Origin of the sequence: Phocaeicola sp. GP0067 (assembly GCF_031119655.1) — a bacterium.
GTDB classification, from domain to species: domain Bacteria; phylum Bacteroidota; class Bacteroidia; order Bacteroidales; family Bacteroidaceae; genus Phocaeicola; species Phocaeicola vulgatus.
Window position 1 is genome coordinate 1 of record NZ_JAVHZY010000001.1, and the last position, 230,686, is coordinate 230,686.

General features: G+C 42.1%; 161 protein-coding genes, 1 tRNA gene and 4 pseudogenes (1 of these 166 cut by a window edge). 76 read left to right on the forward strand and 90 right to left on the reverse strand.

Features of this window, described 5'->3' with window-relative positions; translation table 11 throughout:
- Positions 1-246: 246 nt before the first annotated feature.
- Entirely contained in the window at positions 247-2,973 is a 2,727-nt protein-coding gene (locus tag RE317_RS00010) for a cell surface protein (protein WP_237469286.1), read from the reverse strand.
- A 61-nt stretch (positions 2,974-3,034) separates the two neighbouring features.
- Complete coding sequence (locus RE317_RS00015) at positions 3,035-3,517, reverse strand: AraC family transcriptional regulator (protein ID WP_008781287.1); 483 nt, start codon at positions 3,515-3,517, stop codon at positions 3,035-3,037.
- Positions 3,518-4,109: 592 nt separating this feature from the next.
- Between RE317_RS00015 and RE317_RS00020 the strand changes: the two genes are divergently transcribed.
- The 3 genes from RE317_RS00020 to RE317_RS00030 are packed head-to-tail and all read left to right on the forward strand — an operon-like array spanning position 4,110 to position 8,542.
- On the forward strand, positions 4,110-4,889 hold the full coding sequence (locus tag RE317_RS00020; protein WP_005849784.1) for a 4Fe-4S binding protein: 780 nt from the start codon (positions 4,110-4,112) through the stop codon (positions 4,887-4,889).
- A complete protein-coding gene (gene mnmA / locus RE317_RS00025) occupies positions 4,889-6,016 on the forward strand; it encodes a tRNA 2-thiouridine(34) synthase MnmA (protein ID WP_005838738.1) in 1,128 nt (375 codons plus the stop codon). The genes RE317_RS00020 and mnmA overlap by 1 nt, the downstream gene beginning before the upstream one ends.
- 3 nt (positions 6,017-6,019) lie before the next feature.
- Positions 6,020-8,542 (forward strand): M1 family aminopeptidase, encoded by a 2,523-nt coding sequence (locus tag RE317_RS00030; protein WP_005849788.1) that lies wholly within the window; start codon positions 6,020-6,022, stop codon positions 8,540-8,542.
- 10 nt (positions 8,543-8,552) lie between these two features.
- On the opposite strand, the gene RE317_RS00035 is transcribed toward RE317_RS00030, so the two are convergent.
- From RE317_RS00035 to RE317_RS00050, 4 genes are all read right to left on the reverse strand, one after another.
- Positions 8,553-9,590: a glycoside hydrolase family 18 protein gene (locus tag RE317_RS00035; RefSeq protein ID WP_008781289.1), complete on the reverse strand. Its 1,038-nt coding sequence runs from the start codon at positions 9,588-9,590 to the stop codon at positions 8,553-8,555.
- Positions 9,591-9,629: 39 nt separating this feature from the next.
- Complete coding sequence (locus RE317_RS00040; RefSeq protein WP_005838735.1) at positions 9,630-10,550, reverse strand: carbohydrate kinase; 921 nt, start codon at positions 10,548-10,550, stop codon at positions 9,630-9,632.
- A 110-nt stretch (positions 10,551-10,660) separates the two neighbouring features.
- Entirely contained in the window at positions 10,661-11,263 is a 603-nt protein-coding gene (locus RE317_RS00045) for an SIS domain-containing protein (RefSeq protein WP_005838734.1), read from the reverse strand.
- Between the two features lie 17 nt (positions 11,264-11,280).
- Positions 11,281-11,814 carry a TIGR00730 family Rossman fold protein gene (locus RE317_RS00050; protein WP_008781291.1) on the reverse strand — a complete coding sequence of 178 codons (534 nt, stop codon included), beginning with the start codon at positions 11,812-11,814 and terminating at the stop codon, positions 11,281-11,283.
- Between the two features lie 104 nt (positions 11,815-11,918).
- On the opposite strand from RE317_RS00050, the gene RE317_RS00055 reads away from it, so the two are divergent.
- From RE317_RS00055 to RE317_RS00065, 3 genes are all read left to right on the forward strand, one after another.
- Positions 11,919-13,139 (forward strand): pitrilysin family protein, encoded by a 1,221-nt coding sequence (locus RE317_RS00055; RefSeq protein WP_008666394.1) that lies wholly within the window; start codon positions 11,919-11,921, stop codon positions 13,137-13,139.
- Between the two features lie 98 nt (positions 13,140-13,237).
- Complete coding sequence (locus RE317_RS00060; RefSeq protein WP_008666395.1) at positions 13,238-15,694, forward strand: glycoside hydrolase N-terminal domain-containing protein; 2,457 nt, start codon at positions 13,238-13,240, stop codon at positions 15,692-15,694.
- Between the two features lie 204 nt (positions 15,695-15,898).
- Entirely contained in the window at positions 15,899-19,786 is a 3,888-nt protein-coding gene (locus RE317_RS00065) for a hybrid sensor histidine kinase/response regulator transcription factor (protein ID WP_117873561.1), read from the forward strand.
- A gap of 56 nt (positions 19,787-19,842) precedes the next feature.
- Here RE317_RS00065 and RE317_RS00070 read toward each other — a convergent pair.
- The 9 genes and pseudogenes from RE317_RS00070 to dapB form a co-directional block, all read right to left on the reverse strand.
- A pseudogene (locus RE317_RS00070) lies at positions 19,843-21,423 on the reverse strand (sulfatase).
- A gap of 33 nt (positions 21,424-21,456) precedes the next feature.
- Entirely contained in the window at positions 21,457-23,298 is a 1,842-nt protein-coding gene (locus RE317_RS00075; RefSeq protein ID WP_005849802.1) for a RagB/SusD family nutrient uptake outer membrane protein, read from the reverse strand.
- Positions 23,299-23,310: 12 nt separating this feature from the next.
- Complete coding sequence (locus RE317_RS00080) at positions 23,311-26,565, reverse strand: TonB-dependent receptor (protein ID WP_008666401.1); 3,255 nt, start codon at positions 26,563-26,565, stop codon at positions 23,311-23,313.
- 203 nt (positions 26,566-26,768) lie between these two features.
- On the reverse strand, positions 26,769-27,944 hold the full coding sequence (gene uxuA, locus RE317_RS00085; protein ID WP_005849805.1) for a mannonate dehydratase: 1,176 nt from the start codon (positions 27,942-27,944) through the stop codon (positions 26,769-26,771).
- 39 nt (positions 27,945-27,983) lie between these two features.
- Positions 27,984-28,796 (reverse strand): SDR family oxidoreductase, encoded by an 813-nt coding sequence (locus tag RE317_RS00090; RefSeq protein WP_005838725.1) that lies wholly within the window; start codon positions 28,794-28,796, stop codon positions 27,984-27,986.
- A 4-nt stretch (positions 28,797-28,800) separates the two neighbouring features.
- Positions 28,801-29,457 (reverse strand): WbqC family protein, encoded by a 657-nt coding sequence (locus RE317_RS00095; RefSeq protein WP_008666402.1) that lies wholly within the window; start codon positions 29,455-29,457, stop codon positions 28,801-28,803.
- Positions 29,457-30,320 (reverse strand): signal peptidase I, encoded by an 864-nt coding sequence (gene lepB, locus RE317_RS00100; protein WP_008781294.1) that lies wholly within the window; start codon positions 30,318-30,320, stop codon positions 29,457-29,459. Before lepB ends, RE317_RS00095 begins: the two co-directional genes overlap by 1 nt.
- Positions 30,321-30,357: 37 nt before the next feature.
- Positions 30,358-31,782: a S26 family signal peptidase gene (locus RE317_RS00105; protein WP_117889555.1), complete on the reverse strand. Its 1,425-nt coding sequence runs from the start codon at positions 31,780-31,782 to the stop codon at positions 30,358-30,360.
- A 3-nt stretch (positions 31,783-31,785) separates the two neighbouring features.
- On the reverse strand, positions 31,786-32,541 hold the full coding sequence (gene dapB, locus RE317_RS00110; RefSeq protein ID WP_005849815.1) for a 4-hydroxy-tetrahydrodipicolinate reductase: 756 nt from the start codon (positions 32,539-32,541) through the stop codon (positions 31,786-31,788).
- Between the two features lie 83 nt (positions 32,542-32,624).
- Here dapB and RE317_RS00115 point away from each other — a divergent pair, with 83 nt between their 5' ends.
- Positions 32,625-33,890, forward strand: coding sequence for a DUF2851 family protein (locus RE317_RS00115; protein WP_008666405.1), 1,266 nt, complete (start codon positions 32,625-32,627; stop codon positions 33,888-33,890).
- A gap of 64 nt (positions 33,891-33,954) precedes the next feature.
- On the opposite strand, the gene RE317_RS00120 is transcribed toward RE317_RS00115, so the two are convergent.
- The 6 genes from RE317_RS00120 to RE317_RS00145 form a co-directional block, all read right to left on the reverse strand.
- Positions 33,955-34,611: a hypothetical protein gene (locus RE317_RS00120; protein ID WP_005849819.1), complete on the reverse strand. Its 657-nt coding sequence runs from the start codon at positions 34,609-34,611 to the stop codon at positions 33,955-33,957.
- 76 nt (positions 34,612-34,687) lie between these two features.
- Entirely contained in the window at positions 34,688-35,464 is a 777-nt protein-coding gene (locus RE317_RS00125; RefSeq protein ID WP_117695160.1) for a glycerophosphodiester phosphodiesterase family protein, read from the reverse strand.
- A gap of 27 nt (positions 35,465-35,491) precedes the next feature.
- Positions 35,492-38,695 carry a TonB-dependent receptor gene (locus RE317_RS00130; protein WP_005849823.1) on the reverse strand — a complete coding sequence of 1,068 codons (3,204 nt, stop codon included), beginning with the start codon at positions 38,693-38,695 and terminating at the stop codon, positions 35,492-35,494.
- Between the two features lie 202 nt (positions 38,696-38,897).
- On the reverse strand, positions 38,898-40,052 hold the full coding sequence (fucO, locus tag RE317_RS00135; RefSeq protein WP_005849825.1) for a lactaldehyde reductase: 1,155 nt from the start codon (positions 40,050-40,052) through the stop codon (positions 38,898-38,900).
- A 214-nt stretch (positions 40,053-40,266) separates the two neighbouring features.
- A complete protein-coding gene (locus RE317_RS00140) occupies positions 40,267-41,523 on the reverse strand; it encodes a DUF3874 domain-containing protein (RefSeq protein ID WP_008666407.1) in 1,257 nt (418 codons plus the stop codon).
- A 520-nt stretch (positions 41,524-42,043) separates the two neighbouring features.
- Positions 42,044-42,961, reverse strand: coding sequence for a tRNA-dihydrouridine synthase family protein (locus RE317_RS00145; protein WP_117694820.1), 918 nt, complete (start codon positions 42,959-42,961; stop codon positions 42,044-42,046).
- A gap of 58 nt (positions 42,962-43,019) precedes the next feature.
- Between RE317_RS00145 and RE317_RS00150 the strand changes: the two genes are divergently transcribed.
- Entirely contained in the window at positions 43,020-43,427 is a 408-nt protein-coding gene (locus tag RE317_RS00150) for a thioesterase family protein (RefSeq protein WP_005843849.1), read from the forward strand.
- A complete protein-coding gene (dprA, locus tag RE317_RS00155; RefSeq protein WP_117709786.1) occupies positions 43,424-44,539 on the forward strand; it encodes a DNA-processing protein DprA in 1,116 nt (371 codons plus the stop codon). The genes RE317_RS00150 and dprA overlap by 4 nt, the downstream gene beginning before the upstream one ends.
- 80 nt (positions 44,540-44,619) lie before the next feature.
- Here the strand turns inward: dprA and RE317_RS00160 are convergent, their stop codons facing one another.
- Positions 44,620-46,503 (reverse strand): alpha-L-fucosidase, encoded by a 1,884-nt coding sequence (locus tag RE317_RS00160; protein ID WP_118430210.1) that lies wholly within the window; start codon positions 46,501-46,503, stop codon positions 44,620-44,622.
- 594 nt (positions 46,504-47,097) lie between these two features.
- Here RE317_RS00160 and RE317_RS00165 point away from each other — a divergent pair.
- The 4 genes and pseudogenes from RE317_RS00165 (at position 47,098) to RE317_RS00180 (ending at position 51,831) form a co-directional block, all read left to right on the forward strand.
- Positions 47,098-48,464 (forward strand): annotated as a pseudogene (locus RE317_RS00165) (DUF3575 domain-containing protein).
- Complete coding sequence (locus RE317_RS00170; RefSeq protein WP_016271062.1) at positions 48,431-49,426, forward strand: DUF5119 domain-containing protein; 996 nt, start codon at positions 48,431-48,433, stop codon at positions 49,424-49,426. Before RE317_RS00165 ends, RE317_RS00170 begins: the two are co-directional and overlap by 34 nt.
- Positions 49,427-49,474: 48 nt before the next feature.
- Positions 49,475-50,464, forward strand: a complete 990-nt coding sequence (locus RE317_RS00175) for a fimbrillin family protein (protein WP_303266131.1) — start codon at positions 49,475-49,477, stop codon at positions 50,462-50,464.
- A 506-nt stretch (positions 50,465-50,970) separates the two neighbouring features.
- Positions 50,971-51,831 carry an AraC family transcriptional regulator gene (locus RE317_RS00180; RefSeq protein WP_005849840.1) on the forward strand — a complete coding sequence of 287 codons (861 nt, stop codon included), beginning with the start codon at positions 50,971-50,973 and terminating at the stop codon, positions 51,829-51,831.
- 64 nt (positions 51,832-51,895) lie between these two features.
- Here the strand turns inward: RE317_RS00180 and RE317_RS00185 are convergent, their stop codons facing one another.
- From RE317_RS00185 to RE317_RS00195, 3 genes are read right to left on the reverse strand one after another with little or no spacing between them, the layout of a single operon-like run.
- Positions 51,896-52,651, reverse strand: coding sequence for a succinate dehydrogenase/fumarate reductase iron-sulfur subunit (locus RE317_RS00185; protein ID WP_005843870.1), 756 nt, complete (start codon positions 52,649-52,651; stop codon positions 51,896-51,898).
- A gap of 20 nt (positions 52,652-52,671) precedes the next feature.
- Positions 52,672-54,630 carry a fumarate reductase/succinate dehydrogenase flavoprotein subunit gene (locus RE317_RS00190; protein ID WP_005849842.1) on the reverse strand — a complete coding sequence of 653 codons (1,959 nt, stop codon included), beginning with the start codon at positions 54,628-54,630 and terminating at the stop codon, positions 52,672-52,674.
- 34 nt (positions 54,631-54,664) lie between these two features.
- Positions 54,665-55,351, reverse strand: coding sequence for a succinate dehydrogenase/fumarate reductase cytochrome b subunit (locus RE317_RS00195; protein ID WP_005843874.1), 687 nt, complete (start codon positions 55,349-55,351; stop codon positions 54,665-54,667).
- A gap of 190 nt (positions 55,352-55,541) precedes the next feature.
- Here RE317_RS00195 and RE317_RS00200 point away from each other — a divergent pair, with 190 nt between their 5' ends.
- Positions 55,542-56,153 carry a phosphatase PAP2 family protein gene (locus RE317_RS00200; protein ID WP_008666413.1) on the forward strand — a complete coding sequence of 204 codons (612 nt, stop codon included), beginning with the start codon at positions 55,542-55,544 and terminating at the stop codon, positions 56,151-56,153.
- Positions 56,154-56,256: 103 nt separating this feature from the next.
- On the opposite strand, the gene RE317_RS00205 is transcribed toward RE317_RS00200, so the two are convergent.
- The 11 genes from RE317_RS00205 to RE317_RS00255 all read right to left on the reverse strand — a co-directional run bounded on the left by RE317_RS00205 (position 56,257) and on the right by RE317_RS00255 (position 72,377).
- On the reverse strand, positions 56,257-57,858 hold the full coding sequence (locus tag RE317_RS00205; protein WP_005843878.1) for a S41 family peptidase: 1,602 nt from the start codon (positions 57,856-57,858) through the stop codon (positions 56,257-56,259).
- Positions 57,859-57,860: 2 nt separating this feature from the next.
- Positions 57,861-58,316, reverse strand: coding sequence for a pantetheine-phosphate adenylyltransferase (gene coaD / locus RE317_RS00210; protein WP_005849847.1), 456 nt, complete (start codon positions 58,314-58,316; stop codon positions 57,861-57,863).
- Between the two features lie 17 nt (positions 58,317-58,333).
- Entirely contained in the window at positions 58,334-60,211 is a 1,878-nt protein-coding gene (locus RE317_RS00215; RefSeq protein WP_005843882.1) for a DNA topoisomerase IV subunit B, read from the reverse strand.
- A gap of 30 nt (positions 60,212-60,241) precedes the next feature.
- On the reverse strand, positions 60,242-61,378 hold the full coding sequence (locus tag RE317_RS00220; protein WP_005843884.1) for a hypothetical protein: 1,137 nt from the start codon (positions 61,376-61,378) through the stop codon (positions 60,242-60,244).
- Between the two features lie 74 nt (positions 61,379-61,452).
- On the reverse strand, positions 61,453-62,415 hold the full coding sequence (locus RE317_RS00225) for a calcium/sodium antiporter (RefSeq protein ID WP_005849851.1): 963 nt from the start codon (positions 62,413-62,415) through the stop codon (positions 61,453-61,455).
- A 63-nt stretch (positions 62,416-62,478) separates the two neighbouring features.
- Complete coding sequence (locus RE317_RS00230) at positions 62,479-63,450, reverse strand: metallophosphoesterase (protein ID WP_005843888.1); 972 nt, start codon at positions 63,448-63,450, stop codon at positions 62,479-62,481.
- 10 nt (positions 63,451-63,460) lie between these two features.
- Positions 63,461-66,229, reverse strand: coding sequence for a TonB-dependent receptor (locus RE317_RS00235; protein ID WP_005843890.1), 2,769 nt, complete (start codon positions 66,227-66,229; stop codon positions 63,461-63,463).
- Between the two features lie 324 nt (positions 66,230-66,553).
- Positions 66,554-66,910, reverse strand: a complete 357-nt coding sequence (locus tag RE317_RS00240) for a hypothetical protein (protein WP_234440062.1) — start codon at positions 66,908-66,910, stop codon at positions 66,554-66,556.
- A 252-nt stretch (positions 66,911-67,162) separates the two neighbouring features.
- On the reverse strand, positions 67,163-70,090 hold the full coding sequence (locus RE317_RS00245) for a hypothetical protein (RefSeq protein ID WP_117709788.1): 2,928 nt from the start codon (positions 70,088-70,090) through the stop codon (positions 67,163-67,165).
- A gap of 44 nt (positions 70,091-70,134) precedes the next feature.
- Positions 70,135-70,629 carry an AraC family transcriptional regulator gene (locus RE317_RS00250; protein ID WP_005849860.1) on the reverse strand — a complete coding sequence of 165 codons (495 nt, stop codon included), beginning with the start codon at positions 70,627-70,629 and terminating at the stop codon, positions 70,135-70,137.
- A gap of 809 nt (positions 70,630-71,438) precedes the next feature.
- Positions 71,439-72,377 (reverse strand): site-specific integrase, encoded by a 939-nt coding sequence (locus tag RE317_RS00255; RefSeq protein WP_005843898.1) that lies wholly within the window; start codon positions 72,375-72,377, stop codon positions 71,439-71,441.
- 207 nt (positions 72,378-72,584) lie between these two features.
- On the opposite strand from RE317_RS00255, the gene RE317_RS00260 reads away from it, so the two are divergent.
- Together RE317_RS00260 and RE317_RS00265 are read left to right on the forward strand one after the other, a co-directional pair.
- Complete coding sequence (locus RE317_RS00260) at positions 72,585-73,604, forward strand: L,D-transpeptidase (RefSeq protein WP_008666420.1); 1,020 nt, start codon at positions 72,585-72,587, stop codon at positions 73,602-73,604.
- Positions 73,605-73,606: 2 nt separating this feature from the next.
- Positions 73,607-74,404, forward strand: coding sequence for a murein L,D-transpeptidase catalytic domain family protein (locus RE317_RS00265; protein WP_008666421.1), 798 nt, complete (start codon positions 73,607-73,609; stop codon positions 74,402-74,404).
- A 129-nt stretch (positions 74,405-74,533) separates the two neighbouring features.
- On the opposite strand, the pseudogene RE317_RS20960 reads toward RE317_RS00265, so the two are convergent.
- Positions 74,534-74,701, reverse strand: a pseudogene (locus tag RE317_RS20960) (damage-inducible protein D); the annotation flags it as partial.
- A gap of 507 nt (positions 74,702-75,208) precedes the next feature.
- Between RE317_RS20960 and RE317_RS00275 the strand changes: the two are divergent.
- From RE317_RS00275 to deoC, 10 genes are all read left to right on the forward strand, one after another.
- Positions 75,209-76,441, forward strand: coding sequence for a nucleoside recognition domain-containing protein (locus tag RE317_RS00275; RefSeq protein ID WP_120002692.1), 1,233 nt, complete (start codon positions 75,209-75,211; stop codon positions 76,439-76,441).
- 44 nt (positions 76,442-76,485) lie between these two features.
- Positions 76,486-76,902 carry an rRNA maturation RNase YbeY gene (gene ybeY / locus RE317_RS00280; protein ID WP_005843908.1) on the forward strand — a complete coding sequence of 139 codons (417 nt, stop codon included), beginning with the start codon at positions 76,486-76,488 and terminating at the stop codon, positions 76,900-76,902.
- 226 nt (positions 76,903-77,128) lie between these two features.
- Positions 77,129-77,662 (forward strand): hypothetical protein, encoded by a 534-nt coding sequence (locus RE317_RS00285; protein WP_005849873.1) that lies wholly within the window; start codon positions 77,129-77,131, stop codon positions 77,660-77,662.
- Positions 77,663-77,687: 25 nt separating this feature from the next.
- Positions 77,688-79,388 carry a flotillin family protein gene (locus RE317_RS00290; RefSeq protein WP_005843912.1) on the forward strand — a complete coding sequence of 567 codons (1,701 nt, stop codon included), beginning with the start codon at positions 77,688-77,690 and terminating at the stop codon, positions 79,386-79,388.
- Positions 79,389-79,534: 146 nt separating this feature from the next.
- Positions 79,535-81,406 carry a tRNA uridine-5-carboxymethylaminomethyl(34) synthesis enzyme MnmG gene (gene mnmG / locus RE317_RS00295; protein ID WP_120002693.1) on the forward strand — a complete coding sequence of 624 codons (1,872 nt, stop codon included), beginning with the start codon at positions 79,535-79,537 and terminating at the stop codon, positions 81,404-81,406.
- Positions 81,407-81,465: 59 nt separating this feature from the next.
- Positions 81,466-81,990 (forward strand): adenine phosphoribosyltransferase, encoded by a 525-nt coding sequence (locus tag RE317_RS00300; protein WP_005843916.1) that lies wholly within the window; start codon positions 81,466-81,468, stop codon positions 81,988-81,990.
- Positions 81,991-82,219: 229 nt separating this feature from the next.
- Positions 82,220-84,040: an excinuclease ABC subunit UvrC gene (gene uvrC / locus RE317_RS00305; RefSeq protein ID WP_011965089.1), complete on the forward strand. Its 1,821-nt coding sequence runs from the start codon at positions 82,220-82,222 to the stop codon at positions 84,038-84,040.
- A 157-nt stretch (positions 84,041-84,197) separates the two neighbouring features.
- Positions 84,198-84,650 (forward strand): D-aminoacyl-tRNA deacylase, encoded by a 453-nt coding sequence (dtd, locus tag RE317_RS00310; protein WP_005843922.1) that lies wholly within the window; start codon positions 84,198-84,200, stop codon positions 84,648-84,650.
- Positions 84,650-84,970 (forward strand): nucleotide pyrophosphohydrolase, encoded by a 321-nt coding sequence (locus RE317_RS00315; protein WP_005843924.1) that lies wholly within the window; start codon positions 84,650-84,652, stop codon positions 84,968-84,970. The genes dtd and RE317_RS00315 overlap by 1 nt, the downstream gene beginning before the upstream one ends.
- A 6-nt stretch (positions 84,971-84,976) precedes the next feature.
- Entirely contained in the window at positions 84,977-85,924 is a 948-nt protein-coding gene (gene deoC / locus RE317_RS00320) for a deoxyribose-phosphate aldolase (RefSeq protein WP_005843926.1), read from the forward strand.
- 180 nt (positions 85,925-86,104) lie between these two features.
- Here the strand turns inward: deoC and RE317_RS00325 are convergent, their stop codons facing one another.
- The gene (locus tag RE317_RS00325; RefSeq protein WP_005843928.1) at positions 86,105-87,079 is read right to left on the reverse strand and encodes a polyprenyl synthetase family protein; all 975 of its coding nucleotides are present in this window, start codon (positions 87,077-87,079) and stop codon (positions 86,105-86,107) included.
- Positions 87,080-87,170: 91 nt separating this feature from the next.
- Here RE317_RS00325 and polA point away from each other — a divergent pair, with 91 nt between their 5' ends.
- The 6 genes from polA to RE317_RS00355 all read left to right on the forward strand — a co-directional run bounded on the left by polA (position 87,171) and on the right by RE317_RS00355 (position 94,593).
- On the forward strand, positions 87,171-90,086 hold the full coding sequence (gene polA, locus RE317_RS00330; RefSeq protein ID WP_120002694.1) for a DNA polymerase I: 2,916 nt from the start codon (positions 87,171-87,173) through the stop codon (positions 90,084-90,086).
- A 309-nt stretch (positions 90,087-90,395) separates the two neighbouring features.
- Complete coding sequence (locus RE317_RS00335) at positions 90,396-90,782, forward strand: DUF3836 domain-containing protein (protein ID WP_005849881.1); 387 nt, start codon at positions 90,396-90,398, stop codon at positions 90,780-90,782.
- Between the two features lie 201 nt (positions 90,783-90,983).
- Positions 90,984-92,087, forward strand: coding sequence for a redox-regulated ATPase YchF (ychF, locus tag RE317_RS00340; protein ID WP_005843934.1), 1,104 nt, complete (start codon positions 90,984-90,986; stop codon positions 92,085-92,087).
- A 119-nt stretch (positions 92,088-92,206) separates the two neighbouring features.
- Entirely contained in the window at positions 92,207-93,118 is a 912-nt protein-coding gene (locus tag RE317_RS00345) for a ketopantoate reductase family protein (RefSeq protein ID WP_005849883.1), read from the forward strand.
- A complete protein-coding gene (gene lgt, locus RE317_RS00350) occupies positions 93,115-93,936 on the forward strand; it encodes a prolipoprotein diacylglyceryl transferase (RefSeq protein ID WP_005843938.1) in 822 nt (273 codons plus the stop codon). Before RE317_RS00345 ends, lgt begins: the two co-directional genes overlap by 4 nt.
- Positions 93,937-94,593: a chloramphenicol acetyltransferase gene (locus RE317_RS00355; protein WP_118430215.1), complete on the forward strand. Its 657-nt coding sequence runs from the start codon at positions 93,937-93,939 to the stop codon at positions 94,591-94,593.
- 235 nt (positions 94,594-94,828) lie between these two features.
- On the opposite strand, the gene RE317_RS00360 is transcribed toward RE317_RS00355, so the two are convergent.
- The 3 genes from RE317_RS00360 to RE317_RS00370 form a co-directional block, all read right to left on the reverse strand.
- A complete protein-coding gene (locus RE317_RS00360) occupies positions 94,829-95,527 on the reverse strand; it encodes a porin family protein (protein WP_005843945.1) in 699 nt (232 codons plus the stop codon).
- A gap of 307 nt (positions 95,528-95,834) precedes the next feature.
- Positions 95,835-96,080, reverse strand: coding sequence for a hypothetical protein (locus RE317_RS00365; protein ID WP_005849888.1), 246 nt, complete (start codon positions 96,078-96,080; stop codon positions 95,835-95,837).
- 116 nt (positions 96,081-96,196) lie between these two features.
- Positions 96,197-97,852 (reverse strand): tetratricopeptide repeat protein, encoded by a 1,656-nt coding sequence (locus RE317_RS00370; protein WP_008666446.1) that lies wholly within the window; start codon positions 97,850-97,852, stop codon positions 96,197-96,199.
- Positions 97,853-98,070: 218 nt separating this feature from the next.
- Between RE317_RS00370 and RE317_RS00375 the strand changes: the two are divergent.
- Positions 98,071-98,231, forward strand: a pseudogene (locus RE317_RS00375) (AAA family ATPase); the annotation flags it as partial.
- 187 nt (positions 98,232-98,418) lie between these two features.
- Here RE317_RS00375 and RE317_RS00380 read toward each other — a convergent pair.
- The 5 genes from RE317_RS00380 to mutS all read right to left on the reverse strand — a co-directional run bounded on the left by RE317_RS00380 (position 98,419) and on the right by mutS (position 106,388).
- On the reverse strand, positions 98,419-99,108 hold the full coding sequence (locus tag RE317_RS00380; protein ID WP_118430216.1) for a porin family protein: 690 nt from the start codon (positions 99,106-99,108) through the stop codon (positions 98,419-98,421).
- A gap of 134 nt (positions 99,109-99,242) precedes the next feature.
- Positions 99,243-100,910 carry a tetratricopeptide repeat protein gene (locus tag RE317_RS00385; protein WP_005843956.1) on the reverse strand — a complete coding sequence of 556 codons (1,668 nt, stop codon included), beginning with the start codon at positions 100,908-100,910 and terminating at the stop codon, positions 99,243-99,245.
- Positions 100,911-100,952: 42 nt separating this feature from the next.
- Complete coding sequence (locus RE317_RS00390; RefSeq protein WP_005843958.1) at positions 100,953-101,540, reverse strand: outer membrane beta-barrel protein; 588 nt, start codon at positions 101,538-101,540, stop codon at positions 100,953-100,955.
- A gap of 206 nt (positions 101,541-101,746) precedes the next feature.
- A complete protein-coding gene (locus RE317_RS00395; protein WP_005849893.1) occupies positions 101,747-103,726 on the reverse strand; it encodes a family 20 glycosylhydrolase in 1,980 nt (659 codons plus the stop codon).
- A gap of 49 nt (positions 103,727-103,775) precedes the next feature.
- Positions 103,776-106,388 (reverse strand): DNA mismatch repair protein MutS, encoded by a 2,613-nt coding sequence (gene mutS / locus RE317_RS00400; RefSeq protein ID WP_005849895.1) that lies wholly within the window; start codon positions 106,386-106,388, stop codon positions 103,776-103,778.
- 118 nt (positions 106,389-106,506) lie between these two features.
- Between mutS and RE317_RS00405 the strand changes: the two genes are divergently transcribed.
- Positions 106,507-107,013, forward strand: coding sequence for a flavin reductase family protein (locus tag RE317_RS00405; protein ID WP_005849897.1), 507 nt, complete (start codon positions 106,507-106,509; stop codon positions 107,011-107,013).
- Between the two features lie 129 nt (positions 107,014-107,142).
- Here the strand turns inward: RE317_RS00405 and RE317_RS00410 are convergent.
- Positions 107,143-107,213, reverse strand: a tRNA-Gln gene (locus RE317_RS00410).
- Between the two features lie 134 nt (positions 107,214-107,347).
- Here RE317_RS00410 and RE317_RS00415 point away from each other — a divergent pair.
- Positions 107,348-110,602, forward strand: a complete 3,255-nt coding sequence (locus tag RE317_RS00415; RefSeq protein ID WP_008666458.1) for a S41 family peptidase — start codon at positions 107,348-107,350, stop codon at positions 110,600-110,602.
- A gap of 125 nt (positions 110,603-110,727) precedes the next feature.
- Here RE317_RS00415 and tyrS read toward each other — a convergent pair whose 3' ends face one another.
- The 8 genes from tyrS to metK all read right to left on the reverse strand — a co-directional run bounded on the left by tyrS (position 110,728) and on the right by metK (position 117,014).
- Positions 110,728-112,020, reverse strand: coding sequence for a tyrosine--tRNA ligase (gene tyrS / locus RE317_RS00420; protein WP_005843969.1), 1,293 nt, complete (start codon positions 112,018-112,020; stop codon positions 110,728-110,730).
- Between the two features lie 79 nt (positions 112,021-112,099).
- The gene (locus tag RE317_RS00425) at positions 112,100-112,729 is read right to left on the reverse strand and encodes a TatD family hydrolase (protein WP_005843971.1); all 630 of its coding nucleotides are present in this window, start codon (positions 112,727-112,729) and stop codon (positions 112,100-112,102) included.
- 14 nt (positions 112,730-112,743) lie between these two features.
- Entirely contained in the window at positions 112,744-112,965 is a 222-nt protein-coding gene (gene yidD, locus RE317_RS00430; RefSeq protein ID WP_005843973.1) for a membrane protein insertion efficiency factor YidD, read from the reverse strand.
- Positions 112,962-113,354 (reverse strand): ribonuclease P protein component, encoded by a 393-nt coding sequence (gene rnpA / locus RE317_RS00435; RefSeq protein WP_005843974.1) that lies wholly within the window; start codon positions 113,352-113,354, stop codon positions 112,962-112,964. The genes yidD and rnpA overlap by 4 nt, the downstream gene beginning before the upstream one ends.
- Positions 113,355-113,456: 102 nt before the next feature.
- Positions 113,457-114,206, reverse strand: a complete 750-nt coding sequence (locus RE317_RS00440) for a uroporphyrinogen-III synthase (protein ID WP_005843977.1) — start codon at positions 114,204-114,206, stop codon at positions 113,457-113,459.
- 4 nt (positions 114,207-114,210) lie between these two features.
- Positions 114,211-115,023 carry a DUF4271 domain-containing protein gene (locus RE317_RS00445; protein ID WP_008666459.1) on the reverse strand — a complete coding sequence of 271 codons (813 nt, stop codon included), beginning with the start codon at positions 115,021-115,023 and terminating at the stop codon, positions 114,211-114,213.
- Positions 115,020-115,607: a TIGR00730 family Rossman fold protein gene (locus tag RE317_RS00450; protein WP_005843984.1), complete on the reverse strand. Its 588-nt coding sequence runs from the start codon at positions 115,605-115,607 to the stop codon at positions 115,020-115,022. The genes RE317_RS00445 and RE317_RS00450 overlap by 4 nt, the downstream gene beginning before the upstream one ends.
- 114 nt (positions 115,608-115,721) lie before the next feature.
- A complete protein-coding gene (metK, locus tag RE317_RS00455) occupies positions 115,722-117,014 on the reverse strand; it encodes a methionine adenosyltransferase (RefSeq protein WP_008666460.1) in 1,293 nt (430 codons plus the stop codon).
- Positions 117,015-117,291: 277 nt separating this feature from the next.
- Between metK and RE317_RS00460 the strand changes: the two genes are divergently transcribed.
- The 9 genes from RE317_RS00460 to RE317_RS00500 all read left to right on the forward strand — a co-directional run bounded on the left by RE317_RS00460 (position 117,292) and on the right by RE317_RS00500 (position 128,816).
- Positions 117,292-118,668, forward strand: coding sequence for an MFS transporter (locus RE317_RS00460; RefSeq protein ID WP_005849911.1), 1,377 nt, complete (start codon positions 117,292-117,294; stop codon positions 118,666-118,668).
- Positions 118,669-118,808: 140 nt separating this feature from the next.
- On the forward strand, positions 118,809-119,552 hold the full coding sequence (locus RE317_RS00465; protein ID WP_011965079.1) for an endonuclease/exonuclease/phosphatase family protein: 744 nt from the start codon (positions 118,809-118,811) through the stop codon (positions 119,550-119,552).
- Between the two features lie 14 nt (positions 119,553-119,566).
- The gene (locus tag RE317_RS00470) at positions 119,567-120,709 is read left to right on the forward strand and encodes an acyltransferase (protein WP_005849916.1); all 1,143 of its coding nucleotides are present in this window, start codon (positions 119,567-119,569) and stop codon (positions 120,707-120,709) included.
- Between the two features lie 358 nt (positions 120,710-121,067).
- On the forward strand, positions 121,068-122,945 hold the full coding sequence (locus tag RE317_RS00475) for a lipopolysaccharide assembly protein LapB (RefSeq protein WP_008666462.1): 1,878 nt from the start codon (positions 121,068-121,070) through the stop codon (positions 122,943-122,945).
- 182 nt (positions 122,946-123,127) lie between these two features.
- Positions 123,128-123,496: a DUF3244 domain-containing protein gene (locus tag RE317_RS00480; protein WP_005844002.1), complete on the forward strand. Its 369-nt coding sequence runs from the start codon at positions 123,128-123,130 to the stop codon at positions 123,494-123,496.
- A gap of 30 nt (positions 123,497-123,526) precedes the next feature.
- Positions 123,527-124,960 (forward strand): C10 family peptidase, encoded by a 1,434-nt coding sequence (locus RE317_RS00485; RefSeq protein ID WP_005844004.1) that lies wholly within the window; start codon positions 123,527-123,529, stop codon positions 124,958-124,960.
- Between the two features lie 36 nt (positions 124,961-124,996).
- Positions 124,997-126,433: a C10 family peptidase gene (locus RE317_RS00490; RefSeq protein ID WP_005844005.1), complete on the forward strand. Its 1,437-nt coding sequence runs from the start codon at positions 124,997-124,999 to the stop codon at positions 126,431-126,433.
- A gap of 84 nt (positions 126,434-126,517) precedes the next feature.
- Entirely contained in the window at positions 126,518-128,041 is a 1,524-nt protein-coding gene (locus RE317_RS00495; RefSeq protein ID WP_005844007.1) for a C10 family peptidase, read from the forward strand.
- Positions 128,022-128,816, forward strand: a complete 795-nt coding sequence (locus RE317_RS00500; protein WP_005844009.1) for a hypothetical protein — start codon at positions 128,022-128,024, stop codon at positions 128,814-128,816. The genes RE317_RS00495 and RE317_RS00500 overlap by 20 nt, the downstream gene beginning before the upstream one ends.
- 123 nt (positions 128,817-128,939) lie before the next feature.
- Here RE317_RS00500 and folK read toward each other — a convergent pair whose 3' ends face one another.
- From folK to RE317_RS00535, 7 genes are read right to left on the reverse strand one after another with little or no spacing between them, the layout of a single operon-like run.
- A complete protein-coding gene (folK, locus tag RE317_RS00505; protein WP_005844011.1) occupies positions 128,940-129,386 on the reverse strand; it encodes a 2-amino-4-hydroxy-6-hydroxymethyldihydropteridine diphosphokinase in 447 nt (148 codons plus the stop codon).
- An 18-nt stretch (positions 129,387-129,404) separates the two neighbouring features.
- Entirely contained in the window at positions 129,405-130,460 is a 1,056-nt protein-coding gene (gene queA, locus RE317_RS00510) for a tRNA preQ1(34) S-adenosylmethionine ribosyltransferase-isomerase QueA (RefSeq protein ID WP_005844013.1), read from the reverse strand.
- A gap of 11 nt (positions 130,461-130,471) precedes the next feature.
- The gene (gene truB, locus RE317_RS00515) at positions 130,472-131,179 is read right to left on the reverse strand and encodes a tRNA pseudouridine(55) synthase TruB (RefSeq protein WP_008666467.1); all 708 of its coding nucleotides are present in this window, start codon (positions 131,177-131,179) and stop codon (positions 130,472-130,474) included.
- Positions 131,180-131,183: 4 nt separating this feature from the next.
- On the reverse strand, positions 131,184-131,984 hold the full coding sequence (locus RE317_RS00520; RefSeq protein ID WP_008666468.1) for an undecaprenyl-diphosphate phosphatase: 801 nt from the start codon (positions 131,982-131,984) through the stop codon (positions 131,184-131,186).
- 37 nt (positions 131,985-132,021) lie between these two features.
- Positions 132,022-132,267, reverse strand: a complete 246-nt coding sequence (locus RE317_RS00525) for a DUF3098 domain-containing protein (protein WP_005844019.1) — start codon at positions 132,265-132,267, stop codon at positions 132,022-132,024.
- A 12-nt stretch (positions 132,268-132,279) separates the two neighbouring features.
- Positions 132,280-133,149 (reverse strand): ABC transporter permease, encoded by an 870-nt coding sequence (locus RE317_RS00530; protein WP_008666469.1) that lies wholly within the window; start codon positions 133,147-133,149, stop codon positions 132,280-132,282.
- A gap of 2 nt (positions 133,150-133,151) precedes the next feature.
- Positions 133,152-134,048 carry a bifunctional 2-polyprenyl-6-hydroxyphenol methylase/3-demethylubiquinol 3-O-methyltransferase UbiG gene (locus tag RE317_RS00535; protein WP_011965074.1) on the reverse strand — a complete coding sequence of 299 codons (897 nt, stop codon included), beginning with the start codon at positions 134,046-134,048 and terminating at the stop codon, positions 133,152-133,154.
- A gap of 137 nt (positions 134,049-134,185) precedes the next feature.
- Here RE317_RS00535 and RE317_RS00540 point away from each other — a divergent pair, with 137 nt between their 5' ends.
- Positions 134,186-134,422, forward strand: coding sequence for a PspC domain-containing protein (locus RE317_RS00540; protein WP_005844025.1), 237 nt, complete (start codon positions 134,186-134,188; stop codon positions 134,420-134,422).
- Positions 134,423-134,431: 9 nt separating this feature from the next.
- Here RE317_RS00540 and RE317_RS00545 read toward each other — a convergent pair whose 3' ends face one another.
- Together RE317_RS00545 and miaB are read right to left on the reverse strand one after the other, a co-directional pair.
- Positions 134,432-134,833, reverse strand: coding sequence for an FKBP-type peptidyl-prolyl cis-trans isomerase (locus RE317_RS00545; RefSeq protein ID WP_005844027.1), 402 nt, complete (start codon positions 134,831-134,833; stop codon positions 134,432-134,434).
- Positions 134,833-136,203: a tRNA (N6-isopentenyl adenosine(37)-C2)-methylthiotransferase MiaB gene (gene miaB, locus RE317_RS00550; protein WP_008666471.1), complete on the reverse strand. Its 1,371-nt coding sequence runs from the start codon at positions 136,201-136,203 to the stop codon at positions 134,833-134,835. Before miaB ends, RE317_RS00545 begins: the two co-directional genes overlap by 1 nt.
- A gap of 337 nt (positions 136,204-136,540) precedes the next feature.
- Between miaB and RE317_RS00555 the strand changes: the two genes are divergently transcribed.
- The 3 genes from RE317_RS00555 to xyl3A all read left to right on the forward strand — a co-directional run bounded on the left by RE317_RS00555 (position 136,541) and on the right by xyl3A (position 141,202).
- The gene (locus tag RE317_RS00555) at positions 136,541-136,891 is read left to right on the forward strand and encodes a hypothetical protein (protein WP_008666472.1); all 351 of its coding nucleotides are present in this window, start codon (positions 136,541-136,543) and stop codon (positions 136,889-136,891) included.
- 37 nt (positions 136,892-136,928) lie between these two features.
- Positions 136,929-138,422, forward strand: a complete 1,494-nt coding sequence (locus RE317_RS00560; RefSeq protein WP_005849940.1) for an acetyl-CoA hydrolase/transferase family protein — start codon at positions 136,929-136,931, stop codon at positions 138,420-138,422.
- A 185-nt stretch (positions 138,423-138,607) separates the two neighbouring features.
- Positions 138,608-141,202 (forward strand): xylan 1,4-beta-xylosidase, encoded by a 2,595-nt coding sequence (gene xyl3A / locus RE317_RS00565; RefSeq protein WP_008666475.1) that lies wholly within the window; start codon positions 138,608-138,610, stop codon positions 141,200-141,202.
- Between the two features lie 89 nt (positions 141,203-141,291).
- Here xyl3A and RE317_RS00570 read toward each other — a convergent pair whose 3' ends face one another.
- The 6 genes from RE317_RS00570 to RE317_RS00595 all read right to left on the reverse strand — a co-directional run bounded on the left by RE317_RS00570 (position 141,292) and on the right by RE317_RS00595 (position 151,987).
- Positions 141,292-142,884, reverse strand: a complete 1,593-nt coding sequence (locus RE317_RS00570) for an ABC-F family ATP-binding cassette domain-containing protein (RefSeq protein ID WP_008666477.1) — start codon at positions 142,882-142,884, stop codon at positions 141,292-141,294.
- A gap of 256 nt (positions 142,885-143,140) precedes the next feature.
- Positions 143,141-144,667 (reverse strand): arylsulfatase, encoded by a 1,527-nt coding sequence (locus RE317_RS00575; protein WP_005849945.1) that lies wholly within the window; start codon positions 144,665-144,667, stop codon positions 143,141-143,143.
- 123 nt (positions 144,668-144,790) lie between these two features.
- Positions 144,791-146,710, reverse strand: coding sequence for a RagB/SusD family nutrient uptake outer membrane protein (locus RE317_RS00580; RefSeq protein ID WP_008666480.1), 1,920 nt, complete (start codon positions 146,708-146,710; stop codon positions 144,791-144,793).
- A 25-nt stretch (positions 146,711-146,735) separates the two neighbouring features.
- On the reverse strand, positions 146,736-150,251 hold the full coding sequence (locus tag RE317_RS00585) for a TonB-dependent receptor (RefSeq protein ID WP_008666483.1): 3,516 nt from the start codon (positions 150,249-150,251) through the stop codon (positions 146,736-146,738).
- 52 nt (positions 150,252-150,303) lie between these two features.
- Entirely contained in the window at positions 150,304-151,314 is a 1,011-nt protein-coding gene (locus tag RE317_RS00590) for a FecR family protein (RefSeq protein WP_008666484.1), read from the reverse strand.
- Between the two features lie 85 nt (positions 151,315-151,399).
- On the reverse strand, positions 151,400-151,987 hold the full coding sequence (locus tag RE317_RS00595) for an RNA polymerase sigma-70 factor (RefSeq protein ID WP_008666486.1): 588 nt from the start codon (positions 151,985-151,987) through the stop codon (positions 151,400-151,402).
- A gap of 178 nt (positions 151,988-152,165) precedes the next feature.
- Here RE317_RS00595 and RE317_RS00600 point away from each other — a divergent pair, with 178 nt between their 5' ends.
- Positions 152,166-155,390 carry a S41 family peptidase gene (locus RE317_RS00600; protein WP_008666488.1) on the forward strand — a complete coding sequence of 1,075 codons (3,225 nt, stop codon included), beginning with the start codon at positions 152,166-152,168 and terminating at the stop codon, positions 155,388-155,390.
- Positions 155,391-155,456: 66 nt separating this feature from the next.
- Here RE317_RS00600 and RE317_RS00605 read toward each other — a convergent pair whose 3' ends face one another.
- The 4 genes from RE317_RS00605 to RE317_RS00620 form a co-directional block, all read right to left on the reverse strand.
- On the reverse strand, positions 155,457-157,238 hold the full coding sequence (locus RE317_RS00605; protein WP_008666490.1) for a RagB/SusD family nutrient uptake outer membrane protein: 1,782 nt from the start codon (positions 157,236-157,238) through the stop codon (positions 155,457-155,459).
- A gap of 14 nt (positions 157,239-157,252) precedes the next feature.
- On the reverse strand, positions 157,253-160,306 hold the full coding sequence (locus tag RE317_RS00610) for a TonB-dependent receptor (protein WP_022508596.1): 3,054 nt from the start codon (positions 160,304-160,306) through the stop codon (positions 157,253-157,255).
- Positions 160,307-160,339: 33 nt separating this feature from the next.
- Positions 160,340-162,778 (reverse strand): sugar-binding domain-containing protein, encoded by a 2,439-nt coding sequence (locus tag RE317_RS00615; protein WP_008666493.1) that lies wholly within the window; start codon positions 162,776-162,778, stop codon positions 160,340-160,342.
- 139 nt (positions 162,779-162,917) lie between these two features.
- Positions 162,918-166,901 (reverse strand): hybrid sensor histidine kinase/response regulator transcription factor, encoded by a 3,984-nt coding sequence (locus RE317_RS00620; RefSeq protein WP_008666494.1) that lies wholly within the window; start codon positions 166,899-166,901, stop codon positions 162,918-162,920.
- A gap of 373 nt (positions 166,902-167,274) precedes the next feature.
- On the opposite strand from RE317_RS00620, the gene leuS reads away from it, so the two are divergent.
- Positions 167,275-170,109 (forward strand): leucine--tRNA ligase, encoded by a 2,835-nt coding sequence (gene leuS / locus RE317_RS00625; protein ID WP_005849960.1) that lies wholly within the window; start codon positions 167,275-167,277, stop codon positions 170,107-170,109.
- Between the two features lie 81 nt (positions 170,110-170,190).
- Positions 170,191-171,087 (forward strand): YitT family protein, encoded by an 897-nt coding sequence (locus tag RE317_RS00630; protein ID WP_005849962.1) that lies wholly within the window; start codon positions 170,191-170,193, stop codon positions 171,085-171,087.
- A 98-nt stretch (positions 171,088-171,185) separates the two neighbouring features.
- Here the strand turns inward: RE317_RS00630 and RE317_RS00635 are convergent, their stop codons facing one another.
- Entirely contained in the window at positions 171,186-171,713 is a 528-nt protein-coding gene (locus tag RE317_RS00635; protein ID WP_005849964.1) for a GNAT family N-acetyltransferase, read from the reverse strand.
- Positions 171,714-171,872: 159 nt separating this feature from the next.
- On the opposite strand from RE317_RS00635, the gene RE317_RS00640 reads away from it, so the two are divergent.
- Positions 171,873-172,454 (forward strand): non-canonical purine NTP diphosphatase, encoded by a 582-nt coding sequence (locus tag RE317_RS00640; protein WP_005844057.1) that lies wholly within the window; start codon positions 171,873-171,875, stop codon positions 172,452-172,454.
- Positions 172,455-172,708: 254 nt separating this feature from the next.
- Here the strand turns inward: RE317_RS00640 and nadA are convergent, their stop codons facing one another.
- Together nadA and RE317_RS00650 are read right to left on the reverse strand one after the other, a co-directional pair.
- Positions 172,709-173,701, reverse strand: coding sequence for a quinolinate synthase NadA (nadA, locus tag RE317_RS00645; RefSeq protein WP_005849968.1), 993 nt, complete (start codon positions 173,699-173,701; stop codon positions 172,709-172,711).
- Positions 173,702-173,803: 102 nt separating this feature from the next.
- Complete coding sequence (locus RE317_RS00650) at positions 173,804-176,122, reverse strand: outer membrane beta-barrel protein (protein WP_008666502.1); 2,319 nt, start codon at positions 176,120-176,122, stop codon at positions 173,804-173,806.
- Between the two features lie 721 nt (positions 176,123-176,843).
- Here RE317_RS00650 and RE317_RS00655 point away from each other — a divergent pair.
- Positions 176,844-177,380: an RNA methyltransferase gene (locus RE317_RS00655; protein WP_008666503.1), complete on the forward strand. Its 537-nt coding sequence runs from the start codon at positions 176,844-176,846 to the stop codon at positions 177,378-177,380.
- Positions 177,381-177,410: 30 nt separating this feature from the next.
- Here the strand turns inward: RE317_RS00655 and RE317_RS00660 are convergent, their stop codons facing one another.
- Entirely contained in the window at positions 177,411-177,917 is a 507-nt protein-coding gene (locus tag RE317_RS00660; protein ID WP_007847909.1) for a DUF4294 domain-containing protein, read from the reverse strand.
- Between the two features lie 162 nt (positions 177,918-178,079).
- On the opposite strand from RE317_RS00660, the gene RE317_RS00665 reads away from it, so the two are divergent.
- The 4 genes from RE317_RS00665 to RE317_RS00680 all read left to right on the forward strand — a co-directional run bounded on the left by RE317_RS00665 (position 178,080) and on the right by RE317_RS00680 (position 181,695).
- Positions 178,080-180,152 (forward strand): helix-hairpin-helix domain-containing protein, encoded by a 2,073-nt coding sequence (locus tag RE317_RS00665; RefSeq protein WP_008666504.1) that lies wholly within the window; start codon positions 178,080-178,082, stop codon positions 180,150-180,152.
- Positions 180,153-180,197: 45 nt separating this feature from the next.
- Positions 180,198-180,974: a radical SAM protein gene (locus RE317_RS00670; RefSeq protein WP_008666505.1), complete on the forward strand. Its 777-nt coding sequence runs from the start codon at positions 180,198-180,200 to the stop codon at positions 180,972-180,974.
- A 190-nt stretch (positions 180,975-181,164) separates the two neighbouring features.
- Positions 181,165-181,296 (forward strand): hypothetical protein, encoded by a 132-nt coding sequence (locus RE317_RS00675; protein WP_255323867.1) that lies wholly within the window; start codon positions 181,165-181,167, stop codon positions 181,294-181,296.
- Between the two features lie 201 nt (positions 181,297-181,497).
- The gene (locus tag RE317_RS00680) at positions 181,498-181,695 is read left to right on the forward strand and encodes a S41 family peptidase (RefSeq protein ID WP_133300692.1); all 198 of its coding nucleotides are present in this window, start codon (positions 181,498-181,500) and stop codon (positions 181,693-181,695) included.
- Positions 181,696-181,884: 189 nt separating this feature from the next.
- On the opposite strand, the gene RE317_RS00685 is transcribed toward RE317_RS00680, so the two are convergent.
- Together RE317_RS00685 and RE317_RS00690 are read right to left on the reverse strand one after the other, a co-directional pair.
- Positions 181,885-183,567 (reverse strand): SulP family inorganic anion transporter, encoded by a 1,683-nt coding sequence (locus RE317_RS00685; protein ID WP_005849978.1) that lies wholly within the window; start codon positions 183,565-183,567, stop codon positions 181,885-181,887.
- Between the two features lie 98 nt (positions 183,568-183,665).
- Positions 183,666-183,935, reverse strand: coding sequence for a DUF4884 domain-containing protein (locus RE317_RS00690; RefSeq protein WP_005849984.1), 270 nt, complete (start codon positions 183,933-183,935; stop codon positions 183,666-183,668).
- Between the two features lie 180 nt (positions 183,936-184,115).
- On the opposite strand from RE317_RS00690, the gene rbr reads away from it, so the two are divergent.
- Positions 184,116-184,694, forward strand: a complete 579-nt coding sequence (gene rbr / locus RE317_RS00695; RefSeq protein WP_005844074.1) for a rubrerythrin — start codon at positions 184,116-184,118, stop codon at positions 184,692-184,694.
- Positions 184,695-184,787: 93 nt separating this feature from the next.
- On the opposite strand, the gene RE317_RS00700 is transcribed toward rbr, so the two are convergent.
- The 6 genes from RE317_RS00700 to RE317_RS00725 all read right to left on the reverse strand — a co-directional run bounded on the left by RE317_RS00700 (position 184,788) and on the right by RE317_RS00725 (position 199,134).
- The gene (locus RE317_RS00700) at positions 184,788-188,774 is read right to left on the reverse strand and encodes a hybrid sensor histidine kinase/response regulator transcription factor (protein ID WP_008666507.1); all 3,987 of its coding nucleotides are present in this window, start codon (positions 188,772-188,774) and stop codon (positions 184,788-184,790) included.
- Positions 188,775-188,957: 183 nt separating this feature from the next.
- Positions 188,958-190,325 (reverse strand): DUF6055 domain-containing protein, encoded by a 1,368-nt coding sequence (locus tag RE317_RS00705; protein ID WP_005844078.1) that lies wholly within the window; start codon positions 190,323-190,325, stop codon positions 188,958-188,960.
- Positions 190,325-191,551, reverse strand: coding sequence for a glycoside hydrolase family 27 protein (locus RE317_RS00710; protein ID WP_008781320.1), 1,227 nt, complete (start codon positions 191,549-191,551; stop codon positions 190,325-190,327). Before RE317_RS00710 ends, RE317_RS00705 begins: the two co-directional genes overlap by 1 nt.
- 232 nt (positions 191,552-191,783) lie before the next feature.
- Positions 191,784-193,463: a RagB/SusD family nutrient uptake outer membrane protein gene (locus tag RE317_RS00715; RefSeq protein ID WP_008666509.1), complete on the reverse strand. Its 1,680-nt coding sequence runs from the start codon at positions 193,461-193,463 to the stop codon at positions 191,784-191,786.
- A 21-nt stretch (positions 193,464-193,484) separates the two neighbouring features.
- Positions 193,485-196,664, reverse strand: a complete 3,180-nt coding sequence (locus tag RE317_RS00720; protein ID WP_008666510.1) for a TonB-dependent receptor — start codon at positions 196,662-196,664, stop codon at positions 193,485-193,487.
- A gap of 34 nt (positions 196,665-196,698) precedes the next feature.
- A complete protein-coding gene (locus tag RE317_RS00725) occupies positions 196,699-199,134 on the reverse strand; it encodes a glycoside hydrolase family 127 protein (RefSeq protein WP_008666516.1) in 2,436 nt (811 codons plus the stop codon).
- Positions 199,135-199,512: 378 nt separating this feature from the next.
- Here RE317_RS00725 and RE317_RS00730 point away from each other — a divergent pair, with 378 nt between their 5' ends.
- The 3 genes from RE317_RS00730 (at position 199,513) to RE317_RS00740 (ending at position 200,775) form a co-directional block, all read left to right on the forward strand.
- Complete coding sequence (locus RE317_RS00730) at positions 199,513-200,124, forward strand: master DNA invertase Mpi family serine-type recombinase (RefSeq protein WP_005844090.1); 612 nt, start codon at positions 199,513-199,515, stop codon at positions 200,122-200,124.
- A 206-nt stretch (positions 200,125-200,330) separates the two neighbouring features.
- Positions 200,331-200,459, forward strand: coding sequence for a hypothetical protein (locus tag RE317_RS00735; RefSeq protein WP_259320333.1), 129 nt, complete (start codon positions 200,331-200,333; stop codon positions 200,457-200,459).
- Positions 200,460-200,637: 178 nt separating this feature from the next.
- Entirely contained in the window at positions 200,638-200,775 is a 138-nt protein-coding gene (locus RE317_RS00740) for a hypothetical protein (protein ID WP_008666515.1), read from the forward strand.
- Between the two features lie 204 nt (positions 200,776-200,979).
- On the opposite strand, the gene RE317_RS00745 is transcribed toward RE317_RS00740, so the two are convergent.
- Complete coding sequence (locus tag RE317_RS00745; RefSeq protein WP_308280736.1) at positions 200,980-201,543, reverse strand: PD-(D/E)XK nuclease domain-containing protein; 564 nt, start codon at positions 201,541-201,543, stop codon at positions 200,980-200,982.
- Positions 201,536-201,835 carry an AAA family ATPase gene (locus tag RE317_RS00750; protein WP_032933418.1) on the reverse strand — a complete coding sequence of 100 codons (300 nt, stop codon included), beginning with the start codon at positions 201,833-201,835 and terminating at the stop codon, positions 201,536-201,538. Before RE317_RS00750 ends, RE317_RS00745 begins: the two co-directional genes overlap by 8 nt.
- A gap of 191 nt (positions 201,836-202,026) precedes the next feature.
- Here RE317_RS00750 and RE317_RS00755 point away from each other — a divergent pair, with 191 nt between their 5' ends.
- The 11 genes from RE317_RS00755 to RE317_RS00805 all read left to right on the forward strand — a co-directional run bounded on the left by RE317_RS00755 (position 202,027) and on the right by RE317_RS00805 (position 224,163).
- The gene (locus tag RE317_RS00755; protein ID WP_057280400.1) at positions 202,027-205,056 is read left to right on the forward strand and encodes a TonB-dependent receptor; all 3,030 of its coding nucleotides are present in this window, start codon (positions 202,027-202,029) and stop codon (positions 205,054-205,056) included.
- 20 nt (positions 205,057-205,076) lie between these two features.
- A complete protein-coding gene (locus tag RE317_RS00760; protein WP_117873348.1) occupies positions 205,077-206,756 on the forward strand; it encodes a RagB/SusD family nutrient uptake outer membrane protein in 1,680 nt (559 codons plus the stop codon).
- 31 nt (positions 206,757-206,787) lie between these two features.
- Positions 206,788-207,798, forward strand: a complete 1,011-nt coding sequence (locus tag RE317_RS00765; protein ID WP_008666523.1) for a DUF4859 domain-containing protein — start codon at positions 206,788-206,790, stop codon at positions 207,796-207,798.
- 79 nt (positions 207,799-207,877) lie between these two features.
- The gene (locus RE317_RS00770) at positions 207,878-208,027 is read left to right on the forward strand and encodes a hypothetical protein (protein WP_154577111.1); all 150 of its coding nucleotides are present in this window, start codon (positions 207,878-207,880) and stop codon (positions 208,025-208,027) included.
- Positions 208,028-208,053: 26 nt separating this feature from the next.
- The gene (locus tag RE317_RS00775; protein WP_016271770.1) at positions 208,054-210,318 is read left to right on the forward strand and encodes a DUF6055 domain-containing protein; all 2,265 of its coding nucleotides are present in this window, start codon (positions 208,054-208,056) and stop codon (positions 210,316-210,318) included.
- A 198-nt stretch (positions 210,319-210,516) separates the two neighbouring features.
- Positions 210,517-213,240, forward strand: coding sequence for a glycoside hydrolase family 97 catalytic domain-containing protein (locus RE317_RS00780; RefSeq protein WP_117873350.1), 2,724 nt, complete (start codon positions 210,517-210,519; stop codon positions 213,238-213,240).
- 36 nt (positions 213,241-213,276) lie between these two features.
- Positions 213,277-215,679, forward strand: coding sequence for a family 43 glycosylhydrolase (locus RE317_RS00785; protein WP_117873352.1), 2,403 nt, complete (start codon positions 213,277-213,279; stop codon positions 215,677-215,679).
- 70 nt (positions 215,680-215,749) lie between these two features.
- Complete coding sequence (locus tag RE317_RS00790) at positions 215,750-218,155, forward strand: glycoside hydrolase family 127 protein (RefSeq protein WP_117873358.1); 2,406 nt, start codon at positions 215,750-215,752, stop codon at positions 218,153-218,155.
- An 11-nt stretch (positions 218,156-218,166) separates the two neighbouring features.
- Entirely contained in the window at positions 218,167-220,410 is a 2,244-nt protein-coding gene (locus RE317_RS00795) for a DPP IV N-terminal domain-containing protein (RefSeq protein WP_117889349.1), read from the forward strand.
- Positions 220,411-220,649: 239 nt separating this feature from the next.
- Positions 220,650-222,791: a pectate lyase gene (gene pelA / locus RE317_RS00800; RefSeq protein ID WP_117700040.1), complete on the forward strand. Its 2,142-nt coding sequence runs from the start codon at positions 220,650-220,652 to the stop codon at positions 222,789-222,791.
- A gap of 106 nt (positions 222,792-222,897) precedes the next feature.
- Positions 222,898-224,163, forward strand: a complete 1,266-nt coding sequence (locus tag RE317_RS00805; RefSeq protein ID WP_234440297.1) for a DUF1593 domain-containing protein — start codon at positions 222,898-222,900, stop codon at positions 224,161-224,163.
- 48 nt (positions 224,164-224,211) lie between these two features.
- Here the strand turns inward: RE317_RS00805 and RE317_RS00810 are convergent, their stop codons facing one another.
- Together RE317_RS00810 and nadB are read right to left on the reverse strand one after the other, a co-directional pair.
- Entirely contained in the window at positions 224,212-225,939 is a 1,728-nt protein-coding gene (locus RE317_RS00810) for an ATP-binding protein (RefSeq protein WP_085938703.1), read from the reverse strand.
- Between the two features lie 249 nt (positions 225,940-226,188).
- Positions 226,189-227,769, reverse strand: a complete 1,581-nt coding sequence (nadB, locus tag RE317_RS00815; RefSeq protein WP_005844122.1) for an L-aspartate oxidase — start codon at positions 227,767-227,769, stop codon at positions 226,189-226,191.
- A gap of 150 nt (positions 227,770-227,919) precedes the next feature.
- Between nadB and RE317_RS00820 the strand changes: the two genes are divergently transcribed.
- From RE317_RS00820 to lpdA, 4 genes are all read left to right on the forward strand, one after another.
- Positions 227,920-228,480 carry an ORF6N domain-containing protein gene (locus tag RE317_RS00820; RefSeq protein ID WP_016271761.1) on the forward strand — a complete coding sequence of 187 codons (561 nt, stop codon included), beginning with the start codon at positions 227,920-227,922 and terminating at the stop codon, positions 228,478-228,480.
- A gap of 75 nt (positions 228,481-228,555) precedes the next feature.
- Positions 228,556-228,966, forward strand: a complete 411-nt coding sequence (locus tag RE317_RS00825) for a PH domain-containing protein (RefSeq protein ID WP_005844126.1) — start codon at positions 228,556-228,558, stop codon at positions 228,964-228,966.
- A gap of 3 nt (positions 228,967-228,969) precedes the next feature.
- Positions 228,970-229,383 (forward strand): PH domain-containing protein, encoded by a 414-nt coding sequence (locus RE317_RS00830; protein WP_008666544.1) that lies wholly within the window; start codon positions 228,970-228,972, stop codon positions 229,381-229,383.
- 15 nt (positions 229,384-229,398) lie between these two features.
- Positions 229,399-230,686 carry the 5' portion of a dihydrolipoyl dehydrogenase gene (gene lpdA / locus RE317_RS00835; protein ID WP_117700039.1) on the forward strand. Its footprint extends 53 nt past the window's final position, so the window shows 1,288 of its 1,341 coding nt (coding positions 1-1,288); its start codon is at positions 229,399-229,401; its stop codon lies off the right edge, out of view.

Sequence of the window (230,686 nt, forward strand, 5' to 3'; positions counted from 1 at the left end):
ATATCCTCGTCAATTCTTGGAGGAAAAAGCACTGTTTGGTTGGGATTGTAAGGACGAAAATGTATCTTTGTCATAGTGAAATTCTTATGCCTAAAGATACAAAATCTTTAGGTAATAACAAAGCCCCTGCTTGTGAAAGTCGGGGCTTTGTGCGTAAAAAACAGAAGGTGTGCATTTTGACACACCTTCGTTCTTTATAGAGTAATAGAAAGAATATACATTTAAAGCATAATCTATTCTTCTATGTTATCGTTTGTTAACAGTCATAGCAACTTTAATTATTACATCGTGACCATACATATCCTTGCACTTGATAGTCAATGTAGAAGGAACAGCAGCAGTCGGATTCGTTTCAGAAGACAAAGCAGTAGCCTTGAAACCTGTAATATGCTTATTATTATCTATAATTACATCAAAGTATTCTTCTTCACCATTTGCATCACTGGTCAAAGTCGCATCTGTAATAATCAGACTTGATTCATAAGGTGTACTTAACAGTTTGCTATATCTGCTATCTTTAGCACTTGTTCCAAAAATGAAGCTGTCAGCAGCAAAGTCAAGACGATCTGTACCATAAGTTAATTTTGTAGACGGCATTGCAGTGGTATAATTACCGTCGCTATCCTTATCTGTATACGGAGCGCCTAATTGTTCGCGAGTAGCCCATGCCCAAGTATAAGTGCTATTATAAATACAGTTGTAGATAGTTTCAAATCTTTCAGCTTCTCTAGTTACATCATCATAACCACCTTCAGAATTCTTCACTGAAGAAATCTTACCATAGTTGTAAACCACTGTAGTGGTATGTTTAACTGAGTTGTTGATGTAATCTTTAGCAACTTCTAATGTTTTGTCTCCGGCAACTACTACAGCAACATCTTTATTTCCATCTTTCTTAGATGTAGCGAATGTTATGTTATAGTTAGCGGCAGCACCTGTACCATAGTTGAATACTTCAGACATCTTCATAGAACCCTTTGTAGCTGTTTCAGCTGTCCAAGCGATATCATTGGCGTCATTCATAGGAATCATGTAACAATTATAGATGCCATCAGTAACCTGTGCAGTTTTAACAGAGAATCCCGCAGGAATAGTAGTAGGCAATACCTTAGTCATAGAAACTTTCATAGTGGCTAATACATGTCCTGAAGCATTCTTGATAGTCAATGTTCCATTATAAGTTTTGTTATCTTCATACTTGGTCCAGTCATCAACAGTCGGAACAGTATAAACTTTGGCAACCTTGCTGAAATCTGCCGGGAATGTATTTGGAGCAGCTGTATTGTACAGTACATTATTATTAGCATCAACAAAGATAGCATTGAATGCAGGATTTACATTATTAACCTTGTCTGTAGTCCAAGTAGCAGCAGTCGGAGCAGTTAACTTAGTCAAAGACACAGCAACCTTATCTGACTGAGTGTCAGTAACAGCTTTGTCAGTCGGATTAAGTGCAGTAACAGTAGTGGCAGTAGCATTCCAATCTGTAGCAGCATTACCTAACTGCACATAAAACGCTTTACCATCAGGATCAACTAAAGTACCATCAAAGTTTACAGCATATACACGGAAACCAATAACATCATTAATAGCCGTAGTGCTGTTGATGGTAATTTCTGTAGAAGTACCTTCAACCACTGTATTCAAACCAGAATAAGTATAGCTATTCCATGCATTCAATTCAGACGGTGCAGATTCTACCGCATTAGCCTTATCTAAAACTACATAAATACCACGGATATTTACCGGAGCTGTTACTTTATCATCGGCTGTAGACAAAGCAATTTTGATAGCCTCTCCTTGTACTGCAGGATATAATTTTTGAGTTTGACGGTCGTCTCCGTTATCTACTTTAACATTTGTATTAACCTTATCTAAAGGAATAATGGTAGTAGCCGCATCACTCGTCCAAGCTAATTCTTGATATGTTACATTAGTACCATCTTCTGCTTTAGTGAAACGATTATGAATATCCTTGACGTTTGTTGCATCAACAAAATAGTTTAAAGACTTTTCACCTACATATTCAGTCCAATCCAAAGTTAAGTCATAAGATGAAATAACTTCTCTTGTTTCAGCAGTAGACAAGGTGTTATTTACCTGTACAGCAAAGAGAATAGATTCAGTATCATTGCCAACTTTGGTTTCTGTTACAGCAGAAAAAGCTTTTTCATCATAATTCTTCAAAGCAACTGTAACTTCCCACAATCCGTTGTTTCCTGCCGCACGGCTTAATAATCCATTATATTTCTCAACTTTCTGAACAGATAAAAATTCATTCAAGTTCTGTCCTTGGCTATTAGTCAAAGAAATCATATCAGGAGTAAGAACCGCATTTGTCGGAGATACACGTACTACAAACTTGTCACCAGTCTGAACTTGTTTACCCTTAGTAAATGTTATAGCATTTGTAATACCTTCACTAAATACGTTTTCTTTTTCAATAGCAGTGGAGAAAATCAATTCATCGCCTGTAGGATTAGCAGAATACGAAGCCACCAGTTCTACACTAGTAACCATATCAGCAATCTTGCCTACAATGTCTTCTACTTTCTTAGTGGCAGCATCAACTTTTTCTGCCATTTCTTTCAATGCTGCGTCAGTGGATTCTTCTACTTCTTTTTTCAATGTCTCAATTTCTGCTTGTACAGCTTTGATTGCTTCTGCCTTTGCATCTGCAACAGCCTTGTCTGCAGCGGCTTTTGCAGCAGCGGCAGCATCACCAGCAGCTTTTGCAGCGGTTTCAGCGGCAGTTGCTTTAGCAAGAGCATCGCTTGCATCTTTTGCAGCAGTAGTTAAAGCAGCTTGCAAAGTAGCGATCTGAGAAGTCATGTCCTCCTTAGTCGCCAGTTTGTTAATTTGTTCCTGCAAATTGTCTATGTCATCATCATAGTCTTTACAAGATACAAATGTTCCTGTCGAAGAAACCATCAAGGCTCCGAACAGGATTGCACTTAAAAATTTTTTGTTCATAATAGAAAAACTTTAAATTTATAAATTTAAAAACTCAAAATGTTTATTGTTATAAAAGGACTTAATTGCGTTGAATCATAAAAGGATTCCGACTCTGCGATATATATTGCAGGGGAGTCATGCCAACTACTTTTCTGAACGCCACATAGAACACGCTCTTGGAGGCGAACCCGCAACGGCTGAAAAGCTCATTCACCGGGCAATCTTTACCGTCCAGCAACTCCTTCGCGCGAACCACCCTGTAGGAATTTATTAACCGCTTGAAATTGCATCCGAAGTAGTTGTTCACCGCATTACTCAGGTAGGTCGTATTCGTGCCGACTATTGAACTAAACTTTTCTAAAGAGAGTTTTGAATCCAAATATACTTTTCTGATTTCTAGGTTATACAAAATGCTTTTATAGATCTCAAAATCAACTTTTCTTCCGGGCGCTCCTTTCTCGGTAGACAGTGTATTCCACTGCCGTTCTGCATCTTTAAACAGCTTTTCTTTCTGCGTTGTAGTAGAAAGCTCATTGCTTTGCGTTTGAAATAGAGCATCCATATTTTAGTCAGTTTCTATAATAGCCATAATTTCATCGGACAAAAGTACCCATTTTACTCTATTCTGCAAGACTTTCCACTAAAAATCTTTATAAAATACAGGAATATTTTAAGAAATAGGAATATCTCTATATTCTTTACCTTACAAACAACCATAGAAAGCCCCATAGACCTATTAAAACAAGACATTACTTTCACTATACACCTTAATATAATAGCATAAGTACGCCGAAGAAGTTAAACTTATAACAGTCAAAATATAGCTTAGTCTCTATAAAGCGGAATCCAGAACTTGTAAATTATCCCTTTATTCAACAAAACAAACCAGAAAAGAACAAAATAATCCAATATAAATATGTCATTCATTTTCTAATTAAGAATTATTCAAACTCCCTAAACATGGGATTTTTTTTGTTCACCCCTAAATACATTTTAACTAATATAGCTTACCGTATCACTTCTATTAACTAAAATAGAAAAAAAGATATTTAATAATCATTTTTTACATTCATATAAAGACAATTTTTATCACCTTCACACATCTTATCTATATATTTGGCTACCTTTGGACAAAAGTCACTATATTTGCGTTTATGAAAACATATACAAGCAATCACATCGTATTTTTTTCGCCTACACATACGTCTGCGAAAATAGCCCGTGCCATCGGAGAAAGTATAGGTATGGGCAGAAGAATAGAAATAGATCTCACTACGGATGAGAATAGTAGCCCGATAGAAATCAAAGATTCTATCACGATCATTGCAGTTCCTGTGTATGCAGGCAGGGTAGCCCCAATAGCATTGCAACGGCTACGAAGATTAAAAGGCAACAATGCTCCGGCTATCTTAGTCGCTGTATATGGTAACCGCGATTACGAAGATGCACTGGTCGAATTGAGAGATGAAACTATTCAATTGGGATTCACCCCACTGGCTGCCGGTGCCTTTATTGGTGAACACAGCTACAGCCGTCCTAATATGCCCATTGCAGAAGGCCGTCCGGATGTTACCGATTTACAGATTGCGGAACAATTTGGAAAAGACTGTCTGACAAAACTGGAGAAGGATGAAACATTATCCGATTTTTACCTAAAAGGAAACATACCTTATCGCTTTGTTGGCCCCTCTACTCCTGCCGCTCCAGTCTGCACTGAAGAATGCTTCGCCTGTGGCGAATGCATCGAAGTATGTCCTACTCATGCCATTGCTTTAAGCGATGAAGGAAAAATAGAAACAGAGATTACCAAATGCATCAAGTGCTGCGCTTGCGTAAAAGAATGCCCTAATGGTGCACGAGTTTTTGATACTCCTTACACCCCCATGCTACACCAAAAATGTGCGGCACGCCGTGAACCTGAACTATTTATATAATGAATAACAGAGATAAAAGAGTCCTGGTAGGAATGAGTGGCGGAATAGACAGCTCCGCCACGTGCATCATGCTGCAAGAACAAGGATATGAAGTGGTAGGAGTTACCATGAGAACGTGGGATGTCCCTTCCCGCTTTTCCACCCCCGGTCAAGATGAACCTGATGATGTACTGGAAGCAAGGGCCTTGGCAGAACGGTTGGGAATAGAACACCATGTAGCTGATGTGAGGGAAGAGTTCAAACAGATTATTGTAAAACACTTCATAGATGAGTATATGCAAGGAAGAACTCCCAATCCTTGTGTCCTTTGCAATCCGCTATTCAAAGAGCGAATTCTCTGTGAATGGGCAGACCAAACGAATTGCGCCCATATCTCTACCGGGCATTATTGCAGACTGGAAGAACGGAAGGGAAAACTGTATATAGTAGCGGGAGATGACCAGACAAAAGACCAATCCTATTTTCTATGGAAACTTCCTCAGGAGATACTTCAACGTTTTCTCTTTCCACTGGGAACTTATACCAAGCAGGAGGTACGGGAATATCTCCGACAAAAAGGATTCGAAGCGAAAGCCCGTGGAGGTGAAAGTATGGAAATCTGCTTTATAGAAGGGGATTACCGAAACTTTCTGCGTTCGCAATGCCCGGATATTGACACCCAAGTAGGACCGGGATGGTTTGTAAATAGCAAAGGAGTCAAGATAGGTCAGCACAAAGGCTTTCCTTATTATACAATAGGCCAACGGAAAGGATTGGAAATCGCTTTGGGGCATCCAGCATACGTACTACGCATCAATGCAGAAAAGAATACAGTCATGTTAGGAGATGCCGAGGAACTTAAAGCAGAATATATGTTGGTAGAAGACTATCATATCACAGAAATGCAGGATTTACTGCAATGCAAGGACTTGTCAGTACGTATCCGCTATCGCAGCAAGCCTATTCCGTGTCAAGTGCTCGTATTAGATGAAAAACAACTATTGGTCCGTTTCCTTTCCGAAGCATCCGCCATCGCTCCCGGACAATCAGCCGTTTTTTACGAGGGGAAACGAGTATTGGGAGGTGCATTCATAGCTTCACAGCGCGGCATCCGAAAAATTGCCGCAGATAACCAAGATAAATTTTAGATGATGAAAACATATATCGGATATCTTATTTTCATGTGCAGCTTATTATTATGCAGTTGCCAACAGACCACAAGCAATCCTCGTTTCTACGACGAGGGCGTATCGCAAGAACTGGCAACACTGCGCAAACAGGAGATTAAGGAGTTGAAGTATAAGCTATATTTCTCCATTCCTGAACAGAAATCAGTACCGGTAAATGGAGAGATTACCATTGAATTTAATCTGGATGCACCGCAAGAAATTATTCTCGACTTCAGAGAAAAGCCTGAAAAAATAAAATCGGTATCCGTCAATGGACAAACTGCCCGTTATGAATTCCATAACGAGCACATCATCCTACCTGAAAAAAACATAGTAGAAGGAAAAAATAATATCACGATCAAATTTATTGCCGGAAACCAGTCGCTAAACAGAAATGATGAATTTCTGTATACGCTATTAGTGCCAGACCGTGCCCGTACCTTATTCCCTTGTTTCGAACAGCCGAATCTGAAAGCCACATTTTCCTTACGACTGGATATACCAACAGAATGGAAAGCTGTTTCCAATACCTATATTACTAAAGAAGAAACAAAAGGCAACTGCAAAACAGTAACTTTTGCCCCAACTGAACCATTAAGCACTTATCTTTTTTCCTTTGTCACCGGTAAATTAGAACATCAAGAATATATAGAAGGTAACCGGAAAATCTCAGCATATTACCGCGAAACAGATTCTAAAAAAGTAGCTCAATTAGATACCATCTTCAAACAAGTGACCGCTTCGCTGAACTGGCTGGAAGAATATACCAATGTTCCCTATCCTTTTGCCAAATACGATTTTATTATCTTGCCGGGATTCCAATATGGAGGTATGGAGCACACAGGCGCCACCTTATATAATGACACACAAATGTTCCTAAGCGAAAATCCCACTCCGGATGAAGAACTTCGCCGAACCCAATTAATCGCCCACGAAACCGCCCACATGTGGTTCGGAGATTTAGTAACGATGAACTGGTTTGATGATGTCTGGACTAAAGAGGTATTCGCCAATTATTTTGCAGCTCTGATTACCGAACCATTATTCCCGCAAGTCAATCACCAGCTGAATTGGATGAAGACTTATACAGCCGCATCCTTGTCAGAAGACCGTACACCCGGAACCACTGCTATCCGGCAACCGCTAGATAACCTTCAAAATGCAGGATTAATTTATGGACAGATCATTTATAACAAAGCTCCTGTCATGATGGTAAAACTGGTGGAATCAATGGGAAAAGAAGCATTTCGGGAAGGGATTCAAGAATATTTAAAAACTTACGCTTACGCCAACGCTACTTGGGATGACTTGATACAAATTCTAGACAGTAAAACAGAGCAAGATCTAGCCGCTTTCAGCGATGTATGGGTAAACCAAAAAGGAATGCCGATAATCAAATTCGAAATATCAGACAAACAGTTGACCATACATCAGCAAGATCCATATCAAAGAGGATTAAACTGGCCTCAAAAATTCAATATCACCCTTTGCGGAACAAGGGACACAACGATAGAAGCCAGTCTGACAGACAGCTTATGCCGTATTACGTTACCCTTTACCCCCACCCGTATTCTGCCCAATACGGACGGGAGAGGATATGGTTTGTTTGTTCCTGACAACAACAGTCTCCATTGGCTGCTGGAACATTGGCAAGAAATAGACAATGAAACAACCCGACAGGCAGTTTTAATGATGATGCATGAAAATTATCAAGCAAAAGGAATTCCGAATACTGCATGGATGAATGCATTACTCAACGGAATACATTGTGAAAAGAACCCGTTGATAGCTTCAACATTAACCAATTACCTGTCCTCTCCTCTGCAAGAGATATCTTCGGCAGAACGTGATAAAATAGAAAATGAGCTTTATAAACTCAGCCATTCTCATCCGATTCCTTCTTGTCGCATCCAGTTATTACGCCTTCTGATTACAGAAGCAGCAAGTCCGACTATGATTCAGTGCCTCTATTCCTTATGGGAAACCGAAAGAGTCCAACAATTAAATGAAAGAGATTACACTACATTGGCCTACGAACTGGCCTTGCGCATACCTGAGCAAGGAAAAGAAATACTTCAGACACAACGCCAACGCATCCACAATCCGGACCGTCTACGCCAATTCGATTTCATATCACGTGCGATGACTGCCGATACTTTAAAATTGGACAGTTTATTCCGATCTTTATTGCAAGCGGAAAACAGAAGGATTGAGCCTTGGGCAGCTACAACCTTAAGCTATCTGAATCATCCTACAAGACAAGATTATGCGGTGAAATATATCCGTCCGGCATTGGAAAAGCTGACAGAAGTTCAACGCACCGGAGATATCTTTTTCCCCCGCAATTGGGTCGGGGCTTTATTAAGGAATCACGATAGCGAAGCGGCCTACAAAGAAGTAGAAGCTTTTTTATCGGTTTATCCCGACTATCCGCCTTTATTAAAAAACAAAATACTGCAAGCGGCTTATCCTCTTTACAGAAAATATGCAGATAAGAAAAAATAAACTGAAAGAATCAAGGATTCATTACACCTTGATAGACAGCATGGCGTAATGTACCCTTTTCATCATCGCTATCATAGTCCCAGTACATAGCCCCCAGCATCCCTTTCTGATGCAGGAACTGGCACTTGAATGCGATGGACTGGGCATTCTCATAATTAACGACCACATGTCCTTGCGAATTTATCATATAAGGAACTTGTGCCACACTATCCCAACAACTCTGTAAAGAATCCAAAGCGATAATATGACGATAATCCAATAATTCCGGAGCTTCATTAGTCCCATGCCCATAGAACGGAATACCCAATACCAAGCGTCCGACAGGAAAACCTGCGGCAACATGGGCGGCAACCGCATCCTCGCAAGACCATTCCTCAGTCATTTCCGAACGGTACAAGGCCGAATGGTGATTAGGAGATTCCTCCATATCGTATGTCATGATATTGACATAATCCACATAAGGTTCGACAGCCTTTAAGTTGTAATATTTGGCACCTGCCTGTGTAGCAATGGTCAGCAGTTTGTCTTTACCGATAGCATGGCGTATATCCTTCATCAACAAAGAAAAGTTATCAGTATCTTCCGGCGAAAAAGATACACCGGCAGTTCCTATACCGGGATATTCCCAATCTATATCAATTCCGTCCAAATCAAACTGGTCTATCACCCGTTTACAATCTGCGGCAAACGCCATACGTGTACTATCTGTCTGTGCCATCTCACTAAACCGACTGCTTCCCCACCCGCCTACGGACAGCAAAACTTTCAAAGACGGTTTTTTTTCACGCAGCCCCACTACCATTTGCAAACGTGGTTCATTATCTATACGTATTCCTTTGAAATTATCTGTAACATGCCCGAACGCATAATTAATATGAGTCAAACATGCCGGATCAGGCGTACTTTCTCCCCATGAGGTGACATATGCCAAAACCACATATTTCGATTCATTCTCCGCTACCTCAATCTGCGAAGACCGCTTTTTGTCCTGACAGGCAACCACCAGCAGCAAAAAGGAAAGACCTGCTATTAATTTAAAGGTTCTCATACATAATAAAAGAGTTTAAAACAATGAGAGCTATCCGATTTATCTGTAACCGGCAGCAAACTCTTTTGAAATCGAATTATTCAAACTCATACAAACATCGGCACTGAAATCCTTTCCACAACGAATCACATGGTCCCAGTCATCTTCCGACAGTTCATCCAAATCATCCCGGCGGATACGATATTTTAGCAATCCGAAAACTACTCCGGCGTTAAAATTATCTCCGGCTCCCACCGTACTGACAGTCTGCAAAGGATCCACTTCATAATGCTTTTTTATATTCTTTGTATACAGGCGAATTCCTCTTCCACCGTGCGTGCAAATAAAATGCGGACAATAAAATTCAATCTTACTTTTATAAACCTTATCCGCATCTGTCAAACCAAACATATTCTCAAAATCCTCAACGGAGCCGCGAATGATATCAGCATATTCAAAATTCTCAAGAATAACAGGAAGCAGCTTTATCGCCTCGTTCTTGTGAGTACTGCGGAAATTCACGTCATAATAAATGATAGCCCCTTTTTCACGAGCTTTATCCAACAGTTCTTTCACCTTATCACGCAATTGAGGCGTTACAGCATAATAAGAGCCGATCATCACAATGTCATCCCGATGTATTTCAGGCATTGTCACATCCAGCCTCAACCGTGGATAATCTTTATAAAAAAGATATTCAGCATCATTCTGTTCATTCAGAAAAGCTAAAGACACAGGTGACTTTCCTTCAGGAAACACGTTCACATGATCTGTGCTTACTCCATTCTCTCGCATAAACTTCAGAATGATATCGCCCACTTTGTCATTTCCCGTTTCACTGATAAAAGTTACATTGACTCCCAAACGCCCCAATGAAATAATTCCATTGAAAACCGAGCCACCGGGAACAGCTGCCGTAGGTTGGCTATCTTTAAAAAGAATATCCAGAATGGTTTCACCTATACCTATTACTTTTCTCATTTTTATATTTACGATTTATATACATAAAACCGGAACACAAATGACACAAATCCTTTAATAAAATGCTATTTGTATTATTTGTGTCCTTTGCGTTCCGGTTCTATTTTATTTTACTTACTTAACTCGCGTGAACGCTCACCTAAGTACCCTCCATGATGGCGTTTGCTATACTCTTCGATGGTAAAACCAGTCTTTTTCATGGTTTCCACTACCAAAATATCACCTATCACGGTCATAACTGTAGTTGAAGTTGTGGGGGTCATACCCAAAGCACACACTTCATCAGGATGCCCGGTGCATAAACAAATATCAGACTCCCGGGCCAATGGACTATCCGCATTTCCGGTAATAACAATATATTTCAAATTTGGGTTCAAATTATGTGCAAGTTGTGTCAGTTCCACAATTTCACGGGTTTTTCCTGAATTAGAAATCAGAAGCAGCAAATCATTCTCCTGCAAAATCCCCAAATCCCCATGTTGGGCTTCGCTGGGATGTAAAAACACTGCCGGAATACCTGTAGAGCAAAAAGTCGTAGCTATATTCATAGCTATCTGTCCGGCCTTACCCATACCGGTAGTCACCAGCTTTCCTTTTTTACGGTGTATTTGCTCAACTATCAATTCCACTGCTTTCTCATAAGCATCAGTTATAGGAATATTCAAAACAGCCTGAGCCTCTTTCTGCAACAATTCGTGTATAGATGTCATCATAATAGGTTACATGAATATTATTTAAGTAGTTCGGTTAGTTCTCTCAAGTCATTGGCAACAGCAAAATAACTGTTCAACGGATAATGGGCAAAATGCTGCCTCTCCAATCCGGCCAAAAAGTCGATAATGCCATTCCAAAAGCCATTTATATTATAAAAAATTACTTTTTTACGATGATAGTCCAGCGTAGCGGCCGCCATTACATGAAAAACCTCATCCAGTGTACCCACTCCTCCCGGCAAAGCTATCACTACATCCGATTCATTCAACATCACATCTTTACGGTCACTCAAATTATCCGTACGGAAAGTCACATCCACCAAATCGCTGGCTCGTCCACGTTCTTCCAGCTTGGTCGGAATAACTCCCATTATCATCGAACCGTTGTCTTTGGCTGCCTTGGCAATACATTCCATCAATCCGATATTAGCACCTCCATACACTAACGTCTTCTTGTTTTGTCCCATCCAAACGCCCAACTCACGTGCTTTTTCAAAAAACACAGGCTCTATATTCTCGGATGCGGAACAGAAAATAGCAATTTTATCCATCATCTTGTTTTCTGTTAGTAAATACAAATATCTGCATTTTTTGAAGAACGGCAATAACTTTTGTTGTATTTTTGCCAACCGAAACTTATTTGAAGCAAAAAACAATGTCATACAATACTTTCACCTTGCCTAACGGGCTGCGCATTATTCACGCTCCCAATCAGTCTAATGTAGCCTATTGCGGCTTTGCCGTCGATGCCGGAACCCGTGATGAAAACGAACAGGAACAGGGAATGGCCCATTTCGTGGAACACCTTATCTTTAAAGGAACACAAAAAAGACATGCATGGCACATCCTGAACCGCATGGAAAATGTAGGCGGAGATTTAAATGCATATACGAATAAGGAAGAAACAGTGATATACAGTGCTTTTCTGGTAGAACACTTCTCACGGGCAGCAGAACTGCTGGCAGATATTGTATTTCACAGCACCTTCCCACAACATGAGATTGACAAAGAAGTGGAAGTGATTATTGATGAAATACAAAGTTATGAAGACAGTCCGTCAGAACTGATTTTTGATGATTTCGAGGAATTGATTTTTCCCAATCATCCTTTGGGAAGGAATATTTTGGGCAAACCGGACTTATTGCGTAGTTTCAAAAGTGAACACGCCTTGAATTTTACTTCCCGTTTTTACAAAGCTACCAATATGATCTTTTTCATTCAAGGCAATATAGACTTTAAGAAAGTGATACGCACCATAGAGAAAGTGACAACCGACATCCCTTTTTCCATTACCGAACGCCAACGGACAGAACCTTTTCTCTATATTCCTAAGACATTGACACTGAATAAAGAAACACATCAAGCCCATGTAATGATAGGTAGCCGGGGATATAATGCATATAATGAAAAACGAACCGGACTTTACCTGCTGAACAATCTGCTGGGAGGACCCGGTATGAACAGCCGGCTGAACGTTTCCTTGCGCGAACGCCGGGGGCTGGTCTATAACGTAGAAGCCAATCTGACCTCATACACAGACACAGGAGTGTTCTGCATCTATTTCGGAACAGATCCGGAAGATGCAGACCGTTGCATCGGACTAGTTCATAAAGAATTGAAAAAACTGCGTGACAGCAAACTAAGTTCCTCACAACTGAGTGCAGCAAAAAAACAGATCATCGGACAAATAGGAGTTGCCGGAGACAATTTTGAGAACAATGCATTGGATATGGGAAAAACGTTCTTGCACTATGGTAAATTTGAAGGTCCGGAAGAAGTATTCAAACGGATAGAAATGCTGACAGCAGAACATCTGTGGGATATCGCCAATGAAATGTTCGATGAAAATTATCTTTCAACCTTGATATACCTATAAAAACAGGAAATCACCCTAAATTTCAAACATTACATTTCTCACAAATAAAAATCTAATTGTATTTTTGTAGAAATACCTTTAACTAATATCATTAATTTATGAAGAAACTTCAACTATGCATTTTAGGAAGCTTATTCGCAGTTTCCTTACAAGCACAGAGTACAGATTACACCAAAGGACTGAGCATCTGGTTTGATACCCCTAATAATTTGGACGGACGCGCTTCCTGGTATTCTCCTGCAACAGACAAAGCATGGGAAAACAACTCACTCCCCATAGGAAACGGCAGTTTGGGAGGTAATGTTATGGGATCTATAGCGGCAGAACGAATCACTTTAAACGAAAAGACACTATGGCGCGGAGGACCGAACACAGAAAAGGGAGCAGCTTATTATTGGAACGTAAATAAAGAGTCGGCACACCTGTTACCCGAAATCCGCCAAGCATTCACAGACGGTAACCAGAAAAAAGCAGAAGAACTTACCTGCAAAAACTTCAACGGACTGGCCGATTATGAGCCAAGCCGTGAAACACCTTTTCGCTTCGGCTCCTTTACTACATTGGGAGAAGCTTACATCGAAACCGGTTTAAGTGAAATCGGTATGACCGATTATAAACGCATCCTGTCTCTTGACTCGGCCATGGCAATAGTCAGTTTTCGCAAAGATGAAGTGAACTACGAGCGTAAATACTTCGTTTCCTACCCCGACAGCGTGATGGTACTGAAGTTCACAGCCGACCGTCCCGGCATGCAAAACCTGATATTCAGCTATGGCAGCAACCCTGAAGCCATAGGTGATATCAAAACAGACGGTCCCAATCGTTTGCTCTATACCGGTCGCCTCAAAAACAACCAAATGAAATTTGCTCTCCGCATACAAGCCATAAACAAAGGAGGAAGCCTGAACACGACTGATGGCAAATTCATTGTCCGCAATGCGGATGAAGTCATTTTTCTGCTGACCGCAGATACCGATTATAAACTCAACTTCAATCCAGACTTCAAAGACCCCAAGACGTATGTCGGTCCTGATCCGGACCAAACAACCCTAGCCATGCTAGACGCTGCCGCTGCCAAAAATTACAACGAATTATGCGAGCGACACAAAACGGACTATACCCAACTGTTTGGCAGAGTCAAACTACAACTGAACCCTCATGCTCCTATGACCTTGCAATATCCTGCCGTTACAGATCTTCCCACCCATCAACGTCTGGCACGCTATCGCAAAGGAAATCCGGACTACCGGCTGGAAGAAATCTATTATCAGTTCGGACGATACTTATTAATTGCCAGTTCACGCCCCGGCAATCTCCCGGCCAACCTGCAAGGAATGTGGGCCAACGGGGTAGATGGCCCATGGCATGTAGATTACCATAATAATATCAATATCCAGATGAACTACTGGCCTGCTTGCTCCACCAATCTGAACGAATGTGTATGGCCTTTGATAGACTTCATCCGTACCTTGGTAAAGCCGGGAGAAAAAACAGCCCAAGCCTATTTCGGCGCACGCGGATGGACAGCCTCCATATCCGGAAACATTTTCGGATTTACTTCCCCTTTGACCGATGAAAATATGTCCTGGAACTTTAACCCGATGGCAGGTCCCTGGCTGGCAACTCACATTTGGGAATACTATGATTACACCCGAGACAAAAAATTCCTGAAAGAAGTAGGCTATGATCTTATCAAGAGCAGTGCCAACTTTGCTGTAGACTATTTATGGCATAAACCGGACGGGACCTACACTGCTGCTCCTTCCACTTCTCCCGAGCATGGGCCTGTAGACCAAGGAGCTACTTTTGTACATGCTGTAGTCCGCGAAATATTGCTCAACGCCATTGATGCCAGCAAAGCACTGGGTGTCGATTCCAAAGACCGTAAACAATGGCAATATGTACTGAAACATCTTGTACCCTATCAAATAGGACGTTATGGTCAGTTAATGGAATGGTCAACAGACATAGACGATCCCAAAGACGAGCATCGTCACGTCAACCATTTATTCGGACTGCATCCGGGCCACACCCTTTCACCAATTACTACTCCCGAATTAACCAATGCCGCCAAAGTTGTTTTAGAACACCGCGGTGACGGAGCTACCGGCTGGAGCATGGGATGGAAACTGAATCAATGGGCACGTCTGCAAGACGGCAACCACGCCTACAAACTATTTGGCAACTTACTAAAAAATGGAACTTTGGACAACTTATGGGATACCCATCCGCCTTTCCAGATTGACGGTAACTTTGGCGGAACTGCCGGTATCACAGAAATGTTGTTGCAAAGTCACATGGGATTCATCCAATTACTCCCAGCCTTGCCAGACGCATGGAAAGAAGGTTCTGTCAAAGGGCTTTGTGCCAAAGGTAACTTTGAAATTGACATTATCTGGCAGGATGGTAAATTAAAAGAAGCCGTCATTCTGTCCAAAGCCGGTGAGCCCTGCAATCTGAGATATGGTAACCTGACTTTTACCTTTAAGACAACTAAAGGAAAGACATATAAAGTAATGGTTGAGAATGAGAAACTGAAAAAAATCCCCTTATAAGGACAAAAAAACAGTCAGACAAATCCCCCTCATCTTTTAATCTATTTTGTCATTCTGAACACTATGTTATCTTTTACATCTGTTCAGAATGACAAATTATATATAATATCACAGTCATTCGGTTATCAATATCCTCTTTTCGCTTTGAATTTCAAAACCTATTTCTTATATTTGTACAAATATTTGTTTTAAGACCTTATCTGAATGAGAAAAACCGTCTATGTAATCCTGGTTCTATGTTGTTTTATCATAAAGACTTATTCCATCAACCGTCCTTATTATCATTTTAAACAACTTTCTATTAAAGAAGGACTTCCAACCTCTATTATATCCCTATACGATGACAAAAACGGTTCATTATGGGTCGGAACCACTCAGGGAATATATCGTTTCAATGGAGAAAAAATCAAGAAATATAATCTACCGTATTTATTACGTAAAAACAGCCATTACATCAACGATATTTTCGGAGATAATGAAGAACGGATATGGGCGATCACCTCACAAGGAATCAGTTATTATGAATATGAGAAAGATTCCCTGCAAATTTTTCTGCGACATAATCAGCCGGTAAAAGCTTCCATTATAACAACTGAAGGAAGCAAGCTGCTGATACCTGTAACCGACACATTGCTTGTATATGAAAATGAATTAAAACATTCCAAAGCAATCCCTTTAAAAACAACAGGAATCCATATTATCAAGATGGAGCCTTTCGACTCCACTCATTACCTGATAATAAACAATGCATGGGAAATAAAGCTATTAAATAAACATACAGGAGAAATAACTGATTCTCCATTCGGTGAATTATCCAATGCATACGATCTATATAAGGATTCCTCCGGACGTTACTGGGTTTCCTTCTACGGGCAAGGAGTAAAATGTTATAATCAGGATGGACAACTGCTGACCTCCTATAATACCCGTAATTCAAACTTGAGCAACGATATTGTTCTTGATATAACAGAATGGGATAAAGCCATTTGGCTGGCAACAGATGGTGGCGGAGTGAATATAATCTATCCGGACACTCATGATATTCAAATCTTATCAAACAAAGAAAACCGGCAATTCCCTGCCAATTCAGTCACATGCCTATGCCACAGCAACAACCACATGTGGATAGGTATGGTGCGGGAAGGCGTACTAGGAGCAGAAAAAGGTTTTATCACTACCTATACCAAAGCTGCACAAAACCCAGCCTCAGGCTTGTCCGACAAATGCCCCTTATGCCTATGGGAAGATAAAGACGGACGGATCTGGATTGGTACGGACGGAGGCGGTATCAACTGCTTTGACCCGCAAACGGAACGTTTTACCCACTATCCGCAAACATTGGGAGAAAAAATAGTATCCATTTGCCCTTTATCCGAAACCGAACTGCTAGCATCCAGTTTTTCAAAAGGAATCTTCCGCTTCAATAAAAAGACAGGAAACTACCAGCGCTTCTCTCTTCCGGACAAAGATGCAGAAGCAAAGCTGGCAAGCTCCAGTGCACCCACCAATATACGAGTTAATGATCGGAACGAAATAGAACTATACGGTAATGCTTTTTACCGATATATTCCCGGAAGCCAACAACTTATTCCCATCCACTTCAAGAACAAACAATTACAATATTCCTGGATCTATATTGGAAAATACCGTACTTATCCATTTTTTCATGACCGAAACAATGTATTCCAATACAACAAAGAGAAAAACGAATACGAAACCATAGCTTATGAGAAAAATAACCAGATATTAGCTGCAAGCATTGATTCTTTAGGGACTCTATGGATAGCCGAACCTAATGGAGTCACCAGAATTCACCTGCCCTCAAACCGTAAAGAGCCATTAAAGCTACCCGATGGAAATGACGTAATCACTTCTTTAGTCATTGACCATGAAGGCATCGTATGGATGGGGTCATTGGGAATCATATACGCTTATAATCCACATAAAAATCATTTTGTCATCTACAATGAGATGGACGGCATATTACCTAACGACTTTTTAGCCAAACCTGCATTGGTGGCAAGTGACGGCAACATATACATGGGTGGCTCCGAGGGATTGGTACGAATCAACAAAGCTTTAAAACCAGCTTCGGCTCCACCTCCCATCACACTTAAGTTGCAAGAAATAGCATTGAACGGCACAACAGTTCACTTCATCCCCCGATCAACTATGGAAATTCCTTATAATTTCTCCTCCCTAAAAATACATACACAACTGGAAGGGGGAAATGTATTTCACAAGCGCATCTACCGGTTCCGTATAAAAGGGCTGAACACAGAATACACAGAAACATCCCGTCCCCATCTTGTTTTACATACCATTTCTCCGGGCGACTATAAAATAACGGTTCAATGTACACAGAACGATGGTAGCTGGAGTCCTGAATTCACTTTGCTGAAATTCACTGTCCTTCCTCCGTGGTGGCAACAATCCTGGTTCATCCTATTATGTGCGGTCATCATCATTCTTTTCATTATCTATACCATAAAAGCTCACGACCGTCAACTGAAACGGAAATACAAGGAACAGGAACGTACCATCTACAAGGAAAAAGTGAAAGCTTTGATCAATATCAACCATGAACTGCGTACCCCTTTAACCTTAATTTATACACCGTTGAAACAACTTACAAACAGCAAACAAATCCCCTATGAACTCCGTGGCAAACTATATGGTGCGTTCAAGCAAGCACGACAAATGAAAAACATCATTGACATGATTCTGAATATGCGCAAGATGGAAGTAGAGAAAAATATCCTGCGCATGTCTTCCACGCCCTTCAACGAATGGTTGCAAAGTATCCTAAATGATTTCAAGGATGAACTTTCGTTACGTAATATCTCATTGGCATTTACTCCTGACACTACCATAGAAACTATGTATTTTGACCGCAGTCAATGTGAAATCGTCGTTAACAACCTATTGACAAATGCCTATAAATTCAGCGAAGAAAATTCTACTGTCACTGTTTCCACTTACCTCGAAGGTAATGGAAGCCGTGTACGGGTAACTATAAAAGATGAGGGAATAGGTCTTCAAGAAGAAGATATAGCCAATTTATTCACTCGCTTCTATCAGGGTAAACATAGCTTTCAAGGTAACGGAATCGGCTTGTCATACGCCAAACAACTGGTAGAAATGCACGGAGGCATCATCGGAGCCCAAAATAATGAAACCAAAGGAGCGACTTTCTTTTTCACATTACCGTATAGACAGGAAGCCGCCGACATTCAATCTACACCTCAAACCTATTTGAATGATGCATTGCATCTATCAGCCGACATCGATTACAAACAACCTCAACAAGACAGCATAGAGAAATTTCATTCTATTCTAATAGTGGAAGATGATCGCGACTTATGTAATTACCTGATTTGCAACCTACAAGTTCTGTTTGAAGAAGTGTATGAAGCTCATGATGGCATGGAAGCTCTTCCTATCCTTACGTCACAACGCCCCCAAATTGTATTAAGTGATGTCAAAATGCCCCGCATGAACGGATTTGAACTATGCCGCTATATCAAACAAAAACCAGACTTAAACTATATGCCTGTGATACTGCTTACTTCCTGTGTCGATGACGCCAGTATAGAAGAAGGATACAAAACAGGAGCAGAAGCCTATATAACCAAACCGTTTGACATGGATTTACTTTCTATCCAGATACAGAATATCATGCATAATCACAACATCGTGAAAAAGCACTATGCCACCATAGATATCCCTATACCCAAACAAGAAAATCTGAATCACATCAATGAGCAGCTGATGCTTCAATTCAGCCGCATTGTCAATGAAAATATCAACAATGTGGATATGGATGTCAATTTCATAGCAAAGCAAATGGGAATGAGCCGTGCGTCACTCTACAACAAGACTAAAGGAATGATGGATATAGGCATCAGTGAATACATCATAAAATGCCGTTTGGAATATGCCCGTAAATTACTAGATGCCACCACACTATCCATAAGCGAAGTAGCAGAACAGTCAGGATTCAAGCATTCACGCAATTTCAGCACTGTATTCAAAAATGCAATGGGAATGAGTCCGTCCGATTATAGAAAAAAAGATTCCCGACCTTCTTGAAAACAGAAAGACCGGGAATACTTCATGCTATGTTAAATTTAGGTCAGATTAGGTTGTCAATCCTTGTAAATGTTACGAATAGGGTCATCATACTGAACTTGGAGACGTAATAATTCCGTCTTCAATTCTTTAACCAACTCTTCCGTTCCAGGTTGTCCGTAGATATTATGCATCTCCATAGGATCTTCCTGTAAATCATATAGTTCCCAACAGTCTATGTCATTATAAAAATGCATCAATTTATAACGTTCTGTACGTACACCATAATGGCGGCGGACAGCATGTTCAGCCGGGTATTCATAAAAATGATAATACAATGATTTACGCCAGTCAGGCACTTTCTCCCCCTTCAGCAAAGGCAAGAAAGAAACTCCATGCATATCTGCCGGTACCTCCACCCCTGCAAGGTCCAATATAGTAGGACCATAATCAATATTTTGCACCATCTCATCAACATCACCTTTCTTTCCTCCCGGCAAACGGACCAGCAAGGGGGTACGGAAAGACTCTTCGTACATGAAACGCTTGTCAAACCAACCATGTTCTCCCATATAGAATCCCTGGTCGGAAGTATAGACAATCATCGTATTTTCCATCAATCCGTTCTCTTCCAAATACTTCAAAACACGCCCCACATTACGGTCTATGGAATGGATAACCCGCATATAATCATGCATATATTGCTGATATTTCCACTCAGCCAAAGCCTTACCCGTTAACTTATCCTGTTTGAATTTGGCAATGATAGGATCATAATGCTTGTCCCAAACAGCCTTCTGTTCCGGATTCAGAGCATTATACATATTTCTGCCCGCTTCTTCCAGTCCCGTTGTGGTATGGATCTCATTCTCCTTGTCCGCCATCTTCAGGTCATACACCAAATCCATATCCTTTATAATGCTCATTTCCTGCTTGGATGCAGGAATTCTGCCTTCATATTTATCATAGAAGTTCTCTGGCATCGGATAAGTTACATCATCATACAAGTCAAGGTCACAAAGATCAGGCATCTAGGTACGATGAGGCGCCTTATGATGAATAAAAAGACAGAATGGTTTACTCTTGTCCCGGATGCTGTCCATCCAATTTATTGCCAAATCTGTCACAATATTGGTAGCATAGCCTTCCCGTTGTACCCGTTCGCCATTTTTAATAAATTTCGGATTATAATAATCCCCTTGTCCTATCAGGATGTCCCAATAATTAAATCCGGTAGGTTCAGATACCAGATGCCATTTACCGATCATAGCAGTCTGATAGCCATTAGCCTGAAGCAGTTTCGGGAAAGTCTGCTGGTTACCGTCAAATGTGGTGGTATTATCCGTAAATCCATTGGCATGACTATGTTTACCGGTCAGCATACAGGCACGGCTGGGACCACTCAGGGAGTTTGCCACAAAACTATTTGTGAAACGGACCCCTTCATTGGCTATCCGGTCAATATTGGGTGTCTGCATATAACGTTGGTCATATGCACTGATAGTCTGAAAAGAATGGTCATCACACATGATATACACAATATTCATGCTTTTTTTCTCATTCCCGTCGCTCTCTTTCTTTACCTTGCAGGAAGGCAGCGATGACAACATCGCTGCTCCCGTCAAAGAATACAATACACTACTGGTTATTCTATTCATTTTTATATAACTTTGGATTCATTCATCACTTCCTTACCAACCGGGATTCTGTTCCCACATGCCATCCATTACATTAATCATACGCTCCTGGATAGGCAACAAATAATCCCGGTTCGGTTTAAACTGCCATCCATTCGGCATTGTAGAAGGAGGCACCGGTAATATGTAACGTTCAGCATCATCAGGGCTGCCTGTCAAAAACATATTATTTCCAGATGCCTGGTCATATTTCAACTCTGGCCCATATTGTTCCGGCAAGTTACTGCCTATAAACAAAGCACCATGTGCGCGGTTACCTATAATCAACTCCTCGGCAGCGGCCCAGCGCATGATATCAAATACCCGACGACCTTCCAATGCTTTTTCCACCCGGCGTTCGCGGCGTACAGCTTGGATATATTTATCCAGATTTCTAAACGGATACTCCGCAGAAGTATTATATTCACGGTCGAAATCAATATCCGGCATACCGGCACGCTCGCGCAAAGGATGCAATATCTCTATAATCTTGCCCGCATTAGCCGCCCCGTTCTTCTCGGCCAGCGCTTCCGCATAATTCAACAAAACATCAGCGTAACGGAACTGAATGGCAGGAGTAGAGCCTTTATATTCCGAGATATAATCTCCAGTATAATCTATCTGTACATGTTTCAACATCACATAACCGGTCATGTTCGTTCCAAACGCTGAACCATCGCCAGCCAACGAGGGGAAACCGACAACGTACGGATTACCAGCCCCAGCAGGTTGCATGCGCTGTCCAGGCAAGGCCACAGTCTGCGACAAACGGGGGTCTCGGACAGTAGGAAGCAACTCCGTAGGATAGACACGCTTGGCATCAAGAAGCTCTTTCCCAACCAAAGGCCGGCCGTCTATCGTCAAATAATCATCTACTAAAGATGCTGTAACCCCCACATTACCTCCACCTGTATTCAAATAACGAGTGACACTATTGCCCACCTGATCTCCATCATACATCTTAAACCAAAGAATTTCAGGATTAGCAGTCAGATCAGGAGTTTCAAAAATGCTCCTATAATCATTCTCCACATTTCCGGTATTATATATTTTCCATACTCCCCGTTGACGCACTTCTTCAGCAGCAGCGATAGACTGATCCAAATAGTTGTCTATCTTTGCCATTAACTCTGCCTCTCCAAGTTCCGTATCATAAAACTTTTCGGGTTTGTTTTTTTCCTTAGCATAATGCCATTTTTCCCATGTAGCCTCAAAGAGAGCGACTTCACTCTTCAACGCACGGGCTACATCCTTGTGCAGACGCATGGATGACGAATTATTCTGCTCCTTCATCAGTGAAATGGCCATATCCAAATCTGCCAAAATCTTATCGGCAATAAATGTACGGCTCTCGCGAGGCAACATCATTACTTCCAGATTTGGTTCTAGCGGGGTGTCTACCCATGCCAACCGACCATAGTCTGAAAACATGGAATAATAAAACCAAGCACGGAAATAATAGGCCTCACCCATCAGATGATTATACTCTACACTGCCTTTTTCCGGACAGTCACCGGCATTATTTATCAAAAAATTAATGTTACGAATATGTGTATAATTATCTAAAGCCACCGCATTGCTCAACGAAGTTAATCCCATCAGGCGCGAATTGACAGCAGCAGATGCCAAATTATCACTGTTAACATCATTACCGGCAATACCACCTCCACCACCAGCCATGAACCCTTGCGTACGGACACCAAATTCATAATAGCGGTCTATATAGTTTCTTATTTCGCCTGTACTGCGAAACGGTTCGGCCGTAGACAATACTCCCTCGGGCATTTTATCCAAATCATAGCAAGCCGTAAAACAGAATGCCAAAGCCAGCCCCAATAATATATTTCTTTTTTTCATAAGATATCAAAATTATAAATTAACAATAAAGCCTAAGGACAATACGCGGTTCATCGGATAGTTCTTTCCTCCCTCACTTGTATATGAGTTGGAACTAAAAATGGCTTCCGGATCAAACATACCTTTCAGTTTGGTAAATGTCAACAGATTCTCTCCGGAAAAGAACACCTGCACTTTCTGCAAGCCAGCTTTGTGTACCCATGCATTAGGCAGGTCATAGCTTAAAGTCAGATTCTTCAACCGGCAATAAGCTGCATTCTGCAAATACAAATCAGTACGCTGTATATTTTTATCCTGATAAGGAGCTACTCCACCCGCAGAATTAATATAAGGTTTCGGATAATAAGCTCCCGGATTGTCCGGTCTCCAATAATCCATATGTTCCTTGAAAACAGTAACTTGAGCATAAGGTCCAAATCCCCAGAAATATGCGCCACCGGCAACCCAGTCACGTTTGCCCACACCCTGGAACATAACACTCAGACTTAATCCTTTCCAACTGATATATCCATTGAAAGTGTACTGATAACGTGGAGTTGTATTACCAATTATAGTCTGGTCTCCCATATCACCATCCACCAGTCTATTGTCTCCCCTGTCAATGACTTTATTGCCATCCAGATCTATATACTTCACATCTCCCGGTTCCCACAGTTTTCCACTGATATAGCTTAAATCATACTCCGCGTTGTAAGCGTCAGCTTCTTCTTGTGTCTGAATCAGACCTTCGGCCCGATATCCCCATATTTCACCTACTTTACGGCCTGTATACCAGCTTCCGTAAGGATCATTCTTTTTAGCATTAGCATATTCCGTCACTTCGGAAACAGCATCTGAAACCGACCCTCCGACACTATAATCAATATCGTTACCTATTTTTCCACGATAATTCAAAGACAACTCCCAACCACGGTTACGCATACGGGCGTTATTAGCCTGTGGAGCTACCGCACCAAACATATCGGGAAACTCCAGCCCCGGTCCCAACATATCTTTTGTATCACGCTGGAATATATCTACGGTTCCGGTCAAAGCGTTTCCAAAGAAACCAAAATCCAATCCGATATTTTTGCTTTCCACCTTCTCCCAAGTAGTATTCGGGTCAATAACAGGAGCGGGATTGGTATAAATATGACGACCGTCGCTAAATATATATCCTCCCAAACCACCATTCAGTGACATATTGGAAGCAAAAGTATATAAACCGGCATCTGCCTGATTACCTAACAAACCATATGATACACGCAATTTCAAATTAGAAAGGAAATCGGCTGCCGGTTCCATAAATTTCTCCCGATAAATATTCCATCCCAAAGATGCGGAAGGGAAGAATCCCCAGCGGTTTCCTTTAGCAAAGCGAGAAGACCCATCATAACGGCCGTTCAATTCCAACAGATAGCGACCGTCGTAGTCATAATTGATACGCCCAAAAAAGCCTCGTGTAGCCCATCCGTTACGAGTATCCACTACCACTTTATCACCTGTACCCATACCCAAATTAGGGTTGTTTGTAGAATACAAGCCTGTAATAGAGTTCTTCATATAGCTATAATCATTATCCTCTTCTTGATACCCCCCCATTAATGTAAAGTTATGATGATCATTCAGAGTGAACTGGTAGTTTGTATAAAAATTGATAGTCTGATAACGGGTACGTCCATAAGTACGTGTAAACTTACCGTCTTCCACTACTCCCAATTCAGAACGCGCCACTTTGGTCATTGTCACCCCATCTTGCTCATAAATACTGGGAGCCACATTCAATGCTTCATACTCCAAGTTCATTTGCTTATAAGTATAATCAAAGAAAATAAACCAGTCTTTCAGCGGTTGCAATTCAAAACCTGCAGTGATATTAAAACGGTCACGTTGCGTATCTGTATACGTTCCACTCTGCAAATAAGGAATCATAGACAATTCCGTAAAATGTCCATTAGGGTCAATAACCGATACCGTAGGACGGAAACGTGCCAAACTATGATAAAATCCTTCACTCAAACCACCGTCAAGTCCAGTTTTCGGATCTTCATTATTAAAAGGAGTCCTATTATCCGAATGCATAAACTTAGTGTTGAATTTCAGTTTCAACCATTTAGTCAATTCTGAAGTGATATTGGCATTAACCGTATAGCGTGTATAGTCCATATCAGCATAGCGCAAAATACCGTCCTCATTATAATAGCCTCCGGAAACATAATATTGTGCTTTCTTGCTACCCCCGCTAAAACTGAGATTGTGGTTATGCTTAAAGCTATAATTTTTATAGTGCAGATCAAAATAATCCGTATTTCCCAATCCGCGTTCCGAGTTTTCGAATGCGGCATTCAATGATTCACCCGGTGCCAAATCTCCCCACGGGTCAATACTGGACGGATCTCTCATATATTGTTCCAAATCAGCTATTTTTTGCTCACTATACATACGGTTAGCAGCTCCTGTATTGCTGACACCGTCATTCCAAAACTTCACAAAGTCAAGTGAATTCACCATATCCGGCAGCACAGTTGGAGCACTCCATCCTAATGTACCTTGATAACTGGCACGCATCTTTCCTTCTTCACCTTGTTTAGTTGTCACCAGAATCACACCGTAAGCTGCACGTGCTCCATAAATAGCACAAGCCGCCGCGTCTTTTAATACAGAAATATTCTCGATGTCATTCGGGTTTACATCTGAAAGAGACATTTCCACACCATCTACCAATACATAAGGAGCAGAATTTCCAGACAAGTTGCCTTGACCACGCAAACTCAACGAACCGGTAGCACCAGGACGTCCCGATCCTCCATTGCTTACTGACAAACCCGGAACTAAACCTTGCAAACTCTGTGTTGCATCCACTACCGGACGATGTTCCAACGCATCTCCTTTCACAGAAGCGACAGATCCGGTAAGATTCACTTTTTTCTGCACACCATAACCTACCACAACAACTTCATCCAACGTTTCGGTATCCTCAGCCAAGACAATACTGAAACTAGTTTTTCCATTGATTGGAAGAGTTTGCGTAGCATAACCAATATAAGACACGACTAGATTTCCTTTGGATGGAACATTGGAAAGCATAAAATTACCATCCAAATCGGTTATCGTACCGTTTGAGGTTCCTTCAATTAAAACACTGGCCCCAATTACAGGCTCCTGACTGTTTTTGTCAATTACCTTACCACTGATGGATAAGGATTGAGCTGTCACCATCGGCGAGAACAAAAACAGAATAGCTGTCACCAATCCAAGGACTGAAAGCAGTTTCATTTTTTTATTCATAATAAAAGAATTTAAGGATTAATTAGATTAAAAACTGTTGCAAATATAGGCGTTCCCATTCCGCCAGCACCTCTTTATTTGTCTAATTAATATCTGTATTTGTCTAGAAAGCCCCTATTATCCAGCCTTTAAACAAAATAAGACCTGAAGATCTCCGGATACCGGAAGACATTCAGGTCTTATTTTTATATGTTAAAAAGAAGTTACTCTGCCACCATACTCATCGCTATTCCTTTTTCCAAACCACGAAGCTCGGCAAGGCCACGCATACGTCCCAAACAAGAATAGCCCGGATTTGTTTTCTTGTTCAAATCATCTATCATCTGATGACCATGATCCGGACGCATAGGAATAGATATTCCACGACGTTGCTGCACTTTCAACAGGTTCTTAACTACATGATACATGTCCACATCACCCTCCAGATGATTCGCCTCATAAAAGTTCCCTTCAGCATCACGTTGGGTACTGCGCAAATGAACAAAATTGATACGGTCTCCCCAACGTTCCATGATACCCGGCAAATCATTCTGTGCAGATACGCCAAATGAGCCACAGCACAGACAAAGTCCGTTTGACGGATTAGGTACAGCTTCCACCAACAGCTTGAAATCCGCCTCCGTACTCATAATGCGCGGCAAGCCCAGAATAGACATAGGCGGATCGTCCGGATGAATAACGAGCTTTACTCCCACTTCATCGGCTACCGGACAAATTTCTTTCAAGAAGAAAATCAAGTTATTGCGGAGTTTGTCCGCATCAATATCCTTGTAACGGTCCAGTTCATTTTGGAATTGCTCCAATGTAAAACTTTCCTCCGAACCGGGCAATCCTGCAATCATATTTCGTGTCAGACGATGAATTTCTTCCTCATCCATTTGTGCCAGACGCGCTTTTGCCTTTTCTATCTCTTCGGCCGAGTATTCCTTTTCGGCTCCCGGACGTTTCAAGATAAACAGATCGAACGCTACAAAAGCAGCCCGCTCAAAACGCAATGCCTTGGAACCATCGGGCAACGTATATGCCAGGTCCGTACGGGTCCAATCCAGTACAGGCATGAAGTTATAAGTCACAATATAGATACCACATGCTGCCAGATTACGCAAACTCTGTTTATAGTTCTCGATATATCTCAGATAATCTCCTGTCTGTGTCTTAATATGCTCGTGTACGGGCACGGATTCTACGACACTCCAAGTTAATCCTGCTTCTTCAATCAATTTCTTGCGCTTCATTATTTCCTCTACCGTCCATACTTCACCGTTGGGAATATGATGTAAGGCATTGACAATACCGGTTGCTCCGGCTTGTTTGATGTCCCACAATGATACGGGATCATTCGGTCCGTACCAGCGCCATGTTTGCTCACATAAAATCATATCAAATAAAAAAATTGAGAATTAAAAACTAAAGACTTGTTACATGGCAAATGCATTGAAACCACCATCTACTACGGCTACTGTACCGGTTACAAAGCTGCTGGCATCGCTGATGAGATACTGGATGGTTCCACACAGTTCCTCTGCTTTACCGAAACGTTTGAACGGAGTCTGGCGAATCACATCATTACCACGCTGAGTATATGTACCATCTTCGTTTGTCAACAAAGTACGGTTCTGTTCGGTCAGGAAGAATCCCGGAGCAATGGCATTCACGCGGATGCCTTCACCAAATTTCGTAGCCACTTCATTGGCCATGAACGCAGTGAAATTAGAGATTCCCGCTTTTGCAGCCGCATAACCACATACACGGGTCATCGGACGGAATGCCGCCATAGAAGAGAAGTTCACAATAGCTCCTTTCTTCTGTTCCACCATCGGCTTCAAAAATACCTGTGTAGGCAGAACTGTTCCGGTAAGATTCAGATTAAGCACTTTCTGGAACTCATCGACCTTCAAATCAAAGAAATTTCCTGTAGGAGCAATCGTAGCACCCGGCATATTACCTCCTGCTGCATTCAGCAATGCATCTACACGACCATATGCTGCGAGAATATCCTTCAGATTCTGCTCCAATATAGCCTCATCCAACACATTCGTTACAAGAAACATGGCTTCCCCGCCTTTGGCCTTGATTTCGTTTACAATGGCATTTCCTACTTCTGCCTTACGGCCTAATATAACAACCTTGGCACCTTCTTCTGCCAAATGGGCGGCAATAGCCTTTCCCAAAACCCCTGTTCCACCGGTGATTACCACCACCTGGTCTTTTACACTAAACAAATTATTCATGATATTATTCTTTATGGTTTATACCTTTAACACTATCTCGCAAAACAATCAGGCTCTCCGGCCCCATATTAAACAAAAGATCGGCGATACTCAAATTCGGCAGAAAACCGTATTTGGCATCAAAAACTTGATAGTAAGGTTTAGGGCAAAAGTCAGCATCCGCCTTACGCCAGTCACGCTTCGGATGAATAGTCTCACGAAAATCAACCTCACCCGGAACAAATTCCATGCAATATTCCGTTGTTCCTTCCATATGGGGATGAATATCGATCAAATCGCATACTAAAGAACAAATTTCCTGATTATAATCCCACAAGAAGGCATATTTCTTTTCATAAAAGACGCGGAAATCATCAGCATAGTACTCAAAGAAAGGACTGTTTCTATATGCAGCCACCAAAGCATTCCAATGTATATGACGCCAATTGCCATGATCCGAAATACGGACATCCTTCATCAGGCATTTAGGCGTACCGCTTTTTTCCGTAGGGATAGTCAGTGCCAGCGGACCGTCGGCTGCCGCAATGACACAACGGTTGCGATAAGTCTGTTTCACATAATTGTCATACTGTTCCACATAGACCTTCTCACAGGCAAACAGTTTTGTATAATATTCCACCGGGGCCAGATAGGCCGAACTTAAATATATCGTATTCTCCATTATTGCACTCGTTGAAAAATGCGCCCTTTTCTGGATGAAAACCAAATGCGCCAAGCTTTACCGATCAAATGGTCATCGGGCACCAGGCCGAATAAACGCGAATCACACAGATTCACCGGATTATTGGATGCCATCCAGTAATAATTTTTATTAAATGTATAGGCTTCTACAGGTTTTCCCCCTACATACAGGGTATCTCCCCTGACAGAAGCCACTCTCCCTTCATGGCGGACAATAGTATTGCACAACAAGGTCACATTCCAAGGATATACCTTGACAGGTTTCCCTTTTTCCGGGATCACAAAGGGATGGCTCTTGCTTATATCCTTATGATAAAGAGGAATCAAATCCACTTTTCCCGCCAGTTTTTGTTTTAACAGGTAATATTCATAATGACTGAAGGTACGTATATACTTCCCCTCGGCATACCCCACCAACCTGTTTCCCTGAATGTTCACTTGCTGCATGGCAGCCTGCATCGTTTCTTCTTCCGTATGAGAATAGACATACAAAGATTTACTATCCGGGCTCAACACTTGTTCGTCGGTCACCCACAGTTCATCATTCAACATCAACGTATCTCCGGGTACTCCTACCACACGGCTTATAAACACTTCCCGATTGCCCACCGACGTCTGAGGAGACCGTGGATTAGGATTGTTGAACAACACAATATCCCCTTTCCCGGCAGTTTTTCCCAGCCACCGCCAGATAGAAAAAGGCACACGAAACCCATAACTCCACTTATTCACCAAAACCCTTTCCCCTTGATAAAGGCTATTCTCCATACCGGTAGAGGGAATGGTGCAGGAGGTGAAAGCAAATGTCTTTACCAACAGTACCAGAATGACAGCAGTAAGCATTGCTTTTATCCATACAGGAATACAGGGTATGCGCAATTTATTTAATGTTATCTACAAAGGTAAACAATCGGTTCCAACGTATTTTTCCATCCAGCCAGCCACGGTCATTATCCAATGACAACCAGATAAAGATAGGTTTTCCCACCACATGATCTTCAGGAACAAATCCCCAAAAGCGGGAGTCAGCCGAATTATGACGGTTATCTCCCATCATCCAGTAATAATCCATCTTGAAAGTATACTCATCGGTTTCCTTGCCGTTAATATAAATCTTTCCATCTTTCACCGCCAGTTCATTACCCTCGTAAACATGAATAGGACGCTCATAAACAGGAAGATTCTCTATCGTGAGTTTCACCGTCTCTCCCTTTTTGGGAATCCATACAGGTCCGTAGTTATCCGTAGTCCAGTTCTTATACATATTCAGCGGGTACAAGCCCCCCGCATCATCAGCCGGTGTATTCTCAATACTGACTACAATATCCTTACGCGCCAACAAACCCGCTTTCGCTTTTTCCGTCAGAGGCATATTATAAACAGAAGCATCCGTATAATACATCATCATATCCTCCTTGCTGATACCCAGTTCATGAGCCAGGTCATCGGGAATAGGACGCTTGGTTTTCACCAGATAACGATACTGCACATTATCAGGCTCTTTATTAGCTTTACCATCCAAATAAATAATACGATCCTTTATCTCCAGCGTTTGTCCGGGCAAACCCACACACCGCTTCACGTAGTTCTCACGGCGGTCTACCGGACGGCTGATTATCTCACCGAAGTTCTGTGGATTCTCTTTCAGGTACTCCCGTCCCAACTGATAATAATAATCATAGACCACCCGTTGTTGCTCCGGAGTCATGGAAGCCAAATCCACCGGTTTTGCCAGCTCCTTGCCTGCGCCATAACTCAGACGGTAAATATCATCATTGGGCACACCGGTGGCAACTGTATCTCCGGCCGGAAAGTTAAAGACAACGATATCATTCAACTGTACATCCCCCAAACCTTTCACCCGTTTATAATCCCATTGTGGATGCTCAAGGTATGATTTACAATTAAAAAACGGCAGTGTGTGTTGTGCCAACGGCATGTGCAGCGGAGTCTGAGGCACACGGGGCCCATAACTCATTTTACTCACAAACAGATAATCACCCGTCAGCAATGATTTTTCCAGCGAGGAAGAAGGAATCACATAGTTCTGGAAGAAATAGAGGTTGACAAAGTATACCGCCACCAGTGCGAATACAATAGCATCCACCCATCCCATGACAGTCACTACATGACGGTTCTTGGACTCTCTCCACCAAGTCCATGGAATCTTCTTTGTGATATACGCATCGAAGATAAACGGTACAACCACCAATCCCAGCCAGCTTCTCAACCAGACAAGAAATATCAGGTAAAGCGCCAGAACAACGGCAAACTTAATCCACTGTGTATGTGTTGCTCTTATCATATCTTAAAACTGAAATAAATCACTCATTCCTAATAACCCTTCATGCCTGGATGTATATTCCGCCGCCAAAACAGCTCCCAAGGCAAACCCCTTCCGATTCTTGGCATCATGGGTAATTGAGATGCTGTCCGCCTCAGAGTCATAGCGGATAGTATGAATACCAAACACCTCCCCTTCACGGATCGAATTTACAGGAAACTCATTCTCGGCACATTCCGATGTTCCCGACACGGTTCCATCCGGTGCCACCATGGTCCCTTTCACCCATTTACTCTTGCGGTTCATATTTTCCAGAATCCCTTCGGCCAGCGTGATGGCTGTTCCGCTGGGCGCATCCAGTTTATGAATATGATGAGTTTCGGTCATGGAAACCTCGTAAGCGGGAAAGTTATTCATTATTTTAGCCAAGTATTTATTTACAGCAGAGAATATAGCGACACCCAGACTGAAATTAGACGACCAGAACAAGGTTTTTCCACCTTTCGTGCATAATTCTTTCACCTCATCACCATGTTTGTCCATCCATCCGGTACTGCCCGATACCAATTTGACACCGGCAGCAAAAGTTTTCATATAGTTGTCATATGCCACCATCGGGTTAGTAAACTCAATAGCCACATCTGCTGATTTAAATGCTTCCGAATTAAAATCATCTTGATTATCAACATCTATAATACTCACAATCTCATGTCCGCGGGCAACTGCAACCTTTTCAATCTCCTTGCCCATCTTTCCGTATCCTATTAATGCTATTTTCATAATTACGAATGTTATTTCAGCCACAAAGATAGCGTTTTTCGTTGTAAACCATTACATTTGCCAAACATTTACACCTCATTAACATGGAACAACTATTACACTATGTATGGAAACATAAAATATTTCCTCTCAAAGAACTGAAAACAACAACCGGCCAACAAGTGGAAGTTATAGATACGGGACTGGCGAATACCGACGCCGGTCCCGATTTTTTTAATGCCAAGCTCAAGCTGGACGGTGTGCTTTGGATAGGCAATATCGAGATACATGAAAGATCTTCAGACTGGTTCAAACACGGACATCATGCAGATGCCGGTTACAACTCTGTCATTCTGCATATAGCCTCCGAAATAGATACGGAAATCAGCAGGAGCAATGGAGAAAGAATCCCCCAAATACAACTCATCTGCCCGGAAGCGGTCCGCACCAACTACAAGGAACTGTTGGAAACAGACAGCTACCCCCCTTGTTACCGCATCATTCCTTCACTCCCCCCTTTCACCGCCCACTCATGGATGACTGCCTTACAGATGGAAAGATTCGAGCAAAAAGCGACCTTATTGAATGAACGGTTAAAACGTTGTCAAGGCAATTGGGAAGATGCTTTTTTTATCACACTGGCACGTAATTTCGGTTTCGGGCTGAACGGAGACGCTTTCGAAACCTGGGCTCATCGGCTTCCCTTCCGGGCAGTAGACAAGCATCGGAACGACCTTTTCCAGATAGAAGCCATCTTCTTTGGACAAGCCGGCATTCTGGAAGATTCTGATGGAGACGGATACTATCTCCGGCTAAAAAAAGAGTACACCTATCTACAGCATAAATTCGGACTTATCCCGATGGATGCTTCCCTATGGCGTTTTCTCCGGCTACGTCCTGCTAATTTTCCGCATATACGGATTGCACAGTTGGCATGTCTTTATCATCGTGCCTACGGACTGCTCTCTCGCATCATGGAAACGGAAACACTACAAGGTGTCAGAGATATTCTGAAAGGAGGAACGTCAGAATACTGGCTCACTCATTATACATTTGGCGGTTCTTCCCCTTCCCGTCCGAAGACTCTAAGTAACACCTCACTGGATTTACTCATTATCAACACGGTAGTGACATTTCTCTATGCTTACGGACTGCATAAAGGGAATCGTGTACTTTGTGCACGTGCCGGCAGTTTTCTGGAAGAATTGAAAGCGGAGAACAATTATATCACCCGCATGTGGGAACAATGCGGAATGAAAGCCTCCAATGCCGCCGACAGCCAAGCTTTGATACAATTAAAGAAAGAATATTGCGATAAGAAAAAATGCCTGTATTGCCGGATAGGGTACGAATATCTGAAAAGAAAATAGAAAAAGGGGGCTGAAGTCTTGAACTTCAGCCCCACCTATTCTTATAAATTTCTGAATAACGACATCACTTTGACAAGCTTTTTACAATAGTGGAAACTATCTTTGAAGAACTTTTCCGACTATCCTTACTCAACTTATCTTTACTTTCCAAATTCATGCTGGTAAAATAGTTATTACCTCGGGTTACTTCCTTCTGATTCTTATCAAACAAAGAATAACTGGTGATATGAAACAAAGTACGCAAAGGCTTTTCTTGCCATTTCAAATAATGCTGATTCAAAAATAATACATAATCCGAATCAGTATCCTTTATCAGCTGTTCATACCGATTATCATCCACCTGACTAAGATCCGCATACCTCTCCTCTTCTTCACCTTCCAGTCTGATTTTATCCAACAAACTGCTGATGGCCGCCGCCTTTTCCGGAGTAACGAACTGGTATTTCTTATTCTTATTGGATGCAATAATATTCTTTGCTATAATCTGATTATAAGTATAATCTATGCTATCAGTCGGTATTCCAGTTTCCTCAGTAATCATACTGCCGGGAAAATAGTTGGATTCCACATTGTCGTGAAGTCCTATAACAAGAACCTTTACCAGATTGTTATTAGCCTTGTTAGCACCTTCTTCGTCAGCAGGCGATGCACATACAGAACCTGTCACCCATAATACCAATCCCAAAGCCAATGAGATTTTCTTTAATAAACCAGCTTTCATATTATCCTTTTTTAAATTACAGTGCAAATGTATTGTGTTCCTATTACATCCCTATTTGAAAGGAATTACATTTTTATTAAGAATCTCCTCCATTTTTCCGAATCAGCTTTTCAGTTTCCAATGGATAATCAGTAGTTATATAATCCACCTGCTGGTCAATCATCTTCTGAACCATCTCCATATCATTGACTGTCCACACATTCACCTTCATACCCAACTGATGTGCTTCAGCAATCCATTCCGGTTTCTCAGCCAATACCTTGATATAATAATCAATACCATTAATTCCTTTCGCCTTCAGGTCTTTAGGAGCCACATCACTTTTCAGATAAGCTATTTCCGAATCCGGAGTCAGTTTCACCAACTGTTCGCAAATGTTCATGCTGAATGAAATATATTCCACCTGTTTCTCCATTCGCATCTTTTTCACTTTATCTACAATGATTCTTACCGCTTCATTTTCCGCTTCTTCGGTTCTGTGAGGCTTGATTTCCAATATCAGCTGAGTACCAGTCAGTTTCCTACCCGCTACCAGATAATCATCCAAAGTGGACAACTTCTCGCCGTTACTCAAATTCAAATCTTTCAATTCAGCAAAAGGAGTATCAAAAATGCAAATTCCCTGAATGCTATCGTCATGATTGACTACGATTTCCTTGTCCTTCGTCAGTTGTACGTCGAACTCCGAACCATACACCTTTGCCTCTGCAGCCTTTGTCAAAGAAGCAATAGAGTTTTGGGCAGAACCTTCACATTTCCAATATCCGCGGTGGGCAATCACTTTGGTCTGGGCAGTCCCGGTCAAAGTAACAGCACACATGGCACAAGCCATCATTAGTTTACTTAGTTTCATCTTTATTTCTTATTTAATCATTATCTATTAGAATCCATATCTCAAACCTATCTGAACCTGAAAAGGAGTACCGTTCAGACTGGATACACCTGTGTTGGCATTTACATTATAAGTATATTGTTTGGCATCTTTATCAAACCCCTTGATACTATAAATTTTCTGTGTTCCCAGATTATGACCGGCTCCCCAATCTTTGTTCAACATATTGGCCACATTGAAAATATCAACAGACACCTCCAGATTCTGCTTTTTGTAAGTTTTGAATTTCTTGGCCAAACGAAGATCTAAAGTGCCATAGAAACCATTGACTCCTCCATTACGTTCGGCCACTTTACCAAAACTCTTACGAATATAATCTTTCACACTCTTTTCCGCATCCGGATTGTTCAATATAGAATTAATACCTTCACGAATATAATCAGGAGTAGCACTGCTATTCGGATCATATACATAGGCCAGATCATTACTATCCACAAAATCACCGTTCACATTTCCATTCACAATCATGGAATAACGTGTTCCCCCGATGCCGGAAAAGCGAGCACCTACGGTAATGCCCCAGAAAGTAGGAGCCGAACCATAAACCACCAGTTTATGACGGAACTGATTGTTGGAGTAAGTCATTTTGCTTAAATCACGGGGATCGTCAACCACCATTTGGGAAAGAGTAGCGGAATTAGCCACATTACCATTATAGGAAGTATTGTCTTTGGTATCGTTCCAAGTATAACTGAAAGAAAGTTCTCCGTCTTTATAGTAACGCCATGTTCCATCTACGGTGAAAGCGAACTGATTTACTTTTCCCTCGCTGACCAATTCGAGCACACGCCCTACTTTGGTACTTTTACGTCCTTCCATCCAATCAAGAGTACCATCTTTTCCTATAGTAGAAGCAGGTACATAAATACCTCGGTTCCCTTCTGCAGAAAGACGAAAATAAGGATCATCCACCATGTTCCGGTCTATATACATATAGTTGTTACGACCCAAAGTCATATATCCGCTGACACTCATTTTCAAACGGTCACTGAAGAAGTGAGTGTATGAAATATTCGCCTTATAAACCACGGGAACCTTGGCATCCTTGCTATTCATATTGATCGTAGGTACAGCCTTGTCCGCATATTTGGGATTATTCAGCAAATCAATACCCGGAGCCGTAGAAGGATCTTTCCGATACCCTATAAAATCGGGAGTGGGAACTATATCCGGTTCTTCTTCCGTATTCTTGATATCAACCGACATCACTTTCGTACCATCAAATACCATATTATTAATCATGGCATAGTTGTTGATATCAGATGCAAAGATTCCCCCGCCAATACGAAGAATATCCGTGTGCTTGTCATTAAAGTCCCAAGTAATCTGGACACGAGGCTGAATCTGGAAAGTAGAGAGTCCATTGTCTGTACGCAGTCCCAATTCATCATACACCAGTTGGCTGAAATTACCTTTATTGAAATAAGTGGCATTATCCAAACGTAAGCCTGCCATCAGCTCGAATCCTGTGAACAGTTTAGTCTGCAACTGGGCATAGATACCTGCATTCAATATATTTTGGCGTACACGCTGATTGTTTTGGTCAGGATCCAAATACACTTCACGTACATAACGAGAAGGCTTCAATGCCTCGAAATTATCCAGTCCGGTAAAATAAAAACGCCCGTTGGCCTCACTACCGTAACGAGAATTAAGATTCGTGTACATCAAATCAAAACCATATGTATAGTTTACCTTATTGGTATTATAATAATAATTATCTACCAACTGAAGTACGTGATTATAGAAATTCTCAGGGCTATAACGCTGACCACCCAGCTGAATGGTAGTAGTCGCCGTTTTTCCATCTATTTCCGATTCTACACGTTGCACAATGGCACGTGGAATATTATCAGCCGGCAGTTCACTGCCCGGCATGGATTTTTCCAATGTATAAAGATGTTGCAACTTCAGTTCGTTGGTACTGCGTGGTCCCAGTACCGAACGTAAAGTCAGTAAAGCGCTGTTGTTCAACGAATGTACATCACCATACACTTCATAAAGATTGATAGCACTATTGTCGCTCAAGCCCATATTGTTATTGTCATTCACAAAATTATCAGTAAACGATAACAGGTTTGTAGCATTAATCTGCCAGTCCAAACGAGCAAATACCGCATCGGTATTCTGTTTTTTATCAAAAGACCCGAACTGAGGATGGTCCGACACTCCATATTTATTGCGGGCTATTTCCAGAAAACGGTCTCTGGTCTCCGTAGTCAAATTATAACGCTTTTCATCGGCAGCATTATGAATATCGGCAATATACAACGGACGTGAATCAGCCTGATGATCCCAAGAAATAAAGAAGTGGGCACGGTCTTTCACCAATGCACCGCCCAATGAGGCTCCAAACTGGTAAGTAGAGAAATCATTCGAGCGCTTGTTGCCGCGGATATCATATTTGCTGGACAACCAGTCGGAACGCAGATAAGTGAAAGCGCTACCTGTCAATTGGTTGGTTCCCGATTTGGTCACCGTACTAATAGTACCTCCTCCGGCACGACCGTTAGTCACATCATATTCATTCGTCACGACTTTGAACTCACGGATAGCCTCCATCGAAATGGCATATGGCACACCGTTTCGGCTGGTTGTACTACCTCCCGAAGTAGGTCCCTTGGCACTCATACCATCAATGGTATAATTAGTAGAAGAAGCCAACTGTCCGGACAGGCTGGAACCTGTACTTAATGGTGACAGGTCAATGAGCGAAGTAAAGTTACGCCCGTTTACCGGCAGTTTGTTCAGGTCATTGGCCGTCACCGAAGTAGCGGCCCCCGTAGTGGCGATAGAATTCTTCAATGAATTAGCCACCACCTGTACAGCCTCCATCACGACACTTTCCTCCTTTAACTGGAAATCCAGACGGAGCACATCACCTTGGTTCAGCGTATATCCTGTCTTTTTCTGGTCACCATAGCCTACATAGCTGACGGTGACAGAGTAAGGTGAACCCAAAGGGAGTTGCTTCACAATGTACTCTCCCGTCTCGTTGGTGATAGAACCGGCACTGAAACCGGTCGATTCGTTCTTTACCAACACTGTGGCTCCGATAACCCCCTCTCCGGTTTCGTCAGTCACAATACCTTTTACAATCGCCCGGTAATCCTGTGCAGAAACATAGCCCGCAACGAATAGTGACAAGCATAATAACAACAAAAATCTCTTTGACTCAATAAGAATTTTCATGTTCAAATGATTGATAGCAGTTTAACAATAATACCTATTTTCATTAAATTTAATTTGCAAGTGCAAAAGAATGCTGAATGGATTACGAACAAATTGCTACAAAGTGACAATGCTGTTTCAAAGACAAGGAGATAAAAAAAGTGTGTGGATATGCCCTGCACATCCACACACCACCTATGCTTTTATTACAAAAGAATTACGCTTAGAAAGCCTTCTTGTAAAGTTCCAGAATAATTTCTTCCGTCACTTCACGAGGATTGCCCGGCGTACACACATCGGCAATAGCCGAAGCGGCCAGACGGGGCAAGTCTTCTTCCTTAATACCCAGTTCAGACAAATGCTGAGGGATACCCACCTTGACAGACAATGCCTTCACCGCCTCAACAGCAGCCTTCGCAGCCTCTTCCCGGCTCATGCCATCCTTGTACACATTCATCGCCTTGGCGATATCTACATATTTGGACAAAGCAGCCGGAGCATTGAACTCCATGATGACAGGCAGCAACAGTGCATTAGCCACACCGTGAGGAATATCGAAGATAGCTCCCAACGGATGAGCCATACCGTGAACCACGCCCAAGCCTACATTAGAGAACGCCATACCTGCAATGTACTGTGCCACGGCCATACCGTTACGGGCTTCCGCATTGGTAGGCTCGAAGACAGCGGTTTCCAGATAACGGGCAATCATTTCGATCGCCTTGATCTCGAACATATCGCTCATTTCCCAAGCGCCTTTGGTTATCAACCCTTCGATGGCGTGGGTCAGTGCGTCCAAACCGGTAGAAGCAGTCAGCCCTTTAGGCAGAGTGTACATCAGTTCCGCATCCACAATAGCGATGGCGGGGATATCGTTCGGGTCTACACAAACCATCTTCTTATGGTTTTCCTCATCCGTGATGACATAGTTGATAGTCACCTCGGCGGCAGTACCGGCGGTAGTGGGCAGTGCAATGATAGGCACTGACTTTTTCCTTGTAGGAGCCACACCTTCCAGTGACACCACATCACTGAAGTCTGGATTATTAGTGATGATACCAATCGCTTTCGAAGTATCGATAGACGAACCGCCGCCGATAGCCAGAATAAAGTCCGCTCCTGATTTTGCAAAAGCTTCAACTCCCGCCTTTACATTGCTTACGGTAGGATTCGGTTTGATTTCACTGAATATTTCATAAGGAATACCTGCATTCTCCAAGACTTTCAACACTTTATCAGCCACACCGAACTTAATCAAGTCCTTGTCTGTAGCAACAAACGCTTTATGCAAGCCCAAACGTTTAATCTCTTGTGGAAGCACTTCACGCGCACCCGGACCGAAGTAAGATACTTCGTTCAATACAAATCTGTTAATCATAGTTTTTTTTAATTATGTAGTTTGGTTGCAAACTTAGTACAAATTCTTGAGAAAACGGCTCTTTAAAAAGATTCTTATAGTATGTTTTTTGGCATTCATGCACCCCGCCTTCAGACCATTCAGCACGGTTAACACGCTGTCGCACAACAAATAAGACTAACAGAAGCCCCTTCAGCCTCCTGTCAGTCCTTTCAGCCGGCCTGATGGACGGGAATTATGCCGCCAACACTACCTTGTACAGATTTCCTTTCTCCGTATGCATCCGTTCCGCCCCCATGGCACTCATCATCTTGCCGAAACGCACCACCGTCATGCCGCGCATAGCCGCAGGATAACGGCTCTGCAAAATGGTGAAAATGACCGAGGCCGAATAGAGTTTGAACTCCTCTCCCGCCTCAGGCAGGCGAAAACAACGGTAGAACACCTCCTGCTCTACGGGCATGGCATAGAACTCGCGGTTGCGCAATTGCAGTTCCGCTTCCTCTTCGGCCGAAAACCAATAACGCTCGCCACCCTCCAGCTCCGCCTTCAATTGGGCAAACAATTGCTTGTGCTCCAGTGGCGTGCAGTCTATTTTCTCTTTCACCTCGGCACAAAGATAACGGCGACTGCCCGTAGGGTCGGTCAGCAAATCCTTATGATTACTGGTTCCTATAAACGAAGCCATGCGGGGCAGGTGACTGTAGGATGAACGGTGCGACTTACGGAAATCCAACTTCTTCATCTGCATCAGTGTCTTGAGCAACGGCAGTTTTTGAGGAGAAAGACGGTCGTACTCATCCAGATTAATCAGCCCGAACTGCGCCAGTTTCTGTTCGCATCCCGACTGCCCCGTCAACTCAAAACTGTCCGTGTAATAATCTCTCAACCCGTCGGGCATCAACAACTGACAAAAAGTAGATTTACACTTGCCCTGCATACGGCTCACCAACATAGGGGCCACTGCATTGGCGCAACGGTCCATGCGTCCTGCCCACTGGGCGGCCATTCCCAGCATCCAGCGGTGGAAGCCGTTTATCCAGAAAGCTTTTTTCGAGATGCGCTGCGCCAGCGGAGTGACGCGATCCACCCCGTCCCATTGGGGCAGTGTATCCATATAAGTAAGGAAAGGGTGATAGTCTTCCAAGCGTTCCGAATGGAGCAGGCGGCTCACATCCTTATCCCAGCAATTGATGCGATGACGGTGCGCTTCCAGGCACAAGGTGTTCAAGGTACGCTGAGTCACTATCTTATAAGGTGTGTCCGTCCCTTGCCCCTTCGCGCAATATTCGGGTTGTTCCGTCAACACGTTGAAACGGAACTCATAGTGTTTCCACAAGTAGTTCTCCAGACGGTCTTGCACCTCCCGGTTATCCGCAGCCTGTTCTTTTTCCCTTTTATCCGAAGAAGGGTCCCCCTGTTTCGCCGTTGCAGTTTCACCGTTCCATAACTTGCACCATTCCATCACCTTCCGAATCATTTCTTTCATCATGATTTTATTGTTTTTTTTTAGTTGTTGTTTCCACAAAGATAGCACATTGAAAAGCCTTTGTCAAGGGATTTCCGGCGTTTCGGGATGAAAAGTGACTAAGCGTAAACATCCTTATGTAAAAGGGTTTTCATCAGGACAAGTTCGTGTTCTCTTCTTGACAAGTACAGTGTTTCACTTAAGTGATGAAGTTTCATCACCCAAGTAGTACAAGCTCATCACTAGGGTGATAAGGTTTCATCACTTTAGTGAAACGATAAACTTATCAGGAAGCAACAGGATGCATAACAAGGAAGATAAAGGATATGCTCCAAGAAAAGACAGCTAAGTATTTCTTAAAATACAGGCATGACGGACACACCTCTCATCTAACAGGTAGGAACAAAAATATGGGCTGGAAGTAACTGACAGGAAACTGAAGGTTCTCCTATCAGGATACTTCCCTATTTTACAAGCAGTTAGACCGGCTGAATGAACTGAAGAGACACTCCGGTTTTCATGTACCGAAGCCCCTTTTCCATCATTACAGCTGGTTCACCGCTGTCAAATACTTATCCATCGTTGTAGCCTTCTTTATCGCTTTCTTTATCTTCCGGTCCGCATCGGGCAGCAGGTATTCCCAATAAGGCTTCATTTTACTCAGCAATTGCACCTCTCCCTGTAAATGGGCTTCATAATATTGAAGAAGGCGTGCGTGAAGCGCCTTCACCTTTTCATGCAGCTCATCGGGAGAAAAAACGGCTCCGTTTGCATATTCCCAAGCCAAAGCAGGATTGGCCAGCAACCCGCGTCCCAGCATGACGCCCTCCAGGCGGGGAAACTCCTCGTCCACCTTCCGGATATCTTCCACCGTCAGCAAGTCACCGTTATACACCAACGGATGGGCGCACTCCTCATAGAAAGCGGTGAACGCAGCCAAGTCCACCTCTCCCTTGTACTGTTGCTTCCCGATACGAGGATGCAGAACGATCCGCCGCAAGGGGGCAGCGTTCAACAAAGGCAACAACGGCCGCCATTCATCCGCACACTCCCATCCCAATCTCATCTTGACGGAGAAACCCAGTTCCGGATAGTGCACCAGCTCTTTCAATAAAGCTTCCACCTCGGCCGGATACGGCAAAATGCCCGAACCCTTATGTTTCCCTGTCATCAGGGGAAAAGGACAACCCATATTGATATCCGCTTCCTTGTACCCTTTCTCTATAAACAAACCGGCCAGCCGTTCCAGTTCGGCAGGAGTGGAAGCGATAAGCTGGGGAATCAGCCGGGACACAGTATTGTTTTCAGAAGCGATCTCCCGTACATCCTTGTTACGGAACTCTCCTTTCTCCATCCGCACAAAGGGGGTATAATAAGCATCTATCCCACCAAAAACTTCCTGATGAAGATTTCTCCAGGGGGCTTCCGTAAAACCTTGCAAAGGGGCAGCGTACAGTTTCATTTGTTTCTTTTTTTAAGTTTATCTGCAAAGTAACACATTTTTCTTATACCTTTGCCTTATGGAAAAGTATATTTATGAACTGAAGATGAAGGTACGCGATTATGAATGCGACCTGCAGGGTATTGTGAACAATGCCAACTATCAACATTATCTGGAACATACGCGCCATGAGTTTCTCACATCGGTGGGGATCAGTTTCGCACGCTTGCACGAAGAAGGAGTGGACCCGGTAGTGGCGAGGCTCACCATGGCGTTCAAAACTCCGCTGCGCAGCGGTGACGAATTCGTGTCCAAGCTCTATCTGAAAAAAGAAGGTATTAAATATGTGTTCTATCAGGACATTTTCCGTCTGCCCGACATGAAAGTGACTGTCAAGGCCACTGTAGAATCAGTATGCGTGGTAAACGGCAGATTAGGGGACAGCGCTCTATTTGACGAGACTTTCGCCCCCTATCTGAGCGAATGACACAAGACGAACAAATTTGCAGCCTGGCCCTGACCCGGATACCGGGATTGGGACCGACAGGCGCATTCAGACTGGTGAGCAGTCTGGGAAGCGCCACCCGTGTTTTCGAACACCGCAAAGAGCTGTCACAACTGGTCCCCGGAGTAAGCGAAAAGATCATTACTGCGTTGAATAACTCCGAAGCTTTCCGGCGTGCAGAGCAGGAACTTACTTTCTGTGAGAAAAATCATATCCGCTGCCTCACCTTAAATGATGAAGGTTATCCCGGCCGTTTGCGTGAATGTGATGATGCTCCGCTAGCTTTATTTTACCGGGGAAATGCCGATCTGAATGCACTGCATGTCATCAATATGGTAGGAACCCGTCATGCCACCCCCTACGGACAGGATATCTGCACCCGTTTCCTTGCCGACTTGTCGGTGTTGTGCCCAAACGCCTTGATAGTGAGCGGGCTGGCTTATGGCATTGATATCCATGCGCACCGCGCCGCCCTGCAGAATCATTTCAAGACCATAGGCGTGCTGGCACACGGACTGGACCGTATTTATCCTGCCGAACATCGGAAGACAGCCGTCAGCATGTTGGAACAGGGAGGTTTGCTGACCGAATTTACAAGCGGAACCAATCCCGACAGGCAGAATTTCGTGAAACGAAACCGCATTGTGGCAGGTATGAGTGACGCCACCGTCGTTATCGAATCCGCCGCCAAAGGGGGAGCCCTCATCACCGCCGAACTGGCGGAAAGTTATCACCGGGACTGTTTTGCCTTTCCGGGACGATACAACGACGAATATTCCATAGGCTGCAACAATCTGATAAGAAAAAACCAGGCAGTGCTTATCACATCGGCCGAAGATTTAGTGAAGGCCATGGGATGGGAAAGCAGCCCCAAAACCGAGAAAACAGTACAACGGGAATTGTTCCCTGATTTAAGCGAGGAAGAAGAACGAATAGTAAAACGACTCGGCAAAATGCCGGAAGGATTACAAATCAACACATTGGTGATAGACACCAACATACCTGTAAACCGAATGAGTGCATTACTGTTTGAATTAGAAATGAAAGGGGTGATACGAGCACTGGCAGGAGGAGTGTACCGGTTAATAATGTAACCATGTATCAAGATACTCATATACCCATTGACATACGGTAGCTGTACCGTGAACGGGTACATGAGTATATTGATGCATGGTTATTGCACTCCTAGTTCGGCAAAGCCCATCGGTCCGTCATTTTCCACCATCCGCACTGCTTTCAACAGCACATATCTGGCTGTTACCGGACTGAAGTAGACCGATTGGAGAATCGGATTGTTCTTGATGTTCGAGAATTCCCCGCTGCTCACCACCTGGTTCACCGCACCGGCTTCCGTGCCGACTGAAATCTCATAGGCAGCTATCAGTCCTTTGTTATACTCGCTCTGGTCGGGTAAATAATGGAAAGAAGAAACAGTCTGTTCCGTACCTAAATCCACCAGAAGCGTATTGCCGTCCACAAAGCAAGTAGTGGCGGCATCTTTATCCGCACATTTTCCGGCTTCCGCTTCATCTACCTTCGGCAATGTAAACGGATATGTTTTCAGTTCCTCCGCTTTTGCTGTAAACACATCAAGGGTTTCTCCTGCATAATAAGCCTCTATATTATTGATACACAGGCAGGCGCGTGATTTCTCAAAGTTCACGCGAAGTTTGTCCGTAGTGACAGTCTCAAAACGAAGCAAACGTTTATAACCGATTGTAGTAGTCTCTTCATTCAGTTTCACAGGCAGCCACTCCCCTTCCTTATTATATTCCACCACAAAGGACTGTACACGCTGTCCCAACGGAATGTATTCCTGCAACAGCATACGGTTTACCTTCTGCGGGGCCAGCCATTCAAACTCGATAACAGCCGATGTGACGCTATCCTCCGTAGCCCAATATGTATCATACTCTCCATCCGTCACCGCCTTTGCCGTATATTTTCCACCCCGTTCATTGGAAACTATCGGAAGAACACCTTTCAACAGATTGTTTGCCAACTGTTTCTGTACATTCTTATAAAAATCAACAGCATTCGCCGAATCTGTAGGGTGAATCAATCCATCCCGGTTTACGGGGAAATTAAGCAATAAAGTCGCATTATGTCCCACACTGCGGTAATAAAGGTCTGTCAATTGCTCCACCGTCTTCACCCGGTCGTCCTCCTCCGGATGATAAAACCAGCCCGGACGGATAGACACATCACACTCGGCAGCCGTCCACTGATTGCCGTCCGCATGTCCGTATTGCAGTTCCCTATACTTAGGATATCCCGGATAAACCTCTCCGGCACGCAAGAAAGACCAGTTTGTCGCTCCGGCAAATCCATTCTCGTTACCTACCCAGCGGCATCCGGGACCGCCATCCGAGAATACAACAGCTTGCGGCTGAAACTTGTCAATCATTTCATAGGCACGCGCATAGTCATAGTAAGTCTTCCGGTCTATGGTACGGGAATCTTTTGCTCCGCCATACCAGCCATCACCGCCATTGGCCCCGTCAAACCAGATTTCAAACACCGGACCATAATTGGTCAGCAACTCGTACAACTGTCGATAGAAATAATCCACATATTCCGGAGTTCCATAATTGGCCTGATGCCTGTCCCACGGTGAGAGATAGACAGCGAATTTTATACCATACTTCTTGCAAGCTTCCGAAAGATCACGCACTATATCCCCTTTTCCGTCTTTATAAGGCGTGTTACGGATACAGTATTCGGTCAGCCCCGTAGGCCACAGGCAAAATCCGTCATGATGTTTTGCCGTAAGGATAACTCCTTTCATCCCTGCCGCCACAAAGGTTTTCACCCATTGTTCGCAGTCCAGTTTGACAGGATTGAATGTAGCAGGATCGGAATCTCCATATCCCCATTCACGATCATTGAACGTGTTCAGTCCGAAATGTACGAAAGCGTATGTCTCCATTTTCTGCCAATCCACCTGTTTCTTTTCAGGAATGGGGAAAACAGGTTCAGGAGCATTCACAGCTGGAGCGCAGGCATTCAGTAATGCAACAGCAGCTCCCAAGCATAAAAGGTTTGCGTGTCTTTTCATTTAGATTGTCAATTAATTACATTGACACAAAGATAACATAAAATCCGATGGATGAAAACAAGAAGCTGAATATTTTAAAAGACAGGAAACTTGACAGGCAGGAAAAGAACAAAAGCGAAGGGCTTAAAAAAGGAAAAGGAGCAACGCTTTGCTCCAACCTTTGTTAACCTTAAATCTAATACTATGAAAAAAATCACATGACAAATGTACAACTTACACTCATTTTCTCCAAATATTTAGTTCAATTTCGCTTTTCATTTAGTATTATTTCACAAATACAACCGTTTTCGCACACAACATTACAATTAGATTGAAAAACACGGATTAAAAAAGGAATATGAAACATTGCCCTATCCATATGATAAGACCGTTCATTTCTGTCCATTGGAAAGTAAAAAGCAAAAAGAAAGTATTCCTCTGATTATTCACTCCAAATAAAAGTAAGCTTCCCTGCCCTTCTCATTATCCGGCTGCCCAAACTTGCAAATTCTGTCCAATCGCTTCACTAACCCTTTCACGTCCGAAAATAGAACATTTAATACGTTTTTTTTCAGATTTTATCACCTATATTTGCTCCACACATAATGGTAATCCATGGAAAAACGCACTACTATATTCAGCATATTTGTGTTTTTGTGCCTACTGACCAATAGCACTTATGCCCGGACGACAGAGTACGAAAATCCCAAAGATACCATATTGGACATGATGCTCTATTTTGACCTGAAGGCCCGACAGGCGGACAAGGATTACCAAGGAAACGGTAAAACGCTGGCAACATTGGATTCCCTGCTTGCCCATCCTGCCCGCAGCAGACATCTTTATTCCATTATTCTGGTTTCACCGGATTCATATAACGGAAAAAAAGAACCGGACATAGCGCCGGGCCTAAAAAGAAGCGAGGAAGTAAAAGCGTTCTTATGTCGGAAATATCCGCAAGTCAATGCCGCCCAAATCTGTATCCGTACAGGAGAAGAATACGGGGATGCCTTACGGAAACTGATAACGGACGACAGGCTGGTCCCCGACCGGGAGGATGTATTGGCATTGATAGATTATCACCATGACAATCCTGTAAAAATGCAAGATTTCTTGCAACATCTGGATGCCGGCATACCTTATCAATATATTTCCAACCAGCTGCTACCGGAGCTCAGACGGACAAAAATAAGAGTCTGCCTGTCTTATCCGGAAGAAAAGGAAGGAAAAAACTCCTCCACGGAACAGGCGGCCATGATAGAAGAAACTGAATTCATTCCGATTGACAGGGAAACGACCATTGCGCCAATGGCGGTGCAAGCACTCCCACAAAAGGAAAGGAGACAAGTAATAACAGAAACAGAAAAAACAGTAACAAAGGCAGAAAAGGAAAAAGAGACAAAAGCAAAACGGGGAAAAAGCCCAAAGAAAAGGCAGCAAGAAGAGACAAGACAGCCGGCAACACAGTGCTTGCACTGAAAAATAATTTATTGTACGACCTGGCACTGGCGCCTAATATAGAAATAGAAATTCCTGTAGGAAAGCGGTGGTCAGTGAACCTGGAATATAAAAGCCCCTGGTGGTCCAACAGTAGCAAAGAAATCTGCTACCAGCTGATTTCGGGAGGAATAGAAAGCCGCTACTGGCTGGGCAACCGTGAACTGCATCACCGGTTGAACGGACATTTCTTTGGATTGTATGCCGAAGGAGGTATCTACGACTTTCAGTTTAAAGGAGACGGCTACCAAGGTAAATATTACGGTGCGGCAGGATTCACTTATGGATATTCCACTTCAGTGTCACGGCATCTGGCATTGGAATTCAGCCTGGGCATAGGCTACCTGACCACGGAATATCAAAAGTACACTCCCTATGAAGGGTCACTAGTTTGGATGAGTAGCGGGAATTACACCTTTATAGGCCCTACGAAAGCAAAAATTTCGTTGGTATGGGTGATAACAAAGAAGAGAGGAAGAAAATGAAAAAGACAAGGTACGTAGCTCTTGTACTTTTATCTTCACTATTGACTTTAGTGGGATGCAGCCGACGCGAGATTCTGGACGATTATCCCGTAACAGGAATAAATATCCGTTTGGATTGGGAAGGAGTAACCGGCCGTCTGCCGGAAGGAGTCCGGGTTATTTTCTATCCCAAGGACACCCAAGGAAGAAAGATTGATACTTACTTGCCGGCAAAAGGCGGAGAAATGAAAGTGCCCCCGGGGCATTACTTGGCAGTGATTTACAATTATGACACCGAAGTAGTGCAAGTAAAAGGCGAAGACAGTTACGAAACGATAATGGCGTGTACAGGAAACTGCACGGGATTGGGCGACAGCGAAACAGAAAACATGGTATGGGGACCGGATAATTTTTATGTGGCAACCCTGGACGATGTAGAAATAGGAAAAGGAGAAGAGTTACCGACACTAGAGGTAAGACCAAAATCTGTGGTAACCACTTACATCTTTTCAATAAAGACAGAGGGGCTGAAAAATGTCTCATCGATCATTGGCAGTGTTTCCGGAATGGCTGAATGTTACCATTTAGGTAAAGGAGCCGGCTTATGCCGCTTCGCTCCCATTTATTGTGAAACCGGTAAAGGGAATGGGGTTATAAAAGGGAGTTTCACCTGTTTCGGACATCCCGAACTGACGCAGGCAAGAGCTGATATCACTCAGTTTCTGAATCTGATCATAGTAAGGGTGGATGGTTCCAGACAAGAAGCGAAAGTGGAAATAACGGAAGCGGTAAAACCTCCTAAAGACGAGCCGGGAGAAGGTGATGAAAAACCTCAAGAGTCCGAGATAGAGATTGAGCTTCCGGATGACGAGAAAATTGTAGTGGATGATGTAGAGGTTCCTCCAGATGAAAGTGGCGGTGGATTTGATGGGAACGTTAGTGACTGGGACGATGAAACGAATGTGGAATTACCGGTTGGTTAAGATATAAAATAAAGAGTCATAGAATTATTAACTTAAAACACACAGAATATGAAGAAGATTTTATTTGCAGCTTTAGCTGCACTGGCAATCACAAGTTGCTCACAGAATGAAATTGATGGTATTGACAATGGAACTCCAAAAAGTAAAAATGAAATAGGAGTAAACACAATTGTCAAAAAGAGTTCAAGAGCCGCTGTTACAAGCAATAGCAGTTTCACGTCGTTTAAATTACATGCCTATATAGTTAAAAGCAATGATATTGCAACTTCAGGATGGGGTAATGCTTATATGGATGGTATAGAATATAAAGGAGGTCAAGGTAGCTGGGCAACAACAAGTGGTACTTTTTACTGGCCTATCACAGAAATGCAATTTTTTGGGTATACCAATGATGTAACCTATACAGCCCCTGCTAGTTCTAACGCTTATCCTACTATCAGTTATACTCTTCCTGACACCCCAGCCGATCAAAAAGATATTATAGTGGCTTATTCCAAAGATGTAACCAAGCCAAGTGATAATACATTAAATCTTACATTCCAACACATCCTCACCCGTATAAACTTTGCTGTGAAACTAGTTGATAGCAGCTATACTTACACAGTTGAAAGCATAACTGTCACCGGTGCCAAAGGCGGTACTGCAACATATACATTCGGAGGAACCGAAGGAAAAGGTGGAAATTGGAATATAACAGGAAGTGCACCTGCTAGTGGCTATAGCTATACATTCGATAATACCGTAACAGCCAAAGATGGTATTTATGATTATACACAAAATGATAATTCATTAATGCTGTACCCACAATCTCTTACTGATGCAAAAATCATAGTCAAGTATAAAACAGAGAAGGATAATGCAACATTCTTTAATGACTCAAAAGAAGTATCCTTAACCAGAGAATGGACCAACGGACAAAGTATCCGTTATATACTAACTTTACCGGTTGGTGCAGAAGAAATGAGTGTAAATACAACATATGATGAAAATTGGGATGCTACTGATAACGAGCAAACTCCTAAAAACCCTGCATCATAAGATCCCTCAGCAAGCTTATAAATCAATGAAATTATAATCTCCTGATAAGAACATAGCAATTTCCTGCTCCGCAATGAAACACCGTATCATCCCCACCATGATTTGCGATTTCATTTGCGGAGCATTTTTACCTGTTGTCAATCAACCGTCCTCAAAAAGTATATGCGATAGTTATGCAGCTCGCCAATGATACCGGAGAAATTGGAGGATGATACTACAAATTCCATAATCTATGCTGTTTTAGCCGGTATACCTCCCCATGGATACACACAAAGATACTTTCTTTCTGCTACTTTCCCAACAATTGCAACTTCTTTTTGTTTGGCCACACAAATTTAGCCCTCTATGCTCACGCCCACAGGCTATCGTTTTCCGTAACGGCAGAAGACAAACAAGTGGAAACAGGATTCTTCGGTCTTTTTCCTGAAACTTATTGCAAATTATCCATATTTGACCTACATTTGTCAAATCAACCAAAAGAACACAAGCGTTTCTAACATCTATATATGTCTGGTCTGCCCTGTAATGAAAGGATGGATTGTACCCAATGCCCTAAAGCAGTGGAGAACAGCATCCATTACACACATAACAAAAAAGGTTTCCACTTACCCCCACATAAGTGTGAAACCAATATTTTATTTTTCTTACTCAAAGGTCAAATATTAATCAATAGTGAAGAATATGCCGGAACCATCATTAATTCCGGAGAATTTGTGCTGCAAGCTATCGCATCAAAAGTGGAAATACTGGCCATGACAGACTCGGAAGGTATTCTGTACACATTTGATGACCCTAAAGCCTTCTGCTATGACCGCTATACCTATATATTGAAAAACGTGCCTCCGCCACTCATCTCCGAGCCACTGAAAATAAAGCCCGAAATAAAGCTTTTCCTTGAAGGGGTTGCTTCCTATCTGAATGCAGACAAAATTTGTAAAGAGCTGCTCGAATTCAAGCGTAAAGAACTTTATTATCTGTTGGCGCACTATTACACAGACTATGAGCTATCTCCTGTTGTACACAGCCTATCCCAATACACCAGCAGTTTTGAATATTTCATATTAAAGCACCACAAACAAATAAAGTCCGTAGAGGAGTTCGCACAACTGGGCGGCTACAGCGTCACCACCTTCCGCCGCATTTTCAAAGCCATCTTCAACGAACCGGCCTATGAATGGATGATGAAACAGCGCAAAGAAAGTATCCTTTACCAATTGCGCTATACAGATGCTTCCATCTCCGAAATCTGCTTTGGACATGGATTTGAATCTCTCTCACATTTTTCCAACTTCTGTAAGAAGTCCTTTGGCGACTCTCCCAGAAACATCCGTAAAAAAGAAAAGGAAGAAACTTCACCCAATACATAATTATAAAAAAAATGCCCCGCCAAAAGGCAGGGCACTCTCAAATATCAAGTAAAACTAACCGTAATTAGTCTTTCAGCTTCGCAGCAATAAATTCACGGTTCAAACGAGCAATGTTGCTGATAGAAACCAGCTTCGGACATTCTGCCTCACAAGCACGAGTGTTTGTACAGTTACCAAAGCCCAGTTCATCCATTTTGCTCAACATAGCTTTCGCACGGCGTGCAGCTTCCACTTTACCTTGAGGTAACAGTGCCAACTGGCTGACCTTTGCAGAAACAAACAACATAGCAGAACCATTCTTACATGCAGCAACACAAGCACCACAACCGATACATGCAGCAGCATCCATAGCCTCATCGGCAATAGGTTTTGCAATAGGAATTGCGTTAGCGTCAGGAATACCACCGGTATTGATTGACACGTAACCACCCGCCTGCATAATCTTGTCGTATGCGCTGCGGTCTACCATCAAGTCGCGGATTACCGGAAAACCGGCAGAACGCCAAGGCTCAACAGTAATGGTGTCACCGTCTTTGAAACGACGCATATAAATCTGGCAGGTAGTAGCACCTGTAGCAGGTCCGTGAGGATGTCCGTTGATATACATAGAGCACATACCGCAGATACCTTCACGACAGTCGTGGTCGAATACGATAGGTTCTTTACCTTCATTGATAAGCTGCTCGTTCAAGATATCCATCATTTCCAGGAATGAGGTATCACCCGGAATATCTTTCATTTGGAAGGTATCAAAATGTCCTTTATCCTTAGGACCTTTCTGACGCCAAACTTTCAGTGTGAAACTTATATTTTTATCCATGATTTCTATACAATTAATAATTAAGACTTATAGTTACGAGTTTGAACCTTAACGAACTGATAGTTCAAATCTTCCTTGATCAATTCGGGTTCTTTTCCTTCACCTGTGTATTTCCAGCAAGCTACATACGAGAACTTGTCATCGTGACGAAGCGCTTCACCCTCCGGAGTCTGGTGTTCTTCACGGAAGTGACCACCACAAGATTCCTCACGGTTCAATGCATCGTAAGCCATCAGCTCACCGATTTCGATGAAATCAGCCAGGCGGATTGCCTTTTCAAGTTCCACATTCAATTCATTAGCTTCACCCGGAATGCGAAGGTCGCTCCAGAAGGTCTTTCTTACTTCTTTCAGTTTAGCCAGAGCAGTAGTCAAAGATTCCTTGGTACGTCCCATACCTACGAAGTCCCACATGATGTGACCCAGTTCCTTGTGAATAGAGTCTACTGAACGATGACCCTTGATATTCATCAGTTTCTGGATCTTATCGTTTACAGCCTTTTCGGCAGCCACAAATTCAGGAAGGTCTGTCGAGAAACGGGGAACCTGAATCTGGTCTGACAAATAGTTCTGGATAGTATAAGGCAATACGAAGTAACCGTCAGCCAATCCCTGCATCAATGCAGATGCACCCAAACGGTTTGCACCGTGGTCAGAGAAGTTAGCTTCACCGATAGCATACAAGCCCTTGATAGAAGTCATCAGTTCATAGTCAACCCAGATACCACCCATCGTATAGTGGATAGCCGGGAATATCATCATCGGAGTCTTGTACGGATTTTCGTCAGTGATTTCTTCGTACATATCGAACAAGTTACCGTAACGGGCACGAACTACATCTTCACCCAGACGGTCGATAGCGTATTTAAAGTCAAGGAATACGGCCAGACCTGTGTTGTTCACACCGAAACCGGCGTCGCAACGTTCTTTCGCAGCACGTGAAGCAACGTCACGGGGAACCAGGTTACCGAATGCCGGATAACGGCGTTCCAAGTAGAAGTCACGGTCTGCATCAGGAATATCGGTCGGTTTCTTAGTTCCTGCCTGCAATGCCTTGGCATCTTCCAGCTTTTTCGGAACCCAGATACGTCCGTCATTACGCAATGACTCGGACATCAAAGTCAGTTTAGACTGCTTGTCACCGTGTACAGGGATACAAGTCGGGTGGATCTGTGCAAAGCAAGGATTGGCAAAGTAAGCACCTTTGCGGTAAACCTGCATAGCAGCCGAACCATTTGACGCCATAGCGTTGGTAGACAAGAAGTAAGTATTACCATAACCGCCGGTACCGATAACTACCGCATGAGCTGCAAAACGTTCAATCTTACCTGTAACCAAATTACGGGCGATGATACCACGGGCGCGTTCCACACCTTCGTTATCCTTAATCAGCACAACGTCCAACATCTCATAACGAGTGTACAACTTCACGTTACCACGCTGAACTTCACGGCTCAATGCAGAATAAGCACCCAGCAACAACTGCTGTCCGGTTTGACCGCGGGCATAGAATGTACGTGATACCTGAGCACCACCGAATGAACGGTTATCCAGCAAACCACCGTATTCGCGAGCGAAAGGAACACCTTGAGCTACGCACTGGTCGATGATAGCATTTGACACTTCGGCCAGACGATAAACGTTAGCTTCGCGTGCACGGTAGTCACCACCTTTGATTGTATCGTAGAAAAGACGGTAAACAGAGTCACCATCATTTTGATAATTCTTAGCAGCATTGATACCTCCCTGTGCAGCGATAGAGTGTGCACGACGGGGAGAGTCCTGGATACAGAAGTTTAATACCTTGAAACCCAGAGCACCCAGTGAAGCAGCAGCCGAAGCACCTGCCAAACCGGTACCTACCACAATAATGTCAAGACGACGTTTGTTGGCAGGGTTTACCAATTTTTGATGAGCTTTATAATTGGTCCATTTCTCGGCTAAAGCGCCTTCAGGAATTTTAGAATCTATAGTAGCCATATTCATTTACAATTTTATCATTTACAATTTACGATTAGCAAGCACCACAAGCGAGTGATTTCACGAAGTAGATAACGACTACTGCTGCAAAACCAAGAACTACCAAAGTAGAGTAGATGTTACCAATAGTCTTCCAACGCTCGAACCAGATTTTATTGCTCCAGCCCAAAGTCTGCAAAGCACTCCAGAATCCGTGAGTCAGGTGGAACCACAAAGCTGCTAACCAAATGAGGTAAAGCACTGTAAATACAGGGCATCCGAATGTTTCACGAATGTAAGCGGCACCGTCTGTAGGACCGAATGCGCCCAAATCATGAACACCGATAATTTCGGCAAACTGCATTTTGTACCAGAAATTGGCAAAATGAAGAGCCAATCCGGCAATGACAACAATACCCAGGACAAGCATGTTCTGAGATGCCCATTCCACAGTTTTAGGTTTAACGTTCACTGCATAACGTTCGCTACCGCGAGCTGCACGGTTCTGCATGGTCAACCAGAAAGCGTAGATGATGTGAATTACAAACAGAGCAGCCAGCCCGGCAGTTGCAACCAACGCGTACCAGTTAGCTCCCAAGAATTCACAAATCATGTTGTAAGCATCTTCCGAGAAGAGCGCAACAAGGTTCATCGCCATGTGAAACGTCAGAAACAGGACAAGGGCGATACCTGTGACACTCATCACCACTTTCCTTCCAATAGATGAATTACTTAACCACATAAATGATTGAATTTAAATTATTTAATTGTTAGAACTAAAAATTCTGTTAAAAGCTGTGTATTCACGATGCAAAAGTAAAGGAATTCTAGCGATAATACAAGGAATTATGGAAATTATTCTTTAATTCGGGGAAGGGTAAATGCGAATTACATTATTTTCCTATCTTTGCACTGAACAAATGCCAAACTAAATGAAACGCCAAAGGATTATTTTTCTCATACTGACAGCCTGTTTTACATTCAGCCTCAGCGCACAAAATATAGACATCAATACGTTGAAAACCATCAACCGATGGGATGTACACGGACTGAGCCGCGGATTGTCCGCTAGCGGAGTGATTCTACCCGTAGGAATACCTACAGCCATGGGACTCTATGCATTGATAAAAAAAGACCAGCCGATGCTGAAAGATGCCATTTACATAGGAACCAGTGTGATTGAAGCAGTGGGGATTACATACGCCGCCAAACATATAATAGGTCGTGACCGGCCTTTTGTAAAGTATCCGGATAAGATTCATGCATACGGAGCACCGGATGCCGATAGTCCGTCATTCCCTTCAGGACACACTGCGGCAGCTTTTTCTTTAGCCACCTCACTCTCCATCACTTATCCTAAGTGGTATGTTATCGCCCCTTCAGCCGTATGGGCTTGCGGAGTAGGGTTTGCCCGGATGAACCAAGGGGTGCACTATCCCAGTGATGTAGTGGCAGGAGCCGCTATCGGAGTAGGATGTGCTTTCGTGAACGTGTATGTGAACCGATGGCTGAATAAGGTGCTGTTCGGGAGACAGATAAAGTGATGGTTGGAAAATTATTCCACACCTAAAAGAAGACACAGCAGAAGTTTTTCAGACAACTGCAGGAGTGCAACTATGCGCCCCTGCAGTTAATATAAAGTCTTGACTATCGCTTTTTCAACAGCAGCCCCTCAAAGTCCGGTTGCTCCAACAGTTCCAGCGCTTTCCTGATACTTTCATTCGCGTCATTAATGACGTGATAATATTCATTCATATCCCATAAATCACGGGCTATCAATGCTTTCATCTGCAACCTCAGCAGAGGCAGGGCCTTTTGATACTCTTCTTCATTATATTCCACTCCCATCTCCTTGCCGGTAGCAACCAGTTGTGCCAACATATCCGGAGTCACTTCAAAACGTTTGTAGAACTCATTGAAAGTCTTGTATTTGCCCAGCCACTCTTTACGATGGGCATCAATAAAATGGAAATGAGCTTTCATCAATGCTCCTTTATCACGCAACTGACGATGGTATTTAGTATAGAGAGTCGTATCAATCGGCACAAAATAATCGGGCATGATCCCTCCGCCACCATATACCGTACGGGCCAACCTATGAGTCTTGAACTTCAGTGAATCCGGAAAGTGGATGCTGTCTTCACTCATCATTTCTCCTTTATTATAACGGTCTATCAGGTCTTCATTATACTTTTCAATGCTCTCGTAAGGTTTCTGGATACAACGTCCGGCAGGCGTATAATAGCGGGCCACCGTCAGACGGATCATCGAACCGTCCGGCAAATCAATGGGACGCTGCACCAAGCCTTTACCAAAACTGCGCCGGCCCACAACAACTCCTCTGTCCCAATCCTGAACAGCTCCGGTCACAATCTCACTGGCAGAAGCCGAAAATTCATCAACCAATACCATCAGACGACCGTTCTGAAACTCGCCCGTACCTTTGGCAAAAAACTCGCTACGAGGATTACGACGGCCCTCCGTATAGACAATCAGTTCCTTTTTACCCAAAAATTCATTGGCAATATCGATAGCAGCATTCAAATACCCCCCGCCATTGCCCTGCAAATCAAGAATCAAGTCTTTCATTCCTTTCTTCTGCAACCCGGTCAGCGCTTTCTTGAACTCCTCATGGGTAGTGGCGGCAAAACGGTTGATACGAATATAACCGATCTTATCTTTAATCATATAGGAAGCATCCAGGCTGTAAACAGGTATTTTATCCCTTTTCACCGTAAAGGGGAGCAGTTCCTTCACCCCTCGGCGAAGTATTTTCAGATTCACTTTTGAATCTTTAGGACCACGGAGACGACGCATAATATCCTCGGTACTCATCTTTACACCGGCTATCAGCGTATCTTCCACCATGACGATACGATCACCGGCCAGAATACCGACTTTTTCGGACGGTCCGCCCGATACAGGCTGTATCACCAGCAAAGTGTCCTCCGCCATATTAAACTGTATACCGATACCTTCGAAGTTTCCCTGCAACGGCTCGTTCATTCTCTTCACTTCCTCCGGATCAGAATAGGTAGAATGAGGATCAAGCTGCTCCAGCATTTTTACGATAGCTTCTTCCACCAGCTTTCCCTCATTGACTTCGTCTACATAAAGATTGGCAATGGCAAATTCCGCCAGTTGCAACTTACGTGCCGGAGAATTCAGAAATTTACTCTCCTGAGCCTGTGCGGCTACGATAGAAAAAAAGCAGGCAATCAAGCCTGCAAAATACATAGTATATTTCATGGTCAGTCTATTTTCATTCCTTCAGGCAAGAATGGCGTCACATCTTTGCCAAACTGCAACAATTCTCTTACAATCGTAGAGCTGATAGAGGTTAGTTCCGGCTCCGTAAACAACAGAATCGTTTCTATTCCGGCCAGTTTCCGGTTGATATCGGCTATAGTTTCCTCATATTCAAAATCGTGTACGGTACGGATACCACGAACAATGAACTGCGCCTCCTTAGCTCGGGCAAAGTCAATGGTCAGACAATCATAAGCATCGACCTTTACCCGGGGATCATCCGCAAAAAGTTTCTCGATCATCTCCACTCGTTTCTCTGTAGGAAACCAAGTTTTCTTATTCTCATTGATACCGATGCCGATCACCACTTCGTCCATAAAAGTCAACGCTCTCTTCACGACCGAATAATGACCGATGGTAAAAGGATCAAAGGTTCCCGGAAATATCGCTCTTCTCATATTTTTTAGTGATTCACTCACGCAATATCTTCTTCTACAACAAGGTTATCTATAATAAAATTCTGACGTTCCATCGTGTTCTTACCCATGTAGAACTCCAGTAATTCCTTTACCAGATCAGTCTTGCGGAGGGAAACTTGCTCCAAACGCATATCTTTGCCGATAAAGTGCTTGAATTCATCGGGTGAAATCTCTCCCAAACCTTTGAACCGTGTGATTTCGGGATTGGGGCTTAACCGTTCGATTGCGGCAACCCGTTCTTCTTCCGAATAACAATATACCGTTTCATAAACTCCTTTCTTGCGGTTACGGACACGGAACAAAGGAGTCTGAAGGATATATACATGACCTTTCTTTATCAAATCGGGGAAGAATTGCAGGAAGAAGGTAATCAGCAACAAACGGATGTGCATACCGTCCACATCGGCATCTGTTGCCACAATCACTTTGTTATATCGTAATCCTTCCATACCGTCCTCTATGTTCAGAGCAGCCTGAAGCAAGTTAAACTCTTCATTCTCATATACAATCTTCTTGGTCAGCCCGTAAGAATTCAACGGCTTACCACGCAAACTGAATACTGCCTGAGTATTTACATCACGGCTCTTGGTGATAGAACCGCTCGCCGAGTCACCCTCGGTAATGAAAATGCAGCTTTCCTCCTTCTTGTCTCCTTTGGCATCATTCAGGTGAAAACGGCAGTCACGCAACTTACGGTTATGAAGATTTGCCTTTTTGGCACGTTCACGTGCCAGTTTGGTCACTCCGGCTATAGCCTTACGCTCTTTCTCCGATTCTTGAATCTTCTGCAACATCACATCGGCCACATCCGTATGTTTGTGCAGATAGTTATCGACCTCAGTCTTTACAAAATCACCTACAAACTTATTAACGGTAGGACCACCGGGAGCCATATTGGTAGAGCCCAGCTTGATTTTAGTCTGACTTTCGAACAACGGTTCCTCCACATTAACGGCAATGGCAGCTACCAATCCGTTACGGATATCGGCATAGTCCATATTCTTGTTGAAATATTCCTTGATGGTACGGGCTATATGCTCTTTGAAAGCACTTTGGTGCGTACCTCCCTGTGTGGTGTGCTGTCCGTTGACAAAAGAGTAATATTCCTCACCATACTGACCGGTATGCGTAAAAGCGATCTCGATATCTTCTCCTTTCAAGTGGATGATGGGATATAATCCCACAGCCGTCATGTTGTCGTTAAGCAAGTCCACCAACCCGTTACGGGACAGGATACGCTGACCGTTATAGATAATGGCCAGTCCTGTATTCAGATAGGTATAGTTGCGGAGCATGGTTTCCACGAACTCCGGACGGAAACTGTAGTTCTCAAACAACAGGTTATCCGGTTCAAAGAAAATATAGGTACCGTTCTCCTCTGTTGTATCTTGTGTGGTATCCGTCAACAAGTCTCCCTTGGCAAAGGTAGCGATACGCACCTTTCCATCACGATAGCTGCGCACCTCGAAACGTGAACTCAATGCGTTGACGGCTTTCACACCGACCCCATTCAGTCCGACGCTCTTCTTGAACGCCTTGCTGTCATATTTACCTCCCGTATTCAACACACTAACAGCTTCAATGAGTTTTCCCTGCGGAATACCCCGGCCATAATCACGCACGCTGACACGGAGATTTTCTTCAATAATAATCTCAATCTTTTTACCCGCCTGCATTTTAAATTCATCGATACTGTTATCGATAATTTCTTTCAAAAGAACGTAGATACCGTCCTCGGCATGTGATCCGTCACCCAACTTTCCAATATACATACCGGGACGGGTACGCACATGCTCCATGTCACTGAGGTGGCGGATATTATCGTCGGTATATTCTACGGCGGGATTGTTTATCAGTTCGTTGTTTTCTTCCATATTGACTTATCACATTTTTATATATCGTTGTTACAGAATACTCTTTTTATAAGCACGACGGCGTTTATGCTGCTCGGTCTTGAAATATTCCCACTGGGCCTGCACCTTTCCGTTCAGTTCCAGTTCCGGATTACTTTCGGCATACTCGAATCCCAGCTGCTGATATACGGGGATCAAGTCCGAGAATAACAAAGCATTGACACCTTTGTTCTGATACTCAGGTTTTACAGCAACCAGCAACAAATCCAACATAGGAGGATACTTATGCAGGAACAACACTTTCAACAGGTGATACCATCCCATAGGCAGCAAACGTCCCTTCGCTTTTTGTAACGCTTCGGACAGAGAAGGCATTGAAATCCCCACTGCCACCAGTTTATCTTCGGCATCGGTCACCAAGGTTACCATACGCAAATCTACAATAGGCAAATACATCTTTATATACTGGTTGATCTGTCCTTGCGACAAAGCCGAGAAACCATAAAGCGGAGCATAAGCCTCATTCATCAACTCGAATATAGCCTGTCCATATTCGGCCGCAATTTTCTTACCCGATGTATATTTCTTCACCTTCAGGTTAAACTTACGTTGAATCAAGTCACTGATACGCTTATGCTTATCAGGAATTGCATCCGGAATATAAATTTTATATTCCACCCAATCGGCATCCTTCTCGAATCCCAACTTCTCCATATGCTGTGGGTAATAAGGATAATTATAGATAGTCGCCATGGTGCTCAATTGGTCGAATCCTTCTACCAGCATACCCTCCGCATCAAAGTCGGTAAAGCCTAAAGGCCCCTGAATGGTATCCATACCTTTTGATTTACCCCATTGGGCTACTGCATCCAACAAGGCACGTGATATTTCGATATCATCCAGAAAATCGATCCATCCGAAACGGACTTCTTTTTTATTCCAAGTCTCGTTTGCGCGTTTATTTATAATCCCTGCAATACGTCCTACCACCTTGTTATCCTTATATGCCAGAAAATACTCCGCCTCACAAAACTCGAAAGCGGCATTCTTCTTCGGGCTGAACGTATTCAGCATATCATCGTACAAATCGGGTACGGAATAGGGATTCTCTTTGTATAACTCGTAGTTGAACCGTATAAACGTCTTTAGTTCTTTCTTTGAACTGACTTTTTTAATGGTAATAGCCATGCTGTATTTTTATAAAATTCGGGGTGTAAAGATAGAAGTTTTTTTGCAGAAAACTTATTCTTTTTATGGCTTTTTCACTGTTGGGCAATAAGATAGGCGGTATAAACGACATAACAGCCAACCATCAATGCGCCTTCAAGCCGGGTTATGGTACGTTTGCGGAAAAACCAGCCTACCAGCCACAACAACAGGGAGGAAGCAATCAGTACACTTAAATCGAGGTTATTTATATTCCCCATCGGAAGCGGTGACACCGTAGCGCTGCACCCCAGAACAAAGAATATATTGAACAGATTACTACCGATGACATTGCCGATAGCAATTCCCGGATTCTTCTTTAAAGCCGCCGTAACAGATGTGGCAAGCTCCGGCAAGGAAGTACCTCCGGCTACCAATGTCAGTCCGATTACCGATTCACTGACACCCCATGAACGGGCAAGCCCGCTTGCCCCGTCAACAAAAAGCTGTCCGCCGAATATGAGTCCGGCCAGCCCTCCTGCAATATACAACACCGATTTCCATACAGGCATTTCCTTTATCTTCTGCTCCTCTCCTGCCTCATCTGCCCCATTACGGGCGATGGCAAATGTATAACGCATAAATATAAGGAAGAAAGCCAGCAGAACAAACCCATCGGAACGGCTGATAACATTGACCGCTTCCCTGTCCAGCATCATGTCATTGGCACAGACAAAAAGTACCAACGAAGAAAGAATGACTAACGGAATCTCTTTACTCATCGTCCCCTCACCTACTTTTATGGGGAGTACCAAGGCAGTACAACCTATAATCATCAAAGCATTGAATATATTACTACCCACCACATTACCAATAGCCATTTCAGCACTGCCATTCAATGCAGAAAGCACACTGATAACCAATTCGGGAGCCGAAGTGCCGAAAGCTACAATGGTAAGCCCTATTACCAAATCAGAAATACGGAAACGTTTGGCAACCGCTGCAGAACCATCCGTCAAGCCATTCGCGCCAGCTAAAATGAGAGCCAGACCACCAATCAAAAGGAGTGTATTCAACATAACAAAAAGTACATTTACAGTTTTATACCGCAAATGTACTCTTTTTCCCTAAAATAACTATCCCTATTTGGTGCGTTTTACAGTATAGATTACTTTTCCTTTCTTATCAATCATGTGCATATCCAGTTCTTTCTTGTCTGCCGTAAAGATAGAAAAGCCCGGTTCGGGACTACAGAACAGAGTGCCTTCCACTGGTTTTACCTTACGGCTCAACGAACCAGCCGAATTTACCACATAGTCGATATCACTGCCCGGCACACGAAGGTGCTGGAAGTTATGAATGTGTCCGCATGCATAGATATCCACCTTATGTTTACGGAGGATAGGATCCAGACGCTTCTGCATATCGCTGCGTTCACTGTCGTCTTTCGACGTTTCAGCATAAATGGGATGATGTCCGATTACGACTACCCAATCTTCTTTGGCAACAGTCAGTACAGAATCTATCCATGCCAATTGCTGATCCATATCTTGTTTACAGGCATCCGGATAAGTTTCGCTCTCGTTACGGTATTTGTCAATCAGAGGAGCGGTATCTATCATCACAAAACGGATGGCAGTTCCTTTCTTCTCGAAGACTTTGGTATAATAACGACCAGGCATCGACCAGCGACGACTCACATTGGTATAATCCAACACAGCCTGCGTATTACCCCGGTATTCATGATTTCCCAAGATCGGAAACCAGTCTATCATCAACTCGGGATGACTGTAAATCAACTCGTAGTTGGTCATCCAGAGCGGATCGTTAACGCTGCGCACACCTTCAAAATGGTGCACGTCTCCGGCTGCAAATACACACTCGGGACCAATAACATCCGCCATTTCTCCCATCAGCTCGGCTATGGGCTTCTGGTCATAATAACCGTTACGTCCCAAATCGTTGGCCATATAAAAATTCAGTTGTTTCTCCAGTCCTTTCCAATCTTGCGGAGTCTGGGCACACACATTCAGGCAGATAGCCGTACCAATGACGGCAATCCATACCCATGTCAATACTTCTTTCATTCTTCTAATCATCATCAACGTTTTCATATACTTATTTTTAGAAACTTATTTTTAAACCTGCATTCATTCTCACGCCATAATATTCTGCCTGCATAGTACGATCCTTCGTCCCTTGGTAATAACGGAGCGGCTGGTTCAGCAGATTGTTCGCCTCAGCATAAAAGGTCATTTTCACCTTCTTGCCAAAGGTATAACTGGCGTTCACATCCATATAGTTCACAGCATCATAATATCTGTCATAAAATGTACTTGGGCCCATTTCATCGATAAAATCAGATGCAAAGTTATAGCTCAGGCGCACATTCAAGCCTCCTTTTTCAAAGTAAAGAGAGGCATTCGCCGTATGCTCGGGAGACCCCGGCAAACTCAACCCGCTCTCGTTCTCACGTCCTTCGAAGTTAAAGTCCTCCACGCGTGAGTGCGTATAAGTATAGGTTCCATAGAAACCCACATACTTCAAGGCTGGAGCAATGAAGCCGAAATCACGCTGATAAGAAAATTCCAATCCCCACAGATTAGCATTTCCTGCATTCTTGGGCTGAGTGAAACGGGTATATTCTGTTCCTTGGTATTCATAGTTGGTCAGTACCTGATCTACGATGAAATCGTCTATTTTCTTATAGAAGAAACCTGCGCTCACTAAACCTACACTCTTGAAATAATAATCGGCACTCAAATCAAAGTTATAAGAAATAGTCGGTTTCAAGTCAGAATTACCAATCTTTATTTCATTATCACCACGGTTGATATTCACACTGGGAACCAAAGCTGAATATTTGGGCCGGCTCAAGGTCTGCGTATAAGAACCGCGTATCTTGAAATCATCATTTACATCCCATTTCACCAAAATAGAAGGAAGGAAATTCACATAACTGTTGGTCATGCGGCCGGTCTTGGTGGTCTTATCTGTCTCATCATCATAGTTACGGCCGGTATAACGAAGGGAAGTATGTTCCATACGGAGTCCCGCCATCAGGTTTATATCGGAAGCGAATTTATGATCAAACCGCACATACCCGGAACTTACAGTTTCACGAGCCTCAAAGTTCTCAGCCAATTCGGCTTGTACCTGTTCTTTATCGAACTGGGAAGCATCATTTAAATTCAATCCACCCACATATTCTTTACTGGCAAATGTTCCTACCTGATATTTGTCGCTCGGCATAAACTTATCCGTACTCTGGTCTACCGTATTTTTCAGGCTGTTGGTCATGAAGGCATCCTCGTCTTTCGGAGTATATTCGTAGAAGTCTATTTCTTTCTCTTTTGTTTTACGTACTACCTTCGCACCGAACTTCAGTTTAGCTCCATTATTTAAACTGGCCTTGAAATTGGCCGAGAATTTCATATCTTCTTCTTTGATGTCCTCCTGTTGTTCCGTCAGTTCCTTCAAGCTGAACTTATCACTCAGTGTCAAAGTAGAACCTGTTCCAGGTGTTGCCAACGGCTGGCGTTCATCACTCAAGTCCATATCAAATTCCTGCTTTTTCAGTTGGAAGTCAAGATAACGTTCATTAGGGCGTTCTTCCGTAGCTTTTGCATAACTGGCATTCCAATCCATACCGATTGCCCCCCATAAGTGTTCTCCGCCCAAAGCGAAATCCATGGTACGCTGACGCTCCAGACGGGCATTGCGATTATCGGGAGTACCTGCTTTGGTCTGGATGCGGACTGTGCCTTTTCCGTTCTCATCCAAATCCTTGATATTGGTACGGTAACGGTTTTCCCAATCGTTACGGTTGTTGAAGATCCCTTTGAAAGTCAATTTATGGTTTTCATTGATATCAAAATCAAAAGCCGCCGAATAACTTTGACGTTCACGGGTGACAAAGTACTGGCGCATCTGATAATCGCTGACATATACTTTGCCATCTTCATTTTGTTCCCACATGAATTCAGTATCATAAGAACCGGAAGGAGCATTCTGATAAGAAGCGGAGAGCAGCATGCCCAGTCTGTCATTGAAGAAACGATCGCCGTAAGTGAAACCTAAGTTCAACTGGGCTTTCTCGCTAATCCAGTTGTAACCACTTCCCGCTGTAGCATTGATAGTGCGTTTATAAGGAGAATTTTTGGTTACCAGATTGATGGAACCACCGATAGCATCGCCGTCCATATCGGGTGTAACGACTTTGCTTACTTCGATGGTCTGAATCATATCGGCAGGAATCAAGTCCAACTGCACGTTACGGGTATCCCCTTCAGCAGACGGGACACGGTTGCCGTTAATGGTGACGGAGCTTAAATCGGCACTAGTGCCGCGGACCTGTCCGAAACGGGCCTCGCCTTGATCGTATTGCACATTGATGCCACTGATACGTTTCAATGCATCACCTATGTTTGAGTCGGGAAATTTCCCTACCTGGTCGGCAGATACAACATTAGTGATACCCAGATTATTCTTTTGTGTATTGATTGCTTTCTTCTGTCCTTGAAAAGCTCCCTTTACCTGCACTTCCTGCAGTTCCACCCCTTCATTCATCACTATATCTTTTTCTAAAGTCTTGCCTTCGGGGACGGTAACTTTCATTTCAATGGGGCTATAACCTACGTAGGTTACTTTAACTGTGTAAGTTCCGGGTTTCAGATTGGGTAGCGTATAAAAACCGTTCACATCACTGATTACTCCGGTTTTCAGATTTTCAACAAAGATGGAAGCACCCGGCAGAATTTGTTTTCCATTGTCTATCACACGTCCGCGGATAGCGCCTTGCCGGACAATGTTTTCATTTTCCTCGGCAAATGCATTTCCACAAACACCTGCCATCAGCAGCATAAGAGACACAGCTCTAACAACCTTTTTCATATACTTTTTTATGCGTTATAAATCTGCCGCAAAAGTAGATGGGTCAGGTTTCTTGAGAGTTACACTCTATTAAAGGTTTCGTGACAAAGGAGTTTCATTCCTGTTACAAGATATTCGGTGCAAGACGACGGATACAAAGTATGGACAAGGCTTACAAAACAGCAGAGTAAGATTTTTCTTGCGTTCTGCTACTACGTTCCGCTACAGCAGAACGTAGTAATAAAAGAATTAAGTAACTGTAAGAATTCCTTTAGCGACAAAGGTGACGAGCTATTCTGCCATCAATGATATGTATAGGCCGTTTCAGCTGGAAACTCTTCAATATTATTGTGCAGAAGAGTGAAATGTACGGTCCCCCTGTGCACTACTCCGGAAACAAAGTTTCCATTCTCCCAAATAGCGAACAGGTTTAAAATACCAAGTTGTAGCATTGGGCCGCATATCCTCTTTATCTGTTTTAGGGAATAAGACAACCTTACAACGCACTTCATTATCAAACGCCTCCTTAAAGATACAATCGCTTATAGTATAATCATATATCGGAAAGGCTTTCAGCCTTTGTAATACACTTTTTAATTGTTCGTTATCCAACAACTCCGGCTGAGCAAAAGGATCATCCGCTTTCATTTCGTGTAACATCATGGCTGCATCAGCATATCGTTGCTCCTTTACGGCAGTCATAAACTAGTTAGTGAGATCTAACACCTGTATCGTATCTTTCTGACTCAAAACCATAAGATGTTTTACGGTTGCCCGGGAATCCGTTTCTGTTTTTTTACCAGATTGATTGCACAAAACAATGAATGCTGCAATTAGACCTACTATCAACAAATTAATTTTTCTCATACGTTCTCAATATTATAAATAGAAAAAAGAGTGCCCGAAAGCACTCTTTTTCTTCAAGTTTATTATAAATAGAGTTACTCACTCAGTTTATTTTACGGTCTTTGCTACGTGGCATACAATGTCAAATTCTACTGTACCCCATGCGTATTTTACTGCTACAGGAAGTTTAATGTCAAATTCACCGACTTCTGCCTTGTTATTGATGTAAGTCAGCTTACCGAATTTACCTGCTGAGATATCTTCAACACCGCTATATTCAACTTTCATACCTGCTGGTATAGGCTCGTATTTACCATTAACAGTTGTCTGAGCTTTATCTGTGTCAATGGTGATTGACTTCACACCATAATATGTATAGTAGTTGATAGGAGTAGTAACAAATGCATAGTTTCTCCAATCAGTGAATGCTAATTTAACATCAATAACAGAGCCTTCAGCACCAACATCTACACCATCCTTAAAGTTATCCATCTTATCGGCTTTTACAGTGATAGGACGCAAGAACTTCACATCGAATTCATTGTTTGTCACTTCATTCAATGACTTACCACATCCATTCAATGTTTCTACAGACAGTCTAGCAGTCAAGTTATTAGCTAAATCATCACGACCTGCTACATTCAGCAAATCTTTAGCGACAGAATTATCTTCCAATTGGATTAGATCTTCTCCATCATTATTTGCTGCATCTTTAATAGTAGCAACTACTGTATTTGCGACAGCCTCACTACTAGCCAGCAGTTGGGTACGATCTGCATTTACACTCATTGTATAAACAGTTTTGGATACACCGGTCAGTTTTGCTCCCTTCGGATCAACAAACCTGAAAGTCTTAGTCAGTTTAGTATCTGCAAAGTCTGTATATACAGCCGGAATTTCAGAAATTGTAACATCGTGACCATTGAAGGTTTCCAAGATAAATTTGTTAAAGTTCATGATATTATGACCTGTTGCAGCAGGAACCTCAGTATTTACATGGATTTCATTATATCCAGAACCTCCTTCGTTAGAGTTACCAGCAAACCAGTATTGCTTAGTCTTATCAGCATCGGCAAGTGTACCAGTCGGGTTTACATTACGAGGATTAGGGGCCCAAGTCAATGTTACATATACATAATCATTAGAAATGACAACACCTTGAATATCCTTATTTTGTTTAGTGTAACGAACGACAGCCTTCATGGAAGCATTTGCGCTGAAATATTCATAAGCATAGTTTGCAGGAATAGTCCATTGCAAAACTTCAGTCATTGTACCTTCAACATCAACTTTAGTTTGTTCAACCTTAGTAGACAGTTTAGTCAGAGGCATAGCATCCAAAGTTGCTTCACTATATTGAATCATCGGTCCGTCATAGATATAACTTCTTTCGAAATCTTCCTTAGAGATATTCAACTGAGCCAAAATTTGTTCTTCAATCTGGAACCAAGTTACCTCCTGAACCCAATCCTCTGTTCTACAGCTCAATGTAAATCCTTCATTGAATGTATATTCTGTTGTCGCAGTAATACGGTCTTCAGCAGGAGCACCTGTAATTTCTACCTTCAAGTAACCTACAGCTACTTTCTTCTTAGAATTATTATCATTCAAGAATACACGAACCAACGGCATACGCCCTACAGTAGCTTGATTTTGTTCTGTAGCTCCCCATTCAGCAGCTTTACCATCTTTCGGTAATTGAGGTCTCAAAACAGAGCCTTTCAATGCGGCATGTGCACTTTGAGAAGTTTTGTTACTACCATCAATATAACCTACCAATTCATAAGAATAGCTGAATCCGGCTTTTTCTACTGTACCAGATGCTGCATTTTCATCCCATTTAGTATGAGCATCACCTGCACCATAATGAGTCTGAACATATTCTGCCAAATCAACTGTTTCATTCCAAGCGACTTTTACTTCAGGAGCATTTTGGATAGCATCGGCAGCTTTAACTGCTAAATGACTTTCACCGGCAACTTTTGCATTATTCAAAACTAAATCTGTAATCTTAACAGCCTTAACTGCAGCGTAATCAGAAGTAATAACCGAGCGTTTGTTATCACCATTCAAATAATTGGCCTGTAAAGCCAAAACAGTTACTTTGTCGTCATTTTCAATATCTTTAATAGTTCCTTCAGTCAACTTAGCCCAAACGGTCAACTCGCCATTTTTAGGTTCAACCTTAGAAATCTCAGGAACTACCACTCCATCGGCTGCACGAGCATATTCTTTATCGTAAGCCAAGAATTTCAAATCTTCTTTAACCAAATTACGAACATCAGCTGTAGATGGGTTCATGTGATATGTAGCAGATAATTCAGGAGTGACCTCAGTTGTTGCAGTTTCTTGTACAGGAGCATCATCCTTATTATCAGCATCTGCATTTACATCTTTAGCTGTCAAAGCCTTGTAAACAAATGATTTTACAGCAATTGCTTCAATACCTTGATAGTACAGTTCCGGTTCAAATACCAAAGCTTTCAAATCAGTTACGACAGAGAATGTAGCAGATTTTCCATCTAGTTCAATGACATAGCCAATCACCTCACCAGTTTCTTCATCTTTCACTTCTGTAATAGAACCAACGCTTTGAGGTTTCTCTACACCTGAGATTTTTACATCTCCATAATACAGATAGCCATTGTTCCACTTCAACAAAGTAGGATCAAATGCCGCAGGAGCATCAGTTGTAGGCAGGGGTGCTTCAGAAACGACCTTGTCACCATCTAACAACTGTATCTTACCATCTACAACTTTCAAAGAGTAAGTGGGAAGTTCAGCAGGCATCGGAAGTTGGAAAGTTTCACCGTTACCGCCGGTAACAGTCAACTTACCTGTTGCCGCATCATACTTGACAGCTGTGACATATTTTCCAGCTGCGGCCTGTAATTCAGACAAATCTTTAGTCAGCTTGTCCACTTTCTCGTTCAAGCTGTCGATGTCATCATCATAGTCCTTACAAGATACAAATGTTCCTGTCGAGGTAACCATCAAGGCACCAAACAGGATTGCACTTAAAAACTTTTTGTTCATAATAGAAAAACTTTAAATTTATAAATTTAAAAAACTAAAATTGATTATACATAAATCATTGATTCTAAGAGCGAATTATTCTGTTCTCGAGCTAGAAAGCGCAAAGGAGACATTCCGACTATTTTACTAAAAGAGGCATAAAAAGCACTTCTAGAGGCAAAGCCACATCGTTGTGGGAGTTCTTCTAATGAACATTTCCCAGCATGGAGTAACTCTTTGGCATATTCCACACGGTAAGTATTCAGCAACTCCTTCAAATTGCAGTTGAAATACTTGTTTACCACATTCGACAGGTAAGTTTGGTTGGTGTCTATCATAACGCTAAACTTTTTCAAAGAAAGCTCCGAATCCAAAAAAACTTGCTTTATTTCAAGGTTATACAATATACATTTATATAGGGCACAATCCACCTTTCTCCCTTCAGTTCCCTTATTGGCGAACTGTAGTTCCCACTGGCGTTCAGCAGCCTTAAGAAGCAGGCTTTTCTGCCTATTCGAAGTAGCAGTCCGTCTGTGTCGTCTCAAGAATAGATAGTCCATATTTTTATTTACTTTTAATCTTCGCTTTAACATCTTCACAACCATACATTATTATATGGCGTGTCATCAGTTATACGATAGATCTCTTATTAAGAGATATACAATAGACCTATAACACATTATAAATCAACAAAATACATTCATACAAGAATACTTTGAAAGACTAAATCATGTATTCAGAAAACGTTTTTTTTGAATCAATTATTAAATTTCCTTGCTAAATTGTTCTAATTCTCAAAACTTTGCTTAAATTTGCGACAAAATATATATCTCTTAATAAGAGATATATAATATTCCAACTTAGCATTTTTTCTATAAAGTTCTTGTAATAAGAGGATTATCTCCAAAATCAAAGAATAAAATCCAAGTAAACTTTGCCTTTTCTTTTATTCAAGTTTGTCTACTAAAAAATAGTTGTATCAGCTATAATTCACATAAAAAACAAACCTATGACAATTGTCATATTACGGAAAAATATTGAATATTTGGAAGCTGATATTTTTTCATAACAAATAGGTGGACAAAAACAGCATAATGGTTTATGGCAATTGTTTCAGAATCTATCTGTAATCCGATTCTCCTTCACTATAAGGTATCTTCTGACAAAAGATAACAATAAAGAGATCATAGGCTGTGCAGACCTTGCAACAAACATATTCAACTCAGCCACATCAGAAAGTGCTATCATCTTTAGAGAGAACAAACACACATTTATAAAAAAATACTAGACACACTGATCCCATCAAATGGAGGATACCTTGTGATATGATATCCTCTTTTTGACAAGAAACAATATCTTTACCCTATTATCACAAGAATTCCCTCAGCACCACCATATTCGCTTTGTCTATCACGGTGGTATCCAATGCTGCCAGATAAATCAAAGTCGTTTTTTCCGAATCATGTCCCATCCCTTCACTTATCACAGAAAGAGGAATATGTTTGCCTCTGGCAACACTGGCCCATGAATGGCGCGCCACATACATAGTCAAAGGATGAACAAGCCCCAACTTTTTCCCTATTTCTTTTAGCCTTCTGTTCACCAAGCAAATTGAATTTTTATATTGCAATCTTTCATCTTTCCTGATATGAATTATAATAGGAAGAAGATAAGTCGAATAGTTTCCGGGATATTTATCCACTATATCCTGCATGCATTTCTCCCATCTGATGGAAAGCAACTGACCGGTTTTCTTTCTTCTATAAGTCAGCATACCATTATTTAAATCTGTTTTTTTAAGAAAAGCCATGTCCACAAATGACATTCCCCGGGTATAAAAGCTGAACATAAACATATCACGCGCAAACTCCATTGACTGAGAGTGACTTAAATCCATCTCCTTCAGTTGTCTGATTACTTTAAAAGAAATGGCCCGCTTCACCGTTTTTTCCACTCCCGTATAGACGTGCTTAAAAGGAAAACGCTGTCTGATCACCCCTTTATCTACTGCACGATTATACGTTGCACGCAAAATACGCATATAAAAAGAAACGGTGTTCATACTTGCTCCCTGCGCCTTTAAATAAGTTTCATACCCCATCATCAACTCGGCATCCATATTGCTCAACAGAACATCCTTGCCATCCATAAATTTCATAAAACTGTTCAGTGTAGCTCTATACGTCTCACTGGTACGCAATTTTCCCGATTGTCTCAGACTGGCAATATTCACTTGCATAAAGGAAGACAGTGTCTTCTTACCTGAAAAGGATAATCTTTTACTTCTTACTCTAGTTGATTCCACCATAATACTTGTTTTTAAGTTGATTCTTTTTTTCTGTAAAAACCTCAAGCCAAGATAAACGATTATTCCCAGCGGTCCTTTATAAGGTATGCAATAGGGGAGATTGTTCAAAGAAACAGGAATTTTTCACTGCATTTAAAAACAAAAACGCATGTTTATTCCTTTTAAAGAATTATATTTGTAGAAGAAAGCCACAAACCTGTGTCTATGATGAAAAGAATAGAATTCATATATTTATTGACCGGTTTCTGTACAATCTGCTCGTGTACCTCGAAAGCAAATAGCGAAATTAAGGAAGTGATAACAGAGGTACACAATACTGTGACAGAAGCCATCACCGAGATTGTAGAAAAAGATATCAAACCCGAAGACATCAGGCTTGACAAGGAACTGCTGTATGATAAACATACTTTGAAGGATACCTATCCTTATAAAGACACCACCCGCCATTTCCAATGGGAGAAAATAAAGGAGCGGCTAGCATTGTTGGAGAATATTCGAAAAAAGCCAGCACAATGGTGCATCTTACAGAATTATAAAAACCGGAACGGAGAAGCGCCTTTAGTGAAAAGTTTTAAAAGGGATGCATACAAACGGATAGCCGACACATTGGGAGTGGAACGCTATCAGGGAATTCCTCTTTTCCTAACAGATGACACCCTTACTGCCGAACGCTACGGACTGGATGGACTTCTTACCCGTCACCTAGGTGAGGAAGGAAAGTTCACCAAAGTAGAACCTGTCTTTATAGGTGGCGAATGGTATGCTCCGACAAAATATATAAAACTGATTCCCGACAGCGTAGTGTTCAACAAAGCTATTTTTATAGACCGCCATAATCAGAATATAACTACTTTGGAACGGAAAGAAAGGGGCTACTGGCTGATACGTAGCATGAATCCTGCTACAACAGGACAACATCGTCCTCCATACGCCCAAGAAACTCCATTGGGTATGTTCGTTCTGCAAGAGAAAAAGACCAAGATGATTTTTCTAAAAGACGGTTCTGCCGCCACCGGTGGTTTTGCACCTTACGCCAGCCGTTTCAATAATGGTGGTTATATTCACGGAGTACCCACCAATGCACCGGCAACAGGGATCATAGAATACAGTTATACGTTGGGTACCATCCCCCGCTCACATATGTGTGTAAGAAATGCCACCTCTCATGCCAAGTTTATTTTCGAATGGGCACCTGTTAATGAGACGATTATATTTGTTTTGGAATAGAAATGTGCGTAACTTTGCACCCGTTATCCAGTTTTTCCATACGTATGCAGAAAGCTTTTTTACTCCTGTTCCTATTCCTCTTTCCGTCGAGCAATGTATCGACCCGGACGGCTACACCCGAAAAGAAAGTTGCTACATCTGTCCCTGCACCTCAAAAAATGGACGGCGAACAATTATTCGAAGATATGCAATTGGGAGGGGTGGTCAATTTCCTGGCATTCCGACAGGCTGTGGCAGGATACAACTTGATTAAACAAAAAAGCAAATCCATACTGACATTGATTGATTTCACCAAATCCTCTACCGAAAAACGTTTGTTTGTCTTTGACATGGAACAGAAAAAGATGCTATACTCATCAGTGGTCTCTCATGGGAAAAACAGCGGCGAGAACTATGCTACCTCTTTCTCCAACGAAGTCGGCTCTTATAAAAGTTCCCTCGGCTTCTATCTTACCGGAAACACTTATCAAGGCAGAAACGGATACTCCCTTTTATTGGACGGGCTGGAAAAAGGAATCAATGACCGGGCCCGTGAACGTGCCATCGTAGTTCATGGCGCCGCATACGCCAACCCTTCCGTCTGCAAATCAGGCAGACTGGGACGAAGCTTCGGTTGTCCGGCTTTGCCACAGGCACTGACCAAACCTATTATCAATACGATAAAAGGGGGAAGCGTACTCTTTATCTATGCCAATAATAAAGAGTATATGGCTAAAAGCTCTATTTTGCCTAACCAGACATCACAAGAATTATTTACTGAAGCATGTGAAAGTGAGCAAACCGTTTCAGCTCATTTATAGTTTCTCCTCAAGCGGTTCCTTCATTATTTCTTAGTTATTTTCTTTTCTTCTGATTTCAAACGGCGTTCCACTTTCTTTAAATCTTCGCCTGCAGGCAATTGTTCCGGATAGATTCCTCGGCTTACCATCATAGTAGTTTTGAGCAAAAGCTATAGCCGGTTTACGCGCATCACCGTTTTGAGCAGTCAAATAACAGGCATAACGGGTAAAATAGATATCATCTATCTCTCTTTCTGCACCAGACCCCACAGAAACCATTTTGCTGACATCAGCAAAATGGTAGGCCACATATTCCCCCCTCTTATTACTTGTTATTACGTCAATGCCTTCCTTCTACTACAGAATTCACACTGCATATTTGCACAAATATAACCTTTTATTATCAGATCCGACCAACAAAACTCTTTTTCCTAACTATTTCGATTCTTATATTATCCGTTTCTTCTAGAACAGACTTATTCCAAGAGTTATTTTACATTTCATTAGTATCCATTTCAAAGCATATTTAAATCCATAAAAAACATTTTTCTTTATATACCCGACAAATAGCAAACTACCAAACGTCTTTTTCACTCTTTTTGATATTCTTTAAACTCACGAGAATCGCTTAAACGCTTCCTTCTCGTCCCGTTCATCGAAATAATCAAATGAGAGAGTAGTTTGCCCTTAAAATCATTTCATACTATTTTGCTATCGTGTTCAAACAAAGATTGGAAATAAAAATAAGAGAATTGAATCTTTTCTAATTCAAAAACGAATAAATTGACTACTTTTGTCCGAGTTATTACTAATAAAACTAGCGATATGGTTCTGAACTACATTTGGATAGCCTTTTTTCTGATAGCCTTCGTAGTAGCGTTGATGCGACTCGTTTTCCTTGGCGACACACAAGTGTTTCCCGAAATTATCAACTCTACTTTCAATTCCTCCAAAACCGCTTTTGAGATTTCATTGGGACTGACCGGTGTCCTTTCTCTTTGGCTGGGTATCATGAGAATAGGTGAACAGGGCGGAGTCATCACTCTGTTTTCCCGATTGCTGGGACCTCTGTTCAGCAAACTTTTTCCCGATATTCCCAAAGGACATCCAGTAACAGGCAGTATCTTTATGAACCTGGCGGCCAATATGCTGGGGCTGGATAATGCCGCCACTCCCTTAGGACTGAAAGCAATGGAGGGCCTGCAAGAATTGAACCCCAAGAAAGATACTGCCAGCAATCCCATGATCATGTTTCTGGTACTGAATACATCAGGGCTTACACTGATTCCTATCAGCATCATGGTATATCGTGCACAGCTGGGAGCAACCCAACCTACAGATATATTTGTACCCATCCTGCTGGCAACCTTCTTCTCCACTTTGGCAGGCATTGTAGCAGTAAGTATTTATCAGAAAATCAATCTGTTTAACCGCACTATCCTCCTCTTTTTAGGAGGAATGAGTTTGCTGGTAGCAGGAATTATTTATTTCTTCAATACCTTGTCACGAGATCAGATAGATATTTACTCCACTACCTTTGCCAATGTCTTTCTATTTCTTATCATCATCGGCTTTATTGTGGCAGGGTTCAGAAAAAGAATCAATGTCTACGACTCCTTTGTCGAAGGGGCCAAAGAAGGATTCAGCACCGCCGTGCGCATCATTCCTTATCTGGTAGCCATACTGGTAGGTATCGGAGTCTTCCGTGCATCGGGTGCGATGGACTATTTGATTGACGGTATCGGCAACGCCGTAAAGCTATGCGGTATCGACAGTGATTTCGTAGGAGCGCTCCCTACGGCGCTGATGAAACCTTTGAGCGGAAGCGGGGCACGAGGGTTGATGGTAGATGCCATGACCACATACGGTCCCGATTCCTTTGTAGGCAGACTGTCCTGTATCTTCCAAGGCTCCACAGACACCACCTTTTATATTCTGGCGGTATATTTCGGCAGCGTAGGAATAGTGAGGACACGCCACGCCGTTCCTTGCGGACTGCTAGCCGATGCGGCAGGGGTCATTGCAGCTATTCTTATCTGTTATCTTTTCTTCGGCTGAAATACTTTCCTTATCTTTGTACATTATAAAAAAATAATCAGCCTATGATAAGTTATCAAACCGAAGGGGTAAAAATGCCCGATATCAAAAAGAAAGAAACCACCGGATGGATTAAAGAAGTAGCCGCCTGCTATGGAAAAAGAGTGGGAGAAATCGCTTACATCTTCTGTTCGGACGATAAAATTCTGGAAGTGAACCGACAGTATCTGCAACATGATTATTACACGGATATCATCACTTTCGACTATTGTGAAGGCGACCGTATTTCCGGCGACTTATTCATCAGCTTGGATACTGTCCGCAGCAATGCAGAACAATTTGAGCAACCCTACGACCGCGAGCTTCACCGGGTGATTATTCATGGTATCCTGCACTTGTGCGGCATCAACGACAAAGGCCCCGGTGAACGGGAGATTATGGAAGCCGCCGAAAACAAAGCGCTGGCATTGATTTCCCTATAACAGGACATACAAGGCAGAACAACCTATAAAAGCTACGGGCATAGTTCGCAAGAATGATTGCCCGTAACCTTTTAAAGACATGCCCATAATTAGGAAAACTTTCCACCGAACGGATAAAAAACATCGAAAGCTGTACATGCACAGCTACATTTCTTCCCTTATCTTCTTGCTTTTTCGGATTAATTGCTTTATTTTGTGAATTGAAAAACAGATAAACACAAAATATATGGAAGCTAACGTATATTTTTTCGCTGCATTAGTAAGTACGGGAATCTTTCTTCTGCAATTCATCTTATCCATCTTTTTCGGCAGTATGGACACCGACATAGACGTTAATGCCGATGGCAACGCCGATATAGACATGAGCAGCGTACTCTCCTTCAAAGGACTGATTCATTTCTGCATGGGTTTCGGTTGGTTCATGTATTTATGCCAGCCTCCCTACATTGTCCTACATTACCTGGGCGCCGTGATAAGCGGCAGCTTTTTTGTCTTCGTCCTGGCTTGGATTTATAAACTCTGCTATAAGCTGAAACAAGAAAACAAGCCCGAACAGGGAGAAGAATTAATAGGCAGGAAATGCGAAATATATACCCGCTGCCAAGAACAAGAACAGGCAGGAACAGACTATGTGGTCTATATCGCCATCAATGGCGCACAAAGAGAACTTACCGTGCGGAGCATACAGGGTAAAAGCTACCGGGAAGGCGATATCCTCACACTGAAGGATTACAAGGAAGGAATCTATTATATTGATTAAATAAACCCTAAAAACGCAATCATTTATGGATGAGCAGATTCTCATTTATGCAGCTATTCTGGTAGCTGTCATCGTCCTGACCATCGTCGGGATTTTAAGTCGTTACCGCAAGTGCAAGAGCGACGAGGTATTGGTAGTATATGGTAAGACCGGCGACAAGAAATCGGCTAAACTGTATCACGGAGGAGCCGCTTTTGTATGGCCCATTATCCAGGGATACTCTTTCCTGAACATGAAACCCATGCAGATTGACTGCAAACTGACTGGTGCCATTTCCAAACAAAACATCCGCGTAGATGTGCCCACTACCATCACTGTGGCCGTAAGCACAGAGCCCGAAGTTATGCAGAATGCAGCCGAACGCTTACTGGGACTGAATATCGAAGCACAACAGGAACTGATTAAAGACGTTGTTTACGGACAAATGCGTCTGGTCATTGCCGACATGACCATCGAACAACTGAACAGTGATCGTGATACATTCCTTGAGAACTGCCGCAAGAACATCGACTCCGAATTGAAGAAATTCGGTCTTTACCTGATGAACATCAACATCAGCGATATCCGCGATGAAGCCGATTATATCGTCAATCTGGGAAAAGAAGCCGAAGCGAAAGCCAAGAACGAAGCCTTGGCTAACATTGAAGAACAACAGAAACTGGGTGCCATCAAGATTGCGGAACAACAAAAAGAACGTGCCACCAAAGTAGCGGAAACCAACCGCGACAAGAACACTCAACTGGCCGATACGCAACGTGACGAGGAAATTAAAGTAGCCATAGCCGACAAGGAACGTGAATCGAAAGTAGCAGAAGAAAATGCCGAAAAAGAATCACGTATCGCCAAAGCCAGTGCCTCTATGGAGGTGAACAAGGAACAGGCGCGTACCGAACAGGAAAGCCGTACGGCAGAGCTCCAATCCGATATGGAAATAAAGCAGGCGGAAGCACAAAAGAAATCGGCCATCGGGCAAAATAACGCTGCCAAAGAGGTTGCCGAAAGTAATGCGGAACTGGAAGTTACCAAGGCGGAAGCCTCTAGAAAGGCCGGTGAAGCACAAGCCCGGACACAAGCTGCCGTCCTCACCGCACAGGAAAACGCACAGCGTGAAATAGAAGAAGCGAAAGCCCGCAAAGTGGAACAGGCCTTGAAAGCGGATAAGATTGTTCCTGCCGAAATAGCCAAACAGCAGGCCATCTTGGATGCGGACGCATTGGCCGAGCAAATAAAACGTAAGGCAAATGCAGAAGCGGAAGCTATCCTGGCCAAAGCACAGGCGGAAGCCAAGGCCATCCAGATGAAACTGGAAGCAGAAGCGGAAGGCAAGAAGAAGTCCTTGCTGGCCGAAGCGGAAGGTTTCGAGGCCATGGTGAAGGCTGCCGAGCGCAATCCCGAAATCGCCATCCAATACAAGATGGTTGACCAATGGAAGGAAATCGCTTCGGAACAGGTTAAGGCATTTGAACATATCCAACTGGGAAATGTTACTGTATTTGACGGTGGCAACGGCACAACGTCCAATTTCTTGCAGAATGTGGTCAGCAAAGTGGCTCCCGCACTGGGTATTCTAGACAAGCTTCCCATTCATGATACCTATCAGAACATTGTCAATCCTTCCTCGAAAGGAAATGCACAGAATAAACCGGAGAAAGAGGATTTTGAACCGGTAGACAAGGACGGAAAGAAACGCCCGACCGACACCCCTCCTGCTCCGGACAAGAAATAACAGGAAATAGTTTACTTTAAGAATAGCGTTTGTATGATGTGGCGGCAGAAACAGATTTCTGCCGCCACACATTCTTTTTAACCGTATTATCACCGCTTTACAGAGTAAAATTCGTAATTTTGCAATCGGTAAAAAGAAATAAATCAATGGATTTTAAGTACGACGTTATTGTAATAGGCGCCGGACACGCAGGCTGTGAAGCAGCCGCGGCCGCAGCCAACATGGGTTCGAAGACCTGCCTGATTACCATGGATATGAACAAAATCGGGCAAATGAGTTGTAACCCTGCCGTAGGTGGCATCGCCAAGGGACAAATCGTAAGAGAGATAGACGCATTAGGTGGCTACATGGGACTGGTTACAGACCGTACAGCCATACAGTTCCGTATGCTCAACCGCTCCAAAGGTCCCGCTATGTGGAGCCCCCGCGCCCAATGTGACCGCGGCAAGTTTATCTGGGCATGGCGCGAGATTCTGGAGAATACTCCCAATCTGCACATTTGGCAAGATACCGTAGAAGAACTAATCGTGGAAAACGGCGAAGCGACTGGAGTCATGACTTGCTGGGGAGTGACTTTCCATGCTAAATGTATCGTGCTCACCGCAGGAACCTTCCTGAACGGACTGATGCACATCGGGCATAAACAACTGGCAGGAGGACGCATGGCCGAACCTGCCTCCTACCATCTGACCGAATCAATCACCCGCCACGGAATCACCGCCGGACGCATGAAGACCGGTACGCCTGTCCGCATAGACGGGCGCAGCGTACACTACGACCTGATGGAAACACAGGACGGAGAAAACGACTTCCATCGCTTTTCGTTCATGAGCGAACCGCGCAAACTGAAACAACTGCAATGCTGGACCTGCTTTACCAACGAAGAGGTACACGAGATACTACGGAAAGGTCTGCCCGACTCTCCCCTTTTCAACGGACAAATCCAAAGCATCGGACCGCGTTATTGTCCCAGTATAGAAACCAAAATCGTAACCTTCCCCGACAAGCCGCAACATCAGCTTTTCCTGGAACCCGAAGGAGAAACCACACAGGAACTTTACCTGAACGGGTTCTCTTCTTCACTGCCCATGGACATACAGTTGGCGGCATTAAAGAAAGTACCCGCATTTAAGGACTTGGTAGTCTATCGTCCGGGATACGCCATCGAATATGATTACTTCGACCCCACCCAACTGAAACATACATTGGAATCGAAAATAATCAAGAACCTGTTCCTTGCCGGACAAGTAAACGGAACTACCGGTTACGAAGAAGCAGGCGGACAGGGAATCATTGCCGGCATCAACGCACACATCAATTGCCACGGTGGCGAACCGTTCACACTGGGACGGGACGAGGCCTACATCGGTGTCTTGATTGACGATCTGGTTACAAAAGGTGTGGACGAACCTTATCGTATGTTCACCTCCCGTGCCGAATACCGCATCCTGCTCCGACAAGACGATGCAGATATGCGCCTTACCGAACGCGCCTACAAGCTGGGACTGGTAAAACAAGACCGTTACGAACATCTTTGCAGCAAACGGGAAGCCGTGAACCAAATCATCGACTTTGCCAAAACCTTCTCCATCAAAGCCGCATTAATCAATGATGCTTTGGAAAGTTTGGGTACTGCCCGTCTGACACACGGCTGCAAACTAATCGACCTGCTGAACCGTCCGCAGATTACCATCGAAAATATAGCCGGCCACATTCCGGCTTTCAAAGCCATGCTGGACCAAGTTACCGACCGTAAAGAAGAAGTGATTGAAGCTGCCGAAGTGCTGATCAAATACCAAGGATACATTGACCGCGAACGAATGATCGCCGACAAGATACATCGTCTGGAAGCCATCCGCATCAAAGGCAAGTTCGATTACAACTCATTGAATTCGCTCTCTACCGAAGCCCGGCAGAAACTGATGAAGATAGATCCCGAAACTTTGGCCCAAGCCAGCCGCATACCGGGTATCTCTCCTAGCGACATCAATGTCTTACTAGTCCTGCTGGGACGGTGAAACAAGGTATGTTTCACGTGAAACAAGTAATTTAATAGACTAACAATAAAATACTGGTTATGAGCAAAGAAACGCTTAAAGCAAACTTAAGAGAAATTCCAGATTTCCCCATTCCGGGAATTCTGTTTTACGATGTGACAACCCTGTTCAAAAACCCCGAATGCTTGCAGGAAATACTAGATACTCTATACGAGATGTACAAGGACAAAGGCATCACCAAAGTAGTAGGTATTGAATCGCGTGGCTTCATTATGGGTGGTGCGCTGGCGGCACGGTTAGGTGCCGGATTCGTGATGGCACGCAAGCCGGGCAAACTTCCCGCAGAAGTAGTAGAGGAAACATATGCAAAAGAGTATGGAACCGACACCATTCAGATACATAAAGACGCCATCGATGAGAACGACGTGGTTCTGCTGCACGATGATTTATTGGCTACCGGCGGAACCATGGCGGCCACTCATCGCTTGGTACAAAGATGTGGCGCCAAAAAGATTTTCATCAATTTCATTATCGAACTGGGAGGTCTGAACGGCAGAAAGGCATTCCCCGAAGATATCACGGTGGATACACTGCTTACTTTATAGTGTCACACAACATGTCCGTCAAAACGGGCCCCATCATCGTTCACAATAAAAAGAGATCTATGGAATGAGATGGACGATGAAACCGAAAGATATATATCTTCAGGCTGTAAGATATATAATGTTACAGCTTGAAGATATATAATGTTACAACCGAAAGATATAGGATGTTGCGGTTGCAACATCAACTCAAGAAACAGTTCTGCCAACCGGCAATATTCAATAAGCATGTATGGAAAAAGAAGAGATTACAACCAATGATTATCTGAAAGGAATTGTACTAAACCTGCCCGACAGCCCCGGCATTTACCAATACTTGAACTCCGAAGGAACCATTATCTACGTTGGAAAGGCAAAAAACCTGAAGCGCAGAGTCTCTTCTTATTTTAATAGAGAACACCCCAACGGCAAGACACGATTGCTGGTCAGCAAAATTGCAGATATCCGTTATATCGTGGTAAAAACAGAAGAAGACGCTCTTTTACTCGAAAACAACCTGATAAAGAAATACAAGCCACGTTACAATGTATTGCTGAAAGATGACAAGACTTACCCCTCTATTTGTGTAAGCAACGAATATTTCCCACGTATCTTCAAAACCCGGCAAGTCATCCGCAACGGGTCCTCTTATTATGGTCCGTACAGTCACATGCCCTCCATGCTTGCCGTGATGGACTTGATCAAAAAGCTCTACCCCATCCGTACCTGCAAACTCAATCTAAGTCCCGAAAACATTCGCGCCGGCAAGTTCAACGTATGTCTGGAATATCACATAAAGAACTGCAAAGGGCCCTGCATCGGGCAGCAGTCACACGAAGAATACATGAAGAATATCGGTGAAATCAAAAATATTCTGAAAGGAGATACCCAGATTGTAAGTGACCTGCTGATGGAAGAGATGCAAGCGCTTGCTGCCGAAATGAAATTTGAGGAAGCACAGAAAATAAAAGAGAAATATGACTTGATAGAAAACTATCGTTCCAAGAGCGAAGTCGTTAATTCCATCATTCATAATGTGGATGTGTTCTCCATTGAAATGGAAGAAAATTCAGCCTATATCAACTATCTGCATATCACAAACGGATGCATCAACCAAGCCTTCACCTTCGAATACAAGAAACGTCTGAACGAAACGAAAGAAGAACTTCTACAATTGGGCATTATTGAGATGCGTGAACGATATAAGAGCACTTCCCGCGAAATCATCGTACCTTTTGAACTGGATATGGAGATGAACAATGTATCCTTTACCGTTCCCCAACGAGGAGAAAAGAAGCATTTGCTGGATCTTTCCGTAATGAACGTGAAACAGTATAAAGTGGACCGCTTGAAACAGGCGGAAAAGTTGAATCCTGAACAAAGAAGCGTCCGTCTGATGAAAGAAATCCAAGAGCAGCTGCACATGAAAAAACTACCGAACCACATCGAATGTTTCGATAATTCCAATATTCAAGGCTCGGACGCGGTGGCCGCCTGCGTCGTTTTCAAAAAGGCGAAACCAAGCAAGAAGGAGTACCGGAAATACATCATCAAGACTGTGACCGGACCCGACGATTACGCCTCGATGAAAGAGGTGGTACGCCGCCGGTATAGCCGTGCCATAGAGGAAGGTTCCCCCTTGCCCGACCTCATCATTACCGACGGTGGAAAGGGGCAAATGGAAGTGGTGAGAGAAGTGATAGAGGACGAACTTCATCTGGATATCCCCATAGCCGGACTGGCCAAAGACCGCAAGCACCGTACCTCGGAATTGTTATACGGATTCCCTCCGCTGACCATCGGTGTGAAGCAAAGCACTCCCTTGTTCCATCTGTTGGAAAACATACAGAACGAGGTACACCGCTTCGCCATCACCTTCCACCGGGACAAACGAAGCAAGAGTCAGGTGGCGTCCGCTTTGGACAATATCAAGGGAATAGGCGAAAAAAGAAAGACCGCCCTGCTGAAAACATTCAAAAGCGTCAGCCGCATCAGGCAAGCCTCACTGGAAGAGATTGCAGCCGTGGTAGGTGAAGCAGCCGCTAAAAATATCAAAGAAAATCTCACAGAATAAAAGGGATTTCCTACCTTTGCATACATCTACTACAGGGACATGCTCTGCCTCGTATCGGTCCAGGCAAGAAGCCGGCAACATATTGTCCATTGTAGAAGCGGAAACATTACCGATAAACAACTAGAATTTTTCTAACAAGAAATTAAAGAATATAAATATGAGAGTAGTTATTCAACGAGTAAGCCACGCCTCTGTTACCATAGAAGGCGTATGCAAATCGGCGATAAAAGAAGGATTCATGATATTGGTTGGCATTGAAGAAGCTGATACACAAGAAGATGCCGACTGGTTATGCAAAAAAATAATAGGATTGAGAGTCTTCGACGATGAAAATGGAGTCATGAATAAATCTATCCTAGAGGTAGGAGGCAACATATTGGTGATCAGCCAATTCACACTACACGCATCTACAAAAAAAGGCAACCGTCCCTCCTATATCCGTGCTGCAAAGCACGATGTAGCCATCCCCCTCTACAATTATTTCTGCCAAGAACTGAGCATCGGTCTGGGCAAAGAAGTAGGAACCGGAGAATTCGGAGCAGACATGAAAGTTGAACTTCTGAACAACGGTCCTGTTACTATATGTATGGACACCAAAAACAAGGAATAATGACACTGGAAGAAGCACAAAAAGAAGTGGACCGCTGGATTAAAACGTATGGTGTACGTTACTTCAGCGAACTGACCAATATGGTCGTTCTGACCGAGGAAGTAGGCGAACTGGCACGTGTGATGGCACGCAAATACGGAGATCAGTCTTTCAAGCAAGGAGAGAAAGACAACCTTGCCGATGAAATGGCAGATGTACTGTGGGTCCTTATCTGTCTGGCCAACCAGACCGGAGTAAACCTGACCGAAGCCTTCCGTCAAAACTTGGAGAAGAAAACAAATAGAGATAAAGACAGACATAAAAACAATCCCAAATTATAAAGAATTATGGAACATAATCACGAATTCGAAGGTGGACATGAACATCGTCATGACCACGATCATGGACCTGAGCACAGCAAGTACGAAGAAGCACTTGCCAAGTATAACATCCGTTTGCACGATGAGGATGTAAAAGCGAAAACTGCCCTACTCATCGAAAAACATGTAGCAGAAAACAATACACCGGACGTAAAGAAATTCCTGTTCCATTGCATTGACCTAACCACTTTAAAGTGTACTGATTCAGATGAAAGTGTAATGAAATTCACCGGAAAAGTAAATGAATTTGTTGACAAGTACCCCGATCTGGACAATGTAGCCGCAATCTGTGTATATCCTAATATGGCAGAAGTAGTCAACGACACCTTGGAAGCAGATCATGTAAACATAGCCTGTGTATCGGGCGGTTTTCCCTCCTCGCAAACCTTTACCGAAGTAAAGGTAGCCGAAACAGCTATGGCTCTCCATACCGGAGCCGATGAGATAGATATCGTTATCCCGGTAGGCAAGTTCCTGAGTGGGGATTACGAAGGAATGTGTGATGAAATAGAAGAATTAAAAGCTGTATGTGGTGAGCATCACCTGAAAGTGATCTTGGAAACCGGAGCACTGGGAAGCGCATCCAACATCAAAAAAGCGTCCATTCTATCGATGTATTCCGGAGCCGATTTCATCAAAACCTCTACCGGAAAGGAAAACCCCGCCGCTACTCCTGAAGCTGCCTTGGTGATGTGCGAGGCTATCAAAGAATACTATATGACAACAGGCCGCAAAGTAGGATTCAAACCCGCCGGAGGAATTAATACCGTACACGATGCTTTGGTTTACTATACCATTGTAAAAGAAGTGTTAGGTGAAGAATGGCTGACAAACGAGTTATTCCGCTTAGGAACAAGCCGCCTGGCCAATCTGCTTCTCTCAGAAATTGTAGGCCAAGAAACCAAGTTCTTCTAAACAAAGAACTGTTTCACTATTTAAATAACAACCACATTTAAAGTGACCGGAATGAGCCTTATCTATTCCGGTTATTTTAAACTACCAAAGAAAGGCGTACCTCAAAAAGTTCGGGCGTGGTCCTTATTGTATAAAGGACCACGCCCGAACTTTTTGAGGTACATATCTTCAACAATCGTACTATTTATCTCTTTCAATCACATAATCAATATAAGCAGTCAAAGCATCTTTTACAGCTTGACCGGCTGATTGTGGAAGTAAAGCCAACGCTTTATTACGATAATCCACCATTGCCTGCCTGGCATACTCTATCCCTCCCTTCACCTTAGTATATTCGATGAAACGGGCAATATCTTCATCCGAAGCGTCTAATGCCCGGATGCGTAGCGCCAGTTTCCGCATCTCCTCATCATCAAACATATTCAACACATACAAAGCCGGCAATGTCAGCTTCCCTTCACGCATATCGTTCCCGGTAGGTTTACCTATCTCATCAGAAGAATAATAGTCGAAAATATCATCCTTTATCTGGAAAGCAATACCAATCATTTCGCCAAACAGACGAGCATTTTTCACCATTTCATCGGATGCATGCACCGAAATAGCCCCCGCTTCCGCACTGGCAGTAAACAATGCAGCCGTCTTTTTACGAATGACATCATAATACACTTCTTCCGAGAACTCAGAAGCATTAATATTCGCCAATTGAATAATCTCGCCTTCAGATAAGTTCTGTCCCAAACAAGCCACCAAATCTACAATTGTAATCTCGCGGGTCATGGCAGAATGCTTCAGGCTAGTTGCCAGCATATAGTCGCCTACCAGAACCGACACCTTATTATTATAGATAGCATTTACCGAAGACTGCCCACGGCGCTTGTCACTCTCATCCACCACATCATCGTGCACCAGGCTGGCCGTATGGAGCAACTCCAATGAAAGAGCCGCATGAAGCGTAGAATCATTGATTTCACCGAATAATTTAGCAATCAACAACGCCAATATGGGACGCATCATCTTGCCATTTCTCTGCTTAATATAGGATAACACCTCACTAAGTAAAGAATTGGAACTTTGGAGCGAAGAGTCAAACAACCTTCTAAATTCCTCAAACTCCTTGTCAATAGGCAATTTGATTTGCTGTAATTTGTCCATGCAGGTTAATTTGTGCACAAAAGTAGTAATAAAAGACGGAATACGGTATTTTTTTGTACTTTTACAATGAAAAAACTAAAGATTTTTAAGAATGGACAAACTTTTTCTATTAGATGCTTATGCATTAATATACCGTGCGTATTACGCTTTCATCAAAAGCCCGCGTATTAACTCCAAGGGTTTCAACACTTCAGCCGTACTGGGATTTGTCAATACACTGGAAGAGGTCTTGAAGAAAGAAAATCCTACGCACATCGGTGTGGCATTTGATCCCGCCGGTCCCACCTTCCGGCACGAAGCCTATGAACAGTATAAGGCACAACGTGAAGAAACACCCGAAGTAATCCGTTTGTCCGTACCCATTATAAAGGATATTATACGGGCCTACCGTATTCCTATTCTGGAAGTACCGGGATACGAGGCCGACGACGTGATCGGTACACTGGCCACCGAAGCCGGCAAACGGGGGATCACTACTTATATGATGACACCGGACAAAGACTATGGCCAACTGGTGAGCGGAAATGTCTTCATGTACCGTCCCAAGCATACAGGCGGTTTTGAAGTGATGGGAATAGAAGAGGTAAAGGCAAAGTTCGATATCCAGTCACCCGCACAAGTCATTGATATGCTGGGACTGATGGGCGATAGTTCCGACAACATTCCCGGTTGTCCGGGCGTGGGCGAGAAAACAGCACAAAAGTTAATCGCGCAATATGGCAGCATCGAGAATCTCCTCTCCCACTCTGCCGAACTGAAAGGAGCCTTGAAGACCAAAGTGGAAACTAACCGGAAAATGATTGAGTTCTCCAAGTTTCTGGCAACTATCAAGATTGATGTCCCCATCGCTTTGAACATGGACGAACTGAAAAGAGAAGAACCGAATGAAGAGGAACTACGGAAGATTTTTGAAGAGATGGAGTTCCGTACCCTCATCGACCGCGTTTTCAACCGAGACAAGAAATCCGCCTTCGCCGGAACATACCCCGATGCGACCGGAAACGACCCGCAAGGACGAAACCGTACACCGGGAGGAAGCGCCCGGCAGGGAAATACGCCGAACGGTTCGGGACAACTCTCCCTTTTCGGCGAACCAGCTTCGAACGGTGAATCACCCGCTTCCCCGTCTTCTCCTCAAGGCAATCTCTTTGCAGAATTTACCGACGGAGGGACGGAAAGTGAGAAATATTCGAATCTAGCATGTTTAGATAATTTAAAATACGACTATCAACTCGTTGATACAGAAGAGAAAAGAACTGAATTATTACAAAACTTACTTACAAAAGAAATTTTCAGTCTAGACACAGAAACAACAGGAACCGATCCCATCACCGCAGAACTCGTGGGAATGAGCTTCAGCTATGCCGAAAATCAAGCATTTTATGTTCCTGTACCTGCCGATCGGGCTGAAGCGCAAAAAATAGTTAATGAGTTCCGGCCGGCTTTCGAAAAAGAAGGAGTATTGAAAGTAGGGCAAAATATAAAATACGATATGCTGGTACTGGGCAACTACGGAATCGAAGTGCGCGGTCCCCTGTTCGATACCATGGTGGCACATTATGTACTACAACCGGAATTGCGTCACAACATGGACTACCTTGCCGAAATCTACCTGCATTATCAGACTATCCACATCGAAGAACTGATTGGTCCTAAAGGCAAAGGTCAAAAGAATATGCGCGACCTCTCCCCCGAAGCTATCTATAAGTACGCATGCGAGGATGCTGATGTCACACTGAAATTGAAAAACATCTTGGAACAAGAATTGAAAACCAACGATGCGGAAAAACTCTTCTACGAAATAGAAATGCCCCTGGTACCCGTACTTGCTTATATGGAACGCAACGGTGTACGTGTAGACACTGAAGCCTTAAAACAGACCTCGGAACATTTCACCGCCCGCATGAACCAAATAGAAGAAGAAGTGCACCAACTGGCAGGTACGGATTTCAACATAGCTTCACCCAAACAGGTAGGTGAAGTGCTTTTTGACAAACTGCGCATCGTGGAGAAGGCCAAGAAAACCAAAACCGGACAATATGTCACCAGTGAAGAAGTATTGGAAAGTCTGCGAGGAAAACACGAAATAGTAGGCAAGATATTGGAACACCGCGGTCTGAAGAAGCTTCTCGGTACTTATATTGATGCTCTGCCCCTATTGATTAATAAAGAAACAGGTAAAATTCATACTTCGTTCAATCAAACGGTCACTGCGACCGGCCGGCTCAGTTCCAGCAACCCGAACCTTCAGAACATCCCTATCCGCAACGAAGACGGCAAGGAAATCCGTAAGGCTTTCATCCCCGATGATGGCTGCGAATTTTTCTCCGCCGACTATTCACAGATTGAGCTACGCATTATGGCACACCTTAGCGGAGATACCAATATGATAGAGGCTTTCAAGGAAGGAGATGACATTCATGCCGCCACCGCAGCAAAAGTATATAAGATAGGTATAGATAAAGTTACCCGCGAACAACGCAGTAAAGCAAAAACAGCTAATTTCGGTATCATCTACGGCATCAGCGTATTCGGACTGGCAGAACGTATGAATGTAGACCGCAAAGAGGCAAAAGAACTAATAGACGGCTACTTCGAAACTTATCCCCAAATAAAGGAATATATGGACAAAAGCATTGACCTTGCCCGCGGACAAGGATATATTGAAACCATATTCGGCCGTAAACGATATCTTCCGGATATCAATTCCAGAAATTCGGTTGTGCGCGGATATGCCGAACGGAATGCCATCAATGCTCCTATCCAAGGAAGTGCAGCCGATATTATCAAGGTAGCTATGGTACGCATATACCAGCGCTTTCAATCTGAAAGTATAAAGTCCAAAATGATACTTCAGGTACATGATGAGTTAAATTTCAGCATTCTACCCGAAGAAAAGGAAAAAGTACAGAAGATTGTGATTGAAGAGATGGAAAATGCCTACCGTATGCAAGTACCTTTACGTGCAGACTGCGGTTGGGGAAGCAACTGGCTTGAAGCACATTAAAGCATACATAAACCAACTATTAGCAAGATAGATAGTACTATATGTAAAGTATTTATATCATAAAAGCTCAATGGTATTTTCCAATCCATTGAGCTTTTCATTTGCCATCCCAGACATAAGTGGAAAACACAAAGACAAGACAATTATAACAAATAGCCATTATACAATTCTTAATATTTGTTTAATCAGTGACATTTTGCAAAAATATCATCATTTTCTAGCAGAAATGTTAGGAGATTCAATTTTCTTTCGTACATTTGCACCGCTTTTAAAAACAATATGAAAGTAACAATCTAATATATCAATATCATGAAAAAGATCAATTTTTTGAAAGGAATGCTCGTTGTAGCAATTTTATTTATTGCTAACCTTACAGTTTTTGCAGGAAATCCGGGTGACAACCTGATTTACAATGCAGAAGAAGTAAATGGAGTAGTTGTTTCGGAAACGATTTTTAAAATGGAAGGCACCATGCTTACTAATTATATGAAGCACAATTACAAGTATGACGCCAACAACCAACGTACTGAGGACGAGGCGCAAAAATGGAACAGTAACAAAAACCGCTGGGAAAATAACCTCTGCATTCGTTATACTTATGGCAATAAAAGTATGACTACTGAATATTACAAATGGAACTCTAAAAAGAAAGAATATATATTAGTACCCGAAATGACCGTAACTATGGACAAATAAATCTATTCTAACAATCTAACACTTTTCATAAAAACTCGACGAAAGGGCAGCCGTGACGGTTGCCCTTTCTGTTTCGTAACAAGCCTCCCCCTTTTCGCATATAAAAAAGCCAAATCTGACTTCAATATGAAGTCTGATACAAAAAGAATGGTTATCTTTGCAAACAAATAGATAGATAATAATCAAAAAAACAAATAGATAATGGCTTTACAATGTGGTATTGTCGGTCTTCCAAACGTAGGAAAGTCGACACTTTTTAATTGTTTATCGAATGCAAAGGCTCAAGCAGCCAACTTTCCTTTCTGTACCATCGAACCGAATGTAGGTGTCATCACCGTTCCTGATGAACGCCTGACCAAACTTGCCGAACTGGTTCATCCGGGACGTATCGTTCCCACTACTGTAGAAATTGTTGACATTGCAGGACTTGTAAAAGGGGCTAGCAAAGGTGAAGGGCTGGGAAACAAGTTTCTGGCAAATATCCGTGAAACAGATGCTATCCTGCACGTACTCCGTTGTTTTGACGATGAAAATGTAACTCATGTAGACGGTAGTGTAGATCCGGTACGTGACAAAGAAATCATTGACACCGAACTCCAGCTGAAAGATTTGGAAACCATTGAAAGCCGTATTCAAAAAGTACAAAAACAGGCACAGACGGGCGGTGACAAACAAGCAAAACAAATGTACGACATCCTTGTTAAATATAAAGACGCATTGGAACAAGGCAAATCTGCGCGTACCGTACAATTTGACAGCAAAGACGAACAAAAAATCGCAAAAGAACTGTTCTTGCTGACCAGCAAACCAGTGATGTACGTATGCAACGTGGACGAAGCAAGTGCTGCTACCGGCAATAAATATGTAGAACAAGTACGCGAAGCCGTAAAAGAAGAAAATGCAGAAATTCTGGTCGTAGCCGCCAAAACCGAAGCCGATATCGCAGAACTTGAAACCTATGAAGACCGCCAGATGTTCCTTCAGGAAGTCGGTCTGAAAGAATCAGGTGTAAACCGTCTGATCAAATCGGCTTATCACCTGCTGGAACTGGAAACCTTCATCACCGCCGGAGAAATGGAAGTAAAAGCCTGGACCTATCGTAAAGGATGGAAAGCCCCCCAATGTGCAGGAGTCATCCACACCGATTTCGAGAAAGGATTTATCCGTGCCGAGGTAATCAAGTACGAAGACTACATTAAATATGGTTCGGAAGCCGCCGTGAAAGAGGCTGGAAAAATGGGCGTGGAAGGTAAAGAATACGTAGTACAGGACGGTGACATCATGCACTTCCGTTTCAATGTATAAGGTAAATCAAAACGCAAAAGACTTGTCATGCAATGCATGAAAAAACATCAGGAAACCAGCAAAACTGATGGCAGACCGATAAGTCAGTGTTTTGTTTCCTAAAACAAAATACAACTAACATGGAAAAATATTTAATCGTGGGAACCGGCGGCGTTGGAGGAAGCATCGCCGGTTTCCTTGCTTTAGCAGGAAAAGACGTAACATGCATTGCCCGTGGCAAGCATCTGGAAGCCATTCGTGAAAAAGGGCTTCACCTTAGATCAGACTTAAAAGGTAATCACTTTCTACCTATACAAGCCTGCACAGCCGAGGAATACAACGAGAAGGCCAACGTAATTTTTGTATGCGTGAAGGGCTATTCCCTGGATTCCATCAAAGATCTGTTGGAAAAAGCCTCGGATAAAGATACCTTGATTATCCCCATCCTGAATGTTTACGGTACAGGTCCCCGCATCGGGCAACTTGTTCCACATGTAACAGTACTGGATGGATGCATCTACATCGTAGGTTTCGTTTCCGGACCGGGTGAAATCACACAAATGGGCAAAATATTCCGGCTGGTTTTCGGTGCACGTCCCCAACAGGGTGTGGCTCCGGAACGTCTGGAAACCATTGCCGATGTACTAAGAAAAGCAGGGATCAAAGCCGATATTTCGGATGATATCAATCGCGACACCTTCATCAAATGGTCATTCATCTCGGCTATGGCCTGCACAGGTGCCTACCATGATGTCCCGATGGGTCCTCTGCAACATCCCGGAGCAGAACGCGACACTTTCATCGGTCTGTCCAAGGAAAGTTCTGAAATAGGCCGCAAAATGGGAATTACCTATGCGGAAGACCCGATAGGATACAACTTAAAAGTGATTGACAAATTAGACCCGGACAGTACCGCATCCATGCAAAAAGATATAGCCAAAGGACACGAGTCCGAAATACAAGGACTATTGTTTGATATGATCGCACTGGGCGAAAAGATGGATGTGGATATGCCCACTTACCGCAAAGTTGCACAAAAATTCAAGATATGAATACACTGTCAGCCATTCTTTGGAATCCCGATATAGAAATCTTTTCCATTTTCGGCATTTCCATCCGTTATTACTCCGTATTGTTCGTTACAGGGCTTTCATTGGCCTACTGGGTGATATACAAACTCTACCAAGACCAAAAAATTCCTTACGAAAAATTTGATTCCCTGTTCGTTTACTGCCTGCTGGGTATTGTTATCGGTGCTCGCTTGGGACATTGTCTGTTCTATGAGCCAGGCTATTGGCTCTCTCACCCTGTAGAAATGCTGTTGCCCGTCAAGATTACCGATTCTGGGATAAAATGGACCGGTTATCAAGGTCTTGCCAGCCATGGAGGAACCATCGGACTAATGCTCGCCTTATGGATCTATTCACGCCGTGTAAAATTGAAGTTCCTGACTGTACTAGACAATATAGCCATCGCCACCCCGCTGGCAGGTTGTTTTATCCGTTTAGGTAACCTGATGAATGGTGAAATAGTAGGTACGGTAACTCATGTTCCTTGGGCGTTCATTTTTCCGCACGAAGATATGCAACCCCGCCACCCGGCACAACTCTACGAAGCCATCGCCTATCTTCTGATTTTTATCATAGGCTTGCGGTTGTATAAAAAGTACAAAACCACGCTATACCCCGGTTTCTATTTCGGCTACTGCCTCACTACCATATTCACCTTCCGCTTCCTTGTAGAGTTTATAAAAGCCAGCCAGGAAGCCTTTGAAGACAGTATGATGCTGAACATGGGGCAATGGCTCAGCATTCCGTTCATACTGCTGGGAGCGCACTTCATGTACCATTCTTTTAAACCCGTAAAATAAATGAAACATATAATAGATATTGAAACCTGGGAACGCCGGGACAATTATAATTTTTTCCGCAACTTCCATAATTCATGGATATCCATTACCAGTGAAGTGGATTGCACTGAAGCATTTCCAGCTGCAAAAGCCGCCAAGCGCTCTTTTTTCCTGTATTACCTGTATGCTGTGCTACGTGCTGCCAATGAAGTGAAAGAATTCCGTTTCCGTACAGATAAAAACGGACAGGTGGTTTATCACGATCAGGTGGACATCATATCACCTATCGCTGTACCCGGCAAGACTTTCTACACAGTCCGCATCCCTTACCATGCAGATTTTGAACGGTTTTATGCCGAAGCATATCACATCGTCCATAACATCCCCGAAGAGGGTGACCCGTATGGAGCCGAAAAAGTCATTAAAGAACAGGGAGATTTTGATATTATCCAACTGAGTGCCACGCCTCAGCTTTATTTCACTTCACTCACCTATACACAAATGGCTCCCGACCATCCATTAGACTATCCGCTGATGAATGCCGGCAAAGTAGTGCCACGCGAAGGAAGACTGGTAATGCCCATCGCTTTCACTGTAAACCATGCTTTTGTGGACGGAGCGCACATAGGACAACTCTTTCAGAAAATAGAGGAGATATTGAAAGAGGTGGCTCAATAAATAGAGGGGTCTCAAAAGGCATAAAAATCCCTGTCGGACACGTATGTATGCATTTCCCTACATATACGTTCACATATATCCATAAAAGAATAAATAACCAGAAAAAGAAGACAATCTGTCAAAATGCCGATGCACGAGAATACGATGAAAATACACAAACTGTATCCTTTGAAACAGGACACCCTCATACACCGGCATTATCATTTTGACAGATTGCCAGTTTAATTAAATCAGTTTAGAAACGATAGCCTACGGAGAACTGGAAAGTTGAATTCCGCAAACCATTTTGTGCCTGTATCTTTTTTATTCCGACCCTATAATCAAAACTTATCGTATAATGATCGGCAATAACAGCCTTCATTCCAACAATGCCCCCATAATCCCAACGGCGGAAAGCCTGAAGATTACCACTATTATTGGGCTCCCCGGCTTTATAGGAAAAACCATCCAAGGGCTTCCATTTTGCAGGCTCGGTAGTTATATTATCCCCCTCTTGGTGAATAACATCCAAAGAACAGTTTCCAGCACCAAATCCGTAAGAAGCATAAACTCCAACCGACGGAATGAGGCTGAGTTTATCCGAAACCCGAATATTATATCCCATTTTTAACGGCAAAATCAGATTATTCATCTTTATCTCTGTCTTAGGAAAATAAGTAACCATGTGATCCATCATTTTCATGGTACTTCTATTCTGCAACCAAGACAAACCGGACATTAACATCCAATGCTTTCCTATCTCGTAGTCCACAGTCACCCCCAATTGAAAGCCGGGCTTCATTCCACCTACCTGCTCGGCTTTATATCCGTCAGAACCGGAAACCAGATAATGAGACAGGTTCATTCCACCTTCCACACCAACTTTTACCTGTGCAGACAAAGGCAATACACACATGGCAGCCAACACCACCACTACAATCATTTTAGTCTTCATACTTATTTTTTTATTTGATGTTGCAAAATTAGAAAGAAGATATAAGCATAAAGCTCTATCCATATAACATCACTCACCTATACAACACTAAAAATCAACCATATAACATATTTTATCATAACATGAGCAATAAAATAAGATTCAGATATGAACTTCACATTATCAATAACCTTAGATTATCAACTAAAATATTATCATACAGCCTTAATTGGAATTACTTAAAAACTTAAATTTATCTGAGTCGAGTTAGCACTTCCTTTATCACACTTAGGAAGTACAGCTGTTTTTTCAAATGCGTTATTCATAACTACACCTTTTCATTACCATCCTTATCTAGCATAGTAATGTCAGCATCATCTAATGAAAATTGAAATGTGAGATACAAGCAGTCATTTATATCCTCGGCTTGTACTGAAAAAATAAAAGGAATTCTAGTAGCCACCTTTTCATAAACTTTGCAAACTGCATGAGGCTTCTTTTGGTGATGCTCCGAAGCAAAAACTCCCAAACTTAACGAAACTAAAAATAACATCAATAATAACTTTGCTTTCATACTTCTTTTTGTTTAAAAATGATGCCGCAAAGTTAGAGGGAAAGGAAAGAACGCACAACTATTTGCTGTGACATAACATTTCTATAAAACACTGATAAGCAATATATTTCAGTTTATCACTCTGACATTTTCTTTTTTAGACGCGATTTCCTTTGATTGAGGGCTACCGTATCCGTATGTCCGAAACATAAAGAAATGGCCAACGGAGAAATACCCGCTTCTTGCAGGCAAAGGACCAACAAGTCATCCTCCGTCAGTTGGGAGTATTGTGCTTGCAAAGGAGAAATATAATCAGCATAGATTTCAAAGGTCGTTTTCTTCAGTTTGTCCAATTCAGCAGCTGCCATCACCTTACGGATTTTCTTATTCACCTGCTGCTGGTCAGACAATGACATCACCTTTTTGTATATAGAAGTCTGCTGAAATAACCATGTACGAAGTGCCAACTTTTCTTTCTTCAATTGAGTTATCAATTGCTCTTTTTGGGCAATTTCATCAAGATTTTGGTTTTCCCTATCCTGTAACAGTGCAAGAGCGGATTCATTTTCTTCTATGCGCTGCTGCATCACATTCTGTTTCTCATCAGCATATTGTAATGCTTGCCGATAGAGTGCCTGCTGGTTATTTTTCTTATTTATCCAACGTTGGTAAATCAAAGCAACGACAAAGCAAATAATAACGGATACAAAGACAATCCATCTTATAATCCTTTTGGATTTTATCTGTTCATCCTTTACTCTTAATTCCGTCTGATGTTTATAGACTAAATGTTGCACTTCCGTCAATTGCTCACTGTTATCTAATGAGTCCTGAACCATAACAAACGTATCCAGATAGTGATAGGCAGACTTAAAATTTCCTAGTTCAGCCTCCATTACGGCAAGTGACCAGTAGGGTATAGAGCGGGATGGAGAAAGAAACAAACTCTTTTCTAAATAATGGCGTGCTGAATCATATTGTTCCAAATCAACATATAAATCCCCCATATTATAATAAGCATCTGCTTTTCCATTCCCATAAGATAAATGCTGTAAAACCTTATGCGCATAAACAACAGCCGAATCGACATTTTCAAAGTGTCTATAACAAATGCTCAAATTATGCCAAGAAGTAAGTATCATGCTTCTATCTTTAGAACGCATGGCATACTTCACAGCTTTGCGCTGATAAGTTATGGCAGAATCCTGCATATTTCTCATGCCATAAATATATCCTATATTAATATAAGCAATGGCAGTATCTTTAGCATCAAAAGAATAATGAAGAGATTGGTGCAACACCTCCAATGCCTTGTCATTCAATCCACAATTCCCATACCACAATCCCAGCGCACTATAAATTAATCTTCTATATTTTGTATCTACCGGATAATCCTGCAATATTTCCAATGCCTTCAAATTCATCTCTATCGCTGCCTTTTCATCATCCATCTCTGCCAGCAGCCTTCCCTTATACATCAATGCCACAGCCTTCTCCCTATCATCATCTCCATAATAATCCAAGGCGAAATTCAATAAGGAATCGCAAGGCAATAAGGGTAGTTTGTTCTTGTCCGTAGCCTCAGCCAGCAACAAAGCATAGTATGCCTTGTCTACTTCCGGCAAATCCTCTAAAACAGATATATTTTTTAAAATAGTCAATGCACTGTCCGGCTTCATTTCCAACAATGAATCTACTTGCTGTAACATCGGATTGGAAGAATGGTGGTTACAGGCAAACAAACAGACAGCCAGCAAACTGACGAAATTTAAATATATAATAAATGAACGCATAGTGATTTTATCTTTTAGCTTTCTATGCACAAAGATAGCAAAACGCTTTCATAACCCGGTACACGGACATCGATTAATAAGCAACACAGTACAAATATCCTTGTTGCTTGTTGGCCGTCTGCCCCAAAAGACTATTTTTGTAGAAAACAAAAAGGAGGAATCATACCCAATGTATTTGATGTACTTAACATGCCTTACCGTAGCGTATCCCTTAAGGAATGATGAATTTTGTGGCTGTCCGCGAAGACAATTGTTATTATGTGAACAAGACGCATTACATCTCTTTGATTGAAAGGGCCAACAAGTTCTTTTTCCTCATCCGTTTCCGTCGCTTTGGCAAAAGCCTAACACTCTCTCCATGTTACGGCACTATTATGACTGAACGAGGCAGACAAGTTTGAATTATGAGAAAGACAAGCTGGCTTCCCGCCTGGTTTACCAGGGGATGGAGATGGTGGTTTGCGAAGAAAAATGTCAAGAGAAATGCCCCTACACTCTCGTGCAAGAGCATCTCTCTTCTTAAAAAATAAAGTCTAGTATTCGGTTTTCTCTAAAGTGATGAAAATTTAAAAACGGTAACCAACTGAAAGTTGGAATGTAGAGTTTCGTAATCCGTATGTACTTTGTGCTTTGTTCAGACCGATATTATAATCAAATGAAATCGTGTAATGCTTACCTATCACTGCCTTGATACCAGCTGTCGCTCCGACATCCCAATGGTTGAACCCCCGAATAGCCTGATCGGAAGTATTCCCATAGCCATCCAGCGGCTTCCAGCCGGCATGAATCAATTTACCGTCACCCACCATCTGCAAATCGCTTTCACCGGCATTGAAACCATACGCCGCATAGAGTCCGACATTGGGAATAAGACTTATTTTATCATTTATATGAAAGTTATAGCCCAGTTTCACAGGTATTTGCAGATAGTTCATCTTTACTTCCACATCGGGATAACGGTAATAAGCATTTATACCATCCTTTCCGTAGTAATTCTCACCCAGTTTCAAATTTCCACCCTTTCGGACAAAAAAAAGTCCAGACATCAGCATCAGGTGATTCTGAAACTCATAGTCGACTGTCAGGCCTGCTTGAAAACCTACTTTCATGTTTTTGCTGTCCGAAGGGTTTGAATGACTGTCGGTGATATAGTTGGAAAGATTGGCACCAGCCTCAATTCCCAGTTTTACTTGTGCGGCGACGGGTAATGAACATAGAGTAATCAGGCACGCCAGAATTAGTTTGTTAGTTTCCATATCGTTTCTATTTTTATGGTTTTATTCCGCAAAGATAGAAAGTACAGACATTCGAAACGATTAAGCCCAATAACAGTTACTAAGCATAAATTACTGACAATCAACAATGTAACACTATTAAAGATAACATAGGATTATTCCATCTTACTTTTCATACGATATTTGCGTTGCGCTACAATCTGTGCATCATTATTACCAAAGCATAAAGCGATGGCAAAAGGAGATAAATCCGCCAATTGCAGACATAGCAAAAGGACATCATCTTCGTTCAACTTGGGATACCGGGTATGCAGTTGCTCTATGTAATCAGCATAAATCTGTCCTATAATCACTCTGAGTTGGCGTTGCTCAGCATTGGTGAGCACTGCAATACGCTCTTTGTGATGCTTTTGCTGGTTGGCCAGTTTGTCTATTTTCGTATAGAGGGCACTTTGCCGGAACAACCAGTTGCGCAATTTCTCCTTCTCCATCTTCATGGCCTCTATAGCCCGTTCCTTCTCTTCTATTTCCTCGACACGGCTTTCTTGTTTCTGTTTCAATTCGGCTATCACCTCTTCATGTTGAGCAATATTCTGCTGCATATCCATCAGGTTCTGTTTCAGCTTCTGCAACAGATATTTATAATTGGATTGCTGTATCTTCTTGTTCTTCAGTATCTGTTGATAAATAATCACAATGACCAGCAGCAACACCACAGCTATCATCGCAATGGTGTATATCCTCCGTTTAGCCTTGAACTGTTCTTTCCTTACTTGCGCGTCGGCATTCCAACGATAGGTCTTCTTCTCCAGTTCCGTAGCCACATTGGTGGAATAGATAGAATCTTCCAACTGGGTGCTGATTTCCAGATATTCCAAAGCTTTCTCCACATTTCCCTGCTGCTTGGCTATGGCATACAAGTCAAAGAAAGAGAGATACCGGATATGAATATCGACAGCTTCCTTGCTTCGGTTCAAATAATAAAGAGCCGAATCAAGCTGCCCGTTATTATAATAAAATTCCCCTAGATTCCAAAGACACTGCAAGCTGTCTTCTCTAAGACGACAGGCATCGTATGCCCTTTTCAGACAAATAATAGCTATACTGTTCCGTCCTGTACGTCCGCATAAATCCCCTATATTTCCATAAAGAGAATGCAAAAGGAAACTATCAGTAGAAAGAGAAAGCTGCAAAGCGCGTTGCTGACAGATAAAAGCGGAGTCTATATTTCCATACCCGATGTAAGCTACCCCCAGGTTGCTGAGTGAACTGATGAAATGACGGTTATGCCGTGCCAGCGAATCATTATAACAAGCCTTGACATACATATCTTTGGCCTGTGCGTACAAGTTCTGTTTGCCATACAGCCCACCCAACATATTATATACAAACCCTTTCCAATAGAATTCGCATGGATAGGCGGAAAGAATTTCAAGCGCCATACGGTAACTTTTCAGGGCATCGGCATAGTTTTCCATTTCCTGTTGCACTTTACCCTTATACAGAAGAGCTATGGCATGTTCTTTGGCTTCTTCATGATATACATGGAGAGCAAAATTCAATAATGAGTCACAAGGAAGCAGTGAATAACCATTTTTATCCGCAGCCTCAGCCAGCAGCAAAGCGTAACCGGCCTTGTCTTCCGGGCTCATACCGGTTAGGGAAGAGATGGATTTCAATAATGAAAACGCACTGTCGGAATGTTCTTCCATCAAGTATCCGGCTTGCCGCAAAGCAGGATGTTCCGTGCGCTGCAAAGTACAGGAAAGACCAAGCCAACATAGAAGGCAAACAATACCCAACTGTTTTATATAAACATACATGCAACTCTATTTTTATTCTCCGGTGACAAAGATACAGAAAACTCAGAACTTATATCCTACACCGGCCGATAAACTGACACTCCGCCCGAAAGGTCTCTTACGAAGAGAACACTTACCATCGATAGTGTAAATGAAATGCTCGGATTCCAATGAAACCCCGGCCCTTCCGCCGTAAGTAAAATGATCTGGAAAATCCTGATGCCACCAGCCCAAACTAGAATGCATTCCGTTGCCATAGGCGTAATCAATGGATTTATCCCTGCCAAACATAGCATAGGACAGATACGGTCCCGCATTGATGCGCAAATTCCATTTGTTATTCAAAGCAACATTATAAGAAGCAAGGATAGGAAGCTCCAAATTGAATTTACTAAAAAAAGAATCGGTACCAAGTCTTGTCTTGGATCTGAATTCTTCATAAGTAAATAATAATTGTGGTTGTACATACCATGAGTTTTTAACATGAACGTCATACATTCCTCCGGCATAACCGCCCAGGCTGAAGCGTGCATCCCTGGACAGAGATTTAGAAAAAAGTCCGCCTCCTACAATACCCCAGCTATTCTGTGCGGAAGCAGGAAGAATAAAGCAGGCTAAAAGCATGCAAAGTAGAATTTGTTTTATTTTCATCGGGTTTGTTGCTTAAGTTTAATAATGCAAAGTAAGGTATAAAGCCCTTTTCATGAAAATAAAACAGATAACATTTACCGCATATAAAACTTTGATAATAAACAATATAACACTATTAAAGATAACATTCGGAGAAATTTCACTCCTATTGGGCATAGGGACAGGTCTAAAACCTGCCCCTACACAGCAAGAGAAAGAAATATCTTTTATTGCGTGCAATTTATATTCCGCAACTTCCCTCTGAACCCATTCTGCACATCCCCAATCTGCCGCATGGGAAACACCAAAGTTTCCTGCATATACATCTTGTCCTTGCGTTTATGAGTATAGTTGTAAAACTGCTTGACACGTCCTTCCAAACGTTCCGCTTTCTCACCGTTTATGTAAAGAGTAGTACCTTTGTGGTCTCCCTCTATGCGTACCTTCGTCCATGCTCCGGCAGGCAGTGTGGCAGCGTGGAATACAAACGTATAGCCGTCACGGCTGAAAGCCAATTTTCCCTTATTTTCCCAATTGGCATATACGGTGGAATGAGGACCTTTAAACAAAATACCGTTGATATTTTGGTCTTTGTCCGGATTTATTTCAAATTCTACCACGTATGGATAGCCTACCTCCGGCAACATAGTGGCAATGCTGTCCGTACCGTTCAAAGACAGTTCTTCATTCTGCCCCGGAAGGACTACCTCACCCTGCACACGCCCCAGCAGGTTGACACCGGGAGCTTCAGGCATCTGTTTGCACAATTCCTCAAATTCCTCGTAAGAAACCATTTCATTCTTCCCTCTCCACATCTTCTCGGCCAGTACCTGAGCGGCCGGGAATGTACGGAAATGCACATCCTGTTGTGACACACCGTTACCACAATGGTCATTCCATACGGCAAACATACCTCCCAACAGTCCCGGAGTTCCTTCAGGCAACTCTTCCTTAGGATTCACTTTACCCACACGCCATTGCTCATACAGCCATTTCGTGTCCAGGAAATCACGATAATATCCGGCAGCCGGAACAATATAAAGATAAGCATCACACGTATTGATAATCTTATATCCGTCTTTCAAAGAAGCATTAGGATCAATCCAATCGTATGACCAGGCATTAATAGTTACATTATCCGCTTTCACCGGAGTGTTTCCTTTCAACCAGCGCAGTGCTCCCCACATACGGACATTCTTCCCGTATTTCTCTACATACTTCAGATACCGGTCTGTAAAATAGCGGAATTTCTCAGCTTCCTTGGCATTGTACTCGTCTGTACCGATATGTACGTCGGGACCTATGAAAACCGGTTTCTCACCAGAAAGATACTCATCCAGCAAAGAATCTACAAAACGATAGGTTTCCTCCTTGTACAAATCCAAATGATCCATTCCATATTTATCACTGCCTATCTCGGGTTTATAATGTGTAAAGGCCAATGAATGAGCCGGAATATCAATCTCCGGAATCACATTCACACCATATTCCATGCCCAGACGTTGCAGATCGGTGAATTCTTTCTTGGTATAAGAACCATCCTTGGCGGTCAGCCCCGGAAAACGCTCACTCTCCAGGCGGAAAGCAGCATAGGTCTTGTTCCAGTCGTTATCAAAGAACTGTACAAAACCATTGTCATTGAGATGAATCTGGAATTCATTCAGTTTATAGAACGATAGTATTTTGACATATTGCCGCAGGAAATCCATTGTGAAGAACTTACGGCCCACATCCAGCATGAAGCCACGACTGGGATATTGCGGCCAGTCACGGGCAACTCCTTTGGGCAACTGTCCTTTTTCATTATAAAGAATCTGCAACAAACTCCGGGTTCCCCAAAAGACTCCCTGACGAGCCGGTGCTTCAATACCGGCATAGCGTCCGGCAGTCAGCACATACCCTTCCTTTCCCAATTGTTTGTCGGGTTTCATCAATGAAAGATAAATATCATTCTTTCCCGGTTTCCCGGTCCTAATGGTGTAGTTCCAATCCAACAGATCTTTCAAGTCCTGTGCCAGCACAGTCGCCACACTTTTCAGTGCCGCCTCATCGGCAGGAGCTACAACAATACTGCCTTCAGCAGGCAATACGAGTTTTCCACTTCCCCCCTTCCACTCTTGCAGGGCGGGAATTACTTTCGGACATGTTTCCTTGGCCGAAACACACAGACACAAGGCCAACATCCATAAGGTTAGTAAGTGTTTCATGATAATGATTAATGGTTAGTTATTAACGGTTAATGAAAAATGAAGGCATTTATTTGCCTTTTACTATCTTCTTGATATCATTCAGTTTATTCAATGCTTCAAGAGGGGTCAGATTATTGACATCCAAATTCAGAATCTCATCCCGTATCTGACTCAATACCGGATCATCCAACTGGAAGAAGCTGAGCTGCATTCCGCTCCGGCCGGACGCTATCTCAGCCGTAGGCTTGGCAATGCCCTGCTGGCGGTTGTCCGTTTCCAGTTGATGCAGAATATCATTGGCACGCTTCACGATGCTTTTCGGCATACCTGCCATCTTTGCCACATGAATACCGAAAGAATGTTCGCTGCCGCCACGTTCCAGTTTGCGCAGAAAAATCACTTTATTATCTATCTCCTTCACAGATACATTGTAATTCTTGATGCGCTTGAAAGATTTCTCCATCTCGTTCAACTCATGATAATGAGTGGCAAACAACGTACGTGCCTTGGCTTTAGGATGCTCGTGAATATGCTCCACAATAGCCCAAGCAATGGAAATACCATCATAAGTGGAGGTTCCCCGTCCCAACTCATCAAACAGCACCAAACTGCGGCTAGAGAGGTTGTTCAAAATATTTGCCGCCTCATTCATTTCAACCATAAAGGTAGATTCGCCCACAGAGATGTTATCGCTGGCTCCCACACGGGTGAATATTTTATCCACCATACCGATCCGCGCACTTTCGGCAGGAACAAAACTACCCATCTGCGCCAACAAGGTAATCAGCGCAGTCTGGCGTAGCAAAGCCGACTTACCCGCCATATTGGGACCGGTAATGATAATGATTTGCTGGGTTTCCGAGTCCAGAAAGACATCATTGGCAATATACTTCTCCCCTACCGGAAGCTGCTTCTCGATGACAGGATGACGGCCTTGCCTGATGTCAATCACCTCACTGTCCTCCACAACAGGACGGATATAATTGTTCTCTTTCGCCACATTGGCAAAAGCCAGCAGACAATCCAATCGGGCAATCTGACTGGCATTAATCTGAATGGCTGGAATAAACTCTGCCAAAGCGACCACCAATTCGTTATAGAGCTTTGTTTCAAGCACTAAAATCTTATCTTCGGCCCCCAAGATCTTTTCTTCGTATTCTTTCAGTTCCTGAGTAATATAGCGTTCCGCATTCACCAGCGTCTGTTTACGGATCCAGTCGGCAGGTACCTTATCCTTATGCGTGTTACGCACCTCAATATAGTAACCGAACACATTGTTATAAGCAATTTTCAAGCTGGGAATGCCGGTCAGCTCACTTTCACGTTGCTGTACTTTGAGCAGATAATCCTTGCCGGAAAAAGCTATCTGCCGCAGTTCGTCCAGTTCCGCATTCACCCCGTCTGCTATCACACCGCCTTTATTCACCAGCAAAGGAGGATCATTCTTAACCTCTTTCGCTATTTTTTCACGGATAGACAGACATAAATTCAGTTGTTCCCCAATACGGCGGAGACTCCCGTTATCCGCATTCAAACAGGCATTCTTAATCGGCTCGATGGCTTGCAAAGCTACTTTAAGTTGCACCACCTCGCGTGGAGAGATTCGTCCTACGGCAGCTTTCGAAACAATACGTTCCAAATCTCCTATCAGATGTAGTTTCTCTTCTATGAACTCTTTGAAGTCCGGCTCGCGGAAGAAGTATTCCACTACATCCAGACGCTCATTGACAGGCTTCTCATCTTTCAACGGAAAGACTACCCAGCGTTTTAGCAGACGGGCTCCCATAGGGCTGATAGTGCGGTCGATCACATCCAGCAGACTGGTTCCGCCCTCATTCATGCTACCTATGAGTTCCAGGCTCCGTACCGTGAATTTATCCAGCCGCACATAACGGTCTTCCTCTATACGGGAAAGAGAAGTTATATGGCCGATCTGATAATGCTGCGTCATATTGAGGTATTGCAAAATAGCTCCCGAAGCTACAATACCATTCTTAAGGTGCTCCACCCCGAAACCTTTTAAGTTCTTGGTCTCAAAGTGCTTCAACAGCTTCTCGCGTGAGGAACTTTCATTAAACACCCAGTCATCCAACTCAAAAGTAAAGAACTTGCTTCCGAAATTTCCTTCAAACATTCCCCGTTTACCACGTTCGAAAAGCACCTCTTTGGGGGCGAAATTATTTAACAACTTGTCTATATAGTCAAAAGGCCCCTCTGCGGTAAGGAACTCACCGGTAGAGATATCAAGGAAGGCCACACCACAACTGGCTTTCCCAAAATGAACGGCAGCCAGAAAATTATTTTCTTTGTACGAAAGAACATTGTCATTGATGGCTACACCCGGAGTCACCAATTCGGTGATACCGCGCTTTACCAGTTTCTTGGTCATCTTGGGATCTTCCAATTGGTCACAAATGGCCACCCGCTTGCCGGCACGTACCAGCTTGGGCAAATACGTGTCCAATGCATGGAAAGGAAAGCCGGCCATTTCTACGCTCTTTGCCTGTCCATTGGCCCGCTTGGTCAGCGTAATACCCAAAATCTCTGAGGCAACAATAGCGTCTTCTGAATAAGTTTCATAAAAATCCCCGCACCTGAATAGCATAATCGCATCGGGATGCTTTGCCTTCAACTCAAAAAACTGCTTCATCATCGGGGTTAAAACTACATCATTTGCCACTGTATCGTCCTTTCTTTTTTTAATTAATATTTCTCGCAAAGATAATAATTAGCAAATTTAATCTGAAACAGTAAAAGAAAAAAATTATATCTTTGTACTAGCTAAAAATACGGAAACAATGAAAGAAATAAAAGTAAACGAACTGACTGACAATCTGTTTGAGACAATCAGCAAGGAATGGATGTTGGTAACCGCCGGTACCAAAGACAAATTCAACACCATGACGGCAAACTGGGGAGGTGCAGGATTTCTATGGAACCGTCCGGTAGCCTTTATCTTTATCCGCCCCGAGCGTTATACATTCGACTTTATAGAGCAGAATGACTATCTCACTCTCTCTTTTCTAGGTGAAGAGCATAAAGAAATACATAAGATATGCGGTTCCAAATCGGGACGTGACATGGATAAAGTAAAAGCGACAGGACTATCGCCCTTGTTCACCGAGAACGGAAGCATCACTTTTGAGCAGGCGCGGTTGACTTTTGAATGCAAGAAACTGTATGCCGATCTGATCAAGCCCGGAAACTTTATCGACAAGAGCATTACGGACCGATGGTATGGGGAATCACACGGTGGTTTTCACAAGATGTATGTGGTGGAAATTGTAAATGTGCTAAGCCGCTAATTAACGGCATCGATTGTTTTTTACTGCTGCTCCTTGTATTGACTATATTAAAGGATATGATCCGATACGAAAAAAGCCCGTCAAACTGTATGTTTAACGGGCTTTTGTTTCATTTCGGATTGAAAACTGTTGGACTACCAAGATTCGAACTTGGACAAACAGAACCAAAACCTGTTGTGCTACCATTACACCATAGTCCAATCATTATGTGCTTTCCTTAGAAAGCGGTGCAAAGATACGTTTTTCCTGCAATATATTCCAAATATTTTCGCACTTTTTTTTGCAATAAAGTGCAAATGCTTAACTTTGCGTACAAACTAAAAGAAATAAATACATGAAAAAACTTCTAACTTGCCTTGCTTTAAGCTTTGTTGCAGCAAGCAGTTATGCAGCTACACCTTTATGGCTGCGTGACGTGCAAATTTCCCCCGACGGCACGGAAATTGCATTCTGTTATAAAGGAGACATCTATAAAGTACCCGCCAACGGAGGAACTGCCACCCAACTCACTACACAAGCCTCATACGAGTGCAGCCCCATCTGGTCACCGGATAGTAAACAGATTGCCTTCGCCAGTGACCGCAATGGCAATTTCGACCTGTTCGTCATGTCGGCCGATGGCGGAGCAGCCCGGCGTCTTACCACCCATTCGGCTTCCGAAATACCGTCAACCTTCACCACCGACGGCAACTATATCCTGTTCTCGGCCTCTATCCAAGACCCTGCCAACAGTGCCTTGTTCCCTACCTCGGCCATGACAGAACTATACAAAGTCCCGGTAACCGGCGGACGTACCGAACAGGTGCTGGGTACTCCCGCAGAAATGGTCTGCTTTGACAAATCAGGAAAAACATTTCTCTACCAAGACCGCAAAGGTTTTGAAGACGAATGGCGCAAACACCACACCTCGTCCATCACCCGTGACGTATGGTTATATGATTCGGAAAACGGCAAGCATACCAACCTGACCGCCCATGCAGGCGAAGACCGTAACCCTGTATTTGCGCCCGACGGGCAAACCGTTTATTTCCTGAGCGAACGAGACGGAGGTACATTCAACGTATATTCCTTTCCGATAAGTAGTCCTCAATCATTGAAAACGGTCACCCATTTCAAGACCCATCCGGTCCGCTTCCTGTCAATGGGCAGCAACGGCACTCTCTGTTATACGTATGATGGAGAAATATACACTCAAAAACAAGGAGATAAACCGCAGAAAGTCAAAATCGATATCATCCGTGATGACCAAAATACAATAGCAGATCTGAATTTCAGTAACGGAGCAACCTCAGCTACCGTATCACCGGACGGCAAACAAGTTGCTTTCATTGTACGAGGTGAAGTATTCGTCACTTCCGCCGATTATAATACCACCAAGCAAATCACACATACCCCTGCCCGTGAAGCAGGACTTACTTTCTCACCGGACAACCGTACTTTGGCGTACGCCAGTGAACGCAACGGAAACTGGGAACTTTACATGGCCAAGATTGCACGTAAGGAAGAAGCCAACTTCCCCAATGCGACTGCCATTGAAGAAGAAGTACTCCTGCCTTCGGACAAGACAGAACGTACCTATCCGCAATTCTCACCGGACGGGAAGGAACTTGCCTTTATAGAAGACCGTAACCGGTTGATGGTGATTAATCTGGAAACCAAAAAGGTACGTCAGGTCACTGACGGTTCCACCTGGTTCAGTACCGGCGGTGGCTTTGACTATTCATGGTCGCCGGACGGCAAATGGTTCACATTGGAATTTATCGGAAACCGGCATGATCCATATTCCGATATAGGTATGGTAAGTGCACAAGGAGGAAAAATTATCAATCTGACCAATAGCGGCTATACCAGTGGCTCCCCCCGCTGGGTACTGGATGGTAATGCCATTTTATTCATTACCGAGCGTTATGGTATGCGTGCCCATGCCTCATGGGGATCACTGAACGATGTGATGCTGGTATTTATGAACCAGGATGCATACGACAAATTCCGCCTGAGCAAAGAAGATTACGAATTGCAGAAAGAACTGGAAAAAGAACAAAAGAACACAACCGAAACCAAGAAAAACGATAAAAAGAAAGGTGATAACAAAGAAAAATCCGAAGAGAAGAAAGAGGAAAAAGTAAAGGACATTGTGGTGGAACTGAACAACATAGAGGACCGCATCGTACGCCTTACTCCCAACTCTTCCGATTTGGGGAGCGCCATTATCACCAAAGACGGCGAGACCTTATATTACCTCTCTGCCTTTGAAGGCGGCTATGACCTGTGGAAAATGAATCTGCGCAAGAAAGATACCAAGTTGCTCCATAAAATGGATGCCGGATGGGCCAACATGGAAATGGACAAGGATGGAAAGAACTTGTTCTTGCTAGGCAGTAACACGATGCAGAAAATGGGTACTGATTCTGAAAGTTTGAAGCCCATCAGCTATCAAGCCCACGTGAAAATGGATCTCGCAGCCGAACGTGACTATATGTTCAACCATGTATACAAACAAGAACAGAAACGCTTCTACAACCTGAACATGCACGGAATAGACTGGGATGCCATGACCAAAGCCTATCGCAAGTTCCTGCCGCATATCGATAATAATTATGACTTTGCGGAATTACTGAGCGAATATCTGGGTGAACTGAACGTTTCACATACCGGAGGACGTTTCCGTCCGCAACTGAAAGGAGATGCCACCGCTACCTTAGGATTACTGTATGACTGGAATCATAACGGCAAAGGTCTGTTGATTTCTGAAGTAGTGGAAAAAGGCCCCTTCGACCACGCCCGTTCCAAAGTGAAGGCCGGAAATATCATTGAAAAGATCGACGGTCAGGAAATCACTCCCGAAAGCGATTACTCTGTTCTGCTGAACGGTAAAGCCAGAAAGAAAACACTGGTTACGCTCTATAACCCGCAGACCAAAGAACGTTGGGAAGAAGTAGTTGTTCCTGTCAGCAATGGTGTAATGAGCGATCTGCTCTATGCACGCTGGGTAAAACAACGGGCAGCCGATGTAGACAAATGGTCGAACGGCCGTTTGGGATATGTGCACATTGAATCCATGGGAGATGACAGCTTCCGTTCCGTTTATTCGGATATTCTGGGCAAGTACAATAACCGTGAAGGTATCGTCATCGATACCCGTTTCAATGGCGGAGGACGTTTGCACGAGGATATTGAGATCCTGTTCAGCGGAAAGAAATACTTTACACAGGTAGTTCGCGGACGTGAAGCTTGCGATATGCCCAGCCGCCGTTGGAACAAGCCGAGTATCATGGTGCAGTGTGAAGCCAACTACAGTAACGCACACGGCACTCCGTGGGTATACAGCCATCAAAAAATAGGCAAGCTGGTAGGTATGCCTGTACCGGGAACCATGACCAGCGTATCTTGGGAAACATTGCAGGATCCGACACTGGTATTCGGCATTCCTGTTATCGGCTATCGCTTGCCGGATGGAAGTTATCTGGAAAATTCACAATTAGAGCCGGATATCAAAGTGGCCAATTCACCGGAAACAGTAGTGAAAGGTGAAGACACACAATTGAAAGCTGCGGTAGACGAGCTGTTGAAAGAGATAGACGGAAAATAAGACGAAAGAAAAGATACAAACAAAACCGGAAGGAGAAACAACAGGTTTTCTTCTTCCGGTTTTTGTTTGTAGGGACATTTACTGAATATCCCCTTTTTTATTTATAAAAGAAGTTCTCTTTTTTCTTATTTGGCAATCACCAGATAATAGTTCTTCTTTCCGCGCTGAACCAGCAGGTATTTTTCATCCAGCAGGTCAGCAGTCGTAATCACCTGGTCAAAGGCACTTAATTTCTCCTTGTTCAATGAAACGCCACCGCCCTGTACAAGCTTACGCATCTCACCTTTAGAAGCGAAAACAGCGGCATTATCAACGAACAAGTCTACTGCCTTCACACCTTCGGCCAATGCATCTCGTGACACCTCAAACTGAGGAACACCTTCGAACACTGCCAGCAACGTGTCTTCATCCAGCTTTTTCAACGCTTCGGAAGTGGCGTTACCAAACAGGATGCCCGATGCCTCAACAGCAGCATTGTAATCTTCTTCCGAATGAACCATCACAGTTACTTCCTTAGCCAGACGCTTCTGCAATACACGCAAGTGCGGAGCTTCAGCATGTTCTGCTGTCAATGCTTCCACTTCTTCCTGACTCAGCGAAGTGAAAATCTTTATATAACGTGCGGCATCCTCGTCACTTACATTCAACCAGAACTGATAGAACTTGTAAGGAGAAGTATAACGGGGGTCCAACCAAATATTACCAGACTCAGTCTTACCGAACTTACCACCATCGGCCTTTGTAATCAACGGACAAGTCAATGCAAACACTTCACCGCCATTGGTACGGCGAATCAGCTCGGCCCCGGTAGTGATATTACCCCATTGATCCGAACCACCCATCTGAAGTTTGCAGCCCTTTGTTTCATAAAGATGCAAGAAATCGTATCCCTGCAACAACTGGTAAGTAAATTCTGTAAATGACAAACCGTCACGCGCCTCACCGTTCAAACGTTTCTGTACAGAATCCTTAGCCATCATATAATTCACTGTAATGTGCTTCCCTACCTCACGGGCAAAGTCCAGGAAAGTAAAATCCTTCATCCAGTCATAGTTATTCACCAATTCGGCTTTGTTAGGAGCATCGCTCTCAAAGTCAAGGAACTTAGCCAGCTGTTTCTTGATGCAAGCCACATTATGACGCAATGTTTCCTCGGTCAGCAAATTGCGCTCCTGCGATTTGCCGGAAGGGTCACCGATCATACCGGTCGCGCCGCCCACCAATGCCAACGGCTTATGACCGCAACGCTGGAAATGACGTAGCATCATCACACCACACAAGTGGCCGATATGCAGAGAATCAGCCGTAGGGTCAATACCCAGATAAGCTGTCACTTGTTCTTTAGCCAATAACTCTTCGGTGCCCGGCATCATTGTGTGCACCATTCCACGCCATGTTAATTCTTCTACAAAATTCATCGAATGATTATCTATTTAAATGTTTGATTTATACTTTAAATGCCACAAAAGTACGACTCTTTATCTGAAGAAACAACTCTTATTGCCGAAAAAAGATTTTCCGTGCATTTTCATCTATCCTATCGCACAGAAAGGAAACTTCCACATTCTTCGTTTCCGCCATCCGTCCTATCACCATACGGATATCCTGCGTGCTCTCATCCGTTTCGGCCAATAAACATTCTAAAGGCACGTGCCGCAACACATCAGGCTGATATCTTTCTCCCAACGAAAAATAAATGTTTTCCTGCATCAGCCGGCAGGCAATATGCAGATTATTACGGAAACCATGTACCACCCAAGGCATCTGCGGACGATACTTCTTTTTCAGTTCAATCAGTTCATTAAACGCCTTCACACAATGAATAACCAACGGTTTTCCTACTGACTCGCTCAATAAAATTTGTCGGACAAACACCTCTTTTTGCAACAGAATATCTGCCGGCCCCAAACGGTCCAAACCCGCCTCTCCTATCGCCAGAACAGAGGGATGACAGACCGCCTTTTCCAACGTTGTCCAATCTTCCGGACCAGCTTCCAAAACTTTCCACGGATGAATGCCTACAGAATAATAACACCCTTCCACAGGTTCAAACCATGCAGGCTCTACATTGAAAATGCATTCTCCCGGTACAGCAGCATTGCGATGCGTATGAATATCCAGCAACATAAGGACAACAGATTTTACGGAACCGGATCATAGCCCGACCCGCCCCACGGATGGCAACGCAATATCCGGCGGACAGCCAGATACAATCCCTTGAAAGGACCATGTTTTTTAATAGCCTCGATGGCATATTCCGAACAGGTAGGTACAAAACGGCATGAAGGAGGAGTCATTGGAGAAATGTACCCCCGATAGAAATAAACAGGCAACAGCAACAGATAGGAAAGTATCTTTTTCATTCCAGCCTTTCCACTATATGAAACAGCAGTTTCTTCACTTTCTCCTCCACTTCGGCAGAAGAATGAATATGGTTATCCAGCCATATAAAGGCGATAATCAGTCTTTTGTTCCGGGAAGCCAGCGCATCCAGCAACAAATGCTTGTTCTTCCGATAAGCCTCACGTACCTGACGTTTCACCAAATTACGCTTTACCGCACGTTTGAACCGCTTCTTGGGCACGCTGATCAGAATGGAAGCTGCCGCCATATCTTCCTCCACAGGCTCTACCGACATATACACCACACGTAGCGGAAAAGCCGGAAAAGACTTGCTTCCACCTGAAAAAAGACGCTCAATCAATGTCTTACTATTCAGACGCTCTTTTTTACCGAGTGTATATTCTACCATAATCTTCTTTCTTTTATTAAAATAAAGAAACCGAGGGTTTCGAATCACAAAGTTACAACTTTATTGATACAAAACCCCCGGTTTTGGGATATAAACTAAAAATTAATCCTTATTACGCTCGCGGATAAACATATCCAATGCCGCAGTCATGGACGGAGCCTCTACAGTAGGAGCTTCCAGATCCAACCGCAATCCGGCATCCTTTACCGCTTTAGCAGTAGCAGGACCAAAACATCCTATCGCAATTTCCTTTTGGTCGAACTCCGGAAAATTCTTCATCAAAGAATTGATTCCTGCAGGACTGAAAAACAACAGCATATCGTAATCGAACTCTTCTTCAGGAGTGAAATCATTACTTACCGTACGATACATCACTACCTCCGTATGCTGAATTTTATTTTTATCCAATAAAGTCTTGATCTCATCATTGTGTACATCAGACATCGGCACCAAATATTTTTCCGTGTTGTGCTTTACGATAGAAGGCACCAAATCTGCGAATTTACCGGTCGCGCCGAAGAACACTTTACGCTTACGATACTGAACATATTTCTGAATGTACAAAGCAATGGTTTCGGACGTACAGAAATATTTCATTGTTTCGGGCACAGTAACACGCAATTCTGTACACAGATTGAAGAAATGGTCGATAGCGTGCCGCGATGTAAAAATCACAGCGGTATGATCAAGAATAGAGACTTTTTGCTGTCTGAACTCTTTTGCCGACAAGCTCTCAACTTTGATGAACGGGCGGAAATCAATTTTCACACCGTACTTCTCAGCAATATCATAGTATGGCGACTTTTCAGAAGTCGGCTTCGGCTGAGATACGAGGACTTTTTTTATTTTCAATGTACTAAAAATTTAAAATCAAAATGTTGTTCGCTAAGATAATCCCTTTCCACAGAACAAAATCAGGGAGTATTTCAAGGGCACAAAAGTACAGAATTAAATGGAAAGCGCCATAAAATTTGTTGAAAAAGTTACTAAAGCACTTATAAAACAGCAGAATTTTAGCAATTATTATAACAAAACCGATAAAATAAGGAGCAATTTGCGGTGACAGATCGAAATACACAATCAAAAGTACAATTGGAAAAAGTAAAAATCCGGCCCCGATTACAACATTAAAGTAAGATTCCAGCCAAATAATATTGCGTGTTTTGTTAAAGAAAATCCAATTTACAAAGCTATAAAGAAGCCATTTGATGACAAAGAAAAAAACTACATAACCAATGTAAATACTTAGCAATAAACAATGAGAAACCGTACGAAAAAGGAGCAGGTCATGGTCCGAAAAATAATCGTACACACAAAAACCGGATAATATACAGGTCTGCAATATCAGCACCAATGTATAACGCACATCAGATGCGGTAGTATCATCAAACAAACTGGCACGCTCTTTAGACAAAGCAAAATTCTTAAATTGCTGTTCAAGATGTTTCTTGCCATGTGCCAGCACGTATGATACCAGGATAAAGCAAAGAAACAGCACGCAGGTCACCATCCAGTCCGAACGCAGCTGATAGGGCAACTCCATTCCTCTCATCCCGTCTTCCTTGGACATATGACACACGCTGTGTGTCAAAGCCGTATCAACACGGCTCTGCTCTTCCGTATAAAGTTGGAGAATATACGCTATTCCGGGATGACAGGTTTCACTCATATCGCTGCAAATTTACGTATTTCCTTGTTCCAAACAGGCGTTGTATAGAGCAAATTTATCGCTTCTTCGGCTGTTGAAGCCACCTTCCAGATCGCAACATGCTCTTTACGCATAAAATTACCCTCCACCGCCCTTTGCAGCATTTCAAGCAAAGGATTATAAAACCCGTTGATATTCAAGATGATTATCGGATTAAGATAAAGCCCCAGCTGCTTCCAGGTGATGATTTCAAGCAATTCCTCCAATGTGCCGCAACCTCCGGGCAATGCAATGACACCATCGGACAAATCGGCCATCATCCGTTTACGCTCGTGCATGGTTTCCGTCTCAATCAATCGGGTCAGCCCTGTATGGTGCCACCCCTGCTCCACCATAAAATGAGGGATTACCCCCGTCACCGTACCGCCTGCAGCCAATGCTGCATCGGAGGTAGCCGCCATCAGGCCGATACAGCCTGCCCCGTTAATCAGATTGATCTTCTTTTCAGCCAGAAGACGTCCTAATTCTTCCGCTACATCAAAATACACCTTCGCTATCTTTGTGCTGGACGCACTATATACACATACATTCTTTATATCATTCATATAAATCCTTATGTTTTCGGGCGGATCCAATCCTCCCCTGCCAGCCAATGACGCTCATTGCCGCAGGAACGAATTGAATTCGCCCGTATACATCACCATATTCGAATCCGTTTCTTACAAACCGAACGCTTCCTTTATCTTATCCACATAATCCAGCTTCTCCCAAGTGAACAGTTCCACTTCCAGCGTCTTTGCTTCATGATACATGGATTCGTATGTCTTGGTCACCACTTTCGGCTCACGTCCCATGTGACCGTAAGAAGCTGTTTCCTCATAAATAGGATTACGCAGTTTCAAACGCTCTTCAATGGCTTTCGGACGCAGATCGAACAGTTCGTCTATTTTCTTAGCAATCTCTCCGTCGCTCAGTTTCACATTGCTGCGACCGTACGTATTTACGTAGATATTGATAGGACGGGCCACGCCAATGGCGTATGACACCTGCACCAGCATTTCATCGGCAACACCGGCAGCAACCATATTCTTTGCGATATGGCGTGCTGCATAGGCAGCACTACGGTCTACCTTACTGGGGTCTTTTCCTGAGAACGCCCCGCCACCGTGAGCACCTTTTCCACCGTATGTATCCACAATAATCTTACGGCCGGTCAAACCGGTATCTCCATGAGGACCGCCGATCACAAACTTACCTGTAGGGTTCACATGATAAACTATCCGGTCATTGAACAAAGCCAATACTTCTTCATTATGAATTCCGGCAATGACACGTGGCATCAGGATTTCAATCACATCCTGACGAATCTTGGCCAACATCTCTTCGTCAGCCTTCAACTGAGCTTCTTTGGAAGAATCAGCCGGGGTTACAAACTCGTCATGCTGGGTAGAAACCACAATCGTATCAATGCGTACCGGCTTGCCGTTATCATCGTATTCAATAGTAACCTGGCTCTTGGCGTCGGGACGAAGATAAGTCATCACCTTCCCTTCACGACGGATTTCGGCCAGTACCATCAACAGTTTATGTGCCAGGTCCAGTGACAGCGGCATATAGTTTTCCGTTTCATTGGTAGCATAACCAAACATCATTCCCTGGTCGCCCGCACCCTGGTTCATAGGGTCCTCGCGTTCCACGCCACGGTTGATATCCGCACTTTGTTCGTGAATGGCAGAAAATACGCCACAGGAGTTTCCTTCGAACATATATTCGCTTTTGGTATAACCGATACGGTTAATCACTTCACGTGCAATGCGCTGCAAATCTACATACGCCTTGGTTTTCACTTCTCCAGCCAGCACTACCTGTCCGGTAGTCACCAGGGTTTCGCAAGCTACTTTCGAACTGGGGTCAAACGCCAACAGTTTATCAAGCACAGCGTCCGATATTTGATCGGCCACTTTGTCGGGGTGTCCTTCAGACACCGATTCGGATGTGAATAAATATCCCATTCTAAATTGAAAATTAAGAATTAAAAATTAAAAGTTAATTCGTTAACCACCTTGGGAAGTTATCAGAGTAGATAAATGTAAATAAGAAAGTCAATGTATTTTTTAGCATTTTTTTCTGTGGTTGCAAGCTACTCAAATCTCTCCACTGTTTTTAACGGCTGCAAAGATAAGCATTATTCCTTAACCATTCTATAAATTCCCGGTTCTTTAACATTGGAATAGCAATTATTTAGAAGAAATTAAACCTAATCTGACCGATTTCCGTTAATTTTGCATCATGAGCAAAGAAAAGACCGCATTTATACCTAAACAATATTTCGCAGTGGTAGCCGTACTGCTGGCTATCATGATGTCCGTACTGGACGGAACCATTATGAATATCGCATTACCCACGCTGGCACACGATTTCGATGTCACCCCTTCCAATGCCATCTGGATTGTCAATGCCTATCAACTGGTGATTACCATGACCTTGCTATCATTTGCCTCATTAGGTGATATTTACGGTTACAGACGGATATTTCTGACCGGCATCTCCATTTTTGCAGGCGCCTCTTTGGCCTGCGCCCTCTCGGACTCTTTCTGGATGCTGACTGTCTCCCGTATCATTCAAGGTTTCGGGGCGGCCTGTGTAATGAGTGTCAATACCGCCCTTATCCGTTTAATTTACCCGCCGCAGATACTAGGGCGCGGAATGGGCGTAAATGCCATGGTGGTAGCTGTTTCGGCCGCCGCAGGTCCATCCATTGCAGGCAGTATCTTAGCATTGGGAAGCTGGCACTGGCTTTTTGTAATCAACATTCCTTTGGGATTGGCTGCATTAGTGATCGGACATCGGTTCTTACCGCATAATCCGGCTTCAGACACAAAACACAAGTTTGATAAAATCAGTGCAATAGCCAACGCACTGACCTTCGGGTTGTTAATTTATACCTTGGAAGGTTTTGCACACGCCGAAAACAGAAAGTTCATTGCCATCCAGTTGGTTTTGTTAATCATAATCGGCACTTATTTCATCCGCCGCCAACTGAAGGAAACGACCCCTATCCTACCTGTGGACTTACTGAAGATTCCTATTTTCGCTCTTTCTATCGGTACTTCCATCACCTCATTCACCGCCCAGATGCTGGCTATGGTTTCCTTACCGTTTTTTATGCAGAATATATTGGGATACAGCGCCGTACAGATCGGTTTGCTACTTACCCCCTGGCCATTGGCTACCATCCTGACCGCACCACTTGCAGGCAGACTGGTAGAGAAAGTACATCCCGGATTGCTGGGAGGCATCGGCATGGCCATCTTCGCTACCGGCCTATTCACACTCTATTTGCTTCCCCCCCATCCGGCAGAATGGAATATCATCTGGCGAATGGCACTCTGTGGTATGGGCTTCGGGCTGTTCCAGACGCCCAATAATGTAACCATTGTTTCTTCCGCTCCCACTCACAGAAGCGGTGGAGCCAGCGGTATGCTAGGTACGGCGCGTCTGTTAGGTCAGACTTTGGGAACCACACTGGTTGCTTTGTTGTTCCGTATGTTCGCCGAAGGACATCGGGCGCAGGCTTGTTTGTTATTAGCCATATTCTTTGCCATTGCCGCAGGCGTGGTAAGCAGTATCCGTATGACACAGGCTTCTCCGGCAGGAAAGAAATAAAGCCCCGGCAAGTTGTTGAACAGAAACATTTCCTTTCTGATAAAAACTTTCTCTTGTTTTTTATCTTTGAGGGCAAAGAAAAAAAGAATGAATTTATCTATCTTTGGAGAGAATTTAAACAATCAAAACCTGATGAATATATGAAAAAGACATTGCTCTTACTTTTTACCCTTCTTTTAGCCCTGTCGGCACAATCACAAAATTCGTTACGGCTAATGACCTATAACATTAAAAATGCAAACGGAATGGATGATGTATGCGACTTCCAACGCATAGCCGATGTAATCAATCATATCCACCCCGAAGTGGTAGCCTTGCAGGAACTGGACAGCATGACCCACCGCAGCGGACAAAAATACGTACTGGGCGAAATAGCCGGACGTACGCAAATGCACGCTTACTTTGCCCCTGCCATTGATTACGACGGAGGAAAATATGGTATCGGACTTCTCACCAAAGAAATTCCCGTCAGCCTGAAAACCATGACACTTCCCGGACGGGAAGAAGCACGTGCGCTGATTATGGCAGAGTTCGACAACTACATTTATTGTTGCACCCATCTGTCTCTCACCGAAGAAGACCGCATGGCCTCACTGGAGCTTATAAAAGACTTTGCCGCCGCTCACAAAAAACCTTTTTTCCTGGCCGGCGACCTGAATGCCGAACCCGAATCCGCATTCATAAAATACTTGCAACAGGATTTTCAGATACTTTCTGACGTAAACCAGCATACATTTCCGGCTCCCGCCCCTACAGAAACCATTGATTATATTACAGCACTGAAACAGAACATGAAAGGCTTCACAGTAACCTCCGCACAGGTAGTAAATGAACCGGTAGCATCAGATCACCGTCCCTTAGTAGTGGTGCTTGAACAAAAATAAGCCCAACAGAGAATATGGAAATAAATAAAAGAGAGAACATCGGATGGATAGACTTGCTACGCGTCACCGCCTGTTTTTTAGTTGTATTCGCCCATTGCTGTGACCCTTTTGTGGCACGTTTTGACACAGACCGTCCTACTTTTCTGCAAGGGTGCGCATTGGGAAGTGCCGTACGCTGTTGCGTGCCCTTGTTTGTGATGATGACAGGAGTGCTGCTGTTTCCTGTACGAAACGGCATGAGTGAATTTTACAAAAAGCGGATCGGCCGCATTGTTGTCCCGCTTATCTTCTGGTCGGTCATGCTGCCTGTATTGTATTTCATTTATCTGAATTACATCACCACGACAGACAATCCTACCATAGACATGTCCGCCTTCACCCTGGAAATGACTATCACGAAGATTTGGACATTCATTTTCAATTTCAACTATGACACCACTCCTCTGTGGTATCTGTATATGCTGGTGGGGCTCTACTTCATCATCCCCATCTTCCATGCATGGCTGGAGCGTGCTACCCGGAAAGATATCAAGCTATTTCTTTCCATCTGGGGCATCTCCTTGTTCCTTCCCTACATAAAGATGGCCGCTCCCGCACTGGGATATATCGGCAACTGGGGCAATATGGATATCCTGGGAGTGTGCGACTGGAATGCATTCGGTTCATTTTATTATGTTTCCGGATTTATCGGCTATCTGATACTGGCCCATTATCTGGTAAAATACCCGCTGCAATGGAGTTGGAGAAAAACCCTGGCTATCGGTATCCCTATGTTTGTGACAGGGTACGCCATCACTTTTGGCGGCTACCTCATCATGCAGGAATATTTTCCGGGAAACTACGCCTATCTGGAAATAGTATGGCTTTTCGGCGGCATCAATGTATTTATGATGACATTTCCTGTTTTTGTCTGTATACAGAAGCTTAAAATACCTTCTTCGCCTGTTCTTTCAAAAGTGGCATCCATGACCTTCGGCATTTATCTGTGTCATTTCGTCTTCGTGCAAATGGGATATGACTTGTTCGCCTCGCTGTTGCCTCAGGGGATTCCTGCCATAATACACATTATTTGCATGGCCGTAACAGCCTTTCTCATCAGCTACCTGGTGGTCAGAGGGATGTATGCATGCAAATGGACCAGAAGATTTGTGGCGTAAAAACAACGGATTCAAAACACAAGGAGTTACAGTATCCTGTTGGCTGATTATTTCCTTCAAATTCTTCATTTACTTATTAAGTGTTGATAACCAATTATTTACCATGATTGATTTATTCATAAATTCTTCATCATTTTGTCATAGGATATTTCAATAGAAAGCACAACATTACAACCGTTATAAATGGCGCAAACAAAATGAATTCCGTTCCTGTAACTTGAGTGATTCCACCGGTATTTTCTCCCAATCTCTGCCTTTTCATTTAATCGTTTCACCTTAGTGATGAACTTTTATCACTAAGGTAATCAAGCTTCATCACTAAAGTGATACAGTTTCTTCACTTTAGTGATAAAACTTGATGAAAAGGCAGAAGAACAAAATACAACAGACAGATTTCACTGACAAGACAAAGAGCTTTCATGCTTTCCCACCTCACTTCCAAAGGAGAAGCCACGGAAAGCATAAAAAACTGACTTTTCCCTCTATCAGATACAAGTTGCCCGGATTTATGACTATATTTGCAAAATCTGAACACATTCTTATGAAAGCTTTACTTTTGACAGGACTACTATTCATTCTCATCCTCCCCGGATGCAGAAAAGAGACAAGCATACTTCCGCTATTACAATCTGTAGAGGAACTGATTCCCATGTATGCCGATAGTGCTTCCGTGCTACTGGACAGCATACAAGCCCCCGATGAACTGACTGATAAGGACTTTGCCCACTGGTGTATGCTATGCGGTAAAGTAACGGACGAAGCAGCCACCGGATTACTCCCTATCTACCAATGGCAACGGGCACAACAATGGTTCACCGAACACGGCACGGCAGAAGAACAGGCGCAAATAGACTTGTATCTGGGCCGTGCTTATGTAGAAGATGGGGAGTATGATAAAGCAATGCAAATATATGCCGATGCACTGCAACTGGCCAAAGAACATCAGGCCTATAATGTGGCAGGGTATATTTGTGCCTATATGGCAGATTTGTATGGTTTTAGAGATATAACCAGTGAACGTCTGGAGAAAAGAAAAGAGGCCAGTAACTTCTTCAAGAAAGCAAGGAACTACAAAAGCTATGCATACGCCTTAAAAGATTTAGCGTGTGAATGTACACTCACTGATTCTTTTAATTACACCATACCCTTACTTCAAAAGGCTGATTCCATCTCACAACTACTGCATAACAAAGATTTAACAGCTGATGTAGCCAATGCTTTTGGAGTGATATATGAGGCACAAGAAAAATACAAGAATGCCGAAAGATATTTCTTAAAAGCCATTGAAACGGGCAGCAAAGAAAGCTATAAGGATTCTATCTCCCTATTACACATATATATAAAAGACAACCAACTGGCAAAAGCACACGAATGGATTGAAACGATAACCAAACACAATGATATCGCTTATTACTTCAATCAAGCTTACTACCTGCTTTATAAGGCAGAAGGAAAATACAAGGAAGCACTCCATTACAAAGAAATCTGTTCCGACATGCTCGATTCACTGACATTAGTTCAAAATGAGACAAAAGTATTGGAAATAGAAAAAAAGTATAACAACGCCAAGATACGGGAAGAGAACGAACTATTAAAGATTACACAGCAAAGGAATACAATCATCATCATTATTGCCATCTCCTTATTCTTACTATCAGTTGCAGGATATATCATTTACCGGCAGAGAAGCAAAGCCAAAATCTATTACCAGCAAACAATTCTAGATAAGATGAAAATAGAGCTCCTTCACTTATCTGCAGAACTAGAAGAAAAAAAGCAGATTTTGCAAAAAGCATTGGCAGACAAAGAGAATAATGCCCACAAACTACAACAGGAAATAGAAGTAATATCCTATAAATACGACCGGCTGCAAAAGCAAAGTCTGGAAACATCCACAGTTGGCAAGAAGCTTATTTCTTTGACTAAAAAAAATAGGCTTGAGGACTCCCAACTCCCTACTGACAAAACATGGCATTCCATAATGACGGAAGTAGACAAGATATATCCCCAATTCTACTCCCTACTAAAAGAGGCATTTCCCAACCTGACAGAATCAGAATATCAATATTGCTATCTCCATATCTTTGGATTTGACGCAAATGATGAAGCCAAATTGCTCGGCATCAATCCGGCTTCTGTACGAATGAAACGAACGAGAATTTATCAAGAGGTCCAACTAAAGCACAATAAAGAAACGTTTTTACGAGATTACATCATCAAAAACCTCTTAAAATAAATAGTTCTCATACAGATCTTATTATCAGTGAATTATAAAACACTACATATACATCACTGTATATAACAATTTTTGTAACTCGCTGATAATCAACAAATCTTGTATATACTATAACTCCCTCTTTTTGTCATTCATAATCCTATAATACCTAAGTTTGCACAAAACTAAAACGTAAAACGATTATGAACAAATTAAAAATGAGTTTGGCTTTGATAGCCTTAATTATTCCTCTATTACTATGCGCTAAAAAACGAAATATAGAATTTATAAAACATGGCAACCATAGAATTCCAGTAGAGTCATTCATTCCGGTAAAAGCTTTCTTTGACGACTGCAATAAAGAATTAACCATCGAATTCGCACAGGACTGGGAAGCGGTAACCATCGAGATTAAATCAAAAGAAGGATATGTAGTATATAGAAACCTCTATATACCCCACTCCAATTCTTCTTTATCAACTTCTTTAGAGAATATTCCGGCAGGAATATATGAACTGACAATCACCGATGAAAAGGGAATATTGGCAGGAGAATTTATATACGAAAACTAATCTCATACATAATATTCTAATAACAAACTTATGAAAATCATTCCATTATCACTATTCTTTGCAGGAATTACATTATTCTCCTGCTCGAATGAAAGCACCAATAACCTTTCTACTAATTCCCAAAAGGTTAAGTTGAATAAAAACGAAGTCCTCAGTATCGCCTACGATGATGCAAAAGAGCTTACAGACAAAGATATTTTCAATATGGTAAGTTCTTTTGCCAATATGAATAATAATGGTGTAAGCAGAAGCACTAGTGCATCATTTAAGATTACAAAAAGAACATATATAAATAAAGAAGGAGAATTTCAAAATAAAGAAATAGCTTCCCGAACCGCCTTACCAGAAGATGATATCATATCTGAAATTTGTGAAGTTGAATTTCAAAACGATACTGTAAATGGGTTGGCTGTAGTAGCTACAAATGCAGAACTTCCTTCTATTATAGCATTTATTCCCAATAAAGGCAATGATGATGCAATGCAACTGAGCGGAGCAAACGAACTATTATATGCAGCAAAAGCCAGCTATCTTTATAAAGCCATTAAAACAAAAGAATTGGTAGATTCGCTAAAACAGCCAACGTTGGAGAAAATTAGTAAGAAATTAAACATTCCTATCAATGAAATTAACTACCAAAAAATTCAAGATAATATCATTTTAACAGATACCTATTCATCTAGATCAACTGCTGTACAAGGTCCTCCCGAGGGAATACAAAAACTACCATCATCAATATCTCCTCTAGTCAAGACCAATTGGGGACAAGACGATCCCTATAATTGGGCTTTCAGAGAAGAAAATAAAGTAGATTGGATAAGAACTGAAAATAATGGAAAGAAAATGGACGCACTTCCTGTAGGATGTGTCAATGTGGCACTTGCTCAAATAATGGGATATACTCATCAAAAATATACTCCCCCTCTTACCTTTACTTTACCCAACAGTACTATGACTTATATGCCTAACTTTATTAAAATGACCCAAAAAGCCTCTATCAATGATTTACAGGGGCAAGCTCAAATGCAAGTTCAATACCTTATGCTCAACTTCTATAATATGAATAAAACTACATCCAAAAAAGATTGGGATGGTGCTGTACTTGAAAGTGGTGTTTCTGAAGAGAATATGCTAAATACGATGAACAAATTTTTTAAATATAATCCAAAAGCCCCTTTTGATGGTGATCAAGTTTGGGCCTCATTAAGAAATAACAATCCGGTGCTTATGCTAACTACGAACCATGCTTTTATCATTTCCGGACTTCTAATCACCGAAAAAGCTAGTCAAACTCGCCAAATGGTTAAGACGAATGATTTATATTGGCACGCAAATTTGGGGTGGGCTGATAAAAACACAGGGTATTATCAACTAGACGGAAACGCAAGAACCTTTTTTGAAGCAGGAGGCGTAAAGGAATGGTGTTATAAAATGGATTGCATAAAAAATATCCGTGCTAAGTAAAAATATAGGTTTACAGAACTAACAATAAGAAACAAGATGAAAAAGAAAATCATTTTCTGTTTATTATCCCTTTCATTGATGATTGCCGGATGCCAATCAAATGAAATAGAGGATATAACACCCCCTAGTAAGGAAGTACAACTATCACCAGAAGAGCTATTAAGCATCAGATACAAAAGTTCTCCGGAACTTAGCCAAACTGAGGTATTCAATTTATTGACAACCTTCCAAAGCAGTGAACTAAAAAATAATGCCCATTCACGTATTACTTTTCAGCCTAACATCTTTCAGATAAAAGAGAAATACTATTTATCTAAAAACAAAGCAGATGCCAGGAATATTGAAAGTACAGAGGAACAAATACCTATCTATAAAATAGAATTCACATCAGAAACAGGCACAGGAATGGCTGTTGTTTCGGGAGATAGAAGAGCCCCACACATCCTTGCATATATAGACAACATCAAGGAAAACCAGGATTCTCTTTACACAAGTCCCAACGCTTTGCTTCAATGGAGCGAAATGTACATCCGCAATGAAGTTACCAAATTTGATGAGATTAAAGATTCATTGTATGAATCTGCTGTTTTGAAAATATCCAAAGAACTATACATAACATCCAAAGACATCGATTATGAAGCAATCAAGAATCAAATTATCATAAACAACAGCTCTATCAGCCGCTCTAAACCTATAACAGAAGTTCCTTCCAATCTAAAGGTCAAAGTTGCAGTATTTCCTATGTGTCCTGTGGCATGGGGACAATGGGAACCTTATAATTGTATGTTACCAAAAGCCAATTGTGATAGGTATGGTCCGGGATGGTCAGAATATACAAATTATCCTGTAGGCTATGGAGCAATTGTGGTAGCGCATATTCTAGCTAGTTTGGAGCCAACGATGAGACCAGCCAGCCTACAAATAAATTGGAGTTATTTGACTGAAAATAAAGAAATCAAAGCACCAGATTATTTTAACTCCGGTGATCCTTTAGCTAAAAGAGAAATGGTAGGCAGGCTATTCAAAAATATCTATGATTATACAAAATCTTCTGTAGTCAAAGACTCAAAAGGAATTGTTACGGGGACAACTTGTTTAATGTCTGATGTGGAGAATTATTTGGCAAGTTACTTCAATTATAGCAAAAAGACATCATGGAATATCAATACTGTCAAGAATTCCTTAAAAGCAACTAAACCTGTATTAATATACGGCAAACCTGACAATATAGCTACCGATGGAGTCACCCCATTCATTCTTGATGGAATAAAAGAATGCTATGGTAGGATAGACAATGTTCCTTCCGATGTGGACGTATGCTATTTACACGCTAATTTTGGCTTCGGAAACGGTTATCAGGATGGCTACTATTTAATGGATATAAAAACATCGACAATAACTTTTGAAACTGCCATTCCACTAATTTTCAAAGACAATGCTATGACCATAATGGCAGACTTCAGAAAAAAATAATTTTCATATATCAAAACTGACTAAAAGATATCAATAACGCAACCTTTTAGCCAGTTTTATCATTCAATCATTAACAAAAATGCCATGAAAAAGGTTATATTATCACAACTCATATTGATAACATCTATTCTTATATCGTGTACTGATAAATTAGAAAATACAGAAGTTAACAACAACCCAACCAACCAAGTGGTTTTGACATCGAATGAATACGCCAGCATAGCGTATGATAATCCCAAAGAACTATCGGAAGACGAGATTACAAATGTAATTTACGACTTTAAACGTATCAATTCAGAATTTAAAAAACAATTCATTACAACAAAAGAAGACAAGCCCAAGATTTCCATTATTAATAAATATTATCTTACAAACAGCAGGAATCACTCCCGTTCAGCAGACTCCATTCAAATAAATGTACCTATATTTGAAGTTGAACTAACTAATAATAGCGGAACAAAAGATATGACAATTGTTTGTGGTGATGAAAGAGCACCGAAAGTTCTGTTATTTACAGAGAACTATCAATTTTCCCAACCTATGAACATAGATATGAGATATTTGGTTGAAATAGCAAAACTAAATATCCTTTCAGATATTAAATATATAGAAAAACTTAAATCAGAGAAAAGAAGTTCCACTCTCGACAAAATCAGCCAATCCCTAAATATATCCAAGGAACAAATTACAGAAGACATCATAAAAAGAAATATTACTATTATTGATAACAGCAATTCAAGAGAATATAATCCTATCAATGGCATTGATATAAGCAAAATTCCTTCACGAATTGTATCTATGGTACCTCCCATATCAGATATTGTATGGCATCAAGAAGCACCTTACAACGATCAAATGCCCATAGGAAATATATGGGACGGGCATATGGGAACATATCAGGGGCATTATTTAGTGGGATGTGGAAATATAGCGGTTGCTACATTATTCAGTATACTGAAACCAGTCATGGTGGGAGAAACAGCAGCAGGTAGACAAATTTTAATAGATTGGGACTACCTGACCGCTCAAAAAACAATTACATACTACAGCTCACCTGATTTAATCGAAATGACTGCCAGTTTGTTAAGAGCTATATACAATAAAACTCGCTCATTTCCTAACTATGTAGATTTTAATACCTATGACGAGGACAATAACCCAATTATAAAAAGAGGTATCGCTTCAACCTCAACCCCAACGGAAGGCATGTTGGAATATCTTCAAACAATGACTACCTACTCAGGAAGCACAGGATTCAATCCGGAACTGGCTAAACAGTCATTACAAAATTATAATCCAATACTTCTTTATGGAAACGGACACTATGTTGACAACAATCGTCTCCCTATCACAAAAGATCCATACAAAGACAAACCGGGTCATGGTTGGATTATTGACGGATACTGTACTACCAAAAAATCGAGTTCACCAAATAGTGATTTATATTGGTCTGTCAACATGGGATGGGGAAAAGGTTCTTCGGCCGTCTATTTTAAAGCAAACAACGGTATAAACTGTGATGTAATCTTCCACACAGATACAGAAGACGTAAACATTGTATATTATACACAAGAACAACAAATGATCTATGACATTCAAAAGAAATAACCTCAGTCAGGACGTAATACACGCCCTGACACTAACGCTAGTATTATGTCTGACACTGTTATCGGGATGCTCAGACAAAGAAGAAATCCTCCCTCCGGAACCGGAAGAAGGAACAGATATTGTGAGTGAATACAAAGCTTACGTAGGCCATCCATTCAATGCCTCCTTGGGCGAACAAACAAATGGTTACACAATAAAGAACAACGATCCAGAAAAACTGAAAACGGAATATTTCGGAATCGAACATTTCGGTGTCGTATGTATCTTTCCACTTTGCGAAGGAGAATCATCTATACATGTGCTGGACAAGAATAACAAACTGGTAAAAATAATAAAAATACAAACCACCATGTGGGGAAGCAAGGATGTGGAAGTGGAAAACGGAGCTCATCCTTATGTCAAACCGGAAGTACGAGTAGAAGCACAAGACACACAAACCAAACAAAATATAGAAAAAGAACTGATGCAGGAACTGAAAAACAGAAACGGTACACGCTATACATTCGACAACCAGACCCGACTATTTACCATGACTTTTCCCGATGGGAGAAAAGGATATGAAGGGACCTACAAATGTAGAGTAGACTCACTCATCATGCAAACCCAAAGTATAATAAAAAAATATGGATACGAAGTGAGCTACAAAAACAAATTCCTAATTATACGAGAAGACAGAACAGAAGAATTTTGCCAACGTTACCCTGATTCCGGAGTGACGAGCGTCACCACACAAGAAATTTGGAGAGATTATTCCATACTGGACATATTTCCCTGAAACATTTATGAAGGATTCTATTACGAATCCTTCATAACAATACACTATCAATCAGCTATCTACACCACAATGACGGATTTGAAGAATTTTCCGTCCTCTTTTAATTAATATACTCTTACAGGTTTAAAGCTCCCCCAGCCTTTTTCCCAATACCGGATGCACCACATCCGATGCAATCTCCGCCAGCGGGTCCATGACAAACCTCCGTTCAGTCATCAGGGGATGAGGGATTTCCAATTCCGGCGTATGCAGTATTAAATCGCCGTACAACAAAATATCTATATCAATCAGGCGGTCACTATAATTACCTCCCGCCGACTTCTTCATCCGGCCTAATTCACGCTCTATCTCCTGTGTTTCCCGCAATATATCCAAGGGAGGAAGCACACTCTCCACGCAACAGGCAGCATTCAGAAAAGAATTTTCAGAAGAAAACCCCCAAGGGGCGGTAACATAAAAAGCGGAAAGGGCAGTAACCTCCCCTATCCGCTCATTTATCTTCCGGACAGCAACATGCAGATTTGATTCTTTATCACCCAGATTGGTTCCAAGTCCCAAATAAACCCTCATACGCTGCTCCAACCGGTATTACTTATCCAAAATCAACATAGCGTCGCCATAAGTACCGAAACGGTAATCTTCCTTCAACGCTGTGTGATAAGCCTCCATCACCAGATCATAACCACCGTAGGCAGCTACCAGCATCAGCAAAGTGGAGAGAGGCAGGTGGAAGTTAGTAACCATGCTGTTGGCTACCGAGAAATCATAAGGAGGGAAAATGAACTTATTGGTCCATCCGTCAAATTCTTTCAGATGACCATCCGTACCTACCGCAGTCTCTATCGTGCGCATCACTGTCGTTCCTACCGCACAAATATTCTTTCCTTCATCCTTGGCATTATTCACAATACGGCACGCATCCGCATTGACATACATCTGCTCCGAATCCATCTTATGCTTGGTAAGGTCCTCCACATCAATCTCGCGGAAATTACCCAGTCCGGCATGCATCGTCACAAAAGCAAAGTCTATACCTTTGATTTCCATACGCTTCATCAACTCGCGGCTGAAATGAAGTCCGGCAGTGGGAGCTGTCACAGCTCCTTCGTTCTTGGCAAAGATAGTCTGGAAACGTTCGGCATCTTCCTCTTCTACCGGACGACGGATGAAACTGGGCAGCGGAGCCTCTCCCAACGCATACAATGCTTTCTTGAACTCGTCGTGAGAGCCGTCATACAGGAAACGCAGGGTACGTCCGCGGGAAGTGGTGTTGTCAATCACTTCGGCCACCATGGAATCATCGTCACCAAAATAAAGCTTGTTACCGATACGGATTTTACGGGCAGGATCTACCAGCACATCCCACAAGCGAAGTTCCTCATTCAGCTCGCGCAACAAAAATACCTCGATACGGGCACCGGTCTTTTCCTTATTTCCATACAAACGCGCAGGGAAAACTTTCGTATCATTAAAGATAAACACATCTTTATCATCAAAATAGTCCAGGATATCCTTGAATACCTTGTGTTCAATCTTACCTGTTGATTTGTGAACAACCATCAGGCGCGACTCATCTCTATACTTAGCCGGATGCAAAGCTATTTTATCCTCCGGCAGTTTAAATTTAAATTGCGACAGTTTCATCTTATCTCTCCTTATTCGTTTATAACTTCTTCAATCTCTTGTTGGTCAAGCCATTCCGGAAAACTTTCCACCGACAAACAGTCTTCCAGTCTCACATCCCCCACCCGGATACGTATCAGCCCTGTCAAATGAGCACCGCTATTCAAAGCTTCGCCAATATCACGGGCCAATGCACGGATATAAGTGCCCTTGCTGCACACTACCCTGATTTTAATCTCAGGCAGATTACATTCCAGCAACTCTATCTCGTCTATAATCAACGTCTTGGCTTTCAACTCCACATCCTCACCTTTTCGAGCCAAATCGTAAGCGCGTTTACCATCTACCTTACAAGCCGAGAAAACAGGCGGAATCTGTTCTATCCTGCCGATAAAACGCTGCAAGGCTTCCTCTACCAACTCGCGGGTGATATGTTCCGTAGGATAGGTAGCATCTATCTCCTTCTCCAGGTCGAATGAAGGTGTGGTAGCCCCCAACTGCAAGGTGGCAATGTATTCTTTGGTATGATACTGGAACTCTTCGATGCGTTTCGTTGCCTTGCCTGTACAAATAATCATCACCCCGGTAGCCAGCGGGTCTAATGTCCCGGCATGTCCCACTTTTATTTTCTTCACGCCCAGTTTGCGGCAAATATGGTATCTTATCTTGTTCACCACTGCAAATGAGGTCCATTTCAGCGGTTTATCAAAGTATAATACTTCTCCTTCTTTAAAATTCATCCAATTACATCAATGTGCACGCTATCGTAACGGCACCGGCTATGGCACAATAGATAGCAAAATAAATCAACTTACCTTTCTTCACAATATTAATCATCCACTTACAAGCTACACAGCCCGATATGAAAGCTGCCAGAAAACCTACAATCAATGACAATACAGATATATCTGATGTGCCGGCTGCAGCTCCTTTTACAATCTTCATACCATCCAGCAACGCCTCACCCAATATAGGAGGAATCACCATCAGGAAAGAGAACTGAGCCAGTTTCGCCTTGTTGTCTCCCAACAACAAACCGGTAGCAATGGTAGTACCCGAACGGGATAATCCCGGCATCACGGCACAAGCCTGTGCCAGACCTATAATAAACGCATCCTTCATGCTGATGTTCTCTTTCAAACGAGGTTTTGCATAATAAGAGAAAGCAAGAAGCAAAGCTGTCAATAACAGCATACAACCTACAATGAGCAAGCCGGAACCGAAAATTTCTTCCACATAATCTTTAAAAAACACACCCACAATGCCGATAGGAATCATGGATACCAGGATATTGATCACATATTTTGTCTCCGCATTCATCTCAAACTTGAACAAGCCACGGAATATCCAGCCTATTTCTTTCCATAATATAACCAAAGTACTGAGTACCGTAGCCACATGCACTGCTATGGTAAAAGTCAGATTATCTTCCCCTTGTATGCCAAACAATGCCGAACCGATAGCCAGATGACCACTACTGCTGACCGGCAAATACTCTGTCAATCCTTGGAGCACACCAAGGATCAATGCCTCAAACCATTCCATTCTTTAAATAAAAATTGAGAATTAAAAATTAAAAAAATCAAGAGTTAACCACTTCTGTCTTGTCCTTTGGCTTGCGGACAATGCCATAAATCATAAATATAAAGCCAAAGAAACATACTGCGGGCGCCACTTTGATGCGACGTACACTAAAAATATCCGGCTCAAAATATCCTTCTGTCGAACTAGGTCCTGTCATCAGCAGAAAACCGACAATAATCACTGCCATACCTATGGCAAGCAATATAAAATTAGTTTTATCAAAGGCGAATTTTTGTCTATCCATATCCTTTTATTATTAAATGTAATACAACGCACTAGCTTTCATGCGCAAGTATTTGTTGATTGATATATATGCACACATAAAGGTAATAACCACACCAAACACAAAAACAGAACCCATTACCATAAGCATGGTCATAGGGGTAATAATCTCAATCAATTCGGGTTCATATCTTACCAACGCATAGGCCATTCCTATCAATGCCGCATCTGCCATGGCAGCGGCCAGTATCCCTATCCATATATTCCGCACCAAAAAAGGACGACGGATAAATCCCCAGCTTGCCCCTACCAGTTTCATGGTATGAATCAGAAAACGTTTGGAATAAATGGCCAGACGGATGGTGTTATTAATCAGCGCAAAAGAAATAAGGGTAAGCAGCGCAGCCAGTCCCAATAGCAAAAAACTGATTTTCCGTATATTGCTGTTCACTGCATCCAGTAAATCCTGGGGATAGTTGATTTCCATTACTTTCTTGTTCCGCATAATTTTCTGCTCTATCCAAGAAATGCTGTCCGAATTGGCATAATCGGCATTCAGTTTTATTTCAATAGAAGCTGTAAAAGGATTATATCCCAAGAATTCAGCCGGGTCTGTACCCATCGCTTCGCTCTGCTCTTTCAACGCCTGCTCCTTCGATATATAGGAAGTTTCTTTCACAAAAGGTTCCTCATTCAATTTTTTCTGGAATTTCAAAGCGTCCGCTTCTTTCATATCATCGCTGATGAGTACGGAGAAACTGATATTCTCGCGTACATACTTGGATAAGTTATTGGCAGACAGCACAAAGAATACCACCATCCCCAACAAGAGCAACACCAGCATTGTACTGATGCTGGAGGTAATGAACTGCATATCGAAAAAGGACCCTGATTTTTTTCCCATAATCACTTCTTTCTGAATACATAAATCATTGAACTACTGCGTTCTTTTTTCGCCAGTGAACTGAACCAGGCCAACAGGCCCGTCCACATTCCCTTCAAAAAGGACAAACGGCTGCCTTTATATCTTTCCGTCAACATGGATACATAAAAAGCATCAAAAGGCATCGGATGCTGTTCCGCTAATTTAAAACCATGCTTGACACCGAATTGTTGCATGACGGAAGGTGTAAAATGCCATAAATGACGGGGCACATCGTATGCCGCCCACCATTCCTTATACTTTTCCGCATCATACGAACTGGGATTAGGCACAGCCACTATCAATACTCCCCTCTCTTTCAACAGCTTGAATAATTTCTCCCACGTTTCATTCAGATGTTCCAGATGCTCCATCACATGCCATAAAGTTATGGCATCAAAAGAATGATCGGCATATCCCGCCAAAGCATCCTCCGTATCTACATCCAATTCAAAATGCTCTTTGGCAAACGAACGCGCCTGCGGACTTTTCTCTATCGCTTTCACCCGCCATCCGCGCTCCTTCATAGCATTGCTGAAATATCCGGTACCGGTACCTATGTCTAACAAAGTACCTTTACTCAAACCGGATGTCCGTTTTATCAGCTTGGCTTTGCGTGACAGCATATACTTGCGTACCTCATGGTATACACGGTTCATCAGCCCCTTGCGGGTATCAGTGTGTGAAATATAATCGGGGGTCTCATAATATCGCCCTATCTCGGCTTCCACGGGTGCACCTTGTGTAAAAATAAAGCCACAATCATCGCAGCGAACCAAATTGAATTGTTCACCCGAAGCATAGTGATCCGTACAAGTGATTGCATGTCCCAAATGTTTTCCGCCGCACAACGGACAAGTATTTATTTTGAGTATATCCACTTTTTGCCCTAATTTGCTGCAAAATAACAAATAAATTGAATGAGAAGGACTATCCTTTAAGTACTTTTAAGAGTATAAGTTAATAATTCGTTTTTACTTTTCCTACATTTGTGCAGATAACTTAAAAAGAGACGGAAATGGAAAACAAAAAACTGACCCGTTCCAACAACAGAATGCTAGCCGGAGTATGTGCGGGACTGGCCGATTATTTTGGCTGGGATGTTACGGTAGTGCGCATTATCTATTCATTTGCCACGGTTTTCACAGCCTTTTCGGGCATTATTGTCTATATAATCTTATGGATTGTTATGCCCGAAAAGAAATATCGTGACGGTTACGAAGACCGGATGAATGACAGACTGCATAACCGATAACCGGAGGCATTATGCAATGCCCAGCAGTTCCACCTCAAATATTAATGTAGAGAAAGCAGGAATCGGCCCGCTTGTACGGTTGCCATATCCCATAGTATAAGGAATATAAACCACCCACTTATCTCCTACATGCATACGTTGAAGCGCCAGCTGCCATCCCTCTATGACATCACACAGCCGGAAAGCTTCGGGACAGTTACGGTCATAGGAATTATCAAACTCTTTTCCGTTTATCAGACTTCCCCGATAATGAACGGTGACAATACTTCGGATTGTAGGTGAAACTGTACCCGTACCTGTCTGCAATACTTTATAAAACATATTACAAGGTAAAGGACAAATACCTTCCTGTGTAGAAAGAACTTGCAAATATTGCAAGTTCTTTTCCTTATATTCTTCTTTTCTCCCCATCAGAACACCTCTTCTCCTTTCAATGTAGCCGAACTGGCTTCAGTAATGCGTACATGGACAAAATCACCGATACGATGATTCCCACGATCAAAGACCACCACCTTGTTTTGCTGTGTACGGCCAAAAAGCTGCTCTCTGGAACGCTTGGAAACACCTTCTACCATCACTTCGAAGGTCTTGCCTACATCACGGGCATTACTTTCGGCAGAAAGACGGTTCTGCAATTCAATGATTTCATTCAGCCGGCGTATCTTAACCTCTTCGGGTACATCATCCGGCAGATGCTTGGAAGCATATGTTCCGGGACGTTCGGAATATTTAAACATAAAGGCGGAATCGTACGCACACTCACGCATCAAGGATAGAGATTCCTGATGGTCTTCTTCCGTTTCCGAATGATAGCCGGAGAAAATATCAGTACTCAGACCACAATCGGGAATGATACGGCGAATAGCCGCTACCCTTTCCAAATACCACTCACGGGTATATTTGCGGTTCATCAGCTTCAATATGCGCGAACTGCCGCTCTGTACCGGTAAATGAATATGCTTGCATACATTAGGCGTTTCCGCAATGACTTGCAAGGTTTCATCACTCATATCCTTGGGATGTGAAGTGGTAAAACGAACACGCATGTCCGGAACCGCCTCGGCCACTGTGCGGAGCAGCATCGGGAAAGTAATTATTTCACCCTCTTTCTCAAAACGATAAGAATTCACATTCTGTCCCAGCAACGTTACTTCTTTATAACCTTTGTCTGCCAAGTCACGCACCTCATTCAGAATACTTTCCACATCACGGCTGCGCTCACGCCCACGGGTATACGGCACAATACAATAATGACAGAAATTATTGCAACCACGCATAATGGATACAAACCCGGAGATATGATTGCCGCAAATACGGGACGGAATTACCTCACGATAGGTTTCTGTAGTAGAAAGCTCCACATTAATGGCTTTCTCCCCCGCTTCCACCGAAGCGACCAAATCGGGCAAAGTGAGATAGGCATCCGGTCCTACGACAAGATCTACATGATGGTTCTCGATCAAATCATCTTTTACACGTTCTGCCATGCAGCCCAACACACCGACAATCAGATTCCGGCGTTTGTTTTTCTTCATAGAATGGAAAAACTCCAGACGGTTCAGAATCTTTTGTTCTGCATTGTCGCGAATGGAACAGGTATTCATAAATACAGCATCCGCTTCATCCAATGTTTCGCATACATGGTAGCCTGCCATTTGCATAATAGAAGCAACCACTTCACTATCAGCAACATTCATCTGGCATCCGTAAGTTTCAATAAACAATTTCTTGTTTTCGGAATCAGTTGCAGATTTAAAGTCTGCTCCTGTTGTTTCTTTCATATTTTCTCTGTTTTATGGTTTCGTAGGCAAAGATACGGAGTTACCGACAAATTAAACGAATAAAAGAGCCAAAAATTGAATATTATAAGAGATTTATGCATTTAACTGTTAAATAATTATAACCAGTGAACAAAAAAGACCGTTAACGTTACCAACATATTATTATAATTCGCATATTTGCTTCCGAAAAACATTAGATTTTTTCATAGTTAAGGTTTAGGTTAAAAAAATAGGGGAAGACAACTGTGAAGTTCTCTTCCTTTTTTTATGCCCTTTTATAGAGTTAGTTATGAAATATTTTTCTAACTTTGAGCATTCATTATATAATAAGGAAAGTATGGATATCATTCAGGTTATCATATTTATAATAATCATTGTTGCAGCCATCGTGCAACAAATCTCAAAAACAGGCAAAGAGAAGAAAACACCTTCTCCAAAGAAAGTGCTTGCAGATATGTTTCCTGAAATAGAGCAGGAGAACATAGGAGAGGACCTTCCTGTTTCTTCCGTTCAAACAGTCCGCAAACCTCAGACTCCCCGCATGCAGCATCAGCCGATGGTCAAGAAGCCAACAGATCCACCCCGGAAAGAGAACAAAAGGGAAGACCGGACTCCTATAAGACTGAGTACTAAAGAAGAGGCACGACGTGCTTTTATTTATTCAGAGATTTTTAATCGCAAATATTAATAACAACTATACTAATAAGAATAACACATTGAATATCATGGGATTTAATATTATTTCCGCAGCCGAAGCAGCCAGCTATATCAAGCATGGCTACAACATTGGACTCAGCGGCTTTACTCCGGCAGGAACACCGAAAGCCGTAACACCCGAAGTCGCAAAAATAGCAGAAGAAGAACATGCCAAAGGTAACCCTTTTCAAATTAGTATCTTTACCGGTGCTTCTACAGGAGATGCTACAGACGGCATCTTATCCAGGGTCAAGGCAATCCGTTACCGTGCTCCTTACACAACCAACCCCGATTTCCGAAAAGCCGTAAATAACGGCGAAATAGCATACAACGATATCCATCTGTCACAAATGGCACAGGAGGTACGTTACGGGTTCATGGGTAAAGTAGATGTCGCTATTCTGGAAGCGTGTGAAATCACTCCCGACGGCAAAGTTTATCTGACAGCCGCCGGTGGAATTGCACCGACTATTGCACGTCTGGCAGATAAAGTGATCATCGAATTGAACGCTGCCCACAGTAAAAACGGTATGGGCCTGCACGATGTTTATGAACCGCTTGACCCGCCTTACCGTCGTGAAATTCCTATTTACAAACCCAGCGACCGTATCGGTCTGCCTTATGTACAGGTAGACCCGAAAAAAATCATCGGCGTAGTGGAAGTAAACACCCCTGACCAGGCCCGTTCATTTACCGCACCGGATCCTATCACCGACCAGATTGGACAAAATGTTGCCGACTTCCTGGCAGCTGACATGAAACGGGGTATTATTCCTGCAAGCTTCCTGCCATTACAGAGTGGAGTAGGTAACATTGCTAATGCCGTATTGGGTGCTTTGGGACGAGACAAAACAATTCCCGCCTTCGAAATGTATACGGAAGTATTACAAGACGCAGTGGTGGACCTGATTCGCCAGGGACGTGTAAAATTTGGAAGTACCTGTTCATTGACTGTCACCAACGAATGTCTGCAAGGTATTTATGATGATATCGACTTCTTCCGTGACAAACTGGTCATGCGTCCGTCTGAAATCTCAAACAACCCGGAAATTATCCGTCGTCTTGGTGTTATATCTATCAATACAGCCATCGAAGCAGATATTTACGGTAATGTAAATTCTACTCACATCAGCGGCACCAAAATGATGAATGGTATTGGTGGCTCAGGTGACTTTACCCGCAATGCCTATATTTCCATCTTTACTTGCCCGTCTGTGGCAAAAGAAGGAAAAATCAGTGCCATCGTTCCTATGGTTTCTCACGAAGATCACAGTGAACACGATGTCAATATCCTTATTACTGAACAAGGTGTTGCCGACTTACGCGGCAAGAGCCCGGTAGAACGCGCCAAGGCTATCATCGAAAATTGTGCACATCCGGATTATAAGAACATTCTTTGGGATTATGTAAAAATGTCTTCCAAAGGACAAACTCCTCATTGTATTCCGGCTGCATTGGCTATGCATGATACGCTGGCCAAGAAAGGGGATATGCGCCTGATAGATTGGGCAGAATATAAATAGTCATTATTTGCTGTATCTCATACGTTTCCGGTCGGTACGATGTATCCGGCCGGAAACTTTTTATATCTATCCCACCTTTTTGTATAAAAAACAATATCTTCCACCTTTTTAATCAAAAAATACACGGACTTTTTTCACAATTATTCTATTTTTGCCGTGTAACTAATCATTTTTACCATTTTACTATGAGAAACAAAATTCTATATTTATTTGCTTCCCTTGTGATGCTAAGCGGCTGTAACAATCAACCGGCTTATAAAGACAGCAGTTTATCTCCCGAAGAACGGGCAGAGGATTTATTGCAACAACTTACTCTAGAAGAAAAAGTTGCCTTAATGATGGACAACTCCAAACCTGTCGAAAGATTAGGCATTAAACCTTATAATTGGTGGAACGAAGCCTTGCACGGAGTGGCACGGAGCGGACTGGCCACCGTCTTTCCTCAGCCTATAGGCATGGCGGCCTCTTTTGAGCCCGATGCCATACATACCATCTATACTGCAGTTTCGGATGAAGCCCGGGCCAAAAATGCCGCATACTCGGCGGCGGGAAGCTACGAACGGTATCAAGGCCTGACCATGTGGACACCCACCGTCAATATTTATCGCGATCCCAGATGGGGGAGAGGTATTGAAACGTACGGGGAAGATCCTTATCTGACAAGTGTCATGGGGGTAAATGTGGTAAAAGGATTGCAATGCATGGATGCTAATCAAAAATACGATAAAATACACGCTTGTGCCAAACACTTTGCCGTCCATTCAGGGCCGGAATGGAATCGTCATGAGTTCAATGCGGAAAATATCAAACCGCGTGACTTGCATGAAACTTATCTTGTACCTTTCGAAGCATTAGTAAAAGAAGCAAAAGTAAAGGAGGTAATGTGTGCCTATAACCGTTTGGAAGGTGATCCGTGTTGCGGAAGTGACCGCCTGCTGATGCAAATTCTCCGTCAAGACTGGGGATATGACGGCATTGTACTTTCAGATTGTGGTGCTATTGACGATTTCTATCGGGAAAAAGGACACAAAACACATCCGGATGCTGAATCGGCCTCTGCCGCCGCAGTATTAAGCGGTACGGATCTGGAATGTGGTTCCAGTTATAAAGCATTGGTAGAAAGCGCTAAAAAAGGATTAATCAGTGAAAAGGACATTGATGTATCCGTAAAACGATTATTAAAAGCACGCTTTGAATTGGGGGAAATGGATGATCCTGACAAAGTGGAATGGACTAAAATTCCTTATTCAGTGGTTTGCTCGGCAGAACATGATTCCCTGTCACTAGATATAGCACGCAAATCAATGACGCTGTTACTGAACAAAAATAATATCCTGCCACTGAAACGCGGTGGACAAACCATCGCCGTCATGGGACCTAACGCAAATGATTCTGTGATGCAATGGGGTAATTATAACGGTACTCCCAAACATACGATCACCTTATTGGAAGGTATCCGCTCAGCCATGGGAGAGAACGACAAGCTGATCTATGAACAAGGTTGCAGCTGGGTGGAGCGCTCATTAATCAGAAGCGTTTTCAGCCAGTGTACTTCTAAAGAAGGTCCAGGATTCTCCGCCCGCTATTGGAACAACAAGGAATATGAAGGAAATGCGGTAGCCACCGCACAACTTACCACACCGTTCCGTCTTTGCACTTCCGGAGCCACCGTATTTGCTCCCGGTGTGAACCTGACCGATTTCTCGGCCGTCTATCAAAGTGTGTTCACCCCCCAGGAAACAGGAGAGGTTATTTTCAACTTCTATAGTTGTGGAGCTACACAATTATTGATAAATGGTGAAGAAGTAAAGAAATTCACCAACAAACATGGGGGCAGGGGACAAGCTTACGCCATGCATGCAGAAGCCGGCAAGCCATACGATATAGAAATCCGCTTCCAATACTTTAGTGGAGACGCACAGTTGAATTTCGATCTTGGATTTAAAGAAGAAGTCAACATTAAAAACACGGTAGCAAAAGTGAAAGATGCTGATGTAGTTATATTTGCAGGCGGTATATCTCCAAGTTTGGAAGGAGAGGAGATGGGTGTCAATTTACCGGGATTCCGCAAAGGAGACCGTACTGACATCGAACTTCCGGCTGTTCAGCGTGAATTGATAAAAGCACTCTGTGATGCCGGGAAAAAAGTTATTTTCGTTAATTTTTCCGGATCACCCATTGCCATGGAGCCCGAAACCAAATATTGTCAGGCCATTTTACAAGCATGGTATCCGGGACAATCCGGAGGTAAAGCTGCCGCCGAAGTTTTGTTTGGAGATTACAATCCTGCAGGACGACTGCCCGTTACTTTTTACCGGAACATAACGCAATTACCTGATTTTGAAGATTATAATATGACAGGACGTACTTACCGTTATTTTAAAGGTGATCCTCTTTTCCCATTCGGTTATGGTTTGAGTTATACCACTTTTAACTATGGTAACATCAAACTGGAGCAAACGATTAAAGTAGGAGAAACTGCCAAAATTATTGTTCCTGTAACCAATACCGGTAATCGTGACGGGGAAGAAGTAGTACAGGTATATCTGAAAAAACAAGAAGATGCGGAAGGACCGGTTAAAACACTGCGTGCTTTCAAACGTGTACAAATTCCTGCAGGAAAAACAGTCAATGTAGAATTAGAGTTAACACCCAAACAATTGGAATGGTGGGACGCGCAGACAAATACCATGCGCACCATAGCCGGAAACTTCGACATAATGGTAGGGGGTAATTCTAAAGATGCTGAATTACAAGTAAAGACGCTGACACTGCAATAATAACTCCGAATAAAATAAATCAAGTCTGCGGCATTTTTGTCAAATTCTATATTTAAAACAAAAATGCCGCACTTGACAAAATAAAAACATCAGAACAACTCAATCTGCTTATCTGCCTTTATTTGTTGCACAAAATAGTTGTCATGACTCACCACCAACAAAGTGCCTTGATAATCCTTCAAAGTTTCGGTCAATATCTCCATACTCAGAATATCAATATTATTAGTAGGTTCATCCACAATAAAAACATCGGGGGCCTGTGCACTCACCATAAGACAACAGAGAGAAAGTTTCATCTTCTCACCTCCACTCAGATAGCTACACTTCTTGTTCCATGTGGAAACAGGAAACAAAAAACGGTTGAGAATCGTTCTCAATTCATTATCATACAATTCACTATTGAATAAGGCAAGTTGTTCCAATACCGACAAATCATTACGAATTATAGAATATTCCTGATCAAGATAAACGTACGTCAGCCCTTCTGCCTGTATCAAAGAACCTTGAGTAGGAGCAAGACTTCCGGTTATCAACCTCAATAAAGTTGTTTTACCACTACCATTACTTCCTTTCAAATGAATACGGTCACCACTTTTGATGGTAAACTCAAGAGGAGAAGACCACAAAGGATTTTCTCCATACGAATAATTCACACTTGAAGCTACGATAAGTATCTTACCGATATGCAAAGAAGATGAATTGAAATTTACTTTCATCGCCTTCATATCAGGTAAAGCTTTATGCAGTTCTACTGTTTCTCCTGCCAAAAAACGGATCTTATCAGCATGAACATCTCCTAAACGGACAGTACTTTTCTCAGCCTGATCCCTGAATGTATGCATTGCCATCTTTCCGACTCCTTTCTTCACATTTTGTTTTTTACCTCGCACATCATGCTTTTGTTGACGCTCCATTACCTCACGTGCCTGCTTTCGGGCTTTTTGTAATTGCTTTTCATTCTCCTTCAACCGGGTTTGCAGAGCTTCTACAGCCAATTTCTTCTGTTCTTTATAGAAATCGTAATTTCCAGCATAATAAGTGACACCTTTTGCAGTAAGCTCATAGGTAGAAGAAAGTAAATTGAGTAATGTCCGGTCATGGCTGACAACCAGTATCCCTGCTGCAGCAGTAGTTATAAAACGGTACAGCCGGATACGGCTTTCGTCATCCAAATGATTGGTAGGCTCATCCATCAAAATAAAAGCAGGAGAGTATATAGTAATTCCTGCTAGAAAAACTTTTGTTTTCTCACCGCCACTCAACAAATGCATGGGATAGGAAAGAGGTACTCCTACCAACCCCCATTCATTCAAAGCAGCAACCGCTTTCTCTTCTATTTTCCAGTCATCCGCCAAAGCCGTAAAATGCTCTATCGAAGCATCTCCCTGTAAAATGGCATGAAGTGCATATAACTTTCTTTCTATTCCCAATGCCCCGGCTACTGTCAAATGATTAAACTGACCAAAATGCTGTGGAATAGAATAGGGGATATCCGGACATATAATTTGTCCTTCAGAAGGTAATAGCTCTTTAGTTATCAATCGCATCAAGGTAGATTTTCCCGAACCGTTGTTTCCGATGAGGGCTACTTTTTGCCCTTTACTGATAGTAAAACTGACATTACTGAAAAGCACATCTTTATCCGGATGCATGTAAGTAATGGACTGTACATGTATACACATACTCTTTCTAAGAATTTTAAATATGAATACTGAAAAGTTCGTAGTTGGAATAAGAAGACAACTATTGCGCAACAAACGAAATTATTTCGCCTGCTGTCCCAACGTAAAAACAAATAGTTGTATGGAAATGAATGTTTTAAATTCTCATCGGAATATTTTTAAATTTGCGAGACAAAGATAGCAGGTTTATGGAACATAAAAAAATATTCCTCAATCTAAATGAATAGATTGAGGAATATCAGAATAAAAAATCTATTTATTCAAATGAAGGCAAAGTCACAGAGAAATGAGGATTCGGAGTATGCTGTGTTCTGATAATCTCTTTCATTTGTTTCACAATATCCGGATGTCCGGCAGCGATATCATGGTCTTCATGAATATCTGTAGCAAGATTGTAAAGGAAAGGAGTCCCTTTTTTCACTACCATCTTCCAGTCTCCCATACGTACACCAATCTGATCGGTTTCATCAAATTCCCAATACAAGAAATCATGTTTCTTCTGTCCTTCCTGCCCTAACAAAGTCGGAGCAAAAGAAATACCATCAAAATAATCCACATCTTTTTTCTTGTTAGTGTACTTCTTTACATAATTCTTCACACCTGCCAAGTCACAAAATGTAGGCATCAAGTCATAGAAAGCCAACTGATGATCATTGACCGTTCCTTCGGGTACTTTGCCCGGCCAACGTACAATGAACGGAATACGGATACCTCCCTCATAACATTGACGTTTCAATCCACGAAGTTTGCCGTCACGACCAAAAAAGGTAGGATCAGCTCCTCCTTCTTCATGAGGGCCGTTATCACTGGTAAAAATCACAATGGTATTTTCGTCCAGTCCTTTCTCCTTTAATTTGTTCAAAACTTCTCCTACATAATAATCCAAGCGAGTAATCATGCCGGCAAACTGCGCATGGGTGTGTACCGACGGATTATATCTTGATCCTTCCTGTCCACCCCAAGTTTTATCTTCAAAAAACTTCTTTTGATAACCTGTCAGAATAGAATCTTCGGGCTGCGCCAGCTCTGCATGAGGAAGCGTATAAGTAAAAATACCAAAGAAAGGTTGCTTGCCATCCTGTTTATCCAACCATTTCATTGCTTCTTCATGGATCATATCCGCAGAATATTGCGGACGTTTGAAATAGTCCTTACCAAACATAGGATAGTTGATATTCTCATCCATCACTACACGAACCACTGCCGTATCACCAGCCGATTTACTATACCGGTTCAGGAAATTCGGATAATATAAATGAGCCTGAAACTGACAGATATAACCATAATATTCATCAATACCCCGTTTGTCCGGCGTAGACACAGATCCCTCATAGCCCCCTGCCCATTTACCAAACATACCGGTAGTATAACCGTTATCTTTCATTATTTCAGGTATAATCACATGACCGGGATCGTATGGATGTTGCCCCACCACGGCATATTCCTTATTATTTCCATACATCACAACAGGGGCATCGCGCCAGTACTCCTTGTTCCCACGTACTTCACAATGTCCGGAATGTTGCCCGGTCATAAATGACGCACGTGATGGAGCACTCACCGGACTACCGGCATACGCTTGTGTAAAACGCATACCTTCTTTAGCCATATTATCAATATTCGGTGTACTGATGTAGGGCTGACCGTAACACCCTAAATCACCATACCCCATATCATCACACATTATATAAATGATATTCGGTTTAGGGGTTTTCTGGGCATAAGCACCTAATAAAGGAAATGCCAGCCCACTGGTTAAAAGAAAGAGGTTTCGATTTTTCATTATACAGTTTATTGAATTAGTTTTTCTTTGAGCAAGATATGGAAAATATTCCAATTGATGAAATAATAAAGTCGCCTCAAATAAAAATTATATAAAGACGACTTTATATTAACATTTACCTATTTACCAACCTGGATTCTGTTCCAAAGCAGGATTCAACAATATTTCAGTTGTCGGAACCTGATATAAATAATATTTCTCCAACCATCCTTTGCCCTCTTTCAATGGGTCATTGAACAAATACAGATATCCCTCTTTCATTGTCCCTGTTGCTCCATCCGAATAGCCTGTCTCCGTGTTATACAAAGTATATCCCGCCGCTGCCGCCTTTTCTTTTGAAAGCCATAATCCTGTTGCAGTCTTATTCAAGAACCAAGGTGCCATTCTCCAACGTCTGATATCATAGAAACCAAAACCTTCTCCCATCAGCTCAATAATTCTTTCACGACGTATCTCCCATAATACAGGATCCACCAAAATGCCATTATCATTGCCTTTAGGGTAGTATTTGCCACGATTAGGATCAAAACTATCATTAATATCAGCAACAACCATTTGAGCAACTCCAGCACGGTCACGCAATTTATTAATAGTAATATCAGCAACCGGTTGATTGAACTGCCCTGCTTCAAACATGGCTTCGGCATAATTCAATAAAACCTCTTCTATCTTAAAAATAGGCTTGTCGGCTGTGTTTTGTGCACCGTTATTAAAACTCTTTTCCCACTGGCTCCAATTCTTCCAGACATAATAGCCCGATCGGCATGTAACAAACGCCCCTGTTCCCAATCGAGGAATTTCAGGAACCAACGAAGCACTCCAGTTCTGACCGGGCAAACGTTTCATGCCTGTACCCGGATTAGAACATGATTCATTAGGTTTCATAATATCAATATATTCACGATCGGCAGGATCATCTGTATATGACCAAGTAGGATAGTCTCCTTTACCCGCTTTTACTTTGTAAGGAGGGATTACGGTATGATACAAGCGGGGGTCTCTATCACGGAATGTGGCATACATATCCTTGTCACCATGATAACTGGAAGCATGATTCAAAATAGGTTTACCGTTTTTCATCAAATATAGATCAACGGTCTTTTGATTCATCTCCACATAATGCGAAGAGGTATGCTCCATATAACTATAGTTACAGTTATTGATATCATCGACATATTCCTTATATAGAATCACTCCCGGAATCCCCTTTAAACTTTCTGTTGTCCACATCTCGCCATAACCCGCAGCAGGCTGTCCGTCCGTGCCATAATATAAAGTAGGATAATCATCCATCAATAACTTGGACACACGAATACATTCCGTGAAATACTTATCATAATCTCCAAGTTCATGATATTTGCGCCACGTTCCCTCACGTAATGTAAAACGTGAAATAGCCGCACGAATACAGTCACGATTAATGGTGTTATCACCATCCCTGCTTTGGAAATCGCCTATATTTTCTTCCGCCCATTTCAAACGGTCCAGAACTTTATCCGCCACTTCTTTACGAGCCACCCGAGGACCATACGCCTCGGGAGATTCATCATTCAGAACGGTTTCTATCCAAGGAATATCACCAAAACGATTTATCAGTTCCATATACCAGTAAGAATGGAAAAAATAACCTACTGCCTTCCAATGGTTTTTCTCAACATCCGTCAGATTGGAACCATCAATGTGCGTCAGCATCATATTGATACGACGCAAGTATCCAAAGCTCCAGCCATTTCCCGTAGCTGTGCTTGTTATCTTCTGGTAAGCATAATTATTAGAGCTGGACTCATACTTAGAATCCATAAAACCTGCATTTATATCTCCTTGATAGTGAGAATTTTGCCCTATTCCATTTACAGAGGTAGCGATATCCGTGTTTGAAAACATCTCATAACAAGGCCACATAAATGCCAAAAAATTATCGTATGACTTAAAAACGGTTTCTTCCGTCGGATCAGTTACCGGAAGTTTATCCAAAAAACTATCGTTACATCCCGAGAGCGTAACGCCTGCCAAGATGGCAAAACTTATAAATATCTTTTTCATATTGCTTACTCGATTAAAAGGTGATTTATAATGTAAGGTTTATACCAAATGAAACTGTGCGCGATGCAGGATAGTTCCAATTCAAAGTCTCCGGATCAATTCCCTTCGGTAATGATGAAAACGTAGCCAAATTTTCAATGCTGACAAATGCTTTCAACTGCTTCAATGTCAGCTTCGACACCCATGCCTTAGGAACTGTATAGGACAGAGTTACATTTTTAATACGTAAATAAGAAGCATCTGACAGAAATTTGTCCGATTGACGATAGTTAGAGCCTTGGTTTCCATAATTTCCATAAACACGTGGAAATTCAGCATTCGGATTGCTGCAAGTATAATCACCTGCTGCTAAATCGGCCGGTTTCCAATAATTGCTCAAATCATCATACAAAGGTACAAATTTAAAATCCGCGTATAAAGGCATATTCAATGTATTGGCAATCCAAGCGTCACGTTTACCTGTTCCCTGCAAGAAGATATTCAAATCAAAACCTCCATAACTAGCCCCCAAATTGATACCATATAGATAACGAGGCATATTGTTCCCGATAACTTTACGGTCTCCCGGATTGTCCACTGTGTTATTACCGGAAGTAATGATATTTTCTTTCCCTTCTTCATCTCTCAAGTTTTTAAACTTCAAATCACCCGGCCGCGGTGAATATCCCTCCAAAGCGGTAATTCCATCCTTTAATATCCAAGACGAGGTGCTTTCAAAATCATCAACTGTATAAAATCCATTAGCTTCATAACCCCAGATTTCTCCAATTTCCTTTCCTTCATAATAATTCCAAAAAGTATTTCCGTTGCTCAATGTGCTCGTTAGTATTTTTGACTCATTGGAATTATATTTCATTATTTTAGATTTACTGTCTGACAAGTTGAAACCAACACGATAACTTACTTTACCAATCTGATCTCTCCAGTTCAAATTTAGTTCCCAGCCAGTAGTACGCATGTCGGCCGTATTCTGATATGGGGCGCTCGCACCCACCACTCCCGGTAACTGCATACCTGGAGCAAGCATACCTTTAGTATCCCGTTGATACCAATCAAATGTACCATTCAAACGATTGTTCAGCAAAGATATATCCAATCCGAAATCCAGTGTTCCCACTTTTTCCCATGTAAAGCTGTTGCTGACCAACGCTGGTAATGAACTAATGGCGGTTACAAAATCACTACCTGATAACCATCCGTTATACTTATTATTCAATTCCATAGTCGGAGTATAGGAATAAGAGGGAACATTCTGATTACCAATCTCACCATAAGATGCACGTATTTTCAATCCTCCCAGCCAATCGCGTGTAGCTTCCATGAATTTTTCCTGTGCAATCTGCCAGCCCACAGAAACAGAAGGGAAGAAACCAAACCGGTTTTCTTTGGGAAATTTAGAAGAACCGTCATAACGTCCATTCACTTCTAAAAGATATTTGTCTCTATAATTATAATTCACACGAAAGAAACCACCACGCACGGCAAATTCATCATAAGAGTCATTGACCTTGATGGTAGAAGTTCCTGATCCCATAGCAGGAATATCTGTAATAGCCTGTCCATAAGAGTAGGCATCTAAAGTTTCTTTATATTTCGATTCCTGATTGAAACCAGCCATAACCTTAAAACGATGATCGCCTAAAGAAAAATCATACGTCCCATACAGGTTGAAAGCATTATAGTCTGTATATTGCTTGTACTTACGCAGATAATCATTGGTCGGAGTTACATCTTTACCTCCTTGTATAGTAGTATAGGGCACACTTCCGGTATACCAATGATAATCATATATATTTTTATCAAATGTATATTCAAATGCAATCTCCAACCCTTTCAGAGGCTTCAAAATAGATTTAAAAAAAATACGCGGATTGTCATTAATCGTTTTTGAAGGATTTGACCATTCTACCTGATTCCTCGGAGTAAAATAGGGTAGTCCTTCTCCACCCAAATCATCCGCTCCCTCCGGACACACTCCTTCGGGATAAAAAGATGCCAGACGAGTGGAATAAATACCACCCAAAGCTGATGCCGGCAAAGTCTTTTTACTATGTGCATAGCTTAGTGTAGCTTCTTGTGTGAACCAAGATGTAATATCTGCGGAAACAAAACTGCTTACATTCATTCTGTCATATTTATCTTTATTAGTCACTAGAATACCATCATTCGATAAATAACCAGCGGATAATCTATATCTCAATTTATCCGTACCGCCGGTAGCAGAAATATTATGAGTCATCTGAAAACTGGTTTCGAGCATATTCTTCACCAAGTCCTTTTCATTCATATAATAAAGTGACCCATCCGTATCCTTATAAATACCATCCCCCATAGTCTGCAATGAAGAAGGATCTTGTTGATATTGCTTCAACAACTCCATCCATCTACTTACACTAGGAGCCCCGGGAGTCCAAAACTGATCACCGGCAGCATCCGAGTAAGCTTGCAGATAATCCATTAGCGGAGCTTGTTTGGGAAGGTTTATAGCATTCGAAAAGGCAAAATTATTATTATAATTCAATTGAAAACTAGTACCACCTTTAGGACGTTTGGTAGTAATCAGAATAACACCACCTGCTGCACGCGCACCATAAATAGCTGCCGAAGCAGCATCTTTCAAAACAGTTACCGTCTCAATATCTTCAGGATTAATCATATCAATATCACCTTCCACATTATCAATCAGTACCAACGGTTCAATGGTATTACCATACGAACCATCATCGTTCTTTATACCGACAGAATAAGCTCCGCGAACCTGAAATTTCTTCCCTTGTCCTGGATCATTACCATTACTTGAAACAAGTAATCCCGGCACGGTTCCTTGCAACGCCTCAGCGGCATTAACCAGCGGACGGTCACCAATCACTTCATCCATTTTGACCGAGGCAACGGCTCCTGTCAGGTTTGCCTTTTTCTGTGAGCCGTAGCCCACTACCACCACTTCGTCTAAAGTTTCAGTGTCCTCACGCAATACCACCTGAATGGTTTTTGTATCATGCACGGCTATTTCTTGAGACTTATAACCAATATAACTTATTTGTAACTTCACAGGAAATTCAGGAACTTCTAAAGAAAATTTTCCATCAAAATCCGTGATACACCCGTTAGTAGTCCCCATTACCACAACAGAAGCACCGATAATCGGTTCCTTTGCCACATCCATTACTAATCCGGTAATTGTATTCTGTCTTGCTTGCTGAGGCTTATAAACAGAAATATGTTCCCCTTCCACTTTATAGCAGATATTTCTCCCTGCAAACAACATCTCAAGCACTTCTTCCACACTTTTATTTCTGACATCAATAGACACTTTCTCATTCATATTGATATCATTATTGCGAACAAGGAAAGAGTAACCGGTCTGCTTTTCAATCTCATGAAAAACCCGGCTCAAAGCTACTGAATGCTGTTGCATAGAAAACCTTGCCTCCTGAATAGGCAATGCGGCCATAGCGACGTTCCCCCATAGTAAAAATGAAACGACCCATACAAGAGAGAACCAATGTTCCCTACGAACTTTACAAAAGTTTTTTTTCATACTTAGAATTTTTAGTTAACAATTATTTAGGCATGTACTTCTTATTTATCCGTCAACGGTCTGTAACGACTATTGTTTTTCCTTTCTTTCTCCACATAAACTTATTATCCACATCCAGATAAGAAAGGATTTCATCCAAGGTCAGATTCGCATCTATACTTCCTGAAAAATATTCAGTATAGACTTTCCGGGACTGCACAAGTATCTGTACGTCATATTTTTTTTCGATTGATTTCAAAATATCAAATAACTTTTCATTGACAAATACCAATCTTCCTGTAGTCCAAGCTGCTTGAGAAGAAGCATCTATCTTCCTCATAAACAAAGCCTTATCATCCTTATTAAAAACAGCCTGTTCATCAGGGGAAAGCAGTATATTCTTTTTAGCATCTGAAGTAGTATAAACATTCACACTACCCTCTACAAGACTCACTTTTATTTCTGCATCATCAGGATAAGAAGCTACATTAAATGTCGTACCCAGCACTTGTATATTCAGTTCCCCCGTATGGACGATAAAAGGTTTGCGCACATTCCTGGCAACTTTGAAATAAGCCTCGCCCGAAAGAAAAACTTCCCGGTCAGCCTGATGCCGCAACAAAGCATCATATTTTAAAACCGTTCCCCCATTCAGAAAAACAATGGTACTATCGGGTAATAGTAATTTTGAACTGGCTCCCTGGGGAATTTCAATCTGACAATAGGAGGGAGCAAGAACCTCTTGACCAGACGAATGATATAAATAAAAGCACGTTATGCTGCAACCAATCAGCAAAGCCCATACAGCCACACTTCCCCAAACACTTATTTTGCGGAAAAATGAATGTTTACGGGAAGAATGAAAATTTAAAGTATCACGCAATTGTTCTAAATTCCGCTCTTTCCTGCGTGCAAACCAAGAAGAGGATGCCAATGCATAAGAACGGGCTATTTCACGATATTTTTCGCGACAAACATTCTCTCTTTTCAGTAATATAGTTAGTTTCTGCATATCTTCAGACGAGATTTCGCCTTTCAGATAATCCAGCATTATTTGTTCAAATTCATCTATTTGGCTGTTCATTTTATATCTTTGGAATTATCTATAGATAATACACAGGCAACAGACAAAACATTTAAGCCAAAAACAGATTTTTTTCATTCTTTTTTTAGAAAAGAAAAAATAATAGAATCCCCACTCTAGATCCCACCTTTTCTCTTATTTTATCCATGGCATTTTTTACATGTACTCTGACTGTATTGACTGAAATATTATTTTTATCTGCAATCTCTTGAGGAGTCAAATTGGAATAAAGATATTGCTCAAAAATGAACCTGCATTTATCAGGCAAGGAAGACACTATATTTTGGACTGATTTTTCCAAATCAGCTAATTCCATTTCTTGCAAAGGCGAACACTCAGAAGTACAAAATTCTTCTTGATACTCAAGTAATGCTTCACGGTATTCATCTATAATTCTTTCACGACTGTGAAGCGAACGGAGGTAATTCAAACACCCGTTCTGAATAGCACGTATCAAATAAGCATGAATAGGAAAAGATAACTCACCACGCCTATACCATATTTTAGCAAAAGTCTCATTAACTATATCTTGCGCTTCCACAGGGTTAAAGATATAAGAATTAGCACAAGCACAGAGATAGACAAAATAGCTATTATATAAAACCTCAAAAGCTTTTTCTTCTCCTTTGTTTATTCTTTCAATCAAATCTTTATCTACTATACTTGCATCCATCTTTATTAAGACTATTAATATTGCAAATATAGCATTTCTTAAAAATATTATGCCAATAAAACTATTTCTTATTAAAAAACTCTAGTAATAATCAACTGAAAAAAGAAATAAGTTCCAGCTCATAATCTAAATAATAATACCTAACTTTGTTTCCGACGAAAATCAAACCCTAAATAAAATGAACAAAAAGCTATTATTCTCCCTGTTACTGGCAGGAACAGCTTTCACCGGACATGCCGATGAGGCTAGGTTACTCCGTTTCCCCGCTACTAATGGCTCCGACATTGTCTTTTCTTACGCCGGAGATCTGTACAAAGCACCTTTGAATGGAGGAGAAGCACAAAAGCTGACTTCCCATATCGGTTATGAAATGTTCGCACGTTTTTCTCCGGATGGAAAATCAATTGCTTTCACCGGTCAATATGACGGTAACACTGAAGTATATCTGATTCCAACCGATGGAGGCGAACCCCAACGGCTTACCTATACAGCAACAAACAGCCGGGATGACTTAGGAGACCGAATGGGTCCCAATAACATTGTAATGACTTGGACACCTGATGGGAAAAACATAGTCTACCGCAATCGTATCAGTGACGGTTTCGATGGCAAGCTGTGGAGTATATCAAAAAACGGAGGAATGTCCGAAGTGATTCCATTACCCGAAGGAGGTTTTTGCAGCTATTCCCCCGATGGAAAAAAGCTGGCTTACAACCGGGTTATGCGAGAATTCCGTAATTGGAAATATTATCGCGGTGGCATGGCAGATGACATTTGGATTTATGATCCGGCTGCCAAGAAAGTAGAGAATATCACCAATAATATTGCACAAGATATTATCCCTATGTGGATAGGAGAGGAAATCTACTTTATTTCCGATCGGGATCGCACCATGAATATCTTTGTTTATAATATCCGGACCAAACAAACTGAAAAAGTAACCCACTATACGGATTATGATGTAAAATTCCCCAGCAGTAACGGACAAATAATTGTCTACGAACATGGAGGATACCTCTATAAACTGGATCCTAAAACGCGCAAATCAGAAAAAATCTCCATCACGCTGACTTCAGACAATATCTATGCCCGAAAAGAAATGAAACGGGTAGCAGATAACCTGACTGCCGCCAGTCTTTCACCGGATGGGCACCGCCTGGCAGTAACTGCCCGCGGAGAGGTATTCGATGTCCCTGCCGAAAAAGGGGTAACCCGTGATATCACCCGCACCCCGGGAGCCAATGAACGGGAAGGAGAATGGAGTCCGAACGGTAAACAAATAGCCTATATCAGTGACCGTACCGGTGAAACTGAAATCTGGCTGCAATCTGTCGAAGGGGGTGATCCCATCCAACTGACCCAAAACAATGATACTTATATCCGCCAACTGATGTGGAGCCCGGACAGCAAGAAAATACTTTATACCGACCGTAAAAACCGTATCGTAGAAGTTGATATTGCCTCAAAAGCGAAACGGACTGTCATGCAGAATCCGGAAGGAGAGTTCTATGAAGTAAACTATTCACCAGACAGCCAGTGGATTACCTATACTAAATCCGGAGCTAATAACATGAGTGTCATTTATGTATACCATCTGACTTCAGGTAAGGAATATCCGGTAACCGAAAAATGGTACAATTCTTCTTCACCTGTTTTCAGCACAGATGGAAAGTACCTCATATTCAATTCTGAAAGGGACTTTAATCCCATTTACAGCCAGACAGAGTGGAACCATGCCTATAATCGTATGGGAGGAGTCTATATGGCCATGCTCGCCAATGATACGCCATCACCTTTATTACCTTCGGATGAAATGGTCAGCATAGAACAACAGGCAACTGATGCTGTCAATAAAAAAACGGAAGCCACAAATAATGCAGTTAAAATTGATCCGGAAGGCTTGCCCGGAAGACTGATTAAACTGCCTTTACAAGCAGGTAACTACGATAATTTCTATTCAGACGGTAAAAAAGTGTGGTATGCCAGTGGTAGAAGTACCAAAGTATATGATTTGACCGAACAAAAAGAAGAAACCGTGGCCGAAGGAGCATATATGGATGTAGCTGCCAATCATAGGAAAGCATTGTTCTTTAAAGGAAATAATCTGTATATCTGTGATTTTCCATGCACTAAAGCCTCATTGGAAGAGAACGTCAACTTGGATGACATGATTGCTCCCATTGACTACAGTCAGGAATGGGCTCAGATATTCGATGAAACATGGCGGGCTTTCCGTGACGGATTCTATCTGGAAAATATGCATGGAGCAGATTGGAAAGGAATTAAAGAAAAATATGCTGTATTAGTTCCCCATGCAAAAACCCGTCTGGACTTGAACTATATCATCGGTGAGATGATTGCCGAGCTGGCTTGCGGACACGCTTATGTGAATCCGGGTGAAATAAAAGGTCCCGAACGTATTCCAATGGGATTGCTGGGAGCTGAACTGAGTCGTGACAAGAGTGGTTTCTACCGTATTGACAAAATTCTACCGGGTGCAATTTACAGTCAGAAACTGCGTTCTCCCCTTACAGAACCGGGTATCGGAGTAAAAGAAGGAGATTATATCACAGCTATTGATGGCATTTCAACAGCTACTGTTGATAACATTTACAGTCTGCTGGCAGGCAAAGCCAATGTCTTGACTGAACTAAGCATAAACCGTACCGCATCAAGTAAAGGAGCACGTAAAGTAGTCATTAAACCATTAGACAATGAATACCCATTGTATCATTATAACTGGGTACAGAATAATATCAAAAAAGTGGAAGAAGCAACTAATGGCCGTGTAGGCTATGTCTACATTCCCGATATGGGACCGGACGGCCTGAATGAATTCGCCCGCTACTTCTATCCCCAACTCGATAAAGAAGCCTTGATTATTGATGACCGTGCCAATGGAGGTGGTAATGTATCTCCAATGATTATCGAACGTTTGCTTCGTGAACCCTATCGCCTGACCATGCGTCGTGGATCAACTAAAATCGGTACCATTCCTGATGCAACACTAGTGGGTCCGAAAGTATTGCTGATCAATAAATACTCGGCTTCAGACGGTGACTTGTTCCCATGGAGTTTCAAGGCAAATAAAATCGGTAAAGTTATCGGTACTCGTACATGGGGTGGCATTGTCGGTATCAGTGGTCCGTTACCTTATATGGATGGTACGGATGTGCGTGTTCCGTTCTTTACCAATTATGATGCAAAGACCGGTCAATGGATAGTAGAAAATCATGGAGTGGACCCTGATATTCTGATTGATAATGATCCGGTAAAAGAACAGTCAGGTGAAGACCAGCAGTTGAATAAAGCTATTGAAGTAATTCTACAAGAGCTGAAGGATCGCAAACCGTTACCTTCTGTTCCGGCTCCGAGAACTTATAAAGATTTGGGAGTGGAATAAAAAATCATTCTTTTTAACAAAGCCCGTAGCTATCATTAAGCTACGGGCTTATCTATGTATAATTTTTTAATATAATGGATTTTGTATCAACAAATCATTTTTCTGCATTTCATCTAGATAAATAGGGAGTAAATAAGACTTATCATTCCATTTTCTCTCCTGCACATCAATAATGGAATAATTAGGCTCTGTAGCTCCATAAGGATAGCGAATATCTATTCCCTGAACATTCTTAATCACTTCAGGTGCAATCATCCAACGGCGGATATCAAAATAACGATGTTGTTCATAAGCTAATTCTATTTTACGTTCATTACGATAATGCTCTTTCAAGACATCTCCCGTTTCAGAATTTGGTATATCAGGCATTCCCGCTCTTTTACGAATCATATTGATATACTTACGAGCTTCAACATCTTCACCTAATTCTATGCATGCTTCAGCATAATTCAACAAAACTTCAGCATAACGTATCTGACGCCAAGGATAAGGTTGTTTATCATACTGATGATTAACTGAAGGGTCTAAAAATTTACGCATATAATATCCTGTGTAAGAACCATTCCAATCTTCAATAGGGCCTTGGCGAGTATCTAAGCCTGGTGTATAACTTCCATCTGACTGCTGATAATAAGCAGTTTGTACTATTCCTTCAGGATCACTACCTACTGTATCATCCGGACGTTGACGCCAATAAGAACCATTATACATAATAGAAGCATAGAAGCGAGGATCTCGATTTTGATAAGGGTAAGCTGCTTGTTGTGGATTATCCCAACTAAATTTACTACCATCTGCCATTTCGTAAGAATCAACTAATTGTCCTGTAGGAGTATTTCCACCCCAACCATGAAAACCATTAGGACTATTGAACAAACCAACACGAGGCAATTGAAAATCACTGCTATTATGATTTACATAATCATAATATTGTACCATAATATCTTCATCCGAATTATGACACAAGAAAATATCAGCATAGTTTTGAGTAGCTTCCTCTCTATTTTTCCATCCTCCATTTTCACCATACAGATGATATATACCTAAATCCATAACAGCTTTAGCAGCCTTTTTAGCCCGTTGCCAACGTTCCGTACGATCACCTCCCACATACCCTATAAGTTCAGGATGCTCATAACCGGATGCCCATAAAGACTGAGAAACAAATAAGTCACTAGCCGCATAAAGCAGGACACGGGCTTTCAAAGCCATAGCAGCACCTTTTGTTGCACGGGCTTTATCTCCGTTCAAAGGCAAAATAGAAGCTGCTTCATCTAAATCTTTCACAATAAAATCTACCGTTTCTTCAAACGTATTACGAGCTACGAGTAAATCATCAGAAGGAGTAAAAGATTTCTCAATCAAAGGGACACCACCCCATTGGCTCAACAACCAATAATAAAAATAAGCACGTAAATAATGCACTTCACCTTTCAATTTATCGACAACATCTCCTTCTAAAGCATATTTCTCTGCATTTTCAAAAAAGATATTACAGGCACGGATATTTTTATAAAGATTGGTCCAAGTTATATTATGGAAGGTTATAATCCAAAAATTAGGAGCAAGAATACCTTGATAACTAGGACTCAATTCACTCATCACTACTGGCTGGCTCTCCCATGCCCAAACCTCCATTGACTCATCGCACAAAGAAGAAAGCATTACGGTATGAAATCCCCATTTCTGTCCCTCGTAAATATTATTAACAAAAGAAGTTATTAATGATTCATCCGTCCAGACAACTGCATCTGAATAACGGTCTACTGGATCCACATCCAAAAAATCATCATTGCATGCTGTTAGCATAAGACATAGCAATACAAATAATCCATATAAACGTTTCATATTTTTCATTTTATTTAAAAAGTAAGGTTTACTCCAAAATTTATCACTTTATTCAACGGATAATTATATCCCGATCCGCTTGTGTTTTCGGGATCATAATCCTTCATATCAGGACTAATTGTCAGCAGGTTATAAGCATTAATATAAACACGTAAATGTTCCACACCTATTTTCTTACTCCATATAGATGGTACAGTATATCCCAATTCTATATTCTTCAAACGTATATAATCAGTTTTATGCAACCAGAATGTATTCTGCTGATTTATAAAATATTCATTACTTCGATTATAAGTACGAGGAAAATCGGCATCTGGGTTTTCCTCTGTCCAACGATTATCATAAAAACTTTTTAAGAAATTGGCAAAATCCCCCGACTCTGTCGTTTGATAAAAAACTCCTCCCATAGCACCTTGTAGTAAAAATGAAAGGTCAAAATCCTTATATCCTAAATCTACATTCAATCCACCTGTAAATCGTGGAGTACGACTCTTATCATTACGAACACGATCATTGCCATCTATCACATTGTCCCCATTTACATCTTTGAAAATAATATCCCCCGGACGTGCACCGGCCCAATGAGGATACGCATCTACAGCTGCTTGATCTTTAAATATGCCGATAGCTTCATAATAAAGTCCCGAATCGATAGGTTTGCCTGTGGACTTCTGCCATTCTGGAGTACCAGGTGCCTCATCCCAAAAAAGAATTTTATTTTTAGCATAAACCCCATTCAAGTTTATACCCAACCGAAAATCTTTGAAATTTCTACGATAATCAATATTGAAATCTACCCCTTGATTTTGTACTTTCCCTAAGTTTTCATCAGGAAGTACCAATCCGGAAGTGCCCGGAACAGAAGCATTTCGTTTCCATAAAATATCACTGCGTTTATTATGAAAATAGTCAATAGTAAATGCCAAATCTCCATTCAAAAATTGTAAATCAAGACCTATATTCTTTTGTGTAGCTGTTTCCCAAGTCACATTTTGATTAGGAGCTACTCCTTCTTTCAATGCTTGGTTCATCGTTGCACCATTATTAGTCAAATACATCAAATCATTGAAAGTATAGGAAGCCAAATACTGATAAGGATCAATCAAATCATTTCCTGTCTGTCCCCATGATGCCCGTACTTTGGCAAAACTAATAAAGGGCAATTTCTTTTTGAAAAAATCTTCTTCAGATATTACATATCCTAATGAAATACCTGGAAAGAATCCGAATTTATTAGAACGATCAAAAATATAGGAACCTTGATAACGCCAAACAAACTCTGCCAAATATTTAGACTTATAAGCATAGTTCACACGACCAAAATAATTTAAACGGGCTTCCTCATACCCTGTACCTGTATTATTCATTTCATCCTGACCACCAGCAAAAAGCTGGTCAATAGCGGCAGAAAGAAAATAACGACGATAAGCTTCAAATGAATCCCCCTTATCCGTGATACGTTCTACACCTGCTAGAATATTTACATCATGATCTTGAGCAAATGTATGGCTATAACTAGCGATACCACTCAATAATACCCCCAAATTATCTTCCATTGATTCTGTCAGACGAGGATCACTAAACCCTTTCTTTCCTTCCACCAATAGGGGCTGGCCATTTTCATCCATCGAAGTCCCATCCCATGAATACAAATACCAAGGTTTTTGCCATATTTTACGAAAACGGAACGTCTTATCAAGTGACGCAGTAGCCTTCAAAGTCAATCCCTCCACATAAGGCACCTTGATATTAACTCCGAAATCCCCATTTAACACATAACGCTTATCACGTTCATAACCAGTTTGATTGGTACATATAACTACCGGATTATCACCAAATTCAATGTCGGGTCCCGGACGACCATCAGGCCAATAAGCCGGTGAATTAGGTTTAGATCGCATCAGCATACGGAAAATATTCTCTGCAGAACGGGTTGGATATTTCCGATCTTCCATTCTTCCTGTTACATTGACATAAGTATCAACATATTTATTAATTTTCATATCAAGATTCATCTTCAAGTCATACTGATGGTAATTTGACCCACTATGACGATAAAATGCATCTTGTCCTTTGGCTGATACGCTAACAAAATATTTCACATTCTCTGTACCACCATCAATAGTAGCATTGGCATAAGTTTGTGGAGACCATGATTTCAATGTTTCATTAAACCAGTCCGTATCCGGATGTCCCCAAGGATCGGAACCATCAGCATATAATCTAAGATCATCTACCGTATAGCGCCCCTTATTACCGGCATACTTATCTATTTCATTCATCAAAGTGGCATATTCCACAGCATTGGTCATTTCCGGTATTACAGTAGGAGCAGCTATTCCATAATTATAAGTAAAACCTACTCTCGGCTTGCCTGCTTTTCCTCGTTTTGTTGTAATCAAAATAACTCCATTGGCAGCTTGAGCACCATAAATAGCTGCTGAAGCATCTTTTAATACAGACATCGTTTCAATGGTACTTGGATCAATACGCTCCAAAGAACGTCCAGGTACTCCATCAACAACTACTAACGGATCAGCTTTTCCAAAGGTATTAACCCCACGAACAGTAATAGTAGCACCATCATATCCTGGTTCTGAAGTGTTAGAAACAGCGACCACGCCCGGTAAACGTCCAGCTAATCCTTGTGATACATTCGTTACTGGAGTTTTTGCCAGCTTCTCACCACCTACACTTGTTACAGAGCCGGATAATGTAGCTTTCTTTTGGGCCCCATACCCCACAATCACTACCTCATCTAATAATTCAGTATCTTCCTTCAAAAATATATCCAAAGATGTTTTTCCATTTATCGGAACTTCCTGAACTAAATATCCCACATAAGAAATACGCAATACAGCTCCTTTAGGAACAGAAAGCGTAAAGTTACCATCCAAATCAGTTACAGTACCATTTGAAGTACCTATTTCCAAAATAGAAACCCCCATAAGAGCTTCTTTTAATTTAGAGTCTATCACCTTACCTTTTACAGTCTGGTTTTGCGCCCAAGCTGTATTGGATATACTCAATACCAAAAACAGCAATAAAACAAAACGAAATGTTTTCATACTATTATATTTAGAATTAAACAAAAGTTATTATTATTTACTTGTACGAATGGATACAGTAGCCGGAACCAATCCGGGAGAAGCCACTTTCAACATTATCTTACCTTCTTTCCGTGTACTTTTTACTACCACTATAGCACGCCCTTTCCATGCTTTCCGCTGATAACCGATATAGCTATCCGTGTCTTTTAAATCAGCATTTCCCACAGCCACTATAGTACCTGCCCCTTTCACTTCAAAAGTTAATTGATTATCAGCATTCGGCTCCAGAATGCCTTCCTTATCTAATATTTCTACTGTGATAAAACTCAAATCCTGACCATTTGCCTTTATTTTTGTACGATCGGCCGTTAATTGAATTTTCACAGGTTTTCCGGCAGTCTGTAAGATCGTTTTCTCTATTTCTATCTCGGATTCCACACCTACCGCCTTCAATATTCCTGGCTCGTATGAAATAGGAAAGACTGCTTTGAATTGCTGTTCCTGTCCTGTAAATTGCTCGCCTATCAGCTTATCATTCAAATACAGACGTACTTTGGGATATCGGGAATAAATCTCTACCTCTATTTCTTTTCCTTCATGTCCCGGCCAATTCCAGCTTTCCCAAGTAGGCCAGACAGACCATAAGGTTTCCTTCACCTTACCATAATAATTATCCGGCTCTTTTACAGCCAAATAAAGTTTCTTATCAGGATTATACAACAAGTCACGATAATGTGATATAGGCTTTCTCCAACCTGTTAAATCAATATCTCCACAATAGGCCCCATGCCAAGGATAATGGTTACGTTGATAGTGTTCACCTTCCGATTCACCTGCATAATAAAATCGCCCGATACCCGATTCACCTAAATAATCAATAGCTGTCCAAACAAAATCACCAATAATATAATCATGATCATTAACCAATGACCAATTGGCAAAAACGTCTCGTGGGTAAGATTCAGTTTGCATAATAACACGGGAAGGTACACGCTGATGATCAACCGACGCTCGATGCAGCAAATAATTATATCCCACTATTTCATGCACGGCAGCCAATGGATCATATATTTCCCAGTCATTATCCCAAGCAGCTAAAGCAGAAGTTACCGGACGACTGGGATCAAACTTATGTACATAGTCGGCCAACTTTCGAGCTGTAGTGACCACTTCCAATTTTTTACGCTCAATTACTTCATTACCAATACTCCAACAAAAAATAGAAGGATGATTGCGGTCACGAAGTACCATGGATTCGATATCCCGTTGCCACCATTGATCAAAAAGAATAGAATAGTCATATTGATTCTTACTGTCACGCCAACCGTCAAAGGTTTCATCTATAACCAATAATCCGAGACGATCACAGGCATGGAGGAACTCTTCTGAAGGAATATTATGCGAAGTACGTACCGCATTAAATCCCGCAGCCTTCATTAATTCTACTTTCCGTTCTTCAGCACGATCATAAGCCGCTGCCCCCAGACAACCGTTGTCATGATGTAAACATCCACCATTTAAAATAATTCTCTTGCCATTCAAGAATAATCCTTGTTCAGCCGAATAAGTAACCGTCCGAATACCAAAAGATTCCGTTATACTATCTATTACATCACCCGCTTCAGTCACTAGAAAGTGTGCATTATATAAATGAGGGGACTCAGGACTCCACAAAGCAGGATACAATACAGAAATTTTTTGTGTTATTTCCTTTATTCCATTGGCAGGCAAATCCACTTTTATTTCTCCTTTTCCAGCTTCATCATTTCCTTTAGTCAACTTTGTTGTCAAGGTAATCTGTCTGTTAGAAGAAGTTTCATTTCTCAAAATAGTTTTTATTTGTACAACAGCTCTCTCCTCACTCACCTCAGGAGTAGTTATAGCTATCCCCCAATGCTCTATATGAATAGGATTCATCACTGTCAGCCACACATGCCGGTAAATGCCTGTACCAGTATACCAGCGACAATTTTTCTGCTGCGAATTATCTACCCGTACAGCAATAATATTCTTATCATCATAACGCAGATAAGGAGTCAGATCATAGTAAAAAGATGAATATCCATAAGGACGAATTCCTATAGATTTTCCATTAACAAAGACTTCTGAATTCATATAAACTCCTTCAAAGTAAATACCCACTTTCTTGCCTCTATACTTAGAAGATATTTCAAATGACTTACGATACCATCCTGTTCCTGCCGGAAAATAACCTCCATCATTCCCCATTGGATTTTCCGGATCAAGAGTTCCTTCTATACTCCAATCATGAGGTAAATCAAGTATCCTCCAATCAGCGTCATCGTATGTATTCAATGAAGCGTCAGGATAATCTCCCAACTTGAATTTCCAATCATAATCAAAAAGTTGCTTTCGATATTCACTTTCCGGATACGCATCTGCTCCGAAACAAACTCCCCATAACAGGAAAAGTGCGGTTAGTAATTTGATACTATCCCAACAGACTAATGGTAACTTCTTTTTCTTCATGCTTTATAATTTAAGAATCATGAAACAAAAGAAGCCATATCCTAAAAACAACAGGGTATCGAAACACTTTACAAAAGGTATAAAATCCTTTCATGAAACGTTTCAATACCCTAATGACAGAAATTTATCCCTTCTTTTACTAGACCTTGATATGTGACTGTTGGTATTCAGTAGGAGTCATACCAAACTCCTCTTTAAAACATTTCGTAAAATACTTAGGATTACTGAATCCTACAGCGTATGCCACTTCAGATATGGTCTGAGTACGTGCAAGCAACATCATGCAGGCACGCTTCATCTTTATATTGCGTACAAAGTCCAAAGGCGTCAACCCAGTCATAGCCTTTATTTTACGATATAAAGTAGATTTGGACATGTTCATTTCTACAGAAAGTCTTTCCAAATCAAATTCAGACTCTTCCAGATGTTGTTCTATGCTTGCAATAATAGACTGCAGAAACAACTTGTTAGCAGACGGATAAGCTAAAGTTTCCAAATTGACGTCTTCTTCTTTACGAAAAGCCGCCTGACGCATCTTAAACGATCTGATAAGATTATCCACACGGGCAAAAAGTACTTTCATTTCAAATGGCTTTGCAATATAACCATCCGCTCCGGCATCATAACTGGCTATCCGGTCATCAATACCGTTCTTCGCCGTAAGTATGATCACTGGAATATGATTAAAACGCAAATCCGACTTGATGCGGGTGCAAAGCTCCCAACCATTGATATCAGGCAACATCACATCGCAAATAATCATATCCACTTCATGATTGCTTAGTTTATCCCAAGCTTGCTGTCCGTCTGCCGCAGTCCATACACTATACTTTTCCTTAAACATCTCTTTCATTATATAGAGTAATTCTGCATTATCATCTATCAACAGAAGGGTAGATTTATCCGTAGCTCCATCGGATGAAACGTCATCTTCTGCTACAATTGCACATTCGGTGATATCCATTGTCACACCTTCCATCTCATCCACTATTTCATCATGCTTATACCCCATTCTGTCAATGGGAAGTTCTACCGTAAAACAGGTACCTTTACCTAATTCACTGTCTACTGTAATAGTTCCATGATGAAGATTCACCAACTCTTTCGTCAAAGAAAGCCCGATACCATTCGATTCTATTCCCACCCGTTTCTTACTACTATAAAAACGAGTAAAAATATAATTGATTTCTTTAGGTGAGATACCTATTCCCTCATCCTTTATTTTGATAACCAAGACCTTATTTCCTTCCTTATTTATAAGATATACGTTTACTTTGATACATTTATATTCGGGAGTGTATTTTATGGCATTCGATAACAGGTTATATATTATTTTGTCTAATTTATCAAAATCCAGATAACCTTTAATTTCCAATGGTTCTACGTCAATCTCTAAAATTATGCCTTTCTTTTGAGCAAGAGGAAGAAAATTCGTCTTGCAAATATTCTGTATAAACTCACTGATATTTCCTTCGGACACATTCAGATTCATTTTTCCCACATCCATCTTTCTAAAGTCCAAAATCTGCTGTATTAACCGTTTCAGTTTGTCGGCATTGGATTTCAGTATTACAGACTGTTGTCGGATAGCAGGAACTTTTTGTTCCAAATGGTCAGTAATACAAGAAATGACTGTCAGCGGAGTTAGTAATTCATGAGAGATATTTGTAAAATAGTTCAATTTTGTCCGTGCCAGCTCTTCTTTTAGTTTCACTTCATTTTTGATTTTAATACGCTGCGCATAAGTATGAAAAGACAGATAGACAGCAAGTACAATCAAAACAAGGTAAACCATATATGCCAACCAAGTTTCATAAAAAGCCGGAGCCTGAACAATAACCAATACAACTTTGCCTTCCGTCCATTTTCCTTGTCCATATTTCCATTTTAACCAGAATGAATAAGTACCTTTCTTTAACTGATTATAAAAAGCAGAATTCTTATCATAGGGCAGATATACCCAATCCTTATCTACTCCATCCAATTTATAAGCCATCTCTACCTTGGAATTCAATGAATAGATAAGCGATGAAAAAAATATTTCTATATTTCTGGAATTGGGGGCCAAAGAAATCCGGTTGATGGTATGAAGTGATTCATCTTCAGCAAAGAATATACTTTTATTTTCAATTTTTACATCCGTAACGACAGAAGAAAACTGTATCTTATCCGCCAATGAGACACTACCAGACTGAATATGTATAAAACCACGATGCCCACCTACATACAGCCCTCCTTGCCTGTCCCTGCTTATCGCTCTGTATCTGAATACATCAACCCATATGTTCCCATCCGAAGTGGCATAATTCATACATACCTTCTGATAAATATTATATTGAAGCACCTTTTTGTTAGTTATAATCCACACATTGTTTTCATCAGCAAGTAATCCCAACACAGAGCAATCATCTATCTGATTATCCAAAGCCATATTTTCAAATGCCTCTTTATTCGTATCCGATTTGAATATTCTTCCTAAAGAAGAAACCAACCATAAGCAACCCTCCCTATCTATACAGGCATGATTTACATTTTCCTGTCCTGAAAGGACTGGAATACAAGCTTTTAATTCATAAGATATATTCCTATCAATACAGCTTAACCTGTACACCTTTTTATCAGTAGACACTCCCCATATGTTACCTTCCCTATCACTTGTCAAGGAAGACATCTCTGGAAAATCAGAACTTGCTACAAGTAAAATAGAATTATCAGGACGCTTTACATAAAGCCCCGACTGGCTAAAAATCCATAAACTACCTTTATTATCCTCAATCAAGTCCCTGATATTTCCCGGATTATAGATTTGTTTTTCCAAATCAATATCCTCTTCCAACTGTATCTTCATACCCTGATGAGTCATTCTCATTACCCGTGCACCATATCTGGGACTGATCCATACTCCTTCCTTAAGCTTGGATTTCACAATAATGCTTACTTCGCCCGGATTTGACAAATTATTACCACTATTATCTGCAAATAGATCTTGTGACAAATCATACAGGCAAAGCCCGTATCTATCCTGATTGACCCACATTACATCATTTTTATCCAAGCAAAGATTCAAGATATTTGCATCCCAACCCATGTGTTTTTTAAGTTGCGGCAAAGGATAATTATCAATCTTCGAATTATCAAAGAAAATAGTATATGCCATATCATAAGACCCCAGCCACAGATTCCCTTCTCTGTCTTTCATGATTTTAGTGTACATCATGTGTGTATCTACCAAATCATGTATATCCACAGATACCAATGTACCCTCTTCGGTATATTGCAAGGCGTAAAGTTCATTATAAGACAATAGCCACAAGTAGCCGAATGTATTATCTTGCGTCATACTATAAAAGATCGGTTCCGTTTCCCCACTTCTGGAATTGATAATATGATGCCTTTTATAACATTCCTCTCCTTCTTTTTGTGGAAAAAACTGCCATAATCCTTCACCCCACGTACCAATCCAATAATTGCCCGATTGATCTTGACACATAGTATAAGGTGCATTATTCTTGCCTAATGGAGGATAAGTAATAAAGGAATCTGACTTATCATCATACTTGAACAAGCCTCCTCCCGTAAGTACCCACATATTTCCCTCTCTATCCTGATAAACAAAATTGATAGTATGCTTATTCTGTTGCGAGCCAAAAATATCATATTCCCTCGCAATAGAAGCCGTAGAATTACATCTATATATTGTATTACCAGCTCCTATCCAAATATTGTCTTCCTTATCTGCTGCCATATAATTAATCCCCTTATCCAGCAGTCTTGTATCCGGAAAAGGAATTATTTTACAAGTTTGTTTATCATAAAGATTTAATCCTTTCCATGTACCGATCCATACATAGCGAGAATTATCCACTATATTTGAAATTGAATTATTTGTAAGCAAATTCAGATTTTTATAATCAGACCGAAAAGGTTGTAAGCGGAAACCATCATACCTTGCCAGCCCGTTAGTGGTTCCTATCCATAAATATCCTTCTCTATCCTGATAGATATCAAAAATCTCATTAGAAGAAAGTTGATAAAAAAAAGGAAGCTGTTTGGAGATCATATGTTGTGCACAAACAGAGTAATTACCAAAAAATAAAAAGAGAAAGAGGAAAAAGTACTTCATAGTTATCAGATATATTGATGAAACAAAGTTATGGAAATTAATTGTTTTGTAGATGATTTTGGCAAAGAATTCGTATTGAAACAGGAAAAATAATACATCTACACCTTAAACATCTAAATAATATACTTGTAAGTTCTATAATCTTATCCTCGGAAGATTATAAATCTTACAACTGCTATTTGTCTAAATAAATACAATAAATTTTGGAGGGTATATATTTAATTATATCACTCCAAAAAATGTAAATAGAAACAATATATATATACATAACAAGAAGTTTTTTTTATTTCCTGTTCTTTCCATATATCTCCCCGACTTTCATTATCTTTGCAACCACTTAATAACAAAGATATTAAATAACAAAAAATAGATCATGGAATACAATTTCAGAGAGATTGAAAAGAAATGGCAGCAAAGATGGGCAGAGAACCATACCTATCAAGTGACTGAAGACGAAAGCAAAAAGAAATTCTACGTATTGAATATGTTCCCTTATCCGTCGGGAGCCGGATTGCACGTAGGACATCCGTTGGGATACATAGCCAGTGATATTTACGCCCGTTACAAACGCTTGCAAGGTTTCAACGTGCTGAACCCGATGGGATATGACGCATATGGACTTCCTGCAGAACAATACGCTATACAAACTGGACAACACCCTGCCATCACCACTGTGAACAATATCAACCGCTATCGTGAACAGTTGGACAAAATCGGCTTCTCTTTTGATTGGAACCGTGAAGTACGTACTTGTGAACCAGGATATTACCATTGGACTCAGTGGGCTTTCCAACAAATGTTCAACAGCTATTATTGTAACGATACACAGCAGGCACGCCCCATCAGCGAACTAACGGAAGCATTTGCCCGATACGGCAACGAAGGACTGAATGCGGCTTGCAGCGAAGAACTCAGCTTTACAGCCGAAGAATGGAATGCCAAAAGCGAAAAAGAACAACAGGAAATCCTGATGAACTACCGCATTGCCTATTTGGGAGAAACCATGGTGAACTGGTGCCCGCAACTAGGAACTGTTCTTGCCAATGACGAAGTGGTGGATGGAGTTTCGGAACGCGGCGGTTTCCCCGTCGTTCAGAAAAAAATGCGCCAATGGTGTTTACGCGTATCGGCTTACGCACAACGGCTGCTGGACGGACTGGACACTGTGGACTGGACTGATTCACTGAAAGAAACACAGCGTAACTGGATTGGACGCTCGGAAGGTACGGAAGTACAATTCAAAGTGAAAGACAGTGATATTGAATTCACTATCTTTACTACCCGTGCAGATACCATGTTCGGTGTAACCTTCATGGTACTGGCGCCCGAAAGCGAACTGGTTCCCCAACTTACTACTGAAGCACAGAAAGCCGAAGTGGAAGCCTATCTGGACCGCACCAAGAAACGTACGGAACGTGAACGTATCGCCGACCGCCGCGTAACCGGTGTATTCAGTGGCTCATACGCCATCAATCCGTTTACCGGCGAGGCTGTTCCCGTATGGATCAGTGATTACGTATTGGCAGGTTATGGAACAGGCGCCATCATGGCGGTTCCTGCTCACGACAGCCGTGACTACGCTTTTGCAAAACATTTCAATCTGCCTATCGTTCCGTTGGTAGAAGGTTGTGATGTAAGTGAAGAAAGTTTCGATGCCAAAGAAGGTATTGTTTGCAACTCACCCCGCAAGGATGTCACTCCTTATTGTGACCTTTCTTTAAACGGACTGACCATCAAAGAAGCTATCGCAGCTACCAAAGAATATGTGAAAGCCCATAATTTGGGACGCGTGAAAGTGAATTATCGTCTTCGTGACGCCATCTTCTCACGCCAGCGCTATTGGGGTGAACCGTTCCCTGTATATTACAAAAACGGTATGCCTTATATGATTGACTCATCTAAATTGCCGCTTGAACTTCCCGAAGTAGCTAAGTTCCTGCCAACCGAAACAGGCGAACCTCCATTGGGACATGCCACCAAGTGGGCTTGGGATGTAGAAAAAGGTGAAGTCGTGGAAAACAACTTGATTGACAACGTCACTATATTCCCGCTTGAACTGAATACCATGCCGGGCTTCGCAGGTTCATCCGCATACTATCTGCGCTATATGGACCCACACAACGCACAAGCACTAGTATCAGAAAAGGCAGATCATTACTGGCAAAATGTAGATCTCTATGTAGGCGGCACCGAACATGCTACGGGTCACTTGATTTATTCTCGTTTCTGGAACAAGTTCCTGCATGATCTGGGCGTAAGTATCAAGGAAGAACCATTCCAAAAATTAGTAAACCAAGGAATGATTCAGGGACGAAGCAATTTTGTATATCGCATCAAAGACACCAACACCTTTGTGTCATTGAACCTGAAAGACCAGTACGAAACCACTCCGCTGCATGTGGATGTGAATATTGTATCCAACGATATTCTGGATGTAGAAGCTTTCAAAGCATGGCGTCCTGAGTATAACGATGCTGAGTTTATCCTGGAAGATGGAAAATATATCTGCGGATGGGCGGTAGAGAAGATGAGTAAATCCATGTACAACGTAGTCAATCCGGATATGATTGTCGAGAAATACGGTGCCGACACGCTGCGTATGTACGAAATGTTCCTCGGTCCGGTAGAACAGTCCAAACCTTGGGATACCAATGGTATTGACGGTGTTCACCGTTTCTTGAAGAAACTGTGGAATCTGTTCTATAGCCGCACAGACGAATTCTTGCCTGTAGAGGGTGAACCGACTAAAGAAGAGTTGAAAGCAATTCATAAGCTGATTAAAAAGGTAACCGGAGATATTGAAACTTTCTCTTACAACACTTCTATCAGTGCATTCATGATTTGTGTAAACGAACTTACTTCATTGAAATGTCGCAATAAAGAGGTATTGAGCAATCTCATCATCCTGTTAGCTCCGTTCGCTCCACATTATGCAGAAGAACTTTGGGAAGCTTTGGGAAATACCACCAGCGTATGCGATGCACAATGGCCTGCATTCAATGAAGATTACCTGAAAGAAGACACTGTAAAATACACTATCTCTTTCAATGGCAAAGCACGTTTCACCATGGATTTCGCCGCTGATGCTGATAACAATACCATTCAGACAACAGTTATGGCAGATGAACAAGCCCAGAAATGGATTGAAGGCAAAACCCCGAAAAAGGTAATCATCGTTCCCAAAAAAATTGTAAACATCGTATTATAATCGATACTATCCTTGAGGTGTGTCAAAAGCAGTAACTTTTGACACACCTTTCTACTTACATTAAAAACAATCCTCATTACCATGGACCAAATATTAAAAATCAAACTAGGCAGAGAGGTAAAAGACTATTTATCCATTACCTTCGGACTGATTTGCTATGCACTGGGATGGGCGGCTTTCTTACTGCCTTATCAAATAACTACAGGCGGAGTAACCGGTATTTCAGCCATTATATATTATGTTACAGGCATTGAAATCCAGGTTTCTTATTTTATTATCAACGCTGTTTTCTTAGGTTTCGCATTAAAGATACTAGGACCTAAATTCAGCCTTAAAACCATTTATGCCATCTTTATGCTAACATTCCTATTATGGCTCTTTCAAGCATTATTGAAGAACCCGGATGGTACACTGCCGCAATTGTTAGGACCGGGACAAGAATTCATGGCTTGTGTAGTAGGTGCCGGCTTGCTGGGATTTGGTATCGGCATTGTTTTCTGCAATAATGGAAGTACCGGCGGAACGGATATCATTGCCTGGATTATCAATAAATATAAAGATGTAACCCTTGGCCGCATGATGATGTATTGTGATATTGTCATCATATCCTCCTGCTATTTCATATTCCATGACTGGAAACGGGTGTTATTTGGTTTCTGCGTATTGTTTATTATGAGCATTGTGATTGATTATGTTATAAACAGTTCACGCCAATCCGTACAGTTCCTTATTTTCTCGCGTAAACATGATGAAATAGCCGAAGGAATCACCAAACAAATAGATCGTGGAGTTACCTTATTGGATGGTACAGGATGGTATAGCAAACAAGGAATCAAGGTCGTAGTGGTACTGGCAAAGAAAAGCCAGTCACTGGATATATTCCGATTGGTGAAAGATATTGATCCCAATGCATTTATATCACAAAGTAATGTGGTAGGAGTGTATGGCGAAGGATTCGACAAACTAAAAATAAAGTAACTAAAAAATAATCTCTTCCATTGCTTCACTGTTTCTGCATTGAAAAACAGAACGATGAAGCAATGATAAGATTACTACATATCGGTTAATCTATTTTCTCAAATTTCTATTTTATACAATACATGTCTGCATAACCAATGCTCTTGTTCCACCAAAGGATGATCGAACTCTTTTTCAAAATGCATTCCTATTTTCTGCATGACCCGTTCAGAGCGTTTATTGGGTATGGCAGTGAACGAATATACCGTTTTAAAAGGTAAATTATCACTCGCATAATCCAGACAGGCAGAAGCGGCTTCTGTGGCATATCCCTTTCCCCATGCATCCCGGCACAACCGCCAGCCTATTTCCACTCCGGGAGTAAAATCCGACTCGAAAGCAATATTATGAAAACCCACATAGCCTAGAAAATTCTGAGTTTCTTTACATTCTACAGCATACAAACCATAACCATATTCTTCAAATTCTTTCCGGATACGACAATAAAAAGCCATCGTTTCTTCCTCTGTCAAAGTAGTGAGAAAGAATTCCATTACTTCTTTATCACTGTTCATACGGACAAACGGAAGAATATCTTCTTCCTTCCAGTCCCGTAACAACAAATGAGGAGTTTCTATATATACCATACTATCAAGTATCAAATGATACCAACAAAAATAATCAAAAATTGAAAATACACATAGCAAACAAATTACTATTTACCTTTTCACCTATATTATTCTGTCAGGAATTATCTTACTTTGGTTCATTCTCAGTATCTTTGCATTCAATTAATATGATATAAAATGAAAAAGAAATTAGTATTTGCTACAAACAATGCTCATAAACTGGATGAAATATCCTCCATTCTAGGAGAAAAAGTTGAATTATTGAGTTTGAAAGATATCCATTGCCATGTTGATATCCCCGAAACTGCTGATACGTTGGAAGGCAATGCGATGCTGAAAGCGGAGTATATTTATAAAAACTACGGTTTAGACTGTTTTGCCGACGATACAGGTCTGGAAGTGGAAGCTTTGAATGGTGCGCCGGGTGTTTATTCCGCCCGTTATGCCGGAGGCGAAGGACATAATGCGGAAGCCAATATGCAAAAATTATTGCAGAATATGCAAGGAGTGCAAAATAGAAAAGCACAATTCCGCACAGCTATCTGCCTGATTCTGGATGGAAAGAAGCATTTGTTCGAAGGAATTGTAAAAGGTGAGATTATCAAAGAAAAACGAGGTTCGTCAGGTTTCGGATACGACCCTATCTTTGTGCCCGAAGGATATACTAAAACTTTTGCCGAACTAGGCAATGAGACGAAAAACAAAATCAGTCACCGTGCACTGGCCGTAGAGAAACTTTGCCGGTTTCTGAAGGCGTAACTATATAAATTAGTTATATCATTTGTTTACCTCTATTGAGCCTCATAAAAACAAGTATTCTGTTTTCCTTTGAAAACAATTTTGACGGAATAATGATTTCCATGAGAACCATTATTCCGTCAAAACAAATCTTTAATGAAACAGAAATGTCACTCCTATTCCGATGATAAATCCTTTCCAGAAGAATTCCCCTTTACTTTTAAGAATAACAGAAACGTCTTTTATTAACCACATCTTGTTATCTTTTACAAAAGTCATAATCCCAGCTTCTCCGAAATTTCCAGCATCTTCTTGATAGGTTTCACTGCCTCCTCAGCTACCGCTTCATCCACTGTCACTTCCGGCCATTCATACTTTAACGTATTGTACAGCTTCTCCAGCGTATTCAGACGCATGAAATTACATTCATTGCAAGCGCAGGTACTGTCTTCGGGAGGAGCGGGAATAAAGTTCTTCTCAGGACATTTCTTACGCATCTCGTGCAAAATACCGCTTTCCGTAGCCACAATAAAGTCTTTTTTGTCACTGGCAATGGCATATTTCAACAATCCTGCCGTAGAAGCAACCTTGTCGGCCAGTTTGGAAACGGCTCCTTTACATTCGGGATGAACCAGAACAGCAGCGTCAGGATACTGTTTTTTCAACTCCAGTATTTTCTCCACAGAGAACTGTTCGTGCACATGGCAGGCACCATCCCAAAGCAACATATTGCGTCCTGTAATCGAATTGATATAATTACCCAAATTTCTATCCGGACCGAAAATAATCTTTTCATCTGCCGGAAAACTTTCTACGATCTGCTTGGCATTAGTAGAAGTGACCACCACATCGGTCACCGCTTTAACAGCCGCTGTAGTGTTAACATACGAAATCACTGTATAATCCGGATGCTCTTGGACAAATTTAGCAAACTCATCAGCAGGACAACTGTCGGCCAATGAACAGCCTGCATTCAAATCCGGTACCAGCACTTTTTTATCAGGACAAAGAATCTTAGCCGTTTCACCCATAAAGTGGACACCACACATCACAATGATATCCGCATCCGTTTTAGCCGCCCATTGTGCCAGCGCCAAGCTGTCACCTACAAAGTCGGCAATATCTTGTATTTCGCCCGACTGGTAATAGTGACCTAGGATAAGCGCATTCTTTTCCTTACGCAACTTATCAATTTCAGTTTTCAAATCCAGAGTTTTGTCTACCGGTTCGGTAACATACCCTTTTTTCAACCATTCCTCTTTATTCATTATATCTATATTTTTTCTCCTTCTTTCAAAAAAAGAAATATGGGTATTGATAATATGCAAAGTTAAAAACTTTATGGTTATGACCACCCAAAATAGTGATTTTTATTTCCCCGACTTCAATGTACCTGCATTGCTATCTTCGTTATTCACACGTTTCTGCATGGTTTCATACTTACGTCCAAAACTGATATTCCATGATACTTTTGCCACAAACAAGCGGCAGCTCTCTTTCACATACCACCAATTCTTAGAAGGAGCCACTTTACTGAACATTTCTCCTCCCATTCTGTAATTATCAACAAATGGATTCAAAGTCATCACCCCGATATTTAAACGCTTGTATCGATAGGACAATCCCAAGGTATGAAAACTCTCCCCGTATGACAATGTTTCCCCATAGAAATTATTCCGATGATTTTCCATTTGAAAGAATCCGGACCATCTTTTATAAGATGCCATCACTTCGGCCCTGTAATACCAATTGGTATATGTATGATGATAATCCAAACCACGACTATCATAATAATTTATACCGGTAGAAAAAGAAAAAGTCAAAATATCTTTCAGAGGACCGAGTTTCAATTCCAACTCAGGATTCAATTTCTGCCAACTTAACTGATTGACATTGGTACGGACAAAACTGTTATTCTTATCTCGTATGGTTTCTTCCATGATAGGCCTGTGCTGATACTGATACGACAAGTGAAAATTACCACTAAACAAACCTTTTCGGAAATCTGCCTCCAACTCATTTTTATATACTGTGAATATCTTTAATTCCGGATTTCCGCTTCTCACCTGCAAAGAGTCAATCAATTGTCTCACATTTCCCATATCGGACAAACCGGGAGATTTACGTGAAATCTGTCCCCGGTAACGGACAAAGACATTATCTGAAAATTGATACCCAAATCTCAAACGGGGCAATAACGAATACCTGTTATATCCTTCCTCTTTCTGTTTGAATCGTGAATAACTGCCTTGCAGTCCAAAAGAATAATTGAAACGATCCATTTTCCCACTGTATTCCACATAAGCTGTCGCATGGGTTTCATGCATCTTTGTTTCAGATGACTCGTTTCCACCATAGGTATTGTCCGCCAGACTTTGCTGATATTTCAGTCCTGCACTCAATCTGCTCTTCTTGGTTATTTTCCTTTCATAAATACCCTCTCCTATAAATGAGTATTTATTTCCCGATACAGTAGAATAAATATCAGTCAGCGGTTCATCACTCTTCTCCTCCGTATAACTCCTGTCACTTTGAGTGTCAATATAAGTAGTCACAGCATTGATAATCAATGACTGGTCATTGTTCAGTTTACATTGAAAATACAAGTCCACCGACGGACGGGAAGTCCGGCCCGTACTATGTTCTTTCATCATCAAAATTTCTTCAGGCTTCTCCAAAACATACAGACTGCTTTGGTTATTCTGCTTGTTCTTATTAAAAGCCCACCGTACAGTGGAATTAAAGAACCATTTCCCCTGATCCTGAAAACTATAATTCAATCCTATATTATGTCCATAAGTGGAAATTCTACTCGGAATGCCATCTTCCACCCGTGTAAAGGAAGAACCATCCTCATAGCGGAAAGTTTCCCAATTATTACGCCAATAATTATCTACCGAACGATAAACATTATTATAATTCAAACCGAATTCTGACTTTTTATGGTTTATCTTCACCATAAAATTATTGTTTCCAAAAAGTACGTGCGGAGAATCCTGCGCATCCAAAGCCACATAGCCACCGGTTTCATGCCGTCTTACAATGTAATCAATCACAGCAGCCGTATGATCCCCATATCGCAAACCGGGAGCATCATGATATTCTATACGAATCACATCTTCAGTACGAAGAACCAATATATCCTGTATCTCGGCATTTACTCCATTCATCCGTAACTGTACATCCCCTTCACCGGAGGATGTTACCTTGTTACGCATTTGATCCACTTGTATTCTGCTCAGCTTCATCTGCTGCAATAAAGACAGACCATTGCCGGCCGATTTTAACTGATGTGCTGTAGGAAGGATAATTTTCCTGTCGGCGGCATTTATCACACTGGCTCCCGTTACCACCACTTCCTTTAACAGGATCGATTCCGGAGATATCATGATAACGCCTAAATCCTTAGAAACAGCTAAATGATCCAATGATATAATCCGGGAGGTATATCCCATACCGGAAATACAAAGCAGATAACTTCCAGCTTGGATATTCTCCATCATGAACCTTCCTTTACTGTCGGTTACTCCTCCGGCTATAAATATAGAATCCTTTGTCTGCAATACGACATTCGCAAATTCCACCGCTTCATTTTCTGAAACAACTTTTCCTTTAACCTGTACATTTTGAGCAAAAAGTATGCAGCACATACACAAAAGTGATGTGGCAACCAATATTCTTTTTATCATATTCTTTATCTTAGTGCATTAGTTAATAAAAAGACCGCGATCTTCTACCTTTTATTTCTGTTACTTAGACGCAGGAAATTACTACAGGTTACATTTCAAGAAACACAATGAACAGTTACCAACAATTTCTTTGTATCTATTATATCTATATTTTTTCTCCTTCTTTCAAAAAAAGAAATATGGTATTAATAATAGGCTGTTTATATTGTTAGTAAAAAAGAGTTCTTTCTCTTGCCTGATAAGTTATTTATATATAATACCAAAATATGAATAAATAATCAACCGGCTTAAATACTGATAATACAGGTTTTACTTATTCTATTAACATATTGTTGATAAGAATATGAGTTAAAAACTTTATGGTTATGAACGCCTGAAATAGTGATTAAATTGTGTTGATATTGATTGTTTAAGTTATGTGATTAATTTTTGGATTGTTGATTTTAAGTGTACATTATACCATTATTTGAAATATGCAAGAAATACTTTTGAAATGATATCCTCATCCTTTTTACATGTTTTCAACCGTTATCAACAGGGGGATGTGAATTAGTTATTATCTTTTCTTGTATAAAGAAATCCATCTGTTTTACAATTGAGTTTAGGACTGAAGTAAAAATAAAAAGAGAGTAGGAGAGACTTCTTTTTCATTATATAGGCGTAAAGATCATAGATTTTTATGTAAGTTTGTAACCGTTAATAATAAAGTAGAAAATAGAGTATGAGGAAACTCAAAATAACAGAACTGAACCGGCTTACTGTAGACGAATTCAAGAAAGCCGATAAGTTGCCTTTAGCAGTGGTGCTGGATGAAGTACGCAGTTTACACAACATAGGGTCAGTGTTTCGCACATCGGATGCATTTTTGGTAGATTGCATTTATTTATGTGGTATTACAGCCACTCCTCCCCATCCCGAAATGCATAAAACAGCTTTAGGAGCTGAGTATTCGGTGGAGTGGAGATATAAAAAGAATACGCTTGATGCCGTTCAGGAACTTCATGATCAAGGGTTTACCGTATTGGCTATCGAACAGGTGGAAGGCAGTACTTTGCTGGATAAACTGGAACTGGATGCCGATAAAAAATATGCCATCGTAATGGGAAATGAAGTGAAAGGGGTACAGCAGGAAGTGGTCAATGCTTGCGACGGTTGTGTTGAGATTCCCCAATACGGCACAAAACATTCGTTGAATGTATCGGTTACCACAGGAATTATTTTATGGGAGTTTGCCAATAAATTAATGAAATTCAGATAATAAGAGTAAAATTCAAACAGTAGGAATCAGTTAGATTTGTCCGTTTTCAACTAACAATACCACCCGTTCGGTCAGTCGATCCTCTCCCTCCGGATGATATTCTTTCTTCAGGCTGGCACCAAAAAGTGCTGCAAAAGTTTGATAGAATCCGGCTTTAAAGGGTCCCATAAAAGCTTTTACCAATTCATAAGAGGAAGAATCCGTCTGACGGTTTACTAACTTTATCAACAGTTTACCCTGTGAAAAGGTTAATTTCTTCATAATCGGTGTATATTGCTCTTTTAGTCCCTTCTCTACGAGTTTCAGGTGCTTTTCCCTGGCTTTTTTGTCAGGCAGTGTTTCTATATATTCGTAAGTTTCTATCACAGCACGGTTAATTTCACGGGCTAATGGCAGGGTTTTCTTCACATTCCTTACCAGGCGGTAGTATTCCCGTCTTTCTTTTTCGTTTTTGAATTTTAATGGTCTGAAAATGTATACATTAGGTAACTGTACAGCTGGAATAGTATCTCCTTTGTATACACATACAGGTACCATGTATCCGTTTATAGTAGTCGTTTGTTGCTGGGAATAAGCAGCAGCGGCTATAAAGGAAAAAAACAATGCTATAAAGAGTTTCCTTTTCATCTTGGTGCAAAAGTAGCAAGAAATATGATTACTCTGTATAGTGGATAAAACTATTTAACTTAAAACACGCCAATGAATTACAAAATGAACAGGTTGTTAAGAGTAATGTTAATTATCTGTATTACAATACTTTTATCGGTGCATAACCTGTGTGCGCAGGAAGTATGGGAAGAACTGGCAGAGCAATTGATGGATGAAGATGAAAACAGTTCGTTTCAATGGGATACTCACTTTGAGGAGCTTTCCGAATTACGTGAAAATCCCATCAATATCAATACAGCAACTAAAGAGCAACTGGAACGTTTTCCATTTCTCTCTGACCAACTGGTAGAGAATATATTGTATTATCTGTACAAATATGGTCCTATGCTTACCCGCAATGAGTTATGGATGATTGAAGATATTGACAGGCAGACTATTCACTATTTACTACCCTTTATTTACTTTGAAACTCCTGAAAAAGAGCAATATAAACCAAATATAAAGCGAATATTGAAATACGGTAAACAAGAGTTATCAACACGTGTCGATATTCCTTTTTATACGAAGGCCGGGTATCAACAGTACCCGGCAGAAACTTTAAAAAAGAATCCGAACAAACAGTATTTGGGATATGGATATTATCATAATCTGCGATATAGTTTTCATTATCGGGATCAGATTTATGCAGGAATTACTGCTGAAAAGGATGCAGGAGAACCTTTCTTTACCGGACAAAATAAAAAAGGTTATGATTTTTATTCACTATACTTGTTAATTCGTAATATAGGTCATATCAAGACTTTAGCTCTTGGTAATTACCGTGTCAGCTATGGTTATGGACTAGTTATCAACACTGATTTCGGGATGGGAAAAACAGCTACACTCTCTACTTTGGGAAATAAGAGCCGGGGCATACGCAAGCATTCTTCTACCGATGAATATAACTATTTTCAAGGAATGGCAGTCAGCTATAAGTTGGCGAAAAGATGGACATTGGATGGTTTCTATTCTTATCGGAAGATGGATGGTATTGTTGATAACCAGTTTATAAGATCGTTGAAAAAAGATGGATATCACCGGTTGTGTCGTGAGTTTGAGAAGAAAAATACATTAACTAATCAGTTGGTTGGCAGTAATTTAAATTATAATGGAAAGTACTGTGAGTTAGGATTAACAGCTGTTTATAATGTTTTCAACAAGCCGTTGAATCCTGAGAAGAAGTACTATAATATTTATTATCCCCGTGGAAAGGACTTTTATAATGTGGGAGGAGATTATAAATTCTTTTGGAAACGCTTCTCTTTATTGGGTGAAACGGCTATAGACAAATGTGGTACTTGGGCAACCATGAATATGTTACGTTATTCATCGAAAGGAGGAACACAGTTAATAGTTATGAACAGGTATTATGATGCCAAATATCAATCGGTTTATGCTCGTTCTATAGGAGAGGGAAGTACGGTACAAAATGAGAGTGGATTTTATATAGGATTGGAAACCAGTATTTTAAAGTATATCAAAATGACCTGTTATGGTGATTTTTTCTATTTCCCTTGGAAGAAATATTTAGTAAGCAAAGCAGGAACCAAAGGATTGGATGGATTACTCCAATTAAGTTATTCACCTACTTATGAACTGGAAATGTTTATAAGATATCGTTATAAAAAGAAGGAAAAGGACTTCACTGCTGCGGATAAAACCAAGCAAACTATTCCATCTATTCAGCAGAAATGCCGATACCAATTGAATTATAGCGTGAAAGATAAACTGACATTGAAAACCATAGCGGATTATGTACGCATCAACTTTCGTGGGCAATCTGCTTCCAATGGTTTTCTGGTTTCTCAAAGTGCTGCTTATACATTTCATTTGCTTCCTCTTCAGCTTGATTTGAGTGCCGCATGGTTTAATACGGATGACTATAATTCCCGTCTTACTATCTATGAAAAGAGTGTGCTCTATGCTTTTTCCATGCCTTCATTCTATTATAAAGGTATGCGTGTGGCAGTGAACGCCCGTTATGAATTGAATAAACACATTATCTTGCAGGCCAAGTACGGAACTACCCATTATTTCAATCGGGATAAGATAAGTTCCGCTTTGGAGGAAATTGACGGCAGTACAAAGAGTGACCTTTATTTGCAGTTGAGACTGAAATTTTGAAAAACATTCTGTATTTTTGTACTGTTATCAACTGAAAAAAGAACTATGTCAACAGTCATTTATCCTTCTCCCATCTTCGGTCCGGTACATAGTCGTCGTTTGGGAGTGTCTTTAGGAATCAATCTTCTTCCTGAAGATGGTAAATTTTGTACCTTCGATTGCATTTATTGCGAATGTGGTTTTAATGAAGATCATCGTCCCCAAAAGAAACTGCCTACTCGCGAGCAGGTTCGTGAGGCTTTGGAAGCCCGTTTGATTGATATGCAGCAAAATGGTCCTAAACCGGATGTGCTGACTTTTGCCGGTAATGGCGAACCGACGGCTCATCCTCACTTTGCAGGAATTATAGAGGATACTTTGGCATTGCGTGATATATATTTTCCTCAGGCAAAAGTGAGTGTATTGAGTAATTCTACTTTTATTCACAAACCGGAGGTATTTGATGCATTGAATAAGATAGATAATAATATATTGAAGCTGGATACTATTGATACGGATTATATTCGATTGACAGACCGCCCGACCGGGCACTATGATGTGCGGAAAATTATAAAAGGGATGAAAGCTTTCAAAGGTAATCTGATTATTCAGACCATGTTCATGAAAGGTAAATATCAAGGGCAGGATGTGGATAATACTTCAGATCGGTATGTGCTGCCCTGGCTGGAAACGGTGAAAGAGATTGCTCCCCGTCAGGTGATGATTTACACCATCGACCGTGAAACGCCCGATCATGATTTGGAAAAGGCTACTCATGAGGAATTGGACAGAATAGGAAAATTGATAAAGGATTCCGGCATTCCGGTATCGGTCTCGTATTGAGAAAAAAGTAAGTTGACTTCAAAGGGCAAGTAAGTTGACTTACTTTGCCGATGAAGTGAACTTACTTTGCTCATGAACATATCTTACTTTTTCAGGTCACTATTAAAACATATAATTTATTCCTGGATATTTTTCAAAGACTGGAGATACGTTGTTTCACATACTTGCAATTGAATGGATTTGAATAATAATGGAATATACTTCTATCCCTGATTATAATGATGGAAGCTTTAATCTTTATCAGAACGAACTGATGAACTTTTTCATCTTTCTGACCAAGGTACATCCAGCTTTTATTCTTGACAAGTCATTGAAAGCCTAATGCCGTCAGTTTGTCCTGTCCGCTTGCGATGAGCTTTGTGATATGAATAAATAACATCACTTTAGCCGATTTCCAGCTGAGAATTAATGAATTGTTAGTTCTTTTGCAGGATGCCCATACTTTTGTGAATATAGAACCGTTGTCGCTATATCCATTTTCTGTCCGCTATTTTAACGGGAATTTTTATTTATACTCCATTTTTTGGAACACATGATTCAGGATATGAATCAAAGGGGAGTTTCTTTGCTGGTTGTTGATATGCGGTATAATGGGGGAGGTAACAGCCTTTTAGGAAATATGCTGTTGGAGGCATTGAATATTCATTTATCTATTTCCATAAGCTATGGAAATACAACAAACACGAAGAAAGCACTTGGCTATATGGCAGGAAGGGCTTAGGGATGCGGATAAGGTCTTTTAATGATAAATCTGATTTCAAGATTTTAAAACACCAGTGAGGAGTATGGGGGCATTTTACACTTATTTACTGAAAAAAGGATATTGGCTTTCTATTCCTGTCCCTCATTAGCAGAATAGAATCAAAAAGGAGAGCATTTATTTTAGTCCATAATGCTCTCCTTTCTTATTTTATTTTTCTATAATAGCCTTTGCTTTCTCCAAAGCCACATTGATATTAGGACAGATATTTTCTTTTCCCAGCAGTTCATTAAATCCTGATTTTTCAAGAATTTGATGCACTTTTTCATTCACTCCCGAAAGCACAATCTGAATATTTTCTTTCTTAGACATTTCGCATAGATTAGTCAGGTTGTGAATACCGGTAGAATCAATGAATGGTACTTTACGCATACGTACGATCCGTACTTTGGGACGGTCGCCCAGTTCGGACATGATTTCCTCAAACTTGGTAGCGATACCAAAGAAGTAGGGACCGTTGATTTCATATACTTCCACACCTTTGGGAACCATGAGATGTTCTTCGTGCACTTCCAGATCGGATTCATTATTGGGGTCGATTTCATTTTTGATAACCGATATTTCTGTTGTTTCCATGACACGTTTCATGAACAATACACAGGCAATGAGCAAACCCACTTCAATAGCTACGGTCAAATCGAAGATAACAGTCAAGAAGAAAGTGATCAACAATACGGTGACGTCTGATTTCGGATTCTTCAGCAACGCTTTGAAAGTACGCCAGCCGCTCATGTTATAGGAAACAATCACCAATACACCTGCCAGACAGGCCATCGGGATATATTGTGCCAGAGGCATCAGGAACAAGAGAATCAGCAACAGAATGACTGCATGAATGATACCTGCAACAGGTGATTTTCCACCGTTGTTGATATTGGTCATGGTACGTGCGATGGCTCCTGTAGCAGGAATACCGCCAAACAGCGGAGCGATAATATTGGCTGCGCCCTGGGCTATCAGTTCCGTGTTTGAATCGTGGCGGTCACCAATGACACCATCGGCTACGGCAGCAGACAACAGAGATTCTATGGCTCCCAGTACAGCAATGGTGATGGCAACCGGAAATAAATTCTTGATAGCTTCCCAATTTAATTCGGGCACTACTGCATCCGGCAGCTGTGACTGAATGGTAAAACGGTCGCCAATGGTGTCGATACAAGTGATTCCGCCATATGTTTTCATCAGGTACACGGCAATGGTTACTACAATGATGGCAATCAGTGAACCTGGAATCTTTTTTGAGAACCGGGGAGTCAGTGCGATAATCAGGACGCTGACTATGCTGACAATGGCGTTCCACCAATTAACAGTATCAAAATGACGGAAATACATCATCCATTTACCTATGAAGTCTCCCGGTACTTTTTCTCCTCCGAAGTTCAGTCCGAAGATATCGGCAATCTGTGTCGTAAAGATGGTAACGGCAATACCACTGGTAAATCCTACAATAATGGGATAAGGAATGAATTTGATAACAGCTCCCAGCTTGAATACACCTAATAAAATAAGGAGTACTCCTGCCATAAGAGTTGCTACTGTTAATCCGCTGATGCCGTATTCTTGGATGATTCCATAGATAATTACGATAAATGCTCCGGTAGGTCCGCCTATCTGTACTTTGCTTCCTCCTAATAAAGAGATGATAAATCCTGCTACAATAGCAGTGATGATGCCTTTTTCTGGGGAAACTCCCGAAGCGATACCAAATGCGATAGCCAGTGGAAGTGCAACAATACCTACGATAATTCCGGCCATGAGGTCGGCCATGAAGCTCTCTTTTGAATAATTCTGTAGGGTAGTGAAGAGCTTCGGTTTGAATTCAAATGCTTTCATTTGTCAACTACTTTATGCTATGATTTTAAACGAGTTGCAAAAGTAGAGAAAATTAATGTATAAATTAAGGTATTATTCTATTTAAATTCGTATTTTTGTTATTCATAGGGTGTTTTGTTGATGGTAATGGTGCGTTGGGCGGTAGAATCATTTGTGATACTGGTTACATCTCCTCTCGTAGTGAAGTAAACGTAATTTCCTTTATCGTAAAAACGATATACCTTGCAACCGTCATGTTCAAACAGATAGCTGACAGTGTAAGTGGAGTTGTTTTCAGACTCTCCGATTTTTAACGGTATGGACGCACATGAATTAAATCCTATTATAGTAAGGAGGGGAAAAGTGAATAATTTGATGATGTTTTTCATAATGGAAAATGTTAATGTTGTTGTGAACACAAATATAGGTGTTCTTGTTTATTTTATATAAAGTGAACGTTTAATTAAATATAAAAACGTAATTGTAATGAATACAATTTTGAAATAAAATATATATCTTTGTGTCATCAACAGATGATCAAATAATACTAACTAATAAAACTAACAATTATGGCTAAAAGCGTAAAAGGTACACAGACAGAGAAAAACTTGCTGACTTCATTTGCAGGTGAATCACAGGCTAGAATGCGTTATACTTACTTTGCAAGTACAGCAAAGAAGGAAGGTTATGAACAAATAGCAGCTATTTTTACAGAAACAGCCGATCAGGAAAAAGAACATGCAAAACGTATGTTTAAATGGTTGGAAGGCGGTATGGTAGAAATTACTGCCAGCTATCCTGCAGGTATCATTGGTACCACTATGGAAAATTTGAAAGCTGCCGCTGCCGGTGAAAATGAAGAATGGACTACTGATTACCCTCACTTTGCTGATGTGGCCGATCAGGAAGGTTTTCCTGCTATCGCTACTATGTATCGCAGAATCGCTGAAGCTGAAAAGGGGCATGAGGAAAGATATCTGGCTTTATTGAAGAATGTGGAAGAAGGCACAGTATTCAAGAAAGCGGAAGAAACTGTATGGCAGTGCCGTAACTGCGGTTACATTTATGTAGGTACGGAAGCTCCTGAAGTATGTCCTGCATGTCTGCATCCGCAAGCTTATTTCGAAGTGAAGAAGAATAATTATTGATTGAAATAAAACCACTCGTTCATCATGGATCCGGTTTCTCTGAAAAGGGGAAACCGGATTTTTTATTTTTAGGAAATGATTTTTGATTGGTTTTTATTCTTCTCTTTTCCCGTTTACAAATTCCCCCGGTTTCATGCCGAACTGTTTTTGGAAACATTTGGAGAAATAAGACGGATTATTGAATCCTACCATATAACAGATTTCATTGATGCGATATTTGTTTTCTGCCAGCAAGATCGCTGCTTTTTTCAAACGTACCACTTGAATCAGTTCATTAGGGGTGATATTGGCCAATGTCTTTATTTTGGCAAACAGACCCGAACGGCTGATACATAATTTTTCGGCCAGGAAATCTACGGATAATTCCGGATTGGAGAAATTCTCTTCTATGATTTCATTCATACGGGTAAGGAACTTGTCGTCCATAGAATTATTGGCAATGCTGTTCAGCGGAACCAACGGCATCTTCGAGAATTTCTGACGCAGCAGATTACGCAAGTCTACCAGATTCTTGATACATGCTTCCAAGTATTGCATGGAGAAAGGTTTCTCTATGTAGGCATCTGCACCACAATCCATACCTTCTATCTTGGAGTTGGTATCTGTCTTGGCCGTTAGCAGGATGAAGGGTATATGACTGGTAGCCTGGTTAGTCCTTATTGCTTTGCAGAATTCCACTCCGTCCATGCGTGGCATCATCCAGTCGCTTACAATGAGTGTCACTTCGTTTTCTTTTAGTTTATTCAGTGCTTCTATACCGTCTTCTGCGGTAAGTATGCTGTATTTATCAGCCAGACTACTCGAAAGGAAATTCAACATTTCCTCATTATCATCCACAATCAGCATGGTTGGTTTATGTTTGATAGGAGAACCGGAGAGGTCCTCTTGCAAGATTCCTTCGGGAATGGCTGGGTTGTTCAATAGTGATGTGCCCGTATCCTGTGGCAGGACTTGTGCTTGTTCTATAGGCAACGTTACGATAAAAGATGATCCTTTGTTAACCTCGGATTCCACTTCAATACAGCCATTGTGTGATTCTACGATACTTTTGACAATGCTGAGGCCGATACCTGTTCCCGGCTTGTTATCCATAGCCTGATAGAACGGATGGAATATCTTCTTTTGTTCTTCTTTGCTGATCCCTATGCCGTTATCTGTCACTCGGATTATAAAAGTATGTTGTTCCGGCTGTACGATACAGGTAAGAGTAACTTCATCTTTTGTGTATTTACTGGCATTGGTCAACAGATTGCTGACTAGTTTGGTTACCGCCTCACTGTCTACTATAGCCGTGAAATCTGCTTCAGGATATTTTACAGTAAGCCGTGCTCCATGTTGGGCGATGAAAGGTTCGAAACGTTCACAAACCGCTTTGAGCAGTTGGTGGATATTTTGGGAAGCAAACTTCATTTTCATTCCTTCCTGTTCCACTTTCCGGAAATCCAGCAATTGGTTTACCAGGAACAGCAGACGCTGGCTGTTACGGTCAATAATATTCAGATCGTCGCGTACTGTAGACGGCAGGGACACGGGAGATTTCATTATTTTCTCCAAAGGTCCTATGATAAGGGATACCGGTGTGCGTATTTCGTGGGCTATCATGGTGAAGAACTTGATTTTGGCTTCGTGTACTTCTTTTTCCTTGTTGGCGTTCAGTTTGTTTATTTCAGCCGTATGTTTCTTCTCTGTCCGTTTGATGATGAAGCGGATGACGAATCCGAAAGCTATGCAAACCAATACAAAATAGAGCAGTTTGGAAGCGGTGGACCAATAGAAAGGAGGGTGGATGGTGATTTTCAGACTGGTTCCTTTTTCATTCCATATTCCGTCATTATTGGTCGCCTTTACTTTGAAAAGATAGGTTCCTGCGGGCAAATTGGTGTAAGTGGCCTTATTTTGGGAGCCTACATAGTTCCAGTCTTTGTCAAATCCTTCCAGTTTATAGGCGTATTTGTTTTTATTGGGGGTGCAATAGCTTAAAGAGGCATAAAGCAAGCTGAATGCATTTTCTTTATAGGATAGCTCCAGTTCTTCCAACTGGTTGAGAGATTTTGGAAGCAGTTTGTTTCCTACAGGAATTTGTTTATTAAATATTTCTAGTGCAGTAATGACTACCGGAGGACGTACGTGATTCGTTTTAATTTGATGGGGATAGAAAGCATTGAATCCGTTTACCGATCCGATATAAATTTTTCCGTCAGAAGCTTTGATACCTGCATTGGGTAGAAACTGGTCACTTTGTAGTCCGTCACTTTTAGTAAATACCTGGCAACCTTCTCCCGGTATATAGCGGACCAGCCCTTTTGTAGTGGTCAGCCATAATATATGCTGGTCTTCGATAATGCTGCATATATTGTGGCTGGGTATTTCTAACGGGATGGTTTCAAAATTGTCTTCCTCTATATTGTATTTACAAAGTCCGTTCATGGTTCCTGCCCATATCTCTCCATGGCTGTCTATCAGGCAGCAGTTTACTTGGTTATTGGCCAGCGTATTGGGCAGTGTATTGTTATGCACATAGTTTTTCCATATTTGTTTTTCCGGATGAAATTTGAACAATCCTTTTCCTTGTGTGGAAAACCAGAGATTTCCTTTTGTATCTTGGTCTATGTCTATGGTCATAGCATCTAGGTTCTTAATACGGATAAAATTATCCTCTTCCCGGTTATACAGATTGATTCCATTCATGGATGCTACCCAGATTCTATCCGATCTGTCTTTAAAGATGGCGTAAGAACTGGTTCCGTCCAGTGAGGTCGGGATATCTGTATAAGAGCGGTAGACTTTAAAAGTTCCCGTTTGCAGATTCAGTACATTCACTCCTCCAGTATAGGTTCCTATCCATAGGTTGTCTCCATCCATGCATAGTGCATGGACGTTGTGATAGGAAAGGCTGTTTTTATGATCAGCCGGTAGATAGTAAACGAACTTCCGGTCTTTAGGCGAGTATCGGTTCAGTCCACCGTCGTCCGAAGCTATCCATATTTGTCCATGAGCATCTTCGCAGAACCGTCCGATAACATTTCCATTTATAGAATTGTAAAGTCGTGAATGGGAAAAACTTTCAAATTGTTCAGCATTAGGTGAAATATAATTAATCCCTCCATAGTAAGTCCCAATCCAGATACCTCCTTCCCGGTCTTTTATGATGGGATATACAAAACGGTTTGATAAAGAGTTGGGAACAGTTTCATTTTCAGTAAACAGTTTATATTCTTCTGTAAGGGTATTGAATAATAACAGCCCGTCGTCCGATCCTATCAATAGTTGGTGGGGGGCATATTCCATTAACGAATGAATGTGTGTTACACCTTTTCCGTCCGTAGGGTGTAAATAGGTAGTGGTTTGCCGCGTATATTTATCTATTTTTTGCAACCCGCACTCCCATGTTCCCAGCCAAAGGGTCTGTTCTGAATCCTCCAGCATGGCTAATGCTTGTGAGTGGTGATTTCCGGCATTGTAAAGAAGTCCAAAAGGCTCGAATTTATTTTCTGCTTTGTTCAGTTTGTAAACACCTGATTCTCCTTGGTTGGTGAGAGCCCATATTTGGTTGTCACTGTCTGCCATTGTGCTTGCTACTATTCCGAACGCACTTGTAAATTCGTATTGTTCCAAATAGTTTTTTGATAGATTGTATCGGAACAAGCCTTGCCCGTTGGTCGAGAACCATAAATTTCCGTCTTTATCTTGCAAAATATGGTTGACGATGCTGGTTATGCGGACATTATTGGGAGTTGTGAGGTCGAAATAGGTAAAAGTTTCCGTTGCATAAGCATATATATAGATTCCCTCATCTGTCCCTATCCAGATATTCTTTTTGGTTCCGTACAGGGAGGATATGTATTTGCCTGCTGCCTGTGGGCAAATTGAATATGATTTTATCATGATTCCGTCATATCGGTTCAGACCTTCTTCTGTTCCTATCCATAGAAAACCATATTTGTCTTGCATAATGGCACGTACAGAGTTGGATGACAATCCGTCTTCTACGGAGAAATGTCGGAAACGGAAATCATTGGGTACAGCAAGTAAAGTTACTGATATAAGTAGAAAGAGTATCGAAAGGACAGGGCTTTTCATAGTTGTTATTTTTATCTTTATGCAAAGATAACAAGGTTTGAAATAATAGCATTGTAAAATGAAATATATTTATTGAGGTCAAGATAGAAATATGAATGTGTGGAAATATTTTCTTTAAAAGGGTGCCAATAGTCTGATAGTACTATTTTTGTTGCACCCTCATAAAGAAAATGTGATATGGTTTTATTGAATAATGGGCTGACTTCCAGTTATTCTTATCCGGTAAGGCCATTGTGCATCCTTTTCTTCCTGATTCGGATTTATCCAATGTTCGGCTGGCGCTCCCATAACGATGAACCAGAGACGTTCCGGAGATGAATTCTCTGGCACAGCATAACTGATTTTTCCCACAGGGTCTGCTTTCATTTCTCCATAGACTGCCTTGCCTTCTTTTGTGATGGTTACTATTCCATAGCGCCATCCGGCTTTGTCTGCATTGATGGTGTGGAATCCATTTTTATCGGCTTCTCCACAAAATTCTATTGTTACAGTTTGTCCGGTTGGGGGGATTGAGAGAGGAATGGCGTTGAAACCGTAGTTTTCCGGACAATTTTCGGGTGTGATCTGATACCAGTTGTCATCCATGCTGTTCAGTTTGCAGGTATATTGATTGGCATAAGGGCGTGTCTCTTTCCATACCCGTGGGAAATCCCAATTGATGAAATGACGGCAGGCGTCGAATATTTCATCACAGAATTGTTCCTGAGTCAGTCCAGTCATGCGTTTATAAGTCATTACAGGGTCTTCCCCTCTTTTTCCCTGACGATAAAGTTCGGCGATGAACGGCAGTCCCCGTTTCATGCTCCAATATTCTATGACGTATGGTGAATGATAAATGTTTTCCAAATGCAGATAAGCCTTGTGGGTAAGGGTCTTGAATGCATCCCAATGATATTTTTCATCGGTCATCCAGTCTGGATTCACTTGCCAGAGCATCCATTGTGAGGTCATTTCGAAGAAGCCGCAACCACCCCAGGCTTCTCCTTGGCCGTCACAGGTGATTTGTGACTGGAAACTATGTCCCAGTTCATGCGCTATACAATTCAGCTTTTCGTCCTGTACCCGGTTGGGGGCAATCCAGAGAGCGCCGATCTCACCGTCATAGTCTCCACCATAAGCGGTTCCTTCCAGTGAATAATTGATCATAACCATCATGCGGTATTTGTCGCATTTTGATCCGGTTTTGGCGAATTGCAATGTGTGATAGAAATAATGGTAAAAATGCTCTAGTTTTTCTTCCAGATTTTTCAGGTTTACTTTCATGGAATGTCCTTCCAGCTGAGGAGGGTCTGACAGGTTGTCACCAAATCCTTTTTCCCAAAAGATGACGAAGTTTTCGGTACATGCCATGCGGTGATAGCTCCATTTGCTTTCGGGGTCTTGCAAGTCCATGCTTCGCAGGTCTTTGGGGATATAGATTTCTTTGCCTTCGGGCAGAGGTACCGTTGTGCTTTCATTTTCCTGTGTTTTTGAGTTGGAACAAGAGATGAGCATCATCATGAGCAGGGGTAGGATATATGTTTTCATATTATTATAAATGAGTTGTTTCATTATTTAATGGGTGTCAGTCTGACCATCAATACTCCATGCGCGGGAATTTCGTGCCGGGTATTTCTTTCTGTGGTTCCTATGTCTTTGTGCTGCCATAGGTCTCTTATTTTATATTCCTTCCGATGTATGTTCACTTCATCGGCAAAATAGATGGTTTGTTTTTTCCAGTCATAATCCAGTTTCCAGCTGTTTTCCGTACGGTTCATGAAACATACAGCCAGTTCACCATCATTCAGCGGCTTTGCCCATATTTCTTTTTCGCCCATATCCATAAACCGGCGGGCTTGTTCTCCTTTTTTATCTTGGTTGATGGCTATTACCTCTTTATTGGTTAATATTTCTATGGTTTCTTTATCCATATTGCGCAGGTCGTTGCCGCTCATGAGTGGTGCTGCTAACATACACCACATGGAGAAATGGGTGATATATTCGTCGCGTGTCATTCCACCATTACCTACTTCCAACATCTCGGCATCGTTCCAATGTCCCGGTCCGGCATAAGGGTAGAGATCGGCCATCTTGTCTATAATGTCGAGTACTCCCACACCTCCCCAGTCGAATACACACTGGTAGCAATCGCGTATGTCAGGAGTGATGCGCCATAAATGTCCGATACCTTTTCCCCATTTCCATGGTTCATTCTCCCCCCATTCGCAAATGCTGAATACAATAGGACGTCCGCATGCTTTCAGCGCGTCGCTCATGGTACGGTAAGCAGCTTCCGCCTTTTGTCCTTCATTGGAGCACCAGTCGTATTTCAGGTAATCGATTCCCCATGCGGCGTATGTACGTGCATCTTGAAACTGATATCCGCGGCTTCCGGGTCTTCCCTGGCATGTTTCGGAGCCTGCACACGAATATATTCCCATTTTCAGTCCTTTGGCATGCACATAATCTGCCAGTGCTTTCATTCCATTGGGAAAACGTTTGGGATCGACCTGTATATTTCCTTCTTCGTCTCGTCCTACCTGCCAGCAGTCGTCGATGACCAGGTATTCATAGCCTGCATCCTTCATGCCTGTGGCAATCATGGCGTCCGCCATTTCTTTGATGAGCTGTTCGCTCACATTGCATCCGAATTTGTTCCAGCTGTTCCATCCCATAGGCGGAGTTTGTGCCAATGCGTTAAATACAGAGTCGGGTACTTCTTTTTTAGTGCCGAAATACATTTGTGCTCCGGCTGTAAGTGTGCTTGCCAGCAGCAGGATTATAAGTTTTGTTTTCATGGTACACAAGGTTCTTTTCATATAGTTTTCATATTTTGTGGGGGTAAAAGTAGTTTTTAGAGAGGTATTGATATGAAACAATCATGCAAAAATATAGCAAAATAGTCTGGATAGTGAGCTATATAGGAAAATTTGACTTGAAATTCCTTTATGTATGAAGGTGATTAAAAAAGGAGTATCTTTGTTGGACACTCCTTTTTTAATATTAATAATCTGTTGCTTCCCAATAGTATTATTCGTAAGGAGCGGCATCAATCAGTTTGGACTTATTCAGTTCCCAACGCGGAACAGGTACCCAATACAGTTTGTCATTATTGAATACACGTGTGGAAACTATATTATCTGTCCAGTATTCTTTGCGGTAGGTGCCGTCTTCATTTTTAAATTTGCCGATAGTCACGCCATAAATAGGCTTGCTATATTCTTCATACATTTTTTTCCAACGGCGAAGATCAAACCAACGTTGCCCTTCAAATACCAGCTCTATTTGTCTTTCATATTCATATTCGGCCCTGATATCTTCTCCTGTAGCGGGTGGTAAAAGTGCGCGGGTACGTACTTTATTTATATACTCTAAAGCTTCTGAGTTGTTACCTAGCTCAATTTGGCATTCGGCATAGTTGAGATAAATTTCTGAAAGACGGATGAAGAACCAAGGGGTAGTGTGCATGGTTGTTCCTGTTGCATCATAAGAAGGGTCGAGAAACTTCCGCATGGAGTATCCTGTATTGCTGGCATTCCACCAATATTCACCCCAATTGCTGTCTTTGCCGGCAGGAATCGTTTCATCTCCTCCATAATATACTTCTACCTCGCGTTTGTCTTTTCCATACCCCCATTCATCTCCATCTAATAAGAAAGCGGCATAAAAACGAATTTCACGCCCGTTCCAGGGATAATAGTCATAGTGTGTTTTCTTTTCAGAAGCAGTACCGTCTGCCATTTGGAACTTATCCACTAAATTTTGTGTCGGATTGAAATTCCCCCATCCTTGGAAGCCGTTACCAATGCCGCATGGAGCCTGATATAAAAATGAGTTATTATCACCTGATCCGTATTTAGGGTCAAATAATTTTTCGAAAATAACTTCTGGATTTTTCACATCATAAAACAATGCTCCATATTCCTCACTGTTATTTACCGTTTTTAAATAGTATTTGTTTAAGTCGAATACTGCTTTTGCAGCATTTGCTGCCGCTTGCCACTTTTCAGTGCTGGGTGTTCCAAATAATGGACTTGCCTTATATAATAGTACTCTGGATTTCAGAGCTAGAGCAGCTCCTTTGGTAACTCGTCCGAAATCATTGGGATCACTATACTCTATAGGGAGCAATGCAGCGGCCTCATCTAAATCCTTTATAATGAAATCGGCTACTTTATCCATATCTTCACGTTGCAGTTCAAATGAAGAATCCAGGTCAAAAGTATGATCTACGATAGGCACACGTCCGAATAAGCTGTATAGCATGTGATAATTCCATGCACGTAGAAACAGGGCTTGCCCTTTTTGTTCGTTTCTAGAAGTCTCATCTCCGGGTACATTATCTATCTTTTCCAAAAAAAGATTCAACTTGCTTATATATTGATAATAACTATACCAGGGATCCCACATCGTATCATCCCAACCGATTCCGGCATTATCACAGCTTAATAATCCTTGGGTCACATTTTCTGAACCATAAGTATGTTTTTGAAAAACTTCGTCTGTATAGTGTGCAAAGCGGGTGCCCTTCATGTTTTCGGCCATCAGGTTCATATATTGCGCATTCAGATAAGTTTCTGAAAGGGCAAGATCATTCCATACTGCTTCATCTGTGAAAGAGTCCAGCGGGTCTTGATCAAGTATATCTGTACAAGAAATCATGCCTATGCTAGCCAATGCAAAGGCTACATATAAATATATCTTTTTCATTGTTCATCGTTTTTGGGTTTCTTAAAATGTAATATTGGCACCGAAAGTAATCGTTCGCTGTAACGGATAGCTTAGCACACCGTTAGAGTTGATTACTTCGTTGTTGTCATTACGTGTTACACCTGCTTCCGGATCAGCAATCTTATAGTTGTCAATCGTAAATAAGTTTGCTCCGTTGACATAAATTCGTGCTTTTTGTATTCCTACTTTAGCTGTTAGATCCTTAGGCAATGTATAACCTAATTCCACTGATTTTAAACGTAAGAAGGATGCATTACGTAACCACCATGTCGAAGCTTGCCCATTCCAAGTATCACCATAAGTTTGTTTTATGAAGGCTTTAGGCCAACGTGCGTTGGCATTTTCTTCCGAGGTGTTTCCTTCTTTCCAGCGTCCTTCATAAAAATCTGTCGCCATGTTCATGGTTGGCTGGACTAATTGGCTGGCTTTGGCCTGTCCTTGGAAAAACATATTTAAATCGATACCTTTCCAACCTCCATTTAATGTAAATCCGTAAATGATTTTTGGAGTAGCTGTTTCATCAATACGGATTGCATCATCCCATGTTATGTTACCGTCGCCATTCGTATCTTGATAAATCAAGTCTCCTGGTTTGGCTCCGTCAATATGTGGCGTATTATCTACCTGCTCTTGAGTTTGATAGATGCCTAATGCTTTATAGAGTACTTGTCCGTCAATGGGATGGCCTTCTGTCTTTTGCCATGCAGGAGTGCTGGCTGCCTCATCCATATAGTTCACCTTATTTTTTGCGTAAGTTAAGTTACCTGTGATCCCCCATTCAAAATCACCTGCACGATCTCGATATGTAGCTATGATTTCTATGCCGGAGTTAGTAACTTCACCTATGTTCTCTTGTGGCAGAGTCATTCCTGCGTAATAAGGAATGGATGCGTTACGGTAACAAAGGATATCATTACGGTTGGAATGGAACCAATCAAAATCCAGACCAAATTTTCCGTTTAAGAATTGTGTGGATAAACCTAAGTTTAAAGTCTTTGCTTTTTCCCAAGTTACTACTGGATTGGCTACTCGTGCTTGGTAAAAGCCTTGGTTGATGTGTCCGTCCTCTCCTGCTCCAAAGTACGGCCCTTTATTATCTGCTAAGAATTTGTATTGGGACATGAACTGATAGGCGGCGATATTGTCATTACCCATCATGCCCCAGGAACCTTTCAGTTTGAAGAAGCTGACCACATCCTTTATCGGTTCGAAGAATTTTTCCTCACTCATCACCCAACCCAGTGAGAAAGCCGGGAACAATCCCCAACGATGACCGGGAGCAAAATTCATGGAGCCATCGTAGCGCAATGTTACCTCTGCTAAATATTTGTCTTTATATCCATAGTTGATACGTCCGAAGAAATTGCAACGTGCTGTAGCGTCTGAATAACCTCCATTGTCCTTGTCTTCGGGTACACTGCTGCCTGCAAATATTTCAGGAATGGCTGTAGACAGATAGTTGGTACGATAGGCGGAAAGAGTGTTATAATCATATTTGCTTTGTTCGTAGGCCACGAATGCATCTACTTTGTGAGCTTCGGCAAATGTATGGCTATAACCGATACGGGCATTCAGGGTGATTGTTTTGTAGTTGCTAGACCAGGAGTTTACACTGATTTTACCGGTATCTGCTCTTTTGTTCTGGTATTCATTGGTTGCTTTGTCATAATAATATAAGTCGTACGGCTGATTTAATGATTTGCCGTTATCAAAATGGAAATCCAGTGCGGCATATCCTTCTACATACAAACCTTTGGTAATCATATCCAGGTCAATATGCAGCAAGGGCTTCAGGTTTAATATATTATAGGTGTATTTATTGTATCCGGGCTGGTCTGTCACCATAATGGCGGCATTGCGGGTGATACCATCGTAACCTACTCGTGGGAGTCCGTTCGGGAAATAGGGAGCGCTGCCGGGAAAAGTGGTCAGGAAATAAGTAAACAGGTAGGGAGTCGAATAAATTCCACGGTTACGTTGTTCTTGACGTCCCAGAATATCAAAACTAAAACGTACGGATTTGTTGATTTTGGCATCAATGTTGGTGATGAATTGATATTGCTTGTAGTCCTGTGTGCTCTGTTTGTAAATGGCATCCTGCCACATATATTGAGCGGAAGAATAGAAGGATAATTTATCATTGCCACCACTTACGGACAAGCTGTGCTGAGTTTTTCCTGCCCAATCTTTGGCCACTGCATCCCACCAGTCTGTGTCGGGATAATTTAGATCATCATCATGATTTATATAATGTTGCAGCACTTCATCGGAATAAGTGATACCGCCCTGATCGTGGCGTGGGTCGGCGTCATATTCATTTACATAAGTCGCATACTGGTAGGAGTTCAGCATTTGGGGGATGCGTGTCGGTTGGGAAAGTGTGTAGCTGCCGTTGTAGTTTACTTGCATTTTACCTTCCTTACCGCGTTTGGTGGTTACCAGGATAACACCATTTGCGGCGCGTGCACCATATATGGCGGCAGAAGCGTCTTTCAGTACAGAAATAGATTCGATGTCTTCAGGGTTGAGGCGGCTGAATGAACGGTCAGCAATACCATCCACAACGATCAGTGGAGAAGTATTCCCTAAAGTCCCTTTTCCGCGGATAAGAATGTCGGCTCCATCCTCGCCAGGTTCGCCTGAACGGGTATTGGCTATGATACCGGCTGTCTTACCGGCTAGGGTATTACTTAAATTGGCTGCTGAGACTTTTTTAATATCTTCACCGCTTACAGATGATACAGAGCCTGTCAGGGTTGCTTTTTTTTGTGTGCCATAACCTACCACCACCACTTCATCCAGTATCTCCGTATCTTCTTTTAGCGTAACATTTACAGTTCGTTGTCCGTTGATGGATATTTCCATCTTTTTATATCCTATGTAGGATATTGTCAATGTGCCTTGGGCCGGTGCATTGAGGCTGAACTTACCGTCAAAGTCGGTAATGGTTCCGTTGGTCGTTCCTTTTACCACAACGCTGGCTCCGATGACAGGTTCCCCGCTGGTATCGGTAATCCGACCGCTGATGGTTTGATTTTGTTGAACTGTTTCCATGACTGATGTGCTGGCTTCCGGCAGTGCAAATACAGGGCTCATCCCTGCACCCGCAGTAAGGAAAAGACAGGTGGTAGCCTTTAGCAATGCTTTGCTGAACAAGGCCCGGTTCTCATGTGTTTTCATCATACAGTTTTATTTATAAGGTTTATATGTTCATTCAGTTCACTTTCCATTCAATCACCCCTCCCGAAGCTCCTTTCTGCAATTGTGCTGCAATTTTAAGCCCCTTTGTTTTGACAGGTTTGAAATCCAAACTATTATAGCAATCTTTTTTTACAGTATATTCAGTCAACGCCTCTACCTCTTTCCAACTTTCGCCTTCTTTATAATATAGTTTCCAGCTTTCCGGCACACGGAAATCTCCGTCATAATGGTCAAAATCCAACCAATACACTTGTACGTTCGATACGGTATAAGGCTGGTCGAATTCATAAGCCAGTGTTTCGACAGTACCGTTCTTCAGCCACCAATAGTGGTAAGGTTTCGAGATATCCGATGAGCGTTTAGGTTCCCATTGGTCATTTACCCCCCATGCCCATGTTTCCACCGAAGCCGATTCGGGAGCATCTTTCTGTATAGGAGCCTGTATCATCAGAGTACGTGCTTTGCTGGCAATAGTAGCTTCCGGAGTGGGGCGGGCATACTCGGCCGCTTCGGGAATCCATACAGCCATCTGGTCGGCACCGCGGTTGTTCCATGTAGAATAAGGAATTGCTTTGAAGGGAACATCTTTTACCTTACCATTCCTGTCAATTTCTTTAGCTGTACCGCTCAGCACCATTACGCCATTCAACAAACCGGCATCGTAAGAAGCCTCCATCGGAGTACCGTCGGGGATGAATTTGTTGAATACAGTACTGTCGGCTTGGTCTTGTCCTTCCAGACAGAACATAATAGGACCCCGTTCTATAGCCAGTTTGCCACGGTCATCCTCTACTTGGTCATTTGCTTTCACACGACGTACCTCCATAGGAAGATTGATTTCAACCACATCACCCGCTTTCCAGTTGCGTACAAGGGTGGCATAACCATCATATTGCTTCGCATTGACTTTGGAACCGTTCACAGAAATGCTGTAAGCCTGAGCCTTGTCTGTAAATGAGTAGAGATCTGTGGGTACGGGAGCGTCTTGCGCCCATCCGGGGATACGCACACGCAAAGCAAACTCCTGTTCTTTTTCGGGAGTGACGGCAATACTTATCTTTCCGTCCCACGGATAGCCTGTAGTTTGTTCCACATTTATTTTATTACTTTCCGTTTCAATATCCGCCTTGCTTTGGATAAAGAGATTGACATACACATCATTGCCTTGAGTGGCATACATATAATAAGGTACTGAAGCCATGAAACGGGTTATGTTGCCCGGACAGCAGGCACATCCGAACCAGTGCTGGCGCTCATGCTGCCCCATGGATTCCAACGGATTGTCATAGAAGAACTTGTCACCGCTGAGTGATACGCCCGAAATGACTCCGTTATACAACGCGCGTTCCAGCACATCCGCATATTTGGCATCTCCCGTAGCGAGAAACATACGATGATTCCAATACACATTGGCTATAGAGGCGCAGGTTTCGCAATAGGCTGTGTGATTATTCAGTTCATAGTTCGGACCGAATCCTTCACCTTGTGGGCGGGAACCGATTCCGCCTGTGATAAAGAGTTTTTTGCCGGCCATATTTTCCCAAATACGGGTTAAGGCATTGAAATAGGCGGTATCATGAGTCAAAGCGGCTACATCTGCCACTCCGGAGTAGAGATATCCGGCACGGACGGCATGACCTACTATCTCGTCTTGTTGCAGGATGGGCTTGTGATCCTGACTATATTCGCTCAGTTTATGTCCGTCTGTTCCTCTGCCGGTTTCTTCTACAAAATACTTAGCCGTCTGCAAATATTTCTCATCACCTGTCACCTTATATAGTTTGACAAGAGCCATCTCGGCGATAGGATGACCGCTGGGACGATGGATCTGCCCTTCGCCGGGTCCGAAGACCTGACATACCAGATCGGCATTTTTGATAGCCACATCCAATAATGTACGTTTTCCGGTGGCGCGATAATGAGCAACGGCGGCTTCGTACAAATGGCCGCTGTTATAAAGTTCGTGGCTGTTGATTTTTTCCCAACGGTGCGTGCCCCACCAACCGGATAAACGGGTACATTGATTGGTTACACAAGTAGTAAGATAACCATCCGGTTCCTGTGCGGTAGCTATGATATGGATTACACTGTCCAGATAATGATCCAGTTTCCCGTCATATTTTACGGCCAGCGAGTAGGAAGCTCCTTCTATAATTTTATAGGGATCGGTATCGTCGAAAGAAAAGTCACCGCGATGCTCGCCTTTCATCAGACCACCCGCAATGGCAAAGTTATCGAATCGGCCGTTCTTTTCACATTCTTTGAAAGCGGATGGGATGGAAACGGTGCGGTTGGTTTCAATCCGCGGTGACCAGAAATTATCATCTAAATGAACTTGGGTGAAAGGAACTTCTTTGATAGGAGCATCAGGTTGTGTATAAGGTGTGCTACATGCGCATACACTTATTATAGCAATGCTGCTCCATACTATTTGCAATTTGTTTTTCATACTATATCTGTGTTTTTTATTTCAGTATCAACTATGTCAACAGATGCAAAGTAAGTGAATAAACCATTAAGTAGATAAAAGAAAAATCTATTATACTGCGAAAATCGTCTTAAAGATGATCAATCCATTTTTAATATAATGATATTGATTATCAGTGTTTTATACTATTGTTATAGACAATTTTTTCATTCTATTGGACAATCGTTTTATCTTGTAAAGACAAGGATTAAGCAGATTTGTCTGTTTTTTGAGCTTGAATAGTTGGAGATACTTAATTCTTCTTAGAAAACCTCAATAAGATCCGGTGAAACTTTCCTTCTCTGATAATATAAATTAGATTGGCGTTCCTTATTCAATAAAAAACTTAATGATGCAGCTATGATATATGCGTATATTCGGGTTTCAACTGATAAACAGACTGTAGAGAACCAGCGGTTCGAGATAAATCGTTTTGCCAAACAAAGGGATTTCCAAATTGATGTGTGGGTGGAAGAAACGGTTTCAGGAACACGGTCAGCCAAAGACAGAAAGCTTGGCGTACTATTGAAAAGAATAAAGAAAGGGGATACATTGATTGTGTCGGAGATCTCTCGTTTGGGAAGAAGATTGATGGAAGTAATGAGTATACTGAATGCATGTATGTTGAAAAATGTCATCCTGCTCACGGTGAAAGAGAAATATGAGCTGGGAAATAATATACAATCTCAAATATTGGCATTCGCTTTTTCCCTTTCCGCACAAATAGAACGCGACTTGATTTCCCAACGTACCCGTGAGGGACTTGCACGCAGAATTGCCTCCGGACAAAAGTTGGGACGTCCCATGGGAGGACATAACTCGAAATATAAACTTACGGGAAAAGAAGAAAAAATTAAGGCTATGCTGGAGGCGGGAACCAGTAAGGCGGAGATGGCGAGGAAATTGAAAGTGAGCAGGAATACATTGGCAGCTTTCCTTAACAGAAACAGGACAGGGATTCCTTCCAACTGATAAAAGTGATATGTCTGTTATTCGTAATAAGAAGAAACAAAGCCTCTGATAGATTATTCTTACTTAAATTTCGGTTTTAGCATAAGGATATACATAAAGCACAAAAACGCTCTGTCACAGTAATATGCACATTACTAATCACTTCCGGTGTAAAAGTCTCTCAAATCCCCCTCAATTGGTATGTCGGTGGGGAAACAAATCCGTTTTTGGGAATGCTCGCATTCGGGAATTCCAGCGGACAGGAGGTAGAGTCGGCCCCTCACTGCCTCCCGGCTACTCGTGGGCATCATAGTTCATATCTGACAGGACAGGATACTGTTTGTTTCGGCTATTGAATCTTGTTGCGTATGTAATAAGAACCTGTTCCTATCGTATCTTCACTCCGTTCCGTTTGATATTCTACCTAAGTGAAGCAATTACTCCACCCTAGTGAAAATGGCTGTTCACTAAAGTGAAATCGCCTCTTCACCTAGGCGAAGCAACGAACGCAGCCAGACAAAATATGCCACAGCTATGCTCTCTTGCAAGGAAGCGACCACAGCTATGGCACAGGAATTAAAACAACCTGTATACGTCAAGCCGAATTTGACAGCGGAGAATGGCAAACCGTTTCAAGGGGACTTGGAATCTATTTACACAGTATATCGTTGATTTACAGTAATATACTGTGCATGATTTGGAATGGTAATGTGCTGATGCAGAAGAAACTGATACGAAAAATCATCGAAAAATGGCATCTTATCTTTGTAATTACAAATGCGACAAGAAGCAATAATTTTGTACTTTCGATGAAAACGTGGATAGAACGGACGAATGAATGCTTCCATTGTAAGGGCAGACACTGCCTCTTATCGATTACAATTCTTCGCAAACAACCATTTCCATGCCTCGGTATACAATAATGATTTTATGTAGCATGGTAGGACCTATCGCTTTCTGCACAGACTCGCTCGAAGCGTAGCGTTCAGCTTGTTCAATGGCTTGTCGCCTTAATTGTTCTATCCGTTCGCTACTGTCTTTTCCTTTGGCATATTTCAGTTCGATGATGTAGGAGTGACTTATGTCTTTGTAAATATCCAATAACGGATGCAAGAACAGGTCGACGTATCCTTCCTGACTGTCTTTCTCGGACACAGGACGATAGAAAGGATTTTGTGCGGTTATGGCAAGAGTAAAACCATGAACAAAATATTCACCTTTCTGCTTGGCCTGCTGCGAGGCATAACGGTGCAGGCATCCGGCAATGTATTCAAAGTAAGGTTTCCATTTGCCATCATAAGCCAGCCCTGAGACAAGCTTCCTCTTTTCATAACTGTCGAAAGTCAAGTCGTTTTCATGATAAGTATCCAGAATGTAGGCAAGGAGTTGTTCACATACCACCTGGTTAGGGATGGTGAGTTTGGTTTCTCCTTTATGCATTCCGCTGATGGTCAGCATTCCGAAGTAGAAAAGCAATCAGTTCTATCAACTCGTCTACCGAATGATTGAATGGGCATGTTGTGGAGTAATACTCCAGCATATCCCGTACATCTTTTTCTGTGAATCCTGTCATTTCATTGAATTGTGGATTCAGCGTGTAATTGGTGCCGATGTTGAATCCGCTGGTCAGGTCGTCCATGGATAGATAATAAGATAAGAATTGCGTTCGGGAGTGGGGTGTTGTCCATGGTAGTTTTATCCGTTTACGATAAAACAATACCGGGTGACTCATATTAACATCTTCACATGCCAAGCTTAAAATAAAACATGCAGTAATATATGTGTATAATTATTTTCTTCTTCTTCCTGTCAAAACAAAGGGGCTTAAAATTGCAGCACAATTGCAGAAAGGAGCTTCGGGAGGGGTGATTGAATGGAAAGTGAACTGAATGAACATATAAACCTTTTAAATAAAACTGTATGATGAAAACACATGACAATCGGGTCTTGTTCAGCAAAGCATTGCTAAAGGCCGCAACCTGTCTTTTCCTTACTGCGGGTGCAGGGATGAGCCCTGTATTTGCACTGCCGGGAACAGCAGAGTCTATGAAAATGGAAATTACACAGCAAACTGTAACAGTAAGCGGTGTGGTGAAAGACAAGAAAGGGGAACCTATCATTGGTGCCAATATCATGGAAAAAGGAACGACCAACGGTACCATTACCGATTTTGACGGTAAATATACGCTGAAGGTAAAAAGTGCCCAGTCCGTTTTGACAATATCTTATATTGGCTATAAGACCCAGGAAATTCCAGTCGGAAATGGTGGTAAGAAAGATATTACCCTGCAAGACGATTCCGAACTGATGGATGAAGTGGTTGTAATCGGTTATGGTACGCAGCGCAAGGGAGATGTAACCAGTGCGGTGGCTTCTGTGAAGGCCGAAGACTTTACAGCAGGTAAGATTGGAGATGCAGCCGAACTGATTAAAGGTAAAGTGGCAGGATTGACCATTGCGAAAGGCTCCGGTGATCCGAATGCGGAATCTACAATTCGTTTGCGTGGTGTGATTTCATTGCAGGGAGGCTCTACTCCATTGGTATTGGTGGACGGAATAGAAGGTGGTTTAGGAACGGTTTCCCCCGAAAACATAGCTTCTATTGATGTGTTGAAGGATGCTTCTGCGGCAGCTATTTATGGTACACGAGGTGCTAATGGCGTTATTTTGATTACTACAAAAAACGGCCAGCGCGAGTCGCGTACGGCTGCCAATTATTCCGGGTATATGTCTCTTTCCAAGTTTGGCAAGACGCTTGATTTCTATGGAGCAGAGGAAATCCGTCAGGGATTGACAAACTATGCTGATAAAGGGTATGATACGGATTGGTTGGATGCGGTATCCCGTACTGCATTTACTCATAACCATAATTTTAATATTTCCGGAGGATCAAAAAATACCACTTATTCTGCGGATTTTACGTATCGCAAAGAGGAAGGTGTGTTGCTTGAGACCTATAATGAAGAGATGAGAATGAGGTTTGATGTTTCTCACTGGATGTTAAATGATATGTTGAAAGTGAATTTCAATATGGTAAAGACATTCCATAAGAATGGTCCGATTGATGCGGCAGGTCTGGGTATTTACCGACAGGCTATTATGCGTAACCCTACTGAACCCATCTGGAATGAGGATGGAACTTTTTACGAGAATTTTGCCGTAAATTATTATTATAATCCGGTAGGTATCATCCGTGAACAGGATGGTAAATACAATAGTGAGAATACCCGGATGACGGGGAATATCACCTTTGAACCGATTAAAAACTGGCAGACCAACCTCATGTTAAGCCGTAGGGTTACTAGTGATCATAATCGTGGATATTATACTTCCGAATATTTTTCACAGAAGAGCGAGAATCACACAGGATATGCTTATCATTCTCAGAATGAATATATCACAGATAATCTGGAAGTTACTTCTAAATATAATCATACTTGGAATAAACATCGTTTTGATGCATTGGTGGGATATAATTACCAGTATAATGTAAATGAAGGTTTTGGAGCTAATAACTATGATTATCCAACAGATTTTTATCTTTGGAATAACTTGGGATTAGGTACAGCTTTGAAAGATGGAAAAGCCGGCATGAGCAGTTACAAGAATGACAATACCTTGATTGGTTTCTTCGGACGTGTGAGCTATGGTTACGATAATAAATATAATGTTCTGCTGAGTGTACGCCGTGAAGGCTCTTCCAAATTTGGTGAGAACAATAAATGGGCTACTTTCCCTTCTGTTTCTTTGGGATGGACTATCAGTAACGAAAAATTCATGGAAGGCCTTACGTGGCTGAATAACTTAAAGTTACGTGCCGGTTATGGTGTGACAGGTGTCATTGTAGGTGACTCTTATAATTCATTAACCCGGTATGAGTATGGTTCTCCTTATTTCTATGATAATGGCGTCTGGCATCAGGGGTTAAGCGTAAAATCCAATCCTAATCCTGATTTGAAATGGGAAACTTCCAAGGAATTTAATATTGGTCTGGACTGGGCTGTATTGGATGAACGCCTGAGTGGTTCTATTGATGTATATCAGAAGAAGACTTCGGATATGCTATATGATTTTACGGTACCGACTCCTCCCAATTTGTATAACAAGACTTTGGCTAATGCCGGCAAGATGCGTAACCAAGGTATTGAAATTGCTGTCAATGCCATTCCTGTACGGACAAAGGATTTTGAATGGAAAACCACAGTTACCGCCTCTCATAATGCGAACAAATTATTGAGTCTTTCAAATGACTTGTATGAGACTTCAAATCAGATAGATCATGCTTATTTGGGTGAACCTATCAATCTTTCTACCCAGCGGATGGAAGTGGGGAGATCTATGGGACAATTTTATGGCATGAAGTCCGTTGGTGTTTCAGAGAATGGCTTATGGCTGATTGAAAATGCAAAGACTGGTGAGATTGAAGAGTTTACAGACAATATGCTGTCTAATGATGACTACCGTCAATATTTAGGGAATGCTCTTCCTAAATTGTATTTGGGATGGAACAACTCGTTCAGATATAAAAATTTTGATTTATCTTTCCAGATGACAGGCCAGTTTGGTTTTAAGATTCTGAACGAGCCTCGTGCTTATTATGAGAACAACTCGATCGCTTATAATCGCTTGAAATCCGTGCAAAAGGCTCCTTATGGTGGACAATATACCTTATCAACAGCCCAAAAACAGACTTTTGTAAGCTATTATTTGGAAGATGGTGATTTTTTGAAAATGACTAACATTACGTTGGGCTATAACATTCCATTGAAAAGCAGTAAGTTTGTGAAAAATATCCGGGCTTATGTTTCTGCCGATAATTTATTCTGCATTACCGGATATGATGGATTGGATCCTGAAATGTCAAATGGTGATATTTGGTCTTTGGGTATTGACTGGCGCGATAAATATCCTTCTACCCGTTCATTCACTTTCGGTCTGAATGTATCTTTCTAACTTTTAAATGAAGAACTAACATGAAAACAATATTCAATAAAGCACTTTGGGCTTCAGCGATAGGAGCTTGTACCTTGTCTGTGGGCAGTTGTACAGATTTGAGCGAAACGATTTATGATACGATTGCTTCCGAGAAGTATGAGTTTACAGAAAAAGACCGGGCGGCCATGTTTGCTCCGGTATACAGCAGTCTTCGTGATGTGTATTGGGGATGGTATAGTTATGCCGATATGATGGACCAGTCGTCCGATTCATGGTGTATTCCTTATCGGATCAGTATCGGCTGGGGGGATTTGTACGTGTCTATGCACAAACATCAGTTCCATTCACAGATAGCCCATTTCAATGATACATGGAACCGTAACTATGCCGGTATCAATGCCTGTAACAAACTGTTGGCAGATGAAGTCATTGCTGCTGATATAACCACTTCTTCGCAATTAAGGGCTTATCGCGCTCTTTATTATTATATTTTATTCGATTTGTTCCGCAACATCCCATTGGATACGCAATATGAACATGAAGACGGATGGTTGCCCGAACAGGCAACTCCCCAACAGATGTGGGATTTCCTGATCAGTGAGTTGACGGATGTAAAGGGGAAATGTGGAACAAAAGTAGAAATGGGTAAGCTGAACGACTATGCCATCAATATGCTTCTGGCAAAAATGTATTTGAACCACAATGCATGGTTCAATGATTACTCTGATAATTCTTATTACGGAAAGGCTATTGATGAGGTAAATGAAGTGATTAACAGTGGCAAGTTCTCTTTGGCTCCGAATTATTCGGATAATTTTAGAGAAGATATTTCCGGTTCGCCTGAAATTATCTTTGGTATTCCGTTTGAATTCAATTATGCCGGAGGTAACTATATGGCAAATATGTGGATGCATGTAGCCGGACGTGCAACGTGGCAGTTTAACGGATGGGCTACCGGTGGGGCGGCTGTTCTTCCTCAATTTCTGGAAACATACGATGAAGAAGACAGCCGCTATGAAGACTGTTGGATATCAGGACAGCAATATGACTATGCCGGTGCTCCCATTTATGTGGACAGTGAACCTTTGGTATATACTCGGGAATTACATAGTATAGACAATCCCGGTTGCTATCCCTTTGAAAGTGAACGCTTGGTGAAATATGAAATACTTTCAGGCGACTATGGAACTTCTTATGATGATGTGCCTTTCTTCCGTTTGGCTGATGCTTATTTTATTAAAGCGGAGTGCTTGCTTCGTTTAGGTGGTTACAATGGAGAAAGCGAGCAAGTGGCGGCCGATTTGGTAACAGCTGTACGCCAACGTGCCTTCAAGTCCGATCCCGGTAAAGCAACGGTTACTGTAGCTCAATTGAAGGGTGGCAGCCGTTATAACTACGGACATCGGGAGAATCAGGGAATCATGGGAGAAGCCGATAACTGGATTATCACAGAAGAAGGGGGCGATGATATTGAACTGGGTGGTTTGTTGGACGAACTGGCCTGGGAGTTTGTGGCAGAGCATCACCGTCGTCAGGACTTGATCCGTTTCCGTATAAACGGAACCAATCAGAATGTATATAATGGCAAGTCATGGTTTTGCAAAGATGCGAAGACGGATAAGACAGACAGGCATTGTGATATTTTTCCGTTACCTAAGTCTGCATTGGATGGCAACATTAAGTTGAAGCAGAATCCGGGATATGGTGGTGCCGAATAATGAATTCATTAATTAAAAAAAGAAAAGTACGATGAAAAAGAATTTTATATATGCTTTAATTGCTTGTTTCACTCTGTCACTGGCTGCATGCAGTACGGATCCGGAGGATGCTACCAGCAAGCATGTGTACGGGGAGAATGAAAATCCCTATCTGAAGACGAATGCGGATGCTGTGGTTTCTACCAAAGCAGAGTTTCCCATCAGCCGTTTGGAAGCGAAGACGGTTAAACTGACTGATTATGCAGAAAAGTTTCATACGTATTTGGGGATGACGGTAGATGAGACGTTGGCTGCATTGTCTAATGGGAGTGTGGTGTTTTATCCTATCAATATATCGAAAAACTGTTGGAATAGAACAGCTCCTACCAAGGGTACCAACGGTTGGTACTATAATACGGCAGGCGGTGTTTGTGATGCAGCTTCTGGTATAGCTAGTATTGAGTTGGATGCAACAAAGAAGGAGCTGGTTCTTAATGTGCTCGAAACCGCTTCTGTAGGTACAGCTATCTCCATTAACGTTGGATTTGCTATAAACAATGGTGCAAATTTTGATGATTATGTACGTTTTGCTTTTGATGTGACCGTTACTGATCCGGGACGTATTGTTGTTGCCAATACTATTCCAGCAGGTGACTATTCTGCATTTTCTATTGAATTTGCAGATTATCAGGAGGTGATAGAAAGTTGTTTGGGGCTGACTTTATCTGAATTCATTACCGCTTGCAAAGAACCGGGAGGCCCGATTGCTCTGTATATGGTCGATAGTGAATCTGGTGAATGGAATACTACTAGTGATTATACTGCTGGTGGTAGTGGAATAGGTTATTGGCTGACTTCTAATTTAAAAGTAACGAATTGGAGTGATGATGGTTCGACTGGTAGTGTTTTGTTTGTTGAAACACAAGAGAATGGTGATATGGTTAATATAGGTCGAAATCCAGCTTCAACTTCCGGTTCTGTTTTTAATGTAAATTTTGTATATGCGCTTAAGGAGGATAATAGTAAATTCGTAGAGTTTATTGTTAAAGCAACGTTGGAATAATATTTTATCGAGGGAAATCAGTATCTATAATGGATATTGGTTTCTCTTTTTTATTTAGTAAATTCAGAAAAACAAATGTGTGAAAATATTATTATTAAGAAGTCTTTTAGTGACTTTATTAGGATATTTTAGCTTTATAAATGTTTTAGCTGAAACGAATGACCATCAAAAACTTTATATATGTGTTAGTGGTAATGGGGTAAATATTGACTTTACCGCAGGCATTTAAATGGGACTCCAATAAAAGCTATAATTATGAAGAAATTATTGTGCAAAGAATTACTATTTGCTTTATCCATTTTTTGCTGTTTCTTTATTGCCTTCAGCAGTTGCAGTGACAGCGAGGATGAAAGTATTATCCTCCAGCTCACCCTAGACAGCAGTCAGCAAAGCAAAACACTATTTTGGGATGAGACAGAAGCTTCCGTAAAGTTCTCCGCTACCGGTCCTTGGACAGCCACTGTAGAAGATGTAACCAGCCGTGCCACCGATTCCAGTTGCACTTGGATTAAACTGCCCCGATATGAAGGTGAGGCAGGCGAAATTTCATTGCCCATGTTGTTGCAGAAGAATGATAGCGAAAACTATCGGGAAGCAACTCTTGTCATAGTATGCGGAGAATCCGAAGTAACCGTCCATATCCGCCAGGAAGCTAATCCCAATGCTGTGTTAACCTTGAATTCGGCTGATATCAAAGATTTTGATAAATATTACAAACCTATTGAGTTTAGTAATATGAATATGCTTCGCAGTGATGCGCGCTGGTCATGGTGGCGCATGAAGCAAAGCGAGCATTTCTTCGTGTTTTGGGAACCGGGGTTCGGCAACGATCCGGGAGCAGAGTCAGTGCCGGAGGTATTGCGTGTAGACATTGATGATTTATTGGCAAAGGCCGAACAATTCTACCGGACAAATATCGAAACCTTGAAGTTTGCTGACACTGGGCAAAACAAGTCTTTTCTGGATAAATATAAGATGGAGATTTACTTGCTGTATCAGACTGAGTGGCTTGCTACAGGTTCCGGTTACGACAATACAATCGGTGCATTGTGGGTAAATCCCAGCACCTGCCAACCGGTAGGTTCTACCATTGCGCACGAAATAGGACATAGTTTCCAGTATCAGGTAAGTTGTGACAAGATGTTGAACGGAGAGGCGGACTTTTCGCAAGTAGGATTCAGATACGGTTATGGGTCGAGTGGTGAAGGTGGAAATGGCTTTTGGGAACAATGTGCGCAATGGCAGTCGTTCCAAGATTATCCGGCGGAGCTGTTCGGTTACCATGTAGATGTGTGGAAAGCCAATTACCATCGCCATTTCAATCATGAATGGATGCGTTATGCCAGTTATTGGTTGCAATATTACTGGGCGCAGAAACATGGAGTCGATGTGGTAGGGAATGTCTGGACACAGTCGCGCTATCCGGAAGATCCGCTCATGACTTATCAGCGTCTGTACTGTAACAATGACTTGCAAACACTTTATACGGAACTTTATGGCTACGCTACCCGTATGGTGACTTATGATATGGACGTGGTGCGGAATTATGTCACAGAGACCGCTTGCAATTATACAACGAAAATGTATGATGCAGCCGGAGGATATTATCAGGTAGGCTATGCCAGCTGTCCGGGCACTACTGGATTCAATATCATTCCATTGAACGTTCCCGAAGCCGGAACAACGGTCAAGGCGAATTTTGCCGGACTGGCTGTGGGATGTGCTTTGGCAGAAGAGGATCCGGGAACGACATTGGATGCCGACGGCAATGTGGCAGGTACGGCTACCGCTTACAACAATAATGGTGGCAATACGGCAGCCGGATGGCGATATGGATTTGTGGCTATTGTGAATGGAGCTCCACAATACGCATCTATGAATAAGGAAAATGCAGGAGTGGTTTCTTATACGATACCGATCGGAACAGAAAAATTATGCCTAGTGGTAATGGGCGCTCCCGTTCAGTATAAGTCACATCCATGGAATGATGATGAGACTGACGATGAGCAATGGCCTTACAAAGTAAAGTTTGAAGGAACGGACTTGCTTGGCAATTTCTCTATTGACGAGACGGCTATGCCTAAAGATATTACATTGACATTCGATGTGAAGTGCAATGCCGGTTCCGAGGATTATCCACAAGGAACGGTGGACCTGAAAACAAATAAAGATTTGGCACAGGCGTTTGTCATGAAGCCTGCCGTGTTGGAAAGTAAACTGGCCAGTGTAGGTACAGAACCTGCCGAGGACAAAGTGGTTATCGCACTCAGTCAGACTGACGGCACTTTTGCTTACACTTCTACTGCCAATAACGGATTTTGGTGTGAAGCCAATGGCAACGTAGGCAACTGGGGTGATACGGCACCGGTCTATGTAGAATTCAGTGGACTGACCATGACATACGGACACCGGAAAGGAGTAAGTGTTGCCGGCCAGAAATATATGTTGAAACCTACTCTGATATATACCAGAAATGGTGTACAGTATAAAGCGACTATTGTGTTGAATATGCAATTTTAATAGCTGTTTACATCGTACACCTCCAAGAGGATAAAAAAATAGTCTAAACGAATGGAAGAATAGTACAACCGCCTAACTGTCAAATTCATAAAATGAGATTTATTGGACGATTCTGCCATTACATTATATTATATCTTCCCTTTCTTGTAATTTTTTTATTTTACTTTGCAAGTGAACAACGTATATAACCGATAGATTATGAAAAACAACAAGAAACTCTGTCTTGCAATTTTATCTTTGCTTTTATTGATTAGAAATGCTTCATTTGCAGCCAAGGAAAAGAAATATGTACTCTCTTCACCCGATGGAACATTGAAAGTGGAAATCAGCGCCGGAAACGAACTGGCCTACCAAGTGATGCATGGAAATGATACAATTCTCTCACACTCTAATATAGGTTTGGTTCTGGAAAACGGAACTATAGTAGGTAAAACTCCCCGTATCACAGGGGAAAGAAGGAGAAAGATAAAGGATAACATAGAATCACCTTTTTACCGTTTCAAGGAGTTCGTTGCAACAGGCAACGAACTCGACTTGAAGCTGAAAGGCGGGTTCGGAATCATCTTCCGTGCATACAATGAGGGAGTCGCCTATCGATTCTATACCACACAATCTTCGGATATCATTATAAAGGAGGAACAGGCCGAGTTTAATTTTAAGGAAGATTATACGGCTTATCTTCCTTATACCACCAATGATAAAAAACCGATGGCGATGGCTTATCAGAATGTATATGACATCACTCCTCTGTCAAAAGCACAGCCTAAACTGGCTTTTCTTCCGGTTACCGTGGATTGCGGCAGCGTAAAACTGACCCTGTTGGAGTCCGACCTCGAAGCTTATCCGGGCATGTTTGTGCAGTCACAGCAGGGAAAGTATGGATTGAAAGGTGTCTTTGCTCCTTATCCGGCTAAAACAGACTTTTATCCTTGGCGGAAGCAGGAATATGTAACTGAAACTACCGATTTTATATCCCGTAGCCGTGGCTCCCGTTCCTATCCGTGGCGTGTGTTGGCCATTACTGAAAAAGATACGGATATGCCGGTCAACAACCTGGTCTATGCTCTGGCTTCTCCCAACCGTATCGGTGATACCTCATGGATAAAGACAGGCAAAGTGGCATGGGATTGGTGGAATGACTGGAATCTGAAAGGAGTGCCGTTTAAAGCCGGTATCAACATGGATACGTATAAATATTATATCGATTTCGCCAGCCGGAACGGATTGGAGTTTATTGTGTTGGATGAAGGATGGTATGATCCGAAGAGCGGGGATATGCTGACCGTTATTCCCGAACTTGATTTGACGGAGCTGATAGCATACGGCAAATCCAAAGGGGTGGAAATAGTGCTTTGGACGGTGTTTAATGTACTCGACAGCCAATTGGAAGCAGCTTGTAAGAAATATGCGGATATGGGAATCAAAGGTTTTAAGGTGGATTTCCTGGATCGTGATGATCAGACTGCCGTCGAAATGGTGTATCGCATCGCTGAGATGACGGCCCGGTATAAATTAACCCTTGATCTGCACGGCATTTACAAACCGACAGGTATCAACCGTACCTACCCCCATATTATCAATTTTGAAAGCGTGTTCGGCATGGAAGAGGTGAAATGGACGGATATCAAGAATAATATGCCTCTTTATGATGTTACTTTCCCTTATATTCGTATGATGGCGGGACCGGTGGATTATACGCCGGGAGCTATGCGCAATGCCACGAAGGCAGATTGGCGCGCCATGTATTACACGCCGGCCAGCATGGGAACCCGGTGTCATCAGCTGGCTGCCTATATTGTACACGATTCTCCTTTTACCATGTTGTGTGATGCGCCTACCAACTATCTGAATGAGCAGGAATGTGTGGATTTCATAGCTTCTCTGCCTGTGGAGGTGGATTCTACTTTTATTGCTTCGGGCGAGTTGGGAAAATATATTGTAACAGTGCGTAAGAAGGATGTGAACTGGTATATCGGCGGTATGACCAATTGGGATGAACGTGATGTGCAGCTCGATTTCTCTTTCCTTCCCGAAGGAATGTCTTATACGGCTGTTTTGTTTAAAGACGGTGTGAATGCCAACAAGCAGGCCGAGGACTATCGCAAGGAAACCATCCGGATTGATAAGGACAGCCGGTTGACTTTGCATCTGGCATCGGGAGGCGGATTCGCCATGAAGTTGGAGCTTTGCCCTGTTCACGGACAGGTTACCGGTATTCCTGAAGGGAAAAATATTCCTTCTTTCTATCAGAAATACATAGAGACAGAAGGTCTGTATGTCACCTCTTCCGGAAAGGTGAGCGATGAGGCCTTATTGAAAGCTTGTGATATCATCAGTTTGATGTTGGCAAAACGTCCGGATGTGAAGGCACACATGGTGAAGAAAGGCTGCCACGTCATGATAATCGGTAAAGATGAGGAAACTTGCGATTTGCCGGAGTTTGCCCATATCTGCAATTGTGAGGACAGCATTAAATATTGGAACTGGCGTGCCCGTGGTTTTGGCGGAGCACCGGAAGATGAATTTTCATCCAGTTGCGGAGAAGAGAATCTGCTGGCATTGCCGCAGGATAAATATGTAGGTGAGAATATCCTGATTCATGAGTTCGCTCACCTTATTCATACGGTAGGTATAGTGGGAGTGGAGCCAGACTTTAATGAGCGTTTGGAGGCACTTCGTCAGAATGCAATCCGGAAAGGGCTGTGGGAAAAAACGTATGCGGTGAGCAATAAAGAGGAATACTTTGCCGAGTGCGTACAGTCTTTCTTTAATTGTAACCGCTATGCCGAACCTGCAAACGGAGTTCATAACTGGGTGAACCGCCGCACGAAACTGAAGACGTATGATCCGGATATGTATCGGTTGTTGCAGGAATATTTTTATGAGATAGAAATTCCCATTCATAATGTGGTGCATGAATAAGCGTCGCAGGGACAAATAGAATTTTGCTATATAGAGATGAATAAGATACGATTGGTTGTTGCTTCCTTATTGTTGGGAGCTGCTACAGGTTTTGCTCAGAAGCCTTTTAATGCTTCGGGTACGGGGAATCCCATTATTCCCGGATATTTTGCCGATCCCACGGTGAAGAAGTTTGGCGATACGTATTATATGTATGCCACTACGGATGGCAGTGGGGCCGGTTTCGGTCCTGCACAGGTGTGGACCAGCAAGGATTTTGTAAACTGGACGTTAATGCCCATGAACTGGCCGGACAGTCATTGGATATGGGCTCCCGATGTGATGAAACATACGGATGGGAATTATTATTATTTTTATTGTCAGCCCTGTATGATTCATTGCGGGGTCAGTGAAACGCCGCGTGGTCCTTGGAAAAATATATTGGGCGAAAGTGAGGCTGTTCTTGTACCCGACCGTTTTGTGACGAATGCCATTACATTGGATGGGCAGACCTTTGTGGATGATGATGGTTCTGTATATTTGTATTGGGGGACTTGGGGAATTTATAAAGGTTTCGGTTGCGGAGCCGGAAAACTGGCTTCCGATATGAAGAGTTTTACTGAAACGCGTCTGATTCCAAATACGGAAGCTACGGATTTTTTTGAAGCGCCCTTTGTGATGAAACGAAAGGGGATCTATTATTTTATGTATTCTTCGGGTTCCTGTCACGACCACACCTATCGGGTGCAGTATGCCACTTCGGACAAGCCCATGGGGCCGTACACCTATCGGGGATGTATTCTTGAAACCAATACCGACGGAACAATTCATGGGCCGGGACATCATAGCGTTTTGAAAGAAGGCAATGAATATTATATGGTCTATCACCGTCATGATAATCCGCATTCCAACCGCGGATTTCATCGTCAGCTTTGTGTGGACCGTATGGAGTTTGCCGAAGATGGAAGTATTAAACCCCTTATTCTCACTCATGACGGAATAGGTGCATTGGCATCTTCTGTAGTGAAATCAAAAAATCTGGCATTGGGTGCTAAGGTGAGGGCTTCTTCTTTTTATGATGCCGATTTCCGTCCCGAATATGCTGTAGATGATAATAACGGAACTTTATGGCGTCCTCGTGGAATGGGACAGGAGTGGATAGAAATGGATTTGGGTGTTGCCCGGCAGATACAAACTATCTGGACTCAATTTGAGTATGGCACACAATTTTATCAATATTTAATTGAAACTTCTGTCGATGGCAAGCATTGGTCTGTTTTCGCTGATAAGCGGAATAATCGTCTGGCAGGCAGCCCGATGGTCGATTTTGGCAAGGTGAAGGCTCGTTATGTCCGCCTTACCTTTACCGGAGGACAGAAGAACGGATTTGGCGGGGCGGTCTGGAACTTGAAAATCTTTGAGGGTGTGGAAGCATCGGCTCCGCAACAATGGCTGGGACTTACCGCTGCCGATTGGAATGGTCGTGAATGGCAGAACAATGAAGGGATGCTGGGAGGGGCTTTTACTTTGAAGGAAGGTTCGGCACGCATACAGCGCATCGGTGGGCGTGATGCGTTGGTACTGGAACCGGGAACTACATTGGAGTATAGTCATCCGTTACTCTCCTCGTCCAAAGAGCATACAGTTAGTGGGTTGGTTTACAGGTCAGGTAAATGGCAGAGTTATGAAGCGGAGTCGTGTCTTTCGTCGGGATCGATTACGCTGCATAGTTCCACCGAACCTTTGGTCATTACCAATTTCCGTTTCTACAATTGGAAACAGGAAGCAGCGGAAAAGGCATACGATGCGGAAACGGATATCGTGCGTCTGCCTGTAGCCAATCAGCAGAAACATGGGCTGGTGGTCAGTCTTTCTGCCGATGATTTTGTAGTGAACGATACGGTTCCTTATCTGGAAAACCGAGGAGTAAAAGGGTATTTTGAAGCCCGGAAATTACCTCTCGTTGTGAAAGAAGTGAAAGGGAAAAAGGCATTTCATTTTGAGGGTACTCAGGTCTATACTTCCAGTTTTATGCTTTCTGCCACTTTGCAGGATAATGCTCCTTATACCTTGGAGGCATGGGTACTGAATGATTCCATTAGTGAAAATGAATGTGTGGCCGATTTTACTACCTCGCATGATGAATTGGAGAAAATCATGTTGGTCAACGGCACGGAGCCTCGTTGTGGAGTAATCAATCACTATGGCTGGTATGAAGATGCAGGATATAAGGACATGAAGGAGTTGGCAGGAAAGTGGCAGCACATCTATATCTGCTTTGATGGGCGGATGGAACAGGTTTATATCAATGGAAAATTAGTCAGTGAAAAAGATATCCAGTTGCTGGTGAAACCGTCACAATTCATCACATTGGGACGCAATGCCGAAGGAGACTGGCCCTTTACCGGTTATCTGCACTCATTGAAATTATGGGATGAATATTTGCCGTTGAAAGAGTGATTCACCCTTTTCCTATGACCGGAATATGTATTTTTGCAAAAACTATGATAAACAATTAAATGATAGAACCATGAAGAAACTTTTAGTCACTGCTCTGTTGACTGCTACCGTAGCAGGCGGAACAGCGCAAGTAAAAAATCAGTCGCACGGCTATCCTATCGACCCCGTACCTTTCACTTCGGTGAAAGTAACCGATTCATTCTGGGGGCAACGGCTGAATGCCAGCCGTGAAGTAACGATTCCTCTGGCGTTCAGCAAATGTGAGGAAACAGGACGTTATACTAACTTTGTCAATGCCGCCCATCCCAGTGATACCATTAAAGTAGGCGGTCTGGCTTTTGATGATACTGATGTGTACAAAACGATAGAAGGTGCCAGTTATCTGTTACAGACCTATCCGGACAAAAAACTGGCTAAGTATATTGATAGTGTGCTGGTTATTGTCGCTGCGGCACAGGAACCGGATGGTTATCTCTATACTTCGCGTACCATGAACCCGAAGCATCCGCATGAGTGGGCAGGAAGCAAACGGTGGGAGAAGGTGGAGGAACTGAGTCATGAATTCTATAACTTGGGACACATGGTAGAAGGTGCTATTGCGCATTACCAGGCTACCGGAAAACGTAATTTCCTTGATATCGCTATCCGTTATGCCGACTGTGTCTGCCGGGAGATAGGTACGGGCGAAGGACAGCAAATCCGTGTGCCGGGACATCAGATTGCCGAAATGGCTCTTGCCAAACTGTACTTGGTAACGGGGCAACAGAAATATTTGGATCAAGCCAAATTCTTTTTGGACCAGCGTGGACACACCACCCGCACAGATGAATACAGTCAGGCGCACAAGCCGGTAGTGGAGCAGGATGAGGCCGTGGGACATGCTGTCCGTGCCGCTTATATGTATGCAGGCATGGCAGATGTGGCCGCACTGACAGGGGATACGGCTTATATCCATGCCATAGACCGTATTTGGGACAACATTGTGGGCAAAAAATATTATATTACCGGCGGCATCGGCGCCACCAGCAATGGGGAGGCTTTTGGCAAGAACTATGAACTGCCCAATATGTCCGCTTATTGTGAGACTTGCGCGGCTATCGGTAATGTGTATGTCAACTACCGCTTGTTCCTGCTTCATGGTGAGGCAAAATATTATGATGTGCTGGAACGTACTTTATATAATGGTCTTATTTCGGGCGTGTCCCTGGATGGTGGCGGGTTCTTCTATCCTAATCCGTTGGAAAGCATCGGGCAGCACCAGCGCCAGCCTTGGTTCGGCTGTGCCTGTTGTCCGTCCAATATCTGTCGTTTCATTCCTTCTTTGCCGGGATATGTGTATGCGGTGAAAGGTAAGGACGTGTATGTTAATCTGTTCATGTCCAATACTTCGAACTTGAAGGTAGAGGGCAAGGCTGTTTCTTTGGAGCAGGCTACTCATTATCCTTGGAACGGTGATGTCACTATCGGTGTCAACAAGAACAATGCCGGACAGTTTACAATGAAAATCCGTATTCCGGGATGGGTGCGTAATCAGGTAGTTCCCAGTGACCTGTACACTTATTCGGATGGAAAGCGTTTGAGCTATACAGTGAAAGTAAATGGAGAACCGGTACAGAGTGAACTGAAGGACGGTTATTTCTGCATAGACCGCCGTTGGAAGAAAGGGGATAAAGTAGCCGTTCATTTCGATATGGAGCCTCGTACGGTGAAAGCCAATAATAAAGTGGAGGCAGATCGTGGACGTATAGCCGTGGAGCGTGGCCCGATCGTTTATTGTGCGGAATGGCCGGATAATGATTTTGATGTGCTGAGCGTGTTTATGAACCGCACTCCTCAATTCGAGGTGGTTGAAAAACCGGATTTGCTCTATGGCATTAACCAGTTGAAGACGGATGCGCAGATTCTGGGCTATGACGACAGAGGTCGTCTGACGGCTACTGATGTGAAGCTGACGTTGATCCCTTACTATGCTTGGGCACACCGCGGTGCAGGTGCTATGGCAGTGTGGTTGCCGCAGGAATTAAGTGCTTCCCGTCCGACTATGCCTGCTACGCTGGCATCGGAAAGCAAAGTGGATGCTTCGCATAAGGTGAAATCCATCTCCGCCATTAATGACCGTCTGGTGCCGAAAGATGAGAATGACCGTTCCGTACCCTATTACCATTGGTGGCCCAAACAGGGAACTACTGAATGGATATCCTACGAGTTCCCGTCCGAAGCGACTGTTTCCAGTGCTACCGTATATTGGTATGATGATGCTCCTTGGGGAGGATGCCGCATACCGCAAAGTTGGAAGATGTACTATAAAGATGCACAAGGCCAGTGGCAACCGGTGAGTGGAGCGGATAAGTATGGAGTGGAAAAAGGTACGGGGAATACAGTCAATTTTGACCCGGTAAAGACAAAAGCGGTAAAACTGGAGATTGTTCAGCCGGCCGATAATTCATCGGGTTTGTTTGAATGGGAAGTGAAATAGAATAATTCAAAATGAAGGTTGGTAAGTTAGGTTGGCTGGTAGCCATGTTCCTTAGTGGGGGCATGGCTGTCGCTCAAGGTACGGCTGATGATTATCGGCGTGCTTATGCATTGAAAGAGAAGTTCAGTGCGGATAAAGTTTTCTATTCCAATGTCAATCCGCAATGGATAGAGGGTACTCATCAATTCTGGTATGTGCGGAATACTCCGGACGGCTGCCTGTATGTATCTGTAGATGCGGATAAGAAAGCTAGAAAAGAATTGTTTGATTCTCATCGTCTGGCAAAGGCGTTGGGTGCTGCATCCGGAAAAGAGGTCAAGCCGGAAGCTCTTGCATTGGGGCGTTTGTCGGTCAGTAAGGGATTGGATACGCTGCGCTTTGTGTTTAATAATCAACGTTGGATGTATGCGTCCCGGAAAAATCAACTGGTCAATGAAGGTGCGGTTCCTCTCCCTCCCAAGCAAAAGCATTGGATGGAGGTGGATGATGAGAAGACGGCATCACCGGTTCCGTCTCCTGATGGTAAATGGATCGCATTTATTAAAAATCAGAATATCTATGTAAAGGAGGTGGCTACCGGAAAAGAAAAGCAACTGAGCTTGGACGGGACACTGGGTAATTATTATTCAGCCTACATCCGCTGGTCACCGGACAGTAAGAAGGTGGCTTCCTGCAAGATCCGTCCGGTGGAAAAGCGTTATGTTTATTATGTGGAATCTTCTCCGGCTGATCAGCTTCAGCCCAAGCTTCACAAACAGGAGTATGCGAAGCCGGGAGATGAACTTCCTTTTAAAGTGCCCTGCATCTATGAAGTGGAGAGCGGACGAAGCATTATTCCTTCTACCGAATTGTTCGACCGGCAATATGAAGTATATGGCCCCGAATGGAACCCCGACAGCCGTGCCGTGACTTTTGAATATAACCAGCGCGGACATCAGGTGTACAGAGTACTTGAACTTTCTGCCGAAACGGGAAAAGTGCGCCCGTTGGTAGAAGAAACCAGCGATACATATGTGAATTATACCCGTCATTTCCGTCATGACTTGAAAGACGGCAAGCAGATGATATGGATGAGTGAGCGTGACAATTGGAATCATCTCTATATGTACAACCGTATTACCGCACAGCCCGATTATCAAATTACTAAAGGAGAATGGTATGTACGCGAAGTGCTTTGGGTAGATGAAGATAACCGTCAGATTTATTTCTCGGCAAATGGTATGGAAGCCGGTGAAGACCCCTATTTCATCCGTTATTACCGCATCGGTTTTGATGGCAAAGGGCTTACTTGTCTTACCCCCGAAGAAGGGATGCACCGTGCCTGGTTCTCGGAAGACATGAAGTATTTGGTAGATGTTTATTCTATGGTGGACAAGGTTCCCGTCGCTGTGTTACGTAGTGCCAGGGATGGCAAAGTGGTGATGCCGTTGGAAACAGCCGATATAACTCTTTTGGAGGCCGAAGGCTGGAAAGCTCCGGAGGTGTTTGTTGCCAAAGGGCGGGACGGCAAGACGGATATGTGGGGATTGATTGCCCGCCCCACCAACTTTGACCCGAATAAGAAATATCCGGTTATCGAATACATTTATCAGGGTCCCGGAGACCAGTATGTTCCGAAGACTTTCCGTCCTTATGACTGGAATATGACTTCCTTGGCCGAACTTGGTTTTATCGTCTTGATGGTCGATGGAATGGGAACTTCTTTCCGTTCGCGTGCTTTTGAGAATGTATGTTATAAGAATTTGAAAGATGCCGGTCTGCCGGACCATATTGCCTGGATTAAGGCGGCTGCGCAAAAGTATCCTTATATGGATGTGGACAGGGTAGGTATTTACGGTTGTTCTGCCGGTGGTCAGGAATCTACAAATGCAGTTTTGCTTTATCCTGATTTCTATAAAGCAGCTTATTCGGCTTGTGGTTGTCATGATAACCGTATGGATAAGATTTGGTGGAATGAACTTTGGTTGGGCTATCCGGTAGGAGATCAATATAAGGAAGGGTCTAATGTGGAAAATGCACATCTGTTGAGTCGTCCTTTGATGTTAGTGGTGGGAGAACTGGATGATAATGTAGATCCTGCCTCTACCATGCAGGTGGTCAATGCATTGATAAAGGCGAATAAAGATTTTGAATTGGTCGTGATTCCCGGAGCGCATCATACAATGGGGGAAGATTTTGGCGAACATAAGCGGTATGATTTCTTTGTCCGTCATTTGATGCAGGTGAATCCACCGAAGTGGGATGAGATAAAATAGGAGGAGTGAGGTTTGTAGCTGTAGGAGTTTGTCAGTTATGATAAATAGAGGTGGCAGTGTTATGGAGGACAAGTCCATAGCACTGCTTTTTTATGTAATTCCGTGTTTTCATTGATGAAATTATGTCGGTTGAGCCGTGTCTGTGCAAAATCTGCCTGAAAAAGACCAAATATTCTCTGTATTCAGATTGGAAAACGCATAATTTTGTTTGCTGGTTTTTATCAAAACATATAGGAATAATGAAAAATACATTCAAAAAAGTGTTTATTGGCTTTATGGCTTTTGCCATGGTAACCGGCTCCTTTGCGCAGCAAAGAGCTCATAAAAAGGATAATGAGTCGTATCCTAAGGAATGGAAACAAATAGCACGTATGGAGCAGGATTCTTTCTTTCTGACAGATGAAGCTCGGCGGATTGCTGAAAATGTATTGGCTTTTCAACGCTGTACGGGCGGTTGGCCGAAGAATATAGATATGGCCCGCCGCATGAATGATAAAGAGCTGGCTAAAGTGATAAAGGATAGATCACGTCGTGATGATTCTACGATAGATAATAATGCCACAACTGCCCAGATGATTTTTTTAGCCCGTCTTTATAGGCAGACTAAGGATATACGTTATCGGGATGCTTTCCTTCAGGGAGTGGAATATTTGCTGAGTGGTCAATACGAAAACGGAGGATGGCCGCAATTCTGGCCCGGTCCGCGTGGTTATCAGGTACATATTACTTTTAATGACGATGCCATTGTCAATACATTGAATATGATACGTGATATGATGAATCACAAAGCGCCTTATGAGGATGATTTGATAGACAAGGCTTTGTGTGTACGTTTGGGAAAAGCCTTTAATAAAGGAATAGAGTGTATACTGGCTACACAAATTATAAAGGATGGAGAACCTTCAGTGTGGTGTCAGCAGAATGATAGGGAAACATTGAAGCCTGCACCGGCACGTGCGTATGAGTTGCCGTCTTATTGTTCGGCGGAGAGTGCCGGAATTGTGCGTCTGCTCATGGAATTACCTGCACCCGACGCACGCGTGAAGCGGGCGGTTCACGGAGCCATGAAATGGTTTGACAGGTATAAACTTACCGGTTTGAAATGCGAGCGTATCGTGCTGGCAAATGGTGAGCGGGATACTCGTCTTGTGGAAGATCCTCAAGCCAAGCCTATTTGGGCGCGTTATTATGATTTGAAATATTGTGAACCGTATGTATGTGACCGTGATGGGCTGCCACGTCGCCATTTGGAAGAAATAGGAACAGAACGTCGTAACGGATATAGTTGGTACAATAGCAGACCGGCTGAGCTTTTTGCCATATACAATGCATGGGCGGACAAATATGATCCGAAGCATAAAGTGGCAATCAGTCTGGCAACCAAAGGAGCGAATGAAAACGGGCTTATTGAAATGTATCGTCGTCCCATGGCAGAGCGTACGGCTTTTGATGTGGTGGTAAAGCCGGGAGAGAGTATTCAGGCAGCTATTGAAAAGGCTCCGGAAATTCCGACAGTACCTTTTAAAATCTTATTGCTGAACGGAACGTATCATCAAAAAGTGATTATTGACAGGCCTAATATTGTTTTGGTGGGGGAAAACCGTGACAGTACGCGGATTGTCTTGGCTGAAACAGCCCAGACACGTGCCATCACGGAATATCATGGACGTCCGGTAGGCAATGGTGTCATTGTGTTGCAGGAAGGTGCGGATGATTGTGTTATTAGCGGACTGACTGTTTACAACAATTACGGAACTGCCGTTGAAAATACGACCATCCATCAGATGGCGATTTTTGGACGTGCCACTCGTACCATCATCATCAACAGTAATGTATGGGCCGATGGAAACGATGCCCTTTCCTTGTGGGCGCCCGGAAGCAATGGTATGTATTATCATGCCGATCTCTATCTTCGTTGTCCGGGTGTGGATTTTCTTTGTCCTCGCGGATGGTGCTATGCCACACGCTGCCATTTTTATGGTGATAGCCGTGCCATGATTTGGCATGACGGACGAGGTGACAAGAACAAGAAACTGGTTATTACCAATTCTTCATTTGATGCTAAGACACCGACACTTTTAGGACGCTATCATCATGATTCCCAGTTTTATCTCATCAAATGTAAAATGTCGAAGAATGTGCTTGACGGGAATATTCATTATGCTTATTCGGATAAAGTGCTTGATCCCTGTCCGTGGGGGCTACGTACCTATTATTATGGTTGTACCCGTGAAGGAGGGCATAGTGGCTGGTTAAACGATAATTTAAAGGAGGCGGAGAATGCTCCGGAGTTTTATGGCGTTACCGCCAAGTGGACATTCAATGGCAAATGGGACCCCGAACAACGTATCAGAGATCTTTGGAATGTGTTGGCCTACTAATTTAACAGTTTGTAATATGAAAATGACTCCTGTTTTATGCTGTATTGTTTTTTTGTTTGTGTCAATGTTATCTGCTGTTGCCCGATAGCAGGAGAAGCCCCGGGTTATTGTCACTACGGATGGTGAGATTGACGATCAAAGTTCTATGATTCGTTTCCTTATGTATTCTTCTGATTATGATGTCGCAGGCATTGTTCAAGTCAATGGGGTACAGAAAGACGGACATAGTAAAGATAAATGGATCGAATCACAAATTGCCAAATATGCGGAATGTCTGCCTAATTTGAGGAAACATAATCCCGATTATCCCGATGCTGAATATCTGCTAAGTGTCTTGGCGGTTGGTAATGAGAACAGAGAGGACTTGCATAAATTGCCTCCTTTACTGTCTGATAGCGAAGGGGCACAGCTCATCATAAGGACATTGCTTGATTCTGATCCGAGGCCTGTTCATATTTTAGCATGGGGTGGAGCCAACACCCAGGCCAATGCCTTATGGCAGATCAAGCAGAAATATTCTGCTGCAGAATGGGCAAAAGCGGTATCAAAAGCCAGATTATATTGTATTTGGTATCAGGACGGCGGTGGAAAATGGATAGAACAGAATCTTCCTGAAATCATTATTTATGAATCGGGCGCACCGGATCATGATGGAGGATGGAGATATGTATGGGATTACATGAGTGTGGATTATTATTTTAAGAACAGACTTAGTAAAAATTCAAAAGAGTTGCAACAGATCATGGATAAACCTTGGTTGGCTGACCATATTAAGAATGGGCACGGACCACTGTGTGCCGCCTATCCTCAGGAATATACCAGTGAGGGGGATACTCCTTCTTTTATGCCTCTTATACGTAATGGACTTGAACAGCATACAGACTATACATTAGGAGGATGGGGAGGACGCCCGGAGTATAAAAATGGCAATCACATGCAAGATGGGAATGATTTGAAAAACGGTGTGCCGGATTCGCATTATACTTTCCAGCGTTGGTTGCCTGCTATACAAAATGACTGGGCGGCTCGTGCCGACTGGTGCGTGGCTGATGAATATTCAAAGGCAAATCATCAACCTGTTGCCCGGATATTGGGAGAAAGTGTACGCACAGTCCGGCCGGGAGAAAAAATAATACTGGATGCCTCTCCTTCATTTGACCCTGATAAAAATTCATTGTCTTACCAATGGTGGCAATATCGGGAAGCAGGCAGTGTGCAAACAAAGGTGGCTATAAAGCACGTAGATGAGAAGAGGGCGGAGATAATTGTACCGGATAATCCGGGCAAACAGTTACATTTGATACTTGAACTTACAGATAATGGAACGCCTAATCTAAAGTCTTATAAAAGAGTGATTCTGAATGTGAATTGACTTCCTGTATGAATTTTCATCCGTACTGTCATGTTGTTTTGAACAGGCCTACACTTCTTCCATCCGCTCCAGCTCCCATCCCCGGAACTGTATGATAATACAGTGCAGCTTCGTGTTCTGCACCAACTGCCGTACCCGGGGTGCGGCAGCATATTCGTTAATCTGTTTCACCGCTTCCTGCCATTGCGTCCGGGCTTTCTCTTCCGTGTCCTTCACCGACAGATATTTCAGTTCAAGAATATAGCTATGCTTCACCTCGTAGCGCATCAGGTCCGGCATGAGGAAGAGGTCGCAGTAACCGTGGCTCAGTTCCATTTCCGGAGCCATCAGGTAATAAGCGTTTACGCTGAGGTAGGCGGTGAAGAAACCCTGTATATTTCGCTCGCCTTCCATGGCACTGCGTACAGATGAATTTTCCTTGTAGGCATGGGCAATGAATTCCAGTGTTTCGCGCCAATGGCCTTCGTAAGCCATTTCATCGAACAGGTCCATCAAATTGTTCAGGTTGATATGGCGTTTGTCCTGGTACTCCTCCAGCATGAATTCGTAATACTGTTTGCGCACATTATAGTTGGGGATACTCAATACCAAGCGGCTGCCGCGTGTGGCAGTGATGGTCAACATGCCATAATAGAAGAGCAGGCTGGGGAAGATTTCGGGTTTGGCGATTTCCTTGGCCGGGAAGGTGGTGATCAGGTTGGTGATAATTTGCCCTTCTTCGGTGATTTTACGTAATACGCCCTTGCGGTTGCCGTCCAGCTTGTCCAGCTGGATTAGTTTCTTCATTTTGTTGTAGTCCGTACGGGTGTTGGGATCTATCATCTCTTTAGGAGATTTGCCCAGCGTGATGTAATTGCGCAGGTAGTAAAGTACCATGTCGCAATTGAACATTTTCGGGTCGCGTTCCAGGCTTTCTTCTGCGAAACAGTAATTATTATACCACGGTTTCATCTCCCGGATCATTGCTTCGATGTCCGCGTCGATCGGGAGCTGTCCGGCATCCTTATAATATTGGAACATGGTGCGCACGTCCGTTTCGCTGAATCCCAGCATCATGTTGAACTGGTAGTCGGTACTGATATTCCAGCCGATGTTGAATCCGCTGGTCAGGTCGTCCAAGGTGACGGGGCTGACGCCGGTCATGAAGATGCGCTCGAACATGCCTTTGAATTTCTTGAATATTTCACGGTAGAATCCGCTGGCATGGGTCAGGGCATGATAAATGTCTTTTCCCTGCTCGTTCAGAACGATGTTGGTAAAGTTATCGTATTCGTCGATGATGAGGTAAAGTTTCATTCCGGATTCAGCCGCATGCAGGTTCAGGTAGTTCAACTTGCTGACAAAGTCGGGCTGTTCTTCCATCTTTTGTGCAAATCCGGGAAAATAATAAGGCTCATACACTTTGCCGAACAGGTCCATCACCATGCCGCAATAGTTATTGAAATTTTCTTCCAGTGAACCACTTCCGCCACTGGCGCGCGAGAAATCAAGATACACCACCTGAAATTTTCCTTGCAGGGGGGTGGGGCGGCTGCCTATCCATAGATTGCCGAAGCGTTTCTGGAACTTTTCTTTTTGTGCTATGTCATAATACGCACGCAGCATACTCAAAAAGATACTCTTGCCGAAGCGGCGGGGACGGATAAAGAACAGGTTCCGGGGCTGTTTTTCCAGCAAAGGCAGATACATGGTTTTATCTACATAGTACATGTTCTGCTCTGCCACTTCCACGAAGTTGGCAATGCCATAGGGGATTTCTTTTATATTTTCCATCATTGCTTCTGTTGTCTTTAGTTCGTATCCGGATGCCAATACAACAAAGATAGTCTATTCTTCCTGAAGGAACAAAGGAAATAAAGTTTTTAATAGAAAGAAGATGTTCAAGGTAAGTTATGCGCTTGAAAGAAAATTCTTTATTACTCCTCGCTAGATTTCTACTGGGTCGAAAAAAAGGGCGTGCCAAAAGCCATGTTTATTATTTAGATCTTTTGGCACACCCTCTTGGTGGATTCTGAAATCAGTTTCTTATTTCTTCTCTGCCGCGGCATGTGGATAGTCAATCGTATAATGCAGTCCGCGACTCTCTTTCCGTTCCATTGCCTGACGGGTGATCAAATACCCGATGTTAATCATGTTACGCAGTTCGCAAAGTTCGCGTGAAGCCTTACAGCGTTTGAAAAGACGCTCGGTTTCTTCATATAAAATATCCAATCGGTTCCAAGCACGGATTAATCGCGTATTACTGCGCACAATACCTACATAAGCTTCCATAATCTGGTTCACCTCTTTCATGCTTTGGGTTATCAGTACCCGTTCTTCATTGTTCATGGTTCCTTCATCGTTCCATTCGGGGATATCCTCATTGAAGTCATACCGGTCGAGTACATTTAGTGCATGTTTGGCTGCCGCGTCCGCATAAACCACTGCTTCTATCAGCGAATTGGAAGCCAAACGGTTACCTCCGTGCAGACCGGTACATGAACATTCGCCGATGGCATACAAACGGTTGATACTGCTCTGTCCGTCCAGATCGACTTTGATACCTCCGCACAGATAATGAGCAGCCGGAGCCACAGGAATATAGTCCTTAGTAATATCAATGCCTAGGCTGAGGCATTTTTTATAAATATTGGGGAAATGTTTTTTTGTTTCTTCCGGATCTTTATGCGTCACATCCAGATATACATGATCTTCACCGCGCTGCTTCATTTCGTTATCAATGGCACGTGCTACGATATCACGTGGGGCCAATGACAGGCGTGGATCATATTTTTGCATGAATTCTTCGCCACTTTGATTCTTTAAGACAGCACCGTAACCGCGCATGGCTTCGGTGATGAGGAAACTGGGACGGTCTCCCGGATGAAAGAGGGCGGTGGGATGGAATTGTATAAATTCCATGTCCTTTACTGCTCCTTTGGCACGGTACACCATAGCAATGCCGTCTCCCGTAGCTACCAGTGGATTGGTTGTATTGCGGTATACCGCTTCGCATCCGCCTGTTGCCATTACAGTTACTTTGGACAGGAACGTATCCACTTCTCCTGTTTTCTCATTCAATACGTAAGCACCGAAACATTTGATGCCTGGTGTATGGCGGGTGACGATAATTCCCAAATGATGCTGGGTAATGATTTCTACCGCATAGTGATCTGTAAATATGGTAATATTGGGATGAGCTTTTACCGCTTCTATCAGGCTGGTTTGTATTTCAGCTCCTGTATTGTCTTTGTGGTGCAGGATACGGAACTCGGAATGGCCTCCTTCTTTGTGGAGGTCGAATTCTCCATCCTCTTTTTTATCAAAATCCACTCCCCATTTTATCAGTTCCTGGATTTGTGCAGGTGCTTCTCGCACTACTTTTTCTACAGCCGCGCGGTCACTGATCCAATCGCCGGCAATCATCGTGTCTTCAATGTGTTTCTCGAAATTGTCTACTTTCAAGTTGGTAACAGATGCTATACCTCCCTGAGCAAAATAGGTATTGGCTTCTTCCAGTCCTGCTTTACAAATCAGGGCGACTTTACCTTTGTGAGCTACTTTCAGTGCGAAGCTCATTCCGGCAAGTCCTGAGCCGATAACAAGGAAATCGAATTTTTTAACCATGATAATATGCTTTATGGGTGCAAAGCTACGAAAAACCTTTATTCATTGTACCTTTTGCTCTTGTTTTTACTATTTTTTTCGTGAAGAATAAACGAAATAGATAATGCAAGTATGAAATTAAAAGTGTAACTTTCTGCATTTTTAAATAGAATAGAAAACAATAAAGAAATCATTCACGAAAGTGAGGTAAAAGAACTTATAATTGAGTTGAGGGGTGAGAAAGTACTGATAGACCGGGATGTAGCTAAGCTTTATGGCGTAGAAACCAGGGATATAAATAAAGCAGTAAAAAATAATGCAGATAAATTCCCTGAAAATTACTGTTTTAGCTTGCAATTATCTGAAAAACAGGAGCTGGTGGAAAATTTCCACCGGTTAGAAAGTTTGAAGTATTCAACCGTTGTCCCCAAAGCTTTTACAGAACGGGGATTGTATATGTTGGCTACTATATTAAAAGGTCCGAGAGCTACCGCAACTACTTTTGCCATTATCGAATCATTCTTTAAGTTAAGGACATTAGTACGGAATGTAAATATCATGGCTACCGAGTATGATGAGGAAAAGAGGAAGAGTCTGGTACAACGTAGTGGAGAACTGCTGAATGAACTGCTGACTGATGAGGGTGATATAACAGAAACGGAATCTTCTATCGAATTAAATTTGTATGCTTTGAAGATGAAACGTACAGTAAAGAGGACAAAAAAAGGATAAATTCTCTCATTCTGCGCCGTAATGAGGTCGATAAACGATAAATTTATTATCTTTCGGGCAAATTACAATAAGATGATGAATCGAATTTTTCATGTGAAGATAGCAGGAGGCACTTATCTGTTTCTGATACTGCTGACAGCCGTCATGGTATTTGCTTTCTGGTGTATGAAGGCAATGATAGGATTGGTGGTGGCATTGGGGCTGATCATTACCATTGAACGTATTATCCATTCTACTTATACGCTGACTGCGGATGGAAAGCTGGTGGTGTATTATGGTCGTTTTTATAAAGGGAAGACCATTCCCTTGACTGACATTACGGATGTGGAGCTGAAACGAAGTTCCGGATTCGGTGGAATTATGCCTTCGAAATATGTATTGATACATTATGAGAAGAAAAATTTATTGTCATTGGTTCCTGTAAAGCCGGAAGAATTTATCAATGCGTTGGTGAAGCGGCTGGAGCATAGGATAGAGGAGGAATAAATTATGGAGCAAGTATTTAAAACAAAAAGAGCTCGTAGGTGGTGGATTATTATAGTCAGTCTGGTTGTTCTGATTATTTTTCTGAATGTGTATTTGGAGCAAAGTTGGGCTTTTTCGGCGCTTGGGGGAATTATTATTTCTGTGTTAATGTTTTATTCGCAATCGAAAACCATTTATATTGTAAAAGACAATGGTGTTCTGGAAATTAAACCGGGATGGGGGAACAGAATATGTGTAGACGGAATCCGTAAAGTGTCTTATAATCCGAATGCAATAGGAATGCAAAAGGTGAAAATAGAGCACGCCCAAGGTTTTGTAATGATTAACCCTGATAAGCCTTTGGAATTTGTAGAAGCATTGAGAGAAATAGATCCAAATCTGTCTGTTGAAGGTTTTGAACAGATAAAAACTAATTAACCCAAAATAAATACCATGAAATATCAAATTGCAATCATCGGTGGAGGTCCCGCAGGGTATACTGCTGCCGAAGCTGCCGGAAAGGCAGGACTGAGTGTTGTATTATTCGAAAAAAGAAGTCTGGGCGGTGTCTGCCTGAATGAGGGATGTATTCCTACCAAGACCTTGCTTTATTCGGCTAAAGTATATGATTATGCAAAACATGCTTCAAAGTATGCCGTGAATGTGCCTGAAGCTTCTTTTGATTTAGGAAAGATTGTGGCGCGTAAATCAAAGGTGGTTCGTAAGCTGGTATTGGGAATCAAGGCAAAACTGACTGCGCATCAGGTAAATATAGTAACGGGAGAAGCCACGATTGTAGATAAGAATACCATCCAATGCGGTGGGGAAACCTACGAATGTGAGAATTTGCTGCTGTGTACCGGCAGTGAAACATTTATTCCTCCTATTCCGGGAGTGGAAAACGTGGATTACTGGACGCACCGTGATGCACTGGATAATAAAGAAGTACCTGCTTCATTGACTATTGTCGGCGGTGGAGTGATCGGTATGGAATTTGCTTCTTTCTTTACCAGTTTGGGAGTACAGGTGACAGTTGTCGAAATGTTGGATGAAATCCTGGGTGGCATGGATAAAGAGCTGTCGGCCATGCTCCGGGCTGAATATGCCAAAAAAGGAATCAAGTTCCTGCTCAGTACGAAAGTAGTAGGGGTATCTAAAGGGGAGACCGGTATTACTGTGTCATACGAAAATGCAGATGGAGCAGGAACTGTTACAGCTGATAAGTTATTGATGAGTGTAGGCCGTCGTCCGGTGACAAAAGGTTTCGGACTGGAAAATCTGAATTTGGAATGGACGGAGCGAAGATGCATCAAAGTAGATGAACATTTGCAATCTTCCGTCCCCGGTGTCTATGTATGCGGTGATTTGAACGGAGTTTCTTTGTTGGCACATACCGCCGTGCGTGAGGCGGAAGTGGCTGTCCATCATATTACAGGTAAGGAAGATGCGATGAGTTATCGTGCCATACCGGGTGTGGTCTATACAAATCCTGAGATTGCCGGGGTAGGTATGAGCGAGGAAGCTTTGCAGGCCGCAGGTATTCCTTATCGAGCCGTTAAGTTGCCGATGGCTTACTCCGGGCGTTTTGTAGCCGAGAATGAAGGAGTGAACGGTGTCTGCAAAGTTTTGGCAGCCGAAGACGGTACTGTATTGGGAGCGCATATGTTGGGTAATCCTGCTTCCGAGCTGATTGTATTGGCAGGTATGGCTATTGAGGATGGTAAGACCATAGAGGATTGGA

Excerpts from the sequence above, each read along its gene's own strand:
- RE317_RS00730 (WP_005844090.1), top strand. The coding sequence starts at position 199,513 with ATGATATATGCGTATATTCGGGTTTCAACTGATAAACAGACTGTAGAG.
- RE317_RS00665 (WP_008666504.1), top strand. The coding sequence starts at position 178,080 with ATGAATTACAAAATGAACAGGTTGTTAAGAGTAATGTTAATTATCTGT.
- RE317_RS00060 (WP_008666395.1), top strand. The coding sequence starts at position 13,238 with ATGAAGAAACTTCAACTATGCATTTTAGGAAGCTTATTCGCAGTTTCC.
- RE317_RS00275 (WP_120002692.1), top strand. The coding sequence starts at position 75,209 with ATGGTTCTGAACTACATTTGGATAGCCTTTTTTCTGATAGCCTTCGTA.
- folK (WP_005844011.1), bottom strand. The coding sequence starts at position 129,386 with ATGAGGGTTTATTTGGGACTTGGAACCAATCTGGGTGATAAAGAATCA.
- RE317_RS00705 (WP_005844078.1), bottom strand. The coding sequence starts at position 190,325 with ATGAAACAACTCATTTATAATAATATGAAAACATATATCCTACCCCTG.
- RE317_RS00125 (WP_117695160.1), bottom strand. The coding sequence starts at position 35,464 with ATGAAACTAAGTAAACTAATGATGGCTTGTGCCATGTGTGCTGTTACT.
- RE317_RS00635 (WP_005849964.1), bottom strand. The coding sequence starts at position 171,713 with ATGGTATATATAGAAACTCCTCATTTGTTGTTACGGGACTGGAAGGAA.
- RE317_RS00080 (WP_008666401.1), bottom strand. The coding sequence starts at position 26,565 with ATGAATAAAAAAATGAAACTGCTTTCAGTCCTTGGATTGGTGACAGCT.
- nadA (WP_005849968.1), bottom strand. The coding sequence starts at position 173,701 with ATGAATAAAGAGGAATGGTTGAAAAAAGGGTATGTTACCGAACCGGTA.
- xyl3A (WP_008666475.1), top strand. The coding sequence starts at position 138,608 with ATGAGAAACAAAATTCTATATTTATTTGCTTCCCTTGTGATGCTAAGC.
- RE317_RS00160 (WP_118430210.1), bottom strand. The coding sequence starts at position 46,503 with ATGAAAAGACACGCAAACCTTTTATGCTTGGGAGCTGCTGTTGCATTA.
- RE317_RS00590 (WP_008666484.1), bottom strand. The coding sequence starts at position 151,314 with ATGAACAGCCAAATAGATGAATTTGAACAAATAATGCTGGATTATCTG.
- RE317_RS00580 (WP_008666480.1), bottom strand. The coding sequence starts at position 146,710 with ATGAAAAAGATATTTATAAGTTTTGCCATCTTGGCAGGCGTTACGCTC.
- RE317_RS00525 (WP_005844019.1), bottom strand. The coding sequence starts at position 132,267 with ATGGATAGACAAAAATTCGCCTTTGATAAAACTAATTTTATATTGCTT.
- RE317_RS00170 (WP_016271062.1), top strand. The coding sequence starts at position 48,431 with ATGGGTGATAACAAAGAAGAGAGGAAGAAAATGAAAAAGACAAGGTAC.
- RE317_RS00260 (WP_008666420.1), top strand. The coding sequence starts at position 72,585 with ATGAAAAGAATAGAATTCATATATTTATTGACCGGTTTCTGTACAATC.
- RE317_RS00445 (WP_008666459.1), bottom strand. The coding sequence starts at position 115,023 with ATGAGTGAAACCTGTCATCCCGGAATAGCGTATATTCTCCAACTTTAT.
- RE317_RS00650 (WP_008666502.1), bottom strand. The coding sequence starts at position 176,122 with ATGATAAAAAGAATATTGGTTGCCACATCACTTTTGTGTATGTGCTGC.
- RE317_RS00285 (WP_005849873.1), top strand. The coding sequence starts at position 77,129 with ATGGAAGCTAACGTATATTTTTTCGCTGCATTAGTAAGTACGGGAATC.
- RE317_RS00265 (WP_008666421.1), top strand. The coding sequence starts at position 73,607 with ATGTGCGTAACTTTGCACCCGTTATCCAGTTTTTCCATACGTATGCAG.
- RE317_RS00765 (WP_008666523.1), top strand. The coding sequence starts at position 206,788 with ATGAAAAAGAATTTTATATATGCTTTAATTGCTTGTTTCACTCTGTCA.
- RE317_RS00175 (WP_303266131.1), top strand. The coding sequence starts at position 49,475 with ATGAAGAAGATTTTATTTGCAGCTTTAGCTGCACTGGCAATCACAAGT.
- RE317_RS00615 (WP_008666493.1), bottom strand. The coding sequence starts at position 162,778 with ATGAAGAAAAAGAAGTTACCATTAGTCTGTTGGGATAGTATCAAATTA.
- RE317_RS00045 (WP_005838734.1), bottom strand. The coding sequence starts at position 11,263 with ATGATGACATCTATACACGAATTGTTGCAGAAAGAGGCTCAGGCTGTT.
- RE317_RS00610 (WP_022508596.1), bottom strand. The coding sequence starts at position 160,306 with ATGAAAACATTTCGTTTTGTTTTATTGCTGTTTTTGGTATTGAGTATA.
- RE317_RS00120 (WP_005849819.1), bottom strand. The coding sequence starts at position 34,611 with ATGAAAGCTGGTTTATTAAAGAAAATCTCATTGGCTTTGGGATTGGTA.
- RE317_RS00480 (WP_005844002.1), top strand. The coding sequence starts at position 123,128 with ATGAACAAATTAAAAATGAGTTTGGCTTTGATAGCCTTAATTATTCCT.
- RE317_RS00465 (WP_011965079.1), top strand. The coding sequence starts at position 118,809 with ATGAAAAAGACATTGCTCTTACTTTTTACCCTTCTTTTAGCCCTGTCG.
- RE317_RS00090 (WP_005838725.1), bottom strand. The coding sequence starts at position 28,796 with ATGAATAATTTGTTTAGTGTAAAAGACCAGGTGGTGGTAATCACCGGT.
- RE317_RS00425 (WP_005843971.1), bottom strand. The coding sequence starts at position 112,729 with ATGTTGCTGGATATTCATACGCATCGCAATGCTGCTGTACCGGGAGAA.
- RE317_RS00450 (WP_005843984.1), bottom strand. The coding sequence starts at position 115,607 with ATGAATGATATAAAGAATGTATGTGTATATAGTGCGTCCAGCACAAAG.
- RE317_RS00195 (WP_005843874.1), bottom strand. The coding sequence starts at position 55,351 with ATGTGGTTAAGTAATTCATCTATTGGAAGGAAAGTGGTGATGAGTGTC.
- RE317_RS00150 (WP_005843849.1), top strand. The coding sequence starts at position 43,020 with ATGGAAAAGTATATTTATGAACTGAAGATGAAGGTACGCGATTATGAA.
- RE317_RS00720 (WP_008666510.1), bottom strand. The coding sequence starts at position 196,664 with ATGAAAACACATGAGAACCGGGCCTTGTTCAGCAAAGCATTGCTAAAG.
- RE317_RS00690 (WP_005849984.1), bottom strand. The coding sequence starts at position 183,935 with ATGAAAAACATCATCAAATTATTCACTTTTCCCCTCCTTACTATAATA.
- RE317_RS00055 (WP_008666394.1), top strand. The coding sequence starts at position 11,919 with ATGTCATACAATACTTTCACCTTGCCTAACGGGCTGCGCATTATTCAC.
- RE317_RS00710 (WP_008781320.1), bottom strand. The coding sequence starts at position 191,551 with ATGAAAACAAAACTTATAATCCTGCTGCTGGCAAGCACACTTACAGCC.
- RE317_RS00700 (WP_008666507.1), bottom strand. The coding sequence starts at position 188,774 with ATGAAAAGCCCTGTCCTTTCGATACTCTTTCTACTTATATCAGTAACT.
- coaD (WP_005849847.1), bottom strand. The coding sequence starts at position 58,316 with ATGAGAAGAGCGATATTTCCGGGAACCTTTGATCCTTTTACCATCGGT.
- RE317_RS00785 (WP_117873352.1), top strand. The coding sequence starts at position 213,277 with ATGAATAAGATACGATTGGTTGTTGCTTCCTTATTGTTGGGAGCTGCT.
- RE317_RS00485 (WP_005844004.1), top strand. The coding sequence starts at position 123,527 with ATGAAAATCATTCCATTATCACTATTCTTTGCAGGAATTACATTATTC.
- RE317_RS00640 (WP_005844057.1), top strand. The coding sequence starts at position 171,873 with ATGAAAAAGAAATTAGTATTTGCTACAAACAATGCTCATAAACTGGAT.
- RE317_RS00385 (WP_005843956.1), bottom strand. The coding sequence starts at position 100,910 with ATGTATGTTTATATAAAACAGTTGGGTATTGTTTGCCTTCTATGTTGG.
- RE317_RS00015 (WP_008781287.1), bottom strand. The coding sequence starts at position 3,517 with ATGGATGCTCTATTTCAAACGCAAAGCAATGAGCTTTCTACTACAACG.
- RE317_RS00540 (WP_005844025.1), top strand. The coding sequence starts at position 134,186 with ATGGAAAACAAAAAACTGACCCGTTCCAACAACAGAATGCTAGCCGGA.
- RE317_RS00685 (WP_005849978.1), bottom strand. The coding sequence starts at position 183,567 with ATGAAAGCATTTGAATTCAAACCGAAGCTCTTCACTACCCTACAGAAT.
- RE317_RS00760 (WP_117873348.1), top strand. The coding sequence starts at position 205,077 with ATGAAAACAATATTCAATAAAGCACTTTGGGCTTCAGCGATAGGAGCT.
- RE317_RS00365 (WP_005849888.1), bottom strand. The coding sequence starts at position 96,080 with ATGAAAGCAAAGTTATTATTGATGTTATTTTTAGTTTCGTTAAGTTTG.
- RE317_RS00230 (WP_005843888.1), bottom strand. The coding sequence starts at position 63,450 with ATGAAAACGTTGATGATGATTAGAAGAATGAAAGAAGTATTGACATGG.
- RE317_RS00530 (WP_008666469.1), bottom strand. The coding sequence starts at position 133,149 with ATGGGAAAAAAATCAGGGTCCTTTTTCGATATGCAGTTCATTACCTCC.
- RE317_RS00315 (WP_005843924.1), top strand. The coding sequence starts at position 84,650 with ATGACACTGGAAGAAGCACAAAAAGAAGTGGACCGCTGGATTAAAACG.
- yidD (WP_005843973.1), bottom strand. The coding sequence starts at position 112,965 with ATGAAAAAGATACTTTCCTATCTGTTGCTGTTGCCTGTTTATTTCTAT.
- RE317_RS00740 (WP_008666515.1), top strand. The coding sequence starts at position 200,638 with ATGCTCTCTTGCAAGGAAGCGACCACAGCTATGGCACAGGAATTAAAA.
- tyrS (WP_005843969.1), bottom strand. The coding sequence starts at position 112,020 with ATGAATTTTGTAGAAGAATTAACATGGCGTGGAATGGTGCACACAATG.
- RE317_RS00360 (WP_005843945.1), bottom strand. The coding sequence starts at position 95,527 with ATGAAGACTAAAATGATTGTAGTGGTGGTGTTGGCTGCCATGTGTGTA.
- RE317_RS00130 (WP_005849823.1), bottom strand. The coding sequence starts at position 38,695 with ATGAAAATTCTTATTGAGTCAAAGAGATTTTTGTTGTTATTATGCTTG.
- RE317_RS00620 (WP_008666494.1), bottom strand. The coding sequence starts at position 166,901 with ATGAAGTACTTTTTCCTCTTTCTCTTTTTATTTTTTGGTAATTACTCT.
- RE317_RS00065 (WP_117873561.1), top strand. The coding sequence starts at position 15,899 with ATGAGAAAAACCGTCTATGTAATCCTGGTTCTATGTTGTTTTATCATA.
- RE317_RS00745 (WP_308280736.1), bottom strand. The coding sequence starts at position 201,543 with ATGCATAAAGGAGAAACCAAACTCACCATCCCTAACCAGGTGGTATGT.
- RE317_RS00140 (WP_008666407.1), bottom strand. The coding sequence starts at position 41,523 with ATGATGAAAGAAATGATTCGGAAGGTGATGGAATGGTGCAAGTTATGG.
- RE317_RS00200 (WP_008666413.1), top strand. The coding sequence starts at position 55,542 with ATGAAACGCCAAAGGATTATTTTTCTCATACTGACAGCCTGTTTTACA.
- dapB (WP_005849815.1), bottom strand. The coding sequence starts at position 32,541 with ATGAAAATAGCATTAATAGGATACGGAAAGATGGGCAAGGAGATTGAA.
- RE317_RS00235 (WP_005843890.1), bottom strand. The coding sequence starts at position 66,229 with ATGAAAAAGGTTGTTAGAGCTGTGTCTCTTATGCTGCTGATGGCAGGT.
- mnmA (WP_005838738.1), top strand. The coding sequence starts at position 4,889 with ATGAATAACAGAGATAAAAGAGTCCTGGTAGGAATGAGTGGCGGAATA.
- RE317_RS00600 (WP_008666488.1), top strand. The coding sequence starts at position 152,166 with ATGAACAAAAAGCTATTATTCTCCCTGTTACTGGCAGGAACAGCTTTC.
- RE317_RS00220 (WP_005843884.1), bottom strand. The coding sequence starts at position 61,378 with ATGGCTATTACCATTAAAAAAGTCAGTTCAAAGAAAGAACTAAAGACG.
- polA (WP_120002694.1), top strand. The coding sequence starts at position 87,171 with ATGGACAAACTTTTTCTATTAGATGCTTATGCATTAATATACCGTGCG.
- RE317_RS00750 (WP_032933418.1), bottom strand. The coding sequence starts at position 201,835 with ATGAGTCACCCGGTATTGTTTTATCGTAAACGGATAAAACTACCATGG.
- RE317_RS00755 (WP_057280400.1), top strand. The coding sequence starts at position 202,027 with ATGAAAACACATGACAATCGGGTCTTGTTCAGCAAAGCATTGCTAAAG.
- RE317_RS00255 (WP_005843898.1), bottom strand. The coding sequence starts at position 72,377 with ATGGTGGAATCAACTAGAGTAAGAAGTAAAAGATTATCCTTTTCAGGT.
- RE317_RS00790 (WP_117873358.1), top strand. The coding sequence starts at position 215,750 with ATGAAGAAACTTTTAGTCACTGCTCTGTTGACTGCTACCGTAGCAGGC.
- fucO (WP_005849825.1), bottom strand. The coding sequence starts at position 40,052 with ATGATTAACAGATTTGTATTGAACGAAGTATCTTACTTCGGTCCGGGT.
- rbr (WP_005844074.1), top strand. The coding sequence starts at position 184,116 with ATGGCTAAAAGCGTAAAAGGTACACAGACAGAGAAAAACTTGCTGACT.
- RE317_RS00545 (WP_005844027.1), bottom strand. The coding sequence starts at position 134,833 with ATGGGGAGAAAAGAAGAATATAAGGAAAAGAACTTGCAATATTTGCAA.
- RE317_RS00825 (WP_005844126.1), top strand. The coding sequence starts at position 228,556 with ATGAATCGAATTTTTCATGTGAAGATAGCAGGAGGCACTTATCTGTTT.
- RE317_RS00520 (WP_008666468.1), bottom strand. The coding sequence starts at position 131,984 with ATGGAATGGTTTGAGGCATTGATCCTTGGTGTGCTCCAAGGATTGACA.
- RE317_RS00050 (WP_008781291.1), bottom strand. The coding sequence starts at position 11,814 with ATGGATAAAATTGCTATTTTCTGTTCCGCATCCGAGAATATAGAGCCT.
- RE317_RS00205 (WP_005843878.1), bottom strand. The coding sequence starts at position 57,858 with ATGAAATATACTATGTATTTTGCAGGCTTGATTGCCTGCTTTTTTTCT.
- RE317_RS00660 (WP_007847909.1), bottom strand. The coding sequence starts at position 177,917 with ATGGTACCTGTATGTGTATACAAAGGAGATACTATTCCAGCTGTACAG.
- RE317_RS00405 (WP_005849897.1), top strand. The coding sequence starts at position 106,507 with ATGAAAGAAATAAAAGTAAACGAACTGACTGACAATCTGTTTGAGACA.
- deoC (WP_005843926.1), top strand. The coding sequence starts at position 84,977 with ATGGAACATAATCACGAATTCGAAGGTGGACATGAACATCGTCATGAC.
- RE317_RS00180 (WP_005849840.1), top strand. The coding sequence starts at position 50,971 with ATGTCTGGTCTGCCCTGTAATGAAAGGATGGATTGTACCCAATGCCCT.
- RE317_RS00020 (WP_005849784.1), top strand. The coding sequence starts at position 4,110 with ATGAAAACATATACAAGCAATCACATCGTATTTTTTTCGCCTACACAT.
- RE317_RS00575 (WP_005849945.1), bottom strand. The coding sequence starts at position 144,667 with ATGAAAAATCGAAACCTCTTTCTTTTAACCAGTGGGCTGGCATTTCCT.
- lgt (WP_005843938.1), top strand. The coding sequence starts at position 93,115 with ATGAATACACTGTCAGCCATTCTTTGGAATCCCGATATAGAAATCTTT.
- RE317_RS00630 (WP_005849962.1), top strand. The coding sequence starts at position 170,191 with ATGGACCAAATATTAAAAATCAAACTAGGCAGAGAGGTAAAAGACTAT.
- metK (WP_008666460.1), bottom strand. The coding sequence starts at position 117,014 with ATGGGATATTTATTCACATCCGAATCGGTGTCTGAAGGACACCCCGAC.
- RE317_RS00240 (WP_234440062.1), bottom strand. The coding sequence starts at position 66,910 with ATGACTGCCGTAAAGGAGCAACGATATGCTGATGCAGCCATGATGTTA.
- RE317_RS00675 (WP_255323867.1), top strand. The coding sequence starts at position 181,165 with ATGGAATATACTTCTATCCCTGATTATAATGATGGAAGCTTTAATCTT.
- rnpA (WP_005843974.1), bottom strand. The coding sequence starts at position 113,354 with ATGGTAGAATATACACTCGGTAAAAAAGAGCGTCTGAATAGTAAGACA.
- RE317_RS00030 (WP_005849788.1), top strand. The coding sequence starts at position 6,020 with ATGAAAACATATATCGGATATCTTATTTTCATGTGCAGCTTATTATTA.
- pelA (WP_117700040.1), top strand. The coding sequence starts at position 220,650 with ATGAAAAATACATTCAAAAAAGTGTTTATTGGCTTTATGGCTTTTGCC.
- RE317_RS00415 (WP_008666458.1), top strand. The coding sequence starts at position 107,348 with ATGAAAAAACTTCTAACTTGCCTTGCTTTAAGCTTTGTTGCAGCAAGC.
- RE317_RS00380 (WP_118430216.1), bottom strand. The coding sequence starts at position 99,108 with ATGGAAACTAACAAACTAATTCTGGCGTGCCTGATTACTCTATGTTCA.
- RE317_RS00725 (WP_008666516.1), bottom strand. The coding sequence starts at position 199,134 with ATGAAAAACAAATTGCAAATAGTATGGAGCAGCATTGCTATAATAAGT.
- lepB (WP_008781294.1), bottom strand. The coding sequence starts at position 30,320 with ATGCTTACTGCTGTCATTCTGGTACTGTTGGTAAAGACATTTGCTTTC.
- RE317_RS00775 (WP_016271770.1), top strand. The coding sequence starts at position 208,054 with ATGAAGAAATTATTGTGCAAAGAATTACTATTTGCTTTATCCATTTTT.
- ybeY (WP_005843908.1), top strand. The coding sequence starts at position 76,486 with ATGATAAGTTATCAAACCGAAGGGGTAAAAATGCCCGATATCAAAAAG.
- dprA (WP_117709786.1), top strand. The coding sequence starts at position 43,424 with ATGACACAAGACGAACAAATTTGCAGCCTGGCCCTGACCCGGATACCG.
- RE317_RS00345 (WP_005849883.1), top strand. The coding sequence starts at position 92,207 with ATGGAAAAATATTTAATCGTGGGAACCGGCGGCGTTGGAGGAAGCATC.
- RE317_RS00325 (WP_005843928.1), bottom strand. The coding sequence starts at position 87,079 with ATGGACAAATTACAGCAAATCAAATTGCCTATTGACAAGGAGTTTGAG.
- RE317_RS00495 (WP_005844007.1), top strand. The coding sequence starts at position 126,518 with ATGAAAAAGGTTATATTATCACAACTCATATTGATAACATCTATTCTT.
- RE317_RS00190 (WP_005849842.1), bottom strand. The coding sequence starts at position 54,630 with ATGGCTACTATAGATTCTAAAATTCCTGAAGGCGCTTTAGCCGAGAAA.
- RE317_RS00215 (WP_005843882.1), bottom strand. The coding sequence starts at position 60,211 with ATGGAAGAAAACAACGAACTGATAAACAATCCCGCCGTAGAATATACC.
- RE317_RS00095 (WP_008666402.1), bottom strand. The coding sequence starts at position 29,457 with ATGGAGAATACGATATATTTAAGTTCGGCCTATCTGGCCCCGGTGGAA.
- RE317_RS00555 (WP_008666472.1), top strand. The coding sequence starts at position 136,541 with ATGGATATCATTCAGGTTATCATATTTATAATAATCATTGTTGCAGCC.
- RE317_RS00655 (WP_008666503.1), top strand. The coding sequence starts at position 176,844 with ATGAGGAAACTCAAAATAACAGAACTGAACCGGCTTACTGTAGACGAA.
- RE317_RS00780 (WP_117873350.1), top strand. The coding sequence starts at position 210,517 with ATGAAAAACAACAAGAAACTCTGTCTTGCAATTTTATCTTTGCTTTTA.
- RE317_RS00460 (WP_005849911.1), top strand. The coding sequence starts at position 117,292 with ATGAGCAAAGAAAAGACCGCATTTATACCTAAACAATATTTCGCAGTG.
- RE317_RS00105 (WP_117889555.1), bottom strand. The coding sequence starts at position 31,782 with ATGATAAGAGCAACACATACACAGTGGATTAAGTTTGCCGTTGTTCTG.
- uxuA (WP_005849805.1), bottom strand. The coding sequence starts at position 27,944 with ATGATTTTATGTGAGCAAACATGGCGCTGGTACGGACCGAATGATCCC.
- RE317_RS00010 (WP_237469286.1), bottom strand. The coding sequence starts at position 2,973 with ATGAACAAAAAATTTTTAAGTGCAATCCTGTTCGGAGCCTTGATGGTT.
- RE317_RS00035 (WP_008781289.1), bottom strand. The coding sequence starts at position 9,590 with ATGAGAACCTTTAAATTAATAGCAGGTCTTTCCTTTTTGCTGCTGGTG.
- RE317_RS00390 (WP_005843958.1), bottom strand. The coding sequence starts at position 101,540 with ATGAAAATAAAACAAATTCTACTTTGCATGCTTTTAGCCTGCTTTATT.
- RE317_RS00500 (WP_005844009.1), top strand. The coding sequence starts at position 128,022 with ATGACATTCAAAAGAAATAACCTCAGTCAGGACGTAATACACGCCCTG.
- RE317_RS00185 (WP_005843870.1), bottom strand. The coding sequence starts at position 52,651 with ATGGATAAAAATATAAGTTTCACACTGAAAGTTTGGCGTCAGAAAGGT.
- RE317_RS00040 (WP_005838735.1), bottom strand. The coding sequence starts at position 10,550 with ATGAGAAAAGTAATAGGTATAGGTGAAACCATTCTGGATATTCTTTTT.
- RE317_RS00795 (WP_117889349.1), top strand. The coding sequence starts at position 218,167 with ATGAAGGTTGGTAAGTTAGGTTGGCTGGTAGCCATGTTCCTTAGTGGG.
- RE317_RS00250 (WP_005849860.1), bottom strand. The coding sequence starts at position 70,629 with ATGGACTATCTATTCTTGAGACGACACAGACGGACTGCTACTTCGAAT.
- RE317_RS00595 (WP_008666486.1), bottom strand. The coding sequence starts at position 151,987 with ATGGATGCAAGTATAGTAGATAAAGATTTGATTGAAAGAATAAACAAA.
- RE317_RS00585 (WP_008666483.1), bottom strand. The coding sequence starts at position 150,251 with ATGAAAAAAAACTTTTGTAAAGTTCGTAGGGAACATTGGTTCTCTCTT.
- RE317_RS00115 (WP_008666405.1), top strand. The coding sequence starts at position 32,625 with ATGGAACAACTATTACACTATGTATGGAAACATAAAATATTTCCTCTC.
- dtd (WP_005843922.1), top strand. The coding sequence starts at position 84,198 with ATGAGAGTAGTTATTCAACGAGTAAGCCACGCCTCTGTTACCATAGAA.
- leuS (WP_005849960.1), top strand. The coding sequence starts at position 167,275 with ATGGAATACAATTTCAGAGAGATTGAAAAGAAATGGCAGCAAAGATGG.
- RE317_RS00075 (WP_005849802.1), bottom strand. The coding sequence starts at position 23,298 with ATGAAAAAAAGAAATATATTATTGGGGCTGGCTTTGGCATTCTGTTTT.
- uvrC (WP_011965089.1), top strand. The coding sequence starts at position 82,220 with ATGGAAAAAGAAGAGATTACAACCAATGATTATCTGAAAGGAATTGTA.
- RE317_RS00810 (WP_085938703.1), bottom strand. The coding sequence starts at position 225,939 with ATGATGGAAAATATAAAAGAAATCCCCTATGGCATTGCCAACTTCGTG.
- ychF (WP_005843934.1), top strand. The coding sequence starts at position 90,984 with ATGGCTTTACAATGTGGTATTGTCGGTCTTCCAAACGTAGGAAAGTCG.
- nadB (WP_005844122.1), bottom strand. The coding sequence starts at position 227,769 with ATGGTTAAAAAATTCGATTTCCTTGTTATCGGCTCAGGACTTGCCGGA.
- RE317_RS00490 (WP_005844005.1), top strand. The coding sequence starts at position 124,997 with ATGAAAAAGAAAATCATTTTCTGTTTATTATCCCTTTCATTGATGATT.
- miaB (WP_008666471.1), bottom strand. The coding sequence starts at position 136,203 with ATGAAAGAAACAACAGGAGCAGACTTTAAATCTGCAACTGATTCCGAA.
- RE317_RS00475 (WP_008666462.1), top strand. The coding sequence starts at position 121,068 with ATGAAAAGGCAGAAGAACAAAATACAACAGACAGATTTCACTGACAAG.
- RE317_RS00395 (WP_005849893.1), bottom strand. The coding sequence starts at position 103,726 with ATGAAACACTTACTAACCTTATGGATGTTGGCCTTGTGTCTGTGTGTT.
- RE317_RS00570 (WP_008666477.1), bottom strand. The coding sequence starts at position 142,884 with ATGTGTATACATGTACAGTCCATTACTTACATGCATCCGGATAAAGAT.
- RE317_RS00245 (WP_117709788.1), bottom strand. The coding sequence starts at position 70,090 with ATGAACAAAAAGTTTTTAAGTGCAATCCTGTTTGGTGCCTTGATGGTT.
- RE317_RS00290 (WP_005843912.1), top strand. The coding sequence starts at position 77,688 with ATGGATGAGCAGATTCTCATTTATGCAGCTATTCTGGTAGCTGTCATC.
- RE317_RS00470 (WP_005849916.1), top strand. The coding sequence starts at position 119,567 with ATGGAAATAAATAAAAGAGAGAACATCGGATGGATAGACTTGCTACGC.
- RE317_RS00560 (WP_005849940.1), top strand. The coding sequence starts at position 136,929 with ATGGGATTTAATATTATTTCCGCAGCCGAAGCAGCCAGCTATATCAAG.
- RE317_RS00300 (WP_005843916.1), top strand. The coding sequence starts at position 81,466 with ATGAGCAAAGAAACGCTTAAAGCAAACTTAAGAGAAATTCCAGATTTC.
- RE317_RS00670 (WP_008666505.1), top strand. The coding sequence starts at position 180,198 with ATGTCAACAGTCATTTATCCTTCTCCCATCTTCGGTCCGGTACATAGT.
- RE317_RS00605 (WP_008666490.1), bottom strand. The coding sequence starts at position 157,238 with ATGAAACGTTTATATGGATTATTTGTATTGCTATGTCTTATGCTAACA.
- RE317_RS00335 (WP_005849881.1), top strand. The coding sequence starts at position 90,396 with ATGAAAAAGATCAATTTTTTGAAAGGAATGCTCGTTGTAGCAATTTTA.
- RE317_RS00355 (WP_118430215.1), top strand. The coding sequence starts at position 93,937 with ATGAAACATATAATAGATATTGAAACCTGGGAACGCCGGGACAATTAT.
- RE317_RS00145 (WP_117694820.1), bottom strand. The coding sequence starts at position 42,961 with ATGAAACTGTACGCTGCCCCTTTGCAAGGTTTTACGGAAGCCCCCTGG.
- RE317_RS00715 (WP_008666509.1), bottom strand. The coding sequence starts at position 193,463 with ATGAAAAAGATATATTTATATGTAGCCTTTGCATTGGCTAGCATAGGC.
- RE317_RS00370 (WP_008666446.1), bottom strand. The coding sequence starts at position 97,852 with ATGCGTTCATTTATTATATATTTAAATTTCGTCAGTTTGCTGGCTGTC.
- RE317_RS00225 (WP_005849851.1), bottom strand. The coding sequence starts at position 62,415 with ATGTTGAATACACTCCTTTTGATTGGTGGTCTGGCTCTCATTTTAGCT.
- mnmG (WP_120002693.1), top strand. The coding sequence starts at position 79,535 with ATGGATTTTAAGTACGACGTTATTGTAATAGGCGCCGGACACGCAGGC.
- queA (WP_005844013.1), bottom strand. The coding sequence starts at position 130,460 with ATGAAACTGTCGCAATTTAAATTTAAACTGCCGGAGGATAAAATAGCT.
- RE317_RS00830 (WP_008666544.1), top strand. The coding sequence starts at position 228,970 with ATGGAGCAAGTATTTAAAACAAAAAGAGCTCGTAGGTGGTGGATTATT.
- truB (WP_008666467.1), bottom strand. The coding sequence starts at position 131,179 with ATGAATTTTAAAGAAGGAGAAGTATTATACTTTGATAAACCGCTGAAA.